Origin of the sequence: Cytobacillus massiliigabonensis (genome assembly GCF_900199725.1) — a bacterium.
Lineage (GTDB): Bacteria > Bacillota > Bacilli > Bacillales > Cytobacillaceae > Cytobacillus > Cytobacillus massiliigabonensis.
The window spans coordinates 1,533,154-1,702,966 of the sequence record NZ_LT904904.1 but is presented as its reverse complement, the minus strand read 5'-3'; the positions used below and the strand labels follow the sequence as shown (position 1 = coordinate 1,702,966).

The following is a 169,813-nucleotide window of genomic DNA, read 5'->3' as shown; positions in this document are numbered from 1 at the left end:
CAAGCAAGTGATCCCCGCCTATATACACTCCGTCCTTTTCCCTTAATAGACCGATATGACTTTGAGCATGCCCCGGTGTTTCGATCACTCTCCACTCTGAAAGTCCAAAGGGCTTATCCCCTTCTGCCAGTTCACTGGTAAGTGAACGGTGGCATGCAAAACGCAGCGTTTTTTTCAATGCATCAATGTGCGGAAAATATTGTTCTGGAATGCCAAATTCACCGAAAAGGTAATGATAAAATTCGTCATGTGCCTGTAGAAACTGATCAGTACGGAAAATCCATCTTTGATTCAATCGATGACCATACACTTTCAATGCTGGTGAAAAATAGTCCAACAGACCCGAATGATCCGGGTGATGATGGGTTAACACAACCTGCTCAATATCATCTGGTGTTAATTCTAACTCCTTCAGCTGCACAGTCAATGCCTCCCATGCCTCATCCGTTTTCGGCCCAGCATCAACCAGTGTCAGCCTTTCTCCTCTTACCACATATACATTTACATCTCCAACCGGAAAAGGGGTCGGGATGATTATTTTTGCAATGCCATCTTTCCACTCTGCCATTTTTCCAACTCCTCAAAATCACTATATCTCGATAGAATTATCTTCACGTATTTTTGCTGGCTCCCGTGTATATAAATAAGTGTAACCCTCTTTCGAGTAATTGTCATTATTTTCACATAATTAAATCAGAACTAGACAACGTTCGTGGATAAATAAACAGTTTTGTCCATTTATAGAGAACACTGGTACGAATGATTATTTATATAGGTCATCAGTGTTCTTTTAAAAGAATTTCTGTTATTCTTTTATTAAAAAACCACCCTTTCATGGAGGACAAGGAAATGAGATCTGATTCCAAAAAGAAAAAAAGAACCTGGCTCCGAATAACTGGCATTGTCGTATTATTTTTGCTTATTTGCACCGGCGTATACGGATATTCAGTATATAAGTCATTGACGAAGGCAGTTGACACGATGCATCAGCCCATTGAAAGAGAACTATCTGAGAAAAGAATGGAAGAAGTAACTTTTGAAAAAAAAGAGCCATTCTCTGTTTTAATGCTTGGGGTTGATGAACGTGAAGGAGACCGAGGACGTTCTGATACAATGATCGTCTTAACCGTTAACCCAAATCAAAATTCTGTCAAAATGCTCAGCATTCCGCGTGATACAAGAACAGAAATTGTTGGCCATGGATCAGAAGATAAAATCAACCATGCCTATGCATTTGGAGGAATTGAAATGTCAATGGCAACTGTAGAGAATTTCTTGGATATTCCCATTGATTACTACTTGCAAATTAATATGGAGGGCTTTCAGGATATCGTTGACTCTGTTGGAGGCGTTACCGTAAATAATGATCTAGACTTTACAGTAGATGGGAATCATTTTCCTAAAGGCAAAATTACATTGGATGGAGCAGAAGCTTTAATGTTCTCCCGAATGAGATATGAAGATGCTAGAGGTGATTTTGGCCGCCAGCTAAGGCAAAGAGAGGTAATCCAAGCAGTTATCAAGGAAGGAGCAAGCTTTTCATCTCTGGGCAATTATCAAAAGATATTTAATGCATTAGGAAAAAATATTAAGACAAACCTAATTTTCAACGAGATGGTCGATATCCAAAAAAATTACCGTAATGCTGCAAATACAGTGGAACAAATGTCTATTGACGGTGATGGAAAATTAATTAAGGATATTTATTATTTTATTGTCCCTGACGAAGAAAAACAGCGGATTCAAGGCGAATTGAGAGAACATCTAGAACTTGCCTAAAACATTGCTCAACAATATATATCAACTAAATAAATGGATTCCCAAAGAGATTTACAAGTTTGCTATGCCTAAAAGTTATTGAAAAAAGTTTCCGAATTGCTGCTAATTATTTTGAAAATCTTGAAAAGTTTTATAGGATAGAGCTAGAACGAAATAAATTGGGAGGGGTAATATTGGAATTAACCGTTTATTTGGCTGGACAGATTCACGATAATTGGAGAACCGATTTGGAGCTGAAGGCACAAGAAAGAAATTTACCATTACGATTCGTTTCACCTCAAACAAACCATGAAAAATCAGATAATATCGGTGAAGAAATTCTGGGGAAACAACCCGGAAATTTATATAAGGATGACGCAGCGTCTGATATTAATAATTTCAGAACACAAGTTTTAATGCAGAAATCAGATATTGTCATTGCATTATTTGGAGAAAAATATAAGCAATGGAATACAGCTATGGATGCAAGCATTGCTATAACGATGAATAAACCTACCATTATCATTAGGCCTGAATCATTCATTCATCCATTAAAAGAACTTTCAAATAAAGCAAACGTGACTGTAGAAACAGTTGATCAAGCGCTGGATGTTATCGGTTATATTTTTGAATAGGAGTTTTATCGTTAGGCAATGGGATATTTAATATTTTGAATATTCGCCACATCTATCCCTTGACAAAAGGGCTTGTCCCCCTTCATAATCACTATTAATATCTTCAAATTGGAAATAGCGATGAGTAAGGTCAGTAAATGGAAAAAGACGAAAGAGAGTGAAGCTCAACCAGGCTGAAAGGCTTCACCGTCCACTTGACCATTGAACCTACCTTATGAGCGGTTAGGCAAACCTAAACGTATTTTCCGGCGTTAACGGAGTCGAGATGCCTTTTTGTGATTTTATGAAAAGGGTAATTGAAGGTGGTACCGCGAAATGCTTAGTCCTTTCGTCCTTTACAGGATGGAGGGACTTTTTTATTTTCAAAAATTCATTTATACAGGAGGAATACGAATGGAAAAATTAGCGGTCATTGGCGCAGGCTCCATGGCAGAGGCTTTAATAGCTGGCATTGTAAAAAATAAGCTAATGGACAGCAGACAAATTTGGGTTACGAACAAGACGGATCATGAAAAATTAGTATCTTTACAAAATCTATATGATGTGCAAACAACTTATGATTTAGATGAACTTTTTCAAAATACCAGCCTTGTCATATTAGCCATGAAGCCAAAGGATGCGGCTGAGGCACTTGCGCATATTAAGAAGTATTTAACTAAGGAGATGCTTATAATTTCGGTACTGGCTGGCGTATCGATGAGCAGTATTGAAATGCTTGCAGGACAATCGTTAGCTATCGTAAGGGCGATGCCAAATACATCGGCAGCCGTCGGAAAATCAGCTACCGCCCTTGCAATTAATCAGAAAGTATCAGCCGAACAGATGAGGATTGTATCAAAAATGTTCGCAACTGTCGGTGTAACAGCACTCGTCGAAGAAGAGCAGCTTGATGCTGTTACTGGATTGTCTGGAAGCGGGCCTGCCTATATTTATTATCTGGCAGAAGCGATGGAAAAAAGCGCAGTCGATGTCGGACTTGAGAAAGAAGTCGCAAAGGAATTCATCGTGCAAACGTTGCTCGGAGCGGCGGAAATGCTGTCAAAATCAGCAAAAGAACCCGAGCAGCTGCGGAAGGAAGTAACAAGTCCTGGCGGAACAACAGAAGCAGGACTGAAGGTATTAGAAAACTATCGCGTACAGCATGCCTTTATTGATTGCATAAAAGAAGCAACTGCCCAGTCAAAACGGCTAGGTGATAATATTCGTGCAGGGATGAAGGTATAACTGGTTACTTGCTGAGTTTTATTTGCAAGTAACTAGTTTTTTGGCAAAATGCTCAGTTTATTTGAAAACTCTACATTATCTTTGCGAAATGCTTAGTTCATTTGCAGTTTCCACCTTATTTTTGCGAAGTGCCCTTTTTATTTGCGGATTCTACCTTATTTTTGCAAAGTGCTCAGTTTATTTGCAAATTCTGCTTTATTTTTGCAAAGTGCCCATTTTGTTTGCAAACTCTTCTTTATTTTTGCAAAACTCAAGTTATTCCTTTTTGCATATACACTCTCCCCTTTTTCGTTCCAGTATAGGGGAGGTTCATTTTGGCTAAGAGGCGACTAGCGATATATGGTGAGGTTAAATGAAGAAATTCACATAACTTTTTATTCGTTATCGTTGAATTGATTAAAAGGAAATAATCATGAATGGCTTGAATGTGTTCATCTTTATGTTTTGCCTTGCAAGACGGACAATACCAAGTACCATGAATTCGTTTCATACCAAACACTCCACATTCTGGGCACTGAACACCAGTCATAACATCTGTTTCAGGTATTTTATAATAGTCTAGGGCATCATAAGACTCTGGAACATGCTTTTTTAATAAGATTTTTGTTACCTTTTTTAATTCGGAAGATGTTAATTTATCCTTTGCATATTGCTTACTAAATGTATTGATTTTATCTACGAGCTCTTGTGGCCGCACTACCTTTTGGTGCGCTTCGTAATGTTGGGGATCTGATTTAATAATCGTTGAGGGATTGCTAATAGCGACTAAAAATTCTGAGGGTAATTCGATTTTTTGCTCTTTAAGCCAGTTTGTAAATTCATATTGCTGTCTTTTCGCTTGGAGAATCGGACAAAGATAAGCCTTTTCTGATTCATTAACATGTTGAATAAGTTGCTTATGTTTGAAGTCGAAATAAATTGTACCTGTGTAATTCTTCACTTCTAGGATTAGAAAAAACTTCGTACTAAGAATCAGTGTATCGATTTGGAAGAAATCATCGGCGTTTTGGAGTCTTAGTCCATGAAAAATGAGGTATTCTTTCTGAAGGAGCTTTTTCACGTAATAATCTGATGCGAGTTCTCCTTGATAGCCAGCAATTCTTTTCCCTTGCTCAGCTTCAATTAGGGGACGTTTCACATGAATTTTTGAAAGCCGCCTTAATAAGGCTTCATTTTTGAGTATTCTATGCGGCTGAACACGTTCCATTACAATCAATTGGATCACACCTTTCATAATTTCAATGATATATTCAATCTAACTGACAAAAGCTCCTGCTGTAAATTAGTTTATTTGCAAATATTTGTTATATATTTGCGAAATTTGACACATTTTTTGCAAAACCTTGATTACTATATTTTTAAATAAACTTTTTTGCAGAATTTCTTATTTATTTGCAAACCTTTTATTATTTTTGCAAAAGGCCATTTTTAATTGCAAACTCCTATACTGTTTTTGCAATTATTCATTTTTATTTGCAAACCTATACTATTTTTGCAATTTCCCTTTTTTATTTGCAAAGTTCTATAGTATTTTTGCAATCATTCATTTTTATTTGCAAACCTATACTATTTTTGTAAGTACCCATTCTTATTTGCAATCTTCTATAGTATTTTTGCAAGTACTTATTTTTATTTGCAAACCTAAGTCATTTTTTGCAATCCCAACAGTATTTTTGCAGAAAATTAATCTTATTTGCACCACAAAAATATTTACAAAACTTTTCCCTAAGGAAGTGTCCCAATGCTAACCGCTCTGCTAGCTTTAAGCTTGTTTGTTTGGCTGGCAATTCTATTTGATGCCAGTGCCGGCTTTAGAAAATTAGATCGGCTGGAAGATGAAGGGGAGCAAATAAACGGTCCGCTGCTTTCAATTATTGTTGCAGCTCGGAATGAAGAAGAGAACATCAAAAGCAGCATCATCAGCCAGCTGAAACAAAACTATAGAAACATTGAATGGATTTTAGTGAATGATCGATCGACTGACAAAACGGGAAAGATCATGGATCAATTGCAGGAAACTGACAGACGGATAAAGATTATTCATATTCAGAAGCTCCCAGAAAGCTGGCTTGGGAAAAATTATGCGCTTTATGCAGGTACAAAAGAAGCCGCCGGGGAGCTCCTATTATTTACAGATGCAGATGTTCAATTCCAAGAACAAGCCATTGGCAAGGCGATCAGCTATTTTACAAACAATAAACTTGATCACTTAACTGCCGCTCCAAATCTATATGGAAGAAGCATCTTTCTCCAATCCTTTATAGCTTTTTTCATGTTTGGCTTTTCTTACTATAAGCGTCCGTGGATGGCAAACAGACCGACTTCGAAAACGGGAATGGGAATCGGTGCTTTCAATATGCTAACAAAAAAGGCGTATCATGCTTTCGGAACGCACGAAGCGATTAGAATGCGCCCAGACGATGATTTAATGCTTGGGAAGAAACTAAAAGAAATGGGGCTTCATCAGCGAATAGTGACTGCTATGGAGCTGCTTGAGGTAGAGTGGTATGGCAGCTTAAAAGAAGCTTTAATTGGACTCGAGAAAAATACATTTGCGGGTCTTCATTATCGGATTAGTATGGTTGTATTCGCGATAGCTGGTGTGTTCTTTTCACAAGTCCTTCCTTTCTTCACATTGTTTTCCCGAGACCATATTGCTTTAAGTGCAGCTAATATCCTTCTGCTAGCTATTGTTTACACATTGATCATAAAGCAGATGACAACCTTCTCCCCTCTGCTCTTTCTCTTATTTCCAATCACGGCACTTGTCTTTACTTATTCAATTATCCGTGCGAGCTTCTTGACATTTAAAAGAGGCGGCATCATATGGAGAGGAACAAAATATCGTCTGAGTGAATTGCGTGAGAAGAGAAGCTAGTTCTTTTTCATTTTAAGAAACGATTGTTATACTAGAGAAAAGCTGCTACATAAGAGGAGGTTTTTCTAATGGAAGCAAAACTATTTACCCCTTTTACGATTAAAAATACGACGATTAAAAATCGGATTGTCATGGCACCGATGTGCATGTACTCGTGCCCAAACGAGGATGGCATGGTGGAGAATTGGCATAAAACGCATTATACGAGCCGCGCTGTCGGTCAGGTTGGTCTGATTATTTTGGAAGCAACTGCTGTTACTCCACAAGGCCGGATATCCCCGAATGACTTGGGAATCTGGAGCGATGATCATATTGCCGGGCTAAAGGAACTGACTGATTTAATGAAGGAACATGGTGCGACAACAGGGATTCAGCTTGCCCATGCTGGACGAAAAGCAGTCCTCGAGGGTGAAATCCTTGCACCATCCGCCTTAGCCTTCAATGAAAAAATGAAACAGCCAAAAGAAATGACAATTGAGGAAATTCAAGAAACAATAGAAGCATTCAAGCGAGGGGCAGAAAGAGCGAAAAAAGCCGGCTTTGATATCATCGAAATTCACGGGGCCCACGGCTATCTAATTAATGAATTTCTATCCCCTCTTTCTAATCAGCGAACAGACGAATATGGCGGTTCTCCCGAAAATCGTTATCGCTTCCTGTATGAAGTCATTGAAGCAATTAAAACTGTATGGGATGGGCCGTTATTTGTTCGGGTATCTGCTCATGATTATCATGAGGAAGGCTTAACCGCTGAGGATTATGTACAATTTGGCAAATGGATGAAAGACCAAGGAATCGACCTAATTGATGTTAGCTCAGGAGCGGTTGTCCCTGCTAGAATTCATACGTACCCTGGCTACCAAGTAAAGTTTTCCGAAAAAATTAAAGAAGAAGCTGGCATTCCTACTGGTGCAGTAGGCTTAATTACAGCTCCGCTGCATGCAGAAGAGATTATACAAAATGAGCGTGCCGATTTAATTTTCCTTGCACGCGAGCTGCTGCGTGACCCCTATTGGCCGCGGACAGCAGCGAAGGAGCTTGGCATAGATATCGAACCGCCAAAACAGTATGAGCGAGGGTGGCTTGTATAGGTAATAAAAAGGATGGACACTTTTGTCCATCTTTTTTATTGTTTAAATAATACCCACTACATCAAGGAACACAATAATAATGACAAGAGGAACGACATATCTCATTAGGAAGAACCACACTGTAAAAATAAAGTTCAAGCTTTTTTTCCCTTGGATCAGTTCACTTCTTAAAAGATCCTTCTTCATTTTATAGGATACGAAAATAGAGATGAGCAACGCGCCAATCGGCATCAAAATATTACTAACTAGAAAATCAGCACTATCAAAAATACTTTTTCCAAAAATCGTGATGTCAGATAATGTGCTGAAGGATAGAGCAGAAGGAATTCCAACTAGGAAAATTGCTACACCAATTAGCCAAGCCATTCGGCCTCTCCCTTTTCCCTTCTTAGTCATCAATGCTGCCACGACAATTTCAAGCATCGAAAAAGCAGATGTGAGCGTAGCGAATAAAAATAAGGAAAGGAATAGCAATAAAAATACTTTTCCAAAAACAATTTGATCAAAAACAGATGGCAGAACAATAAATAACAATCCAGGTCCACCTTCTGGTTCAAACCCTAATGAAAACACAGCTGGGAAAATCGCCAGTCCAGCTAAGATAGAAATGAATAGATTCATCGCCACAATGGAAAGAGCTGGCTGCAGGAGGCTTTCCTTTTTGGATAAATACGAGCTATACGTGACCATCACAGAAACCCCTACACTCAATGAGAAGAACGATTGTCCCATCGCATAAAGCACACTTTCAGAAGTTAAACTTGAAAAATCAGGCTTTAAAAAGAACGTAACTCCAGCCATTGCCCCCTCTAATGTTAAGGAACGGACAATTAAAACGATAAATAATAAGAACAGAGCAGGCATCATGATTTTACTAATTTGTTCAATACCTTGCTGCACACCTCTTGCAACAACAACAATAGTGATAATTAAAAAGATTGCTTGGAAAATAATAACTTCAAGAGGATTCCCAACTGATTGATTAAAAAATGCTACATAGCCATCTGCTTCAACAGGCATTCCCCCCGTAACACTTGCAAACAAATATTTAATGATCCAGCCGCCGATTACACTGTAAAATGACAGAAGAAGAAAGCAAGTAAATACTCCTAGATAACCAATCCAATGCCATTTAGATTTAGGTGCAATCGTCTTGTATGCAGAAATTGCTTCTTTTCCCGTACTGCGCCCGATAACAAATTCACCTAGTAACAGCGGAAATCCGATAAGCAAGGAAAAAATTAAGAATAAAAGAATAAATGCGCCGCCTCCGCTATTTCCTGTTACATACGGAAGCTTCCAAATTGCCCCCAGCCCAATTGCTGAACCGGCAGAAGCTAAGATAAAGCCAATTTTTGAAGACCATTGTTCATTTTGCATAATCTGCTCCTCCTATAGTTTCAAATAAGCATGAATCGTTCAGAAATTGGCCAAAATTTCTTACTAAAAACAAAAAAGCCACAGCGATCTAAAAGGGACGTGATGTGATTCACGCGGTACCACCCTTTTTGAAAGCATGTGACTTTCCACTTGACATGTTAACGGATTCTTCCGTTCTTACTGCATAAACATACACAGCAAGAAAAAGCTCCAAGCTGAAATTCATCCTACCTTTGTATCAGTTTTCACCAGCCACTGACTCTCTATAACAGGGAGATAAGACTTAATAAATACTCTTCATAGCTTTATAAATATAATGTTTAGGTTTAAATGAGATTATAGTATGCATTTTAGATCAAGTCAATAAAATTATCGGAAAAATTCAATTTACTTTACAAATTGGCAAAAAGATTTCTTTAAAATCCTCTGAAATAACTGTATTCTCAAAAATCATTCTTGCCTCTTCTTCAAGCCGATTCCAGTCACCACGATCATACCTTGAACTAATATGAGTTAAACATAGCTTTTTCACGCCTGCCTCTTTTGCAACCTGTGCAGCTTGAACGGTTGTTGAATGGTAATAATCATATGCAAGCTTTTCTTCCCCATTCGAAAATGTTGCTTCATGAACAAGTAAATCTGCATTCTTGGCTAATTGAATGGCTGTCTCGCAAATTCTCGTATCCCCCAGGATTGTAACGATTCTTCCCTTTTGTGCAGGCCCTAAAAAAGCTTCAGGCTCAATCACATTTCCATTCTCAAGCACGACAGCCTCTCCATTTTTTATTTTTTTATAGAGAGGTCCTGGCTTTACTCCTTCTTCCATCAGCTTATCTGCAAGCAATGTACCCGGTCTGTCTTTTTCGATTACTCGAAAGCCATACGAAGGAATGCCATGTTCAAGAAGCTTTGCCTCTACCGCAAATTCTTCATCCTCAAAAATAATTCCTTCCTCGATTTCGACTATTTTCAGCGGATATTTCAAATAGGTCTGGCTAACAGATAGTGAGATTTCAACAAACTCCTTTATCCCCTTTGGTCCATACAAAACAACCTCTGATTCTCCTCCTTGGAAAGATCTGCTTGATAATAGACCTGGAAGCCCATAAATATGATCGCCATGCAAATGAGTAATAAAAATTTTTTCAATTCTTCGAGGCTTAATCGATGTATGTAATATTTGATGCTGGGTTGCTTCTCCACAGTCAAAAATCCAGATTGCTCCTCGTTCTTCTAGCAATTTCAATGCAATTGAAGTAACATTTCTCGCCTTTGCAGGCATTCCCGCCCCTGTGCCTAAAAAAAAGACTTCCATCAAAAACTCCCCTTTAAAGCTAAAAAAATGAATACGTGCTATATTGAATGTACTTACTATACCATATTATCTCTGACTAAAAACATTTTGGATAGGAAATAAGCAGACGTAAAAACTAAAAATATCGTTGCGAGAAATTCAATTTTTGCAAAACTACAAGTATTTTTGCAATACCTTTAATTTATTTGCATATTTTCATGTTTATTTGCAATATCACATTATATATTTGCAAAAATTAATATTTATTTGCAAATACCCTATTTATTTGCAAAACTGCAGATATTTTTGCAATACCTCATCTTTATTTGCGAAAGTGCTGACTTTATCAATAAAAAAGCAAAACATCATTTAAATGATGAAAATCTTCCTTTATTCTTTTATAATTGGCTTTGTTAAATAATATTGTAGGTGCAATAAAGCGCCTTTAAAGAATTCTTGTTGAAAAGAGGTTCAAGAAACGTGATACATAATGAAAAACCAACTGCATTAATTATGATATTTGGCGCAACAGGAGATTTAGCAAAGAGGAAATTATTCCCATCCCTTTACCGATTGTTTCAAAAAGGAAAGCTGTCTGAACGATTTGCTGTAGTCGGCGTGGCAAGACGTGCACTCTCAAATGAAGAATTTCAGTTAAGCGTGAAAGATTCGATTGAGACTGCAACTGAAATAAGCGGAAATCTTGATGAGTTTGTTTCTCACTTCCATTATCATTCACATGATGTCACAGATTCAACCTCCTATCTATCCTTAAAGCAAATGGCATCTGAGTTAGACAGTCACTATGGATTAGAAGGCAATCGAATCTTTTACTTAGCAATGGCTCCTGAATTTTTCGGGACAATTGCTGAGCATTTAAAAGCAGATGGACTGACAGATGTAACAGGCTTTAAACGGCTTGTTATTGAAAAGCCTTTTGGTCATGATTTAGAATCAGCGAAGCAGCTGAATAAGCAAATACGAAATGCTTTTTCTGAAAATGAAATTTACCGAATTGACCATTACCTAGGAAAAGAAATGGTACAAAATATTGAAGTGATTCGTTTTGCCAATGCAATATTTGAACCATTATGGAATAATCGTTATATTTCTAATATCCAGGTTACATCAAGTGAAGTACTCGGAGTAGAAGAGCGAGGCCGCTACTATGAAACAAGCGGCGCTCTACGAGATATGGTCCAAAACCATATGCTGCAAATGGTTGCTCTCCTCGCGATGGAACCGCCGATTCGCCTTACAACGGAAGAAATCAGGTCAGAGAAGGTGAAGGTTCTCCGTGCAATGCGTCCGTTAGAGGGAGAGGCTGTTAATGAGCATTTTGTTCGCGGGCAATATGGCAAAGGAAAAATCGATGGAGAAGATATGCCAGCATACAGGGATGAGCCGATGGTTGATCCCTCATCGAATACAGAAACATTCGTAGCAGGCAAGCTGTTAATTGATAATTTCCGGTGGGCCGGCGTGCCAATCTATATTCGTACGGGAAAAAGAATGGAAACAAAATCAACAAAGATTGTCATTCAATTTAAAGATATTCCTATGAACTTGTACTACCAATCAGAACAAACATTAAACCCGAATTTGCTCGTTATTCACATTCAGCCGGGTGAAGGTATTTCACTTTATTTGAACGCAAAAAAGAGCGGGAAGAATGTCGAAGCCACACCAGTAAAATTAAACTTTGCCAATAAAGGAATTGATGGAATCAATACGCCTGAGGCGTATGAGAAGCTCTTATTTGACTGCATGCGAGGAGATGCGACCAACTTTACCCATTGGGATGAAGTGGCTCTTTCCTGGAGCTTCGTTGATAAAATATCTGAAGTTTGGGAAACGGAAAAAGCGGATAACTTCCCGAACTATGAATCCGGAACGATGGGACCAAGAGAAGCAGATGAATTATTAGAAAAAGACGGATTCTTTTGGTGGCCTGTAACCGATTTAAATGTGGATAATTGCTAAAACAAAAAACAAGAATCCTTTTCAAATGAATGAAAGGGATTCTTGTTTTTAAATGTACTTTCCCTGCACTATGATGGATTTCGAATGATAGGGACTATTTTTTCTTCAAATGCCTTCAATCCGCTTTTCGTCATTTTTTCATCAAACGATTGCTTTAAATTTGCTGGATTTAGATGTATATTGACTTCCTTAAACCCGTTCTTAAATTCCTGCATGGTCCTTTTTAACGAACCATTATTTGATTGCATGGCTGCCTTCAACAGTTCATTTATTTTTTTACGGTCAGCAAAAGGAATAGCAGGAGAACTCTCGCTTAAAACATTGATGATTTGCTGGTAATCATTCATCATATCAAATTCATTGAGACCATACTCATACATCATGGCATTATACTTTACACTTTCTTCTTTCATGGCCTTTAGAATTTCATCATCAAAATATCCATGTTCTCTCGTAGCAAAGCGCTGCAAATGACCTAATTTGTTAATAAATTCCTCAATTCGCGTACCGTTTCCTAACGCATGTGTGGTGTATTGAATGACCTTTTCAACAGGTGATTCTAAATTGGGATGCTTACTAACTAGATTTGTTTTATTTTTTGATAACAAGGATACTACTTCTTTATACGGAGTCATATTTTTTCGCATTTGCGGAACCATTTCCTTCATTGCCCCATGAATCATCGTATTAAATCTAATTAAAGAAAGAGCTGGGGCTTTTGCCTGTTCAATGGGAACGATATTTCCTTTGCAGTCTAGGATCAAATAGCCTGTAATCCCTTTAAGGACCTGCTCATATAAGGTTAAAAAATAATAATCTTTGCCATCAAAATAGGCAAAATCCCACATATCCCATTTTTCAAATATTTTTTTATACTGTTTGATATTTCTTTCATGTAGTTTTGTAGGCTTTGTGTTGATCAATCCAGCAACTCACCCCCTAAATAACAAATCAAATAATTGCCTGTCTTTATCATCTTTTACGTTTGGGCTTAAGTTTAGTTTCTAGGTATAAATACCTTTTTAAATGATAGACTAGGCTAGCTTCCAGAAAACACATCCCTGCTAGAAGCCCTTTTCAAAGTTATGCAAAAATAAAACGGAAAGCATTGTAAAGGACTTTACTTCGCTTTCCGTTTTTCTCATAAATACACTCTTGTTCTTTACTTCCCTACAATAAAATAGTATTTTTAAACCAATAAATGCTATTACATATGATAAGTCTTCTACTTTCCCTCTACTCTTTTTTTCCTGGAGAAACGTTTTGGTTATAAAGCTCTTTAATTTCTTTTAAAGATGTGGCTAAATTTTCATCTCTTGCATCAATAAGCGTATTCTTCATTTCTTCAACTGACTCAAAATGCTGCTTGTAAAATTCTGTGGCCATGTTATACATTTTTAATTCCTGCTCTTTTTCAATTTTTCCCTTTGTATGCAAGCTTTGCAGTGAAAATTGAACTAAATATTTCTCTTTGAAAATATTATTTTTCCATGAGTTTGACAGCTTATATATGGCCGACTGTTGACTAATTGCTAAGTCATAAGTGGCAGACTTTTCCTTCTGATACCACGTCATCCATTTACTTGCATCAGCCGAAGCCTTATTAAATTGGCTTTTTAATTGCTCATGATTGCGAACATTTACGTATGTTCCACCTGCTGCTTCTGCTACGTCCATTAATTGCTGCTCGTCTTTACTGCCTAAATCAAATCCAATAATATTAACAACTGGTGAAATCTCAGATGCCTTTAAGCTTTTTGCCGCGGCAATCGGATCGCCATCGCATGTTTCCACTCCATCACTTACTAAGTAAATAATATTTCGATGGTTTTCACCTTTAAATGGATCTAAATCTTGCTGGGCTTCAAGTAATGATTGGGCAAGCGGTGTCCAGCCCGAAGGATTAAATTTTCCTAGTGCCTCTTTCAGTACCGAGTCACTATACGGCTGAATAGGGTAGACTAATTCATTTGCAGCACAGGACATGGCTTTATCCGCATCAGAACCCGTTCCTTTATGCCCATAAACACGCAAACCAACATTCGCCTCTTCAGGCAAGGTTGAAGCAAATTCTTGGATAGCCTCCTTGGCAATTTCCATCATCGACTTAGAGCCAATCGTTTTCTTCATACTTCCACTAGCATCCAAAATGATTTCTACATTGAATGTCTCTGTCCGCTCTTCTTCAGATATTCCCTCTGACTCTGGTGATGTCGCAATACTTAACGAATCAATAATAACCTTTGGGTCATCATAATCCATCTTGAAAAGAGAGTATACATAGGCCAATAAATTAGATAGCTCCTCTTCATTAGCGGTTTCTGAAAGAGGAGGGATTGCGTCTAACGCTTTTTGAACCGCTTCATCTTTTACCTTAGTATCCTTGGAAGCGAATAATCCAACGGGATAGGAAACTACTTCTTCAAGATTGCTGGGCATTTCAGGAACGTCAATATGAAACACTTCTTCTTCAGGCTCTGCTGTCGTTTCCTCGGAAGCAGGCTTCTCTTCCTCTACCTTAACAACCTCTTTTTCTTTTACTTTATCAACCGTTTCCTTTTTATCTTGGCACCCAGCCAAAAAAATAAAGCAAAAAAATATAATAGCTGCAGGAGTAAATAGTCTAAACATAAACTCCCTCCTTTCAAATAGCAATTAGGAATTTTCTCCTATTTAACATAGTTAAGCTAAAGTAAAGTTCATGATGGGATAACATCTTTATTTGCCCTTTACTATTAATTACCATCTATCCAAATATTGGTCAAATATTCCCAAGGAAAATTATCAAATCCAAACTATTACAATATTCCTGATATTGTCTTGAAACTAGAATAATTCATAAGAGTAATGAACTACGCTCGACTCGTTCCTTAGTCACCTTTTAGTTGAATTTGTAAATTTTATTGAATAGATTTACCTTTTTTATATTACAAACATTAAATTTATTAGTGCAAATTATTCATTCTCGGGAGTTTAGTCATATTTCATCGGGATAGACTGCTTAGTTCTTTTGGATTGCAAAAGGAGAGAATGCCGTCTTCCTAGGCCACTCTAAGTTGCTAATAACCACTTGGATAGTCGCTGCCTTTTTGCTTTAGGAACGAATTTTTCAAAAAAAAACAGCAGTATTCCAATGGAACACTGCTGAATTGCTCTTATTTTTTATTTCATCCATTCTGTATGGAAAACGCCTTCTTTATCAATGCGCTCATATGTGTGGGCGCCGAAATAATCACGCTGTGCCTGAATGAGATTGGCTGGCAAGGTTTCTGTCCGGTAGCTATCATAATATGAAATAGCTGCTGATAAGCATGGCACAGGAATGCCATTTTGAACAGCCACACCAATGATTTCACGCAGTGCCCCCTGATAGCTTTCAACAATTTCTTTGAAATAAGGGTCAAGCAGTAAATTTTTCAAGCCTGCCTCCCGATCATAGGCATCCTTAATCTTTTGCAGGAATTGTGCACGGATAATACAGCCGCCACGGAAAATCATCGCAATATCGCCATAGCGTAAATCCCAATTATATTCCTCTGATGCCGCTCTCATTTGGGCAAATCCCTGCGCATATGAACAAATTTTGCTCATGTAAAGAGCTTTGCGGACAGACTCAATGAAAGCTTTTTTATCTCCTGAAAAAGCTTGTTTATTAGGTCCGCTAAGTACCTTGCTTGCCTGGACACGCTCAGCCTTCATCGCAGAAATATAGCGGGCAAACACAGATTCCGTAATAATCGGAAGGGGCACGCCCATATCTAATGCACTTTGGCTCGTCCATTTCCCTGTCCCTTTTTGACCAGCTGTATCAAGAATGTGATCGACAAGCGGCTCACCTGTCTCATCATCCTTTTTCGCAAAAATATCTGCAGTAATCTCGATTAAATAACTATCAAGCTCCCCTTTATTCCATTCTGCGAATACGTCATGAAGCTCATCTGCACTAAGACCAAGAACATGTTTTAAAAGGAAATAGGATTCTGCAATCAGCTGCATGTCTCCATATTCAATCCCATTATGCACCATTTTCACATAATGCCCTGCACCATCTGGTCCGATATAGGTTGTACAAGGTTCCCCATTCACCTTTGCAGCTATATCTTTAAAAATTGGAGCTACAAGCTCATACGCCTCCTTTTGTCCACCTGGCATAAGGGAAGGACCATGTAATGCTCCTTCTTCTCCCCCGGATACGCCTGTACCGATAAAATGGAAGCCTAATTCACTTAACTCTTTATTGCGTCGCTGTGTATCTGTAAATAACGTATTGCCGCCATCTATTAAGATATCTCCCTTTTCGAGGAGAGGTTTTAATTGCTCAATGGTCGCATCCGTAGGAGCGCCCGCTTTCACCATTAACATAATCTTTCTCGGCTTTTCAATCGAAGTCACAAACTCTTCAATGGAATATGTACCTTTTATATTTTTTCCGTTTGTCTCCTTCAGCATCTCATCTGTCTTTTCTCGTGATCGATTGTAGACAGAAACGGAATACCCTCTGCTCTCAATATTCATGGCAAGGTTTTTTCCCATAACCGCTAAGCCGATAATACCAATTTGTGTTTTTTCCATCCTTCAACATCCCTTCTAAAGCCTATCTTCATGCAAAGAATCCTTTATACTGTAGCAAGATTCATTTATTTATGCAATCATTGCCTTCTATTTCTCTTTTTTTGCCTTCCCGTGTGAGAAATCCTGCAAAAAATCCTTATTAAAGCTCGTTTCTGCTCCAATATTTCGCTGCTCGGTTTTGATCTCCGGCATCATCACTGCCCGATCAATAATTTGGGATCCGAATTTTTCACGAAGGAGCGCCAATGTTTCAAACAAAGGCTCTTTTTTTGCCTCTTTTTCATAGCTAAAGAGGTCTAGCTGTTTGACTGCCTCGTTATATTCAACTAAATCCATTCCAGTAATACCAAGCAAACGAACGGAATCACCGCTCCAATGCTTTAGAAAAAGCTGTTTAGCGATCTGGAATAGCTCGCCTTCCTTCTGAATTGGATTTTGGAGCTTCCTGCTTCTCGTAATTGTTTTTCGATCTTTGAAACGAATCGTTATCCCTAATGAGGATGCAAGAACCTTTTTTCTTTTCAATCTAACTGCCACAGTTCCAGCAAGCTTTTCCAATACATGCAGGAGCTCCTGCTGATTAGAGACATCACGTGGCAAGGTGGTTGAATTGCCAATGCTTTTGAATTCGGAAGCAGAATCAGGGTCAACAGGTCTTCGGTCATTTCCATTCGCCCTCTCCTTTAATCTCGGACCATTGATTCCTAAAACAGATTTCAATTGAACATCATTTGCTTTTGCAAGATCACCAATCGTTTTTATATGTATGGTCCGTAATTTTTCTCCAGTTTTCTTCCCAACCCCGTGCATTTCTTCCACATCGAGAGGCCATAATACAGCTGGCACATCCCTTTTTCGAAGAACGGTAATCCCCATTGGCTTTTTCATATCAGAAGCCATCTTAGCTAGAAATTTATTCGGTGCAACTCCAATGCTGCACGGTAAATCAAGCTGTCTCTGAATCTGATTTTGTATCGTTTCAGCAATTTCAAGCGGGGCTCCAAATTCATAGCTTTCCGTTATGTCCACATAGCCTTCATCAATAGAAACGGGCTCAACTAATGACGAATACTGATTTAATATTTCAAACATCCCAATGGAAGCAGCTCGGTATCGATCAAAATTAGGCTTTTTCACAATCAGCTGCGGGCAAAGCTTTTTTGCCTCCCAAAGAGGCATCGTTGTTCTTACACCGAACTTTCTAGCCTCATAGCTGCACGTAACAATAATTCCCCGCCGTTCCTTAGGATTACCTGCAATCGCTAATGGTTTTCCCTTTAAAGAAGGATCATAGGCCATCTCAACCGACGCATAAAAACTATTCATATCAACATGCAAAATAACTCGCCCATTTTTCGGATACATTTGTTTCATGCCGGCACTTCCTTGTTCATATTCTTCTACTATTTTAACAAATTTATCATCTTAACATAAAGAAAACAGAGGATTCACGAATCCTCTGTTTTCTTTATGTCGTTTCCTTTTGCGTCTTCATAAACTCCTGAATCTCTCTAATCCCGTCTAGAGATTGAACGAGAATAGATGGATCGATCATTGTAATCACTCGTGAATCCAGGTTTGCAACCCCTGTGAAATATGTTGTCTTTTGATAAGCAAGAAGGCCTAGCTGCTTTAATTTATCAGATGGAATATCAATGATTTCCTTTGCATCTGAAACAATCACGCCAATTGACAGCATTTCTGTCTGTAAAACGATCATTTTTGTCGATTCAGTTGCCTTAAATGAACGGTTATAAAGAATTCTCTCAAAGTCAACGACCGGAATGAGCTCGTCTCTTACTTTCGTAATCCCATTTACATAATTAGGTAAATGAGGGATTGGTGTGATCCCTTCTACTTTTTCAATTGACATAACAAAATGAATGGGAATGGCGTATTCCTCATTGCCAACTTGAAACACAACAACCTTATTTATTTCTTCCAAAAACTACCCCTCCTGCACACAAGTGGGCATATATTTCCACTGTATACTACATTCAATATATCATATTCTTCTTCATACTGCTTTCTTTTTTATAGACGAGAAGAGAACCCTTTTAACTAAGGTTCTCTTCCCTCTCTCATTATTGAGCGGTTACTTCCTCAATAATCGCAATCACCATTTCAGCTAACTTATTTAATTCTTCAATCGGCATCCGCTCATTCGTTGTGTGGATTTCCTCGTAGCCAACTGCAAGATTAACAGTTGGGATATCAAAGCCTGCAATCACGTTTGCATCACTTCCGCCGCCGCTCTTTAATAGCTCACAGCTGCGGCCGATTTTTGCAGCAGCTTTTCGGGCCACTTCAACCACATGGTCCCCTTCGCCAAATTTAAAGCCAGGATACATCACTTCTACTTCCACTTCAGCTTTTCCGCCCATTTCGACAGCTGCTGTTTCAAATGCTTCTTTCATCTTGCTAACTTGCTGCTCCATTTTCTCATTTACTAATGAGCGAGCCTCCGCCAAAATTTCAACGTGGTCACAAACGATATTTGTTTGTGTACCGCCTTCGAAGCGTCCAATATTTGCAGTTGTTTCTTCATCAATTCGGCCGAGAGGCATTCTTGAAATCGCTTTAGCAGCGATCGTGATCGCAGAAACTCCTTTTTCTGGAGCTACACCAGCATGAGCTGTTTTCCCAAGGATTGTTGCCTTTACCTTCGCTTGTGTAGGTGCTGCTACAATAATATTTCCTACCTTGCCATCACTATCAAGTGCATAGCCGTATTTAGCAGTTACTAAAGAAGAATCAAGTGCTTTTGCACCAACAAGACCGGACTCTTCCCCAACTGTAATAATAAACTCGATTTTCCCATGAGGAATGTTTTGCTCTTTTAATACTTTGATCACTTCAAACATAGCTGCAAGTCCCGCTTTGTCATCTGCGCCTAGAATCGTTGTCCCATCTGTTACAACATACCCGTCTTTAATAGAAGGTTTAATGCCTTTTCCAGGGACTACTGTATCCATATGAGATGTAAAGTAAATCGTATCTACACCCTCTTTTGTCCCTTGAAGTGTACAAATCAAGTTTCCAGCTCCATGGCCTGTTTGTGCAGTAGTATCATCTTCGAATACTTCAACACCTAAGTCAGTGAACTTCTTCTTTAGAACTTTTGCTATTTCCGTTTCATATTTTGTTTCAGAATCAATTTGTACAAGCTCTAAAAACTCATTTAATAACCGTTCATGATTAATCATATTCGTCCAATCCTCCCGATATATGTATAAATTCCTTATTTACTATTCTAGTATACCTTTATGGATTCTATTTTTGCAAAAATAGTTTGGTTTTTGCAAAATTATGCTCACTTTTATAAAATTTATCCGTCAGTATTATAACGGAATATTTCCATGCTTCTTTTTCGGTCTCGTTTCCTTCTTGTTTCTTAGCATATCAAGTGCTTGAATGAGTTTTATCCTTGTTTCCCGAGGATCAATGACGTCATCTATCATGCCCCTGCTAGCAGCGACGTACGGATTGGCAAACTTTTCGCGATATTCTTCAATTTTTTGCGCTCTAATCGCTTCAGGATCATCACTGTTTGAAATTTCCCTTGCAAAAATGATATTCGCTGCACCCTGCGGACCCATAACAGCTACCTCCGCATTTGGCCAGGCAAATACCAGGTCAGCACCGATTGACTTACTGTTCAGTGCCACATAGGCTCCTCCATAAGCCTTCCGTAAAATGACGGTAAGCTTCGGCACAGTCGCTTCTGAATACGCATATAAAATCTTTGCACCGTGCCGGATAATTCCGCCATGCTCCTGTTTGACACCGGGAAAGAAGCCTGTTACATCCTCAAAAGTAATGAGCGGGATATTGAAGGAATCACAGAAACGGATAAATCTAGCCGCTTTATCAGATGAATCAATATCAAGACCGCCTGCCATGACTTTCGGCTGATTGCAAACTAATCCAACAACCTCTCCTTTGATTCGAGCAAAACCAACAACAATATTTTTTGCAAAGTCAGGCTGAACCTCCATAAATGAATCGGCATCAACAACTTGTTCGATGACTTTTCTAACATCATAAGGACGAACGGCATCGAAAGGAATGACATCTGTTAGATCGGGACGGTAATCTTCTTCAGTATCCGTCTCTGTTAGAGTTGGCTTTTCCTCATTATTTTGCGGAAGGTAGCTTAATAACCGGCGGACTTGTTCAATTACTTCTGTTTCAGTTTCTCCCTTAAAATGAGCATTCCCGCTAATGGAATTGTGTACGCCTGCCCCGCCTAAATCTTCTGAAGAGATTTTTTCACCAGTTACTGTTTCAATCACCTTCGGACCTGTGATAAACATCTGACTCGTCTTCTCTACCATAAAGACAAAATCCGTGATTGCTGGAGAATAAACGGCTCCGCCAGCACAAGGTCCCATAATAACGGAAATTTGCGGAATGACGCCTGAATAAATCGAGTTTCGGTAAAAAATATGTCCATATCCATCAAGGGAGACTACCCCTTCTTGAATCCGCGCACCGCCGGAATCATTCAAGCCGACAAATGGCGCCCCATTTTCAGCAGCCAGATCCATCACATTGGCAATTTTCTTCGCGTGCATCTCTCCTAATGCCCCGCCAAAAACAGTAAAATCCTGTGAAAATAAGAAAATCGGTCTGCCATTTACTTTTCCATACCCAGTCACAACTCCATCACCAGGTCCTTTTTGGCCATCAAGACCAAAGTCCATGCAGCGATGTTCAATAAACGGGTTCAGCTCGACAAATGTTCCTGGATCAACTAATAATTCAATCCTTTCTCTCGCCGTCAGCTTGCCCTTTTCATGCTGCTTTTCAATTTTCTCATCGCCGCCGCCCAATTCTATTTCTCGCTTGCGATCATATAGTTCATTGATTTTCTCATAGATGTCAGTCATGATTTCTTTCCATTCCTTTCTTCTCGCAAAATTCATATAAAACGCTTCCTGTCGATTTCGGATGCATGAAAGCTACCTGGGCTCCTCCAGCTCCAGTTTTCGGCACATCATGGATCATGCGAATGCCTTTTTCCTTTATTTCATTGATTCGTTCCTGAATGGAGTCTACACCAAGTGCCACATGATGGAGTCCTTCCCCACGCTTCTCAATAAATTTTGCAATTGCACTATCTTCACTCATTGGCTCTAATAGTTCCAGTTTCGTCTCTCCCGCCTTTAAAAAGGCTACCTTTAACTTTTCACTCTCCACCTCTTCAATTCCAAGCAGCGGAAGTTTTAGAATTTCCGTATAGAATGGCAGCGCCTCATCAAGTGAACGGATGGCAATGCCAATATGATCAATTTTTTTTATCAACTTGTTCTCCTTCCTTTCCTAGCAATATGCCACGCAGTTCCCTACATTCAAAAATTATACGCTTTTTTCTATAATAAGAATATACAGATACTTTAATATTCGCTAAACATGTCGAAAAATCCTTTAAAAAATCGAGCGGTTGTTCATTTTAATGATTCCTAGTAAAATAGAGATAAGCAAATGATAACTTGGAGGAGGGGATATCATTGTCTAATAGAAAGATGCAAAAAGTAATCGTATATTTAATGATTTTTGCCATGCTTGCCTCAACACTGCTAATTGGATTGACGATGATTTTATAGAGAAAAATTGTATATAAAGAGGGACTGTCTTGTTGACAGTCCCTTCATTTTATTGCACCGTATGTTTGTCCAAGCTGTTGGTAGGTTTCTGAAGTAGAAGTAACTAATATTTTTGTTCCTATAGGAATAAATTCATATAACGATTCGATTGCTTCATTTTGCAGGCGAATACACCCTTGGGATACATATTTACCAATAGTGGATGGATCGTTTGTCCCGTGGAGCCCATATATTCTCCCATCCGTATCTTCGGCATCGAATCCAATCCATCTCGTCCCCAATGGATTATTTGCATCCCCGCCCTTAATATCCTTTTTTCGATAATAAGGATCCTTTGCCTTTATAGTAATTGTAAAGAGGCCTTCAGGTGTTAATTCATCCGTCTTCCCTGTCGCTGCTGTAATCACTGTTTGGACTCTATTTTCGCTAATAAAAGCCACTTCGTTTAGCTTTTTATTTACGATTATAAATGGATCCCCAGGCATAGGATTAGGCCCTAACGGCCAAATAGGCGAGAAAATAAACGCAATCAGTACCGAGGAAATGATTTTAAGCAAACAATCACCTCATCTTTTTTCCGTTAGTTTGCACCGGATTCAGTGAAATGATTCTCTTTTCTTCCCCTCTTTAGCTCTTTTGCAGAGCTTTTAATCCATAAGTACTGTTCCATCTCTCTTACAAATTGAAAAAGAGCAGCTCGTGCCTCAAACTCCTCTCTCGTTTTCGGCAGGTCCATGCTTTTAAAAGAGGCCTTCATCTCGTATAACTTATCCAGAAAGCGGTTTGCGGTATTTCCCGGATGAATATTTGCAGCTAAGTCTTCCATAAAATCAGCTACCATTTCCCCTTGTTCAATTGTATAGGAGATCGAAATGACAATAGGCAGAACCCTTTCAATGATTTCAAATTGCTTTTCACGCATTTTAAAATAGTGATAATACACATTTTCATTACGGAGCAGGCGATTTTCCACATCTCTATAGGCAAGGACTTGTGCTTCTTCAATCAGCTGGGCTGTTTCGGTTATTTCCAGTCCATCCCAATTACTTTCGTTTGTACGTAAATAGATAACAATTTCATCGAATATTCTTTTAAAATTTTCTTCAATCTGGATTTGATATTCAAGCAGCTTTTGATCAAGACTTGGCATATAAAGATTAGCTAGGAGAGCAACACCGATCCCAATCGTAATAATCCCTAATTCATTCATCAGAATATCTATCGTGACCTCTCCAGCCGAATAAATATGCAGAATGATGACACTACTTGTCACGATGCCATCACTAATTTTAAGCATAACGGCTGTTGGAATAAAAAATAGCAATAAAAAGCCAATGATAATCGGATGATAAGCCATCCCCTCAAAAAATACGATGGAAAATAACATCGCTAACAAACAGGCACTGAAACGGTTCCAAGAAGTCTTTATCGATTGCTTTTTCGTTACCTGGATACATAAAATGGTTAATATTCCTGCCGAAACAAAATTATCGAATCCTAAAATCTGAGCGAGAATGATCGATGCGGAAGTGCCAATGGCTGTTTTTATTGTTCGATAGCCAATTTTAAACTTCATATAAAAAACCCCTATAACTGCTAATTTAACTTCATAAGAAATTATGTCCAAAAAAAGAGAAGATGATCATTTAAGACCATCTTCATCCATTTTATTATACAATTCAAAGCATTTTTTGCAAGAAATCTTTTGCACGATCAGACGTTGGATTGGAAAAGAATTCACTTGGCGGTGCATCTTCTACAAGCACGCCGCCATCTAAAAAGAGGACTCGATCCGCTACTTCTCTGGCAAACCCCATTTCGTGGGTAACAATGGCCATTGTCATTCCTGTATGTGCCAGTGATTTCATTACATCTAGAACTTCCTTGACCATCTCTGGGTCAAGCGCTGATGTTGGTTCATCAAAAAGCATAACCTCAGGCTGCATCGCTAATGCCCGGGCAATCGCAACCCTTTGTTTTTGCCCGCCTGATAATCGGCTCGGATATTCATTTGCTTTCGCGGATAGCCCAACCTTTGCTAATAGCTCAAGGCCAATTTTCTCAGCTTCTTGCTTAGACTGCCCCTTCACTTTCATTGGTGCATAAGTTAAATTCTCAAGGACTGATTTATGCGGGAATAGATGAAAATGCTGAAAAACCATTCCTACATTTTGACGGACCTTCATAATATTTGTTTTTTTATCCGTTATATCCTGTTCACCGATAAAGATACGCCCATTTGTAGGCTTTTCTAGTAGATTAATACAGCGAAGGAAAGTTGACTTCCCTGAACCCGAAGGACCGATAATCGCCACAACTTCGCCTTCCTTAATCGTTGTGGAAATCCCTTTAAGCACTTCCAATTTTCCAAACTGCTTATGCAAATTATCAATTTTAATCACCGCGTCTCATCCTCCTTTCGACGACTTTTCCAAGAATGGTTAATGTAATAACCATTAAGTAATAGATGAGACCTGCCAATAATAATGGTTCAAAGAAACGAAACTTGTCCGCACCTACCTGATAGGCTCTGCGCATAATATCCATTACCCCAATAGTCGTAACGATGGCTGACTCCTTAGTCAAAGTAATAAATTCATTCATTAGAGCTGGCAAAATATTTTTCAGTGCCTGTGGCAGAATGATGTTAAGCATCATTTGACGGTAAGGAACACCCAGTGCCATTGCAGCTTCACTTTGCCCTTTATCAACAGCTAGAATTCCCGCACGGATTATTTCAGAAATATAAGCAGCGGAATTCAAGCCAAAAGCAAGGACTGCAGCCACATATGGTTCAATCTGATAGCCAAATATTTGCGGGGACCCAAAATATATAATCATTAGCTGCAAGACTAGAGGAGTTCCTCGAAATATGGATGTATATGCATCCGCAAACCATCCAAGCACTTTAATCGAGCTAATTTTAAATAATGATAGAATAATTCCAAGTAAAAACCCTAATAATCCTGCCAATGCGACAATTTGCAGTGTCACACCAATCCCTCTTAATATATAGGGCAGGGAAGGGAGAATGGATGTAAAATCTAGGTTCATAAATAACAATCCTCTCAATAAGAAATGCGGATGCGACTTGAACAGGGGCGACAAGCATAAGACGAGCCAGCGGGAAGGTTGTTCTTTAACCTTCTTGCTGGATTGGCTTATGACCTCGAGCCCCTAGTCGCAGAAGCTAGACAATAAGAAATGCGGATGCGACTTGAACACCCCCGACAAGCACAAGACGAACTGGCTAAAAGGTGGGTCTTTACCTTTTGGACAGATTGGCTTGTGACCTCGAGGGGGTAGTCGCAGAAGCTAGACAATAAGAAATGCGGATGCGACTTGAGGGCAAAAACGTTCAGAAGTGAGTATCCTTCTGAACGTTTTTAGCAGATTAGAAGTCTAGCTTATAATCATTCACCTTCAAACCACTTCTTCAAAATCTTATCTAGTTCTCCGTTTTCAATCATTTCTTTCAATGCCTTGTTGAATTCTTCAGTCAGTTCACTGTCTTTTGGAAGAGCAATCGCATAACCGCCATCGGCATCTTCAACTGTGAACCCTTCGATATCATCATTATTTTCTAAATAGCCTTGTGCAACTGTATCTTCAATAATGGCTGCATCAAAACGGCCAGCCTTAATTTCTTGAATTAACTCAGGAATACGGTTGCGGTTTTCTACAGTCATTTCCACTTCTTCTGCTAATTCCTTCGCCTTTTCCTCTTGAATAGAGCCTAGCTGTGCACCAATCTTTTTGCCCTTAAGATCTTCTACCTTTGTAATTCCGCTATCCTTTTTAGAAACAATCATATGTTTAGAAGTGTAATAGATTTCACTAAAGTCTACACTCTTTTTTCTATCCTCTGTTGCAGACATTGCAGATAGCACAAAATCTACTTGACCAGATTGAAGTGCCTGAATTAATCCGCCAAAATCCATATCTTGAATTTTAAATTCATAGCCAAGCTTTTCAGTTACCGCTTTTGCAATATCAACATCAATTCCGATAATCTCGTCACCTTTTGCCGTATCAATATATTCAAATGGCGCATAGTCTGCTGATGTTCCCATCGTTAGAACCTTTTTATCCGAATCTTTATCCTTGGACCCATTAGATGATGCCTCCTCACTTGTTCCACAAGCTGCTAGTAATCCAATTACTAGAATACTAATAAAAAAGAAAGAGATTATTTTTTTCATTTTTTATTTTCCCCCTATAACTTTTCTGAAAATTGTTATAATTGTCTATTATCTATTATTAGCGATAAATTATTAATTTTCAAGTATCAATCGCATATTAATAATTATTCACTTGAATGTATTTTAACACATTATTATATTTATGCAATACTATTTTTAAATATAATTCTATTGAGAAATAATGTTTTCTGCGTATTTTTCCCTAAGGCTAGAATGTACTAGAAATAAAAAAAAGCCTCTTATAGAGACTTTTTCTAAATTATAGGTCTTCGCAATGCTGTTCAAATGCATTTTGAAGCTTTTGAATAACAGACATTGGTTCATGTCCTTCAATATCATGACGCTCAATCATTGCACACAGCTTTCCGTCTTTTAATAATGCAAAAGATGGAGAGGATGGCGGGAATCCAGTAAAATAGCTGCGTGCTGTTTCAGTTGCTTCTTTATCCTGGCCAGCAAATACTGTCACTAAATGATCTGGACGCTTATCATAATGCAGCGCATGAGCAGCAGCTGGACGAGCAATCCCGCCTGCACAGCCGCAAACAGAGTTAACCATTACAAGAGTTGTTCCTTTTTCTGCAATTGCTTTTTCAACCTCATCAGGTGTTTTTAATTCTGTATAGCCAGCATCAACAATTTCTTTGCGCGCATTTGCCACAACATCATTCATAAAAAAATTAAAATCCATATTCATCTGTATGATCGCTCCTTTTTGTATGTCAACCTATCATAAATATATCATACCAATAGATGATTGTTCTTTTCAACGTTGAACACTTTATTAGCAGGTTTACAGATTTATTTTGTTTTCGCAAATAAAATTAGTTATTTGCACATATATCTTAGTACTTGCACATAAAAATTTATTGTTTGCAAATATATTTTATTACTTGCATATAAAATTGTTCTTTGCAATTATATCTTGGCACTTGCACATAAAAAAGCAATTCAGCAATAAATTGGGCTATATTTTAACTCAGCATAATCAAACATCATCTGCTATAAGAATAAAAGCTGCCGATTGGCAGCTTTTTTATTCTCTCTTATTTATCGAATAGGCTTGGAATAATTCCTCTACTGCAGAAGTCACTGTTCGGGCTCCTGCAATCACTTCATTTTCCATTTGCGGAAGCAGCGGTTTCACATCTTGATGATTAAAAAAACTAAATTGCAGCTGATCAATAATCATTGCATAGATCCATTCCTTCGTTTGCGCTCTTCTTCTATTTTCAAACACGCCAGATTTTTTTGTTGTATTTTCAAATGTTTGAATGGTTTCCCAAATATCGTTCATTCCTTCTTGATAGATCGAAGAGCATGTTGCCGCTCGGGTTTGCCACCCTTTGGTTGCTGGCTGAAGAAAATGCAGAATCCGATTGTATTCGGCTTTCGTTTTCAATGCTAATTGTTTATTCTCGCCATCCGCTTTGTTGACAAGTACAGCATCTGCCAGCTCCATGATCCCTTTCTTCATCCCTTGCAGCTCATCTCCTGCGCCAGTTAAAACTAATAGCATAAAAAAATCGACCATGTCCCTAACTAATACTTCACTTTGACCTACCCCAACTGTTTCAACAAGAATAACATTGAAGCCAGCTGCCTCGCATAACGTAATCGTTTCCCTTGTCTTCCGATGAACGCCTCCGAGCTTCCCAGCCGAAGGAGAAGGACGAATAAATGCCTTTGGGTTCCGCGAAAGCTGTTCCATTCTTGTTTTGTCCCCGAGAATACTGCCTCCGCTTATACTCGAACTTGGATCAACAGCAAGCACGGCAACCTTCAAGCCTAAATCACAAAGGAACGTGCCAAATGCTTCAATAAACGTACTTTTTCCCGCACCAGGCACCCCAGTAATGCCAATACGGATCGCATTTCCCGAATGTGGAAGAAGCTTATGCAGAAGGGTTTGCGCCGCTCGAAAATGATGCTCCGCATTGCTTTCAATTAATGTGATCGCTCGAGCTAGCATTCCTCGGTTTCCTGTTAAAATCCCTTCTGTCAATTCATCAATATTCACTTTCGGACGGTTCTTCTTTTGAAAGCGGCTATTTTTCACCATACTGATTTCAGCATGTTCTGTTTGAACACCTTTTCTTACAATGCTAGTAAAATTATCAGGATTTTTCCCATCAAACCATTCTGGTCTTTTATCCATTTTACTGTGACACTTCCTCATATCCAAGGCGGTTATAGATCGCACGAATTACCTTTTGAGCCGCAACAGGAATAACCGTTCCAGGTCCGAAAATAGCTGCAGCTCCATTTTTCAGTAAAAATTGATAATCCTGCGCAGGAATCACTCCGCCAATTACAACTAGTATATCCTCTCTTCCAAGCTTCGCAAGCTCATCAATTAACTGTGGAAGAAGGGTTTTATGACCTGCAGCAAGCGAACTCATGCCGATCACATGGACATCGTTTTCCACTGCTTGTCTTGCCGTTTCTTCCGGTGTCTGGAATAATGGGCCGATATCTACGTCAAAGCCTAAATCCGCAAACGCTGTAGCAATGACTTTCGCTCCGCGGTCATGGCCGTCCTGCCCCATTTTTGCTACGAGAATCCTTGGTCTTCTTCCTTCATTTTCAAGAAATTCATCAGTCATAAGCTTCACTTCTGTAATCTCTTCTTCATTCGAAAAAGCAGAGCTATACACGCCGCTTATGGAGCGAATGATCGCCTTATGGCGATTAGCTACCTTTTCAATGGCATAGGAGATTTCTCCAAGTGTTGCACGCACTCTTGCTGCCTTTACGGAAAGGTCAAGCAGATTGCCTTCCCCGGTTTCCACAGCTTTCGTAATCGCTTCAAGTGCTTCTAGAACCTTCTCCTCATCACGAGTTGCTTTTAAATTCTCTAGCTTTTCAATTTGTTTTAACCGAACAGCTGTATTGTCAATATCAAGGATTTCAATCGGCTCTTCCTGTTCAAGGCGATATTTATTGACGCCTATAATTGTCTCTTTTCCAGAGTCTATTTTCGCTTGTCTGCGTGCCGCAGCCTCTTCAATTTTCATCTTTGGCAAGCCTGTTTCGATTGCTTTTGCCATCCCCCCGAGGTTTTCAATCTCTTCGATATGCTCCCAAGCTCTCTTAACTAATTGATCGGTTAATGCTTCCACATAGTATGAACCAGCCCATGGATCAATTACATTCGTAATTCCCGTTTCCTCCTGAAGAAATAGCTGTGTATTTCGGGCAATTCGTGCCGAAAAATCTGTCGGCAAGGCAATCGCTTCATCAAGTGCATTCGTATGAAGGGACTGCGTATGACCCATCGCAGCAGCATGCGCTTCAATCAGTGTTCTCGTGACATTATTAAACGGATCCTGCTCTGTTAGGCTCCAGCCTGATGTTTGTGAGTGAGTTCTTAAAGCCATGGACTTTGGATTTTTCGGTTCAAATGTTTTCATCATTTTTGCCCAGATAAAGCGGGCAGCACGCATTTTTGCCACTTCCATAAAGTAGTTCATGCCAATCGCCCAGAAGAAGGAGAGCCTTGGCACAAATGAATCGATATCAATTCCTGCTGAGAGCCCTGTTCTTACATACTCTAGACCGTCAGCAAGTGTATAGGCTAATTCAATATCAGCTGGTGCTCCTGCCTCTTGCATATGATAGCCGGAAATGCTGATGCTATTAAATTTAGGCATATATTTGGACGTATATTCAAAAATGTCCGCAATAATTTTCATAGATATTTCCGGAGGGTAAATGTACGTATTACGAACCATATATTCTTTTAAAATATCATTCTGGATGGTGCCTGAAAGCTTTTCTTGGCTAACTCCCTGTTCCTCGGCTGAAACAATAAAGAAGGCCATTACAGGAAGTACCGCTCCATTCATCGTCATGGAAACAGACATTTGATCCAATGGAATCCCGTCAAAAAGGGTTTTCATATCTAGAACAGAGTCTATTGCTACACCAGCTTTTCCAACATCCCCCACTACCCTTGGATGATCTGAGTCATAGCCTCGGTGTGTCGCAAGATCAAAGGCAACGGAAAGACCCTTCTGACCCATTGCCAGATTCCGTCGATAAAATGCATTGCTTTCTTCAGCAGTTGAGAATCCAGCATACTGACGGACAGTCCATGGTCTATTCACATACATAGTCGGATAAGGCCCGCGAGTATATGGGGGAAGACCTGGTTTTCCTTCCATATGCTCGATATTTTTAACATCCTCTTCTGTATAGAGCGGCTTCACATGAATATGTTCGTACGTTTCATACAGAAGATCATCAATCGACACATTTAATTCTTCCTGCACCTTTTTTTTCCACTCTTCCTTTGATGCTGGCTTATGATCAAAAAGCGAAATATTTTTAAAATCAGGTTTGTTAGTCATTGATTGCCGCCTCCATTTCGCTTAGCAAGGAAGTTAATATTTCATAACAATTACTTTTCAAATGGATAAATCGCTTAATTCCTGCCTGCTGTAATAACAGCTGCTGACTTTCCTCAGGAAGCCCTGCCATGTATATTTGCACATGTGGGTGATTTTCCTTTATTAAGCTTACAAGCTGAAGCGCTGACTCTTCATATTGCTTATCCGTTCCGCATAAAACGAAATGATGTAAATTAGATTCCTGAATGAATTGTAAAGCAGAAGCAGGATGATCAATATTTGCACTTTTTATTGCTTGAATCCCCCCAGGTGCTAGAAATCCTGTCATGAAATCGGCTCTTGCTTTATGCTCCTTTAGCTCACCGATACAAATAAGTCCAGCCTTAGGTTCGCTGCCAGATTGCTGCAGTTTCTGAGCTGTTTTGCGTAATTTCTCAAATGGTTCTGATAAACGAATATGCGGCAAAGCATGATTCGCTTCCGTGCTTTCCAACACATTCTTCAATGGAAGATCATTGAGGTTTGCATAAATATTTGTCCCAATCATACTTTGTTTACGCTTAAAGATATCCTCGTTTCTCTTCTTCATAACTTCGGAAATTTGCACCTGAATCCATCCTGTTTTCAATACTTCAGCCATTCCGTCTTTTTCTTCAATCTGCAGAAATAATGCCCAAGCCTTTTTAGCAAGTTCATTTGTTAGACTTTCCACATACCATGAACCGCCTGCAGGGTCGATAATATTCTTTAAATGGGCTTCTTCTTTTAAAATCAGCTGAGTGTTACGCGCAATTCGATCGGAAAAAGGGGTAGCTGTTCCCTCTGGCTCATTGAATGGGCTAACATGAAGATACTGAATTCCGCCTAATACGGCAGCAAAAGCTTCATTTCCAGCCCTTAGCAAATTAACATATGGGTCATAGGCTGTTTTTGTAAAGGTGGATGTTTCAGCAGAAATCACCATCTTATGTTCTTCAGACTTTTCTCCGTAAGCGTCCACTATCTTGCCCCATAGAATTCTGGCTGCCCTCAGCTTTGCAATTTCCATAAAGAAGTTTGCACCAATAGAAAATTTAAAAACCATTTTGGATAGAATCACCTTCAGGGACATACCTCTTTCAAGAAGCTCCTGTAGATGCTGGACACCAGTAGATAGGGCTGCCGCTAATTCTTGGACAGCATTTGCTCCTGCTTTATGATATACACTTGTATCCACTAGGATTGTTCTCAGACTGGGCATTTTTTCATCCATTGATTGGATCATTTCAGCCCATTTGTCATATTCATGTTTCAACGTTTCATTAGATGTTGTTTGTAAGAGATCTCTGCCAATATAGCCTGAAATTTTATCACAATGGGTCAATTCAGATAGCTTTTTTAAAGCATCTGCTTGATCCTGACCCGTTTCAATACTGAAATCAAATTTTGAATATATGCCATCAATAATCGTTTCAAAATCCTGTAAATGGCACTTGTCTAAATGAAAAGAGATTGCTGTTTGGCCTCTTTCAAAAGAAGCATGCAGTTTCTTTCGTAATTCTTCGCCATTTTCAGCATCAATTCTTTGTGCCACTTTCCATGCACTCGATAAATAGCCAAGTGTGTCTGCCCCTCTTCTTAAGTCAGACTGTCCAGGAAATTGTCCGGTATTCTTTAATTCCATATCCTCTTTCGAATAAAGCGGTTTCAAAGGAATATTTTCATATGTATTTTTGGTTAAGGAAGCAATAGATTTGCCTTTTAATGATTCTTCTGATTTCTGCCTCCAATCCTCTAATGTTTGTGTTTCAAAAGTTTCATTAATCATCTTGTTTAATGTCATCTTGACTGCCCAAATTCGACAGCTTTCCCCCCTTACCCACCATTCGTATTAAAAAAAATTATAGTAAAATTCACAATTATCATTACATAATTATTTTAATATACATATGAAAAACAAGCAATTCATGAATGAGCAATTAAAAAAAGATCCGCTGCACGATTGGCAGCGGATCTTTTTTAACTAATTAATATACAGATGTATTTTCTTTAGAAGTATTTTCAAGGATTTCTTTCACACGCTTCAAGAAGTTACCACATACAAGACCATCTAATACGCGGTGGTCAAGTGACATACATAGGTTAACCATATCGCGAACAGCGATCATACCGTTATCCATAACAACTGCGCGTTTTACGATTGATTCAACTTGTAAAATTGCAGCTTGTGGATGGTTGATGATACCGTTTGATTGGATAGAACCGAATGAACCTGTGTTATTTACTGTGAACGTACCACCAGACATATCTGCTCCAGATAATTTACCTGAACGTACTTTACCAGCAAGTTCACCAATTTCACGAGCAATGCCTTTGATTGTTTTTTCATCAGCATTTTTGATTACTGGAACATATAATGCATCTTCAGTAGCAACTGCGATTGAAAGGTTGATATCCTTCTTCTGAACAATTTTGTCCCCAGCCCACATAGAGTTGATCATAGGGAACTCTTTAAGCGCTTGAGCAACTGCTTTTACGAAGAAAGCAAATGGTGTAAGGTTGAAGCCTTCCTTCTTCTTGAAGTCAGCTTTTAATGAGTTACGGAAACTCATTAGATTTGTCACATCTACTTCAATCATAGTCCATGCATGTGGAGCTTCGTGCTTGCTCTTAAGCATGTTTGCTGCGATTGCTTTACGAACGCCAGATACTGGAATTTCGATATCACCAGGTACAACTGGTACATTTGTAGCCGCTGCCGCTTTAGGTGCTGCAGCTTGTGGAGCTGGAGCTGCCGCTGGAGTTTCTTGTGCAGCCGGTGCTGCAGGTGCAGTAGCTGCTGTTGGAATATTACCAGACTCGATAATAGCGTTTAAGTCTTTACGCGTAATACGACCTCCAGCACCAGTGCCAGTCACTTGGCTTAAGTCGATTCCGTGCTCTTGTGAAAGCTTAAGAACTGCTGGTGAGAAACGTGCACCACTGTTATCAGTTTTAGCAACTGGTGCTGCTGCTGCTGCCGCAGGAGCTGGAGTGCTTGCTGGTGCGGGAGCTGCTTTTTCTGCCGCTGGTGCTGCTGCTGCAGGAGCTGCTGCGCCACCTTCAGTTTCGATTGTAAGGATCACTTCGCCTACTTCATAAGTTTCTCCTTCAACAGCAATCAATTCTTTAATTACTCCATCAAAAGAAGAAGGTACTTCTGAGTTTACCTTATCAGTTGTTACTTCTGCTAATGGATCATATTTTTTTACTTTATCACCAACAGATACAAACCATTGATTGATTGTACCTTCTGTTACACTTTCCCCAAGTTTGGGCATTTTAATTTGTTCGATAGCCAATGGAATTGACCTCCTTTAAGCATTTTTATTTCTAGTTGTCATTTATCAGAGTAGAGAGGTGCCTGAAGCACCTCCGCTTTTCTTTGTCTGGCTGCGGCTCCTAGCCCCTCGAGGTCATAAGCCATTCAGCTGATGGGAAGAAAATCGCTTCCCAACAGCTGACTGTCTTATGCTTGTCGGGGCTGTACAGTCGCCTCCGCTTTTCTTGTCTAGCTGCGGCTCCTAGCCCCTCGAGGTCATAAGTCAATCCAGCATGAAGGTTAAAGTACAACCTTCCCGCTGGCCTGCCTTATGCTTGTCGGGGCTGTACAGTCGCCTCCGCTTTTCGTTTTTAGTACTCAGCTAATTCTCGTGCTGCTTTTTCTACTTTATCTGGGTTAACCATGAAGAATTTCTCCATAGTAGGAGCGTATGGCATTGCAGGTACATCAGGACCAGCAAGACGCATGATTGGTGCATCAAGATCAAATAGGCAGTTTTCAGCGATGATAGCTGCTACTTCACCCATGATGCTTCCTTCTTTTGTATCTTCCGTTAATAATAATACTTTACCTGTTTTTGAAGCAGCTTCAATGATTGCTTCTTTATCAAGCGGATAAACCGTTCTAAGGTCAAGTACATGTACAGAAATGCCATCTTTAGCTAATTTTTCAGCAGCTTGAAGAGCGAAATGTACACATAGACCGTAAGTGATGATTGTTAAATCTTCACCTTCACGTTTCACATCTGCCTTACCGATTGGCAATACATAATCATCTTCAGGAACTTCGCCTTTGATTAGACGGTATGCACGCTTGTGTTCGAAGAATAGAACTGGATCTTCGTCACGGATTGCAGCTTTAAGTAATCCTTTTACATCATATGGAGTAGAAGGCATTACAATTTTAAGACCTGGTTGGTTTGCAAATACTGCCTCTACAGATTGAGAGTGGTATAATGCACCGTGAACACCGCCGCCATATGGTGCACGAATAACCATTGGACAAGTCCAATCATTATTTGAACGGTAACGAATTTTTGCTGCCTCAGAAATAATTTGGTTAACAGCAGGCATGATGAAATCAGCAAATTGCATTTCTGCGATTGGACGTAAGCCGTACATTGCTGCACCAACACCTACACCAGCGATTGCAGATTCTGCAAGTGGTGTATCAAGTACACGATCTTCTCCAAATTGATCATATAAACCATTAGTAGCTTTAAATACGCCACCCTTTAATCCAACATCTTCACCTAAAACAAATACCTTTGGATCTCTTTCCATTTCTTCGCGGATTGCCATTGTAACCGCGTCAATATATGAAATAACAGCCATGTTTGTTCCCCCTTACTATTCTGCGTATACGTATTTCAATGCATGTTCTGGATCTGCATATGGTGCATTTTCAGCATAATCTGTTGCATCATCAACAATTGCCATGATACGATCGTTCATTTCTTTTTCTTTCGCATCAGTTAAGATTCCGTTATCTTTTAAATATGCTCCAAAAGTGATAATTGAATCTTTAGATTTTGCTTCTTCAACTTCTTCACGAGAACGATATGGACGATCATCGTCATCAGAAGAGTGTGGAGTTAAACGGTAAGAAACAGTTTCAACAAGTGTAGGACCTTCACCACGGCGTCCTCTATCTGCTGCTTCTTTCACTGCTTTATACACTTCAAGTGGATCATTTCCGTCAACAGTTACCCCTGGCATTCCGTAGCCAATTGCGCGATCTGATACTTTTTCACATGCAAGCTGCTTTTCAATTGGAACAGAGATTGCATATTTATTATTTTCACACACGAAAATAACAGGAAGCTTGTGTACTCCAGCAAAGTTTGCCCCTTCATGGAAGTCACCTTGGTTAGAAGAACCTTCACCAAATGATACGAAAGTAACTAAATCTTTTCCTTCCATTTTTCCAGCTAAAGCTACGCCAACCGCGTGCGGAACTTGTGTAGTAACTGGTGAAGAACCTGTCACGATGCGGTTTTTCTTTTGACCGAAGTGCCCTGGCATTTGGCGGCCGCCTGAGTTTGGATCTTCTGCTTTTGCGAATGCAGAAAGCATTAGATCTCTTGCAGTCATACCAAAAGCTAATACAACACCTAAATCACGGTAGTATGGAAGAGCATAATCCTTCTCTGTATCAAGTGCAAATGCCGCACCCACTTGAGCAGCTTCTTGACCTTGACATGAAATAACAAATGGAATTTTACCAGCGCGGTTTAATAGCCACATGCGCTCATCAATACGACGTGATAAAAGCATCATTTCATACATTTCTAATACTCTCTCATCGCTTAAACCTAAATCTTTATGACGATTTTTTTTAGCCATTTTGTAACCTCCTAAATAAATATGTAGTAGAGAGCTCTCTATTTAGCTCTCTATATTTTTATCCATGAATAGCTTTTCCATCCACAGCTAGAGCTGCTTCACCAATTGCTTCTGATAATGTTGGATGCGGATGAATTGTATGAGCAACTTCCCAAGGTGTTGCATCAAGTACTTTAGCAAGTCCAGCTTCAGAAATCATATCTGTTACGTGTGGACCAATCATATGCACGCCAAGAATATCATTTGTTTCTTCATCAGCAACGATTTTCACGAAGCCATCAGATTCACCGAATACTAGCGCTTTACCGATTGCTTTAAATGAGAACTTGCCAGTTTTCACTTTAAAGCCTTGTTCTTTTGCTTGATCTTCAGTGATACCAACGCTTGCAGCTTCAGGAGCACTGTAGATACATTTTGAAACAAGGTTGTAATCGATTGGATGTGGATTTTCACCAGCGATATGTTCAACTGCAACGATTCCTTCATGTGAAGCAACGTGTGCAAGCTGTAACCCGCCAATTACATCACCGATTGCATAAATATGAGATTCTTTTGTTTGGAAAAATTCATTTGTAACGATATAGCCTTTTTCTACTTGGATATCCGTATTTTCAAGGCCGATACCTTCTACGTTAGCTTGACGTCCAACAGATACAAGAATTTTCTCAGCTGTAAATTCTTTCTGTTCTCCTTTAACTTCCGCAGAAATTGAAACAGTATCCCCCTGTTTTAATGTTTCAGGAAGAACTTTCGCACTTGTAACAATTGTTACACCCTTTTTCTTCATAAGGCGCTGCATCTCTTTAGAGATTTCTTTATCTTCTGTTGGGATGATGCGGTCTGAATACTCAATTACAGTAACGTCTGCACCGAAATCAGCTAGCATAGAAGCCCACTCAATACCGATAACGCCGCCGCCAACGATAATGATTGACTTTGGAATTTCTTCCATTGCTAAAGCTTCATCAGATGTCATTACTTTGCCGCCAATTTCAAGTCCTGGTAATGTACGTGGACGTGAACCTGTTGCAACGATAACATTTTTAGGAACTAACATAGCATTTTCTTCTCCGTTGTTCATTTCAACAGAAATTGTTCCTGGCATTGGTGAGAAGATTGATGGACCTAAAATACGTCCCATCCCTTCAAATACGTCAATTTTCCCTTGCTTCATTAGGTGCTGAACACCTTTATGAAGCTGATCAACGATTTTGCCTTTTCTTTCTTGAACTTTACCAAAGTTCACAGAAACATCACTTGTGAAAACACCAAAATCTTCACTATGTTTTGTTTGTGCGTAAACTTCAGCACTGCGAAGCAATGCTTTACTTGGAATACATCCTTTATGTAGGCATGTCCCACCAAGTTTTCCTTTTTCTACTAATGCAGTTTTTAAACCTAGTTGAGAAGCTCGGATAGCAGCTACATATCCGCCAGTTCCTCCACCAAGGATGACCAAATCATATTCTTCTGCCACAATATTTCCTCCTATCATGTCCAGTTGGAAAGCCGGAATGCTGTCAAAATAAGACAGCATGACCGGCAAATAGAACTAAGTTATTATTAAACAGTAGCTTCTACGTTCACATTTCCTGGATATACTTTTTCTTTTTCTTCTCCACGAAGGACACGAAGTGCACCTTCAGCAAGAGCTTGTAATTCGTCTTCGCCTGGTTGAACGATTACATCGGCAATCCAGCTAATACGGTCGCTGATTTCTTTTACGAAGCCCTTACCGTAAGCAAGTCCGCCAGTAATGATGATCGCATCAACTTTCCCATTAAGGACAGCACTAGCAGCACCGATTTCTTTAGCAACCTGATAAGCCATTGCTGAATATACCAGCTTCGCTTTTTCATCGCCAGCTTCGATCATTTTCTCTACTTTTACTGCATCATTTGTACCTAGATAGCCTACAAGACCGCCTTGGCCAACAAGCATTTTCGTAATTTCTTCACGGTAGTATTGACCTGAGAAGCATAATGAAACTAAATCGCCGATAGGAACAGTTCCTGCACGTTCAGGGCTGAAAGGACCTTCCCCATGCAAACCATTATTTACATCGATTACTCGGCCTTGTTTATGAGCACCGACTGTAATTCCTCCACCCATATGAGTGACAATTAAGTTCATCTCTTCGTACTTCTTGCCTAATTCTTTTGCTACTCTGCGAGCAACCGCTTTTTGATTTAGAGCATGGAAAATACTTACACGTTCAATTTTGGATAAACCAGATATACGCGCAATTGGATCCATTTCGTCAACTACAACAGGGTCAACGATATAGGAAGGTATATTTAAAGCTGTTGCAATTTCATATGCAATAATACCGCCAAGATTGGAAGCATGCTGACCAGCAAATCCTTCACGTAAATCTTGAAGCATAGCATCATTTACAGAATACGTTCCGCCTTCAATTGGTCTTAGCAATCCGCCGCGACCACAAACAGCGCTTAATTTTGATATATTAAAGCCTTCTTGATCCAAAGTCTCAAGAATAGCGTTTTTTCGGAATTCATATTGATCAATTATATTTTCGAATGAGTTAATTACATCAGTATCATGGCGTAATGTTTTTTCTAAAATAGAAATATCATTATCGAAAACTCCAATTTTCGTTGAAGTAGAACCAGGGTTGATAACGAGAATTCGATGTCCTTGTTCTTGCACAGTTAAACCTCCATTTAAAAAGCAGTCTGGCACCTAAAAAGCAAGGTGCTTGAGAAAAATCCGCTCTATTTTTACTAAAATGAGTCAAAGACGCTAAACATACATTTAGCGCTTTGACCTTATCTTTTGTTCTTTCAATTACTGCTTATTATTTCTTACGGCTTAAAATGTGGTGACCATTTTGAAGGAATTGGCTGCGAGAATTACGCATTCTTTCAATTCTTTCTTCAGCCATACGGTCAGCAGCTTTATAAGTAGGAATGCCGTCACGTTTTGAGATTTCAATAACTTTTTCAATTGTGTCGTAAAGACCTTCAACTTTCTTCATTGCACGCTCAGCATTGTATCCATAAAGTTCGTCAGCAACGTTGATAACTCCACCAGCATTGATTACATAGTCAGGAGCATAAACGATACCCATTTCATCAATGATATCGCCATGACGCTCTTCTTTTAATTGGTTGTTAGCTGATCCAGCAATTACTTTACATTTGAATTGAGGAATTGTATCGTCGTTCACTGTTGCGCCAAGTGCACATGGTGCATAGATATCACATTCAACTCCGTAAATTTCATCTGGCTCAACTGCTTTTGCACCAAAGTCGTTTACTGCACGTTGTACAGCTTCTTTGTTAATATCTGTTACGATTAATTGAGCGCCTTCTTCATGAAGATGTTTACATAGGTGGTAAGCAACGTTACCAACACCTTGTACTGCAACTACTTTACCTTCTAAAGAATCTGTGCCAAATGCAGCTTTAGCCGCAGCTTTCATCCCTACGTAAACACCATAAGCTGTTACTGGAGATGGGTTACCTGAAGAACCGAATGCAGGAGAAATACCTGTTACATAATCTGTTTCTTCATGGATTAGATCCATATCAGCTACAGTTGTACCTACATCCTCAGCAGTGATGTAACGGCCATTTAAGCCTTGTACGTAACGGCCAAACGCACGGAACATTTCTTCGTTCTTGTCTTTCTTAGGATCACCGATGATAACTGTTTTACCGCCGCCAAGGTTAAGACCAGCTGCAGCATTTTTGTAAGTCATACCTTTCGCAAGACGCAATGCATCTTCAATTGCAGCATCTTCTGAAGCATATGTCCACATACGAGTACCACCAAGAGCTGGTCCTAATGTAGTGTCATGGATTGCGATGATTGCTTTTAAACCTGATGTTTTATCTTGGCAAATTACTACTTGTTCATAATCATACTTTTCTAGATATTTGAAAATTTCCATGTTAAAATTCCTCCCACTAATATGTGTATATTATTTTGTAGCAGAGCAGATCGCTAATGCTAATGAGTATAGCTTGCTCTCAGCTGAATCGGCTCTAGATGTTAAAACGATTGGTGCTTTTGCCCCAGCAATAACTGCTCCAACTTTTGCTTTTGCAAAGTAAATCAAAGACTTATAAAGGGCATTTCCCACTTCAATTGTTGGTACTAGCAGAATATCTGCTTGTCCAGCAACATCGCTTTTTATCCCTTTATGTTCAGCAGCAGTTAAGGATACTGCATTATCTAAAGCAAGCGGACCATCTACAATACAGCCAGTCAGCTGACCACGTTTATTCATAGTGGTCAAAGCGGCAGCATCTAAAGTTGCCTGCATCGCTGGGTTAACAACTTCAACAGCTGCGATTGGTGCAACTCTTGGGTTATCAACACCGATGCTTTTCGCTATTCCGACAGCATTTCTTGTGATTTGTGCCTTTTGCTCTAAATCTGGTGCAATATTCATTGCTGCATCGGTTACAATTGTGAACCGGTCAAAACCAGGAACCTCAAAAACAGCAACGTGTGATAAAACACTTCCTGCTCTCAGACCATATTCTTTGTTTAATACAGCCTTTAATATAGTAGCAGTTGGGACATTCCCCTTCATCAATACATTCGCTTCATTCAGTTTAACCGCTTTAACCGCATGCTCTGCAGACGCAGCTGGTGAATGAGTATGAATGATTTGAAGTTTTTCGTTTTTAGCTAAGTCGCCATGATGCTCTTCCATAATTTGAAGAATTTTTTCTTTATCTCCAAATAATAAGAATTTTGCTAAATTCCTTTCGAGCGCGGAAGCGACAGCCTCGATTACTTCATGATCTTCTGCGGCAGCAACTGCTACAGTTTTTTCTTCGTATTGGGTTGCTCTCTGTATAAGCGAATCCAATTCCATCGTCTCAACCCCTTTAAAGCACTTATTACAATTTCATGTTGCTACACTCATTATTTTAATATGCAAGAAGCGTGCCAAAATACAAATGCTGAAAAAACGCTTTTTCACAATAATTTATCATGCAATATTTTTCATACATGAAAATTATTGCATGCTATTATTTGCAATCCCGTATTTTTCAAGCTTATAGTACAAATTCCTCACAGACAACCCAAGGGATTTTGCCGTTAATGTTTTATTCCCATCCTTCTCTTGAAGGGTCTTAAGAATCATTCTTTCTTCATATTGTTCAACTAGCTGGGTCAATGTTTGATCGTTTTTTAGCGGTTCTTCCATTTGTACATTCGGTTTATTCATCTTTTTAATGAGCTCAGGAACATGATGCTCTTCTAGCTGAATTTCATGGTAATTCATAAAAATAATCGCCCTGCCAAGAATGTTTTCAAGCTCACGCACATTGCCTGGCCAATCATATTCCATCAGCTTTTTCATAGCTGATTCTGATATAGTTTCTAAATTGCGTCCATATTCCTGATTAATTTTTTGAATAAGCCGTGTACATAACAAAGGAATATCTTCTTTTCTTTTTCGCAGTGAAGGGATATGAATAGGCATTCTATTAAGCCTATAATACAAGTCTTCCCTAAAAGTTCCGCTGGCAATTCCTTTTTCTAAATTAACATTAGTTGCCGCAATTACCCTTACGTTTATGGGGATGGACTTAGTCCCGCCTACTCGGGTGATTTCCTTCTCTTGCAGGACCCTTAATAGTTTTGCCTGTGTATTGGCAGTTAACTCGCCAATCTCATCAAGGAAAATACTCCCATTGTTTGCCTCTTCAAATAGTCCTCTTTTCCCGCCTCTTTTTGCACCTGAAAATGCTCCCTCTTCATAACCGAAGAGCTCACTTTCTAAAAGCGACTCAGATAACGCGGCACAGTTAACACGAATAAATTTATTGTACCTCCGATCACTTCCGTTATGAATGGCATGGGCAAATAACTCTTTCCCAGTTCCAGATTCCCCTCTCAGCAATACGGTAGCAGGAGTTTTTGCACCAAGACGGGCTTGTTCAATTGCAATGGTCATCTCCTCTGAACGTCCAATGATATCATCAAAGGAATATTTAGCTTCGAGTGTACGAATAATTTGCCGGGCCCGATGCAATTCTCTATTTAAAGATTCAATTTCAGAAACATCATGGATAACTCCAACACTTCCTTTAATAATCCCATCTACAATAACTGGTGCTACATTGACAACCACTTGCTTTTTATTGGGACCTACCCTCATTGCCACTCCTCTTACAGCCCTTCTCGTTTGAAGGACCTTCATATGCATACTTTCCCCCTCAGAAATATCTGTTGTTGCAGGTTTTCCGATGATTTCTTCCTCTGAAAGGCCTGTAATACGAGAATAGGCTGGATTTATCAATAGACCTTTCCCATTCTCATCCACTACTGATATTGCTTCATCACTTGACTGGATAATTGCCTGGAGCATCGTTTGTATTTCCTTTAAATCCGTTATTTCTTCAGCTAAATTCATGACTTCAGTAATGTCTTTAAATACTGAAAATGCTCCTAGCAATTCATTTTTCTCGCCAATCATCGGAATCCTAGTCGTAATAACTTTTAACCCGTTATTCAATATAAGTTCCTGATTAGATTCAATTCGCCGAGTCTTCATTACCCGTTTTAATCGAGTATTTGAAATGATTTGATTGATCGGACGGCCAATCGCCTCTTTTGCCTTTATCCCTGTCATTTTTTCCGCGCTCCGGTTAAAAAGAATGATTTCTGAATCTTGGTTAATTCCAATCATCCCATCACCGGTTGTATTGAAAATTAGATCACGCTTATATGTCTCATTCTCGATACTTGAAATAAGTTTTTCTTTTTCTTCTATGAGACCGGCAATTAAAAAGGCGACAGTTCCCGGTATCAATACAGAGTCTTTCTTTTTTGCCTCACGAAGCTCTAGGAAAACATCCTGCCTTCCTGTTACTTCAACAATGATATCAATATCTTGATCAATAAATTTCTTCCAATCCGTTCCTGTTGGTATTCCCACTTCCCTTGCTTTTTCAATGCCAGGTGCTTCAGGATTACTATCAACTACCGCAATGACTTTTAGCATTTCTGTTTCTCTCATTATTTTTAAGATCGCCGAACCGCCTTTACCAGCTCCAACAATCATGACTGTTTGCATGTAATACCCACCTTTGGACCTTGAAGATTATTTCGCGAATTTTCTTTCTATTGTGCAATTTTTTTCACATATTCTTATTTTATACATGATTGTTGTGCTTGACAAATTTCTATATACATTCAATACTTTTTTTAGTAGAACAAAAAATGAAGGGATCTGCTGATGATAAGAATATTTGCTTTAATCATATTATTAATACCAGGATTTTTAGCAGCATATGGCATTAAATTAATGAGAGATATGGTTTTTGGCATTTTGCAAAGCCCTTTCCCATATTTATGGATGCAGTTTCTTGCAGGCATGCTCTTATTTTTACTTGGACTCGGCTTTGTCGCAGGCTTTATCCTTTACCGTGATCGAAAAAGAAATAAAGTACAAAATCGTTTTAAGTAAAAAATAAAAGCAATCGGCCGTAAAAATGAACTGCCCCATAAATGTTAGACATCAAACTAACATTTATGGGGGTTTTTTAATGGCTAAATTTACTGCAGAACAAAGGATTCTAATTGTTTCAAGGTATTTAAATGGGAATGAATCTATCAATGAGATTGCGCGGGAGGTTCAGGTAAAACCAACTATTTTGAGTGGATGGATTCGCCTATACGAACAACATGGCATTGAAGCTTTTCTAAAAAGCTATACAAGTTATTCAACTCAGTTTAAAATGGATGTACTAAATTATATGATCGAAACGGGTACATCTTCTATTGATACAGCTGCGATATTTAATATTTCTTCTCCTGGAATGATACGAAATTGGAGATTAAAGTTAAATCGAGATGGATTAGACGCCCTACAACCAAAGAAAAAGGGGCGACCATCTATGAAGAAAGAAACAAAGAAAATTGATTCAAAGAAAGAAACACCAAAACTAGTTGAAGATACGGTAGAAGTACTACAAGCGAAAATTGAGCGTTTAGAAATGGAGAATGCCTACTTAAAAAAGTTGAACGCTTTAGTTCAAATGCAGGAAAAATTACAAACAAAATCAAAGCGCAGGTAATTTTTGAACTAAAGCATATGTATGAAGTTGTAGATTTAGTTGAAGTCGCTGACATTCCACGTAGTACGTATTATTATTGGGAGAAAAAATTAAATCAACCTGATAAATATGCGAACGTAAAAGAAAGTATTAAAGAGATTTTTCATGAACATAAGGGTCGTTATGGACACCGTCGGATCACGAAAGAACTAGAGAAACGAGGGTTTAAACACGATAAAAAAACCATCAATCGTTTAATGAATGATATGGACTTACTATGCTTAGTCCGCATGAAAAAGTACCGTTCTTATAAAGGTAATGTGGGAAAAGTTGCTCCTAACATCCTAAACCGTGATTTTTCTGCAGAGAAAGTGAATCAAAAATGGGTAACCGATGTGACGGAATTCCACCTATTCGGTGAGAAACGTTACCTCTCTCCAGTACTTGATTTGTGTAATGGTGAAATCATTGCTTATAACGTCATGAAACGTCCTGTTTATAAATTGGTCGGAGAAATGTTAGTCCAAGCAATAGAACGTCTTCAGCCAGGAGAGCAAGTGATTCTTCATTCAGATCAAGGCTGGCATTATCAAATGAAACAATATCAAAAAACATTAGAACAGCACCAAATTACGCAGAGTATGTCTCGAAAGGGAAACTGTTTGGACAATGCAGTCATGGAAAACTTCTTTGGCTTATTAAAGTCCGAACTCCTTTATCTACAGGATTTTGACAGTATAGAGCATTTTGAAAAGGAATTAGCTGATTATATTCACTATTACAATCACAAACGAATGAAGGCAAAATTAAAAGACCTGAGTCCGGTGGAATACCGAACTCAAGTCTTAAAAGTTGCATAAAATTATTTGTCTAACTTTATTGGGTCAGATCAAAATGCCGATTGCTTTTTTTATGTTATTTGTTTTTGATTTGCAACGCCTTCACAGGATCATCTGTAATAACNTGAACTGCCCCATAAATGTTAGACATCAAACTAACATTTATGGGGGTTTTTTAATGGCTAAATTTACTGCAGAACAAAGGATTCTAATTGTTTCAAGGTATTTAAATGGGAATGAATCTATCAATGAGATTGCGCGGGAGGTTCAGGTAAAACCAACTATTTTGAGTGGATGGATTCGCCTATACGAACAACATGGCATTGAAGCTTTTCTAAAAAGCTATACAAGTTATTCAACTCAGTTTAAAATGGATGTACTAAATTATATGATCGAAACGGGTACATCTTCTATTGATACAGCTGCGATATTTAATATTTCTTCTCCTGGAATGATACGAAATTGGAGATTAAAGTTAAATCGAGATGGATTAGACGCCCTACAACCAAAGAAAAAGGGGCGACCATCTATGAAGAAAGAAACAAAGAAAATTGATTCAAAGAAAGAAACACCAAAACTAGTTGAAGATACGGTAGAAGTACTACAAGCGAAAATTGAGCGTTTAGAAATGGAGAATGCCTACTTAAAAAAGTTGAACGCTTTAGTTCAAATGCAGGAAAAATTACAAACAAAATCAAAGCGCAGGTAATTTTTGAACTAAAGCATATGTATGAAGTTGTAGATTTAGTTGAAGTCGCTGACATTCCACGTAGTACGTATTATTATTGGGAGAAAAAATTAAATCAACCTGATAAATATGCGAACGTAAAAGAAAGTATTAAAGAGATTTTTCATGAACATAAGGGTCGTTATGGACACCGTCGGATCACGAAAGAACTAGAGAAACGAGGGTTTAAACACGATAAAAAAACCATCAATCGTTTAATGAATGATATGGACTTACTATGCTTAGTCCGCATGAAAAAGTACCGTTCTTATAAAGGTAATGTGGGAAAAGTTGCTCCTAACATCCTAAACCGTGATTTTTCTGCAGAGAAAGTGAATCAAAAATGGGTAACCGATGTGACGGAATTCCACCTATTCGGTGAGAAACGTTACCTCTCTCCAGTACTTGATTTGTGTAATGGTGAAATCATTGCTTATAACGTCATGAAACGTCCTGTTTATAAATTGGTCGGAGAAATGTTAGTCCAAGCAATAGAACGTCTTCAGCCAGGAGAGCAAGTGATTCTTCATTCAGATCAAGGCTGGCATTATCAAATGAAACAATATCAAAAAACATTAGAACAGCACCAAATTACGCAGAGTATGTCTCGAAAGGGAAACTGTTTGGACAATGCAGTCATGGAAAACTTCTTTGGCTTATTAAAGTCCGAACTCCTTTATCTACAGGATTTTGACAGTATAGAGCATTTTGAAAAGGAATTAGCTGATTATATTCACTATTACAATCACAAACGAATGAAGGCAAAATTAAAAGACCTGAGTCCGGTGGAATACCGAACTCAAGTCTTAAAAGTTGCATAAAATTATTTGTCTAACTTTATTGGGTCAGATCAAAATGCCGATTGCTTTTTTTATGTTATTTGTTTTTGATTTGCAACGCCTTCACAGGATCATCTGTAATAACTGCCGAGCAGCCAATCGCAAAAAATCTTTGTAAATCCTTCTCTTTATTTACTGTATAGGGTCTTACCGCAACTCCATAATCTACAGATGCTCTAACCAATTCATTAGGAGCAGCTGTATGCTTAGGATGGATGCTCTTTGCACCTATCGACTCCGCATAAACCCAAGGCATATATAACCCTTCTGAAAACAATGGAGCTGTTTCAATCTCTTGATCAATCCTATAGCAATAAACAATACTATAATGATTAAATGAAGATAGGATTACCCTATCTTTCATTTTATACGCATGAATAAGATCAATGACCTTTTCCTCCATACCTTTATAAGGAAATACCCCGTTTTTTAATTCGATATTACAGACGATTTGATTTGTCGTCATCCATTCAAATACTTCCTCTAATGAGGGGATCGATTCTTTTTGTAAAAGCTTTTTCTTTTTATAACTAGCATCTAGCTTTCTAATTTCTTTAAAGGTAAAATCTTTAACAAAGCCTTTTCCATTTGTGGTCCGATCCACTTTTTCATCATGGATCACTACCAATTGTCCATCCTTTGTCAACTGTACATCAAGCTCAAGACCATCAGCACCTGCTATAGCTGCTTCCTTAAATGCTTTCATTGTATTTTCAGGATATACTTGCGAATACCCTCTATGAGCAAATATAAGCGTCATCAAATCACCCCTTTGGAGGAATAAAAATGAAACCTTTACAAATATCAGCTGATACGGCAAAAATGCTAGCTGAAAAATTAAAACTTCCAATCGAACAAATTATGCACATGCCACAGCATATTTTAATTCAAAAAATGATGGAAGCAGAAAATAAAACTACCGAAGAATAATGTCGTAATACGTATATGTATATTATTCCGAAAAAAAAGCGCTCCTAATTAAGAGCGCTCAAAATTTATTATGACACGGGCTCTATCCCTTTCAAGAAGCTTTATGTTCTAAACGCAGTTTATCAGCCACCATCGCAATGAACTCCGAATTTGTCGGTTTTGCCTTAGACATGCTTACCGTGTAACCAAATAATGAAGAAATTGAATCAATATTGCCCCGGCTCCAAGCAACTTCTATCGCATGGCGAATTGCCCGTTCTACACGGCTTGCCGTGGTATTGTATTTTTTAGCAATATCTGGATATAAAACCTTGGTAATGGAACCAAGAAGTTCAATATCATTATACACCATTGAAATTGCCTCACGAAGATACATATATCCTTTAATATGTGCGGGCACTCCAATTTCATGAATAATGCTAGTAATGCTTGCGTCAAGATTTTTTGGCTTTGACTCTGCCTGAGGACGATAGTTCGATGAGGACTTTCTAATAATCGGATTAGACTTTCCGCTAACTTGTCGAATATGTCTTGCTAAATTATCCATATCAAACGGTTTTAAGATAAAATAAGATGCCCCTAAATCAACAGCTTTCTTTGTAACGTCTTCCTGGCCAAATGCTGTTAGCATGATTACGTTTGGCAGTTGCGCTTTTTTCATATCCCGCAATCTTTCAAGTACTGCAAGCCCATCCAAATGAGGCATAATAATATCCAATACAAGAACATCCAACTCTTCATGTTCAAGGATATCCAAGCAATCCTGCCCATTATGAGCAACACCTATAACCTCCATATCATCCTGAGATGAAATGTATTCATCTAAAAGACCGACAAGCTCTCGATTGTCATCAACCACACATACTTTAATTTTTTTCACTTATTCTTTCCTCCTCGAACCATGTTAGTCTCTTTGCCATCTATATTTTTATTCTAAATGAGAAATTCGACAATGCAACAGAAATTCCTTTAGTTTTTTTAAATTTTCTCAAAAATAGGATAAAATCAGTAGTTTTCTTTTATTTTCTCTCTTTTTCGACTAATTTCATTAATTTTGTCGAATAATCTTTATTACATTATATCATAAATGAAAAGGACAGAAGGTTTCCCTTCTGTCTCTCCATCATTTACATATTTCATTAAGATGCTTTCTCTCTCGGCTGTTCATAGATGTTAATCCCTGCTTCATGAAGCATCCATTCAATATGGACCCCATAGCCCGAAGTTGGATCATTTACAAATACATGGGTAACTGCCCCAATTACTTTATCATTTTGTATAATGGGACTCCCGCTCATCCCTTGAACAATTCCTCCAGTTTTCGCTAATAGCTTAGGATCCGTTACTTTGATTACCATCCCTTTTGTTGCTGGAAACTTCTGAGGGATCGTGCTTACAATTTCGATGTCAAAAAGATTCACTTCATCATTATCCACAACAGTTAATATTTGTGCCGGACCTTCTTTCACTTGGTGTGATAAAGCTATTGGCATCGGTTTATCAAGAATGCCATTTTGAACATCTTGATTTAACTTGCCAAAAATACCAAATGGACTGTTTTTAACGATATTTCCTATGACTTCTTTATCTGGAGAAAAACGCGCAAGTTTTTCTCCGGGATTCCCATTGCTCCCTTTTTCGATTGAGGTGACCGTTGAACGGACAATCTGTCCATCATCAACGACAATCGCCTTCTTCGTATCCATATCAGAAATGACATGGCCTAATGCTCCATACTTCCTTGATTCTGGATGGTAAAAAGTCATCGTACCAATTCCTGCTGCTGAGTCTCTAATATATAAGCCGAGTTTATATGAACCCTCTGCCTTATCTTTCTGAGGAGTTAATTCAGTTGATATCTTTTCATTTTCACGATTAAGCATTATTTTTAGGGGAGTGCTTGTATTTCCTGCTTCTTGAACAAATGGAGCAACATCTGACATTTTTTCAATCTTTTTCCCGTTTATCTCTGTTATAATATCCCCTATTTTTATTCCAGCTAATTCTCCAGGGGATGCTTTTCCATCTAATGTGTCAATCTGATGGTGGCCAACAACAAGTACACCAATCGTATTTAATTTTACCCCAATTGACTGACCGCCTGGAATGACTTTAAAATCTTTCAACACATTTACATCAACCTTTTTGATTGGAAAACCCGCTAGCTCTAAAAACATTTCATTTTCCCCATGTTTGTTTCCTTCCAGGGACAATGAATGTATATCTTCTTTAAGTGCAATGCTTTCATTATTGTAAGACAGTTCTGCCGACACCATTTTTGCCTTTGCCATTTCAAAGTGCTGGCCTTCAAAAAGGGTAATCTTGTTTGGAATATGCAAATATTCTTGAAAGGGTTTTGAGAAACCAATTGCAATTAATGAAACAAGGAGAATTCCACCAATTATTTTTCTAAAAACATTTAATGTCAAATTTTTCACTCTCCTCGCTTCTAATCCACAACGTCAAATGGCTACATCTTTAATTTTGCCTGCAAGTCGAGCATTTATAACTGATATAGAGAGAAAAAAGCTATCCTCCTTTGGATAGCTTTTCAATGTATCTTTAATTGCTCAGCAAGTTGAAGAAGCTCCTTTGCATGTTCCTTCGTTAACTCAGTAATTTCTACACCGGAAATCATCCGGCCAATTTCTTTAATTTTTTCAGATTCATTCAGCGGTTTAACCGTTGTTTTTGTTCGCCCTTCGATGATGTTCTTTGCAATATATAAATGGGTATCAGCCATTGCAGCTACTTGAGGCAAATGAGAAATACATAAAACTTGTGAATTAACAGCTACCTTATGAATTTTTTCGGCAATTGCCTGGGCAACCCTGCCACTTACCCCAGTATCTACTTCATCAAAAATGATGGAAGTTACACCTTGATGCTTAGAAAATATACTCTTTAGAGCAAGCATTATTCTTGAAAGCTCTCCGCCTGAGGCAATCTTAGAAAGTGGCTTTAATGGTTCGCCTGGATTTGTAGAAAGATAAAATTCTCCTTTATCCATTCCATTCCTCGTAAAGCTATCTATATTTTTGATAAATTGAACCTCAAATACAGTTTTCTCCATATAGAGCTCTTTTAATTCTTTATGAATTAATTTTGTTAAATTTTGTGCAGAAATTTTACGAAGGGCACTCAATTCTTCGGCTTCAATTAAAAGGTCCTTTCTTAGAGAAGCAATTTCCTTTTCTAGCTGACCAATATGTGTTTCCTTATTTAGCAATGTTTCTATTTCTTCTTCAATTTTTGAAGAATATTCTAGAATTTCTTCTACAGTCTTGCCATATTTTCGTTTCAATTGATTGATTTCATTTAATCTGTCTTCAATTTCAGCTAATCTTGCTGGGTCATATTCTAGAAAATCCATTTCATTCCGAATCGTGCGTGCTGCATCTTCCAGCTGATAAAAGCTATTTGATACAGATTCAGCTAATTCCTTATAAGAAGGATCAAGCTCCGCAGCATTTTGAATATGCCCCATTACAAGGCCAATCCAATCAAGCCCTTTATATTCCCCATGTAATCCATTGTATCCTGATTGCAGTGAGTCATATACCCGTTCAAAATTACTTAACTTCCGTTTCTCTTCAATTAGCTCCTCATCTTCATTTAACCTCAAGTCCGCCGTACGAATTTCATCTAGCTGAAATTGAATCAAATCAAGCCGATGTGCCATTTGCTGGTCATTCTCACTTAGATTCTTTAACTGTTTTACCTTTTGTTCGTAAGCGTGATACACTTTTTGATATTCATTAAGAGCAAAAGAAATTTTTTCTCCGCCAAATTGGTCAAGAAGGGAGAGGTGCATGGTTTCATCCATCAGTTCCTGATGTTCATGCTGCCCGTGTATATCAATAAGTGTACTGCCGATTTCCCTTAAGGTTGAAATTGTAACAAGCTTCCCGTTAATGCGGCAAACACTTTTCCCATTCCTTGAGATATCCCTTCGTAAAATAGCCATCCCGTCTTCAAGCTCAATTCCAAATTCATTTGCCTTTGCAAAGCATGGATGGTTTGGATCATCCAGTTGGAATAACCCTTCTATTTCAGCCTTTTCCGAACCATGACGTACGAACTCAGCTGAGCCTCTTCCACCTACAAGCAAATGAATGGCATCAATAATAATTGATTTTCCCGCTCCTGTTTCCCCGCTTAATACAGTTAAGCCCTTATCAAAGGAAATTGATAGGGCTTCAATTATTGCAAAATTTCTTATCGATAATTCAGTTATCATGAAGTTCTCTCACCCCATACCAAGAATAAAGTTAAAGCATTTCAAGAAATCGATTTGAAATTGCTTCTGTATCCTCTGGTGTTTTACAAATAATTAAGATTGTGTCATCTCCGCAAATCGTTCCTAATATCTCTTCCCAATCAAGATTATCAATTAATGCCCCAATAGCCATTGCATTTCCTGGCAAGGTCTTCATGACAAGAAGATGTCCTGCAGTGTCAATTCGAACGAATGCATCCATAAGGTTTCTTCTAAGCTTTTGTAATGGATTAAAGCGTTGATCAGCAGGAAGACTGTATTTATACCTCCCATCAATTAAAGGTACTTTTACAAGATGTAGCTCTTTAATATCCCTTGAAACCGTTGCCTGTGTTACATTGTAACCAGCACTTTTTAGCTCATCAACAAGATCATCCTGTGTTTCAATATCATTATTTGCAATAATCTCACGAATTTTTATATGACGTTGACCTTTGTTCATTATTTCACCTCAATATATGTTTCTTTCCTAAAAGACTTTGCTCGCAAAATGGGATAAATACTTTAAGGAAAAAATACTAAATCCTACCTATATGTTAGCTGATTTTCCCTATAATGTACAATTTTTCTTCAATTTCCGGGGGAATATTTACCGCAAACTAACATAAATTATTTTTAGCTCTTTCCTATTCCACGAGAAAAAAAGAGAAATAAGCCGCAGCCTATTCCTCTTGATTGGATTGTTTTGTTTTTAATTCAGAATGTGCTTCCTTCACTACATCTTTCGGAATTATTTTAAGCAGGTTTTCTCCAATCATCTTTTCGCCAGTCCAAGATAAATGAAGTAAAAACTCAATATTTCCATCTCCGCCTGTAATTGGAGAGAACGATAAATCGCAAACATTATATCCAAGACTAAGTGAGAAATCTATAATCATTTCAAGAACCTGTTCATGCACCTTCGAATCCCTGACAATTCCTTTTTTCCCTACTTGTTCACGGCCGGCTTCGAACTGAGGTTTGACAAGAGCAACCACATCACTATTTGAAACGAGCAGTGTCTTTAATACAGGAAGGATCAATTTTAACGAAATAAACGATACATCGATGGAGGCAAAATTCGGCATCCCTTCCGTTAGGTCAGCAGGTGTCACATAACGAAAATTCGTTCGTTCCATTACAACGACACGTTCATCCTGCCTTAACTTCCAAGCCAATTGGTTATAGCCAACATCCAAAGCATAAGACATTTTTGCCCCATTTTGCAGGGCACAATCTGTAAATCCTCCTGTAGATGCGCCAATATCCAGAAGAATCTTATCCTTCACATTTAAATTAAATATTTTCAATGCCTTTTCAAGCTTCAGTCCGCCTCTGCTGACATAAGGTAACACCTTCCCTTTTACTCTTAAGGGAATATCGCTATTTACTTTTTCTCCTGGCTTGTCAAGACGATTTTCATTACTGAACACAAGACCAGCCATTATGGTTCTTTTTGCTTTTTCTCTCGTCTCAGCTAATCCTCTTTCAACTAATAAAACATCTAATCGTTCTTTCTTTATTTTCATGCTTATGCCCTTTTTTGTTTTTTTCTAGCTAGAATGTTCATTCGTTTTACTACATCATCTGTGGTCATGCCAATTTCTTCTAAAAGCTTCTCTACGCTTCCATGCTCAATAAACTGATCAGGAATTCCCATGCAGTCAATCTCCATATGATGGAATCCTTTTTCATGGGCAAATTCTAAAATAGAGCTGCCAAATCCTCCTTGAAGTACCGCTTCTTCAATGGTTAAAATCGGCATGTTTTCTTTAAATAGTTCTAATAGCATTTCCTCATCTAACGGCTTAATGAATCTTGCGTTAACTACTTTAACTGAAATTCCGCGTTTTTCTAAAATGCCTGCTGCTTCCAATGCCATCGGAATCGTAGTACCAAATGTTAAAATAGCAGCATCCTCGCCTTTTTTCAGTACTTCCCATGTACCAATTGGGATTGGATGCAGATTCTCATCCATCGGCACACCAAGTCCATTGCCTCTTGGAAATCTCATCGCTATTGGTCCATCATCATACTTGAGAGCTGTATAAACCATGTGCTGTCCTTCATTTTCGTCTTTTGGCATCATTAGAACAATATTTGGAACATGCCTTAAAAATGCAATATCAAATACACCTTGATGTGTTTCTCCATCTGCGCCTACTAAACCAGCCCGATCAATCCCGATAAATACATTTAAGTTTTGCCGGCAGATATCATGTACGACTTGATCATATGCACGTTGAAGAAATGTGGAATATATCGCTAGGAACGGCTTCATTTTCTGTGTAGCAAGACCTGCTGCTACAGTTGCCGCATGCTGTTCTGCAATCCCAACATCATACATCCGCTCCGGAAATTCACTAGCAAAGCCTTCAAGCTTTGATCCAACCGGCATGGCTGGGGTAATTGCAACAATTCGTTCATCTTTTCTTGCAAGGTTCCGAACCGTTTCACTTACTAACTTGCTCCAGGCAGGCGGTGTATTTACTGGTTTAACAAAATCACCTGTCTCCATTTTATATGGACCTGTTCCATGCCATGTGCCAACTGTGTCATTTTCAGCTGGCTTATAGCCTTTCCCTTTTTTTGTAATCACATGAAGAAGTACCGGACCTTCTGTTTTCTTCGCATAACTTAGGTTTTCAAACAAATTTTCGAAATCATGTCCATCAACTGGACCTAAATACGTAAAGCCTAACTCTTCAAAAAACACACCAGAAACAAAGAGATATTTAAGGCTGTCCTTCACTCTCTCAGCTGTTGCAGCAAGCTTTCCTCCAACTGCCGGTATTTTCTTTAGAAGATATTCAAGCTCATCTTTTGCCCACTGGTATTTACCAGCCGTCCGAAGTCTGCCAAGAACATTGTGCAGCGCACCGACATTCGGTGCAATAGACATTTCATTATCATTTAAGATCACAATCATGTTCTTCTTTTCATGACCGATGTGGTTTAACGCTTCTAGAGCCATACCGCCAGTTAGAGCACCATCACCAATGACTGGCACAACATAGGAGTTCTCTTTTTTCAGATCTCTAGCAATAGCCATTCCCATTGCAGCTGATAAGGATGTGGAGCTATGCCCCGTCTCCCAGACATCATGTTCACTTTCTGCCATTTTGGGAAATCCGCAAAGACCTTTGTATTGTCTTAATGTATCAAATTGACATGCACGACCTGTTAAAATTTTGTGTACATATGATTGGTGCCCAACATCCCAAATAATTTTATCCTTAGGACTGTCAAAGCATTTATGCAAGGCAATCGTTAGTTCCACAACTCCTAAGTTTGGTCCAATATGACCGCCAGTGCTTGATAATCTTTCAATTAGGAAATGGCGTATATCTTGACTCAAGGATTCCAATTCTTTATTCGAGAGTTTCTTTAAAAAGGAAGGGTCCTTAATTTTCATAAGATCCATACGGGCGGATCACTCACTTTCATTATTTCATTAAAAATTTCATAAACCAATAAATCGTATTTTATAGTGTTATTATAACAGTATGAAATAAATCCACAAGAAAAAGCAAAATTGCTTGTTCTTGTGGAAATACTTCAGTTATTTATTAGTGATCTCTTGTCTCAATTAAGTTTGTTATTGCCCAAAGCAATTCTACATTCAATCCTGTAGCATTTAATTGATTTTTTGCTAATTCAATATGTCGGTGCAAGGCTTCCTTTGCCCCTTCTAAAGATAAAAGGGAAGGATATGTCACCTTATGATTAATTTCGTCACTTCCTACGCGTTTGCCGATTACCTCTTCGACTCCCTCAAGATCAAGAATATCATCTCGAATTTGAAATGCAAGACCGAGGTGGTAAGCAAATTTTGCAAGTGTATTGATTTGATTATCTGATGCTCCCGCAAGAATTGCTCCAGAAACCACACTGCACTCAAGAAGTTTGCCTGTTTTATGGATATGAATATACTCTAAATCACTTAATGATAAATCTTTTTCTTCCCCGCTTATGTCCGCAACTTGTCCGCCTACCATGCCTTCTGCGCCCGATGCTTTCGATAGCTCCTTTATTAAAGCAAGCTTTGTCGATGCATCTGCAAAATCATCAGGGGTTTCCGCAAGCAGCTGAAAACTGTATGTTAAAAGTGCATCTCCTGCCAGTATGGCAAATGCATCCCCGAAAACTTTATGATTTGTCGGCTTTCCTCTTCTTAAATCATCATTATCCATACTCGGCAGATCATCATGAATAAGTGAATACGTATGAATCATTTCAATCGCTGCCGCTGTTTGCAGCCCTTTTATTGGGTTCTCCCCAAAAGCAGCTAAGGTTGCGAACAGCAATAATGGTCTAATCCGCTTGCCGCCGGCCTCCAAAGAATAAAGCATCGATTCCTTAATAACAGGAGGAGCAATTAATTGATTCACGCGATCTCTTAATTCCTTTTCAAGTAACTGTTTGTGTGTGCTTGCAAATGTTGAAAACGATTCTTGTGACAAAATTACTCCTCCTCAGTTATAACGAAATGATCCTTTCGACCATCCTCTGTCAAAATTTCTGTTAGCTGGGACTCAACATTTTTCAATTTATCGTGGCACAGCTTTGATAATTCCATTCCCTTTTTATAAATATTAATTGCCTCTTCTAAAGGTACATCCCCTTCCTCCAGTTTTTCAACAATTTCTTCTAAATGTTTCATCGCTTCTTCAAAAGTAAGTTTTTGTTCTGCAGACATCCTTCTCACTCCTCAATATCAGTTACTAAACAATGAATAGCACCGTCCGATACCTTCACCTTTATTTGCTCATTCCGCTTAATTTGATTTACTGTTTTAATCAAATTCCCCTCATCAGAGTAAACAAGGCTATACCCTCTATCCATAATTTTCAACGGGCTTAACGCCTCTAAGGTTGTAAGCAAATGGGAAAAGTCTTTTTCTTTCGCAGCAAAAATCGCTGCAATTGCCCGATTTAATAATTTTTGTGCCTTTTCCTGCTGCAGCTTGGCTTCTTCGATTCTTTCATTAGGGTGGCTTCGCTTCAATCGTTTTTGCAGGCTTATCCACTCTTCAGCTTTCAAATCAAACAGTTTTTTTGATCCTCTTTGAAGCTGCTCCGTCCATTTGTCAACCTGTTCAAGCTTTTGTTCGTATAATTTATGAGGATAGCGAAATGCATAAGATTTTTGAATTCTTGCTAGTCTTTCATTTTGTAAATTCAATTGTTCTTTTAGCGCTCTAATCATCCGAGACTGTCTATTAAAAATCCGTTCGGCTAAATCATCAATATGCGGCACAGCCAATTCTGCTGCCCCAGTCGGTGTAGGAGCTCTTAAATCAGCTACAAAATCTGCGATAGTAAAATCTGTTTCATGACCAACAGCAGAGATGATAGGAATACGTGAATGAAAAATAGATCTTGCCACTGATTCTTCGTTAAAGGCCCATAATTCTTCTATCGATCCGCCACCGCGTCCAATAATCAGAACATCAGCCTCCTCATGGCTATTGGCCATTTGAATGGCTTTCACAATAGAGGGTGCTGCTTGTCCACCTTGAACAAGAGCAGGAAATATAAGAATATTGGCAACAGGATATCGCCTTTTAATCGTTGTAATGATATCCCGAATGGCAGCACCCGTTGGTGAGGTGACAACTCCGATTGTTTTCGGAAACTTTGGGATTGTTTTTTTATATTCAGCTGAAAACAAGCCTTCCTTTTCTAACTTTTCCTTTAGCTGTTCAAAAGCTAAATATAAATCACCGATCCCGTCTGGCTGCATTTTCTTAATGTAAATTTGATACTGTCCGCTCGGTTCATATACCGTAAGATCGCCTCTTATTAAGACCTTCATTCCATTTTCAGGTGAAAACTTCATAGCATGGTTATATCTAGAGAACATAACAGCAAGAACCCGAGCTTTTTCATCCTTTAATGTAAAATACATATGCCCGCTCGAATGCTGTTTAAAGTTTGATATTTCTCCCTTTACCATGACATCCTGTAAATGTGGGTCTGCATCGAATTTTCTTTTTATGTATTTCGTTAGAGCGTTGACTGTTAAATAGCGTTTATCATTCATAAAATAGTCAGTCTCCCTTAAATAAAACTGCCCTTTCATTAAGATTCAGTTCTTCCGGCCGTTACATATAAACGGATTGGAAAGGTGTCTAATGAAAAGGCAGAGTGATTATTTCTATTTAATTTTTACACCGCGGCTGTTTTATCCCGAATGGCTTTTGCTGCTTTCAATGTATTGAACATGAGCATTGTAATCGTCATTGGGCCTACGCCTCCAGGAACTGGAGTGATATAACTTGCAATTTCCTTTACATTGTTAAAGTCCACATCACCACAGAGTTTGCCTTCACTGTTTCGATTCATACCGACATCAATGACAATTGCTCCTTCTTTCACATGATCCTTCGTAATTAAATTTACCTTTCCTACAGCTGCAACGAGAATGTCTGCCTGCCTTGTAAAAGCTTTCAGATCAGTTGTTTTAGAATGACAATACGTAACAGTCGCATTCTTATTTAGAAAAAGCTGTCCTGCCGGTTTACCGACAATATTGCTCCGTCCAACTACAACTACATGTTTGCCGGCAATATCCGCACCTATGTAATCGAGCATTTCCATTACCCCATACGGTGTACAGGGCAGGAAGGAATCTTGGCCTGTCATCATCCGGCCTACATTTACAGGATGAAATCCATCCACATCTTTTTCCGGTGAAATCGTTTCAATCACCTTTGTTTCATTAATATGGTCTGGCAGTGGCATTTGCACAAGGATGCCATGAATATTCGAATCTTCATTTAATTCAGCTACTTGATTTAATAAGGCTTGTTCACTTACTGTTTCAGGAAGTTCAATTAACACAGAATGCATACCAAGCTCACGGCATGTTCTTTCTTTGTTGGATACATAAGTTTTAGAGGCTGGATCATTTCCTACTAGAATCACAGCAAGACCAGGAACAATGCCGTCTTTTTTTAGCTTTTCAACCTCTTCAGAAATTAAGGCTTTCTTTTGTCTAGCAATTTCTTTTCCATCAATTAAACTTTTCCCCATTTTTAGCTTCCTCCTAGTGTAAAGTGAGTAAACCACTGGCTGAATGAATCATAGTTGCTGTTTAATCTTTGAAAGAACTCCGTTTATAAACTTACTTGATTGATCGTCCCCATACATTTTTGCAATTTCAATGGCTTCATCAATTGCAACATTTGGCGGAACCTCTTCACTGCCGAACTGCAGCTCATAAACGGATAATCTTAATAGATTTCGATCTACAGTTGCTAATCGATCCAGTGTCCAATTTGAAAGGTGCTCTTTAATTGATTCATCGATGTGATCTTTATGCTCTAATACACCATGAACTAATTTGCTTAAATATTTATCATTTGGCGCACCTTCTAGCACATGTTCAATAGCTGAACCAGGTTCTACCTGACTCATATCGATTTGAAATAATGCTTGTAATGCCTTTTCTCTGGCTGTTCTTCTTTTCATCTATTCCATAACTCCTTTTACAGGGAAAATTTCTGCTATAATCGTTCAAAAAATACACTAGTAATCATAGCATAAGTATATCGAATACGCATCTTCTTATACCATCATAATTTCCCTTGTAAAAACGGTTAAAACCGTTATTATAACTTTACCAGCAAATATTTTTTAATTATACGTCTTAAATCACATTTGAATCCGTTTTTTTTGCAACGTAAAAAAGCCAAAGACAGCTTGAACGTCTTTGGCCTTAAACACATTACATTTCCTGATCCACTTCTGCTTCATGCTTTTGATTTTCAAATGTAATACCAACTACATGAATATTCACTTCTTGTGCTTCAAGCGCTGTCATATTCAGAAGTGCCTGGCGGATATTATCTTGAATTTTTTGGGCTACATTCGGAATGGATATGCCGAATGTCATTGAGCAGTAAACATCTACTTTTATTCCCTCTTCAGATAACTCAACCTTAACGCCTTTCCCATGGTTTTTCTTTCCTAAACGTTCAACAACGCCTGAAGCGAAGTTTCCGCGCATTTGGGCAACACCTTCGACCTCTGAAGCTGCGATGCCAGCTATCACTTCGATCACTTCAGGAGCAATTTCAACTTTTCCAAGGCCAGCGTTTTCTTTATTCATCTCTAAAATATTTTCGCTCATCATTGCACCTCCAATTAATCTTATTTATCCATTACATTATATATTTCTAAAAACTTTGTATTAAATTGTCCATCGACAAATTGTTCATGGCTTAATAGTTTTAAGTGGAATGGAATCGTCGTATGAACGCCTTCAACAACAAATTCACTTAATGCTCTTTTCATCCGGGCTATAGCTTCCTCTCTCGTATGACCATATGTGATTACTTTAGCAATCATAGAATCATAATAAGGTGGAATCACATACCCCGGGTACGCAGCGGAGTCTACACGAACACCATACCCGCCAGGAGGTAGATACATGGTAATTTTCCCAGCAGATGGCATAAAGTTCTTTTCTGGATTTTCAGCATTGATACGGCATTCAATCGACCAGCCGCTAAACGTCACTTCCTGCTGACTAAACTTCAGTTTCTCACCTGATGCTACTTTAATCTGCTCTTTAATTAGATCCACACCAGTAACCATCTCCGTTACTGGATGTTCAACCTGGATACGTGTATTCATTTCCATGAAATAAAATTTGCGTTCATGGTAATCATAGATAAATTCTATTGTGCCTGCTCCTGTGTAATCAACTGCTTGGGCTGCCTTTACAGCTGCATGCCCCATTTTGTTACGTGTTTCCTCATCAAGAGCAGGTGATGGTGTTTCTTCAAGGAGTTTTTGCAGACGTCTTTGAATTGAGCAGTCTCTTTCCCCTAGGTGAACAACGTTTCCAAACGAATCTGCAAGCACCTGAATTTCAACATGGCGGAAATCTTCAATATATTTCTCAATATAAACCCCTGGGTTACCAAAAGCAGTTAAGGCTTCCTGCTGGGTAATTGTAATTCCTTTTACAAGCTCTGCCTCATTTCGTGCGACACGAATTCCTTTTCCTCCGCCGCCTGCTGTTGCTTTAATAATTACTGGATATTCAATTTTATTAGCCAGTTCAATAGCTTCTTCTACATCCTTAATAATCCCGTTTGAGCCAGGAACAATAGGAACGCCAGCTTCCTTCATTGTCTCTCTTGCAATATCCTTTGTCCCCATTTTCGTAATTGCTTCTGGTGTAGGACCGACAAAAATAATATTGCATTCTCGGCAAAGGTCAGCAAAATCCGCATTCTCAGCTAAAAATCCATATCCTGGATGAATGGCATCACAATCCGTTAGCTTTGCGACGCTAATAATATTCGTGAAATTTAAATAACTATCCTTTGATGCTGTCGGACCAATACAATACGCTTCATCTGCAAGCTGAACATGGAGCGACTCCTTGTCAGCCTCAGAATATACAGCAACAGATTCGATGCCCATTTCGCGGCAAGCGCGAATGATACGCACAGCAATTTCCCCTCTATTTGCAATTAACAGTTTTTTTATCATCCTGTTACCGCTCCTTACTTACTCAGGCTTTACTAAAAATAATGGCTGACCGTATTCAACTAATTGGCCATCACTAACTAATATTTCTACAATTTCTCCATTAATCTCAGCTTCAATTTCATTAAATAACTTCATTGCTTCAACGATGCAGACGATTGATTCTTTTGATACTTTCGATCCCGCTTTTACATAGGCTTCCGCATCTGGTGAGGAAGATTGATAGAACGTTCCCACCATTGGAGAAACAATTTTATGTAGATTTTCAGTTTCCTTAACTGTTTCCGTAACAGCTGGTTCTGCAACTTGCTCTTGTTTAACAGGAGCTTGTACAGCTGCTTTAGGTGCTTGGACTTCCTCAATAACTGTTTTAGCAGGCTGAACAACTACAGTCTCTGCCGTTTTCTTTTTCATCTTAATTTTTGATCCATCATGCTCATATACAAACTCATCAATATTCGACTGATCAACAAGTTTAATCAGTTCACGAATTTCCTGAACTTTTAACATCTTCGGCACCCCTCATTATCCATTCGTTTATTCCCACTTAAAAACATTTGGAAATAACGCGATGAAAAAATTATGACTAGCTACTAATATCATACGATAAGATCTTATTAAAATTCAACATGGGATTATCAACTGTGCATAATATTTTCATTTTCCTTATTTCAACCTTATCATTTGAACCCTTCTCTTAAAAGATGCATTTCATTATTTTTGAAAACTTTGTGACTATTTGTAGAGGGAATTTGAAGAAATATAGCGAAATAATCATTCAAATGGACTAGAAATGAGAGGAAGATTAGGAAATGAAAACGATTGAAGAAATTAAAAAGGAAGATTTACTAAGGAAAAATTCCCTTGTTGTAAAGGCAGCCTTTGTGTGTGTAATCCTTGCAGCCCTTTTTGATATTGTCATGAAAAAAGATATGGCTGTTGTTTTATCCATTATTATTGCGGGTGGAATTGGGGTTGGCATCGTTGCTGTCATGCACTATTTAAAGAAAGCAATGAAGGTCATTCCCTATTTGTCCATTTTTCTAGTTGCAGGTGTTATGTTTATTATAATGGAAAATAGCGTTTCCCCGACAGCTTATTTTCTCATTTATTTTATCCTTGCGTTAGCTGCTATTTATATGGAACGCCGGTTATTATGGCTTGCATCAGCCATAGGACTATCCGTTATAACCATATTTACTTTTATGCACCATGATCAGCTTCCTTTGGAAGGAAAAAATTATGCAACCATTTATTTACTTTTTATACTAATATCTATTCTGCTAACTTTTCAGCTTACACTAGCAAAAAAATTATCGGAGAATATTGTTTCAGCCCAAAAAGAGACACAATTATTATTGGAGAATAACATTGAAATGAAGAGAACGGTCGCAAATAGCACGACTAGCATTTCTTCTCTTATTGAGAATGTTAAACAGCTTAGCAAAGAAAACTACCAATCTGCAATTGAAATAAACGATACAATTACTGAAATATCGGCAGGAATTCAAACACAATCTGATACGATTATCAATATTACCTACTCGCTCGACAAAGCGAATCAACTTGCTGAAAATACTTCACATCTCGTCGAAAAACTGCATAAGGATGCGATAAACGCTGGACAAACAACGAATGAAGGGGATTCGCTAGTAACGAACCTTCGGGAGGATATTTCTTATTCCTTGGCTGAAATGAGTGTAGTAAATGCCCATATCTCCTCATTAGTAAGCTTAGTGAAAGAAACTTTCCATTTTGCGTCTGCGATTCAGGATATAGCAGATCAAACAAACCTCCTCGCTTTAAATGCATCCATTGAGGCAGCTAGGGCAGGCGACAGCGGAAAAGGATTTGCAGTAGTAGCAGAAGAAGTAAGAAAGCTTGCAGATATCTCAAGAAAAACCGCTGCCCATATCACTGAAAACTTGAATAATGTCATGATGGACACAGAACGTACCAAGAATACGATTTACACTACAGGTGAAAAGTTGACGAATAATCTTTCTCTTGCTAATGAAACCCAAGAGGTTTTTCAAAAAATTCAGCAAACCTTTTTCACTCTTAAAGATGATATTAATGCTTACGATACACTTACAAAACAGATCTACCATTCATCAAACCTGATAGGTGAATCGATTAGTGAATTTAGCTCGGTTATTGAACAAGCCAGCGCTTCCCTTCAAGAGATTGCATCATCGGTTGGACTGCAGACAAAGCACCATGAAAATTTATATAAATCTGTATCCAGTGCTCATGATTCAATGGAACAATTGATCAGATTACAAAAGAAATAGCGAGGGAGCTCCCCTCGCTACTTTGTCTGCATTTGATATTATTCAGGCTGAAATTCTACTGTTACTAATTGCAGATCTCCGATTTCACTTTTTACCTGGCGAATAATTTCATTCGCTTGTGTGCGGGAAAGCTTCTCTGCTTTTACAGTCACTTGAACGTTCTTATCGTCAGCACGAACTAGGACATCTTCATAATTCATCGCTTTAATTAGTGTTTCAAGAATGTATTCCTTTTCCGCTAATTCATCTAGCTTATCAATTTGGTCTTTCGCATCACTAATTTCTTCGGCTGGAAGGTCTGTTGTACCCATTACTGTTTGCAATTCTTCCTTCGTTCTGTCTCGCTCTTCAGTTAACTGAATTCTTAATGCTTCAAACTTTTCATCACCAGCAGCATTTGTAATGATATCACTGTCAGTGTCTGTATTGTCCGTAGTCACTGCCTCATCATTTTTTTGTTCAGCTTTTTCTTCCGTATTTGCCAAATCATTTACTCTTTGTTCAGGTGAAGTAATATAGTATACGGATAAGACGACGACCAAGCTCAGCATTGTTAATAACCAGACTGTTTGTTTTTTCAATAACATTTATTAATCCCCCTTAGCTTTCGTTTTTTTCGGCATGACTGATATTCGATGCGTCGGTACATCAAGGCTCCTTGATACCGCTTCGATGATCCAGCTTTTCACTTGGATATTTTCGGCTCCTTTTGCCACGATAGCAACGCCTCTGATTTTGGGTTTCTTCGTTTCTAGAACAATTGGAACCTCTTTTTCTCCCTCTCTAATAATAACTAGCTGTTCTTCCTTCGATTGGTCTTCTACCTTTCTCTTTCCGCCTTCACGGTCGGTTTCATCTGTTGTCTGTGTCTTGCTCGTTATATTTTTCTCTAGCACTTTTTGCTCTGTCGCATCTACGTTCACAAGAACCGTAGCATCCTCAACTCCTACGATGTCATCAAGGATTTCTTTTATTTGCGTTTCATATGCCCTCTCGTAATCTGCAATTATACTATTTCCCTCTGGCTGTTCTTTGCCAAAGGCAGCAACATCCTCTTCATTCTTAGCTCCAGCCTGATTATTAAAAACTGGCATGCTCGTATCTGCCGTTTTATCTTTAAAAAAGAGATTACCGACGAGCATGATAGCTGCTCCGAATAGAAGGACAAGCAGCAAATATTGATATTTTCCCGGTTTTTTATCCGACTGTTCTTCCTTTGTAAATAGCTTCTTTAAAAAAGTTAAAGGTCCTTTATCCTTATCCATCCTTATTCATCTTCCCTCCTTCTACCGATACTTCGATCATGTTTTCATCCACACCCAATTTTTGTGCGATAAGTGAAGCAACTTTTTCTGTTTCATCATTTGCCTGATTTGAAGGAAGAGTTTCTTCAGTATTAATTTCTACTTTTTTGACCACTTCAACAGCTTCAGCTACTTCATCCATGTGTTTAAGTTTGACGACAACCATTTGCAAGTTTTCTGGGAAAGCACGCTGATCGTATTCATCTGCTTGAAATACTATATCTACAATTTCCAATCCGTACTGTTCCATCAACTCCTCTTCCGCATCCTTTTTAAATTGGACAGCCATTTCTTCTAAAATATATGCATGTTGGAAGGCTTGTATTTCTTTTTTTTGCGTTTCGATGGAATTTTCTAAGTTTTTTTCTCCAGATGCTTCAATAGCTGGGATTGATGCAAGCACTTCTTCAAAGTCATTGGAGACTAATTTCAAAATTGGCGTCAAAATAATCGCAATGAGGAGAAGTCCGGTAACCATTTTGATATATTTTTGTAAATTTGAATTTGGAAGGAGCATATCAATGACAGTTGCCAAGAGCACAAATAAAATGATATTTGTTATCCATTCTTTAATAAAATCCATTTAGCCCACCTCCTACCTGACCATCATTGTCAAGTTGCCGGCTGCAATAATGACTGTAATGCTTAGGAAAAACATAAGAGAAACTATGGCAAGGGCTGCAAAAACATAAATAACGCTCTTGCTGATGATGTCCAGGCAGGTAATGATTGGTCCCCCGCCTAAAGGCTGCAAAATTGCTGCTGCAAATTTATATATAAAAGCAATCATGAGGATTTTGATTGCTGGGAAGGCAGCAATGATGATTAATATTGCTACACCTGCGATCCCTACTGTATTTTTTAATAACACAGAGGCACTGATCACGGTATCTGTGGCATCGGTAAACATTCGGCCAATAACAGGGATAAAGTTTCCAGTGATGAATTTTGCCGTTTTTAGCGTAATCCCATCTGTTACTGCGGCAGATGCACCTTGAACAGAGATAACTCCTAGAAATACCGTTAAGAATGTCCCTAAGAGTCCAATGCTCCAATTCTTTAGCAAGTTAGCAAGCTGTGTCACCTTGTAATTCTCAGATAATGTACTGACTATGCTAAGCAATGCGGATAGGAATAATAAAGGCAGCACCACATATTGGATGAATAATCCGCTCATATTCATTAAAAAGAGGATGACCGGATGAAAGAATGCTGCAGATACAATTCCTCCCGACGAAGCTATTAGTGCTAATAGCAATGGAATAAGCGCCATAATAAAAGAAATCATCGTATCAATTGCTTCCTGTGTATAGCTAATGGCAACATGGAAACTATTTAATGCAATGATGATTAATACCATAAAGACAATCGCATATGCTGCCTTGCTAACCGTGCTTTTTTCAAAGGAGTTTTGCAGCGACTGCAGAAACATGCTGAATACAGTCAGAAGTATTAAGGAACCAAGCAATTTCCCGTTTACAATAAACTCATGAAAGATGAATTTAATAAAACCCGAAACCCATTCCTGAAAGGAGAAGCTTTTTTCTCCTTTTAAAAATTCATATAGACTTCCTTTTTGGCTCTCCGGCAAAAAACCGCCATATTCATTACTGATTTTTTCCCAAAAACCTTTTAATTCGTCAATATTCAGTGAATCAAGTTGTGAGTCAACGATTGCCTGCGGGGTAATTGCTTCTAAGTCTTCATTTACGTCATTTGTATTTGGAGAGGCTTGTACACTTTGGATAAGCAAGAAAAACAGGAACAGATTGAAAAAAACCACTTTCAGCATCAAATGCCTCATTGTTACACCTCATTTTAAAAGGCTGTTTTTGGGAATTCTGGATTCATTAAAATTGGAATGATACGAGATCTATGCAGCATCGTGAGGTGGGAACTAAAGTTGAATTGCAACTATCCTGGAATCATTTGGATAATTGTTTCAATCATTACTGTCAGAATAGGAATAGCCATTGCAAGGATTAAAATTTTTCCTGCTAACTCAATTTTAGAAGCAATGGCGCCTTGACCGGCATCTTTAGTAATTTGGGCTGCAAATTCAGCAATATAGGCAATCCCAATTACTTTTAAAATCGTTTCAATATACATCATATTTATTTTTGCATTTACTGCTATTTGTTCAATCATGTGGATAATCGCATATATTTGATCAACCAAGAAAAGAAAAATTGTACAGCCTACAAATACGATAAGCAAAAAGGCGAAATTGGGTTTTTGTTCTTTTACAATCAATGCAAGGAATGTAGCTACAAGCGCCACACCAACTATTTGGAGAATTTCAATGGCGAAGCCCTCCTTTAGCCTTGGAATAGAAAGACTGACTTAATTTTTTGAAACAGGTCATCAACAATGGAAGCAACCATAAATAAAATATAGATAAAGCCAAATAATGTCACCCACTGGGCATATTCCTTCTTCCCAACTTGATCAAGGATTGTATGTAAAAATGCGACAACAATCCCAACACCGGCTATTTTAAAAATAATATCAACCTCTAAGCCCATAAACTCTCCTCCGCCTCGTTCTACATTAATAAGATAATTAGTAAAAGTCCTGATAAGAAGCCTAAACTTTTAACCATTTTTTCGTATTTAGCCTGCTTATCATAAGCATCTGCTTCTTCGCGTTCTAAATGGGCTAAGGTAAGCATAATTTGCTTTTGCTGTGAACTCCGATCATGCCTCCCCAATGTCTCCCCGAATTGCTTCATGATTTCAAATTCTCCTTGCTTCAGTGCAGTGATTTTCCATATTTCTTTTAGACTTTGTTCCCAGGCGTCTTTCACTGTTGTTTCTGAATGAGTCAGCCTTTTCGCAAAAGATTCAAAGAACACTGACAGCGGTTTTGAAAGCTGGGCAGCAAGCCTTCTTGCAGCTTCATGCAGAGGGGTGTGGCCATACATAATTTCCGCCTCTAAAGATTGAAGAGCGGATTTCAATTGCCGGAGCTGACGCGGACGCTCATTTAGATGCCTGGCTGCCTCGAATCCTGCCCAAGTAGTTGCAATTATGATAAAAATGGCTCCAATGACTTTCACCATCTTACATCACTCTCGCTTCGCTCAGGATTTCTCTGCCTGCCCCATCTTTCATGCTCGCTATGCTTCCAGGTCCGCTTTTCCTGTTCAATTCAATGAAACGCTGAAATATCCCCATTTCTAGAATAGGTTTGATTGTTGGCCGTTTTCTTATCTCTTCTAATGAGGTGCCATGTGTAGTCATTATTAATTTGATTCCAGCATTTACGGCCTCCATTATGGCATCCGCATCTTCTTTCCTGCCGATTTCATCTACAATCAGAACATCTGGACTCATCGAGCGAATCAACATCATCATCCCTTCCACTTTCGGACAGGCATCAAGGACATCGATTCGGGGGCCAAATGTCATTTGGGGGATTCCGTTAACACTTCCTGCAATTTCTGATCGCTCATCTACGATCCCTACCTTATATGAATGAAAAAGTCCATTTTTCTCTCCGCTAGATATGATTCTTGCGATATCACGCAAAAGCGTCGTTTTACCTGTTTGGGGTGGACCAATGATCATCGTATGAAGCCAGTTCCCATTAAATAAATGAGGTACTAATCTGTCGGCTATTCCAATTTTTTCTCTGGCAATACGGATATTAAAGGAAGAAATATCTCTTATGGCTTTTACCTTTCCAGCTTCAAGGATCACCTTGCCTGCCAGCCCTACGCGATGTCCGCCATCAATGGTGATATATCCCCGCCTTAATTCTTCCTCAAGAGTATAAATGGAAAAATGGCTAATTTTATTTAGTAAATGTACTGCATCATCTGGCTTTACAATATAGGGTAAAAACGTTGGAGTTCCTTTTACAGTTAATTCAACGGGCCGATTAATTCGGACACGTATTTCTTCTAATTCCAGCAGTTGAGAAGGGGAGAAATGCTTCAATTGATCGGCTATTGTTTTCGGCAAAAAGGCTAGAATCGTTTCCAATGCACTGATCCTCCTAATCATAGTCTGATTATGCAAACTTGTACTTGTCGCCCCTGGGCACTAAGGAAAGTTCCTTTTGAGTAATCCTCGCAGGAACAATCGGCACTTTGATTGTTCCGAAGGCGCTTTCGCTTTTCTATTTGTCTAGCTGCAGCGCCTAGGGGCTCGAGGTCATAAGCCAATCCGGCAAGAAGGTTAAAGAACAACCTTCCCGTCGGCTTGTCTTATGCTTGTCGCCCCTGGGCAAGGCGCTTTCGCTTTTCTATTTGGACTAGCACTACTTAAAATGTATGCCTGCTTTAAAACAATATGACTTGATTTCTTCTGTTGATGCTAAATTCTATTCATTTATGCGAATGTTGCCTTTCCTTTTATCGTACATATGAATAAGACTAGTTTTTTGAAAGGAAGTGTGGGAAAGAATGTACTACTATCCGACATATAGAAATAATTACCTGCCTAATAAAAGGATGAATGTGATACGTGTTACTGGGGAAGGTATAGTTACCGTTCAGCCAAATATAGCTCAGGTGACTTTAGGGGCATCTACTGAGGCAATGGATGTAACACAGGCTCAGAATAATAATTCAATAATCATAGCAAGCATTAAGGTGGCCTTGAAAGAACTTGGAGTGCCGGAGCAACTGATTCAAACTGTCGACTATTCTATTTCTCCGCAATATGATTATAAGGAAGGAGAACAAATTTTTAGAGGGTATAAAGTTCAACATCTTCTCCGTGTTACTATTGAACATATAGAGAATACCGGGAGAGTCATTGATACAGCTGTCAGCAATGGCGCAAACATCGTCTCTGAAATACAATTTATTACAAAGGATACTGACCAGCTCGTCCAACAGACACTTTCATTAGCTGTTATTAATTCCTTCCAGAAAGCAGAAGCGATTGCGGGGACGCTAGGTGTCAATTTAATAAAAACACCAATACAGGTGATCGAAAATACAAACCTGCAAGACGGTCCTCTTCCCTTCCAGGCAACCGCCTTTGCAAAAAGCGAGGCTGCTACTCCCATTCAGCCAGGGACAATAGAATTTAAAAGTTATATTACTGCTGAATATTTATATTCTTGAAATAAAAAAAAGCAATAACCCATTTGGTTATTGCTTTTCTCATTTGTTATGTATAGCCGCCTTTGCCGCCGATTTATATGGAGTTTCATACCTGCTCCAACAGGTGGGTGTCCGCAATTGCTTTCTCATTCGTCCTCAACAAATGGAGGCATGATGTTCCAGCAATAATATTGAACTCCCTAATTCTAAATAAAGGTTGAAACTTCATATACAAGCGAACAACGCAGCTTCTGTATATTTATCTTAGCTTATATTAGCTGGCAGTACAAGTGGAAATAAATAGAAGGTGGTATCTGACATTAATTTTCATAATCCCTATGAAGTAGATAACAATATTAAATAAGGCTGAAATTAAGAAATGAGGGATAAGTATATATGACAAACGAAAATCGCAAAGCATTCTTAAAAAACCAAAGAGAATTAAAGTTCAGATATCTTGGAGGAACACGTGATAATAGAACCGAAGCGACATCTGATCCTGACTATAATAATCGAAGTGATACAGATATTTCACCTGGTGCAGAAGGCAGGTCAATAATGGAACAAGACGAATGAAAATCCCGAAAGGTGTTCCTTTCGGGATTTTCATTTTCCATATTATGCACGTGAAACGTATGAAGCTTCAGTTGTATTAATAATTAGTTTATCACCTTGGTTGATAAAGAAAGGTACTTGAACGATTAAACCGGTTTCTAGAGTAGCTGGTTTAGTTCCGCCTGAAGCAGTATCTCCTTTAATTCCAGGTTCTGTTTCAGTTACTTCCAGTTCAACTGTATTTGGCAGCTCAACCCCAAGTGTTTCTCCTTGGTACATCATGATTTGAACTTCCATGTTCTCTTTTAAAAATTTCAGCTCATATTCAATAGATACAGCTGGGAGCTCAATTTGTTCATAAGATTCGTTATCCATGAAAACATGCTGGTCTCCGTTTGCGTATAGGTATTGCATTCTGCGGTTATCAATTTGTGCCTTTGCAACTTTTTCACCCGCACGGAATGTCTTTTCCTGAATGGCACCGTTACGCAAATTACGCAATTTTGAACGAACAAATGCCGCTCCTTTTCCAGGCTTAACATGCTGGAAATCCATTACACGCCAAATCCCGTTATCTACTTCAATTGTTAAACCTGTACGAAAATCATTTACTGAAATCATGTAAATCCTCCTAATTGTCTAGCTACAGCGCCTAGGGGCTCGAGGTCATAAGCCAAACCGCCATGAAGGTTAAAAAGCAACCTTCCCGTCGGCTCGTCTTCTGCTTGTCGCCCCTGGGCAAGGCGCTTCCGCTTTTCTCTTTGTCTAGCTGCAGCGCCTAGGGGCTCGAGGTCATAAGCCAAACCGCCATGAAGGTTAAAAAGCAACCTTCCCGTCGGCTCGTCTTCTGCTTGTCGCCCCTGGGCAAGGCGCTTCCGCTTTTCTCTTTGTCTAGCTTTTCGCGCTTAGCTTCAGATACCAGTTATTAAAGAATAATTAGATCTTTTGTTGAATGAGTCAGCGTTTCATTATGGTCATTCGTAATTAAAGTATCATCTTCAATACGGACACCGCCAAGCCCTGGTATGTAAATGCCAGGCTCTACCGTTACGACCATGCCAGGTTCAAGAATAATTTCTGATTTAGAAGCAAGAGATGGTCCTTCATGAACCTCCAAGCCTATCCCATGGCCAGTGGAATGTCCGAAATATTCTCCGTACCCCTTTTCGGTAATATAATCACGTGTTAAAGCATCTGCTTCTTTTCCGCTCATCCCAGGCTTTATGCCATCCATTCCGCGCATTTGTGCCTGTAATACGATGTCATATATTTCCTTTAGCTTATCATCAGGTTCACCGACTGCTAGTGTTCGTGTAATATCTGAGACATATCCTTTATAATAAGCACCATAGTCAAGAGTCACCATATCCCCTTTTTCAATTACTTTATCACTTGCTACACCGTGTGGAAGGGCGCCACGATAGCCTGACGCAACAATTGTGTCAAAAGACGATGAGGTAGCCCCCGCTTTTCTCATAAAGATCTCTAATTCATTGGAAACTTCCATCTCAGTTAATCCTGGGCGGATGTATTCAACCATATGTTTAAATGCAGCATCCGCAATGTCCGCCGCTACCTTTAATATCTTAATCTCTGCATCCGTCTTAATCAAGCGTAATTTTTCAATTTCGCCAGAAACGGGAACTAATTCAGACTGGACAGCCTTCTCATATGTTTTAAATGAGGAGAAAGTTAAATAATCTTGTTCAAAGCCAAGCTTTGTAATTCCTAGTTTTTTTGCCTGCACTGCCACTTCATCTGGAATAGAACCCGCATGTTTAACAATTTCATATCCTTCGCACTGAGCAGTAGCCTGTTCAATATAACGAAAATCTGTAATAAATTGAGCATGCTCTCCACTGATTAGCACTACCCCTGCAGATCCAGTGAAATTTGTCATATAACGGCGATTATATGTACTTGTAATGAGCATTCCGTCTATCCCTAGTTTTTCAAAACTTGCGCGTAATCTTTGTAATTTTTCCATTTTTATTCTCTCCCCTTTACTCTTTCCTTTAAAGCTTGGAAGGCTAATTCATATCCAATCATTCCTAAGCCTACAATTTGTCCTACCGCTACCGGAGCAATGACTGAGGTATGACGGAAGGTTTCACGGGAATGGACGTTTGAGATATGTACCTCAACGACAGGAACCTTTATCCCTGCTATTGCATCTCTTATCGCATAGCTATAATGCGTAAATGCACCTGGGTTAAAAATAATTCCATCTACACCGATCTCATTTGCTTCATGAAGCTTATCAATGATCTCCCCTTCATGATTGGATTGAAAACAGGCAATTTCTATGTTATTTGATTCGCCTAGTGCTGTAATCTTCTCTTCCAGCTGCTTTAATGTTGTTGATCCATAAACATCAGGTTCACGTTTCCCCAATAAGTTAAGATTGGGACCATTCAATAATAATATTTTATTCATTTACGCACTCCCGTGAAAAAGATTGATTTACAAGAATATTTTATCATAAATGATTTCTTTTCCACTACTTTAAGAATGCTCTTAAACAGGAATAGGATCGTGAAGAAGATTATACTGGTCTTTAGGACTTATTTAGAATCCTGCTGTACCTCATTTTCCATCCTTTCTTTATATTTGATTTCGCTCTCTTCATATGAAATAGAATATCCTACAAATACACCATACAAAAGATAAAAACAGACTGAGGTAATAATTGTACTTCTCCCTAGTTCATTAAAAGGGGCAATCCCTGGAAATATTGGATTTAGGACAAAAAAGACTACGACAAATAAACTGATGCCATATCCTGCTCCTACCCAAATACTTGGAAACCTCCGTAAGAATGCATAATAGATAAAAGCAGAAATAATGGATATTCCACCAATCATTACAATACTAATAACTGTTCCAAGCCACCCCTTTTTCCAGTCCCCGATAGTCCATGGCTCCAAAATAACATTGGGTCTTATTTCAGTTAAATTAAATACATAGGCAAAATAGGCGAGACCGCTCCACAATATTCCGCCAATTAATCCAGTTGCTATTACCATGGTAATAAAGGACATTGGTTTTTCCCGTTGATTTTGTTCCAGTTGCTTTTCTTCTGCCATTTTTACCACCTCCATTTTATATTATGTCCTCTTCGTTTTATTCCCTTGCATGTAAAAGAAATATGTTATATAGCCTAAAAGTAATTTAAGTATCCTTCCTAGAGGTTTTTTCATATTTTTTGTAGAATAGAGATAGATACAGACAGTTTACTTTCGTTAATAATAAAAATATCGAATAATTTCTTGTTAGATCGAGTTTAAAAGATAGAAAATATGCTCATCATGCTCATAGGGAGGTGGCTTTCTTGAAAAATCGGATTTCAGTATTCATAATCCTCGGGCTTATTTTTCTTGCTGTCGTGGGAATGACTGCTAATTTTTTCTCTAATCCTACCGGTTTTTTGCTAAGGATTGCTGTCATTTTATTAGTAGGTGCTGTAATTTATTATATTTTTCAGCGTTATTATAAAGCTAGCCCTAGAAAACGTGAACAGCAGGCCTTTATCCGCGCAGCAAAAAAATCAAAAAAGCGTTTTCAAACGAATCACTCAGGAAAAGGACAGCCCCGTAAGGTCAGCTCTGGGAATTCCTTATCATCTCTTAAAAAATCGAAAAAAAAATCTTCTGCCCATTTAACCGTAATCCAAGGAAAAAAAGGCAAAAAGAAAGATCGGGCTTCCTTATAATAAGCTCGACCTTTTTTATTTTATAGACTAATAAGCCCACTGTGAAAAGAACTGATTTGCACACTTCTCCCCTAACTGAATAAGCTCTTGTTTTTTCTCTTGTGTTAATTGAAACTCTGTCGTTAATGCACCCTCCGTTGGGATAAAGATAATATTTTTTGCATGTTTTCTTGAAATATATCTGGCATCATGTGCATCCTTCATCGTTTCAAATAATGCTTCATACATTTGGATTGCATTTTTTATTTTGTTTTTCGGCCGGTCCATAGCATTATGGCTTAGCTTTATTCCTAGTACAGGACGTATTTTTTTTACATTATCCTTATCAAATAACCACATAGGAAAATTGCTAAGTACCCCCCCATCGACAATAATACTTGTCTCTCCCCTTGTATGGAGCTTTACAGGTTCAAAAAAATACGGAAGACTGCAGCTCATTCGGATCGCTTTTGCGATTGAAAATGATCCAGGATCAATGCCATATTGAATTAAATCATCAGGCAATACAACTAGACGGCCATTTGTTAAGTCAGAAGCAATAACTCTCAGCGCCTGCTGAGGAAGATCTGAAAACTTTCTTAAACCTCTTACAGCAAGCTTTTCTTCCACCCATTTCTCCAATTGATCTCCCTTATACAATCCTAGTCGCCAATAAAGGAAGATCCATTTCGTTACTGCTAATGGGATATAAGTTTTCCTTGAATCAAGAAATGTCTCCAGATCAAGCTCATCCATTAGCTGATAAATTTCTTCACTTGTATACTTTGCTGCAATTAATGCTGCGACAATCGACCCTGCACTTGTCCCAGCTACTCTTTTGAAACGAAAGCCTCTTTTCTCAACCTCTGCATACGCTCCTATTAGCGCAAACCCTTTAATTCCCCCTCCGGAAAAAACACCGTCTATATACATGCAAGCCACTCCCGTCGATGTACTCACTTGATACATTTTTAATCAGGGACACTCAAAAATAGTACGGTGGACAGGATGTTTTTATTTGAAAGCAAAAAAAAGAAGATGGAATGCAGCTCCATCTTCTTTTTCGTATTTATTCTATAATCCACATTTTAGCTGGGCGTTGCAGTTTGTACATGTGTTGCATCCGCCAATCTCCTCTACGCTTCCTTTGCGGCAGACTGGACATGTATTTCCAACCTCTGATCCAATCGTAACATTTGTTGAACGAAGATCATTGATTGTATCAACGAGAACGACATGCTGTTTTGTTTTTTCTTTTTTATCATAGCTCGTATCATCGAAGCTATTTTCTTCTGCTTTTAACGTTAAGACTTGCGAATCACGTGAACCGTCTACATATACCGTTCCGCCTTTTGCACCGCCACGGTATAATCGCTCATAAACTTTTTCCACCTGTTCAACGCTATATCCTTTCGGTGCATTAACCGTTTTGCTGATAGAGCTGTCAATCCAGCGCTGAATAATACATTGCACATCTGCATGCGCTTCTGGAGCTAAGTCCATAGCAGCAATAAACCATTCAGGCAGGTTATTCGGATCCGCATCTGGATTCCTATCTAAATATTCTTGAACAATATCCGCCTTCACTTCAATAAATTTGCCTAAGCGGCCGCTTCGGAAGTAAGAGAATGAGAAGTAAGGTTCAAGTCCAGTTGAAACCCCAACCATTGTCCCAGTGGATCCAGTTGGAGCCACGGTTAAAAGATGGGAGTTACGAATACCATTTTCAATAATTGATTGTTGAATATCTGCAGGCATTTTTTGCATAAAGCCTGTTTCTGTAAAGGCTTTTCTTAAACGGTTTGTTTCTTCTTCTGTTTCCCCAGTTAAGAACGGGAAGCTGCCTTTTTCTTTTGCTAGTTCTACAGAAGCACGGTAGGCAGTTGTCGCAATTGTTTCAAATACTTTATCAACAAGCTCATTACCCTTTTCAGATCCGTATTCTGTTTCACAATAAATCAGTAAATCATGGAGTCCCATGACACCTAAACCAACGCGGCGTTCACCAAGAGCCTGTTTTTTATTCTCTGCAAGAAAATATGGTGTTGCATCAATTACATTATCCTGCATCCGTACACCAACTTCAACAGTACGCTTTAATTTTTCAAAGTTTACAGTCTTGTTCTCTTTATCTGCCATTTCTGCCAGATTAACAGCAGCCAAATTGCAGACACTGTATGGTGCGAGAGGCTGTTCCCCACACGGGTTTGTTGCTACAACCTTCTGTCCATATGCTTTTGCATTTGTCATATCATTTGCATTATCGATAAAGAAAATGCCTGGTTCTGCTGAGTAAGTCGCACAAATGTTGATTAAATTCCAAAGCTCTTTCGCTTGGATTTTACGGTAAACACGGACTTTATGACCAAGCTTTCCCCATTCACGAACATCCCCAACTTTATGCCATTCTTCATTGTAGATTCGCATCTCATCTTGATCGTAGCTCTCTACATCCGGGAATCGGAGTTCATATTCGGCATCATTTTCAACTGCATTCATGAATTCCTTCGTTAAGCATACAGAAATATTCGCTCCTGTAAGGAATTCAGAATTATGCACGGAGTAATTGCCGCCAGCTGCTAATTTTTCTTCTGCATCATTTATGATTTTCTCATTAAATCCGCCATACCCAGGAATTTGCTTATAATTTATAATTCCTTGATACATGGCTAGCTCTTGCTCTGTGAATGGGGTAAACTTTAATTTTTCTTTTGCATATTTTTTTATTGTTTCATCATTCGTCGTTTCAAGCAAGAATCGCAATATTCTAGGATTTTGCATTTTTGAAATGATAAACTCAATAATATCAGGATGCCAATCACTAAGCATGATCATCTGGGCCCCTCTGCGTGACCCGCCTTGCTCCACTAAATGAGTTAGCTTCGCAATATCATCCAGCCAGGATACAGAACCTGATGATTTTCCATTAACCCCTTTTGCCAGCGTGTTGCGCGGTCTCAAGGTGGAGCCGTTTGTTCCCACTCCGCCGCCCCGGCTCATGATTTCCATCACCTGCTTACGGTGTTCAGAGATGCCTTCTCGTGAATCTTGAACAAATGGCATTACATAACAGTTAAAATATGTTACGTCCGTATCCGCTCCCGCCCCATATAGAACACGGCCAGCAGGGATAAAGTTTAAGTTTGCTAGCTCTTGATAAAATTTTTCGAACCACTCTTGTCTTTTTTCTTCAGTTTTCTCAACAGATGCAAGGCCTGTTGCATTACGTTTTGCAATTTGCTCATAAAAAAGCTCTAGCGGTTTTTCAATGACATCTAGGGATCGCTTGATGATTCCAGTTTGTGCTTCTTCTGGGTCATCAAGAACCCCGCGATAATCTTCTTCCACTAGAACAGATGCTGCTTTCTTTTCCCAATCAATATCTAGGATGTAGCCAAGGCCTCGAGCAGGGAATTTTGGATCTTCTTTGATGGTAAGAACGACGAAGTCCCCATTAGTCAGAGTTATTTTTTCTGTATCTTTAAATGTATACCTATCCAACATGACTAAACGGGATACCCCTTTGTGGGTCATTTTCATATCAGAGGTGATAGGGTGTACTTGAGGAAATAGACGGATGTCTTCATTCAAGCGCTCAACGTTTAAACTCATTTTTTGTCCTAATGCAACAGACATTTTTACAACTCCTTCAAAAAAAATATTCAATTTTGATAGTAACTTCAAAACCTATGTTAAATCTAGTTGATTTAATGAATAACCTAAAGTTACCATACTAGAACTCCAAAATCAACATATAGTACCTGAAATATTTTCAACACCACTATATATTGTGTTTAATTCACGTGAAGTTAAATTTGTCAAAATCAAAAAAAACTAGAATCGGGAGAAAATAAGAGAGATTCATAGGTTTATAACAAAATAAGACAAATTTCAATATTTTTTGCGGCTTGCACTTCTAATTAGATACTAATGTTTAAAAAAATGAAAAAGCACAGGATCCTGTGCTTCCAATTCACTTACAATTCATCTTTATTTTTCGGGATAAAATCAAAAATCTCTTCTGATTCAAAGCTATCTACCAAACGATTCAACCATTCATAATAACTAAGTGCTGCCTTCATTTTTGTAATATCTATTTTGGCTGCAGCCCGCACTTCCTCGTCTATTTCTTCAGATTTTGCTAACCTTTCAAGCTCCAATATGGATTTAGTCATTGCAGCAATGTTCATAGAAATTCCCGCACGCCATTTAATGGAGAAGAAATCAATAAAGGTTTGGTACCAATCCTCTTCTGCTTGATACAAATCCTTTCTTGTTCCCTTTTTCCACACCTTCTCTACCATTTTTAAATCCGTTAAGGTTCGGACTGAAGTACTCATGCTTGTCTTGCTCATACCGAGCTCTTCCTTCATCTCATCAAGAGTCATCGGATGATTATGAAAGTATAACATTCCATATAATCGCCCAATTGAATCAGTAATTCCATATAAATTCATATTCTTAGCAATGGTTTCAATGACCCTTTCGCGAACACGTTCGAGCTGTTCTTTCCCATCCATGTAATTATTCACATCCATAAATGTAAAATTAACTGTTTCAATATTTCATTAGTTTACCCCTAAAAATGAAATAATCATTTATTAGACTACCACTATTTTTCAGAATGTAAAGATGGATGTAGCATAGCATCTTGGAGGAAAAGAAAGGAATTGTAAGAATTCAAGTTATACAGTACGTTCAGTTTTTACTGTACAAAGTTTACAGCTGAATATGGCTAATTACCAGCTTTGCCCTATTTTTTTAAAACAAATACAATTAAATGGTCCTTATTGCACGGCGATTATTACTTGATTTGCTTTATTAGTTACTGCGACTAGTCCAGAAGTTTCAATTGAACGAGGTGAAAGATTTGAGTAAACAACACGTGAAATTAAGTGTTAAAAACATTACAAAGGTTTTTGGGAAGAACCCTAAAAAAGCATTGCAGCTTTTAAATGAAGGGAAATCCAAAACAGATATTTTAAAAAAGACCGGCTCCACTGTCGGTGTCAATCAAGCAACATTTGATGTCCATGCCGGTGAGATTTTTGTCATCATGGGTCTTTCGGGGAGTGGAAAGTCCACATTAGTCCGTACATTAAATAGACTCATTGATCCTACTATAGGAGAGGTTTGGATTGACGGAAAAGATATTACAAAAATGAAAAAGGAAGAGCTAAGGAATGTACGGCGCAAAAAAATCAGCATGGTATTTCAGAATTTTGCCCTGCTTCCCCATCGTACGATCCTTGAAAACACGGAGTATGGATTAGAAATTCAAGGGATAGAGAAGGAAGAAAGAAAGAAAAAAGCACGTAATGCTTTAAAATTAGTAGGACTTGAAGGCTATGAGAACCAATTTCCAAAACAGCTTAGTGGAGGAATGCAGCAGCGTGTCGGGTTAGCTCGGGCACTCGCAAATGACACGGATATTTTGTTAATGGACGAAGCATTCAGTGCATTAGATCCATTAATTAGAAAAGATATGCAGGATGAATTGCTTGAGCTTCAATCCTCAATGGAAAAAACAATTATCTTTATTACACATGATTTAGATGAGGCACTTAGAATCGGGGACAAAATTGCCTTAATGAAGGACGGAGAAATTGTGCAAATTGGGTCTCCAGAGGAAATTCTTATGAACCCATCCAACCAATATGTTGAGAGATTCGTAGAAGATGTTGATCTTTCAAAAGTATTGACTGCAAGCCATGTAATGAAAAGAGCGGAAACCGTTCAAATCGATAAAGGACCTAGAGTAGCTTTGCAAATGATGAAGAAACTAGGAATTTCAAGCATTTACGTAGTTGATAAAAAGCAAATCCTTCTTGGGGCAATAACAGCTGATGATGCAAAGACAGCCGCTGAAAATGGGCAAACATTGCAAGCAATTATTAATCCAAATGTTCAAAAGGTAACAGGTGAAACATTGTTAACGGATCTATTTGACAAAGTGTCAACTGCTACAATTCCAGTTGCAGTTGTAGATGAAAACAATCGACTATATGGCATTCTTGTGAGAGGTGCGGTCATTGGCGCCCTAGCCGGAAATAATGAAGTTATTAATGACTTAGAAAAGGCAAAAAAAGAAGTGGCTGCTGATCAGTCAAGTAAAGGAGGGAATCATTAATGGAAGGCTTATTACCAAAACTCCCGCTTGCAGATTGGATTGATCGCTTTGTTGATTGGCTTACAGTTACCTTTGCCTTTCTTTTCGATGCTATTACTGTCAGTTTAGAAGGAATTGTGGAAGGGCTTTTTGCCGCTTTAGCATTTATTCCATCCTATATACTCATTATCCTTATTGGTTTATTAGCGTGGAAACTAGCAACAAAGGGCATCGCCCTATTTGCTGTTATTGGTTTGTTCTTAATAGATAATTTAGGATATTGGGAAGGTATGCTTGAAACTCTTTCATTAGTTTTAACAGCGGTCCTAATTACAGTCGTTATTGGAATCCCCATGGGCATTTGGGCTTCACAAAAGAATTCAGTTAAACAGATTATTACTCCAATATTAGACTTTATGCAAACGATGCCTGCATTTGTTTATTTAATCCCGGCGATATTCTTCTTTAGCATTGGAGTTGTGCCAGGCGTAGTAGCTTCAGTTATATTCGCCGTACCGCCTACGATAAGGCTAACCATTCTAGGAATCCAGCAAGTGCCAGCAGATATTATTGAAGCTACTGAGGCATTTGGTTCTACTACTAGCCAGCGTTTGCTCAAGGTACAGCTTCCGCTTGCCATGCCAACAATCATGGCAGGTGTAAACCAAAGTATCATGCTTTCATTGTCAATGGTTGTTATTGCGTCCATGGTCGGTTCACCTGGTCTTGGAGCAGACGTTTACCGTGCGGTCACACAGATTCAAATTGGAAAAGGTTTTGAGGCTGGTCTTGCGATTGTGGTAATGGCCATTATCCTTGATCGGATTACCCAAAATATAGGAATTAAAAAACGAGGGGGAAAAATATCATGAAGAAAAAATGGTTATCTTTTTTAATGGTGCCTGCCTTAACATTCGGTCTAGCTGCTTGTGGGTCTGATGAGGCAAGCAGTGACAAAGGAAAAACAGATAAAGGTGCTTCTGAAGCATCCGTTGGAGAAAGCGTCGATTACAAAATTATTGGGATTGATCCTGGAGCTGGGATAATGAAAGCAACTGCAAATGTTCTTGAAGAATACGAGCTTGATGATTGGACATTAGTAGAAGGCTCTGGCGCAGCTATGACTGCCGCTTTAAAGAAAGCCTATGATAAAGAAGAACCAATCATTGTTACTGGCTGGAGCCCGCACTGGAAGTTTTCAAAATTTGATTTGAAATATTTAGAAGATCCTAAAGGGACTTATGGAGATGAAGAAAATATCCATTCGATTGCACGTAACGGGCTTGCTAAAGATCATCCATCCGCTTACAAGGTGTTAGATCAATTCAACTGGCAAGAGGAAGATATGAACGCAGTGATGGTTCAAATTACAGATGGGGAAGATCCGGAAAAAGCTGCGCGTAAATGGGTCGATGAGAATTCTGAGAAGATTGCTAAATGGACAGAAGGCGCAGAGAAAGTTGACGGTGACAAAATCACGCTTGGTTATGTTGCATGGGATACGGAAATCGCAAGTACAAATGTGGTTGCACAAGTGTTGACCGATCTAGGCTACAAAGTTACCCTTCGTCAAGTAGAAGCAGGTCCTATGTGGGCTGGGGTTGCTGAAGGAAGTCTTGATGCACATATCGCTGGCTGGCTGCCATTAACGCATGCAGACTATTATAAAGAATTCGAAGGGAAGTTTGAGGATTTAGGTACAAACCTAGAGGGAACTAAAATCGGCTTAGTTGTTCCTGCATACATGGACATTGATTCCATTGAAGATTTAAAAGAGTAATAGAAAACGAGGCATATAACGATGCCTCGTTTTCTTTATATCCATCCTTTTTCTTCTGCTATGCTGATTGCTTCCATTCGGTTCTTCACATGCAGCTTGCTGATGATTTCAGACATATAATTCCTTACAGTTCCAGCTGATAAAAAAAGGATTGCCGATATCTCTTTAGCTGTCTTTCCATCAGCTACCATCCGCAACACTTCACGCTCACGCTTCGTTAAAGGATTTTCATCTTTCATACTGCCAAAAATGAGCTCAGGAGCAAATTCACGTTTCCCTTTCATCACACTTCTGATAGACTCTGCCAGCTCATCACTTGATCCATCTTTAAGCATATACCCATGAACATCCGCTTTTACAGCACGTTCAAAATAACCAGGACGAGCAAATGTTGTCAAAATGATAATTTTACAATCTGAACCTTGCTTTGTTAATTCCTCTGCTACTTCTAAACCGCTCATAAGCGGCATTTCTATATCCATTAAACAAACATCTGGTTTAAGGGTTTGAATGAAATGAAACGCTTCCTCTCCATTTTTGGCTTGTCCGATCACTTCTATGTCATCCTCAAAATCAAGAAGGGAACCAAGTGCTCCCCTAAGCATTCCTTGATCTTCCGCTATTACGATTCTGATCATGAAACAACACCTGCCTCTCTCTCCTTCACAATGACTGGGACAGTAATAACTAGCTTTGTCCCTTTATGAGCTGCGATCTTCAATGCCCCATCAATCAATTCAAGTCTTTCTGAAATACCCTTCAGTCCATTTCCCGCTTCACAATTTTCAGCCATCCCTTTTCCATCATCTTGAATACTAATCATCATTTCTCCTTCTTTTTCAATGATTGAAATATGGCAATTTTTTGCATGACTATGCTTTACCACATTCGTCACTGCTTCACGCAAACACATGCTTAGAATATTTTGAGTAATTGCTGAAACTTTCTCATGCATAGAGTCATCATGATATTGAAAATGGATGCCTGCAGCTTCAAGAATGGCAGAAGACGCCAGCAGCTCCTCCGAAATGGTAATCGCTCTCATGTCTGAGACAAGCTCTCTTACTTGCGATAATGCAGCCCTGGAGGTTCTTTCTATCTCCTTAGCTTCATGCTTAGCTCGTTCAATATCCTTCGCTAGCAGCTTCCCGACAAGCTGGCTCTTCAATGTAATCAACGAGAGTGTATGACCAAGCGTATCATGAAGATCACGTGCAATTCTCACTCTTTCCTCACGTTTCACTAGTTCTTCAATCCGTTCATTCGCTTCATCAAGCTGTCTTTCCAGCTCCATTCTGCTATTCATCGAGCGAATGCCGAATGGAGAAAACAACATAATGAGGATAAAGGGGATAAAATAAAACAAGGCACTCGGATTTAAATGATTATAATGAACAATTACCGGGGTAAAAATAGATATTCCAAAAAAGAACAGAGCTAAAAAGAACCGCTTCTTTTCCTCATACCAGCCTATAAAATGTGCTGGAAAGAAGCCTAAAAATAAAATATTTATATTAATAAAGATAGATAAAAATAAAACAATACTTATCTGAAGGATTAACCAATTTGTAAAAGTCTTCCCAGCAAAATAAAGCTGCCGGTATGTAAGTAGGAATAATCCTAATAATCCATAACCGGCATACAGCTTCCAGCCTGTCTCAAAGTAGATATAATAACCCGGCATAAATAGATAGATTAAAAACATATAAGGGAAAAACCCATACCTTGCAGGGAAAATCTCTAATTTTCCTTTTGACATGTAACTACACCGCCGCTTCCTGCTTTCTCCTAATATAACTAGATAATAGCATGAAAAGGAAAAGATATCCTATTAATAGAAGGAAATTTATCCATTCTGGACTATTCCCGCGGATGATTTCCCAGGCACCATTTCCTAAATTATATGAAGGAAGCCATACCCCAATTTTTTGTATAAACTCCGGCATTATATCCATCGGCATCCACATGCCTCCTGATATTGCGAGAATCATATAAATAACATTTGAAATACCAGAAGCGGTATCTACTCTCTTCATCGTTCCAACTAGCGTCCCTAAAGCAAGAAACGGAAGCGATCCAAACAAAATCCACAAACCGCTCATCAGCCATTCAATTGCTGATAGAGCAACCCCGTTAATTAAAGCACCAGCAATAAAAATAATCACAATAGAGAAGAGGTGAATGACTGTTTGCCCAATCATTTTTGCAGCAAAATAGGCATGGTCAGATAGCGGGGTGATCCTCATAAATAATGACCATCCTTTTGTCCGTTCTTCCACAAGTCTAATTCCAAGTGTCATAATGGCTGAACCCATCACACTAAACGTTGTCATTGACATTAAGTAATGAGCATGCCACTCTTGTTTATCTTGAATATTCGTATTAAAGACTTTAGTGAAAATAACATAAAAGACGATCGGCATAAGCAGTGACCAAAAGACAAAGTATGGGTTTCGCAGAATTCGGATGATTTCTGCTTTACATTGCATACGAAAAGCACTCATTTATATCGCCTCCTTATCTTCAGTCAATTGCTCAAAAGCCTCATCTAAGCGTCCCTGTTCAATTTGAATTCCGCTAATTTTAAATTTCTTTTCAAATAGCGCAGCGATAACAGCATCTGTTTCATCGGTTATTACATAGATTCTATCGTTTCTTTTATATACCTCTGAGACATGTGGAAGATTGTTTAATGAAGCAATAGATATTTCTTCGCTTGCAGCAAACGACACAGATTGTTTAGATAGTTTTGCTTTAATTTCTGCCGGTGTCCCATCTTCAATAATTGTTCCATGATTAAATAAAATTATTCGATCTGCAACATCATCCGCTTCCTGAAGATAATGTGTTGTAAAAATAATCGTTTTTCCGAGAGCCTTTAATTCTCCAATGGTATTCCAAAACAGTTTTCGGGAAGTAATATCCAGCCCTACAGTCGGTTCATCCAAAAAAATTAAATCAGGATCCCCTGCCAATGCAAGAGCAAACCCAAGACGACGCTTCTGCCCTCCAGAAAGTTTATCCGCCCTTCTCTTTAGATCATCATTACTTAAACCTGTAAATGCTACTAGTTTTTCAAATGGCATCGGATTGGGATAATAGCTTCTAAATAATTGAATAATTTCTTTCACCTTTAAAGCATCAATCACACTGACCTCCTGAAGCATCGCCCCAATTCTCTCCCGGATTTTCTTTTCCTTCGGGTGACTATTAAATAATTCCACCTCCCCGCTCGTTGGATTAAGCAGCCCAAGCATCATCATAATGGTCGTCGTTTTCCCCGCTCCATTCGGACCCAGAATTGCAGCAACTTCTCCTGTTTTTATCGAAAATGAAACATGGTCCACCGCTTTTTTATTTTTAAATGTTTTCGTTACATGATCGAGCACCACTATCGAATCCATTTTTCCACCTCCATTAGTTCTACATTTATATTAAGGTGAAGGAAGATTTTGGATTAGTGGATTTTGTCATTTATTTCAGGTGACATTTGTCATATTTCAATCTCACTGTTAACGCTAAAGGTAAAAAAAAACGGCCGGAGCCGCTTTTATCTTTTGAAATTCCATTCATCTTGTTCATATCGCTCATTAGCAATTTTATTGACATAAGCAAGCTCTTCTTCCGACAGCTCATATGGCTCAAGTTCAATATTCAGCCCTTCAGCAAAACCCTTCTTAAACGCTTCTTTTGCCTGCTCTAACGTAATTCGTTCCTTACTTATTTCATTAATGGCAACTGCTTTACTTTTAAAAGCTTTTTGCATCCGCTCTTTTACTCGATCACTTGGATATTTGAATAAGCTAAAAAGCTTGTCCTCATCTAAATCAAGCAATATAGAGCCATGCTGGAGAATTACACCCTTTTGCCTAGTCTGTGCACTCCCAGCCACTTTCCGCCCTTCAACAACTAGCTCATACCAGCTTGGTGCATCAAAGCAAACAGCCGATCGGGGATTTTTCAAGGAATCACGTTCCTCCGCAGTTCTTGGAACAGCAAAGTACGCATCCATTCCTAAGTGATGGAATCCTTTCAATATTCCCTCAGAAATCACTCGATAAGCCTCAGTGACAGTTTTTGGCATATCAGGATGTTCCTCAGAAACAATCACACTATATGTAAGCTCATGCTCATGGAGCACGCCTCTGCCGCCAGTCGGACGACGGACAAAACCAAGTCCGTGTGCCTTCACCTGTTCCATATCAATTTCCTTTTCTACCTTTTGAAAATAACCAATTGATAGAGTAGCCGGATTCCATCCATAAAAACGGATAACCGGGGGGATTTTCCCTTCGCTATTCCAATCAAGAAGTGCTTCGTCCAATGCCATATTAAAGGAAGGTGAGCCTGCACCAGAATCAATAAAACGCCAAACTTCTTTTGTCATTTTAAAACCTCTTTTACTATTTGTTTTGCTATGTTTACGTTTTTTAGTCTATCAAAATACAATAAAAAAACAAAGGAAGTTGAAGAAAATAGGGAAATAGAAGAAAATTTATCTTAATTCCTTTACTCATATCAAGAAAGACCTATATAATAAAAGATGGTCTAGCTAAGATTGAAAGGAGAAAGACGCATTGAATACCCTTTATTTACTTCTAATTATATTAGGGGCAATTATTGTCTACTCGGTTATTACATGGTTATATCAAAGGAAAATTGTCAAAACGTTAACAGAAGAACAATTTCGCGAGGGTTATCGAAAAGCCCAATTAATCGATGTCCGAGAACAGAATGAATTTGATGCTGGACATATTCTTGGTGCCCGAAATATTCCAATGTCTCAAATGAAAGTACGCTTAAAAGAGCTACGTCCGGACAAGCCTGTTTATTTATATTGCCAAAGCGGAATGAGAAGTGGAAGAGCTGCACAATTCCTTTACCGCAGAGGTTACAAAGACCTGTATCATCTACAGGGCGGCTTTAAAAAATGGGGCGGCAAAATAAAAGCAAAAAACTAATAAAACAAAATCCTCTTGCATATATGTGCAGAGGATTTTTTATTTGCAAAGTAACCATTTATATTTGCTAGCGTCCTATTTTTTGCGAAAAAACAGATTTTATTTGCAATTGCCCTCTTTTTTTGCAAAAAATAACTTTTATTTGCAATTGCCCTTTTTTATTTGCGAAAAACCGGTTTTATTTGCAATTGCCCTCTTTTTTTGCAAAAAATAACTTTTATTTGCAATTGCCCTTTTTTATTTGCGAAAAACCAGTTTTATTTGCAATTCTCCTATTTTCTTTGCAAATGAGTCTTCAAACTATAAATTATCAGTAAATAAAAAAGACTGGTTCAATAATTAGAACCAGTCTTGTCATGTTATTGTTTTTGATAACGAAGAACAGGTTTACGAGCTGCCAATGTTTCATCAAGACGGCCAATCACAGTATTATGAGGCGCTTCCTGAACAATTTCTGGATTCTCTTCTGCTTCCTTCGCTATTTGAATCATTGCATCACAAAATGCATCAAGTGTTTCTTTTGATTCTGTTTCAGTCGGTTCAATCATGATACATTCTTCCACATTTAATGGGAAGTAAATGGTTGGCGGATGATAGCCAAAGTCTAAGAGGCGCTTGGCAATATCAAGTGTTCTTACGCCTAGTTTCTTTTGACGCTTGCCGCTAAGGACAAATTCATGCTTGCAATGTCTATCAAATGGAAGATCATACGATTCCTGCAGTCTTCTCATCATATAGTTTGCATTTAATACAGCATATTCTGTCACCGCTTTTAGTCCATCTGGACCCATCGTGCGAATATACGTATATGCACGAACATTAATGCCGAAGTTGCCATAATAAGGCTTTACACGACCAATGGATTGCGGGCGGTCATAATCTAATACATATTGATCCCCCTGCTTCACAAGCACCGGCTTAGGCAGAAACGGAATTAAATCTGCTTTTACTCCAACTGGGCCTGAACCAGGACCTCCGCCACCGTGAGGACCGGTAAATGTTTTATGAAGATTTAAATGTACAAGATCAAATCCCATATCCCCTGGACGTGCCTTCGACATAACTGCGTTTAAGTTCGCTCCATCATAATAAAGCTTTCCTCCAGCAGCATGAACAATCTCAGCCATCTCAAGAATATCTTCTTCAAAAAGCCCTAATGTGTTTGGATTCGTCAGCATCAGAGCTGCTGTATCTTCCCCAACGGCCCGGCGCAGATCATCTAAGTCTACTAACCCATTCTCACCTGACTTAACTGTAACCGTTTCAAAACCAGCAACAGTTGCAGAAGCAGGGTTCGTCCCATGAGCAGAGTCAGGAATGAGCACTTTCGTCCGGTTAAAGTCACCATTAGCCTCATGGAATGCACGAACCATCATTAGCGCTGTCCATTCACCATGTGCACCAGCAGCAGGCTGAAGTGTGACTTGATCCATCCCTGTAATTTCAATTAAATGCTCCTGTAAATCGTACATAAGCTCTAATGCCCCTTGGACAGAACTCTCATCCTGCAATGGATGCAAATGGGCAAATCCTGGGAAGCGTGCCACATTCTCATTGATTTTTGGATTATATTTCATTGTACATGATCCTAGCGGATAAAAACCTGAGTCAACCCCATGGTTTCGATTAGAAAGAGCTGTATAATGACGCATAATATCAAGCTCTGACACTTCTGGCAGCTCCGGCTCTTCTTCTCTTAAATATCCAGCAGGAATCAGTTCGTTTATATCTATTTCCGGAACATCCATTTCCGGGAGGCTATAACCGATGCGGCCAGGTTTAGATATTTCAAAAATGAGTGCTTGATCATCCTTATGCATGGTAATCCCCCATTTCATTTACAAATGTATCAATTTCTTCTTTCGTTCTTAGTTCAGTGACAGCAACTAGCATATGGTTCTTTAAATCTGAATAATCCCGGCCTAAATCATAGCCGCCAATCATTCCTTTTTCTAAAAGCTTTTTATTTACTTCTTTAACAGATGTATTTAATTTCACGACAAACTCATTGAAGGAAGGACCTTCAAACGCAATCTCAAAACCTTTTGTTTTAAATGCCTGTTTTGCATAGTGTGCTTTTTGGATATTGGATAAAGCCATTTCCTTGACACCTTTTTTGCCAAGTGCTGTCATTGCAACAGATGCAGCAAGTGCATTTAGTGCCTGGTTAGAACAAATATTAGATGTGGCTTTATCTCGGCGAATATGCTGCTCGCGTGCTTGAAGAGTAAGTACGAAGCCTCTTCGTCCTTCTTCATCAACCGTTTGACCAACAAGACGGCCTGGAACCTTCCTCATCAATTTATTTGTTACAGCGAAGTAGCCGCAATGCGGACCACCAAATGCTGTCGGAATACCGAACGGCTGCGCATCACCTGCAACAATATCCGCACCCAATTTTCCTGGAGGTGTTAATGCCCCAAGTGAAAGCGGATTGCTTGAAACAACAAACAATGATTTTTGTGCATGAATGATTTCTTCAAGTTCTTTTAACGGTTCAATACGGCCAAAAAAGTTCGGATACTGAACAATAACTGCTGCAATCTCATCATTGATCATGTCTTTTAAAACAGCAGCATCTGTAATTCCATCCTTATGTGGAATTTCAATTACCTCGATATATTGACCTTTCGCATAGGTTTTCACCACTTCTTTTGCTTCTGGATGGACAGCACTTGAAATGAGAACTTTTTTGCGGCGCGTTTGCCCTGCACTAAGCATTGCTGCTTCAGCTAAAGCTGTTCCTCCATCATACATAGAAGAGTTCGCTACATCCATCCCCGTTAATTCGCAGATCATGGACTGGAATTCAAAGATTGCCTGCAGCTCTCCCTGAGAAATTTCAGGCTGATACGGTGTATAAGCTGTGTAAAATTCAGATCGAGACAAAACATGGTCGACAATAACAGGCATGTAGTGATCATAGACACCTGCACCTAAAAAGGAAGTATGACTTCTTAAATCCGCATTTTTTTGTGCTAGCTGTGTAAGTTCTTTCATTAATGCCGTTTCTGTTTTCTTAGGTTTGATGTTATATTCCCCTTTAAATCTTACTCGTTCAGGAATATCACTGAATAATTCATCGATTGAGTTTACACCGATTGTTTCGAGCATTTCTTTCTTATCTGTCTCTGTCATCGGTAAGTAGCGATGTTTCATAGTGTTGTCTCCTCTCCTATTTTTTCTCTCTTTTATAGAAAGGCGTAGCCGCCACAACTGCTTTAAGGCGCTTTCCGCGTATTTCAACTTCCACTTCAGAACCAATTTCAGTATGTTCTGTTTTTAACAGGGCGAGACCAATGTTTTTCTTTAATGATGGAGATTGCGTGCCTGTTGTCACCTCACCAATTTGTTCATCGCCTTTATATACAGGATAGCCGTGACGAGGAATCCCGCGATCGATCATTTCAATCCCTGCTAATTTTCTTGCTAAGCCACTCTCTTTTTGAGCAGCAAGCGCCTCTTTCCCAATAAAATCCGCTTCTTTTTGCACTTTTACTGCGAAGCCAATTCCCGCTTCCAGAGGAGAAATTTCTGGTGATAATTCTTGTCCATAAAGAGCAAGATTTGCTTCAAAACGCAATGTATCACGAGCTCCTAAGCCACAAGGCAGAACTCCTTCGTCCTTCCCAGCTTCTAAAATATCCTTCCAGATTGCCACAACGTCTTGTGCATCACAATATATTTCGAAGCCATCCTCACCTGTATAGCCTGTTCTGGAAACAAGTGCTTTCTTCCCATTTAAATTTACATTCTCCTGGAATTTAAAGAAACCAATTTCAGCTAAATTTGTATCTCCTGCAAGCTTTTGCAGCACTTCTTCTGCCACTGGACCTTGGATGGCAACCTGCGCCGTTTCATCAGAGAGGTTCTTCAGCTCAACATTGCCTTCAAGATGATCTTCTAGCCATTTATAATCTTTTTCAATATTAGATGCGTTCACTACAAGTAAATAGTGATTATCTTCTAATTTGTAAACGAGCAAATCGTCAACAGTTCCGCCATTTTCATAACACATAGCTGTATACTGGGCTGCTGAATTTTTTAATTTTGAGATGTCATTTGTCATCATTTTTTGAAGGTATGAAAGGCTGTCAGGACCCTTGACTTCAATTTCACCCATATGGGATACATCAAACAAACCAGCTTTTGTTCTTACCGCTTCATGCTCTTCTTTGATGCTTGAAAACTGAACAGGCAGATCCCAGCCTCCAAAGTCGATTGTCTTTGCACCATACTCTTTGTAAACATCAAATAATGGTGTTCGTTTTAACTGTGACATTTACTCGTCCCCCTTTTAATCCATTTGAAAGGTTTGAATATTTACCTTAAAACCATAAAAAAAGACAGAGAATCCCCTCAAATCGTGAGAAGATCTCTGTCCTTGCACCTGAAAGTTTACCGTTTACGGTTTTCCCCTTTGGTGGCTCAATAAAAATGAGCTCTCTCCAGAGCTACGTCCAACAAGGGTTCTTTTGCCTGAGAGATTCACAATTGATATTGCTTGCTCCTTCGGCGCTACAAAATGTAGTCTCTCCCCTTGCCTTCATCCGCATTTATAAAATTTTCCAAATTGGTTCATACTAAACGCAAATACCAACGAAAACGTAACGGAAAATAAAAGTAAACAATATTATTTCGATTAACTAAATAAAGTGGCAAATTTCAAAACTTTCAAAGCTAATTTTATCCTACCATTAGAACTACTTTTGAGCAATGGGGAATTATTTTTCTCTTTTTAAGGAGCTGGATTAGATGTCAGTGCAAATTAATTTTGATTCTTCATGGCAAAATGAATTTTTACATAGAATTGAAGAGGACGGACCATGGGGAAGCTGGGAGCTATATAAATTAGCCTTAGAAGTGGAAAACCATACAATTATTCCAGAATTTGAAGGGCTTCAGGCCCCTAAGCACTTATCAAGTCTTGTTCCTTTGCCGCATCAGCTGGAAGTGGCTAAGCAGGTAGTAGAAAATATGAATGGAAAAGCTATTCTAGCGGATGAAGTAGGTTTGGGCAAAACAATTGAAGCTGGCTTGATTTTAAAAGAGTATATGATTAGGGGACTAGTGAAGAAGGTGCTAATTCTTGTTCCTGCTTCCCTTGTGACTCAATGGGCGATCGAATTAAATTCAAAATTTTTCATCCCTGCCATCGCACAGCGCAAAAGCTATGTATGGGAACAATGCGATGTGGTTGTATCTTCGATTGATACAGCAAAGCGCAGCCCGCATAAAGATATTATTTATAATCAAGACTATGACTTAGTTATAATCGATGAAGCGCACAAACTGAAAAACAATAAGACAAAAAACTATGAATTTGTTCAAAACTTAAAAAAGAAATTTTGCTTGCTCCTTACAGCCACACCGATTCAGAATCGGATCAGTGAAATCTTTAACTTAGTTTCTTTATTAAAGCCTGGCCATTTAGGAAATGAAGCGGATTTTTATCAAAAATATCAAAAGGACTCTCGAACACTGGATGATGATGAATATTTAAAAGTGCTTGTTAATAAAGTGATGATTCGAAACCGAAGAGCGGATACAGGGATTGAATGGACGAAACGGAATGTCGAAACGTTGCCCATTGAATTTTCGAGGGAAGAAAGAGAACTATATGAATCAGTCACAAACCTTCGAAGTGATGGGAACTGGATGAGTTCAAGCCAATTTTCTGAGATGACACTTCAACGGGAAGCTTGCAGCAGCAGAGAGTCTGTTTTTTTCACATTAAAAAATATGCTCCAGAAAAAAGAGGAGCCAACTAAAGAATTTCAGGAACAAATTCAATTGTTAATAACGAAGGTAGAAGCAGTTCAAAGGAATTCGAAGGCAGAAAAGGCACTTGAATTGATACAGCAAATTAATGATAAGGTGATCATTTTTACTGAATATCGAGCCACACAAATGTATTTGCAATGGTTTCTCAAACAGCATGGAATTACTTCAGTCCCTTTTAGAGGAGGATTCAAGCGAGGCAAAAAGGATTGGATGAGAGAGCTATTTCAAAAAAACGCCCAAGTTCTCATCGCTACGGAAGCTGGAGGAGAAGGAATTAACCTTCAATTTTGCAATCATATAATAAATTTCGACTTGCCTTGGAATCCAATGCGTCTTGAACAAAGAATTGGACGGGTCCATCGTCTGGGACAGGAGAAAGATGTGAACATTTACAACTTCGCCATAAAGGATACTGTAGAAGAACACGTTCTGAAGCTATTATATGAAAAAATACATCTGTTTGAAAAAGTAATTGGCGACCTGGATGATATTCTAACAAAGCTTGACTTCGGAAATATCGATGACCATCTCATTGACATTTTTGGCAGATCTTCTTCAGAAGGGGAAATGAGAATTAAGATGGACAACTTAACGTCAATGATTCAATTTGCAGAAGAGATGAAAGCAGGTGAAGGCAGTGCAGCAGCAGGAAATTCAGCACTTTCTTGAAAGATATTTTCACGCAAACAGCTGTGAAATGATTGAGTCGGGATCTGGCTATCTAACCGTACAATTAACAATTGAGCTAGACAAACAGCTAATGAATCGTCCCTTCTACTGGCATTATTTAGAGAAAACGGGTGGCATCCCAAATCCGATGCAGCTGACAATGATAACAAATCCAGAAGCTGCACCAAAAACATTAAAAGGGGAAACCATCCATTTTGGCTCCCCAAGGCTGCATCAAATCTTCGAATCCACGAAGAAGCTTGCAGGCTATATTCGCTTATACGAAAATAAGAATACATTTGGCCAGCAAACCCCATTACGCCCATGGCTCGGAATGAACGTTCGCATCTCCTACCAATGTGATCGTAAAAGGGATGTCTTCAAGTCGATTGGACTGCAATTGATTAATGGACAAATGATAGATGGGTTTCATGATAAACTCTTAGAACTAGAGCTTACTCCTAAAATTCCTGATTACTCTTTTACCTTATCCCCTTTAATCATGCCCAAAAGCGGGATGATAAGGATTCAGCATTATTTACAAAATGAAATAAAAAAAGAGGACCACACATGGGCAGAAGAAGCGACAGCACGCTGGGAAAAGGATTTAAATTTGCTTGAACATTTTTATGAGGAAATGGAGGATAAGGAAGAAAGCTATGAAATTGAGAAAATGGCATTAAAGGAGCAGTATGAACCTAGAATAAATATATCTATCATTAATGGAGGGTTATTTTATTTGACAGAAGATGCATTTCAGCGTTCAATTGTAAATTAAAAAGAAACCGGTCAGTACCGGTTTCTTTTTAATTTATTTTCTTTTGAACAAAGCATAAATGGCATAAGGGATTATTCCGAACCATTTCAATAAAAAAGGCTCTTTTGCATTCTTTTTTTCTATACGATATTTTTTCCGTTCATCCTTTGGCTGATCAATATATTTCACTACTGTCTGCGTAATGTATTTCACATAATCATTTGATTTCATAGCCACACCTGCACTTAGCTGATTTCTATCAAAATAAACCGTACTATATGTCCAAGTATGCCCATTTATTGCAACTTTAAACAAGAAACGATTTCTTTTACCACTTCACCAATCTCTTTTCCTGTCGTATCAACCGTAAAATCAGCAGCCTGCTTATATATAGGCAGCCTTTCATTATAAAGGACCGCTATCTTTTCAAGTTTATCCCCTTTAAGCAATGGTCTAGTTTCGTCCAGTTCAAGCCGTTTCACAATTTCTTCCTTGCTCGCAAATAGGAAAATTACAATTCCATGTTCTTTTATAAACTGCCTATTTCCCCCCCTGCAGACAATTCCTCCGCCTGTTGTAATTACTGCATCCTTTACAGGAAGCTCCCCTAATATTCTTGTCTCAAGGGCACGAAAAAACTCTTCACCTTGCTGTTCGAATATCTCACTAATTGTAAGTGTTTCTTTCACTTCAATTTCCTCATCCGTATCAAAAACCGGCATCTCCAAATATTCACCAAGTGCTTTTCCAATCGTTGTTTTCCCCGCTCCCATAAATCCAGTCAAATAAATTGCTTTCATATTCAAATCCTCACTCAATTTTTTTCATTCCATTTTATCATTTTCTTAAGTTCTTTGTCATAGTAACCAACTCCAGTGATTTCTGGGGAATCCTTCATTGTTAAAACAAATGTTACCCGAAGAAGGCTGTCTGTAACTTTTACGGAATGATAATTTACCTCGCCATCCAAGAAAGAATATATGCCTGATCCCCCCTCATTCTCTTCTACTAAAAGTTGCTCTTCCGTCCATTTCATCGCACTTAAAAAATAATATTCTTGTTTTAGCATCGTGACTGTTTCGTTTATTATTCTTTTCTCGGAAATGTATAATTCAAGATGAATAGAGAGGACAACAAAGGCAAGGAGAATCACACAAAATGTTAGAGGATAAGAAAAACCCTTTTCATTACGGATCATAGTCTGCCTCCATATTAAGGAATGAAATGAAGGACGCAGTATGCTGTTGATGGAATATATCTTTTACAGTTAGCCGGATGCCATCATGTAACTCATCAAATCGGACCGTTTCCACCTGCTGTAAAACAATTTCATGCCCTTTATCATCTACTCTTCGCCTAATATTTGTTCCATGCTTATCAAACAGTATAGTCTGCCCATCTTTCTTTAAGATAATTTTATCATTGAATACAAACAACTCGTCAGATAGCCGGACTTCCTTTTTCAATTGCTGTACAAAAACATGCCATTCCATTATTTTATTTCTCGCTTCAAACTGTTCATTTTGGAATAGGTATTTAAAGCTAAGGGGAAAAAAGGAGACGATTATGAGGAAAACTGAGAATGAATAGAGCATTTCTGTCATTGTAAAGCCTTTATTATTCAAAGATTTCACACGTTTCATAGGACTTTTGGAGAAAATCTTCATATTTAATGCATACCTCCATATTCGCAGATTCCCCATTCTCCTTTGTAATAATCTCATATAAAGTTTGGTTGACTACAATTGTTTCATTGAGTGGATATACCGATCTCTTCTTCGAATCTATTAAACTTTCGTATAAAATTTCAGCAGCAAGGAATTCCTGTCTGACTTGGAGAGATTGATTAACAGCTTGAATAATCAATGGAAAAAGGACACTTGCAATGAGTAGCCATGCAGAAAGAGTTAATAACAATTCTGCCAGGAAGAATCCATCATTCTTTCGCCACATAAAATCTCCCCTTACCGATTAAGAAGGTCATTCTGTACCATACTTTATCCACTTTGATCAAAAAAGAGCCAAATCGATTAATATTCCCATCAGGCTTAAACTGAAAAAATAACTTCATGGAGCCTTCTTTGATTGTGACCACTTCAGGAATTTCCCTTTTTATAAGGAATCCTTTATTATAGCCCTCGCGTAAATAATAGGAATTCTCCTCTGGGAGAATATTAACAGTAACCAAAACTTGATGTGACATGGCATATTGCTGTCCATATAATAGGTCGGCTCTTAACTGGCTGATAAATTGCTGTTTTTCAAGAGAAACAAATTGAGATTTAAACACGAAAGCAGAAATAGAAGCAATAATGAGGAATACACTCAATACAAACAGGGATTCTAATAATGTAAAGCCATCTTCTGAGTTAATCATTAGAGGATGATTCCTTTTGATTTGATGATACTTTTCCATCTGTAATCACTATAGCTTCTCCATTTGGACAAGTTGTTTCATTTTCGTTCAAATATTTTTCATCCACTAAAGCTTTTACATCTGAAGGCGGTTTTTTATGCTCGATTTCATATGCCTGCACCTGGGCTTGAACCATCTTTACATATGCTTCACATCCTTTTTTATTGATATTTCCATTATGCTTAGTAATATTCGGTATTGTAATAATCAGCAGAACTGAAATGACGAGAAGGACAATCATCATTTCAAGCAGTGTAAATGCATATTCATTTTTGATTATTTTCAACATTAAAACCCCTCCAATAAATGAAACATCGGTAATAATACAGCTAAATACATGGATACAATTAATAAGCCAATAAATACATACAAACATGGCTGGACCGTTTTTAACGTTTTTTCTGTTCTTTCCTCCAGCAGGTTTAAACAATACCGGCTAAAAAAGAATAGCTCTTGATCTAATTTTCCATTCTTTTGTCCGTGTCTAATAATATGAGCAAGCTCACTTTCGAAAAATGGATACCTTATTAATATATCCTCAAGCCTATCCCCCTTCCGCAAGCCATCCTTTAATTCCTCGCCAAGCTCTTTGTAAAGCGGCTGTTTATCATTGTTCTCAAATAAGCTAAGCGCTTCATGAACGGATAATCCTCCTGCTATTAAATAACTAATTTGCACAGAAAAATAGTGAGTATAAAACAATTTGAAAAACACCCCAAGAACTGGAATAGAGACAAGTATTTTCTTTTGTTTGATTTGAGAAAAATGGCGAAATCTGCAGTAGTAGTAAAATAAGAGAAGAAGGAATAATAAAAATAGACACATCATGAGGTACGGCATCATTTCGCCGAATATGGAAACTGCCTGTGTGAAGAAATTAGGCTTGAGGCTCATAGAGATAAAAAGTGAGGAAAATCTAGGCAATATTATTCTCTCAACAAAAATAAATAAGACAGCAGTAATAAAGATCAAAAATAGAGGATAAACTAACAATTTTTTTAGCTTTTCCAAATCACTATCCCGCTTCAGCATCATTTCACTTCCATCTTGGAAGGCATTGGCTAAACCGCCGTGCTGCTCAGCAAAATACACATAGCCAATCAAGTGATGATTAAACCGAAGTTTAGCCAAAACCTGATAAAAAGGGTAGCCTTCTCTTAGATCTGCCAGACACTGACTAAGCTCAAGTTTCTTTTTGTTTGGCAGCTGAAATAAAAGGGATTCAATTGCTTCTGATAAAGGATAGCCTCTGGCAAGCAATTCACCGATTCGTTTTAAAAAAAGGCATTGCTCCTGCAAACTCCACTTACGATTGATCATGTTCAAGCACCCACCGCTCATATTCTGTCTCTTTGATAAAACCAAGTGCAATTCCCTTTTTTATAATATCCTTTATCGTTCGGTATTTAATAATAGCCTCTTCTCCCCTCGCCGCCTTCATAGTAGCATTCAATGCCCTCCCAGCTAAAAGCTCAAAAACACTTGCTCTTTTCAACCTGCCATAGCAATAGCAGTATGGGGAACATTCCCCATAACAAAACGGACAGGCTAATTCCACAAGCCTCTGTGCAGTTACTGCCACAAGAGTCTGCTCTATTTCTACTGCATCCACACCAAATTCGCTCAACCTGTAGATGGCTCCTCTCGCATCCCTCGTATGCATTGTTGAAAGAACTAAATGGCCTGTTAGCGCAGCCCTCACTGCAATCTTGGCTGTTTCTGCATCCCTGATTTCCCCAACCATTATGATATCTGGATCATGTCTTAAGATTGCTTTTAAACCAGTGGCATAGGAAACACCAGCTTTTTCGTTCACTTGAACCTGTAGCACCCGATCATTTTCTTTTTCAATAGGATCTTCAAGAGTGATGACATTGCGATTGAACATATGGGAAGTTTCATTTAGAAGTGAGTAAAGAGTGGTTGTTTTACCTGATCCAGTCGGACCTGTAAATATGATTAATCCGTGGGCATGTTTTAATAGGGCAAGCAGTTTTCGGGTCATACTAGGGAATAAAGAAATTTGGTAGAAAGGAATTTGTTCTTGCTGTGGGAGGATTCGGATGACTAAGCTTTCATTATGGCTAGAGGGGAGCGTTGAAAAACGGAAACCAATCATTTGGCCATCAATTTGATAGGAGTACGCACCACTTTGCGGTCGTCTCTTTTCTCCGATATCCATTGAAGCTGTAAACTTGAAGTGTGATATAAGTCTGTCACATTCTTCTTTCGGCAAGTAAAGTCTGGGAATTAGTTTGTTAGCAAGACGCAATTGAATGAGGGTATCTTTTCTTCGGGGAACAATGTGGATATCAGATGCATGATTTCTAACAGCATCTTTAATGATTCTTTCGGCTAGCCTTTCAATCGTATTCAATTGAATCGCACACCACCTTTTCATTTGTTAGGAGTTTAATTCGACCTTATTATATATTCTCCTGCTTTTTTTGACAAATAATTCGATTAAAAATATGAAATTTTCATAAAATAAGGATTCAAAGAATAGACAAATATTAATTTACATTAGAAAATTTGTTGAAATTTATCAAAATTTATATAAATTTGTGACTTATGTTATTGGTTTAATTGTGAACTTTTTATAAACTAATAGTGAATACAGTGTTAACCCTTTATAGCTGTATTATAATGGAATCAAATCCTACTTGAGGTGAATATAAGTGGAACAAACGTTAAAAATAACAAATGTATTATCAGATCCAACACGCTATTATATTTATCAATACATTACAAAAAGACATAAGGATGTAACTGTACAGGAAATAGCAGATAACTTCGACATTCATCCAAACGTAGCCAGACTCCATCTATCAAAGCTTGAAGATGTAAACATGCTCGTCTCTGATACCCAGAAAACTGGTAAAGGCGGGAGACCAAGCAGATTATATCGCCTATCTCAAGATGTGATTCAGTTACATTTTCCTTACCGTGACTATCAGCTGCTTTCAAAAATTGCCATGCAAACCATGCTCTCGCTTGGAGAAGAAGGAAAGAAAGCCTTGTATTTGACAGGAAAGTCATTTGGCAAGGAATTGGTAGAACAAGAAATAAACCGTACTTCGAACAACAATGAAGAACTTTCATTTGAACACAAACTGAACATCCTAAAAAATGCATCTACCTTATCAGGCTTCCATCCGGAATTTGAAGTAAATGAGGATCAAAGCAAAATTTATTTCCAAATTTATAACTGTCCATTTAAAGAAGTAGCTCTTGAACATGCTGAATCAGTATGTAATATGCATTACGAATTTCTAAAGGGCATGTTTGAGGCACTGTTTAATTCCATCGAGTTAGTTGAAAAGGAAAATATGCTTGGCGGCTGCGATTCTTGTTCTTATCATGCAATCGTCACAAAGTAGCAACAAAGGTTATTTACTTTTATCTATCATTTAACTTATAATATGTAATGATGTGAATTGCTAGGGGAAAAGGAGGGATACATATGGATCGTATGTATAAGGTTTGTGGATTTTGGACGGGAATATTTGCTGTTATGTTTTTCTTAGGAGATATGTATACAACGTCTTTAATCTTCTTTGCCCAAACAGGATTCTTCCTGCTTTTAAGCTACTTAAAGCTTTCTGAACGTATGTATTTGTATGTTTTTGCAGGATATTTAACTGTGTTTTTCGTAGGCTTCACTTATTGGACCACATTTATGATGGTTCCAGGTGCTGGTCACTAAAAACCAAAGTTTAGCTACATAATAAAAAAGCGATGGATTCCATCGCTTTTTTATTATCCTTTATACTCCTTTCTGCTGCAAAATCACATGAAAGGATGAGCTTATTCCCCCTGGTATAATAAGACTGCGTATCGCCCGATTTCTTTTGCTTATATCTGAAAAAGGATTCGGATCGTAATTCTCCTGAAGTTCCTCTAGAATTCCTGCAGCTAGCAAAAATTCATCCTGTCTCCATGTATTCTCATGCTTTAACCCTAATTGATTCCCTATTTTGATAAACGCATCAATATGAATATGGCTTGTTATATCCATTTCCCCAGGACGTTCGAGAATATTATTAATTTGCTGATGCTTGAAATAGCCCCTTAAACTCCCATTCCTTCTTGCTGGCTCTAGCCATTCTTCATTTGTATAACCATAATCAACCGTAAGCACTAACCCTCTTTGAATAGTCTTGGACATGCTTATAATCATTGATTCCATCTGTAATGGGATTTCAATACGCTGCTGATTATTCAATTTTAACCCGCTACGTTCGAGAAAAGATTTAATTTCTTCATTATTTAACGGTTCAAGACTCTCAACAAGCAAATCATCCTTCACTGAAATCATGACCTCTTGCAATTGACCAGCTTGATTTTCTATTACATGGACTGGAAACGCATCAAATAATTCATTAGAAAAAATCAAACCATCAAAAGGTGAGATTTCCTCCAAACTTGCAATCTGCTTTATATTCTCATCAAAAATTAATTCCTCCTGCTGTAATTTCCGATGATAAGGGCTTTCTTCTAAAATAAAATATTGAATCGGTTTAGCGGATATCATCTTCCACTCATCAATAAAGGCTTTAGCAAACCGACCTGTCCCAGCACCGATTTCGCATATGGAAAATGGAAGATCTAGTTCAGTTGCTTTCCTGTAAAACCATTTAGCAATGGATCTGCCATATATGTCTGAAATATTACTTGTCGTAATAAAATCTCCTTCACGTCCAATTTTCCTTTTATCATTCATATAATAACCATATTGTGGATGATAAAGTGCTTGCATGATGTAATCTGCAAATGTAATTTTTCCAAATGGATTCTTTTGTATATATTCCTTTAAATAATTTATCATTATGATTCTCCTAATTAATGAAGAAGATAGTGGATAAAACTAGAGGCAATGCTAGAATATTTTTTTATCCCTATTACTTTTCACCATTGACATAGTGTTAACTTTATTATATTCTACTATTAGTAGCTTAACTATATCCCCTCCCATTATATGAATAGAACATCCCCCAGAAAAGCCCTTCTCCTTGGAGAAGGGCTTTTCTATTTGTCTAGACGCCTTCGCTTTTCTTTGTCCAGCTGCAGCTCCTAGCGACTACTAGACTTCAGGCTTCCTCCCTACGATTAGTCAACATCGATTCGCTTTCGCTCTTCGTGTTTCCTTTATCTCAGTCCGGAGCCCTCCAGTCTATACGTCGCTGAACAGTCGCCTCCGCTTTTCTTTGTCCAGCTGCAGCTCCTAGCGACTACTGGACTTCAGGCTTCCTCCCTACGATAAGTCAACATCGAATCGCTTTTGCTCTTCGTGTTTCCTTTATCTCAGTCCGGAGCCCTCCAGTCCATACGTCGCTGAACAGTCGCCTCCGCTTTTCTTTGTCCAGCTGCAGCTCCTAGCGACTACTAGACTTCAGGCTTCCTCCTTACGATAAGTCAACATCGATTCGCTTTCGCTCTTCGTGTTTCCTTTATCTCAGTCCGGAGCCCTCCAGTCTATACGTCGCTGAACAGTCGCCTCCGCTTTTCTTATTAATACCCATTTAAAAATGGATTTGAATCCATTTCTTGTCCAATTGTTGTGGCAGGGCCGTGTCCTGGAAGCACAATTGTTTCTTCAGGCAAAATTAATAATTGCTCATGGATGCTTTTAAGCAGCTGGGCATGATCTCCCCCAGGAAGATCCGTCCGCCCAATACTCCCGCTAAATAATGCATCCCCAGCTATCACAAATCCCGCTTCTTTAAAGTAAAATGATAAACTGCCTGGTGAATGGCCCGGCGTTTCTGCGATTTCAAAAGAAAAACTGCCAATTTTCAGTTCCTTTTCGTCTGTTAATACATAATCTGCACGGTTTCCTTTCACAGGCTTGCCTATTTCAAACAATTGTGACCCATTTAAAGCCGGGTCTATTAGCCAGTCGGCTTCTTTTTCATGAATATAGACCGGGATATTGAATTTCTTTCTAATCTCCTCCACTGCACCAATATGATCAAAATGTGCGTGAGTAAGGATAATCGCAAGGGGTTTTAGCTGTTTTTCAAGAATAAAGCTGCTTAATTTCTCTCCTTCTTCCCCTGGATCAAAAATTAAACAAGTATTATTATCTTCTTTTGAAACAATATAACAATTTGTTTGTAATAGACCTAATGGAATTTGATGCCATTCCATGATTAACACCTCCGTTTGTGGATATATGCACTAATTTTACACTATATTAACAAAGAAATTAAAGGAAACTCATTTATTATCGGAAAGTGAAGATATTTTATACTATAAAAGGGAATAGTAGGATGAACGACATAGAAGTGTCACTTTTTGACCTCGACAAATAAGAGAAAAAAATATAGAATATAATACGAATGTATATATAGTATTACATACAGGTTCCATACCTGAATATGATTTTCCAATGGGCATATGCCTGATTATCATAACAAAAGGGGGCTTTTATTTATGGGAATCGTCATTATCTTCTTTTTAGTTGCCATTTTAGCAGCTTATGGTGCTTGGAGTGCTCTTAAAAATAAGAATATTCTAGGTTTCGTTTTTGCTGCCGGTTCATTCGTTGTATTTGGCGGATTTGCATTATTAACACTAATCAACAGCGGATACCCTGCAACACACTAACTAGAAATGCGGAGGCGACTGTTCAGCGACGTATGGACTGGAGGGCTTCGGACTGAGATAAAGGAAACACGAAGAGCGATAGCGATTCGATGTTGACTTATCGTAAGGAGGAAGGTTGAAGTCCAGTAGTTGCTAGGAGCCGAAGCTAGACAATGAAATGCGAAAGGCGCCTTGATCAGGTGCAATAAAAAAGAAGGATCCCATCTCTGGGAATCCTTCTTTTTTATTGATTGAGCTGGTTCTCAACACGTTGGACTTTTTCTTCCATTTTTCTTTTTACATCTCTTCTATCATCAATACGAATATTTGTTGCTACCCTCATAAGACCTTTTTCAAAAGGAACTTCATGCATAGCCTGTATGACCTCGAATAAAACAGGAAGCTCTCCTTCGATTATCGTATTCATTGGCGTTAACTGGAAGCGAATTTGCCCCTTCTTTTCATAGTCCATTAATACACGCTGAATATCAGCTACATAACTGCTTACACTCGGTGTTTCAGTCCCAATTGGAATAACGGTTACGTCTACTATTGCCATCTTTACCATCCTTTTTTCTAGTTATTCTTCCTTAATGATAGGCATAATATCTTTTGAATCCATATTGATTAGCTTTTCATAATAAAACCCGTACAAACAATGACTTCCATTTGGAGAGCAGCTTAAAGGCTCATTTTCCATCTTCTCGAAAACCACTGTCTTTTCTCCATTTTCGATATTTAATGAAAGAAGCTGAAACCCTTCGGCATATGTATCAGCTTCCGAACTATACTTAGGAGCAAAAGTATAAAAGTGATCCTTCTCATCAAAATCAAAGTACGGGATTAGCCAGTCAGAAAATCTCGTTAAATGCGGGATGTTTAAGACTGTTAGCTTATTAAGATCACTGGATAGAAAAGTATATGCCGACTCATTTATTTTATCATTAGGAACAGTAATGGTCATGATTAAATTCTCGATTGCCTTCATATTGTATACATTGTCTAGAATTGTATCGTCCTGTTCACTAAATATAAATTTCTTTTTTAGAGGCGCAAATAACAAAGCTTCCTCTTGTCCCCAATCTAAAAAAACAAGCTCATCCTTGCTCTTCCAACCTGCAAATGGCTCCTTTAATGGAATAGGAATCAGCTTTTTCTCTTTAAGATTCATTTGATAAGTAGAAAAGTCCCAGCTTTCTGTAAATGAGGAAAGAAGCAGCTGATCCTCATCATAAGGATTCCACTCAAAAACAAAGTCAAATGCTTCCATTCTTTCAGACATTATCTCTTTCCCATAACGATCAATAATTGTAATAATCCCTTCAAAGGTTGTTGGCACAGTATGAACCAATAAACGTTCACCTGAAGGACTAGCAATAACTGAGGATACCGGGGACTCACTTTCAAAAATCAGCTGGTTTTTACCAGTATATATATTATAAGTATACACATGAGATCCTAACCCGACATTCGTTATGTACACAATTTCTTCATTATTTAGCCAGCTGCTCACACTGTTAAATTGACCTTCTTCTATTTGGACAGGAAGCTTTAACTCTTGATCGAGAAAAGCAGGTGGAATCGCTTCCTTTATTGTTTCCTTCTGATGATTCTTTAAAGAATGCTGTTCCGGCTCTTTATTTACTGTGCATCCTGCAAGAAAGAGCAAAAGGAAAATGCATAAAAAAATAGCCTTTCTGTATTTCTTTCTTTTTTTCCAGAGCAACTTCCACCCCTCCTTCCAACCCAATTAACTAATTATACGAAAAATATAAGAAGAATGTTTCAATTATTTCAAAATTATTTCAAAAAGAAAAGCCGTTTTATCGGCTTTTTCACCTTACATATATAATGCAGCTAGATAAATACCAAGCACTTCCTCAAATATTTCATCAAACTGAGATAATGGCAACGGATTAATCCCTGACCCTAATTCAATTGTAAATCCAGGTCTTCGAAAATCTTGAATAAACCAATCCTTATATCCCGCATAGCTATCAATATATTGTATTGGTGTATATCCGCTCACTCTTGCAAATTCAGCAGCTAATACACTAGATTCCCTCGGCTCTAGCCCTTCAAATCCCCAATAAAATTCTTCGCCTTGGGTATGAAAGGCAAGCATGCGATCAAACTTCCTTGTTCTAGCCAGATTAGCCATAGCTATCGATTCAGGTTCAGTTAAAGGCGCATCTCCAGGATAATCACGCGGTGCAGGAGCTTTCTCTGCTTTTCTTTCCTTCTCGATCTCCCACTTTGCCGGGAATTGATTATTTAAGTCCACACCTCTTATATTTGCCTTCCAGCCAGTAAAATCAGTACTTCCTTTATTGATTTGTATCACTTCTTCTCTCAGCTCATCCGGCGGCCCGTTTAACACTAAATCTACTCCATCGGGATTTACCATCGGCACAATGGAAAGGTCCACAGCTTGATATAGGGGCATAGCTGCTACACCTCTTATTGGCTTCACATTTGTTAATGATAACAGAAAATGATTCAGAAGTGACATTAAAACACCTGAGGTGATCCATTCATTTGCATGAAAGGAAGCATTAAAATGTACTTTCTTTGTTCCTTTGCCTAGACGGATTTCTTGAATGGGCTTTCCTAATACACTTTTGCCAATATTATTTATCTGAATGAAAGGAAAGATGGATTTCAGTTGCGCAATATCTGCTGTTAAGGCTTTAAAGTTGTACTGCCTTTCCCCATTAACGACCGGTGAGATCACTCTTTGAGGAATCATGATTGTTTTTCCGACCTGCAGCTGATTTGGGTTCACATTTTGATTTAGCAATAGAAGTGCATCAACCGATAAATGTCTAGCCTCACTAAGTTTCCAAAATGTATCGCCTTTTCTCAGCGTATATTTTTGAATGATAAATCCAGGGATTTTCACTTCTTGACCTATCTGTAAGGTGGATGTATTAATCGTTGGATTCGAATCAATGATCAAGTTTATTGGGATCATGAAAAGCCGGCTATAATACCATAATGTATCGCCAGAACGTACTTGGACCTTCATTATTTTTACCCTCCTTCATCCATTCATTCATATGAAATAGGGAAGAAAAAAATGACTTCACACTTTTCCCAATAAAAAAAACCTGTAGAGTACAGGTTTTTTCTACGTTTTAATTTGTATCAATTGCCGGCTCATTTTTTAGGAATGTTGAGTTATGAACCTGATTATTTTCGTAAAATCTAAGTAAATCCCCATAGATGATCTTGTCAGAATACTCAAGCTCCTGAGCGGCCTTTTCTATAAAGGGTTCACATGCTGCATCATCAGTTGATTCACCAGTCATTTTATCATAGCAAGTTTCACGAGTATAAATATAATCCTTCGTTATAAAACTTCCATCACGCAGTACAGTAAATTCCATTTTATCTTTTGAAAAGAGATCTGAACCAAATTCAATGGTATTCTTTGTATTCACACCGAGTAAATGCAGAAGTGTCGGTTTTAAATCAATTTGACCTGAGACAGTAGAAATTGTTTTCCCTTCTTGACCAGGAATATGAATGATTAAAGGGACCCGCTGCAGTTGAGTACTTACAAATGGAGTTACTTCTTCACCTAGAAATTCACTCATCGCTTTATTATGGTTTTGGGAAATTCCGTAATGATCCCCATAAAGGACAATAATAGAATCGTCATATAATCCTTCCTGTTTCAGCCGTTCAATAAATAATTTGATGGCCTCATCTGTATACCGTACGGTTGGGAAGTAATTATCAACTGTTTTATTACCAGAAGTATATGGTTCAATCAGCCGGTCTTCTTCCCCTAATTCAAATGGATGATGATTTGTTAGGGTGATGAATTTTGAATAAAATGGCTTTGGCATTTCTTTCAAGTGCTTAATAGACTGTTCGAAGAAATCGATATCCTTCATTCCCCATCCAACTGAATTTTCATCAGATACATCATAATCGGTTAATGAATAATACCGGTCATAACCAAAGGAATCATACATAATATCCCGATTCCAGAAGCTTTTGCTATTCGCATGCAAGGTTGCCGAATAGTAACCGTAATCCTTTAATATTTCTGGAGTTGCATTAAATTCATTCCCCGAATGAGTAAAGAACACCGCTCCTCGGTTAAGCGGGTATAGCGAGTTATCTAGAAGAAACTCTGAATCCGATGTTTTCCCTTGTTCGGTCTGGTGGTAGAAATTATCAAAGTAAAAACTTTCTTTAATAAACTGATTTAGGAATGGAGTAATCTCCTGACCATTCACCTTTTCATTTATAACAAAGTTTTGAGTAGATTCCATAGAAATCAAAATGACATTTTTCCCTTTAGCAATGCCAAACATTTCATCATTCGGCTTCTTGTAATTTGCATGGATATAGTTATCAATATCCACTAATTCGCTTCCATCTGCTAAAGCTCGCTGAGCGGAAGACTTTGATTGAAGAAAAACATCATAAATATGATAATTGTATGTTCCAATATTTTTTACGAGCATTTCACGGTCAAATGTACGAGTAAGAAGCTGAGGGCGTTCTGTTTCAGCTAATCCTAGATTGAAAAAAGCAAAGGCAATCGCTATTAGGAAATAAGCTCTGCGATCTACTTTAGTGAAAGATTTACTTGAGATAAAGTTCGGTTTAAATTTGACAATCAGGACCAGCAGTAGAAAATCAGCAAAATAAATAAGATCTGTCACACTTAAAAGATCACTAACGCTGCTTCCTAAATCACTCATATTGCTCGTTTGAAAAAGGACAGGGATTGTTAGAAAATCATTAAAAAAGCGGTAAAATACTACATTTGCAAACAATACAAAAGATATGACAAAGCTGGTTATAAGAATATAGCGATTTTTATTTTTCTCCTTCATAAATAAGCTGATGCCAAAAATAAAAAGCAGAAAACTTAAAGGATTAATAAACAAAATAAACTCTTGCTTCCAGTTTTCTATCTTTATATCAAAGCTAGTCTTATAGACAATATACGTTTTTAGCCAAAGCAATACAGTTGCAATCACAATCAGCGATAGCTTTGACCCTTTCAATTTATTCATACCGGCTGATACCCTCCCTGTTTTTTAAAGAACAGATGTGGAATTTTCATATTTGTTTCCATTTTCAGGATGAATCGGATAAATCAAACAATATCTTAATACTTTTTTTACAAAAAATCAATTGTCCATTTACACTAGTTTTATAGAATGTAAGGATGGCTAATGTACCATTACCCACAATTATAGACGTTTGAAACCTAAAAAAGTTTCATGATTGTCCAAATTTTAGGAAAACAAAAAGAGCAGGCATTAAAAAAATGGCTGCTCTTTTTGAAGATTCATCTAGATTTTTCTCTTAACATCTGTGCCTCATGTCTTAATAGCAATATGGCAGATTGGTATTCCTTTGTATCAATAAATTGGGCTTTGTATAATTCCTTTACTTCCTCCTCCATTAATTCTAAATCCGCTACCCTGTTTCCAATATAAATAATGGTGCCAAACCGTTTAAGCAGTTGCTGAATATCGTAAATTGTTTTCATTCTTTACCCCATTGTCTTTAGAAATATAATTGGTATTTTCACATAAAAAGTATATGTGAAATACATACATACCACAAGTAGGACGATTAAATGCTTCTTAAATAAGAAACCTTATCCCCCTTACCTGTCCGGGTCCTTAGGATGTAAAAATCTCGGTCTCCGATTCTTCAGCGGAATTGGAGAACGCAGCAGGACATCTCTAAATGCACGCAAATTAAATGGAATAAATGGCCAAAGATATGGGACACCAAAGGATTTTAGTCTTGCAAGCATGAAAATGAATATCAATATTCCAACAACAAATCCATATGTATGGAAAATACTTGTTGCAAGCAGCAAACCAATTCTCATAAGCCGATTAGCAAGGCTCATTTCGTAGCTAGGTGTCGAAAATGTACCAATAGCTGCAATCGCTAAGTACAATACCACTTCATTAATAAATAAACCAACTTCAACCGCGACTTGTCCAATCATTAAAGCAGCTACAAGTCCCAGTGCCGTGGCAAGCGACGATGGCGTATGAATAGCAGCCATCCTGAGAATATCCAAACCAAGCTCAATCAATAAGAATTGAACAATTAAAGGAAGCTGGCCCATATCATTCGGACCTATATATGACAAATGATCTGGCAACAGCTCAGGCTGGATTGCAAATAAATACCAAAGAGGCAGCAGAAAAATAGATGCCCAAACCGCTAGAAAACGGACCAACCTTAAATATGCTCCCACAAGCGGTTTGTTTCGATACTCTTCTGCATGCTGCAGATGATGCCAAAACGTAGTCGGTGCAATGATTACACTTGGCGAACCGTCCACAATAATGCATACATGCCCTTCATATAAATGGGCAGCTGCTGTATCGGGTCTTTCCGTGTATCTAACCATTGGGTAAGGGTTCCAATGACGGCCAGAAATAAATTCTTCAATCGTTTTTTCTGCCATCGGCAGCCCGTCCGTATCAATTTTTGATAAGGAATCTTTAATCTTTTTGACCAAATCCGGATCAGCAATATCCTCGATATAACTAACAACAATATCCGTCTTTGAACGTCTGCCCACTTGCATGTATTCCATTCTTAATGTGCGGTCTCTTACCCTTCTCCTGGTTAATGCTGTATTGAAGACTATAGTTTCAACATAGCCATCTCGCGATCCGCGGACAACCCGTTCCGTATCAGGCTCTTCGGGACCTCTTACAGGATATGTACGTGCATCAATAAGGATTACCTTATTAATTCCATCAACAACAAGAGCAGTTGGACCAGCCAATACCGCATCTACTACTTTATCGAGCTCATCTGCTGTTTCCACTTCAACATATGGGATATATGATTTAACGAGCTTTGAAAGGGTATCTCCTTCTAAATGCTCTTTATCCAAATCACTGAGCTCTTTCATTAAATAATGTAAAATATCATCTTTGACAAACCCATCTACAAAAAAAAAGGCCATTTTTCTTTCAGCATACACAGCATCAAGCTGGATCACATCAAAACTCTTATCTACTCCAAGCGCTTCCTTTAGATATTTTGTATTTTCATCTAAATCTGACTGCACTCTCTTCTTTTCCTGTGGCTCCAAATCATTTTCGCCCCCATTATTCTTCCTTACTTTTCGTTGAATCCTATTTAACAGCTTAGACATTCAAAAAAAAAATCATACCAATAATTGGTATGATTGAAGATAAAGGGGGACTCTATTTTATATAATTGTTAATTTCTTTAAGCAAATTTGTATAATCTGTTTGTTCAGGCTTTAATTCAACTGCCTTTTCTGCACACTTTTTTGCTTCTGAATAGTTTTTCTCATCTATATAGATTAGAGCTAAATTATAATAAGCTTCGTGAAAATCCGCCCTCTCTTTAATAGCCAATTGCAAATGTTCTTTTGCTTGAGCGAATTCCTTCAAGTTAATTTCCGCGTAGGAAAGTAAAAAATACACTTCAGCAGATACGTCCTTCTCTTTTGAGTAATCCTGCAGCAAATTTTGAGCCTGTTCATAATCTTCTGTCTCAATATATTCCTGTGCCATAATTAAAGCGGATTGTTCATTCAACAATCTTCCTGGTTCGTTAAAGCCATAATTCAGCAAACCTGCAAAAAGACCAGCCGTTATAACTAAAAACAGCAGCTGCCAAGCAAGTCTTTTTTTCTTCGGAAAATGTACAATTCCTGCTGCAAGAAATCCAGCGATTAACCCACCGATATGTCCGGCCATATCAATACTTGGCATAGAAAATCCAAACATTAGGTTAATACCTAATATAAGTAAGAGATTAAAGCCCATTGTTCGGAAAAAAAGCTGCGGATAAATCACCCCAAAGTATAGAAGTGCCCCAAAGAGCCCATATATCGCTCCACTAGCCCCTGCAGATAGAGAAGGACTAAAAATAAAACTTGCTATGGAACCGCCAAAGCCAGCAATTAAATAGATAAGAAGAAATCGCGACTTGCCAAAAATTCTTTCAATGACTGTTCCTAAATAATATAAGGAGACAGTATTCATTAGCAAATGCAATATCCCTATATGAAGAATAATAGGGGTGAAAAAACGCCACCACTCGCCTTCTAGAATAAGCGGATTAAACTTCGCTCCATACTTAATCAATGTAGATGTATCCGTGCTGCTCCCCACTGATTCAAGAAATAGGAAAACAGCTACTTGAATCATCATGAACACATATGTAAAAAAAGGTTTCCCTTGATTAAAAATTCTTTTCTCTTCTTTTGCTTTGTTCGAAGCAATAGATAATGCTGAAAGTTTTAATTTGTCCACGTCATTCTCAGAGTAGTTTTCTTCTACAGGGAAGGAAATTGAATCATGGAAAATCTTTTGCACTTTCTGAAAACCTTGCTCATAATGAGCACGATCAAAAATAATGGATTGTACCCTCGTTTTTCCATTGGAAGGGAATTGAAAAGGCTCACTAATTCTGAATTCATAATCATCTACCGGTGGATAGGGAGTCACATAAATATTAACAACATTCATGCTGCTCTTTGCAAGCTGTTTTCTGATCCTCTCTCCATTCATCGCGGTCAGCTCAATATCCTTTTGCATCCAATTGCTCCAGTCCAAATTATAACGGAGCAAGCGTATGGTCTGCGCTTCTTTATTCTCCATTTTTTCTAGCCATATTTCGTTCTGCTCCTTTGACAATTGAACAATCCGATATTCTTGATCAGAAATAAAATAATGGGCCAGCCGCCAAAATAGATATTCCTCTTGAAAACTCAAATTTTCTCCTACTCTCTTAGCAAAAATCAAATATTCCATTAGTTCAAACAAAAATCGCCATGAACTAGCCTTTCTTTTACTATAGGCAATTATCCTTCCTTTTGTAAAGCAAGATACTTATTCACATATTCCCCATGTGAATATACATTTAATCCCAAAAGAAAAAGACCTACAAAAAGGTCTTTTTCTTATTTCAATTCTGATGCAGGTCCAGGTGGAAACACCATTTTCATCATTCGATCACGGACACCAGGAATTCCCATGAATGAGCTGACTGCCAGACGACGCAAAAATGGGTTCTTAAACAAAATATTCATTGCACGATAACGATTCTGGAAAAGAAAATACCCACCTAACCCAATAAGCAGAATAGATAGTATGCGACCCATTTTCATCCCTCCTATTTCTAGTTTGGGATGATCCTTATCATTTTATCCAAACGAATAAAATTCCTAGAAGTGCTGCTAAAAGACCGGAAGAATAGTTAACAAGGTCATTGTTCATAAAAGGGAGTCCTCGAATAAATATTGTTTTCTTCCCACAATGACTTAGTGCCTCAACTTCTTTCTTGCATACTTCACATTTATAGACTGCCTGAATGAAGGCACCAAGTACAGTATCCAAAAGATTGCCAAAAAAGCCAAACACAAAGATAACAGAAGCTTCAAAAATTGACAGATGAAAAAAATAAAAAGCTAATAAAGATATCGTGATAGCTCCACTGATTGCCGCAAAGGTCCCTAATAAACTCACCGCTCCAGATGTTCCTGCATCTATTGGTTTAAATGTACGAATGAAGAACGGACGCCGCTTGCTTAAAGAGCCAATTTCTGATGCCCATGTATCTGAGTTTGCAGCAGCAAGTGAAATAGCAAAGCCAATGATCCATATCGTTTTAGGAAGAATCAGGTATAAAAGGCTAAAAAGAGCTGCAGTTCCACCATTTGCGACAACTTGCTGCCAATCACGTCTTGATCCTTTTTCATGGCGTCCTTCTATTTCCACTTTATTTCTTTTTTTATATTTTGACCAATAGCTCGAACTAGCAAAAAAGAAGCCAAGAATGATTAACCCTTTAATCCCAAAACCAAGACTTACAGAAAGACCGACAAAGAAAGCAGCAATGCTTCCAGACATGGTCAATAACCGAAAGGAGTAACCGCAAAAGGCCATGACAGCGATAAAAAAACTAAGAAAAACAACACTATTCATTCATTTTCTCGTCATTTTTCACAGTTATTATTTTGTTAACAGGAATATCATGCTCTTCAATCGGAAGTTCAGCTACAAGCTGTGGCGTAAATGCTAGTGAAACCGTCTGTCCAGCAAAACCTGCAAGGTATCGATCATAATACCCTCCGCCAAATCCAATTCTGTAGCCATTCTTTGAAAAAGCAAGTCCGGGTACAATGATTAAATCAATTTCTTTTGCTGGAACTTCTCTTGTCACGGCTTCAATAGGCTCGAGTAATCCATAATAGACGGATTCTAGCTGATTAAATTTTGTTAACGTACGAAAGACCATTTCCTTGTTTCTAGGAAGACATTTAGGAATGACTACTCGCTTTCCTTCTTCCCAAGCTTTTCTTATTATCTGATATGTATCAACTTCTGGTGATTTAGAAATTGTCACCGCTATAGTGTTTGCTTCCTTCCAAAGGGTATCCTGAAAAAGCAGCTGAGCAATTTCATAAGAATCATGTTCATATTGAGGCTTCTCGATTTTTGCAAGTTTATCCATTATCTTCTTGCGAATCATTTGCTTCTCATTTTTCATCTCTTCATCTCCCCAATTATTTCTGAACAGTCGCCTTCGCTTTTCTTTGTCTAGCTGCAGCGCCTAGGGGCTCGAGGTCATAAGCCATTCCAGCTTGAAGGTTAAAGAACAACCTTCCATCCGGCCTGTCTTATGCTTGTCGCCCCTGTCAAGTCGCCTTCGCTTTTCTTTGTCCAGCTGCGGCTCCTAGCGTCTACTGGACTTCAGACTTCCTCCTTACGATAAGTCAACATCGATTCGCTATCGCTCATCGTGTTTCCTTTATCTCAGTCCGGAGTCTTCCAGTCCATACGACGCTGAACAGTCGCCTTCGCTTTTCTTTGTCTAGCTGCAGCGCCTAGGGGCTCGAGGTCATAAGCCATTCCAGCTTGAAGGTTAAAGAACAACCTTCCATCCGGCCTGCCTTATGCTTGTCGCCCCTGTCAAGGCGCCTTCGCTTTTCTAATTTAAACAACAAAAAAAGCAGTAGGAATCACCCCACTGCTTATTTTGTCTCACGATGTGTAGTAGAACGCTTATCTCTTGGGCAGTATTTTTTAAGCTCAAGACGATCTGGATTGTTTCGTTTATTTTTTTTAGAAATATAGTTACGATCTCCACATTCTGTGCAAGCTAACGTAATATTCACACGCATGTAATTTCCCTCCAAACTATTGATGACTAGTTCGTTCATACGACTTTTCTATAATATCACTTTTTATTATGAAATGCTAGTGTGTTTTTTAAAAGTGAGTTTATTAATTATTATTTGCCTTGAAATTCTAGCTATTATATTCAATTCATAAAGTTATTTCAGGTCGATTTCCATATAGTAGCCTTTTTGAGCGACTGCTTTTATTGTGAGGTAGCCTTTAACACGTTTACGCACCCGGTATAGAAGTGAAGCAATTTCTTCTGCAGTCACAATTTGATCGGGATCTCCAACTCTCTCAGGCCACACATTTTTGATAATCTCCTCTTTCGAAATGAGATTATCCATATTCTCATACAATAATTTTAAGCAAGTAAATTCCTTTGCAGATAATTTAATTGGTATTTCACCAATAATCAGCGTTTGCAAATAATCATTGATTGCAATGCTTTGCGGTATAGCTACGTTCATCGAGGTAATTTCTCTTGTGACATCATTGTCAATACATATATACAGTTCAATCATCCCGTGAATCAAAGTTATTTTATCTCCAGGCTCTATGATGCAGGGTTCATTAGGCACAAGCTCCTTCTCATTAATTGCCGTGCCATGTTTGCTCCCTAAATCTTTAATATAGAGCTTGCCTCCCTTCATATATATTCGACAATGTTCCCTGGATACAAAATCATTGTATAGCTTGAAATCAACATTCGAATGCTGGGTGGCTCGTCCAATCAAAAGGCTCCTTCCCTCAGAGACATAAGCAAAATCCTCAGCTTGCCCTTTATGTATAGATTTCAACACAATCTGAAAAGTTTTGTTGCTCATTTACTTATAATCCCCTTAAAAATCAAAATATTGCGATTCTTTTCATAAACTTATCATTTCCAATACATGGCTGACCTATGGACTCAATTTTATAATTATAACGGATCAAACGCTTAAATATAAAGAAAAAAGCAACATGTATACCTATTTACGAAAGAGGGAGTAACAATGAAGAAAGGACTTGGAGTTTTGCTGATAATGATCATAGTGTTAGGCAGCGTTCTTATATGGAATTTTTATCGAGTTGAACAAACAACCCCGGAACAAGTATTTAATAACTATATAAACCAATTTACCGAACAAAATTTCGATGATATGCTTCAATATGCATCAATAGAAGAATTAGAAAACTATAATTATACAAGAAAGAGCCTTACTGAAAAATATCAGGGGATTTTTTCTGGTATAGATGCATCTTCTATCAGTGTCTTAAAAAAGGAACTCCATTACGATGAGGAGAACAGCGCATATAAAGGACGATTTACTGTTATGATTAAAACCTTCCTAGGTGATATCGAGTCAGCTTATGAAGCAGATTTTTTAAAAGAGGATACAGGAAATAATCGAAAGGAATGGAGAGTGAAATGGAATCCATCTATGATCTTTCCAGGAATGGAAAAAGGAGATAAAGTAAATGTTCGTACATTTCTGCCAAAAAGGGGAGTTATCCTTGATAAGTATGGATTTCCGCTGGCAATGGATACGGAAGTTTATGAAATGGGCATAATCCCAGGGAAGCTAGGAAGCTCTAAAGAGGAAAGCATCAAAAAACTAAGTGATTATTTTGATATACCGCAAGAAACTTTTATTAAGGCCCTAGATCAAAAATGGGTAACTGATGATGTCTTTGTCCCAATTGCAACTATGCCTGTAGAATTTCATACAGAAAGTGTAGCTGGGAAGGATTTGCCGGGCATCTCCTTCCAGCGAAAAAAAATCAGGTATTATCCAGAAAAAGAAAGCAGCGCACATCTAATTGGTTATGTAAAGGAAGTAACACTTGAAGATTTACAAAAAGACTCAGAATATACAAGTGGTGATTATATTGGCAATTCAGGACTCGAAGAAGTGTATGAAAAGCAATTACGAGGGAAAAAAGGCGGCATTATCCAAATACAAGATGAGTTAGGAAAGCAGAAAAGTATTATCAAAAAAGTAAATGCCATTGATGGAGAAAACATCAGCCTTACGATTGATTCAACTTTGCAAAGTGAAATGTATGAAGCGATGAAACAGGATGCGGGTGCCGTAACAGCCATGAATCCTATAACTGGGGAACTTCTTGCATTAGTCAGTTCTCCTTCTTTCGACCCCAATTTAATGGTGAGTGGAATGACGGTAGAGCAGTGGCAAGCTTATAGCGAGGATCCAGAACTTCCTTTTTTAAATCGTTTCACAAGCCTTTATGCTCCAGGTTCAACCTTTAAGGCTATTACCGCAGCAATCGGTTTGACCGCAGGAACAACATACCCGGAGAAAAGGCGGGAAATCTCCGGCTTGCGCTGGAAAAAGGACAATAGCTGGGGAGGCTACTATGTAACACGTGTAAAAGATGTGCCTTCTGTTAATATGATTGATGCAATCGCTTATTCAGACAATATTTATTTTGCACAGGAAGCTCTCGAAATGGGCGCTGACGTGTTTGAAAAGCATGCACTAGCCTTTGGTTTTAAAGAGGGATTTAGTCTGCCAATTTATTTAAAACAAAGCCAGCTGTCCAATAACGGGATACGGAATGAAATCTTGCTGGCTGATTCTGCTTATGGTCAAGGAGAGGTATTAATGTCTCCCGTTCATTTAGGAGTGGCGTTTACTCCATTTATCAATGGCGGAGATATGGTCATGCCTGTATTAATTGATAATAATGAAAAGGCACCCGAGCGCAAACCGATCATTTCAAATGATGTAGCTGATCGCGTTAAAGAGGCATTAATTCAAGTAGTAGAACGTGAAGAGGGAACCGCTCATAACCTGAAGACAACTAAGGAGATTCTTGGAGCAAAGACAGGAACCGCAGAACTTAAAACTAAAAAGGGCGAGGATGGCTTGGAGAACGGGTTTACTGTTGTTTTTGACACAAATTCTCCCTCTATATTAATTACCGCCCTAGTAGAGGATGTAAAAAATCGTGGAGAGAGTCATTATGTAACAGCGAAAATCAAGCCAATTTTAGATCACTATCTTACCCGGAAGGAGTCTAACTAATTGTACGTTAACAAAAAAGAAAAAAGGGATGTTACCAAAAAGTTATTAGTTATTGTCATTTCCGCGATGCTGATTTTTCTAATTGGGATACTGACCGTTTGTTATTTTTTTATTTATTCGTCTTCAGAGAATCATATAACTGAAAAGGAAGAGAAGAAAAATATAAAGGAAGAAGCCATTCCAATTGTAGATGCGTATGGAGGAAACTATCTTCATACCACCGGACAAAAGGTTCGGCAAAAAGACTGGGGAACCTTTACATTGCAGCAAATATCCCCAATAAACAAAACGTTTAAAATATCCACTATGGTCATTCAGTTAAAAGAGATAAAAATGATAAAGCTCTCTCAGATGAATGAAGAAAAAAAAGCGGAACTTAAGGAATTTACTGGATTAAGCTTTGCTGAAACCTATGCACTCTATTATAAAGATAATCTGAGTATTGAAGAGATATATGAGAAAGAAGCATTAACAAAAAGTGATATAGGGAAAGAGATTACATATATTGAAATCTCTTATACAGTGGAAAATACTTCTTCAAACGAGCTTCAATTCTTCAGTATGGAAAATGTATCATTCAATAAATATTTACATTACAATGTACCTGAAAAAAACTTCATTTATTCAGGAGATACATTAATAGGAACAAAAAGCGTTAGCAGAATCGATAATAAATCAAATGAAGCAAGAGAAGGGCTGATTGGATTATTACTTGATCCTGATAAAAACATCGATAAGCTAACCTCTTTTTCATTTACAACCTCTGATATTCTTGATGGCGACTCTCATGAACTGCTCACAAAGGCGAAGACGTTTACCATTTCATTAAATTAATATTAGCACCGTTGTATGCCTTAATAGAAAATGCCGTGCAGAGTGGAATCTGCTCGGCATTATTATTTTTGACCGGCTAATGCTAATTTATTATTTTCTTTTTTAAAAATGAGCTGTTTAAGTGTATTAGTTCAGCCTCATCATTTCCATTAATAACCCATGTTTCCCCTTCAAATGTGCCTTTCCCCATAAATTGATAGTCGTATATTAACAAACTAACGACATTTCCTTTTGCCATTGGACGATACTGTATCTTTCCAGACTCTAAACAATCCCAGATTCTGTTTTTATAAATATTCCAAAGCGGTTGGACCGTATACGTTTTTCTTACTTCGCCTTTGCCAATACATCCATTTACTAAATGTACCTGTTCATCTGCCATATGAAAAACAGCATTTTCTGTTGGAGAAATAAATGATACATGGTTGTTATCCCAATATTGGGTCCTGTGCTGAAAAAGAACCTTAACAGTTTTAGGATGATCCCGATGATTGATCACTTCAAAACTAGATAATTGAGCATTATGAAGATCATAATCTTGTTTTAAATGTAAGGATATCCCTTCTTCCAAAAAAAGTTCGGCTTTCCCTTGTTTCATCCAATAAGTACTCCCATTCACCCAAATACCTGGGATCACATGAAGACCAGCTATTAATGTATGATTTTTACTATAAGATTGTACACAAGTCTCTGTTTTCATTATTCTTTCACCTCCGAAAAATACTGAATCTAAACATTAAGCCTCAACGTTTCCTCGTAAACCCTTACTGTATCTTCAGCAATTCCTTGCCAGCTGAAGTTTTTTTCGACCATAGTTTTTCCATTAAGACCCATTCTTTTAGCCCCGAGTTCATTTTCCAGAAGACTGGAAGCCAATTTAATAAAGCTTAATGCATCTCCCGGTTCCATTAATAGACCAGTCAATCCGTGCTGGACAATTGACTTTAGCCCACCTGTCTTTGAAGCGATGATTGGTTTCCCATGCTGCATCGCTTCTAGGGCAACAATACCAAATGGCTCATACCTGCTTGGAAAAACAGCTAACGTACAAACCTTAAAAAGGGCGTTCTTAGTCTCCTCTGAAATAAATCCGACAAAAAATACATTGCTTAAATGAAGCTGCATGACCCTCATTCGATAATCTTCAAGCATAGGTCCTGCTCCAGCAACTATAAAATAAACATCAGGATATCGATCCTTCATTAAAAAAGCCGCTTCTATAAGCGTGTCAAACCCCTTTTCCTTGACGATTCGTCCGATAGAAAAGATTAGACGTTTATTTACTTGCAATGGCAGAGGCAATAATTCATCCTTTTTCGATTCAAAAGACAGACCTTCCTCGACACCATTAGGGATAATAGCTATTTTTTTTGCGCTTACTTCAAATATCTGAACAAGCTCCTCATTCATATATTCACTGCAAACAATTAAATGGTCTGATATCATTACTAACTGCCGTTCTTCATCATGAATGAAGCTTTGCAATTCTGTATAGATTCCATTGTTTCTTCCATGCTCTGTCGCATGAATCGTACTGATAAGGGGAAGCTTTAAGCAAGTCTTAATAAAGGCTGCACTTTCGGCTACAAGCCAGTCATGGGCATGTATAACTGAAAAAGAATGTAATCTTGCTAATTGTAATGCCTTTTCAGCAATTGCTTCATTTAAACCAGCAACCCATTCGAGGAAATCATTGTTGGTGTCACAGCGAGGCCGCACACGGTAAATATGGACCCCCTCAAGTATTTCCTCATTGGTCAAATGACCTGGATTAGCTGTAATCACAAATACCTTATACCCTAATTTTTGAAGTCCGAGTGAAAGACCATGAACATGCTTTGCAAGCCCACCAATTAGATGCGGGGGATATTCCCATGCAAGAAGAAGAATCGTTAAATAATCAGCTTTTTTTATTGCGGGGCAATAACTTTCATCCAATAAGTACTTTTGAAAAATAGTTTTTAGATCCCCATTTTTATTACTATTTAATTTTCTTACTGTCTCTTTTTCATAATAACTATATGTACTCACATATTCTGACCAAGGCAGTGAATTATAGACCAACTCAATCTCCATTGAATGGGCGGTTTGTGTTCTTTTCTTCCTATTTTTATTCATCATCCACCTCATAACATTGAACACGGAAGCCAAATAACTAAATTATGATAAAAAGAATCAAAATATTCCTATATCTATATCTTTATGTTAGCACCGAAAGACATGACTCACAATGAACAGAAATTGTCGTTTCATGCTGCATCCTTATTTAACTAGGTAAATAGAGTAAAAAAAATTTACACCCTTGCTATTAGTGAGCAATTTGACAAAATACACCCTATTTTTCAACAAATAAAACGACAAAACCGCTAACCGTTTTCTTAGGGAAAATGAATCTCATCGAATTTTGTCAATAATCATGGTAGAATATCTTCATGACATGAAGCCAGTGTCAATATTTATTTTGTATTGTACAAAATCGAGGTGTTTTTTTTGGAATATGTAATGATTGCTCTGCTTGCCTTTGCATTGATCCTGTTCATTATTTCCGCTTTTTTAAAAGACCCATATAAAATCATAAGGGAGGAAATAGATCAGCTTTCCATGCAGCAAATTCAAGAAATGTATGTAATAAAAAAGAAATTAAAAGTGTTAGAAGAAGAATTACTTGTCGGTGAGGAGGGATTTCAGCCCTCTACATCCATTCAGCAGCCATATCCTTCTGAAAGAAAAGAAGTACATGAGATCATTAAAAATCAAGTATGGTCATTAGCCCAGCAAGGATTAACTGTGGATCAAATTTCTCGGCAATCATCCTTACCTCCTAATGATGTGGAAACTATTTTAAGTGAGATGATTGAAAGAGGGCAACGGTATGAATAGAAGAAATACACGAGCTTTTGCCTTAGGGGTACTGTTTTCTGTTTGTATTTTTGGAATTTTTCATTTTACTATTGAGGATAAAAAAGCACCGGAAATGAATATTGATCGTGCAAAAACCTTTTTAGAGGAAAAAGGTTATGTTATTTTAACAAAAGACAAATACAAACAGATGGACGAAACCCTTTCTAATCAGACTAGTAAAAGAGAAAAAGAGCAAACTCCTTTGCCTGACCCCTCACAATCAGAAAAGTCGATTACTGCTTATCAGCTAAAAATTATGAGAGGGATGGTTTCACGCGATATTGCTAATATACTCGCTAAGGAAAAAGTCATCGATGATGCAAGCAAGTTTGAATTTTACTTAGTGGAAAATGGGTACAGCAAAAAAATCCAGCTTGGTTCGTTTAAATTAACATCACAAATGAGCTATAAGGATATTGCAAAAATCATCACAAGTAGCTAAGGGAATATAATCCCTTAGCTTTTTTGTGTATTAACTATTGTTCAAGTCATATTGCCGTCCTTTAACAAGATAGAAAATGTGTTCAGAAATGTTCGTTACATGATCTGCCGCTCTTTCCAGGAAACGGCAAATAAAGGAGAGCTGAGTAATTTGCGGCAAAAACTCTGGATTTTGCAAATTGATTTGCAATAGATCCCTAATTGTTTGGCCATATAAATCATCAACTTCATCATCCATTTGAGCGACCTTCTTCGCCTTTACAATATCCTCATCATCAAATGCCTCTAATGATAATTTTAGCATTTCTAAAGTAAGCATATGCATTTGTTTAATATGAATGATCGGCTTCACGAGCGGTTCTGCACCAATGCGAATGGTTGATTTTGCAATATTTACAGCATAATCCGCAATCCTTTCAATATCTGTCGCAATCTTAATTGCAACAATAATACGCCTTAAATCAATCGCAACGGGCGCCTGCTTAGCAATCAAAAGAATCGCAAAATCATTGATTTCCTCATACATCAAATCTGCCTGTGCATCATCGTCCATAATTTCAAGAGCCAATTCAATATTCTGTGTCTCTAGCGCCTCAATCGATTTTGTTAACGCCTCTTGTGCAAAGCTGCCAATTTCAAGTAATTTCCCCTGTAATTCCTTTAAGTCATAATCAAACTTTCCCCTTACAGACATGCTCCTATTTCTCCTTTCATCCCTAAGCTTCAGCGAACTTATTCAATCCCTTGTTTATTAACCAAATCTGCCTGTGATATAATCTTCTGTTCGTTTGTCAGCAGGATTAGAGAAAATTTTGTCCGTGTCAGTAAATTCAATGACCTCCCCATTTAAGAAGAAAGCTGTTTTATCAGAAATACGTGCAGCCTGCTGCATATTATGTGTGACAATAATAATGCTAAATTCCTTCTTTAATTTTTGCACAAGTTCTTCAACTTTTAATGTTGAAATCGGATCAAGAGCAGATGTTGGTTCATCCATTAAAATTACATCAGGCTCGATAGCAAGACAGCGGGCGATACAAAGACGCTGCTGCTGTCCCCCTGATAGCCCAAATGCATTTTCATTCAATCGATCCTTCACTTCATCCCAAATAGCCGCTCCCTTTAAGCTTTCCTCAACGATTTGGTCAAGCACTTTCTTCTCTTTAATTCCATGAATCTTTGGACCATAAGCTACATTATCATAGATCGATTTAGGAAAGGGATTCGGCTTTTGAAAGACCATCCCAACTCTTGTACGAAGCTCCTCTACACCATATGATTTATCAAAGATATTCCGTCCGCGATATTCTATTTTCCCTGAAGTTTTTACACCCGGGACTAATTCAATCATTCGATTTAATGTTTTGATATACGTGGATTTTCCGCATCCCGATGGTCCAATGATAGCTGTTACTTCATTTTCAGAAATATCTAGATCAATATTTTTTAGTGCATGGTTATCCCCATACCATAAGTTTAATTCACTTGTTTTATATACGAGCTCTTTATTTGGCATGGCGTCGATGTTATTGTCATTCATTACTAGTCTTACTCTTGGTTTTTCAATCGTTGCGTTCATTATTTCAGTCTCCCTTCATCCTATACAGCATGTTTTAATAGCGTTTTTGAAATTTATTCCGAATGAAAACAGCAATAGAATTCATAATAATCAGCATGGTAAGCAATACGATAATTCCTGCCGCAGCCACACCTTGGAATTCCTCCTGCGGACGACCAGTCCAGTTATAAATTTGCATCGGCAATACTGTAAACATGTCAAAAACTGATTTTGGCAAAAAGGCAAGAAACAAAGGAAGACCAAGCACAACTAATGGAGCCGTTTCACCAATTGCCCTTGATAAAGCAAGGATTCCGCCAGTCAAAATCCCTGGGATTGCTGCTGGAAGAACAACATGGAGAATCGTTTGCCACTTTGTTGCCCCCATCCCATATGAAGCTTCTCTTAATTCCTTTGGAACTGCCTTTATCGCTTCCTGCGATGCAACAATAATAATGGGAAGGACAAGCAAGCTCATCGTTAATCCAGCTGCTAAAACGCTGGTTCCAAGAGCTAAGGCACGTACGAAAACGGTTAAACCTAATAATCCAAAAACGATGGAAGGAACCCCAGCAAGATTAGATATATTTACTTGAATAAATCTTGTAAATCGACTTTTCTTTGCATACTCTTCCAGATAGATTGCTGTTCCGACACCAAGCAAAAAGGTGACAGGTGCGACTACCCCCATTAACCAAATTGTCCCGATTAAAGCCGTTTTAACTCCCGCCTGCTCCGGTTTCCGTGAAGGAAGGTTTTGCAAAAATTGAAAATCAAGATAGCCAATTCCTTGAGTAATTACCCGATATAATAATATGCCTAGGATTAACAAGCCAAATGTTGTCGCAGCCATAAATAACAATCGAAATAAAATATTCGAGACGATTCTTGGCTTCATATGCTTTAAAACTTTTGTATGGTCTATTAATTTCATTTAATATTCCTCCCTGAAACGTCGAGAGATGAATTGTGCTAGCAAATTCATTCCCAATGTGAACAAGAATAACGTAAATCCGACAGCATATATGCTGTAATAGATTGTCGTTCCATAACCTGCATCCCCTTGGCTTACTTGAACAATATAAGCCGTCATCGTCTGGATGGAACTTGTAACATCCCAGCTTAAAATTGGCGTGGATCCCCCTGCAACAGCAACAATCATTGTTTCCCCTATCGCTCTTGATATCGCTAATACGATAGAAGCAATGATTCCTGAAATAGCTGCTGGAAGAACAACCTTTATTGCTACTTCAAATTTAGTGGAGCCAAGTGCCAAAGCACCTTCACGCATCGCATTCGGAACGCTTGACATGGCATCCTCAGATAGCGAAGCAATCATTGGTGTAATCATAATTCCAATGACAATTCCTGGGCTTAGCGCATTAAATATTTCAAGGGAAGGAATCATTTCTCTTAATAGAGGTGTTACAAAAGTTAAAGCAAAGAATCCATAAACAATTGTTGGAATGCCAGCTAGTACTTCCAATATCGGTTTAATGATTCTGCGTGTTCGATCTGATGCGTACTCACTCAAAAATATGGCTGACGCGAGACCAATCGGTACTGCAACAATTGCAGCGATAATAGAAACTTTCAATGTTCCTGCAACAAGCGGAAGAATCCCATATGACCCTTGTGTTTCCGAGAAAGGATACCACTTCTGTGCTGTCAAAAACTCTTTAATAGGAACTTTTGTAAAAAAAGTAACCGTTTCAGCAAATAATGTTAAAACAATTCCAAGCGTTGTAAGCACTGAGACAATAGCTGTAAGCAATAATAAAAATGGGACGATTTTCTCTACTTGAAGATTCGCACTCTTCTTTTGCTTCTTTTTCTGAATAAGCTCTTGAACAGAAAAAGAACTGGACATTTTTTGTAAAGCCAAAATGAAAACCCCTTTCATCCGTGTAACGAAGGAAGATGAGAAGCACTGTTTAACGTACTTCCCATCTTCAAGTGAAGTTTATCGCATTTATTCTTACTTTAACCCCTCTAATACTTTAAGTGCAGCTTCATACTCTTCATCTTTTAATTTTACGTAGCCTACATCTTCTGAAAGAACGGCTGCATTTTCAAGTGTATATTTAACGAACTCATACACTTCTTCATTTTTTAACGATTCATTTTTCACATATGTGAAAAGCGGGCGGGATAATGGTGCATACTCTCCACTTTCAACCGTTTCATTTGTCGGTTCAACTGGTCCATTTCCTCCATCTACTGGGACAACTTTTAATTTATCTTTATTCTCTGCGTAATACGCATAGCCAAAATAGCCGATTGCATTTTTATCCCCTGTTACACCTTGTACTAATACGTTATCATCCTCAGATAGTGTTGCATTTTCAACAATTGGGGCATCTTCTAAAATGACTTCATTGAAATAGTCATATGTTCCTGAATCTGTTCCAGGTGAATAAAACTTAATTTCTTCTTCGGGCCAGCCTTCACGAATATCTGACCATTTTCTTGCTGTTCCATCTTCAACCCACATTTTCTTCAGTTCATCAACTGTTAAGTGATCAACCCATGTATTATCTTTATGAACAACTACGGATAGACCGTCGTTTGCTAATTTAAACTCAGTATAATCAATTCCTGCTTCCTCTAATTGCGACTTCTCTTCATCTTTAATTGGACGGGAAGCATTGCTCAAATCAGTACTTCCTGCAATGAAGGCTTTGAAACCGCCGCCTGTACCTGATGAGGCTACTGAAACCTTCACTCCAGGCTGCTCCATACCAAACTCTTCAACAACTGCCTCCATAATCGGATAAACCGTTGAGGATCCATCAAGATTTATTTCACCTTGAAGCTGCTTATTTTCTTCGCCAGCTTTCTGTTCTGAACTACTTCCTTCAGTTTGAGATCCGTTTGCTGTCGCTTCATTATCTGTTTTTCCACATGCTGCAGTGAACGCCAGCGCTGCTCCAATCATTGTCGAAAGTGCTAAGTACTTAAAGCTTTTCATTTCTTTATTCCCCCTAAGAGATTGGTTGTTTTGTCCTACACGTATAGAATAATGCTCAAGCATTAACCTAGTTTTAATTGAATGTAAATCTTTTGTAAATTACTGCAAAACGATGTATAAAAAGTGATTTCTAGAACAAATGCGCTAGCGCCTTGATCACCCCCGACAAGCACAAGACGAGCCTCACTGAAAGGAGTTCTTTCCCTATCTGGGAAGATTGATCGAAATGTGAAGTCGACTGTCCAGGGACGACTGCATAAGCCAAGATCTTTAAGAAGGTGTACTTTGCCTTCTGTAAGGGATTGGCTTATGACACGAGTCCCTAGGTGCCGTAACTAGACATGCTTGTGAACTCAAGGGGGGGAGGAGCTCGCGCTGAACGCATAGAACTTGTCGCAAAGTTATCCATAACTTCCAAATTTTTAATTTCCTAGACATCAAAAAAAGTCTGTTCCCCTTTGGAGAACAGACTTTTAAAAAAATTATTATTCTTGATTCGTTTCATTCATATCTTGTTTTGAATTATTCGTAGTGTCGGTTCCAGATTGTCTTTGTTTCTTTAATTCAAAATACGTATCTAATACACGTTCAGCAATATTTCTATTTGCATAGTGACCATGGCTGCCTTGGTAGGCCCATGGCACTAAGACAGCAATTGCTACTTCTGGATTATCGTATGGTGCATAACCAACATAGCTTAAATTAATAACCTCTGGCGGGATTTTTCCAAATTTGCTTCGTTCCGGTCCATCATAGAACGCTTGAGCTGTACCAGTCTTACCTGCAGAATTGTACTCTTTTCCTTTTGCTCCGAAGCTTGAATAGGCTGTTCCGCCAGGTTCCTGAGTCACTCTTCTGAAACCTTCCTGAACGCGGTCAAGCCATTCTTCTTTACCTTCTATACGGTTAAGCACTTTCGGTTCGATTTCCTCGATAATTGGTCCAATTTCTCCGTTATCCATTAAAGGCTCACGAATTTCTTTTACAATATGCGGTTCCATTCGATTTCCGCCATTGGCTATTGTTGAAACGTATTGGGCAAGCTGCATATTTGAGTACGTATCATACTGGCCAATTACTAAGTCAAGCATGAAACCTGGTTTTGTACCAGTTCCTTTAAAACCGGACTGTTCGTTTGGCAGATCAATACCTGTTTTGACACCTAGCCCATATTGAGCAAAGGAATCACGAATAATATTAAATCCCTCGTTGTTTAGCCTTAATGGGCGATCATACTGGTAAGTACCGCCACCGATTCTTATCGCAGTCTGAAACATATAAACGTTTGAAGAATATTTCAGAGCAGTAATATCTGACATCGTCCCAAGGCCAGCTTTCCAAGATTTCTTAGGTGGCGTTCCCTTAATTTTTACTGGTGTATCGTAGAATGTAACTCCTGGACTGATTGCCTTAGTGTTAAAGCCAGTCATTATGGTTGCACCTTTAACTGTCGACCCAACATTGTATGTTGTTTGGATATTTCCAAGGGCATCATCCATAATGACTTTTTCCCCATTTTCTTTTTTAACAATTCGCTTACCTGACATAGAGAGAATCTCCCCGGTACGAGGATCCATCAATACAACATAGGAGCGATCAAGCAAAGCAGTACCTGATTTTGTCTTTGCCGCTTTTAATTCCTCTTCTACAATTTTGTCAACAGCTATTTGAAGGTCCATATCAATACTTAAAACGAGATCTTTCCCCCGTTTGCCTTCCGAAATAGGAATCGTTTCTAAGACATTCCCTGCCTTATCCGTAACATTTTTCACTTTAGCTTTCTGCCCATGAAGCACGTCTTCATATTGCAGCTCAATTTGACTTTTTCCTACCCGGTCATTACGGCTGTAATCCCGTGCTAAATAATAGTCAAGCTGCTCAGCAGGGAGCCCATCATCAGACACATTGCCGAGCACAGACTTCAATGTATCGCCAAACGCATAATATCTTTCCCAGTCTGTTGTTGTATCTACGCCAGGAAGCAGCTGCAGGTTTTCACTGACAACAGCAAATTCCTCATCAGTTACCCCTTTATTTTTTACCATTTGCGGTGTTAACGCATAACCGCTTGAAAAATCACGATAAATCGCAAGAACTTCTAAATCAAATGCGGTTAAATCATTTAATTCTTCCTCAGTAATTCGATCAAGCTGAAGCTGGTAAATTTCTTTGTCTAATTCCTTTCCCTCCAGCTTCTCCTTAAGTTTTTCCTTTTCTTCATCTGACACTTTTTTTTCTGCTAGTTTTGGATTTTTAATGATCCAATAATCCTTTTTATCTCTTTCCTGAACCTTGCTTGTATCTTTTTCAATGAGCTTTGCAAGATTTTCTGCAACATCCAGCATTTCATCCTGCTTTGCTCCTCTATTCGTGTACGTAATCGCGTTTTGCGGTGTATTATCTACAATTACTTTACCCGTCCGATCCAGCATCTTTCCCCTTGGTACAGGGTTATTGACTGTAATGTCTTCCGTCCGCTCAATCTCCCGCCGGTAATCATCTCCATAAACAATTTGTACAAATCCAAGCCTAAGAATTAATACCGAAAACAGAACGAAAACAATAAAGAATAAGACATTTACCCGGAATGGTACATGTGACTTCTTCTTTTTCTTCTTTTGTTTCAATGTTTATTTACACATCCTTTATCCAGTTCACTTTATCACTTATCTTTATTCTATAAGAAAACAATAAATTATTCTATTAAGAACCTATAATTGTGATAAGAAATATTTCCCTAATAAAGAAATGTGTTTGCATTTATTTACGGTGACTGGAAATGAATTTTCCTGATAAATAAATAAATAATTAAATGCCCGATGCCTAAAGAGAGAAGAAGAATGGGGATTCCTTTTTCTTCATTAAGAAAAACAACTACACCGAGAAAAGCAAGAATAGAAACGACTCTTCCAGAATTCAAAAATATTTCACGAACAACAATATATTCTATCCTCATTTCAGCCGCTTTCCATCCCTTTCCTATCACATCGTAAGTCATGGATATATATGGAACTAGTAATAGGGGATACGCGATCGCAATGATTCCAGCGTAAACTAGCAGCTTTGGATAGGTTAAATTAAATATGATTAAAAAAATGGCTGCATACAAAATTATTCCTCCAACTAAAATTGCCTTTTTCCGCTGATTTTTTTTAAGCATCCTCGATACGCTGTAGTATGTAATAAATGAAACACCTGAATTAACAAGACCGAATGTTCCTAACGCCATTTCACTTCCTGTAGAAATAAAAACAAAAACAGATATGATAAAGGCAAATGTCCCTTCTCTTAACCCCTGGAAAAAATGTGCATTCGTAATGAGCCGCCAATTCATATTGTTTTTTCTCTCTGCAATAATTCGTTTAAACCAGTACTTTCCATTTGCTGGCCGTCTTTTAATAAAAAAGCTTAAAAAAACAGCCAAAGAAAAGAGACCAAGAGAAATGCCAAAAATGATTGAATATCCAGTGAACTTTTCCATCCTCGAAATAATAAAACCTGCAGCAACGGGACCAATCATGCCCCCGACAGAACTAAGAATGCCGAGAAATCCATTAAAGAAATCCCGATTCTCCGGCTCAGTTATTTCAAAAGTTAAAACATTAAATGCAAGCCAGTAAAAGCCATAGCCTACACCTAGTAAAGCACCTAAAAGCAATAAAAATTGGGATGCATATGTACCTACAGCTAAAACTGTTAAATAAAATGCAGCCAAAAATATAACACCTATCCTTAAAACAATGACTCTGTCGATTTTCTTTGCCCATCTGCCTGCTAGTATAAAGGTCAGCGGCTGTATGACAACAATTGTTAAATTATATAATCCTAAATCCTTAAATTCACCAGACTGCTTCCAAAGATAAATATTCACAAAAGTATTCGATAAAGCCACACTTAATGAATAGAGACCGCCTATCAATAGCAGTAAACCTAAATCCTTTGTAAGTTCTACATCACCGATCAACTTTTTTACTTTACTCATAAAAAAACTCCCCTTCACATCTAAAGGGTAGTTTTCATCAAATTGTATTCCGTTATGCAATATTTCATAAAATGAAAAGCACGGCAGAAATTTCTGCCGTGCTCCTCTAAATCAATCCTATTATTTTGCAGCGCTAAAACGCTTAGATACTTCATCCCAGTTCACAACATTCCAGAAGGAATTGATGTACTCAGGACGGCGGTTTTGATATTTTAAGTAGTATGCATGCTCCCAAACATCTAAACCTAATAATGGAGTCTTTCCTTCCATTAATGGTGAATCTTGGTTTGGAGTACTAGTCACTTCAAGCTCGCCATTGTTTACTGCAAGCCATGCCCATCCAGAACCGAAGCGAGTAGTAGCTGCTTTTGCGAACTCTTCTTTAAAGCTATCAAAGCTGCCAAATTTGCTGTTAATTGCAGCAGCTAAATCTCCTGTTGGCTCACCGCCGCCATTTGGAGAAATGACTTGCCAAAATAGTGAATGGTTTGCATGACCACCGCCATTATTGCGGACAGCCGTACGCGCGCTTTCCGGAACAGCATCAAGATTAGAGATTACCTCTTCAACTGATTTAGAAAGAAGCTCATCGTTTCCTTCTAATGCATTATTAAGATTAGTCACATATGTGTTATGGTGTTTAGTGTGGTGAATATTCATTGTTTCTTTGTCGATATTTGGTTCTAGTGCGTCATACGCATAAGGTAATTGCGGTAATTCGAATGCCATTATAAATTCCTCCCTATGTAAATAAATTAAGCCTTCTGAATTTTTTTACGATTCCTATCATTCTAATGTTAGAATGATTATTCAGGCTTTCCATATAAGATTACCAAAATAAGATAATCCTTTCAATGAAAATGCTTAAATAAACAAGTAGTTAATCATTTAACCATGCAAATTCCTCTAAATTACAAATATACCATTCCCTAATTTTAGATTAATCATACAACAATTCCATATTTCGTTAAATTGTCATGATTTTGACGAACACCGTTCAGTCAACGACTTAAGTCATATTTCCTACATGCCTCCCTTAGTAAAATCCTACTGTGTCATTGACAGCTTTTCTGTAATTCCTTTAAATCAAAATTAGAAGTCATTGAAAGGAGCGATAAATATGAAAAATTTTAGCCTTTCACTTTACAGCATACTAATCCAGCATTTTATTGAAAACGAAACCGTTCAGCTAATAAAGTCAGGTTCGATTCTCTTTCAAGAAAAGGATAAGGTTAACAATGTTTACTTAGTATTATCTGGGAAAATTGCCATAGGCAGAATGAATATTCACGGAAAAGAATTTATCCTAAAATTATTAAATGGAGAAGAAATTATTATTGAATATCAGTTATTCAGACATTCGCCTAAATATCATTTTTTCGCAAAGGCGATTACTGATTGTGAGATGATAATAGTAAAAAGGGAACTATTTGAAGAATTTATTTTACAGGATCGGGAACGATTAAGTAACTTAACGTCATGGCTGAGCACAAGATATTTAAAGGCACAAATGATCTGTCAGGATCTAATTATTCACGGAAAAAAAGGCGGGCTGTATTCCATATTAATCCGGCTGTGCAATAGCTACGGGGTTAAAACAGAGGAAGGCATATTAATTGATTTTCCACTCACTCATCAGGAGATAGCAAATTTAACATTTGGAACTAGAGAGGTCATCCAGCGAATGCTTAAGGAGCTAAGAGATAAAGATATCATTTCCTATGAACGCCAAACATTCACTATTAAAAATTTAAATTACTTAAAAAAAGAAGTCGATTGCCTTAATTGTCCTTATGAAATCTGCGGGCTAAATTAACTATTTGAAAAGGACCCGCTGCAAGTGGGTCCTTTTCATTAAAAAAATTATAAAACAACAATTATAAAATAAACAATCATCACGGCTTGTATAATACCCTTTGTTACAACACTGCTAATGAAGCCGATAACCGAACCGAAGCCGATTTTTGCAGCTTCCTTCCATCCTTTTTTATGAACAGCCAGCTCTGCTAGAAAAGCACCTAAAAACGGACCGATGATAATTCCAAAGACAGGGATAACAAAAGGACCTACAAGGATGCCAATTGTGCTTCCCCATATCCCTGCTTTCGACCCCCCAAATTTTTTCACTCCAATTAAATTGGTAATGTAGTCTGCTCCAAACAGCAATAGGACAAAAAGTCCTTGTATGACCCAAAAAAGCCAGTTAAACGGCTCGAAGGAAAAAAATATTCCGTAGAGTATAAATCCTCCTGCAACAAACAGCACACTAGGAATAATAGGATACACAAGCCCAATAAAAGCAATCACAAATAATATGATAATTAATGCCCAATATAAGGTATCCATTTTTCTATAACTCACCGCCCTTTTTATATAATTAAAGCAAGGAGATACTTCTCCTTGCTTATACCTCATTTAATCATTCCTCACCCAAAATTGCTTCAGCAATATTTACGGCATGGTCCCCAATCCGTTCAAGATTACTCACAATATCAACATAAACAATCCCTGCTTGAGCAGAGCAAAGCCCTTCATTTAAACGAAGAATATGCTGTTTTCGCAGTTTCCTTTCCATTTTATCAATGGCTTCCTCTTTTTTCACTACATCTAATGCTGCTATTCTATCTTTATGATCCAATGCATGAATAGATTCTTTCACTGTTGAGATCGTCAGCTTAAACATTTCTTCTAAATCTGCCGCAGCATTTTCTGAGATTTGTACTTTATTTGCCTGCTGATATTCAGCAAGTTCAATAATATTTTCATAATGATCCCCGATGCGCTCGATATCCCTGACTGTATCCATAAGCATGGTATGTTCTTCTGATTCATGCGCAGACAAGGAGCTTGTTGAAAGCTCGATTAAATAATCCGTAATCTTTCGATCTAGATTATTAATCGCATCCTCCAGCTGCATGGCATTGTTTGAATGCTTTGTATTTTTTGTTTTTAAGAATTCACAAGTTTCTTCAAGACCCCGAATGGCAAATTGCCCCATCCTTAACACTTCTTCTTTCGCTTGTCCTAGAGCAATAGAAGGAGATTGCTGTATAAAAACTGGATCAAGATGTTTTGCCTTATATTCCATTACAGAATCTTCACCAGGAATTAATTTTGTTACGATTATAGCTAATATAGCAACAAATGGCAATTGAATGATTGTATTTGATGCATTAAATATCCCATGAGCAAAAGCGATAGTCATCTCAGGATTCAGCCCCATGCCTGACTGGATCATTTCAATTAACATGGTAAATGGTTTCAACAGAATCATAAAAATAGTAGTCCCGATTAAATTAAATAGAACATGAACAGCCGCTGCTCTTTTTGCGGCAACAGATGCCCCAATCGATGCTAAAACTGCTGTGATTGTTGTTCCAATATTGTCTCCGAATAGTACCGGTAATGCGGCATGTATATCAATAAGCTGTTCAGAAAACAATCCCTGAAGAATCCCAATTGTTGCACTTGAGCTTTGGACAATCACCGTGAAAACCGTTCCAACAATTACACCTAGAATAGGGTTCTGACTCATATTCAGTGTCAGCTCATGAAAGGCTTCAAGTGTTCTCAGCGGCTTCATGCCGCCACTCATTAGCTCTAGTCCATAAAATAGAGCACCAAAGCCAAAAACAATTTGGCCGATATTATGTATTTTTTGACTTTTAAAGAAGAATAGTAAAATTGCTCCTAATGCAATAATTGGTAAAGAATAAGCACCCACATCAATTCCTATAATGAAGGCCGTTACGGTTGTTCCAATATTGGCACCCATAATTACACCAATCGCTTGACGAAGTGTCATGAATCCTGCACTAACTAATCCAACTGTAATAACTGTTGTAGCAGAGCTGCTTTGGATAAGAATGGTTACAAGCATTCCTGCAAAGACACCCATTACTGGATTCGTTGTGAAACGATCTAGTAAATCCCTTAACCGATCACCTGCTGATCTTTGAAGACCGTCGCCCATTGTTTTAATCCCATAGAGAAATATCCCAAGGCCTCCAAGAAATTCAAAAATCATTTGCTGAATATCTAATTCCACTATTTCCCAACCCCTATAACTTTATTCGACACCATTCATCAAACCCTATACAATTATTAGTGAAGATGAATAAAGAGTAAAGATTTCTACAGCTAAATTTACAATACCTTTACAAATGCCTTTAATATTACAATTGTGTTACAATCATCTGAATAATTCCGTGAATTTCTATTACTTGTACTGAAGTTTTTATGCAGGTAGAATAAAAGGATGAATTCTATTAAGGGTGTGTCCAAATGAATATTTTTAAGCAGTTTATAAGAAGTCTTTATTCCCCGAAGGATATTGCACAATATCGTTTTCAAGGAATTGGCAAAACGATATTGTATGTGTTTTTTCTAACATTTCTATCCATTATTCCCTCTATTATTTATTTCAGTACAGCAATAGTTGATGGGATGGATGCAATACAAGAAAGCGTTAAAACGGAACTTCCTTCATTTATTATTGAGAACGGTGAAATGCAAGCAGATCTTGATGCTCCAAAAATTATAAATAAAGAAGATTTTACTATTATCTTCGACCCGACAGGAACAATTGACCAAAAGGAAATATCTAATAGCAATAACACAATTGCATTATTAAAGAATGAAGCCATTATTCTAGCGGGAGGTCAAATTCAGCCCTTCTCCTACTCCATGGTAAACGATTTTACATTATCAAATGATGATTTGGAGAATATATTAGCAACTGTTAATTCTTCACTAGCCATTATTATCCCTCTCATTGCAGTGGTTATTTATATTTTTGCTGCCGGGTTAAAATTTATAGAGATTTCATTTTTAGCTCTAGCTGGTCTTTTATTGCAAAAGCTTATGGAAGTAAATATGCAATATCGCCACACTTGGAGAATTGCGGCATATAGCGTGACCCTGCCTACGGTTTTCTTTATTGTTATGGATAGCTTAAGAACGTTGGTGCCAAATGGTGCGATTATAAATTGGTTTGTAGCATTTATCATTTTACTTTTGGTAATAAAGGAAATAGCAAAACTGGAGAAAAAATAAAACGCGCAAATTTGCGCGTTTTTTTATGTATACTCTTTATTTTGTGTATTGGAATTCGGCATTTAACACGGCAAGCGATTGAGATAATTCAGTCAGCCTTTCTCCAGCCTCATGACTTTTTTTCATCTTATTGATTTGCCTTTCTGATGCTTCCATCATCTCCTCTGTACTTGCCAGCGTTTCTTGGGAAACAGAAACATAATTCTCTGTAGCCGACTCAATCCTCGGCAGCAGGAGATTTAAGCCAATTAACTCCCCTTGTGCCTTTTCAATCATCTTGCTAACCATTTCAATTTCAAGCATTAGTTGATCAAAAGATTCTTTGCTGGCAGATGCTGTTTTAACATGTGATTGGAAGTTATTCATCATTCCAGCAAATTCATTGGATGCTCTAACCGAAATTGATTCCATTTCCCCAATCGTATTCTTTATTTCACTCGCTGCTAAAGACGATTGTTCAGCTAACTTTTTTACTTCATTTGCAACAACTGCAAAGCCTTTTCCCGATTCTCCTGCCCTTGCTGCTTCAATTGCTGCATTTAAAGCCAAAAGCTTCGTTTGCTCCGCAATTTGCTGAATAATCGCAACCACATTTGCAATTGATTCTGAATGGTCTTTGACAGCATGTACAGAAGAGGCTACATCTTTAAACTCCATTTCAAGGCGATTATATGCAGCAATTAGTTTCCCAACATACTTTTCACCCTCAAAGGCTGAATGGTTCATTGTCAGTACTTTTTCCATCACAGCTTTCATCTGTTCAAAAATGTTACTTAGAGATCTGTTCATTTCTTGAAACATTTGAATACTCTCTTCAGAGCTTATTGCTGTTTGTTCTGCCCCTATTTTTACTACTTGGATTGCATCCATTAACTGTTCATTTTCTTCCAGCACTTGTCCAGAACTGTTTCTCAGTTCCTTCCCAGTTCTGGATAAATCCTTTGTCGTCATTGAAATTTTATATAGCAGTGTATTCATTTGACCAATCATTGCATTAAAGCTCTTCACAAGAGAAGTAATTTCAGGTGTGGATGAATTGGTTTCAATTTGAACATCTAAATTCCCATTCCTTGCTTCTTTCATAACCTCTCTTAACTTAATCAAAGGATTGGTCAAACTACGAACCATTATAATGAGAATGGCAGATGTTAAAATAAGACTAATGAATGAAACAATAAATATGTACTTTGACATTTCATTTATATCATGTAAGTATTGTTTTTGAGGAATAGCGATAACATAAATCCCCTTTAATTCTTGAATTGAACGAAAAGACAGTGTATAAAGCTGTCCATCTATATTCTGATGGATTAAACCGTTTTCCTTTTTTCTAATTTTCTCAAGCAATCCCTCAGTAAAACGAATCTTCGAATTCTTACTAATTTGAAAAGGTGCCGCTCCTTTTTCATTTACTATATAATATGCCCCTTTAAACCCATCCTGTGCCAGATCTGCATCCTGGCTTTTAATGACCTGATTCATTTTTTTATTGAATTTTTCCTCTTGACCTACATAAATAAGCATGACATTTTGAGCAATATCATAAATGCCAGCAGCCTCTTTATTTAGCCTTTGTTCCATTAATTTTATTGTCGTATCCTTAGATTTTCCGTATGAAATATAAGCAACAGCTGAAACCGTCAGCAGCAGCAAGCCTAATATCATAACTAATAATTTAGTTTGCAGTGATAATTTCCTCAGCAAGATATGATTCCTACCTTTCCCATCTCATTAACCATGCACTTGTACCGACTTTCTACCTACATTATGTCAAAGGAATATTAAGGAAATGTAAATGAATGGTAAGATTTTCGTAAACTTGATTACAATTTTAAATGTGAATCTTTTGTTCTACTCTTTATAGGACAAGCATACATATGGGATATGCAAGCTAATTATTCCGGAGGTTTGGCCTATATGAAACGATTAATCGCACTGCTATTAGCAGCACTAACGATCTTTGTTATTTATTACGATTTAAGCAAAGGAACTTTGCCTGCAGATAAGGAACAAACCATCGAGGCAGCCTCCATGACGAATACAACTGAATCCTTTTTCGAAAAGAAAGTTAATCCAGGGGAAACGGTCCTTTCCATTATTGAACAAAACTTGAATGGTCCCCTACCAGTCAGTATCACAGATGTAATCACTGACTTTTCAAATTTGAATAATGGATTAAAGCCTGAGGAACTTAAATATGGAGAAACTTACAAGTTTCCTGTATATGACAGCAAAAACTAAAAAGTTCCCTTTATTGGATAAACCATCATTCTTGTCAATTCAATTGATTCATTGATACAATATGAAAGTGTATTGTATAAAATAATTAACTGTAAATAAAAGGAGCGAATCTCCATTGACTGAAATGATACATCGTACAAAAACACGTCCAGTTAAAGTGGGACCATTAACAATTGGCGGCAGCAATGAGCTGTTCATCCAAAGCATGACAACAACCAAAACACATGACGTTGAGGCAACAGTTGCTGAAATTAAGCGTTTAGAGGAAGCAGGCTGTCAAATTGTCCGCGTTGCTTGTCCGGATGAACGTGCAGCAAATGCCATTGCAGATATAAAGAAACAAATCAATATTCCATTAGTTGTCGATATCCATTTTGATTATAAGCTTGCTCTTAAAGCGATTGAAGGCGGAGCAGATAAAATCAGGATTAATCCAGGGAATATCGGGAAACGTGAAAAAGTGGAAGCAGTCGTTAAAGCTGCAAAAGCAAAGGGGATTCCTATTCGAATTGGTGTAAATGCGGGATCACTTGAAAAACGCATTCTAGAGAAATATGGATATCCTACTGCTGATGGAATGGTTGAAAGTGCATTGCATCATATTAAAATCCTAGAAGATCTTGATTTTCATGATATTATCGTATCGATGAAAGCTTCTGATGTTAATTTAGCCATTGAAGCTTACGAAAAAGCAGCAAAAGCTTTTGATTACCCATTACACTTAGGTATTACTGAATCGGGTACGTTATTTGCAGGTACAGTTAAAAGTGCAGCTGGTTTAGGTGCTATTCTTCATAAGGGTATTGGAAATACATTAAGAATTTCGTTAAGTGCGGACCCTGTAGAAGAGGTTAAAGTGGCTCGGGAATTACTTAAAGTATTTGGCTTATCTTCCAATGCAGCAACATTAATTTCCTGTCCGACATGCGGCAGAATAGAAATTGACTTAATTAGCATCGCCAATGAAGTAGAAGAATATATCCAAAAAATTAAAGCTCCAATTAAAGTAGCCGTACTGGGCTGTGCAGTAAATGGACCAGGTGAAGCACGTGAAGCTGATATTGGAATTGCTGGTGCACGCGGTGAAGGACTTCTGTTCCGCAAAGGAGAAATTGTTCGTAAAGTACCTGAAGCAACAATGGTTGAAGAATTAAAAATTGAAATTGATAAGATTGCTGAAGAATACTTTGCGAAGCAAGAAGAAGAAAAGAAAAAAGCAGAAAGTGTAAACTAAGACAAATGCGTAAGCGCCTTGATCACCCCCGACAAGCACAAGACGAGTCTCACTAAAAAGGTGCTCTTTACCTTTTTAGTGAGGCTTGGCTTGTGTCCTCGAGGGGGTAGGCGCTGGAGCTGGATGCAGACCAACTCGTCACAAAGTTATCCACAACATCCGATTATATAATTTCCTTAACATTATAAGGAGTAGAGCCTGGCATTAATGCCAGGCTCTATTTTTCTCCGTTTTAAAAAAACGGCAGAATAAACATCCCTACAATAATGGATACAACACCAATTCCGATCGCCCAGCTTCCAAGGGCAGTAGCACCTCTTCTTCTGGCGACAAATCCGAGCACAATGCCTGTAGCTCCAAACAGGATTGGCAACACGAATAAGGATAGAATAGAAAGTGCAAGAGCAGCAATTCCCACGCCTCTTCCTGCTGTTACAGACTCCCTTTCCCGCTCATCCGTTCTGCTTATGCGTCTATCATAGGAAATCGGTGCAGCGAGTTCAGCTGAGGTTTCTTCCGTGAAATCTGCAGTTCCATATTGGTCTTTATCTCCAATTTGCTCGCTATGCCGAAGATCGTAATCCTCATAATCGCGGTCTTGATCTGCCATTTACTTGATCCCTCGCTTTCATTAGTGGAATCATTTAGATTCCCTACTTGCCTCGCAATCTTTTTTGGAGCATTATTATTGTTTACATAAAGGACTATATTATTGTTGTTAATCTTTAACACTTCAGCAGGAAATTTCTAATGATTTACATTCCATTCTCGACCGAATCATTCAACTGCGATAAGATAAAAGTGACAATATTTTAAAGGGGCGTTTCAAATGAAGAAACGATTTGGAATCGATATTGATGGAACGGTCACATGTCCAGCTTCCATCATTCCATATATAAATAAAGATTTTAAAGTGAATATTACGTTAGATGATGTGAAGGAATATGATTTAACACATGTTGTCGACCGTACTGAAGAAGAGTTTGCTGACTGGTTTTTGAAAAGTGAGCCCATGATTTATGCAGAATCCCCCCTTGCGAAAGGTGCAAAGGAAGTTTTAAAGAAGTGGGAAACTGCCCATGAATTATTTTTTATTAGTGCACGCGGTCCTCACCTTCTTGAAATAACAAAGGAATGGTTTTTAAAAAATGCACTGCATTTCAATCATATCGACTTACTGGGCACACATAATAAAATAGAAGCTGCAAAAAACTATCAAGTAGATATTTTCTTTGAGGACAAGCACGACAATGCAGTTATGCTTCACGAGGAATGTCACATTCCTGTTATCCTATTTGATACACCTTACAATCGTGAGCCTATTCCAGATGGGGTAATCAGGGTAAATACATGGTCTGAGGCAAGCGAGTGGGTTGACAACTGGTTAAAACAGCAATAAAAAAACGGCTATGCCGTTTTTTTAATTTAGCTATATGCAGCATCCGCTTGTTCGAAGCAATCAGGGCATTTTCCATAAATTTCAAATTTATGACCTGAAATATTATAGCCTCTAAGGTTATCCTGTACTTCTTTCATTGGACATGTATTGATTTCCTTCGTTTTTCCGCAATCTAAACAAATAAAATGATGGTGGTGATGATCATGTTTACATGTGTAACGAAAATGCTTTTCCCCAGACAACTCAGTCATTTCAAAAATACCAAGATCCACAAATAAAGATAAATTCCTGTAAATCGTATCAAAACTTAGACCTGGGTAATCATCCTTCATCCAAGCAAGCACATCTCTCGCGGTTAAATATTTATTGCTTTTCGCAAAAAGTTCAAGCATTTCTTCTCGTTTCCCTGTATGCTTATAGCCCTTTTCCTTCAAAAGCTGTAACGCTTCATTCACATCCACTTTCATTCACCTCTAATAATTCTATTTACACATTTGAAGCCTACGCGGCTGCCTTCACTGTGATTTTTTTTATTAAAATGGTAAGGATCAAAATGAGAACTGCGATCATGACAATCGTTCCCCCTGGTGCCAAATCTAAATAATAGGAAAGCATGAGTCCCCCTAAAACAGATGTTTCACCAAAAAGAACGGAATAAAGTATGGTTTGTTTAAATCCTTTGGCGATTCGAATGCTTGCAGCGACAGGCAAGGTCATTAATGATGAAACAAGCAGGATACCGACAATTCGCATGGATGCTGCAATAACTAAAGCAACCATAACAATAAAAATAAAATGAATGCTTTTTGCTGCAATTCCAGAAGCTTTTGCATGTTCTTCGTCAAAAGACAATAAAAATAATTCTTTATATAATAAAATAATCATTGCAATAACAAAGATGCTAATCAGCAGGATCGTCCATAAATCTGCACGGCTGACTGCACTTACACTGCCAAACAAATAACTAAATAAATCAGTATTAAACCCATCGGCAAGAGAGATGAAAATTGCTCCTAATCCAATGCCTCCTGATAAAATGATAGGAATAGCCAATTCTTGATAATGCTTATAAACCGCCCGCAGCTTTTCGATAAACAGAGAGCCTGTTACTGAAAAAACCATCCCCATATATAATGGGTTTAAGCCGCTTAATCCGATAAATTTCTTTTCAAGAAGAAGACTTGCGGCAATTCCCGCAAGTGTAACATGGCTTAACGCATCAGCAATTAGGGAGAGTCTGCGGACAACAATAAATACACCGATTAACGGAGCAATAATCCCGATGATAATCCCTGTTAAAAAGGCATTTTGTAAAAACTCATATTGTAATATACCTGCAATCATTGCTCTCTTCCTCCGTGGTGATGGTGATGATGATCGTGGTCGTGTGTGAGGATATGAACATCATGACCATAAAACTCTGACATTTCATTCATTTTTTGCTGTTCAAATTCCTCTGTCTTCCCATGAAAATGCAAATGTTTATTTAAACAGGCAACATGGGTGACTTTATCAGATATAGTACCGATATCATGGGTCACTAATAATAGGGTTATACCTAGCTTTTTATTTAACTCATCTAGCATCTCGTAGAAGGATTGAACATTTTGGGCATCCACCCCAACAGTCGGCTCGTCAAGGATCATTAGTTTTGGATCACTGACTAACGCACGAGCGATAAAAACACGCTGTTGCTGTCCTCCTGATAGCTCTCCTATATTACGATTTTTAAAAGCAAGGAGTCCAACAGAGCTGATAGCTTCTGTAACCTTCATATGATCTTCTTTTTTCATAAAGTTAAATAATCCAAGCTTTTTCGTTAATCCGCTTGAAACAACTTCATAAACCGTTGCAGGGAATCCTGTATTAAAGGAATTCGCCTTTTGTGAGACAAAACCAATTTTATGCCAATCTTTGAATCGGCTAATCTCCTGGCCAAAAAGCCTGATCTCTCCTTTTTGTGTTTTGAGCAGCCCAAGAATCAGTTTTAATAAAGTTGATTTACCTGACCCATTTGGACCTACAATTCCTAGAAATGCACCCTCATGTATGGAGAGGTTAATATTTTCAAGTACATCCTCCTTTTCGTAGCGGTAGGATATTTCCTCGATTTCGATAATTGAATTTAGTTGTTTTTCCATTTTATCACCTAAAAATCCAGCTGCGGCAAAAATAGCAGCTTTGAATTTAAGAATCATTACGATTTAGTAGTATACAGGAATGATAAAAAATTGTAAAGAATAACTATTCAAGTTCCTAATGAAATGCACAAGCGCATTGATTATCGCCGTACAAACCGTACTCTAGCTGCGGCTCCTAGCCGCCGAAGCTAAACAATTCTCTAACTCCAAAGTTTTTCTTTATTATCATTTAAAAAAACTGTAACAAATTCCATTCTCTCCTCATACAGTACATTGGAGGAGTGATGGAGAATGAAAATTTTTGAAAACATCATTAATCATAAAATTGGTAGTATCACTGGTGATGAGCTACTAAAATATGGGAAGCAATTTCAAATTATAATTACAAAACAGCAGGCTGACAAAATAGCCGCTTATCTCCGTGGAAAACAAGTAAATATATTTAATGATGAGGAGCGTACAAAAGTAGTAAAGGAAATTGCAAAAATTGCCGGACCTGAAACGGCTCGAGCAGTAAATAAGCTATTTATTCAATTTACTAAATAATTTTCTCTTACAATGAAAAAAGCTGTGAAAATTTCACAGCTTTTTCATTAATAGCGATTATCCTTGCATAATTAAATCTAGAAGATTTTCGTTGTATTCTTGGGCACGAAGCATGGAAATTTCATGTTTATATGGTGCTTTTTTATTGTTTTTATCTTCTCCCACGTATGGTGTCTCAAGTATTTTCGGCACATTCATCAGCTGTGGATGATGGACAATATAATTCAAAGCTTTAAAGCCAATATGCCCATATCCGATATTCTCATGTCGGTCTTTTCTCATTCCACGTTCGTTTTTACTGTCATTAATATGAAGAACCTTTAATCGATCAATGCCAATGATTTTGTCGAATTGCTCTAAAACTCCATCAAAATCCTCAACGATATTGTATCCAGCATCGTGAGTATGGCAAGTATCAAAGCATACCGATAAGTGATCATTGTAATTTACTCCATCAATAATCATCGCTAGTTCCTCAAATGACTTTCCACATTCAGAACCTTTGCCTGCCATTGTTTCAAGAGCGATTTGAACCTTTTCGTCTCCTTTTAAAACTTCATTTAAGCCTTCGACAATTTTTTTGATGCCAGCCTCTGTACCAGCACCGACATGTGCACCTGGATGGAGGACAATTTGTCTAGCACCGATGCTTTCCGTACGATCGATTTCAGAACGAAGGAAATTCACACCCAGCTCAAAGGTACTCGGATTTGTTGTATTCCCGATATTGATAATATATGGAGCATGTACAACAATATCGCTTATCCCATTTTCCTCCATATGCTTCAAGCCTGCTTCAATGTTTAATTCTTCTATTTTTTTTCTTCTTGTGTTTTGCGGAGCACCCGTATAGATCATAAATGTATTGGATCCGTATGATGCCGCCTCTTCACTGGCAGCTAAAAGCATTTTTTTCCCACTCATCGATACATGTGAACCAATTTTTAACATCTTTTCTTCCCTCTCCCCAAACGTTTATTTTTTCTTTATTCTTCTTTCGCGTTTTTTAATTTTATCCATTTCCCATTTCATCTTCTTTTTATAGCCTGGTTTGACTTTTTTCGGCTTTTGGACAAGCGAAGACGCTTTTTTATCAATATCATCTGTTTTTCTTTGACGATTCTTGCGTTTGTTTCGCTCATCAAGCTTCGTCCATTCGCCCTTTTGCAAATCTACATGATGGAATTCAATTCCTATTTTTTCCAGGCGATTTAGTGCGTCTTCATCAGAAGTTTCATAAATAGTTAAGGCAATACCTGAGTATCCAGCACGAGCAGTTCGTCCAACACGATGAATATAGAAATCTAAATCCGTTGGAAGCTCATAATTAATGACATGGCTTATTCCTTGGATATCGATACCGCGTGCTGCTAAGTCAGTCGCAACTATATATTGGAATTCCAAATCGATAATCTGCTTCATCATTTTCTTACGTTCGCGCGGATTCAAATCACCATGAATTCTGCCCACTTTTAATCCTTTTGCGATCAATGCATCGGCAACCTCGTCCGCTTTTTTCTTCGTATTCGTAAAAACAATAGCTAAATATGGGTTAAAAGCAGACAAGGCTTCGTAAACAAGGTTTACTTTATTTCTGTGCTTTGAAGGCATAATCCATTGTTCAACTTTGGCTGCTGTTGCTTGCCCGGGTTCCACGTGGATATACTTTGGGTTTTCCATATATTTTTTCAAGAATGGTTTCAGTTTCTCAGGAATGGTCGCTGAAAAAACAAGCATTTGCAGCCTCTCTGGCATTTTTCCAGCTATTTGATCCACATCTTCAAGAAATCCCATATCCAGCATTAAATCTGCTTCGTCAACAACAAGCATCGTCGCTTTATGAACAAATAAAGCCTGTTCCTTCACAAGGTCATTAATTCTTCCCGGTGTACCAACAACGATATGCGGCTGCTTTTTTAACTTTTCAATGGTTCGCTGCTTGTCCGTTCCTCCGATATAGCAGCGAGCTGCTATTTCTTCACCTTCTAAACAATGCTCCGTTACTTTGAGAATTTCTTGATAGATTTGATTTGCAAGCTCCCGTGTAGGTGCCGTAATAATCGCTTGAACTTCATTTCTTTCAGGATCAAGCTTTTGCAGGATAGGTAAAATATACGCATGTGTTTTTCCCGTTCCTGTTTGTGATTGGCCGATTGCACTTTCTCCTTTGAGAATTGTTGGGATCAAGCGTTCTTGTATTTCAGTAGGCTCATAAAAGCCTAGCTTTTTCACTGCTTCAATAATATATGGCTTCAATTCATACCGTTCAAATTTTGTTTCGTTCATTTTTTTTAACTCCTCATATGTCGATTCTTATAATCATCCTGTTATTATAATAAAGTTTTAAAGAAATAACCACTCATACTATAGAATAGTTTTAGATTGATCATGTTTTGAGTTTATTCAGGCATGAATTTATGCTTTTAGCCGCCTAAACCAATTCGGGAATTATGCATACTTTATTAGTATTAGAATATAGAAAGGATGCTAAAAGTATGATGAATGGACCGAGAATGCCTTTTCGTGGAGGAATGCCTCCCCAATCATACATGCCGCCAATGCAAGCTCGTCCTCCAATGGGGTCAATGATGAGAGGTGCACCACAAATGAGACAGGGTGGCGGTGGCGGTCTGCTAGCTAAACTTATGGGCGGCGGTCAAGCAAGAGGTGCAGCAGGAGCCGCTGGTGCAGCAAGCAGGGCAGCAGGAACAAGCGGATCTGGAGCAGGCGGAATTTTGAAAGCTTTAAGTAACCCTGCAGCAATCAATGGCTTTTTATCAAACACACAGAAGGTCTTAAATACTGCCCAGCAAGTGGGGCCAATGGTGCAGCAGTATGGACCGCTCGTAAAGAATATTCCTGCCATGTGGAAACTTTACAGAGGGCTGAAAAATGGGGATGACAAAACAGCTTCAGCTGATGAAAAAACAAAAAAAGAGACTGCATCTGTTTCTGCTAAAAAAACAAGTAAAATAAAAAGTAAAGAAGTGGATCTGGACATCAGTTCACCTAAACAAGTACAAAAAAATGGGCAATCCGTGCCAAAATTATATGTATAAAAGGATGCAGCCGCATTCTTTTTATTTTTTCGCTTTTCTCCCTTAACTGCCTTTTAGTATTATTATTTGCAAAAGTTCTATATAATAGTATACGGATCGGTTATTTTTTTTGACCAAATAATAAATGAAAAAAGACAAACTTTTATTATAGATGTTTTTAAATTTGGGAGGGTTTGAAATATGGAGATCATTAAGATATCACCGCGAGGTTATTGTTATGGGGTTGTCGACGCAATGGTTATTGCAAGAAATGCGGCCCTTGATAAATCACTGCCGCGGCCAATCTATATTCTTGGAATGATTGTTCATAACAAGCATGTGACGGATGCCTTTGAAGAAGAAGGAATTATTACACTCGATGGAAAAGACCGCATGGATATTCTTAGCAAGGTTGATAAAGGTACGGTTATTTTCACAGCACACGGCATTTCTCCAGAAGTAAGAGAATTAGCTAAAGCAAAGGGGCTTGTTACACTTGATGCTACATGTCCTGATGTGACAAGAACTCACGATTTAATCGAAGAAAAGGTTAAAGAAGGCTTCCAGATTATTTATATCGGTAAAAAAGGCCATCCTGAGCCTGAAGGGGCAATCGGTGTTGCTCCTCATGCCGTTCATCTTGTAGAATCTCTAAAAGATGTAGAAGCATTGCAGCTTCAAAGTGAAAAGATCGTTGTCACTAATCAAACAACGATGAGTCAGTGGGATGTTAAAGATGTAATGGATAAGCTGGAAGAAAAGTATCCCCATGCTGAGTTTCATAAAGAAATTTGCAATGCTACACAGGTTCGCCAAGAAGCTGTTGCTGCGCAAGCTGGACAAGCTGATGTAACGATCGTTGTCGGTGATCCAAAAAGCAATAACTCCAATCGCTTAGCACAGGTGTCTGAAGAAATTGCTAACACAAAAGCGTACCGGATAGCGGATATAACCGAGCTTGATATTAATTGGATTAAGGATGCTTCAACCGTTGCTGTTACATCAGGTGCCTCCACTCCGACTCCAATTACAAAAGAGGTAATTGCCTTTATTGAGCAATTTGATCCTGCTGATGATTCTACTTGGACAAGAGAAAAGAAGGTACCATTAAATAAAATTCTTCCTAAAATTAAGAGATAATTTTTAAAAAATAACTAGTCCAGCTGGGACTAGTTATTTTTTCATCCTTCTACATAAATTGAAAAGGATCTGTGTGCAATTCAGATGCAAAGATTGAGACTTCATAGCCCTTTTCCTTGCACATTTTATCTAGCTGGATAGCAACACCCTTTTTCATCACTTTCTCGACATTATGGCCTGGATCAACAATATTTAGCCCCATCATCATCGCATCATGTGCCACATGGTAGTACATATCACCCGTAACGTACACATCTGCACCTTTAAATATAGCAGAAGTGAAATATTTATTGCCGTCACCGCCGAGAACTGCTACTTTCTTTACCTTATCAGTCCTGTCGCCTACGACCCGAACCCCTTTCACATCAAGACAGCGTTTTACATGGTTAGCAAACTCCTCTAGCGTCATTTCCGGAATATCTCCAATTCTTCCTAAACCAAGTATTTCCCCTTTATTATCTAATCTGTAAAGATCATAAGCGACCTCTTCATATGGGTGGAATTTAAACATAGCCGAAAGAATTTTTTTCTCTAAGTGTTCTGGAAAAATTGTTTCTATCCGTTCTTCTTTAACCGATTCTAGCCTTCCTTTTAGGCCGATATGAGGGTTTGTAGCCTCTCCCGGTAAAAATTGCCCAATACCGGAAGAAGAAAATGAACAATGACTATAATTTCCAATTGCACCCGCACCAGCATTCCCTAAAGCTTGCTTAAGCTCTTCGGCATTTTCCTCAGGAACATAGACAACTAGCTTTTTTAATTTTGTTTCAAATGTCGGATAAAGAACTTCTGTATTCGTGAGCTGAAGAGCCTCTGCTAGCATATCATTTACACCGCCAGTTGCCACATCAAGATTCGTATGTGCAGCATAAACAGCAATATCATGCTTTATAAGCTTCTCTATTAGTCGGCCGGCTGGCGTTTCCGTAGCAATTGCTTTCAAGGGACGAAAAATAGGCGGGTGGTGGGCAATGATTAGCTGCACATTTTTTTCAATCGCCTCATCGACTACTTCCTCAAGCACGTCCAGAGCAATCATCACATTTTCAATCGGTTTATTTAACCTTCCGATTTGCAGACCAATTTTATCTCCTTCCATTGCATAGCTTTTCGGCGAAAATTGCTCAAATAACTGGATGATCTCATGCCCATTCACCTTTTTCATTTATCCAAAACCTCCTCAACCATTTGAATCTTTTCTTTTAGTTCTTTTCTCTTTAGCATTGTTTCTTCCGATTCTGCTGCATTTTCCAGCTGGGTCAAAATTCGCTGCCAATTTTTCAGCTCATTCTTCCACTTTTTCTGAAAGGAAACAGATAATTGTTCAATTAAGAAAGGACCAAGTAAAAGCTCCTTCTGTAAATTTTTATATGGTTTGTATGGATCTCCTTTTTCCGCTACTAAAATCTCATATATTTTATCATCCTCTTCAAGTATCTCTTCTGCTATTAGCTCCCACCCGTTACCCAGGAGCCATTGCCTTGTCGTCATAGCACTAATATTCGGCTGGAGAATTAATCGTTTAACCGAACCCAGCTTCTCCTTCCCGTCTTCCAAAATGCTCGCTATTAATGCACCACCCATTCCAGCAATTGTTATACAATCAATTTCTCCCGGAGCAATAACTTCCAATCCATTTCCTTTTCGAACAATAATTTGTTCATTAAGCCCTTCCATCTTCACCTGCCGTTTTGCAGACTGATAGGGACCTTCAACAACCTCTCCAGCAACAGCAAACGGAATAATCTCCTTCTTTACAGCGTAGCATGGCAAATATGCATGATCAGAACCGATATCAGCAAGGCTTGATCCTTTGGGGATATAGTTTGCAACAGCTTGTAGCCGCTGTGATAATTTCTCAGTATTCATTCAGTCACCACTTATACCTTCATATTTTAAATAGCCATCGCACATAACGATAGCTCGTCTTAATAAGTATAGAAAAAGTCCTTTACATATGCAAAGGACTTTCTTTTTAATCAATTATTTAAGTGTCATTAACCATTCAGCCATTGCAGCTTCTTGACCAGCGACTAATCCGCCAGGCATTCCATTGGCTGTACCATTTGTTAGGATATCTACAAGTTCTTCCTGCGAGTGACGTTCACCAACCCCAGTTAATGCTGGTCCTACAGCACCTTGATACTGGTCACCATGACAAGCAAGACAGCTTTGCTTATATGTTTCTTCAGGGCTTGCTGCAACCTGCTCTTCAGCTTTGTCTCCGCCGCCTTCTTTTTCTGCAGCAATTTCATCCATGTTATTTAGACCAATAAATGACATAAAGAAAATTGCTACGATACCGAATGCAAAGATAATAAGATACGGCATTGCTGTATTTTTCATGTTTTAACCTCCCTTATGTAAGAACATCAAAATATTAAGTAATTGTACAAACAATCTCTATTCTACTTTAAATTCTACCGAAGGAAAAGACCTAAAGCAAACTTTGTCACAGCAAATTCGGAAAATAGACAAAAACTCCATCACTTAGATGGAGTTTTCCCTACCCTGTTATTAGTTACTTAAGATTTGACGGGCGATGACTAAACGTTGAACTTCGGATGTACCTTCGCCAATTTCAGTTAACTTGCCATCTCTCATATATCTTTCAACATGATAATCCCTCATATATCCATACCCGCCATGAATTTGAACGGCCTGGTCAGTGATTTCCATACATATCTCAGAGGCATAAAGCTTACACATGGATGCTTCCTTTGAAAAAGGTCTTCCTTGATCCTTCAGCCAAGCTGCCTTATAAACCATATTTCGTGCCAATTCGATTTTCATGGCCATGTCTGCTAGTTTAAATTGAATCGCTTGGAAATTGGATAAAGAGCGGCCAAATTGCTGACGTTCCTTTGCATATTGAACAGCCTTCTCATAAGCTGCCTGAGCAATGCCAACAGCCATTGCCCCAATTCCAATTCTGCCTCCATCTAAGGTTATTAAAAATTGTTTAAAGCCCTCGCCTTTTTTACCGAGCAAGTGCTCAGTCGGAACGCGCACGTCTTCAAGAACAAGTTCTGTCGTATTCGATGAATGCAATCCCATCTTCTCATAATTATCAATTACCTTAAATCCATCTGCATCAGTCGGTACGATAATTGCACTTATTTCCTTTTTGCCATCTGTTTCACCTGTTATAGCTGTAAGAGCTAAATGCTTCGCATAGCTTGCATTAGTAATAAAACACTTATTGCCGTTAATAATATATTCTCCATCTTTTTCAACGGCTGTTGTTCTTGTTCCCCCAGCATCCGAACCAGCACTTGGCTCTGTTAAACCAAACGCACCAAATGTTTCACCTGTACAAATAGGGATTAAATACTTACGTTTTTGTTCTTCTGTACCAAACAAATAAAGCGGGGCACCGCCTAGAGAAATGTGAGCTGAATATGTAATCCCTGTCGAACCGCATGCACGGCTTAGCTCTTCTGTAACAATCGCAAAACTTACAGTATCCGCACCAGCACCTCCATATTCTTCTGGGAATGGGAGACCCATTAAACCGAGGTCAGCCATTTTCTTAAAAATATCAATTGGAAACTCTTTATTGCGATCCCTGTCTAGAGCACCCGGTGCTACCTCTTCATCTGCAAATTCACGTATCGTTTTAAGAATCATTTCTTGTTCAGAAGTTAAATCAAAATTCATCTGTCCATCCCCCTTATACTTGTTGTATACGCTTACAACACTATTATAAAAGAGATTAGACAATTTTCACAACATTTAAAAATTTTATAAAATATTTTATTATACAAAAATATAAATAATGAGTAAAACTAACCCTAATACACCTGAAATTGTAAAGGCCAGCTGCTTTAGTTTCCAGCCGCACAGCAACCAGAGAATGCAGTTAATGATTAAATTGAAATATAGGAATATCGGTCTTTCCGGGAAAACGCTTGAAAAAAATTCAACAGATGTCAGCAATAGAATCAATGCTGACACAATCATTGGAATTTGCAGCAATATCCCTTTTCTAGAAAAATAAATTGTTACGATAATTCCAGCTAAAACAAATAAAATTAGTACCGGCATTTGCAAAGTAATAGACAATTCAGTAAAATGGATTAAAAAAAGGGTCAGTGGAAGAAGCAAAATAAAAAGATAGTGATTTTTCCAAAAACCCCCTATACTCATGCCTTTTTTTGAAATTTCTGGCTGATTCCCTTCAGTATATAATGCTAAAAGATAGTCGCAATACTGTTCTGGAAGCATTCGGGCTTTTTTCCAAGATAAAATTTCATTTACAATGATATTCTTTCTATTTTCATTCAAAAGTTACACATCCTTAGAAAAGCATAAGGCGCCCGCTTATCGGCGACAAGCACAAGACGAGCCGGCAGGGAGGTTGTTTTTTAACCTCCTTGACGGATTGGCTTGTGACCTCGAGCCGATGGCGCCTGGAGCTAGACAATATTCAAAGTTCAAAAATTTGTACTTCCTATTCAGAAATAAAAAAATAGTTTACTTCTATTGTAAGAAGTAAACTATTTTCTGGCAATCTTTTTCTAAAAAGGAAATTCAGTTTAGAATTTATTCTAAAAAGTCTTTTAACCGTTTGCTTCTGCTAGGGTGTCTTAATTTACGCAGTGCTTTGGCTTCAATTTGACGAATACGCTCACGAGTAACACCAAAAACTTTCCCAACCTCTTCTAATGTTCGTGTGCGTCCATCATCAAGCCCAAAACGAAGCCGCAATACATTTTCCTCACGATCTGTTAAAGTGTCTAGAACGTCCTCTAGCTGCTCTTTTAAAAGCTCGTAGGCAGCATGCTCAGAAGGAGATGTAGCATCCTGATCTTCAATGAAATCTCCAAGATGGGAATCATCCTCTTCACCAATTGGTGTTTCCAAGGAAACTGGTTCTTGTGCAATTTTTAAGATTTCTCTAACTTTATCAGGAGTTAAATCCATATCTTCAGCAATTTCTTCAGGTGATGGTTCACGTCCAAGGTCTTGAAGCAATTGACGTTGTACACGAATCAATTTATTAATGGTTTCAACCATATGAACCGGAATACGAATCGTCCTTGCCTGGTCGGCAATCGCTCTTGTAATCGCTTGTCGAATCCACCAAGTAGCATAAGTACTAAATTTAAAGCCTTTACGATAATCAAATTTTTCAACAGCTTTAATTAAGCCCATATTACCTTCTTGAATTAAATCAAGGAAAAGCATGCCGCGGCCAACATATCTCTTTGCTATACTAACCACTAAGCGAAGGTTAGCTTCAGCGAGGCGCCTTTTTGCTTCTTCATCGCCTTGTTCAATTCGCTCGGCAAGGGAAATCTCTTCTTCAGCAGATAAGAGATCCACACGGCCAATCTCTTTTAAATACATGCGTACAGGGTCATTAATTTTTACCCCAGGTGGAACGCTAAGGTCATTTAAATCAAATTCTTCTTCTCCTTTAGCTAATTCCTGTGCATTTGGGTCAGCATCTTCATCATTGTCGCCAACAAGCTCCACACCCTGATCACCAAGGAATTCGTAGAATTCATCCATTTGATGTGAATCCAATTCAAAATGACCCATTCTTTCTGCTATATCATCATAGGCAAGGACACCAGTCTTTTTTCCGATTTGAATTAATTGCTCTTTTACTTGTTCTAGGGTCAATTCTGAATCAACTTCTTTTGATCGAGCTGATTTTTCAGCCATATTGTCCCCCTCCTTCCATGAAATACGAAAAGCGCCGAGCTTACCCACGATTATTCTTATTCGTATGGCAGACGCTTTAGCTAGACTGACATCTAACTTGATAAGTCAATCAAAGAGACTTTCGCAGCTGGATGATTTCCATAGCAATTTGTGCAGCTTTTGCAAAATCACCCTGTCTCTCTGCTTCTTTTTCCTCAAACATTTTTTCTTTTATCTTTAACATTTTTTGATAATTAAACACCTGTTTCATGTAATCCATTAATTCCTGCTCGCTTAACTCTTCATTTATTAACATCATTTCAATGTTTGCAACGACTCTTTTAAGCTTTTCATCCTGTATAAAATTAATAAATGCACTAGGATCTGGCGAATGGCCATTTTCATAAAAACCAAGTAAATAGGTGATAACTGCTTGATGCTCATCAATATTAAAGGTATTTCCTTGAAGCAGCTCTTGAACCTTAAAAGCAACATCACTGTTCCTTAACATATGTGCGATTAAGCGCCTTTCTGCCGTATAATACGCAGGCTTTAGCTGGTTAGCCTTTGTAATAGGCTGGAGCTTAATTTTTGCATCATTACTTTTGGAATTATTTTTCCGCCTCTCAGCAAAGGAGAGCTGGTTTAGCTGCTCTTTAAGTGCTTCTAATGAAAGGGTAAATTCATTCGCTAATTGTCTAAGATAATGATCCCTTTCGACTGCATTATCAAGCTTACTTACTTCTGCTAATACTTCTTCGATATAACGGAGACGATCTCCTTCATCATGAAGTCTTTTTCCCCTTTTATAATACTGAAGCTTGAAAGCCATTAAAGTGACACTTGCATCAATAACTTCTTTGCGGAATTTTTCGTTACCAAACTGACCAATATAATCGTCTGGATCCAACCCGTCCGGCATTAAAGCCACTCTTACTTGCATCCCTGCCTCGGAAATCATATTTCCAGCTCTCCATGCAGCTTCAATCCCCGCATGATCAGAGTCATAACAGATCGTGATTGACTGAACATTTCTTTTTAAGACTGACACATGTTCCTCAGTTAAAGATGTTCCCATTGTGCCAACACCGTTTTCAACAGCTGCACGGTCTGCTGCAATTACATCGGCAAATCCTTCAAAAAGAACAGCCTGCTGCAGCTTTTTCATTTGAGGTCTTGCTAAATGAAAATTATATAAAATTTTACTTTTATTAAAAATTGCCGTTTCAGGACTGTTCAGGTATTTGGGCTCATCGGCCCCTAATGATCTTCCTGAAAAGGCAATCGTCTGACCGCCACGATCAAAGATTGGAAACATGATTCGATCCCGAAATCGATCGAAATATTTTCCATCCCTTTCTCGTTTAATAACCAAACCAGCTTTTTCTATCACTTGTACTGGAAATTTTCTCTTTGTTAGAAAATTCAAGACAAAGTCCCATGAGTTCAGTGAATAACCGATTTGAAACTTCTCAATCGATTCCATCGTAAAGCCTCTGCCAAGCAAATATTCTAATGCATGCTGACCATCTTTTGTATTTACAAGCAGATGATGGTAGAATTTACGCAATAGCTCATGAGCTTCTAACATTTGCTCAATATCTGGAGGGACTGACTTACGAACGGATATCGATGAAGAATCAATTTCTAGCTTAATGTTCCCTTTTTCAGCAAGCTTCACTGCAGCCTCCTGGAAGGAATATCCTTCAAGGTCCATTAAAAATGAAAAAGCATTTCCACCCGCACCGCAGCCAAAGCAATGAAAAATTTGTTTATCTGGTGAAACGGAAAAAGATGGCGTGTTCTCTCCGTGAAAAGGACATAATCCAAAATAATTTCGCCCTTGCTTCTTTAATTGGACATAGTCACTAATTACATCAACAATATCGACAGCTTGCCGAATTTCATTCACTTTTTCCTCGGCGATGCGCTCTGCCATGAGAACACCACCTCCATTTAAATATGAAAGGCGCAAGCGCCTTTCTATCATAATGCTTAATTCTAGAAAAATTACCGAATTCCTTCAAAATTCGACAATATTTTTGTTAACTGCTTAATAAATCTTAAGCGATCATCTTGACGAAAAGGCTTGGGACCTTTTCCATATATCCCCCTTCGCCGCGCTTTCGCAGATAGATATCTCATATCAAGCGCTGTATGAATTTCATTTTCTTCAAAAATAATCCCTTTTGGACTCATAACATGAACTTCTTTCAATAAAAGCGTCGATGCTAATCCGATATCTTGTGTAACAACGATATCCCCTGCCTTTACATGATTCATGATAAATAAGTCCACAGCTTCTTTACTAGAATCAACGAACTTCCAATTCGCTTGGCTTAGGTCATTCTTCATATGGGCATAGGAGGCAATAAATATAACTTCGATAGAAAAGTTATTACTTATTTCGACAATTTCTTCCTTTACAGGACAAGAATCGGCATCAACCATAATAATTGGTTTGCCTAATGTTCTAATAATTCTACATCACTCCGCATATTCCTTCTTTCAAACATAACTTTTGTATAATCATACTGAACTGCACTGTTTAGTGAGAATTACTAATTATTTTTATTAAGCAGATTAAAGATGTTATTAGTAAGAAAAAACTACAAAGTTTACCATTGTGTCGAATTTTTTTCAGGTCATGCCCTTGACTTCTCACAATAAATAGTTTATTCGTTCACATTGAACTCTAAACCTAATCTATAACATTTTTATCACAATTTTTTATTATAGTATAAAAAACTGTAGTTTTCTATTATTTTTTCTCATTACATAGAAAATAAATAAAAACTTCCCAATAAAAGAAAAGGGCACATAACAATGTATGTGCTAGCTTTTCGGAAAGCTCTTTCGATATTGATTTAAAATTAAATTTGCAGTTTCTTCTACAGCCTTATTTGTCACATCAATAACATGACAATTTATTTTGCTGACAACCGTCTCAAAATAATTTATTTCTTCTTTAATTCTTTCGATATTAGCGTAGCTTGCACTATCACTTAATCCTAAAGAAATAAGCCGTTCTCTGCGAATATTATTCAGCTTTTCAGGACTGATCTTTAAACCAAAGCACTTTTCCGGAGGCACAAGGTACAGCTCTTCTGGCGGATCCACTTCAGGTACTAACGGCACATTTGCAACCTTTAGCCTTTTATGAGCCAAATATTGCGAAAGCGGTGTTTTAGAAGTTCTTGAAACCCCTACTAGAACAATATCTGCCTTCAATATTCCACGCGGATCACGGCCATCATCATACTTTACAGCAAATTCAATGGCTTCCACTTTTTTAAAATAGTCCTCATCCAGCTTACGAACAAGTCCTGGTTCGTAAAGCGGTGTTTTTCCGTATAATACTTGAATTTGGTCCATTAATGGACCTATAATATCGCAGGCATAAATTCCTTCTTTTTCAGCCTGCTCATTAATATATAACCGAATATCAGGCTTAACTAGTGTGTAAACAATCATTCCGTTATCTAATTTTGCAAGAGAAATCACTTCGTCAATATGTACTTTATCCTCTACATATGGAAAACGCTTGATTATGACTTCACTGCCATTGAATTGGCTGACAGCAGCTTTTGTCACTAGCTCTGCAGTCTCTCCAACAGAGTCGGACACAACATAGATGACAGGCTTTTTATTCATCCTTTAAAACCATCTCCTCTGTTTCAAATTCTTATTTATTATCAGCTAAAGCGACAAACGCCTTTGTTAAATTCGTTTTTGTAATCCTGCCTATCACCTCAAATCCTTTATCTGTTTCTTTAACAACAGGCAATGCATCAATTTGTTTTTCTATTAGTTTTTTTGCGATATCGATTAACAAATCTTCTTTCTCGCACATCGTAATATTGGGCATTCGAGTCATGATGATATTAACAGGGATAGTTGTTAGTTCTTGTTTCCCTATACTTGCCCGCAGTAAATCTTTTCGTGAAAGAACTCCTACAAGCAATGATGACTGATCAACAACAAATAATGTTCCAACATCTTCTAAAAACATCGTTACAATCGCATCGTAAACAGAGACGTTTTCATTTACAACTACAGGGATCGATTGATATTCCTTTACACGAAGCTTCTGAAGATTTTCTGTCAGCAGCTGTGCACCTGATTTCCCTGTATAAAAATAACCGACACGAGGCCTTGCATCCAAGAAACCAGCCATCGTTAATATAGCTAAATCGGGTCTTAAAGTTGCCCTAGTCAAGTTTAATTGCTCAGCAATATTTTCACCAGTAATCGGGCCATTTTCCTTCACGATCTCTAATATTCTTTCCTGACGCTTATTTAATTCGATTGTCCTCACCACCCGTCAATCTAAAGTGTCATACTATTTATAAATATTATAACTTAAATCTAAGAAATGAAAAGAATAGAAATAGCATTTATAGTATAGAAGAAGAGTCTGCGAGACGCAGACTCTTCTTCATCATAATCACCCTTTTAAAAAAAGGCAAAAAAGAAGTTTATTTTACGATGATTTCATTCATATTTGCAAAATTTTTGATAATATTTGCTAGTTTGCCCATCAGGCTCAGTCTATTTTCACGAATGTCATGATTATCAGCCATTACCATCGTATGATCAAAATATTGATCAATCTCAGGCTTCATCGATATAAGGAGTGCAAATGTTTCCTCTTCAGAGATTTCTTTGCTTAATTGTTCATTAACAAGAATAAACTTATCAAAGAGAATGGTTTCATATTCATTTTCAAATAGGCTATTATCGACTTCTCCTATATTTTCCGCCTTTGAGGAAATATTTAATACACGGCTTAACGCTTCAATGCTCTCTTTAAAGCCTTCATCTTCCTTCCTAGCTTCAAGCACTTCTGCTTTTTTCACAAGTGCAGGTATCGGACCAATGTCACTTCCCAATACCGCATCAATTAAATCATATCGTACATGCTTTTCTTGAAGAAGATGCTTAATTCGCAGTTTAAAGAAAGCGATTATTTCTTTACTAATCTCTTCTACCGCTTTTTTAGCTATTCCAGCTTCTTCGATAAGCTGTAACGAAGCATTTATGATCCACTCTAAGGAAACTGCCCACTCTTTATTTAATAATGTTTGGACAATACCTGTCGCCTGCCGTCTCAATGCGTAAGGATCCTGGGAACCGCTAGGAATAATGCCAATGGCAAAGCAAGAAGCAATTGTATCTATCTTCTCCGCAATTGAGAGAGCCGCCCCTGCATTGCTTGCCGGCGTTTGGTCTTCGGCATTTCTAGGCATATAATGCTCGTTCATCGCCTTTGCTACTGCCCGATTTTCTCCCTTTTGCAATGCATATTTTTCTCCCATAAATCCTTGAAGCTCCGGAAATTCGTAGACCATATTTGAAACAAGGTCAAACTTGCAGATTTCAGCGGCACGATCAGCAAAGCCCTTCTCATCGCTGTTAAAGTTTAGCTGTTCTGCTATTTGATTTGTAAGACTGCGAACTCGGCTTACCTTTTCTGCAAGGGTACCAATTTCCTCATGGTATACAATGGAGCCTAGCTTTTTGAGCGATGCTTCAATTGGTGTCTTTTGGTCTTCCTTATAGAAGAAGGCAGCATCTGATAGCCTTGCCCTTAATACCTTTTCATTCCCCTTCGCTACCTTGTCAATATGTTCATGGCCGCCATTACGAACAGTAACAAAATATGGGAGCAACTTTCCATCGCTTGATTTCACTGGAAAATATCGTTGATGCTCTTTCATAGATGTGATTAGAACCTCTTCCGGAATTTCTAAAAATTCCTCTTCAAAGCGTCCGAATAATGCTGTTGGATATTCAACAAGATTCGTTACCTCTTCTAACAAATCCTCATCTATCGGAATGACCCAATTGCTTTCTTCTTCTAATCTTTTTAATTGCGAAAGGATTGCACTTTTTCTTTCTTCATAATTGACGATAACATACTGTCCAAGCAAAGCTTCTTCATACTTCTTCGGCTCTGTAATTTCAATTTTTCCGCCTAGGAATCTGTGGCCAACCGTCCAATCACCTGTTTCAACATTCGTAATCTGAAATGGAATAATCTCTGGTCCAAATAAAGCAATAATCCACTTGATCGGACGCACAAAGCGAAGCTCTTTATCTGCCCATCGCATATTTTTCGGAAATGTCATGGCTGTAATAAGATGCTGTAATTCTGGCAGTAAAGCAAATGTTTCCTGTCCTTTAATAAATTTCTTTACATGGACATATTCTACACCATTTATTTCTTTAAAAAAGATATCCTCCACACTTGCCCCTTGTCCACGGCAAAAACCAATGGCTGCCTTTGACCATTCACCGTCCTCATTCAAGGCAATTTTTCTCGCTGGACCTTTTGCTTCTTCATTAATATCTTCTTGCGCTTCATTCACACCTTCTACGAGGACAGCTAAGCGGCGCGGCGAAGAAAAGGCTTTTATATTTTCAAATGAAATTTTCTTTTCCATTAACCATGCTTGAACCTTATCAGACAGCTGATTCATCGAGTTTGTCACAAATCTTGCCGGCATTTCTTCCAAGCCGATTTCTAAAAGAAGATCTCTATTAGCCATATTAATTCTCCTCCTTTGTTTGCAGAATAGGGAATCCTAGCTTTTCTCGCTCTTCATAGAACGTTTTCGCAATCTTCCTCGCCAAATTTCGGCAGCGGCCAATATAACCTGTACGTTCTGTTACTGAAATCGCACCTTTTGCATCCAAAAGATTAAACGTATGTGAACATTTTAAAACATAATCATAAGCTGGATGAACAAGTCCTTCATCCATTTGTCTATGCGCTTCTTTTTCATAAATATTAAATAGATTAAACAGCATCTCAGTATCAGAAGTTTCAAAAGTATATTTTGAATGCTCATATTCAGGCTGTCCGAAAATATCTCTGACGGTGAATCCATTTGTCCACTCAAGATCAAATACATTTTCTTTATCTTGAATGTATGATGCAAGCCTTTCAATTCCGTATGTAATTTCTACAGAAACTGGCTTACATTCTAAACCTCCAACCTGCTGAAAATAGGTAAACTGTGTAATTTCCATGCCATCAAGCCATACTTCCCAGCCTAAGCCAGCACAGCCGAGCGACGGGTTTTCCCAGTTATCTTCAACAAAGCGAATATCATGCTCAAGCGGGTCAATGCCTAACGCCTTTAACGATTCTAAATACAGTTCCTGAATATTATCAGGTGAAGGCTTCATAATTACCTGGAATTGATGATGCTGGTATAAACGGTTTGGATTTTCACCATACCGTCCATCAGCAGGGCGGCGCGAAGGCTCTACATAAGCCACATTCCACGGCTCAGGACCAATGGCGCGTAAAAATGTATAAGGACTCATTGTCCCTGCTCCTTTTTCTACATCATAGGATTGCATCAGAATACAGCCCTGTTCGGACCAATGCTTCTGCAGAGTTAAAATCATGTTTTGGATATTCATAAGACACCTTCCTTAAAAGAATTTAAAACAAAAAAACTCCCATCTCTATGCATAAAGCATAGGGACGAGAGTTACCCGCGGTTCCACCCTATTTGCTGCAATAAAAAAGGCAGCCAACTTGATTGTCAAATGCGACGGTTGCTCCAGAACGCCTTCCTTAACCTTCTATACCCTAGCTTCCACTATCCTAGGTTCGCTTTTATAGAGCAAATTAAGTACTCTTCTCTTTCACAGCAACTATTAATTTAATAATTTGAATCATAGCCGAAATTATTGCAGATGTCAACTAGAAAAGCATTTAAATCATTCCATCAAACTTGGTCATTTGATTAAGGAATTTTTTGGTCTTTAAATTTAATCCAGAATACTCATCATAGTAAGCAGAAATAATTTTTTTCAATTCTTCCTTTGTTTCCTGCTTAACAGAAATATTCCCTAGACGCGACAAATCAAGATAATAAAAAACACGCAAAAGCTTTACAGCTGCGGAAGAAATTTTATAATGATAAGGGTCTTTTTCAATACAGCGGTGGCAGATCAAGCCGCCTTCTCGAATCGAAAAAGAAAAATGACCATCTGTATTCCCACAAACAGCACATTGATTTAATATTGGGTAGAGCCCAAGCGTATTAAGCATTTTCATTTCAAAAATATTGACAATTATCTCTGCATCAAAACCTTCGTTTATCAAGTTTAATATTTGATAAACCAATTCAAATAAAAAAGGATTGGGCTTCCTATCATCTGTACTTTTATCAGTTAAATCAACGATATAGCTTGCATAGGCAGTAAGAAAGATATCTTCTTTAATCGAACGCATTGAAGAAATCATTTCTCCCTGCTGTAAAGTCCCTAAGCCATTGCTTCTTTGTACTAAAAAGTACCCGTATGTAAAAGGCTGGGTAACAGCCGCAAGTCTGCTATTAGGCTTTTTTGCCCCGCGTGCCATCACACCAACCTTTCCCCATTCACGTGTATAAAGAGTGACAATTTTATTTGTTTCACCATAGTTTGTTGTTCTAATGACGATGCCCTCACATTTTTCAAGCATCTCTAGCACCATCCCTAACGATTAGACAAACCTATGAGATAGGAAAATCAATTTCTTGCTCTGCGTCCTGATTTCCGGGTATATCTTGAGTTTCCTTTTCTAGCTCCTTAAAGAGAAGATATGTGTCAATGTTACCTGTCTGCGAAAAAACCTTCCAGGTAAAATCCATCATCGAAAACCCCACCTTTCCGTTATTCAACGCAATTTTTTATCCCAAATCCTTATCACTTATCATAGCCTGTCTTTCCAATTTCATAAGAGAAAAATATTGTAAATCAAAAACATACATAATTAGCAGTTGCCCATAATATTCTAGTTATGGCTTGGAAAACTGATCTTTGTCTAGCCTGGGCAAGCCACCTGCGCTTTTCATTATCCAGCTCCGGTGGCTAGGGGCTCGAGGTCATAAGCCATCTCGACTTGAAGGTTAAAGTACAACCTTCATGACGATCCGTCTTATGCTTGTCGCCCCTGGGCAAGCCACCTGCGCTTTTCTTTGTCCAGCTCCGGTGGCTAGGGGCTCGAGGTCATAAGCCACCTCGACTTGAAGGTTAAAGTACAACCTTCATGACGATCCGTCTTATGCTTGTCGCCCCTGGGCAAGCCACCTGCGCTTTTCGTTTAATATTCATCTTCCCTGAATCCGAAATCTCGGAGCTGGGACATTTTGTTGCGCCAATCCTTTTGGACCTTTACCCAAAGCTCAAGAAACACTTTCGATCCAAGGAGATTTTCGATATCAAGTCGGGCCCGCTGCCCAATTTCCTTCAGCATCTTTCCTTGTTTTCCAATTACAATGCCTTTTTGTGAATCCCGCTCAACAATAATGGTAGCCATCACATGAACAACATCTTTATCATCACGGCGCTCCATCTTATCAATTAATACAGCCAGGGAATGAGGAATCTCCTCTCGAGTCAAGTGAAGAGCTTTTTCCCTAATAAGCTCGGAAACGATAAACCTTTCCGGATGGTCTGTCACTTGATCAGCTGGGTAATATTGCGGCCCTTCTGGAATATACGTTTTTATTTGTTCTAAAAGAGTTTCAACATTATTTCCTTCAAGTGCAGAAATCGGAATAATTTCACTAAATTCGTACTTTTCCTTATAAGATTCGATTAATGTCATCAACTTGTCGGGATGAATTTTATCAATTTTATTAATGACAAGGAAAATGGGTGTTCGAATCGATTGAAATTTTTCCAAAATAAATTCTTCTCCACGACCATAGCCTTCCTCAGCATTAACCATAAACAAAATAACGTCTACTTCTTTCAACGTATTTTGTGCGACCTTCATCATAAAGTCACCAAGCTTATGCTTTGGCTTATGAATCCCTGGTGTGTCAATAAAAATAAATTGTGCATCATCTGTTGTTAAAACACCTTGCACTTTGTTTCTTGTCGTTTGAGGCTTATCACTCATGATCGCTATCTTCTGACCGATCACTCGATTTAAAAAAGTAGACTTTCCTACATTTGGCCGACCAATAATTGAAATAAATCCTGACTTATGTCCTTGTGTAGTATTATTCATGTAAATCCTCCGATGAGAAAGCGCCAGGTAATAATCCATCAATTGATATTTCCTGAATATCCCCTTTTAAATTTGTTAAGTAAACCTTCATGTCCTTAGGGCATAATTCAGCGATGACCTGGCGGCAAGCCCCACATGGAGAGCATGGGCGGTCTGTATCCGCTACAACAGCCATTGCAGTAAATTCTCTGTCTCCCTCTGAATACGCTTTAAAAATTGCTGTTCTTTCAGCACAATTACACATGCTGTATGCAGCATTTTCAATATTACATCCGTGGTATATCTTTCCGTCCTCTGTTAAGAGCGCCGCACCTACCTTAAATTTTGAATACGGAACATAAGCTTTATCTCTTGCGGCAATCGCTTCTTCAATTAGTTTTTCAACATTCACTAATAATGCGTCCTTTCCTTAAGAAGGGGATTCCTTCTTTTATTCTACCTCATTTTGACATCAATTACATCCGTTGTAGCAAAAACGTAATATTAAAAATTGAATTTTCCAAAAATGATAGTGTAATAAATATATCTATTGCTTTGTCATTTTATCGAATTTATTGTCCCTTTTCAAATCCTTAGGCAAAGAGAACTTAGAAAAAGAAAAACTGTCCCGAAAAGGACAGCTTTCTTTATGTAACAACCATCAATATCTTTGGTAAAAATATGATTAGCCCTATGATAACTGACAAAATTGCATATAGGAGGACTGCACCCGCGGCAATATCCTTTGCATCCTTTGCTAAAGGATGATATTCGTCTGTTACAAGATCAATTGCACGTTCAATCGCAGTATTGATCATTTCAAGGGAAAGCATGCCGCCAATAGCCAAAAAGATGAATAGCCACTCAAGCTTAGATAATGAAAGCCAAAGACCAGTCAAAATCACAATTAGCGAAATGCCTAGATGGATTTTCATATTTCTTTCATTCATAATCACCGAACGGATCCCAGTGAATGCAAAGCCAAACGACTGAATGAGGCGATGCTTCTTAGCGCTGGAGCCCGAACTCATCTAAGATTACCTTTTGACGAGAAAACATTACTTTCTCATCTTCCATTGTTTCATGATCATAGCCAAGAAGATGAAGGAATCCATGGACAGCTAAGAAGCCTAATTCACGCGTAAATGTATGCCCGTATTCATTGGCTTGCTCTCTTGCTCTTGAAACGGAAATAACGATGTCGCCTAAAACCCGGGGCATATCAAGACCGATTAGCTCTATTTCACCCTCACCCATTTCCTCCATAGCAAAAGAAATAACATCTGTTACAGAATCCTTATTGCGATATTCTTTGTTTATTTCTTTTATTTTTTCATTGCTAACGAATGTAATTGATACTTCGCTTTCAGCTTCAACCTTTTCAAAGGCAGCTGCAAAGTTGAGCAGTTCCTCGATAAAAGCTGTTTCCTCCTCTGAAAGCTCATTTGTTTCATCTATTAAGTCAATATTTAAACTCATGCTTGTTTCACCTTCTGTTTTGTCATTTCAGGATACTCGATACGTGAGTGGAAGATTCCATTTAAGGTCTCACAAAGAGCGTTTGCTACCGTCTCAAGCTCCTTTAAAGTTAAATCACATTCATTTAATTGCCCATCCTGTAGACGATCAGCAATAATTTTTCTAACTAGCCCTTCTATTTGTTCGGGAGTGGGGTGGGTCATCGATCGTACAGCTGCCTCTACACTATCGGCAATTCCGATAACAGCTGTCTCCTTTGTCTGCGCTTTCGGACCTGGATAGCGATAATCTTCCTCTCTAACCTCTAGGCCATTTTGATTGGCTTTATGATAAAAGAATTTTAGTAAAGTTGTCCCATGATGCTGTTCAGCTATATCGATAATTTCTTTAGGCATCTTATGCTTTCTTAACATTTCAGCACCATCTATCGCATGAGCAATAATAATATTCTTACTCGTTTGCGGAGGGAGTCTATCATGCGGATTCTCAATATTCATTTGATTTTCAATAAAGAACTGCGGCCGTTTGGTCTTCCCGATATCATGATAATAACAGCCGACTCTTGCAAGAAGTCCATTGGCACCAATAGCTTCACAAGCAGATTCAGATAAATTAGCGACCATTACACTATGATGATACGTTCCAGGCGCCTCTGTTAAAATCTTGCGCAGCAGCGGATGATTGGGACTTGATAATTCAATTAGTCTCATTGTTGAAAGGATACCAAATCCAGCTTCAAAAAATGGCAGAAGACCAATGGTCAGGACGGCAGATGTAATCCCAGAAATTAAGCCAAGAACAACATAAAATCCGTATTCAATCCCCTCATATTGCCCATTCCTTAAGAGCATCAGCGAAAAAATGACAATAATATTTACACCTGCTACAAATGTTCCTGCCTGAAGAATTTTTGAACGTTGATTTTGTTTCGTTAAAAACAATATTCCAGCAACTCCACTGCAGATAATATAGATGCCAGCAGACACATGGAAGGTACCTGTAATCCCTTCATTAAAAATGATGCTGCCGCAAATCCCCATAATAATCGTAAATAGGACAGCCATCCGTTCATCAATAAGAATCTTTATTAACATAGCCCCCATGGCCGCCGGAAAGATATAGCTAATTTCAGAATACTTAAATTCATGGAAAAAGCTAATGCCTTTCATAAGTAAAATTGATAAAGCAAAAATAATGCTAAATAGCAAAAGATAACTTTGCTTAATCTCCGATTGTACTTTTAGCTCATAAAAATAATAGTAGAGAGCAGAAAGGATGACAAGGATAATCAATGCGAGACCTATAAATGGCTGATTAGAATTTACGCTATCTAGCATCCCAATTAGCTCCAATTGCCGATAAACATCACTGCTAATTAATTGTTGTTCCTCAACAATAATTTGTCCTTGAAGAATCTTTACCGGCTCCACACTTTCTATTGCTTGCTGGCGATGCTCCTCCGTTGCATTCGGGTCATAAAATTCATTTTGGTATACCGCATAACGGCCCAGCTCAATAGCAGCTGCTTTTAAATTCGTATTCAAGCTTGTAAATCGCAATTCCTCTTCAAGCCTTTTTTTCGCGTTTTCAACTTCATCAGCTGGAATTCGATTGCTCATTACATTATTGATTGCTGTCACTGTAACATCTTTTGCTAAAGAAAGCTCTGATCTTGAAGCCTGTACTAATGCAAGCAATGTTTGATCTGAAATATCCTTTGTTACATCTTCAGTCAATTTTTCCTTCATGCGAGATAATTTTTCACTAGGTTCCGGCTCGACAAAAGTTGTTTGATCCTCTTCTTCCTCTGACTGCTGTGAAAGCTTTTCCTTCGCTTCCATTTCTTCTTTAATGGCATCATTTACTTCTGTCGCTGTACCGAAGATGGAGGTAATCAAATCTACCCGGTTTTGTGCAATTTCCCTTTTAACTACATAAACATCCTTTACCAGGTCTGCTGCATCCTTTTTCTTTTTCTCCGTACTTGCCTTATCTTCAATTGTGATAGGAGATCGAATGGTCTGTTCAGCAACTGAAAATAAACTTAGGTCAAGTTTTTCCGGTTTTACGTTGCTGAACATCGAAAAATACATCACAAATCCAAGCATAACAAATAATAAGACTTTAAAAAAAGTCATCTCTAATAAGCCTTTAATTTTCGTCATATACCGCTGAAGCTTTTCCACTATTTCACCCTCCTATCTTTCGACTTTGATCATCACTATTTAAGAAGATAGAAATGTAATTATGTAAAATGATAACAGTTTTTTAGTAAAGATGCATCTTTATTAAAAAATTATGTAGATAGTTGCTTAAAAGCAAAAGAAAACCGTACGGAATTTCCGACGGCTTAGTTTTCTTGCTTTCCGTATGCTTGAATAATTTTTGCAACGAGCGGATGGCGAACAACATCACTTTCTTCTAAATGAATGAAGGAAATCCCTTTTACATCACGCAAGATTTCCTCTCCAACAATTAATCCGGATTTTGCCCCTTTTGGCAAATCAACCTGAGTTCTATCTCCAGTAATAACCATTTTCGAACCAAAGCCAAGGCGTGTAAGGAACATCTTCATCTGGGCATGGGTTGTATTTTGTGCTTCATCTAAAATGACAAAGGCATCATCAAGTGTTCTTCCCCTCATATAAGCTAGCGGAGCAATTTCAATTGTCCCTCTTTCAATCATTCTTTCCGTATGCTCGTTGCCTAAGATATCATGAAGGGCATCATATAGAGGTCTTAAATATGGATCGACCTTTTCCTTTAAATCACCTGGTAAAAAACCGAGGCTTTCACCTGCTTCCACAGCTGGCCGAGTAAGAATAATTCGTTTGACATGACCATTTTTCAAAGCACTCACTGCCATGACAACGGCTAGATACGTTTTTCCAGTTCCGGCCGGACCTATTCCAAAAACAAGATCGTTCGTCCGTATGGCCCGAATATAATCACTTTGACCAATTGTCTTTACTCTAATTATTTTCCCCTTGGAATTTCTTGTAATTTCTTCATCATATAAATCACTAAAATAATCCAAGGTTCCCTTTTTTGCCATTTGGAGAGCATACATTACATCCCTCTGGTTAATATTAATCCCTTTTCTAATTACCATCAGAAGCTCGGCTAATACCTTACCCGCTGTTTCTGCTTGTTCCATATCCCCCGAAATGTATACCGATTCGCCTCTTGTTATTATAGAAACATTTAATTCTTGTTCAACCATTTTTATATTTGCATCCGAATTTCCTAACAGCGAAATCGCTTCATTCGGATTTTCTAGTTGTACATTGATTGTTTTCAGCTCTTCTGTCATTCTGTCTCTCCTTGAATTAAAGGTTTTGCTTCTGCAATATTCTCAATAATTTGGAAATGTATTGATATACTTACTTTACCATCGTCTACAGACTTGTGTAAAACCTTTTCCCCTTTAATTTTAGCATTTTCAGTTAAGAGACTTTTTATATCATGGCGAGCTCTTATTTTTGCAGCATCAAATGCTTCATCATTGGAGTATATTCTTACCTCTTGTTCTTTTTCCCTTATTGTTGTGTTTAAATAGGAAATCGGAAGTTCCCATTTTAGAAAATGAAATTTTTTTGTATTCGTCTCGGTTTCAAATTCCTTATATTCATTCTTTCCAAAACCCCAGATTGGTATTTGCCATTTTCCAATTCCGATAAAATGCTTCTGCTTTTCATTGCCATTTAAGACATGGAAGGTACTCTTGAGCGGCTGAGTTACCTTCGTTATATACCAGGTTTCTGCATAAATTTCTCCCTTTGCTGGGACGGTTTCCGTCTGTCCCTCTTTGCCAATTACTCCGGAAACAAGCAGCTGCCCCGGCTTCACATGATCATGAACACTTACTCTTGGCTGCCCTTCTTCAATAAACATGTCGACAATTACGCCTTTCTTTTTAGCAACTAAATTTCTTGGACTTAATAGTTCAGGTTTTTCCGGTTCATTTTTTTCAACAACTTGCAGATGATAGGTTGTCCCTTTTAATTCCACACCAACCCATGTGATCGCTCCGATGTTATCTGTAAGTCTGCGCTGAATATCTTCAACATTTTCAAGAAAAAACTGTACCTTCCCTTTCTTTACACCCATCTCGTCCAATTCCTTGCGAATTTTATGTTCGGTTTCCGGATTTGCCCCCTTAATTTCAATTCCCCATACCATATTAGATAAAATAAAAATAACAGCTAGAAATGCAAAAGCTCCAACAATGAACCCGCTATTTTTCAAAAGCCGTTTAAATAAAAAAGGCATGCCTGTCCGCCTTAAAAATTTTATTTTACAATTGCTTTCTTTCACAGCCCTTCTTATTTTTTTCACATCATTAAGTTTTATTTTAAAGGTTACCGTTTCACTTCCATGCCTTTTTACATTCCAAATAAGGATGCCACTTCTCGTTAATGTATTTATTAGCCGTTCTATTCCCTTTCCTCTTGTTTCAACGGTAATAATGCCGCCAAAAAATTCAGTCCATAGATTCTTCATTTCCTTCCCCCTTAACGACATGCGACTTATATTTGCTAAAACCCACTTGAAGAAGTGCAGACTTCCTAAAAGTGGGCATCCTCGCATTCCTTCCTTACCCTATTCACTTATATAAGTGACCTGATCAATTTTTCCCTCTAGCAATATTTCTTCAGGCAATATGGTCTTTATAACAAATGATTTTCCCTTAATAAGCAGCTGTCCCTGTTTAAGAAGAAGTCTTAGCTCTTTATCTGAAAATGCAATAAGACCACGGTGGTTCTCTATATATATATGAATTTGTCCGATCATTGTAATCCGGGGTAAATCCATCATGACATCTTGAGGAAGCTCCATATTTGTTGTCATCCATTTCCTGATGAATTGTCCCCACTTTTTTGCCATAAAAAAGAACCCCCCTTCATCTCATATGTATGAATAGAAGGGGGGTTCTAGCACTTATTTTTCTTTTCGTTTGCTCGCTTATCTTTTTTGTCTTATTGACTTGTGCGGATTGAGCGCCCTAGGCGGACCTAAAATCTCTGCCCATACAACACCCTCAGCAAGCTTTTGTTTTTCAATAGTGAATGCGGGTTTCTCTTCTTTTTTAGAAATGAAATCCGATCGCCTTGATCTCCTTACAGAAACTGTCTGAAAGGATTGTGTCTTATTTTCCAGTGTTCTTTTCGTATCTTTTAAAGCATGCAATGTTTCTTCCGCCTGCTTTTTTCTTTCTGCGTATTCTTTTTCAATATTATTAATGACTTTCTTTGGAATTGGAATTGCA

168 protein-coding genes, 1 other RNA gene, 2 riboswitches and 1 other annotated feature (1 of these 172 cut by a window edge) are annotated in these 169,813 nt (G+C 38.2%); of the genes, 36 read left to right on the top strand and 133 right to left on the bottom strand.

What is annotated here, in order from left to right; translation table 11 throughout:
- Nucleotides 1–568: MBL fold metallo-hydrolase (locus tag C1726_RS19455; protein WP_142385119.1), on the bottom strand; the 568-nt coding region annotated here is incomplete at its 3' end.
- 281 nt (nt 569–849) lie between these two features.
- Between C1726_RS19455 and tagU the strand changes: the two genes are divergently transcribed.
- From tagU to proC, 3 genes are all read left to right on the top strand, one after another.
- Entirely contained in the window at nt 850–1,779 is a 930-nt protein-coding gene (gene tagU, locus C1726_RS19450) for a polyisoprenyl-teichoic acid--peptidoglycan teichoic acid transferase TagU (protein ID WP_102274663.1), read from the top strand.
- Between the two features lie 173 nt (nt 1,780–1,952).
- Nucleotides 1,953–2,393 (top strand): YtoQ family protein, encoded by a 441-nt coding sequence (locus C1726_RS19445; RefSeq protein ID WP_102275863.1) that lies wholly within the window; start codon nt 1,953–1,955, stop codon nt 2,391–2,393.
- 393 nt (nt 2,394–2,786) lie between these two features.
- Complete coding sequence (gene proC, locus C1726_RS19440) at nt 2,787–3,617, top strand: pyrroline-5-carboxylate reductase (RefSeq protein WP_102274662.1); 831 nt, start codon at nt 2,787–2,789, stop codon at nt 3,615–3,617.
- A gap of 250 nt (nt 3,618–3,867) precedes the next feature.
- Here the strand turns inward: proC and C1726_RS19435 are convergent, their stop codons facing one another.
- Nucleotides 3,868–4,824 carry an NERD domain-containing protein gene (locus C1726_RS19435; RefSeq protein ID WP_235822872.1) on the bottom strand — a complete coding sequence of 319 codons (957 nt, stop codon included), beginning with the start codon at nt 4,822–4,824 and terminating at the stop codon, nt 3,868–3,870.
- A gap of 534 nt (nt 4,825–5,358) precedes the next feature.
- Between C1726_RS19435 and C1726_RS19430 the strand changes: the two genes are divergently transcribed.
- Both C1726_RS19430 and namA read left to right on the top strand, forming a co-directional pair.
- Nucleotides 5,359–6,495, top strand: a complete 1,137-nt coding sequence (locus tag C1726_RS19430) for a glycosyltransferase (protein WP_102274660.1) — start codon at nt 5,359–5,361, stop codon at nt 6,493–6,495.
- A 68-nt stretch (nt 6,496–6,563) separates the two neighbouring features.
- A complete protein-coding gene (gene namA, locus C1726_RS19425; RefSeq protein ID WP_102274659.1) occupies nt 6,564–7,586 on the top strand; it encodes an NADPH dehydrogenase NamA in 1,023 nt (340 codons plus the stop codon).
- A 42-nt stretch (nt 7,587–7,628) separates the two neighbouring features.
- Here namA and C1726_RS19420 read toward each other — a convergent pair whose 3' ends face one another.
- On the bottom strand, nt 7,629–8,969 hold the full coding sequence (locus C1726_RS19420; protein ID WP_102274658.1) for a sodium-dependent transporter: 1,341 nt from the start codon (nt 8,967–8,969) through the stop codon (nt 7,629–7,631).
- 87 nt (nt 8,970–9,056) lie between these two features.
- Nucleotides 9,057–9,276: a binding site (T-box leader), on the bottom strand.
- 72 nt (nt 9,277–9,348) lie between these two features.
- A complete protein-coding gene (gene rnz, locus C1726_RS19415) occupies nt 9,349–10,281 on the bottom strand; it encodes a ribonuclease Z (protein WP_102274657.1) in 933 nt (310 codons plus the stop codon).
- A 492-nt stretch (nt 10,282–10,773) separates the two neighbouring features.
- Here rnz and zwf point away from each other — a divergent pair, with 492 nt between their 5' ends.
- Nucleotides 10,774–12,243, top strand: a complete 1,470-nt coding sequence (zwf, locus tag C1726_RS19410; protein ID WP_216629087.1) for a glucose-6-phosphate dehydrogenase — start codon at nt 10,774–10,776, stop codon at nt 12,241–12,243.
- A 68-nt stretch (nt 12,244–12,311) separates the two neighbouring features.
- On the opposite strand, the gene C1726_RS19405 is transcribed toward zwf, so the two are convergent.
- From C1726_RS19405 to mce, 8 genes are all read right to left on the bottom strand, one after another.
- Nucleotides 12,312–13,166, bottom strand: coding sequence for a hypothetical protein (locus tag C1726_RS19405; RefSeq protein WP_102274655.1), 855 nt, complete (start codon nt 13,164–13,166; stop codon nt 12,312–12,314).
- 313 nt (nt 13,167–13,479) lie between these two features.
- Nucleotides 13,480–14,874 carry a VWA domain-containing protein gene (locus C1726_RS19400; protein ID WP_102274654.1) on the bottom strand — a complete coding sequence of 465 codons (1,395 nt, stop codon included), beginning with the start codon at nt 14,872–14,874 and terminating at the stop codon, nt 13,480–13,482.
- Between the two features lie 531 nt (nt 14,875–15,405).
- Nucleotides 15,406–16,815, bottom strand: a complete 1,410-nt coding sequence (gndA, locus tag C1726_RS19395) for an NADP-dependent phosphogluconate dehydrogenase (protein WP_102274653.1) — start codon at nt 16,813–16,815, stop codon at nt 15,406–15,408.
- Between the two features lie 87 nt (nt 16,816–16,902).
- Nucleotides 16,903–18,189 carry a DNA polymerase IV gene (locus C1726_RS19390; protein ID WP_102274652.1) on the bottom strand — a complete coding sequence of 429 codons (1,287 nt, stop codon included), beginning with the start codon at nt 18,187–18,189 and terminating at the stop codon, nt 16,903–16,905.
- Between the two features lie 94 nt (nt 18,190–18,283).
- Nucleotides 18,284–18,760 (bottom strand): chemotaxis protein CheW, encoded by a 477-nt coding sequence (locus C1726_RS19385; protein WP_102274651.1) that lies wholly within the window; start codon nt 18,758–18,760, stop codon nt 18,284–18,286.
- 139 nt (nt 18,761–18,899) lie between these two features.
- Nucleotides 18,900–20,021, bottom strand: a complete 1,122-nt coding sequence (locus C1726_RS19380) for a tripeptidase T (RefSeq protein WP_102274650.1) — start codon at nt 20,019–20,021, stop codon at nt 18,900–18,902.
- A gap of 135 nt (nt 20,022–20,156) precedes the next feature.
- Nucleotides 20,157–21,707 carry an acyl-CoA carboxylase subunit beta gene (locus tag C1726_RS19375; RefSeq protein WP_102275862.1) on the bottom strand — a complete coding sequence of 517 codons (1,551 nt, stop codon included), beginning with the start codon at nt 21,705–21,707 and terminating at the stop codon, nt 20,157–20,159.
- Nucleotides 21,700–22,122 (bottom strand): methylmalonyl-CoA epimerase, encoded by a 423-nt coding sequence (gene mce / locus C1726_RS19370; RefSeq protein WP_102274649.1) that lies wholly within the window; start codon nt 22,120–22,122, stop codon nt 21,700–21,702. Before mce ends, C1726_RS19375 begins: the two co-directional genes overlap by 8 nt.
- A 206-nt stretch (nt 22,123–22,328) precedes the next feature.
- Between mce and prli42 the strand changes: the two genes are divergently transcribed.
- The gene (gene prli42 / locus C1726_RS26290; RefSeq protein WP_180968246.1) at nt 22,329–22,424 is read left to right on the top strand and encodes a stressosome-associated protein Prli42; all 96 of its coding nucleotides are present in this window, start codon (nt 22,329–22,331) and stop codon (nt 22,422–22,424) included.
- Nucleotides 22,425–22,468: 44 nt separating this feature from the next.
- Here the strand turns inward: prli42 and C1726_RS19365 are convergent, their stop codons facing one another.
- The 17 genes from C1726_RS19365 to C1726_RS19285 all read right to left on the bottom strand — a co-directional run bounded on the left by C1726_RS19365 (nt 22,469) and on the right by C1726_RS19285 (nt 43,687).
- Nucleotides 22,469–22,909 (bottom strand): L,D-transpeptidase, encoded by a 441-nt coding sequence (locus tag C1726_RS19365; protein WP_102275861.1) that lies wholly within the window; start codon nt 22,907–22,909, stop codon nt 22,469–22,471.
- Between the two features lie 95 nt (nt 22,910–23,004).
- Nucleotides 23,005–24,000 carry an aromatic acid exporter family protein gene (locus C1726_RS19360; RefSeq protein WP_102274648.1) on the bottom strand — a complete coding sequence of 332 codons (996 nt, stop codon included), beginning with the start codon at nt 23,998–24,000 and terminating at the stop codon, nt 23,005–23,007.
- A gap of 103 nt (nt 24,001–24,103) precedes the next feature.
- Nucleotides 24,104–24,826 (bottom strand): amino acid ABC transporter ATP-binding protein, encoded by a 723-nt coding sequence (locus tag C1726_RS19355; protein WP_102274647.1) that lies wholly within the window; start codon nt 24,824–24,826, stop codon nt 24,104–24,106.
- Complete coding sequence (locus C1726_RS19350; RefSeq protein WP_102274646.1) at nt 24,819–25,478, bottom strand: amino acid ABC transporter permease; 660 nt, start codon at nt 25,476–25,478, stop codon at nt 24,819–24,821. Before C1726_RS19350 ends, C1726_RS19355 begins: the two co-directional genes overlap by 8 nt.
- Nucleotides 25,479–25,837: 359 nt before the next feature.
- Nucleotides 25,838–26,626, bottom strand: coding sequence for a transporter substrate-binding domain-containing protein (locus C1726_RS19345; RefSeq protein WP_102274645.1), 789 nt, complete (start codon nt 26,624–26,626; stop codon nt 25,838–25,840).
- A 259-nt stretch (nt 26,627–26,885) separates the two neighbouring features.
- Entirely contained in the window at nt 26,886–27,323 is a 438-nt protein-coding gene (locus C1726_RS19340) for a BrxA/BrxB family bacilliredoxin (RefSeq protein ID WP_102274644.1), read from the bottom strand.
- A 339-nt stretch (nt 27,324–27,662) separates the two neighbouring features.
- Nucleotides 27,663–28,784 (bottom strand): methylmalonyl Co-A mutase-associated GTPase MeaB, encoded by a 1,122-nt coding sequence (meaB, locus tag C1726_RS19335; protein WP_102274643.1) that lies wholly within the window; start codon nt 28,782–28,784, stop codon nt 27,663–27,665.
- 1 nt (nt 28,785) lies between these two features.
- Nucleotides 28,786–30,978: a methylmalonyl-CoA mutase gene (scpA, locus tag C1726_RS19330; protein WP_102274642.1), complete on the bottom strand. Its 2,193-nt coding sequence runs from the start codon at nt 30,976–30,978 to the stop codon at nt 28,786–28,788.
- On the bottom strand, nt 30,971–32,800 hold the full coding sequence (locus C1726_RS19325) for a methylmalonyl-CoA mutase family protein (RefSeq protein WP_102274641.1): 1,830 nt from the start codon (nt 32,798–32,800) through the stop codon (nt 30,971–30,973). The genes scpA and C1726_RS19325 overlap by 8 nt, the downstream gene beginning before the upstream one ends.
- A 184-nt stretch (nt 32,801–32,984) precedes the next feature.
- Complete coding sequence (locus C1726_RS19320; protein ID WP_102274640.1) at nt 32,985–34,298, bottom strand: dihydrolipoamide acetyltransferase family protein; 1,314 nt, start codon at nt 34,296–34,298, stop codon at nt 32,985–32,987.
- A gap of 331 nt (nt 34,299–34,629) precedes the next feature.
- Nucleotides 34,630–35,613 carry an alpha-ketoacid dehydrogenase subunit beta gene (locus C1726_RS19315; RefSeq protein ID WP_102274639.1) on the bottom strand — a complete coding sequence of 328 codons (984 nt, stop codon included), beginning with the start codon at nt 35,611–35,613 and terminating at the stop codon, nt 34,630–34,632.
- Nucleotides 35,614–35,628: 15 nt separating this feature from the next.
- The gene (locus C1726_RS19310; RefSeq protein WP_102274638.1) at nt 35,629–36,624 is read right to left on the bottom strand and encodes a thiamine pyrophosphate-dependent dehydrogenase E1 component subunit alpha; all 996 of its coding nucleotides are present in this window, start codon (nt 36,622–36,624) and stop codon (nt 35,629–35,631) included.
- Nucleotides 36,625–36,682: 58 nt separating this feature from the next.
- Nucleotides 36,683–38,101: a dihydrolipoyl dehydrogenase gene (lpdA, locus tag C1726_RS19305; protein ID WP_102274637.1), complete on the bottom strand. Its 1,419-nt coding sequence runs from the start codon at nt 38,099–38,101 to the stop codon at nt 36,683–36,685.
- An 86-nt stretch (nt 38,102–38,187) separates the two neighbouring features.
- Nucleotides 38,188–39,294 carry a butyrate kinase gene (gene buk / locus C1726_RS19300; protein ID WP_102274636.1) on the bottom strand — a complete coding sequence of 369 codons (1,107 nt, stop codon included), beginning with the start codon at nt 39,292–39,294 and terminating at the stop codon, nt 38,188–38,190.
- 148 nt (nt 39,295–39,442) lie between these two features.
- Nucleotides 39,443–40,540, bottom strand: coding sequence for a branched-chain amino acid dehydrogenase (bcd, locus tag C1726_RS19295; protein ID WP_053476942.1), 1,098 nt, complete (start codon nt 40,538–40,540; stop codon nt 39,443–39,445).
- A 30-nt stretch (nt 40,541–40,570) separates the two neighbouring features.
- Complete coding sequence (yqiS, locus tag C1726_RS19290) at nt 40,571–41,476, bottom strand: phosphate butyryltransferase (protein ID WP_102274635.1); 906 nt, start codon at nt 41,474–41,476, stop codon at nt 40,571–40,573.
- Between the two features lie 144 nt (nt 41,477–41,620).
- On the bottom strand, nt 41,621–43,687 hold the full coding sequence (locus C1726_RS19285; RefSeq protein ID WP_102274634.1) for a sigma-54 interaction domain-containing protein: 2,067 nt from the start codon (nt 43,685–43,687) through the stop codon (nt 41,621–41,623).
- Between the two features lie 162 nt (nt 43,688–43,849).
- Here C1726_RS19285 and C1726_RS19280 point away from each other — a divergent pair, with 162 nt between their 5' ends.
- From C1726_RS19280 to C1726_RS19270, 3 genes are all read left to right on the top strand, one after another.
- Nucleotides 43,850–44,080, top strand: a complete 231-nt coding sequence (locus C1726_RS19280) for a DUF2627 domain-containing protein (protein ID WP_102274633.1) — start codon at nt 43,850–43,852, stop codon at nt 44,078–44,080.
- Nucleotides 44,081–44,159: 79 nt separating this feature from the next.
- Nucleotides 44,160–45,529 (top strand): IS3 family transposase gene (locus C1726_RS19275; protein WP_102271266.1). Its coding sequence is split into 2 segments (ribosomal slippage): nt 44,160–44,625 and nt 44,625–45,529, totalling 1,371 coding nucleotides; the frame shifts between segments, so codons are not numbered across the junction.
- Nucleotides 45,530–45,686: 157 nt separating this feature from the next.
- Nucleotides 45,687–47,056 (top strand): IS3 family transposase gene (locus C1726_RS19270; RefSeq protein WP_102271266.1). Its coding sequence is split into 2 segments (ribosomal slippage): nt 45,687–46,152 and nt 46,152–47,056, totalling 1,371 coding nucleotides; the frame shifts between segments, so codons are not numbered across the junction.
- A 55-nt stretch (nt 47,057–47,111) separates the two neighbouring features.
- Here the strand turns inward: C1726_RS19270 and C1726_RS19265 are convergent.
- Nucleotides 47,112–47,834, bottom strand: a complete 723-nt coding sequence (locus C1726_RS19265; RefSeq protein ID WP_102274632.1) for a glycerophosphodiester phosphodiesterase — start codon at nt 47,832–47,834, stop codon at nt 47,112–47,114.
- 26 nt (nt 47,835–47,860) lie between these two features.
- Between C1726_RS19265 and C1726_RS19260 the strand changes: the two genes are divergently transcribed.
- On the top strand, nt 47,861–48,004 hold the full coding sequence (locus C1726_RS19260) for a YycC family protein (RefSeq protein WP_102274631.1): 144 nt from the start codon (nt 47,861–47,863) through the stop codon (nt 48,002–48,004).
- Between the two features lie 91 nt (nt 48,005–48,095).
- Here the strand turns inward: C1726_RS19260 and spo0A are convergent, their stop codons facing one another.
- The 14 genes from spo0A to accB all read right to left on the bottom strand — a co-directional run bounded on the left by spo0A (nt 48,096) and on the right by accB (nt 62,278).
- Nucleotides 48,096–48,884, bottom strand: a complete 789-nt coding sequence (gene spo0A / locus C1726_RS19255) for a sporulation transcription factor Spo0A (RefSeq protein WP_102274630.1) — start codon at nt 48,882–48,884, stop codon at nt 48,096–48,098.
- Nucleotides 48,885–49,143: 259 nt separating this feature from the next.
- Nucleotides 49,144–50,433 (bottom strand): SpoIVB peptidase, encoded by a 1,290-nt coding sequence (spoIVB, locus tag C1726_RS19250; protein WP_102274629.1) that lies wholly within the window; start codon nt 50,431–50,433, stop codon nt 49,144–49,146.
- A gap of 122 nt (nt 50,434–50,555) precedes the next feature.
- Entirely contained in the window at nt 50,556–52,244 is a 1,689-nt protein-coding gene (gene recN, locus C1726_RS19245; RefSeq protein WP_102274628.1) for a DNA repair protein RecN, read from the bottom strand.
- Between the two features lie 31 nt (nt 52,245–52,275).
- Nucleotides 52,276–52,725: a transcriptional regulator AhrC/ArgR gene (gene ahrC, locus C1726_RS19240; protein WP_102274627.1), complete on the bottom strand. Its 450-nt coding sequence runs from the start codon at nt 52,723–52,725 to the stop codon at nt 52,276–52,278.
- 220 nt (nt 52,726–52,945) lie between these two features.
- A complete protein-coding gene (locus C1726_RS19235) occupies nt 52,946–53,791 on the bottom strand; it encodes a TlyA family RNA methyltransferase (RefSeq protein WP_102274626.1) in 846 nt (281 codons plus the stop codon).
- Between the two features lie 2 nt (nt 53,792–53,793).
- Nucleotides 53,794–55,686, bottom strand: coding sequence for a 1-deoxy-D-xylulose-5-phosphate synthase (gene dxs / locus C1726_RS19230; protein ID WP_102274625.1), 1,893 nt, complete (start codon nt 55,684–55,686; stop codon nt 53,794–53,796).
- 145 nt (nt 55,687–55,831) lie between these two features.
- Nucleotides 55,832–56,725, bottom strand: coding sequence for a polyprenyl synthetase family protein (locus C1726_RS19225; protein WP_102274624.1), 894 nt, complete (start codon nt 56,723–56,725; stop codon nt 55,832–55,834).
- A 2-nt stretch (nt 56,726–56,727) separates the two neighbouring features.
- Nucleotides 56,728–56,961, bottom strand: coding sequence for an exodeoxyribonuclease VII small subunit (locus C1726_RS19220; protein ID WP_102274623.1), 234 nt, complete (start codon nt 56,959–56,961; stop codon nt 56,728–56,730).
- Nucleotides 56,962–56,966: 5 nt separating this feature from the next.
- Entirely contained in the window at nt 56,967–58,307 is a 1,341-nt protein-coding gene (gene xseA, locus C1726_RS19215) for an exodeoxyribonuclease VII large subunit (protein WP_102274622.1), read from the bottom strand.
- 125 nt (nt 58,308–58,432) lie between these two features.
- Nucleotides 58,433–59,299, bottom strand: a complete 867-nt coding sequence (gene folD, locus C1726_RS19210) for a bifunctional methylenetetrahydrofolate dehydrogenase/methenyltetrahydrofolate cyclohydrolase FolD (RefSeq protein ID WP_102274621.1) — start codon at nt 59,297–59,299, stop codon at nt 58,433–58,435.
- Between the two features lie 48 nt (nt 59,300–59,347).
- Nucleotides 59,348–59,737, bottom strand: a complete 390-nt coding sequence (nusB, locus tag C1726_RS19205) for a transcription antitermination factor NusB (RefSeq protein WP_102274620.1) — start codon at nt 59,735–59,737, stop codon at nt 59,348–59,350.
- Between the two features lie 256 nt (nt 59,738–59,993).
- Nucleotides 59,994–60,398, bottom strand: a complete 405-nt coding sequence (locus C1726_RS19200) for an Asp23/Gls24 family envelope stress response protein (RefSeq protein WP_407642044.1) — start codon at nt 60,396–60,398, stop codon at nt 59,994–59,996.
- A gap of 20 nt (nt 60,399–60,418) precedes the next feature.
- Nucleotides 60,419–61,771, bottom strand: a complete 1,353-nt coding sequence (gene accC / locus C1726_RS19195; RefSeq protein ID WP_102274618.1) for an acetyl-CoA carboxylase biotin carboxylase subunit — start codon at nt 61,769–61,771, stop codon at nt 60,419–60,421.
- Nucleotides 61,772–61,789: 18 nt separating this feature from the next.
- Nucleotides 61,790–62,278, bottom strand: coding sequence for an acetyl-CoA carboxylase biotin carboxyl carrier protein (gene accB, locus C1726_RS19190; RefSeq protein ID WP_102274617.1), 489 nt, complete (start codon nt 62,276–62,278; stop codon nt 61,790–61,792).
- Nucleotides 62,279–62,580: 302 nt separating this feature from the next.
- Here accB and C1726_RS19185 point away from each other — a divergent pair, with 302 nt between their 5' ends.
- Nucleotides 62,581–64,062: a methyl-accepting chemotaxis protein gene (locus C1726_RS19185; protein ID WP_102274616.1), complete on the top strand. Its 1,482-nt coding sequence runs from the start codon at nt 62,581–62,583 to the stop codon at nt 64,060–64,062.
- A gap of 38 nt (nt 64,063–64,100) precedes the next feature.
- On the opposite strand, the gene C1726_RS19180 is transcribed toward C1726_RS19185, so the two are convergent.
- The 8 genes from C1726_RS19180 to spoIIIAA form a co-directional block, all read right to left on the bottom strand.
- A complete protein-coding gene (locus C1726_RS19180; protein WP_102274615.1) occupies nt 64,101–64,649 on the bottom strand; it encodes a SpoIIIAH-like family protein in 549 nt (182 codons plus the stop codon).
- A gap of 3 nt (nt 64,650–64,652) precedes the next feature.
- Nucleotides 64,653–65,327: a stage III sporulation protein AG gene (gene spoIIIAG, locus C1726_RS19175; RefSeq protein ID WP_102274614.1), complete on the bottom strand. Its 675-nt coding sequence runs from the start codon at nt 65,325–65,327 to the stop codon at nt 64,653–64,655.
- Complete coding sequence (gene spoIIIAF / locus C1726_RS19170) at nt 65,320–65,949, bottom strand: stage III sporulation protein AF (RefSeq protein WP_102274613.1); 630 nt, start codon at nt 65,947–65,949, stop codon at nt 65,320–65,322. The genes spoIIIAG and spoIIIAF overlap by 8 nt, the downstream gene beginning before the upstream one ends.
- Nucleotides 65,950–65,961: 12 nt before the next feature.
- On the bottom strand, nt 65,962–67,158 hold the full coding sequence (gene spoIIIAE / locus C1726_RS19165) for a stage III sporulation protein AE (RefSeq protein WP_407642043.1): 1,197 nt from the start codon (nt 67,156–67,158) through the stop codon (nt 65,962–65,964).
- Nucleotides 67,159–67,280: 122 nt separating this feature from the next.
- Nucleotides 67,281–67,670: a stage III sporulation protein AD gene (spoIIIAD, locus tag C1726_RS19160; RefSeq protein ID WP_180968317.1), complete on the bottom strand. Its 390-nt coding sequence runs from the start codon at nt 67,668–67,670 to the stop codon at nt 67,281–67,283.
- A 14-nt stretch (nt 67,671–67,684) separates the two neighbouring features.
- A complete protein-coding gene (spoIIIAC, locus tag C1726_RS19155) occupies nt 67,685–67,891 on the bottom strand; it encodes a stage III sporulation protein AC (protein ID WP_009794945.1) in 207 nt (68 codons plus the stop codon).
- 20 nt (nt 67,892–67,911) lie between these two features.
- The gene (gene spoIIIAB / locus C1726_RS19150) at nt 67,912–68,427 is read right to left on the bottom strand and encodes a stage III sporulation protein SpoIIIAB (RefSeq protein ID WP_102274611.1); all 516 of its coding nucleotides are present in this window, start codon (nt 68,425–68,427) and stop codon (nt 67,912–67,914) included.
- A 1-nt stretch (nt 68,428) separates the two neighbouring features.
- The gene (gene spoIIIAA / locus C1726_RS19145) at nt 68,429–69,352 is read right to left on the bottom strand and encodes a stage III sporulation protein AA (protein WP_102274610.1); all 924 of its coding nucleotides are present in this window, start codon (nt 69,350–69,352) and stop codon (nt 68,429–68,431) included.
- Between the two features lie 422 nt (nt 69,353–69,774).
- On the opposite strand from spoIIIAA, the gene C1726_RS19140 reads away from it, so the two are divergent.
- Nucleotides 69,775–70,443: an SIMPL domain-containing protein gene (locus C1726_RS19140; protein ID WP_102274609.1), complete on the top strand. Its 669-nt coding sequence runs from the start codon at nt 69,775–69,777 to the stop codon at nt 70,441–70,443.
- A gap of 49 nt (nt 70,444–70,492) precedes the next feature.
- On the opposite strand, the gene ssrS is transcribed toward C1726_RS19140, so the two are convergent.
- Nucleotides 70,493–70,676: non-coding RNA, 6S RNA (gene ssrS, locus C1726_RS19135), on the bottom strand.
- A gap of 142 nt (nt 70,677–70,818) precedes the next feature.
- Between ssrS and C1726_RS19130 the strand changes: the two genes are divergently transcribed.
- Nucleotides 70,819–70,998 carry a hypothetical protein gene (locus C1726_RS19130; RefSeq protein ID WP_102274608.1) on the top strand — a complete coding sequence of 60 codons (180 nt, stop codon included), beginning with the start codon at nt 70,819–70,821 and terminating at the stop codon, nt 70,996–70,998.
- A 42-nt stretch (nt 70,999–71,040) separates the two neighbouring features.
- On the opposite strand, the gene efp is transcribed toward C1726_RS19130, so the two are convergent.
- The 4 genes from efp to C1726_RS19110 form a co-directional block, all read right to left on the bottom strand.
- A complete protein-coding gene (gene efp, locus C1726_RS19125; RefSeq protein WP_102274607.1) occupies nt 71,041–71,598 on the bottom strand; it encodes an elongation factor P in 558 nt (185 codons plus the stop codon).
- A gap of 304 nt (nt 71,599–71,902) precedes the next feature.
- The gene (locus tag C1726_RS19120; protein WP_102274606.1) at nt 71,903–72,964 is read right to left on the bottom strand and encodes a M24 family metallopeptidase; all 1,062 of its coding nucleotides are present in this window, start codon (nt 72,962–72,964) and stop codon (nt 71,903–71,905) included.
- A 2-nt stretch (nt 72,965–72,966) separates the two neighbouring features.
- A complete protein-coding gene (gene aroQ / locus C1726_RS19115; protein ID WP_102274605.1) occupies nt 72,967–73,413 on the bottom strand; it encodes a type II 3-dehydroquinate dehydratase in 447 nt (148 codons plus the stop codon).
- Nucleotides 73,414–73,541: 128 nt separating this feature from the next.
- Nucleotides 73,542–74,063, bottom strand: a complete 522-nt coding sequence (locus C1726_RS19110; protein ID WP_102274604.1) for a YqhR family membrane protein — start codon at nt 74,061–74,063, stop codon at nt 73,542–73,544.
- A 236-nt stretch (nt 74,064–74,299) separates the two neighbouring features.
- Here C1726_RS19110 and C1726_RS19105 point away from each other — a divergent pair, with 236 nt between their 5' ends.
- Nucleotides 74,300–74,689, top strand: a complete 390-nt coding sequence (locus C1726_RS19105; protein ID WP_407642042.1) for an SA1362 family protein — start codon at nt 74,300–74,302, stop codon at nt 74,687–74,689.
- A 27-nt stretch (nt 74,690–74,716) separates the two neighbouring features.
- Here C1726_RS19105 and C1726_RS19100 read toward each other — a convergent pair whose 3' ends face one another.
- The 3 genes from C1726_RS19100 to C1726_RS19090 form a co-directional block, all read right to left on the bottom strand.
- Complete coding sequence (locus C1726_RS19100) at nt 74,717–75,601, bottom strand: patatin-like phospholipase family protein (RefSeq protein ID WP_102274602.1); 885 nt, start codon at nt 75,599–75,601, stop codon at nt 74,717–74,719.
- A gap of 141 nt (nt 75,602–75,742) precedes the next feature.
- The gene (locus C1726_RS19095) at nt 75,743–78,304 is read right to left on the bottom strand and encodes a vitamin B12-dependent ribonucleotide reductase (RefSeq protein WP_102274601.1); all 2,562 of its coding nucleotides are present in this window, start codon (nt 78,302–78,304) and stop codon (nt 75,743–75,745) included.
- A gap of 341 nt (nt 78,305–78,645) precedes the next feature.
- The gene (locus C1726_RS19090; RefSeq protein ID WP_102274600.1) at nt 78,646–79,188 is read right to left on the bottom strand and encodes a GbsR/MarR family transcriptional regulator; all 543 of its coding nucleotides are present in this window, start codon (nt 79,186–79,188) and stop codon (nt 78,646–78,648) included.
- Between the two features lie 350 nt (nt 79,189–79,538).
- Between C1726_RS19090 and C1726_RS19085 the strand changes: the two genes are divergently transcribed.
- The 3 genes from C1726_RS19085 to C1726_RS19075 are packed head-to-tail and all read left to right on the top strand — an operon-like array spanning nt 79,539 to nt 82,557.
- The gene (locus tag C1726_RS19085; RefSeq protein ID WP_102274599.1) at nt 79,539–80,798 is read left to right on the top strand and encodes a quaternary amine ABC transporter ATP-binding protein; all 1,260 of its coding nucleotides are present in this window, start codon (nt 79,539–79,541) and stop codon (nt 80,796–80,798) included.
- Complete coding sequence (locus C1726_RS19080) at nt 80,798–81,649, top strand: ABC transporter permease (RefSeq protein ID WP_102274598.1); 852 nt, start codon at nt 80,798–80,800, stop codon at nt 81,647–81,649. The genes C1726_RS19085 and C1726_RS19080 overlap by 1 nt, the downstream gene beginning before the upstream one ends.
- Nucleotides 81,646–82,557 (top strand): glycine betaine ABC transporter substrate-binding protein, encoded by a 912-nt coding sequence (locus tag C1726_RS19075; protein ID WP_102274597.1) that lies wholly within the window; start codon nt 81,646–81,648, stop codon nt 82,555–82,557. The genes C1726_RS19080 and C1726_RS19075 overlap by 4 nt, the downstream gene beginning before the upstream one ends.
- A gap of 35 nt (nt 82,558–82,592) precedes the next feature.
- On the opposite strand, the gene C1726_RS19070 is transcribed toward C1726_RS19075, so the two are convergent.
- The 5 genes from C1726_RS19070 to C1726_RS19050 form a co-directional block, all read right to left on the bottom strand.
- Complete coding sequence (locus C1726_RS19070) at nt 82,593–83,195, bottom strand: response regulator transcription factor (RefSeq protein ID WP_102274596.1); 603 nt, start codon at nt 83,193–83,195, stop codon at nt 82,593–82,595.
- Complete coding sequence (locus C1726_RS19065) at nt 83,192–84,316, bottom strand: sensor histidine kinase (protein WP_102274595.1); 1,125 nt, start codon at nt 84,314–84,316, stop codon at nt 83,192–83,194. Before C1726_RS19065 ends, C1726_RS19070 begins: the two co-directional genes overlap by 4 nt.
- A gap of 4 nt (nt 84,317–84,320) precedes the next feature.
- On the bottom strand, nt 84,321–85,061 hold the full coding sequence (locus C1726_RS19060) for an ABC transporter permease (RefSeq protein WP_102274594.1): 741 nt from the start codon (nt 85,059–85,061) through the stop codon (nt 84,321–84,323).
- A complete protein-coding gene (locus C1726_RS19055) occupies nt 85,062–85,961 on the bottom strand; it encodes an ABC transporter ATP-binding protein (protein ID WP_102274593.1) in 900 nt (299 codons plus the stop codon).
- A 146-nt stretch (nt 85,962–86,107) separates the two neighbouring features.
- Nucleotides 86,108–86,944, bottom strand: coding sequence for a lipoate--protein ligase family protein (locus C1726_RS19050; RefSeq protein ID WP_102274592.1), 837 nt, complete (start codon nt 86,942–86,944; stop codon nt 86,108–86,110).
- Between the two features lie 190 nt (nt 86,945–87,134).
- Between C1726_RS19050 and C1726_RS19045 the strand changes: the two genes are divergently transcribed.
- Nucleotides 87,135–87,518, top strand: a complete 384-nt coding sequence (locus C1726_RS19045; RefSeq protein ID WP_102274591.1) for a rhodanese-like domain-containing protein — start codon at nt 87,135–87,137, stop codon at nt 87,516–87,518.
- 359 nt (nt 87,519–87,877) lie between these two features.
- On the opposite strand, the gene gcvPB is transcribed toward C1726_RS19045, so the two are convergent.
- The 3 genes from gcvPB to gcvT are packed head-to-tail and all read right to left on the bottom strand — an operon-like array spanning nt 87,878 to nt 91,800.
- A complete protein-coding gene (gene gcvPB / locus C1726_RS19040) occupies nt 87,878–89,338 on the bottom strand; it encodes an aminomethyl-transferring glycine dehydrogenase subunit GcvPB (RefSeq protein ID WP_102274590.1) in 1,461 nt (486 codons plus the stop codon).
- Nucleotides 89,331–90,677, bottom strand: coding sequence for an aminomethyl-transferring glycine dehydrogenase subunit GcvPA (gene gcvPA / locus C1726_RS19035; protein WP_102274589.1), 1,347 nt, complete (start codon nt 90,675–90,677; stop codon nt 89,331–89,333). Before gcvPA ends, gcvPB begins: the two co-directional genes overlap by 8 nt.
- A gap of 16 nt (nt 90,678–90,693) precedes the next feature.
- Nucleotides 90,694–91,800, bottom strand: coding sequence for a glycine cleavage system aminomethyltransferase GcvT (gene gcvT / locus C1726_RS19030; protein ID WP_102274588.1), 1,107 nt, complete (start codon nt 91,798–91,800; stop codon nt 90,694–90,696).
- Between the two features lie 94 nt (nt 91,801–91,894).
- Nucleotides 91,895–91,972: riboswitch (glycine riboswitch) on the bottom strand.
- 3 nt (nt 91,973–91,975) lie between these two features.
- A riboswitch (glycine riboswitch) is annotated at nt 91,976–92,068 on the bottom strand.
- Between the two features lie 205 nt (nt 92,069–92,273).
- Here gcvT and C1726_RS19025 point away from each other — a divergent pair.
- On the top strand, nt 92,274–93,971 hold the full coding sequence (locus tag C1726_RS19025; protein WP_102274587.1) for a DEAD/DEAH box helicase: 1,698 nt from the start codon (nt 92,274–92,276) through the stop codon (nt 93,969–93,971).
- On the top strand, nt 93,940–94,749 hold the full coding sequence (locus C1726_RS19020) for a YqhG family protein (RefSeq protein WP_102274586.1): 810 nt from the start codon (nt 93,940–93,942) through the stop codon (nt 94,747–94,749). The genes C1726_RS19025 and C1726_RS19020 overlap by 32 nt, the downstream gene beginning before the upstream one ends.
- Before the next feature lie 33 nt (nt 94,750–94,782).
- Here the strand turns inward: C1726_RS19020 and C1726_RS19015 are convergent, their stop codons facing one another.
- The 9 genes from C1726_RS19015 to comGA form a co-directional block, all read right to left on the bottom strand.
- The gene (locus C1726_RS19015) at nt 94,783–94,959 is read right to left on the bottom strand and encodes a YqzE family protein (RefSeq protein ID WP_102275860.1); all 177 of its coding nucleotides are present in this window, start codon (nt 94,957–94,959) and stop codon (nt 94,783–94,785) included.
- Between the two features lie 65 nt (nt 94,960–95,024).
- The gene (locus tag C1726_RS19010; RefSeq protein ID WP_102274585.1) at nt 95,025–95,528 is read right to left on the bottom strand and encodes a shikimate kinase; all 504 of its coding nucleotides are present in this window, start codon (nt 95,526–95,528) and stop codon (nt 95,025–95,027) included.
- 14 nt (nt 95,529–95,542) lie between these two features.
- Nucleotides 95,543–95,926: a competence type IV pilus minor pilin ComGG gene (comGG, locus tag C1726_RS19005; RefSeq protein WP_102274584.1), complete on the bottom strand. Its 384-nt coding sequence runs from the start codon at nt 95,924–95,926 to the stop codon at nt 95,543–95,545.
- Nucleotides 95,916–96,371, bottom strand: a complete 456-nt coding sequence (gene comGF, locus C1726_RS19000; protein ID WP_268877054.1) for a competence type IV pilus minor pilin ComGF — start codon at nt 96,369–96,371, stop codon at nt 95,916–95,918. Before comGF ends, comGG begins: the two co-directional genes overlap by 11 nt.
- Nucleotides 96,346–96,681, bottom strand: a complete 336-nt coding sequence (locus C1726_RS18995) for a phosphatase (RefSeq protein ID WP_102274583.1) — start codon at nt 96,679–96,681, stop codon at nt 96,346–96,348. Before C1726_RS18995 ends, comGF begins: the two co-directional genes overlap by 26 nt.
- The gene (gene comGD, locus C1726_RS18990) at nt 96,665–97,105 is read right to left on the bottom strand and encodes a competence type IV pilus minor pilin ComGD (RefSeq protein WP_102274582.1); all 441 of its coding nucleotides are present in this window, start codon (nt 97,103–97,105) and stop codon (nt 96,665–96,667) included. The genes C1726_RS18995 and comGD overlap by 17 nt, the downstream gene beginning before the upstream one ends.
- Nucleotides 97,098–97,433, bottom strand: a complete 336-nt coding sequence (gene comGC, locus C1726_RS18985; RefSeq protein ID WP_102274581.1) for a competence type IV pilus major pilin ComGC — start codon at nt 97,431–97,433, stop codon at nt 97,098–97,100. Before comGC ends, comGD begins: the two co-directional genes overlap by 8 nt.
- Nucleotides 97,433–98,464: a competence type IV pilus assembly protein ComGB gene (gene comGB, locus C1726_RS18980; RefSeq protein ID WP_102274580.1), complete on the bottom strand. Its 1,032-nt coding sequence runs from the start codon at nt 98,462–98,464 to the stop codon at nt 97,433–97,435. Before comGB ends, comGC begins: the two co-directional genes overlap by 1 nt.
- A complete protein-coding gene (gene comGA, locus C1726_RS18975; protein ID WP_102274579.1) occupies nt 98,451–99,521 on the bottom strand; it encodes a competence type IV pilus ATPase ComGA in 1,071 nt (356 codons plus the stop codon). The genes comGB and comGA overlap by 14 nt, the downstream gene beginning before the upstream one ends.
- Before the next feature lie 301 nt (nt 99,522–99,822).
- Between comGA and C1726_RS18970 the strand changes: the two genes are divergently transcribed.
- Nucleotides 99,823–100,524, top strand: coding sequence for a helix-turn-helix transcriptional regulator (locus C1726_RS18970; RefSeq protein WP_102274578.1), 702 nt, complete (start codon nt 99,823–99,825; stop codon nt 100,522–100,524).
- 83 nt (nt 100,525–100,607) lie between these two features.
- On the top strand, nt 100,608–100,850 hold the full coding sequence (locus tag C1726_RS18965) for a DUF2626 domain-containing protein (RefSeq protein WP_102274577.1): 243 nt from the start codon (nt 100,608–100,610) through the stop codon (nt 100,848–100,850).
- Nucleotides 100,851–100,910: 60 nt separating this feature from the next.
- Here C1726_RS18965 and C1726_RS18960 read toward each other — a convergent pair whose 3' ends face one another.
- Complete coding sequence (locus C1726_RS18960) at nt 100,911–101,972, bottom strand: class I SAM-dependent methyltransferase (RefSeq protein WP_102274576.1); 1,062 nt, start codon at nt 101,970–101,972, stop codon at nt 100,911–100,913.
- Between the two features lie 683 nt (nt 101,973–102,655).
- On the bottom strand, nt 102,656–103,294 hold the full coding sequence (locus tag C1726_RS18955; RefSeq protein ID WP_102274575.1) for an MBL fold metallo-hydrolase: 639 nt from the start codon (nt 103,292–103,294) through the stop codon (nt 102,656–102,658).
- Between the two features lie 285 nt (nt 103,295–103,579).
- Between C1726_RS18955 and C1726_RS18950 the strand changes: the two genes are divergently transcribed.
- Nucleotides 103,580–103,753, top strand: a complete 174-nt coding sequence (locus tag C1726_RS18950; protein WP_082631840.1) for a DUF2759 domain-containing protein — start codon at nt 103,580–103,582, stop codon at nt 103,751–103,753.
- A 223-nt stretch (nt 103,754–103,976) separates the two neighbouring features.
- Here C1726_RS18950 and C1726_RS18945 read toward each other — a convergent pair whose 3' ends face one another.
- From C1726_RS18945 to C1726_RS18890, 12 genes are all read right to left on the bottom strand, one after another.
- On the bottom strand, nt 103,977–104,291 hold the full coding sequence (locus C1726_RS18945) for an MTH1187 family thiamine-binding protein (protein ID WP_102274574.1): 315 nt from the start codon (nt 104,289–104,291) through the stop codon (nt 103,977–103,979).
- A 21-nt stretch (nt 104,292–104,312) separates the two neighbouring features.
- Complete coding sequence (locus C1726_RS18940; protein ID WP_102274573.1) at nt 104,313–105,458, bottom strand: YqgU-like beta propeller domain-containing protein; 1,146 nt, start codon at nt 105,456–105,458, stop codon at nt 104,313–104,315.
- 114 nt (nt 105,459–105,572) lie between these two features.
- Nucleotides 105,573–106,760: a M14 family metallopeptidase gene (locus C1726_RS18935; RefSeq protein WP_102274572.1), complete on the bottom strand. Its 1,188-nt coding sequence runs from the start codon at nt 106,758–106,760 to the stop codon at nt 105,573–105,575.
- Nucleotides 106,761–106,869: 109 nt separating this feature from the next.
- The gene (locus C1726_RS18930; RefSeq protein ID WP_102274571.1) at nt 106,870–108,771 is read right to left on the bottom strand and encodes an LTA synthase family protein; all 1,902 of its coding nucleotides are present in this window, start codon (nt 108,769–108,771) and stop codon (nt 106,870–106,872) included.
- Between the two features lie 278 nt (nt 108,772–109,049).
- Nucleotides 109,050–109,253: a YqgQ family protein gene (locus C1726_RS18925; RefSeq protein ID WP_102274570.1), complete on the bottom strand. Its 204-nt coding sequence runs from the start codon at nt 109,251–109,253 to the stop codon at nt 109,050–109,052.
- A gap of 120 nt (nt 109,254–109,373) precedes the next feature.
- Nucleotides 109,374–110,834 (bottom strand): spore germination protein, encoded by a 1,461-nt coding sequence (locus tag C1726_RS18920; RefSeq protein WP_102274569.1) that lies wholly within the window; start codon nt 110,832–110,834, stop codon nt 109,374–109,376.
- A 115-nt stretch (nt 110,835–110,949) separates the two neighbouring features.
- Entirely contained in the window at nt 110,950–112,491 is a 1,542-nt protein-coding gene (locus C1726_RS18915; protein ID WP_102274568.1) for a rhomboid family protein, read from the bottom strand.
- Between the two features lie 188 nt (nt 112,492–112,679).
- On the bottom strand, nt 112,680–112,880 hold the full coding sequence (locus C1726_RS18910) for a hypothetical protein (protein WP_102274567.1): 201 nt from the start codon (nt 112,878–112,880) through the stop codon (nt 112,680–112,682).
- A gap of 37 nt (nt 112,881–112,917) precedes the next feature.
- Nucleotides 112,918–113,703 carry a DUF92 domain-containing protein gene (locus C1726_RS18905; protein ID WP_102274566.1) on the bottom strand — a complete coding sequence of 262 codons (786 nt, stop codon included), beginning with the start codon at nt 113,701–113,703 and terminating at the stop codon, nt 112,918–112,920.
- Complete coding sequence (locus C1726_RS18900) at nt 113,696–114,268, bottom strand: 5-formyltetrahydrofolate cyclo-ligase (RefSeq protein WP_102274565.1); 573 nt, start codon at nt 114,266–114,268, stop codon at nt 113,696–113,698. Before C1726_RS18900 ends, C1726_RS18905 begins: the two co-directional genes overlap by 8 nt.
- 484 nt (nt 114,269–114,752) lie before the next feature.
- The gene (rpmG, locus tag C1726_RS18895) at nt 114,753–114,902 is read right to left on the bottom strand and encodes a 50S ribosomal protein L33 (RefSeq protein ID WP_009332954.1); all 150 of its coding nucleotides are present in this window, start codon (nt 114,900–114,902) and stop codon (nt 114,753–114,755) included.
- 153 nt (nt 114,903–115,055) lie between these two features.
- Nucleotides 115,056–115,727, bottom strand: a complete 672-nt coding sequence (locus C1726_RS18890; RefSeq protein ID WP_102274564.1) for an FHA domain-containing protein — start codon at nt 115,725–115,727, stop codon at nt 115,056–115,058.
- A gap of 168 nt (nt 115,728–115,895) precedes the next feature.
- Between C1726_RS18890 and pbp4 the strand changes: the two genes are divergently transcribed.
- Nucleotides 115,896–117,932: a penicillin-binding protein PBP4(5) gene (gene pbp4, locus C1726_RS18885; RefSeq protein WP_102274563.1), complete on the top strand. Its 2,037-nt coding sequence runs from the start codon at nt 115,896–115,898 to the stop codon at nt 117,930–117,932.
- Entirely contained in the window at nt 117,933–118,766 is an 834-nt protein-coding gene (locus C1726_RS18880) for a hypothetical protein (RefSeq protein WP_102274562.1), read from the top strand.
- Nucleotides 118,767–118,848: 82 nt separating this feature from the next.
- Here the strand turns inward: C1726_RS18880 and C1726_RS18875 are convergent, their stop codons facing one another.
- Complete coding sequence (locus C1726_RS18875; protein WP_102274561.1) at nt 118,849–119,466, bottom strand: hypothetical protein; 618 nt, start codon at nt 119,464–119,466, stop codon at nt 118,849–118,851.
- A gap of 29 nt (nt 119,467–119,495) precedes the next feature.
- On the bottom strand, nt 119,496–120,884 hold the full coding sequence (locus C1726_RS18870) for a glycosyltransferase family 4 protein (RefSeq protein WP_235822802.1): 1,389 nt from the start codon (nt 120,882–120,884) through the stop codon (nt 119,496–119,498).
- A gap of 372 nt (nt 120,885–121,256) precedes the next feature.
- Here C1726_RS18870 and C1726_RS18865 point away from each other — a divergent pair, with 372 nt between their 5' ends.
- The gene (locus C1726_RS18865; RefSeq protein WP_180968244.1) at nt 121,257–121,646 is read left to right on the top strand and encodes a hypothetical protein; all 390 of its coding nucleotides are present in this window, start codon (nt 121,257–121,259) and stop codon (nt 121,644–121,646) included.
- Nucleotides 121,639–122,109, top strand: coding sequence for an endolytic transglycosylase MltG (locus tag C1726_RS18860; RefSeq protein WP_102274560.1), 471 nt, complete (start codon nt 121,639–121,641; stop codon nt 122,107–122,109). Before C1726_RS18865 ends, C1726_RS18860 begins: the two co-directional genes overlap by 8 nt.
- A gap of 30 nt (nt 122,110–122,139) precedes the next feature.
- On the opposite strand, the gene phoU is transcribed toward C1726_RS18860, so the two are convergent.
- The 8 genes from phoU to C1726_RS18820 form a co-directional block, all read right to left on the bottom strand.
- Nucleotides 122,140–122,802 carry a phosphate signaling complex protein PhoU gene (gene phoU / locus C1726_RS18855; protein WP_102274559.1) on the bottom strand — a complete coding sequence of 221 codons (663 nt, stop codon included), beginning with the start codon at nt 122,800–122,802 and terminating at the stop codon, nt 122,140–122,142.
- Nucleotides 122,803–122,859: 57 nt separating this feature from the next.
- Nucleotides 122,860–123,648 carry a phosphate ABC transporter ATP-binding protein PstB gene (gene pstB, locus C1726_RS18850; RefSeq protein WP_102275856.1) on the bottom strand — a complete coding sequence of 263 codons (789 nt, stop codon included), beginning with the start codon at nt 123,646–123,648 and terminating at the stop codon, nt 122,860–122,862.
- Between the two features lie 73 nt (nt 123,649–123,721).
- Nucleotides 123,722–124,600 carry a phosphate ABC transporter permease PstA gene (gene pstA / locus C1726_RS18845; RefSeq protein ID WP_102274558.1) on the bottom strand — a complete coding sequence of 293 codons (879 nt, stop codon included), beginning with the start codon at nt 124,598–124,600 and terminating at the stop codon, nt 123,722–123,724.
- Nucleotides 124,601–125,551 (bottom strand): phosphate ABC transporter permease subunit PstC, encoded by a 951-nt coding sequence (gene pstC, locus C1726_RS18840; RefSeq protein ID WP_102274557.1) that lies wholly within the window; start codon nt 125,549–125,551, stop codon nt 124,601–124,603.
- A gap of 93 nt (nt 125,552–125,644) precedes the next feature.
- Nucleotides 125,645–126,637 carry a PstS family phosphate ABC transporter substrate-binding protein gene (locus C1726_RS18835; protein WP_102274556.1) on the bottom strand — a complete coding sequence of 331 codons (993 nt, stop codon included), beginning with the start codon at nt 126,635–126,637 and terminating at the stop codon, nt 125,645–125,647.
- A 485-nt stretch (nt 126,638–127,122) separates the two neighbouring features.
- Nucleotides 127,123–129,264 (bottom strand): peptidoglycan D,D-transpeptidase FtsI family protein, encoded by a 2,142-nt coding sequence (locus C1726_RS18830; protein ID WP_102274555.1) that lies wholly within the window; start codon nt 129,262–129,264, stop codon nt 127,123–127,125.
- A gap of 137 nt (nt 129,265–129,401) precedes the next feature.
- A complete protein-coding gene (locus C1726_RS18825; RefSeq protein WP_102274554.1) occupies nt 129,402–130,619 on the bottom strand; it encodes an MFS transporter in 1,218 nt (405 codons plus the stop codon).
- 120 nt (nt 130,620–130,739) lie between these two features.
- Nucleotides 130,740–131,348, bottom strand: a complete 609-nt coding sequence (locus tag C1726_RS18820) for a superoxide dismutase (RefSeq protein ID WP_102274553.1) — start codon at nt 131,346–131,348, stop codon at nt 130,740–130,742.
- Between the two features lie 391 nt (nt 131,349–131,739).
- Between C1726_RS18820 and C1726_RS18815 the strand changes: the two genes are divergently transcribed.
- Nucleotides 131,740–132,435, top strand: coding sequence for a Crp/Fnr family transcriptional regulator (locus C1726_RS18815; protein ID WP_102274552.1), 696 nt, complete (start codon nt 131,740–131,742; stop codon nt 132,433–132,435).
- A gap of 47 nt (nt 132,436–132,482) precedes the next feature.
- Here C1726_RS18815 and C1726_RS18810 read toward each other — a convergent pair whose 3' ends face one another.
- Complete coding sequence (locus tag C1726_RS18810; RefSeq protein WP_102275855.1) at nt 132,483–132,965, bottom strand: DUF456 domain-containing protein; 483 nt, start codon at nt 132,963–132,965, stop codon at nt 132,483–132,485.
- 73 nt (nt 132,966–133,038) lie between these two features.
- Nucleotides 133,039–134,646, bottom strand: a complete 1,608-nt coding sequence (locus C1726_RS18805) for a Na/Pi cotransporter family protein (protein ID WP_407642076.1) — start codon at nt 134,644–134,646, stop codon at nt 133,039–133,041.
- A 257-nt stretch (nt 134,647–134,903) separates the two neighbouring features.
- On the opposite strand from C1726_RS18805, the gene C1726_RS18800 reads away from it, so the two are divergent.
- Nucleotides 134,904–135,674 (top strand): DUF1189 domain-containing protein, encoded by a 771-nt coding sequence (locus tag C1726_RS18800; protein WP_102274550.1) that lies wholly within the window; start codon nt 134,904–134,906, stop codon nt 135,672–135,674.
- A 36-nt stretch (nt 135,675–135,710) separates the two neighbouring features.
- On the opposite strand, the gene C1726_RS18795 is transcribed toward C1726_RS18800, so the two are convergent.
- Nucleotides 135,711–137,378, bottom strand: a complete 1,668-nt coding sequence (locus C1726_RS18795; RefSeq protein WP_235822801.1) for a methyl-accepting chemotaxis protein — start codon at nt 137,376–137,378, stop codon at nt 135,711–135,713.
- Between the two features lie 213 nt (nt 137,379–137,591).
- Between C1726_RS18795 and C1726_RS18790 the strand changes: the two genes are divergently transcribed.
- Both C1726_RS18790 and ispG read left to right on the top strand, forming a co-directional pair.
- Entirely contained in the window at nt 137,592–137,915 is a 324-nt protein-coding gene (locus tag C1726_RS18790; protein ID WP_102274549.1) for a hypothetical protein, read from the top strand.
- 124 nt (nt 137,916–138,039) lie between these two features.
- Entirely contained in the window at nt 138,040–139,149 is a 1,110-nt protein-coding gene (gene ispG, locus C1726_RS18785) for a flavodoxin-dependent (E)-4-hydroxy-3-methylbut-2-enyl-diphosphate synthase (RefSeq protein WP_165571531.1), read from the top strand.
- A 232-nt stretch (nt 139,150–139,381) separates the two neighbouring features.
- Here the strand turns inward: ispG and C1726_RS18780 are convergent, their stop codons facing one another.
- Nucleotides 139,382–139,759 (bottom strand): DUF308 domain-containing protein, encoded by a 378-nt coding sequence (locus tag C1726_RS18780; RefSeq protein WP_102274548.1) that lies wholly within the window; start codon nt 139,757–139,759, stop codon nt 139,382–139,384.
- Nucleotides 139,760–139,978: 219 nt separating this feature from the next.
- Between C1726_RS18780 and C1726_RS18775 the strand changes: the two genes are divergently transcribed.
- On the top strand, nt 139,979–140,548 hold the full coding sequence (locus C1726_RS18775; protein WP_102274547.1) for a hypothetical protein: 570 nt from the start codon (nt 139,979–139,981) through the stop codon (nt 140,546–140,548).
- A 26-nt stretch (nt 140,549–140,574) separates the two neighbouring features.
- Here C1726_RS18775 and C1726_RS18770 read toward each other — a convergent pair whose 3' ends face one another.
- From C1726_RS18770 to C1726_RS18760, 3 genes are read right to left on the bottom strand one after another with little or no spacing between them, the layout of a single operon-like run.
- The gene (locus tag C1726_RS18770; protein WP_407642039.1) at nt 140,575–141,015 is read right to left on the bottom strand and encodes a Fur family transcriptional regulator; all 441 of its coding nucleotides are present in this window, start codon (nt 141,013–141,015) and stop codon (nt 140,575–140,577) included.
- A gap of 34 nt (nt 141,016–141,049) precedes the next feature.
- Nucleotides 141,050–141,892 (bottom strand): metal ABC transporter permease, encoded by an 843-nt coding sequence (locus C1726_RS18765; protein WP_102274545.1) that lies wholly within the window; start codon nt 141,890–141,892, stop codon nt 141,050–141,052.
- Nucleotides 141,889–142,689 carry a metal ABC transporter ATP-binding protein gene (locus tag C1726_RS18760; protein WP_102274544.1) on the bottom strand — a complete coding sequence of 267 codons (801 nt, stop codon included), beginning with the start codon at nt 142,687–142,689 and terminating at the stop codon, nt 141,889–141,891. Before C1726_RS18760 ends, C1726_RS18765 begins: the two co-directional genes overlap by 4 nt.
- A gap of 291 nt (nt 142,690–142,980) precedes the next feature.
- On the opposite strand from C1726_RS18760, the gene C1726_RS18755 reads away from it, so the two are divergent.
- Nucleotides 142,981–143,235 (top strand): DUF2624 domain-containing protein, encoded by a 255-nt coding sequence (locus C1726_RS18755; RefSeq protein ID WP_102274543.1) that lies wholly within the window; start codon nt 142,981–142,983, stop codon nt 143,233–143,235.
- A gap of 57 nt (nt 143,236–143,292) precedes the next feature.
- On the opposite strand, the gene C1726_RS18750 is transcribed toward C1726_RS18755, so the two are convergent.
- Both C1726_RS18750 and C1726_RS18745 read right to left on the bottom strand, forming a co-directional pair.
- Complete coding sequence (locus tag C1726_RS18750) at nt 143,293–144,186, bottom strand: deoxyribonuclease IV (RefSeq protein WP_102274542.1); 894 nt, start codon at nt 144,184–144,186, stop codon at nt 143,293–143,295.
- A 24-nt stretch (nt 144,187–144,210) separates the two neighbouring features.
- On the bottom strand, nt 144,211–145,521 hold the full coding sequence (locus C1726_RS18745; protein ID WP_102274541.1) for a DEAD/DEAH box helicase: 1,311 nt from the start codon (nt 145,519–145,521) through the stop codon (nt 144,211–144,213).
- Between the two features lie 209 nt (nt 145,522–145,730).
- On the opposite strand from C1726_RS18745, the gene vrrA reads away from it, so the two are divergent.
- Together vrrA and C1726_RS18735 are read left to right on the top strand one after the other, a co-directional pair.
- Nucleotides 145,731–146,294: a VrrA/YqfQ family protein gene (gene vrrA / locus C1726_RS18740; protein WP_102274540.1), complete on the top strand. Its 564-nt coding sequence runs from the start codon at nt 145,731–145,733 to the stop codon at nt 146,292–146,294.
- Between the two features lie 180 nt (nt 146,295–146,474).
- A complete protein-coding gene (locus C1726_RS18735) occupies nt 146,475–147,413 on the top strand; it encodes a 4-hydroxy-3-methylbut-2-enyl diphosphate reductase (RefSeq protein ID WP_102274539.1) in 939 nt (312 codons plus the stop codon).
- A 49-nt stretch (nt 147,414–147,462) separates the two neighbouring features.
- Here the strand turns inward: C1726_RS18735 and C1726_RS18730 are convergent, their stop codons facing one another.
- The 23 genes from C1726_RS18730 to C1726_RS18620 all read right to left on the bottom strand — a co-directional run.
- Nucleotides 147,463–148,578 carry a Nif3-like dinuclear metal center hexameric protein gene (locus C1726_RS18730; RefSeq protein ID WP_102274538.1) on the bottom strand — a complete coding sequence of 372 codons (1,116 nt, stop codon included), beginning with the start codon at nt 148,576–148,578 and terminating at the stop codon, nt 147,463–147,465.
- A complete protein-coding gene (locus tag C1726_RS18725; protein ID WP_102274537.1) occupies nt 148,575–149,282 on the bottom strand; it encodes a tRNA (adenine(22)-N(1))-methyltransferase in 708 nt (235 codons plus the stop codon). Before C1726_RS18725 ends, C1726_RS18730 begins: the two co-directional genes overlap by 4 nt.
- 114 nt (nt 149,283–149,396) lie before the next feature.
- The gene (cccA, locus tag C1726_RS18720; protein ID WP_102274536.1) at nt 149,397–149,759 is read right to left on the bottom strand and encodes a cytochrome c550; all 363 of its coding nucleotides are present in this window, start codon (nt 149,757–149,759) and stop codon (nt 149,397–149,399) included.
- Nucleotides 149,760–149,930: 171 nt separating this feature from the next.
- Nucleotides 149,931–151,073: an acyl-CoA dehydrogenase gene (locus C1726_RS18715; RefSeq protein ID WP_102274535.1), complete on the bottom strand. Its 1,143-nt coding sequence runs from the start codon at nt 151,071–151,073 to the stop codon at nt 149,931–149,933.
- A gap of 99 nt (nt 151,074–151,172) precedes the next feature.
- The gene (locus tag C1726_RS18710; protein ID WP_102274534.1) at nt 151,173–151,700 is read right to left on the bottom strand and encodes a hypothetical protein; all 528 of its coding nucleotides are present in this window, start codon (nt 151,698–151,700) and stop codon (nt 151,173–151,175) included.
- A gap of 258 nt (nt 151,701–151,958) precedes the next feature.
- The gene (gene rpoD / locus C1726_RS18705) at nt 151,959–153,086 is read right to left on the bottom strand and encodes an RNA polymerase sigma factor RpoD (protein WP_053477046.1); all 1,128 of its coding nucleotides are present in this window, start codon (nt 153,084–153,086) and stop codon (nt 151,959–151,961) included.
- A gap of 109 nt (nt 153,087–153,195) precedes the next feature.
- Nucleotides 153,196–155,004: a DNA primase gene (gene dnaG, locus C1726_RS18700; RefSeq protein ID WP_102274533.1), complete on the bottom strand. Its 1,809-nt coding sequence runs from the start codon at nt 155,002–155,004 to the stop codon at nt 153,196–153,198.
- Nucleotides 155,005–155,075: 71 nt separating this feature from the next.
- Nucleotides 155,076–155,516 (bottom strand): YaiI/YqxD family protein, encoded by a 441-nt coding sequence (locus tag C1726_RS18695; RefSeq protein WP_102274532.1) that lies wholly within the window; start codon nt 155,514–155,516, stop codon nt 155,076–155,078.
- Between the two features lie 384 nt (nt 155,517–155,900).
- Nucleotides 155,901–156,719, bottom strand: a complete 819-nt coding sequence (locus C1726_RS18690; RefSeq protein ID WP_102274531.1) for a pyruvate, water dikinase regulatory protein — start codon at nt 156,717–156,719, stop codon at nt 155,901–155,903.
- Between the two features lie 31 nt (nt 156,720–156,750).
- Nucleotides 156,751–157,386, bottom strand: coding sequence for a helix-turn-helix transcriptional regulator (locus C1726_RS18685; protein WP_102274530.1), 636 nt, complete (start codon nt 157,384–157,386; stop codon nt 156,751–156,753).
- A gap of 157 nt (nt 157,387–157,543) precedes the next feature.
- Nucleotides 157,544–159,616 carry a glycine--tRNA ligase subunit beta gene (gene glyS / locus C1726_RS18680; protein ID WP_102274529.1) on the bottom strand — a complete coding sequence of 691 codons (2,073 nt, stop codon included), beginning with the start codon at nt 159,614–159,616 and terminating at the stop codon, nt 157,544–157,546.
- A gap of 1 nt (nt 159,617) precedes the next feature.
- Nucleotides 159,618–160,499 carry a glycine--tRNA ligase subunit alpha gene (gene glyQ / locus C1726_RS18675; RefSeq protein WP_102274528.1) on the bottom strand — a complete coding sequence of 294 codons (882 nt, stop codon included), beginning with the start codon at nt 160,497–160,499 and terminating at the stop codon, nt 159,618–159,620.
- A gap of 298 nt (nt 160,500–160,797) precedes the next feature.
- On the bottom strand, nt 160,798–161,550 hold the full coding sequence (gene recO / locus C1726_RS18670) for a DNA repair protein RecO (RefSeq protein WP_102274527.1): 753 nt from the start codon (nt 161,548–161,550) through the stop codon (nt 160,798–160,800).
- 31 nt (nt 161,551–161,581) lie between these two features.
- Nucleotides 161,582–161,722 carry a YqzL family protein gene (locus tag C1726_RS18665; RefSeq protein ID WP_066396054.1) on the bottom strand — a complete coding sequence of 47 codons (141 nt, stop codon included), beginning with the start codon at nt 161,720–161,722 and terminating at the stop codon, nt 161,582–161,584.
- A 449-nt stretch (nt 161,723–162,171) separates the two neighbouring features.
- A complete protein-coding gene (gene era / locus C1726_RS18660; protein ID WP_102274526.1) occupies nt 162,172–163,086 on the bottom strand; it encodes a GTPase Era in 915 nt (304 codons plus the stop codon).
- Complete coding sequence (locus C1726_RS18655) at nt 163,079–163,477, bottom strand: cytidine deaminase (RefSeq protein ID WP_102274525.1); 399 nt, start codon at nt 163,475–163,477, stop codon at nt 163,079–163,081. The genes era and C1726_RS18655 overlap by 8 nt, the downstream gene beginning before the upstream one ends.
- 235 nt (nt 163,478–163,712) lie before the next feature.
- Nucleotides 163,713–164,096 (bottom strand): diacylglycerol kinase family protein, encoded by a 384-nt coding sequence (locus C1726_RS18650; RefSeq protein ID WP_102274524.1) that lies wholly within the window; start codon nt 164,094–164,096, stop codon nt 163,713–163,715.
- Nucleotides 164,074–164,544 (bottom strand): rRNA maturation RNase YbeY, encoded by a 471-nt coding sequence (gene ybeY, locus C1726_RS18645; protein ID WP_102274523.1) that lies wholly within the window; start codon nt 164,542–164,544, stop codon nt 164,074–164,076. Before ybeY ends, C1726_RS18650 begins: the two co-directional genes overlap by 23 nt.
- Entirely contained in the window at nt 164,541–166,730 is a 2,190-nt protein-coding gene (locus C1726_RS18640) for an HD family phosphohydrolase (RefSeq protein WP_102274522.1), read from the bottom strand. Before C1726_RS18640 ends, ybeY begins: the two co-directional genes overlap by 4 nt.
- Before the next feature lie 164 nt (nt 166,731–166,894).
- Nucleotides 166,895–167,857 (bottom strand): PhoH family protein, encoded by a 963-nt coding sequence (locus C1726_RS18635; RefSeq protein ID WP_102274521.1) that lies wholly within the window; start codon nt 167,855–167,857, stop codon nt 166,895–166,897.
- On the bottom strand, nt 167,854–169,047 hold the full coding sequence (gene yqfD, locus C1726_RS18630) for a sporulation protein YqfD (protein ID WP_102274520.1): 1,194 nt from the start codon (nt 169,045–169,047) through the stop codon (nt 167,854–167,856). The genes C1726_RS18635 and yqfD overlap by 4 nt, the downstream gene beginning before the upstream one ends.
- A gap of 99 nt (nt 169,048–169,146) precedes the next feature.
- A complete protein-coding gene (gene yqfC / locus C1726_RS18625) occupies nt 169,147–169,431 on the bottom strand; it encodes a sporulation protein YqfC (RefSeq protein ID WP_053477060.1) in 285 nt (94 codons plus the stop codon).
- A 78-nt stretch (nt 169,432–169,509) separates the two neighbouring features.
- A protein-coding gene (locus tag C1726_RS18620; protein ID WP_102274519.1) for a hypothetical protein crosses the window boundary here: on the bottom strand, nt 169,510–169,813 show its 3' portion. Its footprint extends 194 nt past the window's final position; the window shows 304 of its 498 coding nt (coding positions 195–498); its start codon lies beyond the right edge, outside the window; its stop codon occupies nt 169,510–169,512.

Excerpts from the sequence above, each read along its gene's own strand:
- tagU (WP_102274663.1), top strand. The coding sequence starts at position 850 with ATGAGATCTGATTCCAAAAAGAAAAAAAGAACCTGGCTCCGAATAACT.
- proC (WP_102274662.1), top strand. The coding sequence starts at position 2,787 with ATGGAAAAATTAGCGGTCATTGGCGCAGGCTCCATGGCAGAGGCTTTA.
- C1726_RS19435 (WP_235822872.1), bottom strand. The coding sequence starts at position 4,824 with ATGGAACGTGTTCAGCCGCATAGAATACTCAAAAATGAAGCCTTATTA.
- C1726_RS19430 (WP_102274660.1), top strand. The coding sequence starts at position 5,359 with ATGCTAACCGCTCTGCTAGCTTTAAGCTTGTTTGTTTGGCTGGCAATT.
- namA (WP_102274659.1), top strand. The coding sequence starts at position 6,564 with ATGGAAGCAAAACTATTTACCCCTTTTACGATTAAAAATACGACGATT.
- rnz (WP_102274657.1), bottom strand. The coding sequence starts at position 10,281 with ATGGAAGTCTTTTTTTTAGGCACAGGGGCGGGAATGCCTGCAAAGGCG.
- zwf (WP_216629087.1), top strand. The coding sequence starts at position 10,774 with ATGATATTTGGCGCAACAGGAGATTTAGCAAAGAGGAAATTATTCCCA.
- C1726_RS19400 (WP_102274654.1), bottom strand. The coding sequence starts at position 14,874 with ATGTTTAGACTATTTACTCCTGCAGCTATTATATTTTTTTGCTTTATT.
- gndA (WP_102274653.1), bottom strand. The coding sequence starts at position 16,815 with ATGGAAAAAACACAAATTGGTATTATCGGCTTAGCGGTTATGGGAAAA.
- C1726_RS19390 (WP_102274652.1), bottom strand. The coding sequence starts at position 18,189 with ATGAAACAAATGTATCCGAAAAATGGGCGAGTTATTTTGCATGTTGAT.
- C1726_RS19380 (WP_102274650.1), bottom strand. The coding sequence starts at position 20,021 with ATGATTAATCATGAACGGTTATTAAATGAGTTTTTAGAGCTTGTACAA.
- C1726_RS19375 (WP_102275862.1), bottom strand. The coding sequence starts at position 21,707 with ATGACTGACATCTATGAGAAAATCAATGAACTATATGATCGCAAGCGA.
- C1726_RS19365 (WP_102275861.1), bottom strand. The coding sequence starts at position 22,909 with ATGCCTGGGGATCCATTTATAATCGTAAATAAAAAGCTAAACGAAGTG.
- C1726_RS19360 (WP_102274648.1), bottom strand. The coding sequence starts at position 24,000 with ATGAAGTTTAAAATTGGCTATCGAACAATAAAAACAGCCATTGGCACT.
- C1726_RS19350 (WP_102274646.1), bottom strand. The coding sequence starts at position 25,478 with ATGAACCTAGATTTTACATCCATTCTCCCTTCCCTGCCCTATATATTA.
- C1726_RS19345 (WP_102274645.1), bottom strand. The coding sequence starts at position 26,626 with ATGAAAAAAATAATCTCTTTCTTTTTTATTAGTATTCTAGTAATTGGA.
- C1726_RS19340 (WP_102274644.1), bottom strand. The coding sequence starts at position 27,323 with ATGAATATGGATTTTAATTTTTTTATGAATGATGTTGTGGCAAATGCG.
- meaB (WP_102274643.1), bottom strand. The coding sequence starts at position 28,784 with ATGGATAAAAGACCAGAATGGTTTGATGGGAAAAATCCTGATAATTTT.
- scpA (WP_102274642.1), bottom strand. The coding sequence starts at position 30,978 with ATGACTAACAAACCTGATTTTAAAAATATTTCGCTTTTTGATCATAAG.
- C1726_RS19325 (WP_102274641.1), bottom strand. The coding sequence starts at position 32,800 with ATGACATTAAACAAGATGATTAATGAAACTTTTGAAACACAAACATTA.
- C1726_RS19315 (WP_102274639.1), bottom strand. The coding sequence starts at position 35,613 with ATGGCTGTTATTTCATATATTGACGCGGTTACAATGGCAATCCGCGAA.
- C1726_RS19310 (WP_102274638.1), bottom strand. The coding sequence starts at position 36,624 with ATGGCTAAAAAAAATCGTCATAAAGATTTAGGTTTAAGCGATGAGAGA.
- bcd (WP_053476942.1), bottom strand. The coding sequence starts at position 40,540 with ATGGAAATTTTCAAATATCTAGAAAAGTATGATTATGAACAAGTAGTA.
- yqiS (WP_102274635.1), bottom strand. The coding sequence starts at position 41,476 with ATGGAATTGGATTCGCTTATACAGAGAGCAACCCAATACGAAGAAAAA.
- C1726_RS19285 (WP_102274634.1), bottom strand. The coding sequence starts at position 43,687 with ATGCAAACAGTCATGATTGTTGGAGCTGGTAAAGGCGGTTCGGCGATC.
- C1726_RS19280 (WP_102274633.1), top strand. The coding sequence starts at position 43,850 with ATGATAAGAATATTTGCTTTAATCATATTATTAATACCAGGATTTTTA.
- C1726_RS19265 (WP_102274632.1), bottom strand. The coding sequence starts at position 47,834 with ATGACGCTTATATTTGCTCATAGAGGGTATTCGCAAGTATATCCTGAA.
- C1726_RS19260 (WP_102274631.1), top strand. The coding sequence starts at position 47,861 with ATGAAACCTTTACAAATATCAGCTGATACGGCAAAAATGCTAGCTGAA.
- recN (WP_102274628.1), bottom strand. The coding sequence starts at position 52,244 with ATGATAACTGAATTATCGATAAGAAATTTTGCAATAATTGAAGCCCTA.
- ahrC (WP_102274627.1), bottom strand. The coding sequence starts at position 52,725 with ATGAACAAAGGTCAACGTCATATAAAAATTCGTGAGATTATTGCAAAT.
- C1726_RS19235 (WP_102274626.1), bottom strand. The coding sequence starts at position 53,791 with ATGAAAATAAAGAAAGAACGATTAGATGTTTTATTAGTTGAAAGAGGA.
- dxs (WP_102274625.1), bottom strand. The coding sequence starts at position 55,686 with ATGGATCTTATGAAAATTAAGGACCCTTCCTTTTTAAAGAAACTCTCG.
- C1726_RS19220 (WP_102274623.1), bottom strand. The coding sequence starts at position 56,961 with ATGTCTGCAGAACAAAAACTTACTTTTGAAGAAGCGATGAAACATTTA.
- xseA (WP_102274622.1), bottom strand. The coding sequence starts at position 58,307 with ATGAATGATAAACGCTATTTAACAGTCAACGCTCTAACGAAATACATA.
- folD (WP_102274621.1), bottom strand. The coding sequence starts at position 59,299 with ATGGGGAAAAGTTTAATTGATGGAAAAGAAATTGCTAGACAAAAGAAA.
- nusB (WP_102274620.1), bottom strand. The coding sequence starts at position 59,737 with ATGAAAAGAAGAACAGCCAGAGAAAAGGCATTACAAGCATTATTTCAA.
- C1726_RS19200 (WP_407642044.1), bottom strand. The coding sequence starts at position 60,398 with ATGAGCGAAAATATTTTAGAGATGAATAAAGAAAACGCTGGCCTTGGA.
- accC (WP_102274618.1), bottom strand. The coding sequence starts at position 61,771 with ATGATAAAAAAACTGTTAATTGCAAATAGAGGGGAAATTGCTGTGCGT.
- accB (WP_102274617.1), bottom strand. The coding sequence starts at position 62,278 with ATGTTAAAAGTTCAGGAAATTCGTGAACTGATTAAACTTGTTGATCAG.
- C1726_RS19185 (WP_102274616.1), top strand. The coding sequence starts at position 62,581 with ATGAAAACGATTGAAGAAATTAAAAAGGAAGATTTACTAAGGAAAAAT.
- C1726_RS19180 (WP_102274615.1), bottom strand. The coding sequence starts at position 64,649 with ATGTTATTGAAAAAACAAACAGTCTGGTTATTAACAATGCTGAGCTTG.
- spoIIIAG (WP_102274614.1), bottom strand. The coding sequence starts at position 65,327 with ATGGATAAGGATAAAGGACCTTTAACTTTTTTAAAGAAGCTATTTACA.
- spoIIIAF (WP_102274613.1), bottom strand. The coding sequence starts at position 65,949 with ATGGATTTTATTAAAGAATGGATAACAAATATCATTTTATTTGTGCTC.
- spoIIIAE (WP_407642043.1), bottom strand. The coding sequence starts at position 67,158 with ATGCTGAAAGTGGTTTTTTTCAATCTGTTCCTGTTTTTCTTGCTTATC.
- spoIIIAC (WP_009794945.1), bottom strand. The coding sequence starts at position 67,891 with ATGGGCTTAGAGGTTGATATTATTTTTAAAATAGCCGGTGTTGGGATT.
- spoIIIAB (WP_102274611.1), bottom strand. The coding sequence starts at position 68,427 with ATGGTGAAAGTCATTGGAGCCATTTTTATCATAATTGCAACTACTTGG.
- C1726_RS19140 (WP_102274609.1), top strand. The coding sequence starts at position 69,775 with ATGTACTACTATCCGACATATAGAAATAATTACCTGCCTAATAAAAGG.
- C1726_RS19130 (WP_102274608.1), top strand. The coding sequence starts at position 70,819 with ATGACAAACGAAAATCGCAAAGCATTCTTAAAAAACCAAAGAGAATTA.
- efp (WP_102274607.1), bottom strand. The coding sequence starts at position 71,598 with ATGATTTCAGTAAATGATTTTCGTACAGGTTTAACAATTGAAGTAGAT.
- C1726_RS19120 (WP_102274606.1), bottom strand. The coding sequence starts at position 72,964 with ATGGAAAAATTACAAAGATTACGCGCAAGTTTTGAAAAACTAGGGATA.
- aroQ (WP_102274605.1), bottom strand. The coding sequence starts at position 73,413 with ATGAATAAAATATTATTATTGAATGGTCCCAATCTTAACTTATTGGGG.
- C1726_RS19110 (WP_102274604.1), bottom strand. The coding sequence starts at position 74,063 with ATGGCAGAAGAAAAGCAACTGGAACAAAATCAACGGGAAAAACCAATG.
- C1726_RS19100 (WP_102274602.1), bottom strand. The coding sequence starts at position 75,601 with ATGTATATAGACGGTGTTTTTTCCGGAGGGGGAATTAAAGGGTTTGCG.
- C1726_RS19095 (WP_102274601.1), bottom strand. The coding sequence starts at position 78,304 with ATGTCTGTTGCATTAGGACAAAAAATGAGTTTAAACGTTGAGCGCTTG.
- C1726_RS19090 (WP_102274600.1), bottom strand. The coding sequence starts at position 79,188 with ATGGATGGGAAAGAACAGCTCGAACGTGTTCGCGAAAGGGTCATTGAA.
- C1726_RS19080 (WP_102274598.1), top strand. The coding sequence starts at position 80,798 with ATGGAAGGCTTATTACCAAAACTCCCGCTTGCAGATTGGATTGATCGC.
- C1726_RS19075 (WP_102274597.1), top strand. The coding sequence starts at position 81,646 with ATGAAGAAAAAATGGTTATCTTTTTTAATGGTGCCTGCCTTAACATTC.
- C1726_RS19070 (WP_102274596.1), bottom strand. The coding sequence starts at position 83,195 with ATGATCAGAATCGTAATAGCGGAAGATCAAGGAATGCTTAGGGGAGCA.
- C1726_RS19065 (WP_102274595.1), bottom strand. The coding sequence starts at position 84,316 with ATGTCAAAAGGAAAATTAGAGATTTTCCCTGCAAGGTATGGGTTTTTC.
- C1726_RS19060 (WP_102274594.1), bottom strand. The coding sequence starts at position 85,061 with ATGAGTGCTTTTCGTATGCAATGTAAAGCAGAAATCATCCGAATTCTG.
- C1726_RS19055 (WP_102274593.1), bottom strand. The coding sequence starts at position 85,961 with ATGGATTCGATAGTGGTGCTCGATCATGTAACGAAAACATTTAAAAAT.
- C1726_RS19050 (WP_102274592.1), bottom strand. The coding sequence starts at position 86,944 with ATGACAAAAGAAGTTTGGCGTTTTATTGATTCTGGTGCAGGCTCACCT.
- gcvPB (WP_102274590.1), bottom strand. The coding sequence starts at position 89,338 with ATGCATAAGGATGATCAAGCACTCATTTTTGAAATATCTAAACCTGGC.
- gcvPA (WP_102274589.1), bottom strand. The coding sequence starts at position 90,677 with ATGAAACATCGCTACTTACCGATGACAGAGACAGATAAGAAAGAAATG.
- gcvT (WP_102274588.1), bottom strand. The coding sequence starts at position 91,800 with ATGTCACAGTTAAAACGAACACCATTATTTGATGTTTACAAAGAGTAT.
- C1726_RS19025 (WP_102274587.1), top strand. The coding sequence starts at position 92,274 with ATGTCAGTGCAAATTAATTTTGATTCTTCATGGCAAAATGAATTTTTA.
- C1726_RS19015 (WP_102275860.1), bottom strand. The coding sequence starts at position 94,959 with ATGAAATCAAATGATTATGTGAAATACATTACGCAGACAGTAGTGAAA.
- C1726_RS19010 (WP_102274585.1), bottom strand. The coding sequence starts at position 95,528 with ATGAAAGCAATTTATTTGACTGGATTTATGGGAGCGGGGAAAACAACG.
- comGG (WP_102274584.1), bottom strand. The coding sequence starts at position 95,926 with ATGATCCGTAATGAAAAGGGTTTTTCTTATCCTCTAACATTTTGTGTG.
- comGF (WP_268877054.1), bottom strand. The coding sequence starts at position 96,371 with ATGAAACGTGTGAAATCTTTGAATAATAAAGGCTTTACAATGACAGAA.
- C1726_RS18995 (WP_102274583.1), bottom strand. The coding sequence starts at position 96,681 with ATGTGGCGAAAGAATGATGGATTCTTCCTGGCAGAATTGTTATTAACT.
- comGD (WP_102274582.1), bottom strand. The coding sequence starts at position 97,105 with ATGATTAACTCAGAAGATGGCTTTACATTATTAGAATCCCTGTTTGTA.
- comGC (WP_102274581.1), bottom strand. The coding sequence starts at position 97,433 with ATGTTGAAAATAATCAAAAATGAATATGCATTTACACTGCTTGAAATG.
- comGB (WP_102274580.1), bottom strand. The coding sequence starts at position 98,464 with ATGATCAATCGTAAGTGGAGTTTGCAGGAGCAATGCCTTTTTTTAAAA.
- C1726_RS18965 (WP_102274577.1), top strand. The coding sequence starts at position 100,608 with ATGGATCGTATGTATAAGGTTTGTGGATTTTGGACGGGAATATTTGCT.
- C1726_RS18960 (WP_102274576.1), bottom strand. The coding sequence starts at position 101,972 with ATGATAAATTATTTAAAGGAATATATACAAAAGAATCCATTTGGAAAA.
- C1726_RS18955 (WP_102274575.1), bottom strand. The coding sequence starts at position 103,294 with ATGGAATGGCATCAAATTCCATTAGGTCTATTACAAACAAATTGTTAT.
- C1726_RS18950 (WP_082631840.1), top strand. The coding sequence starts at position 103,580 with ATGGGAATCGTCATTATCTTCTTTTTAGTTGCCATTTTAGCAGCTTAT.
- C1726_RS18945 (WP_102274574.1), bottom strand. The coding sequence starts at position 104,291 with ATGGCAATAGTAGACGTAACCGTTATTCCAATTGGGACTGAAACACCG.
- C1726_RS18935 (WP_102274572.1), bottom strand. The coding sequence starts at position 106,760 with ATGAAGGTCCAAGTACGTTCTGGCGATACATTATGGTATTATAGCCGG.
- C1726_RS18930 (WP_102274571.1), bottom strand. The coding sequence starts at position 108,771 with ATGAATAAATTGAAAGGGTCAAAGCTATCGCTGATTGTGATTGCAACT.
- C1726_RS18925 (WP_102274570.1), bottom strand. The coding sequence starts at position 109,253 with ATGAAAACAATTTACGATATTCAGCAACTGCTTAAACGGTTTGGCACC.
- C1726_RS18910 (WP_102274567.1), bottom strand. The coding sequence starts at position 112,880 with ATGGGTCGCATACTATCTATTCTGCTTATTGGGTTAGGTGGGTATTTT.
- C1726_RS18905 (WP_102274566.1), bottom strand. The coding sequence starts at position 113,703 with ATGAATAGTGTTGTTTTTCTTAGTTTTTTTATCGCTGTCATGGCCTTT.
- C1726_RS18900 (WP_102274565.1), bottom strand. The coding sequence starts at position 114,268 with ATGAAAAATGAGAAGCAAATGATTCGCAAGAAGATAATGGATAAACTT.
- rpmG (WP_009332954.1), bottom strand. The coding sequence starts at position 114,902 with ATGCGTGTGAATATTACGTTAGCTTGCACAGAATGTGGAGATCGTAAC.
- C1726_RS18890 (WP_102274564.1), bottom strand. The coding sequence starts at position 115,727 with ATGAGCAACAAAACTTTTCAGATTGTGTTGAAATCTATACATAAAGGG.
- pbp4 (WP_102274563.1), top strand. The coding sequence starts at position 115,896 with ATGAAGAAAGGACTTGGAGTTTTGCTGATAATGATCATAGTGTTAGGC.
- C1726_RS18875 (WP_102274561.1), bottom strand. The coding sequence starts at position 119,466 with ATGAAAACAGAGACTTGTGTACAATCTTATAGTAAAAATCATACATTA.
- C1726_RS18870 (WP_235822802.1), bottom strand. The coding sequence starts at position 120,884 with ATGAATAAAAATAGGAAGAAAAGAACACAAACCGCCCATTCAATGGAG.
- C1726_RS18860 (WP_102274560.1), top strand. The coding sequence starts at position 121,639 with ATGAATAGAAGAAATACACGAGCTTTTGCCTTAGGGGTACTGTTTTCT.
- phoU (WP_102274559.1), bottom strand. The coding sequence starts at position 122,802 with ATGTCTGTAAGGGGAAAGTTTGATTATGACTTAAAGGAATTACAGGGG.
- pstB (WP_102275856.1), bottom strand. The coding sequence starts at position 123,648 with ATGAATGACAATAACATCGACGCCATGCCAAATAAAGAGCTCGTATAT.
- pstA (WP_102274558.1), bottom strand. The coding sequence starts at position 124,600 with ATGAAATTAATAGACCATACAAAAGTTTTAAAGCATATGAAGCCAAGA.
- C1726_RS18835 (WP_102274556.1), bottom strand. The coding sequence starts at position 126,637 with ATGAAAAGCTTTAAGTACTTAGCACTTTCGACAATGATTGGAGCAGCG.
- C1726_RS18825 (WP_102274554.1), bottom strand. The coding sequence starts at position 130,619 with ATGAGTAAAGTAAAAAAGTTGATCGGTGATGTAGAACTTACAAAGGAT.
- C1726_RS18820 (WP_102274553.1), bottom strand. The coding sequence starts at position 131,348 with ATGGCATTCGAATTACCGCAATTACCTTATGCGTATGACGCACTAGAA.
- C1726_RS18815 (WP_102274552.1), top strand. The coding sequence starts at position 131,740 with ATGAAAAATTTTAGCCTTTCACTTTACAGCATACTAATCCAGCATTTT.
- C1726_RS18810 (WP_102275855.1), bottom strand. The coding sequence starts at position 132,965 with ATGGATACCTTATATTGGGCATTAATTATCATATTATTTGTGATTGCT.
- C1726_RS18805 (WP_407642076.1), bottom strand. The coding sequence starts at position 134,646 with ATGATTTTTGAATTTCTTGGAGGCCTTGGGATATTTCTCTATGGGATT.
- C1726_RS18800 (WP_102274550.1), top strand. The coding sequence starts at position 134,904 with ATGAATATTTTTAAGCAGTTTATAAGAAGTCTTTATTCCCCGAAGGAT.
- C1726_RS18790 (WP_102274549.1), top strand. The coding sequence starts at position 137,592 with ATGAAACGATTAATCGCACTGCTATTAGCAGCACTAACGATCTTTGTT.
- ispG (WP_165571531.1), top strand. The coding sequence starts at position 138,040 with ATGATACATCGTACAAAAACACGTCCAGTTAAAGTGGGACCATTAACA.
- C1726_RS18780 (WP_102274548.1), bottom strand. The coding sequence starts at position 139,759 with ATGGCAGATCAAGACCGCGATTATGAGGATTACGATCTTCGGCATAGC.
- C1726_RS18775 (WP_102274547.1), top strand. The coding sequence starts at position 139,979 with ATGAAGAAACGATTTGGAATCGATATTGATGGAACGGTCACATGTCCA.
- C1726_RS18770 (WP_407642039.1), bottom strand. The coding sequence starts at position 141,015 with ATGAAAGTGGATGTGAATGAAGCGTTACAGCTTTTGAAGGAAAAGGGC.
- C1726_RS18765 (WP_102274545.1), bottom strand. The coding sequence starts at position 141,892 with ATGATTGCAGGTATATTACAATATGAGTTTTTACAAAATGCCTTTTTA.
- C1726_RS18760 (WP_102274544.1), bottom strand. The coding sequence starts at position 142,689 with ATGGAAAAACAACTAAATTCAATTATCGAAATCGAGGAAATATCCTAC.
- C1726_RS18755 (WP_102274543.1), top strand. The coding sequence starts at position 142,981 with ATGAAAATTTTTGAAAACATCATTAATCATAAAATTGGTAGTATCACT.
- C1726_RS18750 (WP_102274542.1), bottom strand. The coding sequence starts at position 144,186 with ATGTTAAAAATTGGTTCACATGTATCGATGAGTGGGAAAAAAATGCTT.
- C1726_RS18745 (WP_102274541.1), bottom strand. The coding sequence starts at position 145,521 with ATGAACGAAACAAAATTTGAACGGTATGAATTGAAGCCATATATTATT.
- vrrA (WP_102274540.1), top strand. The coding sequence starts at position 145,731 with ATGATGAATGGACCGAGAATGCCTTTTCGTGGAGGAATGCCTCCCCAA.
- C1726_RS18735 (WP_102274539.1), top strand. The coding sequence starts at position 146,475 with ATGGAGATCATTAAGATATCACCGCGAGGTTATTGTTATGGGGTTGTC.
- C1726_RS18730 (WP_102274538.1), bottom strand. The coding sequence starts at position 148,578 with ATGAAAAAGGTGAATGGGCATGAGATCATCCAGTTATTTGAGCAATTT.
- C1726_RS18725 (WP_102274537.1), bottom strand. The coding sequence starts at position 149,282 with ATGAATACTGAGAAATTATCACAGCGGCTACAAGCTGTTGCAAACTAT.
- cccA (WP_102274536.1), bottom strand. The coding sequence starts at position 149,759 with ATGAAAAATACAGCAATGCCGTATCTTATTATCTTTGCATTCGGTATC.
- C1726_RS18715 (WP_102274535.1), bottom strand. The coding sequence starts at position 151,073 with ATGAATTTTGATTTAACTTCTGAACAAGAAATGATTCTTAAAACGATA.
- rpoD (WP_053477046.1), bottom strand. The coding sequence starts at position 153,086 with ATGGCTGAAAAATCAGCTCGATCAAAAGAAGTTGATTCAGAATTGACC.
- dnaG (WP_102274533.1), bottom strand. The coding sequence starts at position 155,004 with ATGGCAGAGCGCATCGCCGAGGAAAAAGTGAATGAAATTCGGCAAGCT.
- C1726_RS18695 (WP_102274532.1), bottom strand. The coding sequence starts at position 155,516 with ATGGTTGATGCCGATTCTTGTCCTGTAAAGGAAGAAATTGTCGAAATA.
- C1726_RS18690 (WP_102274531.1), bottom strand. The coding sequence starts at position 156,719 with ATGAATAAAAAGCCTGTCATCTATGTTGTGTCCGACTCTGTTGGAGAG.
- glyS (WP_102274529.1), bottom strand. The coding sequence starts at position 159,616 with ATGGCTAATAGAGATCTTCTTTTAGAAATCGGCTTGGAAGAAATGCCG.
- glyQ (WP_102274528.1), bottom strand. The coding sequence starts at position 160,499 with ATGAATATCCAAAACATGATTTTAACTCTGCAGAAGCATTGGTCCGAA.
- recO (WP_102274527.1), bottom strand. The coding sequence starts at position 161,550 with ATGCTTGAAAAATGTGAGGGCATCGTCATTAGAACAACAAACTATGGT.
- C1726_RS18665 (WP_066396054.1), bottom strand. The coding sequence starts at position 161,722 with ATGATGGATTTTACCTGGAAGGTTTTTTCGCAGACAGGTAACATTGAC.
- era (WP_102274526.1), bottom strand. The coding sequence starts at position 163,086 with ATGAATAATACTACACAAGGACATAAGTCAGGATTTATTTCAATTATT.
- C1726_RS18650 (WP_102274524.1), bottom strand. The coding sequence starts at position 164,096 with ATGAGTTCGGGCTCCAGCGCTAAGAAGCATCGCCTCATTCAGTCGTTT.
- ybeY (WP_102274523.1), bottom strand. The coding sequence starts at position 164,544 with ATGAGTTTAAATATTGACTTAATAGATGAAACAAATGAGCTTTCAGAG.
- C1726_RS18635 (WP_102274521.1), bottom strand. The coding sequence starts at position 167,857 with ATGACAGAAGAGCTGAAAACAATCAATGTACAACTAGAAAATCCGAAT.
- yqfD (WP_102274520.1), bottom strand. The coding sequence starts at position 169,047 with ATGAAGAATCTATGGACTGAATTTTTTGGCGGCATTATTACCGTTGAA.
- yqfC (WP_053477060.1), bottom strand. The coding sequence starts at position 169,431 with ATGGCAAAAAAGTGGGGACAATTCATCAGGAAATGGATGACAACAAAT.